Annotated in this window: 172 protein-coding genes, 1 tRNA gene and 2 pseudogenes; 44 read left to right on the top strand and 131 right to left on the bottom strand. The window is 38.5% G+C overall.

The genetic code is table 11. The features are described from left to right. Positions 1–134 precede the first annotated feature (134 nt). The 9 genes from LUA91_RS04155 to LUA91_RS04115 all read right to left on the bottom strand — a co-directional run bounded on the left by LUA91_RS04155 (position 135) and on the right by LUA91_RS04115 (position 14,312). Positions 135–1,553, bottom strand: coding sequence for a serine hydrolase (locus LUA91_RS04155; RefSeq protein ID WP_231424766.1), 1,419 nt, complete (start codon positions 1,551–1,553; stop codon positions 135–137). Positions 1,554–1,684: 131 nt separating this feature from the next. Then, on the bottom strand, positions 1,685–3,142 hold the full coding sequence (locus LUA91_RS04150) for a M56 family metallopeptidase (RefSeq protein ID WP_231424765.1): 1,458 nt from the start codon (positions 3,140–3,142) through the stop codon (positions 1,685–1,687). After that, positions 3,142–3,534, bottom strand: a complete 393-nt coding sequence (locus LUA91_RS04145; RefSeq protein WP_231424764.1) for a BlaI/MecI/CopY family transcriptional regulator — start codon at positions 3,532–3,534, stop codon at positions 3,142–3,144. Before LUA91_RS04145 ends, LUA91_RS04150 begins: the two co-directional genes overlap by 1 nt. A gap of 153 nt (positions 3,535–3,687) precedes the next feature. After that, on the bottom strand, positions 3,688–4,914 hold the full coding sequence (locus LUA91_RS04140; RefSeq protein ID WP_231424763.1) for a DUF2264 domain-containing protein: 1,227 nt from the start codon (positions 4,912–4,914) through the stop codon (positions 3,688–3,690). A 22-nt stretch (positions 4,915–4,936) separates the two neighbouring features. Then, positions 4,937–6,124 (bottom strand): glycoside hydrolase family 88 protein, encoded by a 1,188-nt coding sequence (locus LUA91_RS04135; protein WP_231424762.1) that lies wholly within the window; start codon positions 6,122–6,124, stop codon positions 4,937–4,939. Between the two features lie 18 nt (positions 6,125–6,142). Beyond that, the gene (locus LUA91_RS04130) at positions 6,143–8,149 is read right to left on the bottom strand and encodes a polysaccharide lyase family 8 super-sandwich domain-containing protein (RefSeq protein WP_231424761.1); all 2,007 of its coding nucleotides are present in this window, start codon (positions 8,147–8,149) and stop codon (positions 6,143–6,145) included. A gap of 97 nt (positions 8,150–8,246) precedes the next feature. Next, a complete protein-coding gene (locus LUA91_RS04125) occupies positions 8,247–9,170 on the bottom strand; it encodes a DUF5017 domain-containing protein (RefSeq protein ID WP_231424760.1) in 924 nt (307 codons plus the stop codon). 18 nt (positions 9,171–9,188) lie between these two features. Further along, on the bottom strand, positions 9,189–11,093 hold the full coding sequence (locus LUA91_RS04120; protein WP_231424759.1) for a RagB/SusD family nutrient uptake outer membrane protein: 1,905 nt from the start codon (positions 11,091–11,093) through the stop codon (positions 9,189–9,191). Between the two features lie 21 nt (positions 11,094–11,114). Continuing rightward, entirely contained in the window at positions 11,115–14,312 is a 3,198-nt protein-coding gene (locus LUA91_RS04115; protein WP_231424758.1) for a TonB-dependent receptor, read from the bottom strand. Positions 14,313–14,516: 204 nt separating this feature from the next. Between LUA91_RS04115 and LUA91_RS04110 the strand changes: the two genes are divergently transcribed. From LUA91_RS04110 to LUA91_RS04080, 7 genes are all read left to right on the top strand, one after another. Further along, positions 14,517–18,581: a hybrid sensor histidine kinase/response regulator transcription factor gene (locus tag LUA91_RS04110; protein WP_231424757.1), complete on the top strand. Its 4,065-nt coding sequence runs from the start codon at positions 14,517–14,519 to the stop codon at positions 18,579–18,581. 836 nt (positions 18,582–19,417) lie between these two features. After that, positions 19,418–19,891 (top strand): hypothetical protein, encoded by a 474-nt coding sequence (locus LUA91_RS04105; protein WP_231424756.1) that lies wholly within the window; start codon positions 19,418–19,420, stop codon positions 19,889–19,891. 73 nt (positions 19,892–19,964) lie between these two features. Next, the gene (locus tag LUA91_RS04100; RefSeq protein WP_231424755.1) at positions 19,965–20,450 is read left to right on the top strand and encodes a DUF3347 domain-containing protein; all 486 of its coding nucleotides are present in this window, start codon (positions 19,965–19,967) and stop codon (positions 20,448–20,450) included. 56 nt (positions 20,451–20,506) lie between these two features. Beyond that, positions 20,507–21,082 carry a DUF3347 domain-containing protein gene (locus LUA91_RS04095; protein ID WP_231424754.1) on the top strand — a complete coding sequence of 192 codons (576 nt, stop codon included), beginning with the start codon at positions 20,507–20,509 and terminating at the stop codon, positions 21,080–21,082. Between the two features lie 2 nt (positions 21,083–21,084). Then, on the top strand, positions 21,085–21,546 hold the full coding sequence (locus tag LUA91_RS04090; protein WP_231424753.1) for a heme-binding domain-containing protein: 462 nt from the start codon (positions 21,085–21,087) through the stop codon (positions 21,544–21,546). A 5-nt stretch (positions 21,547–21,551) separates the two neighbouring features. Next, a complete protein-coding gene (locus LUA91_RS04085; RefSeq protein WP_231424752.1) occupies positions 21,552–24,308 on the top strand; it encodes a multicopper oxidase domain-containing protein in 2,757 nt (918 codons plus the stop codon). 11 nt (positions 24,309–24,319) lie between these two features. Continuing rightward, positions 24,320–26,863, top strand: coding sequence for a heavy metal translocating P-type ATPase (locus LUA91_RS04080; protein WP_231424751.1), 2,544 nt, complete (start codon positions 24,320–24,322; stop codon positions 26,861–26,863). Between the two features lie 649 nt (positions 26,864–27,512). Here LUA91_RS04080 and LUA91_RS04075 read toward each other — a convergent pair. The 10 genes from LUA91_RS04075 to LUA91_RS04030 all read right to left on the bottom strand — a co-directional run bounded on the left by LUA91_RS04075 (position 27,513) and on the right by LUA91_RS04030 (position 42,294). Next, positions 27,513–28,691 carry a hypothetical protein gene (locus LUA91_RS04075; RefSeq protein ID WP_231424750.1) on the bottom strand — a complete coding sequence of 393 codons (1,179 nt, stop codon included), beginning with the start codon at positions 28,689–28,691 and terminating at the stop codon, positions 27,513–27,515. 15 nt (positions 28,692–28,706) lie between these two features. Next, positions 28,707–30,029 carry a DNA mismatch repair protein gene (locus tag LUA91_RS04070; protein ID WP_231424749.1) on the bottom strand — a complete coding sequence of 441 codons (1,323 nt, stop codon included), beginning with the start codon at positions 30,027–30,029 and terminating at the stop codon, positions 28,707–28,709. Position 30,030: 1 nt separating this feature from the next. After that, positions 30,031–31,377, bottom strand: a complete 1,347-nt coding sequence (locus LUA91_RS04065) for a DNA mismatch repair protein (RefSeq protein ID WP_231424748.1) — start codon at positions 31,375–31,377, stop codon at positions 30,031–30,033. A 2-nt stretch (positions 31,378–31,379) separates the two neighbouring features. Beyond that, on the bottom strand, positions 31,380–33,680 hold the full coding sequence (locus LUA91_RS04060; protein ID WP_231424747.1) for a Gldg family protein: 2,301 nt from the start codon (positions 33,678–33,680) through the stop codon (positions 31,380–31,382). An 18-nt stretch (positions 33,681–33,698) separates the two neighbouring features. After that, positions 33,699–34,619, bottom strand: a complete 921-nt coding sequence (locus LUA91_RS04055) for an ABC transporter ATP-binding protein (protein ID WP_231424746.1) — start codon at positions 34,617–34,619, stop codon at positions 33,699–33,701. A 72-nt stretch (positions 34,620–34,691) separates the two neighbouring features. Then, positions 34,692–36,050 (bottom strand): RagB/SusD family nutrient uptake outer membrane protein, encoded by a 1,359-nt coding sequence (locus LUA91_RS04050; RefSeq protein WP_231424745.1) that lies wholly within the window; start codon positions 36,048–36,050, stop codon positions 34,692–34,694. Positions 36,051–36,076: 26 nt separating this feature from the next. After that, positions 36,077–39,328 (bottom strand): SusC/RagA family TonB-linked outer membrane protein, encoded by a 3,252-nt coding sequence (locus tag LUA91_RS04045; RefSeq protein ID WP_231424744.1) that lies wholly within the window; start codon positions 39,326–39,328, stop codon positions 36,077–36,079. A gap of 474 nt (positions 39,329–39,802) precedes the next feature. Continuing rightward, on the bottom strand, positions 39,803–41,020 hold the full coding sequence (locus LUA91_RS04040; protein WP_231424743.1) for a FecR family protein: 1,218 nt from the start codon (positions 41,018–41,020) through the stop codon (positions 39,803–39,805). Positions 41,021–41,099: 79 nt separating this feature from the next. Next, on the bottom strand, positions 41,100–41,696 hold the full coding sequence (locus tag LUA91_RS04035) for an RNA polymerase sigma factor (RefSeq protein ID WP_231424742.1): 597 nt from the start codon (positions 41,694–41,696) through the stop codon (positions 41,100–41,102). Positions 41,697–41,883: 187 nt separating this feature from the next. After that, entirely contained in the window at positions 41,884–42,294 is a 411-nt protein-coding gene (locus LUA91_RS04030; protein ID WP_231424741.1) for a hypothetical protein, read from the bottom strand. 33 nt (positions 42,295–42,327) lie between these two features. On the opposite strand from LUA91_RS04030, the gene LUA91_RS04025 reads away from it, so the two are divergent. After that, the gene (locus LUA91_RS04025) at positions 42,328–43,098 is read left to right on the top strand and encodes a GDSL-type esterase/lipase family protein (protein WP_231424740.1); all 771 of its coding nucleotides are present in this window, start codon (positions 42,328–42,330) and stop codon (positions 43,096–43,098) included. Positions 43,099–43,378: 280 nt separating this feature from the next. On the opposite strand, the gene LUA91_RS04020 is transcribed toward LUA91_RS04025, so the two are convergent. The 8 genes from LUA91_RS04020 to LUA91_RS03985 all read right to left on the bottom strand — a co-directional run bounded on the left by LUA91_RS04020 (position 43,379) and on the right by LUA91_RS03985 (position 57,908). After that, a complete protein-coding gene (locus tag LUA91_RS04020; RefSeq protein ID WP_231424739.1) occupies positions 43,379–44,902 on the bottom strand; it encodes a glycoside hydrolase family 32 protein in 1,524 nt (507 codons plus the stop codon). A 1-nt stretch (position 44,903) separates the two neighbouring features. After that, on the bottom strand, positions 44,904–47,012 hold the full coding sequence (locus tag LUA91_RS04015; protein WP_231424738.1) for a glycoside hydrolase family 172 protein: 2,109 nt from the start codon (positions 47,010–47,012) through the stop codon (positions 44,904–44,906). Beyond that, entirely contained in the window at positions 47,003–48,487 is a 1,485-nt protein-coding gene (locus tag LUA91_RS04010; protein ID WP_231424737.1) for a glycoside hydrolase family 32 protein, read from the bottom strand. The genes LUA91_RS04015 and LUA91_RS04010 overlap by 10 nt, the downstream gene beginning before the upstream one ends. 38 nt (positions 48,488–48,525) lie before the next feature. After that, entirely contained in the window at positions 48,526–50,682 is a 2,157-nt protein-coding gene (locus tag LUA91_RS04005; protein WP_231424736.1) for a glycoside hydrolase family 32 protein, read from the bottom strand. 149 nt (positions 50,683–50,831) lie between these two features. Next, positions 50,832–52,574: a RagB/SusD family nutrient uptake outer membrane protein gene (locus tag LUA91_RS04000; RefSeq protein ID WP_231424735.1), complete on the bottom strand. Its 1,743-nt coding sequence runs from the start codon at positions 52,572–52,574 to the stop codon at positions 50,832–50,834. A 24-nt stretch (positions 52,575–52,598) separates the two neighbouring features. Further along, positions 52,599–55,625 carry a TonB-dependent receptor gene (locus tag LUA91_RS03995; protein WP_231424734.1) on the bottom strand — a complete coding sequence of 1,009 codons (3,027 nt, stop codon included), beginning with the start codon at positions 55,623–55,625 and terminating at the stop codon, positions 52,599–52,601. A 44-nt stretch (positions 55,626–55,669) separates the two neighbouring features. Further along, positions 55,670–56,572, bottom strand: a complete 903-nt coding sequence (locus LUA91_RS03990; protein ID WP_231424733.1) for a carbohydrate kinase — start codon at positions 56,570–56,572, stop codon at positions 55,670–55,672. 10 nt (positions 56,573–56,582) lie between these two features. After that, complete coding sequence (locus LUA91_RS03985; RefSeq protein WP_231424732.1) at positions 56,583–57,908, bottom strand: sugar porter family MFS transporter; 1,326 nt, start codon at positions 57,906–57,908, stop codon at positions 56,583–56,585. 333 nt (positions 57,909–58,241) lie between these two features. Between LUA91_RS03985 and LUA91_RS03980 the strand changes: the two genes are divergently transcribed. Continuing rightward, on the top strand, positions 58,242–61,007 hold the full coding sequence (locus tag LUA91_RS03980) for a substrate-binding domain-containing protein (RefSeq protein WP_231424731.1): 2,766 nt from the start codon (positions 58,242–58,244) through the stop codon (positions 61,005–61,007). A gap of 1,330 nt (positions 61,008–62,337) precedes the next feature. On the opposite strand, the gene LUA91_RS03975 is transcribed toward LUA91_RS03980, so the two are convergent. The 9 genes from LUA91_RS03975 to LUA91_RS03935 form a co-directional block, all read right to left on the bottom strand. Then, positions 62,338–64,005, bottom strand: a complete 1,668-nt coding sequence (locus tag LUA91_RS03975) for a protein-disulfide reductase DsbD (RefSeq protein WP_231424730.1) — start codon at positions 64,003–64,005, stop codon at positions 62,338–62,340. Between the two features lie 12 nt (positions 64,006–64,017). Continuing rightward, entirely contained in the window at positions 64,018–64,467 is a 450-nt protein-coding gene (locus tag LUA91_RS03970) for a protein-disulfide reductase DsbD N-terminal domain-containing protein (RefSeq protein ID WP_231424729.1), read from the bottom strand. Next, on the bottom strand, positions 64,467–65,543 hold the full coding sequence (locus tag LUA91_RS03965; RefSeq protein ID WP_231424728.1) for a S9 family peptidase: 1,077 nt from the start codon (positions 65,541–65,543) through the stop codon (positions 64,467–64,469). The genes LUA91_RS03970 and LUA91_RS03965 overlap by 1 nt, the downstream gene beginning before the upstream one ends. 1 nt (position 65,544) lies before the next feature. After that, on the bottom strand, positions 65,545–67,533 hold the full coding sequence (locus LUA91_RS03960; RefSeq protein ID WP_231424727.1) for a TlpA disulfide reductase family protein: 1,989 nt from the start codon (positions 67,531–67,533) through the stop codon (positions 65,545–65,547). 55 nt (positions 67,534–67,588) lie between these two features. Then, a complete protein-coding gene (locus LUA91_RS03955) occupies positions 67,589–68,986 on the bottom strand; it encodes a RagB/SusD family nutrient uptake outer membrane protein (protein WP_231424726.1) in 1,398 nt (465 codons plus the stop codon). A 10-nt stretch (positions 68,987–68,996) separates the two neighbouring features. Beyond that, positions 68,997–72,584 (bottom strand): SusC/RagA family TonB-linked outer membrane protein, encoded by a 3,588-nt coding sequence (locus tag LUA91_RS03950; RefSeq protein ID WP_231424725.1) that lies wholly within the window; start codon positions 72,582–72,584, stop codon positions 68,997–68,999. 48 nt (positions 72,585–72,632) lie between these two features. Next, the gene (locus tag LUA91_RS03945; RefSeq protein WP_231424724.1) at positions 72,633–73,655 is read right to left on the bottom strand and encodes a FecR family protein; all 1,023 of its coding nucleotides are present in this window, start codon (positions 73,653–73,655) and stop codon (positions 72,633–72,635) included. A gap of 155 nt (positions 73,656–73,810) precedes the next feature. Continuing rightward, complete coding sequence (locus LUA91_RS03940; protein ID WP_231424723.1) at positions 73,811–74,404, bottom strand: RNA polymerase sigma factor; 594 nt, start codon at positions 74,402–74,404, stop codon at positions 73,811–73,813. A 455-nt stretch (positions 74,405–74,859) separates the two neighbouring features. Then, positions 74,860–75,648: an SDR family oxidoreductase gene (locus LUA91_RS03935; RefSeq protein ID WP_231424722.1), complete on the bottom strand. Its 789-nt coding sequence runs from the start codon at positions 75,646–75,648 to the stop codon at positions 74,860–74,862. A 137-nt stretch (positions 75,649–75,785) separates the two neighbouring features. Between LUA91_RS03935 and LUA91_RS03930 the strand changes: the two genes are divergently transcribed. Beyond that, positions 75,786–76,697 carry an AraC family transcriptional regulator gene (locus tag LUA91_RS03930; protein ID WP_231424721.1) on the top strand — a complete coding sequence of 304 codons (912 nt, stop codon included), beginning with the start codon at positions 75,786–75,788 and terminating at the stop codon, positions 76,695–76,697. Positions 76,698–77,057: 360 nt separating this feature from the next. Here the strand turns inward: LUA91_RS03930 and LUA91_RS03925 are convergent, their stop codons facing one another. The 9 genes from LUA91_RS03925 to LUA91_RS03885 form a co-directional block, all read right to left on the bottom strand. Beyond that, on the bottom strand, positions 77,058–77,648 hold the full coding sequence (locus LUA91_RS03925) for an AraC family transcriptional regulator (protein ID WP_231424720.1): 591 nt from the start codon (positions 77,646–77,648) through the stop codon (positions 77,058–77,060). Then, complete coding sequence (locus tag LUA91_RS03920) at positions 77,648–77,893, bottom strand: hypothetical protein (protein WP_231424719.1); 246 nt, start codon at positions 77,891–77,893, stop codon at positions 77,648–77,650. The genes LUA91_RS03925 and LUA91_RS03920 overlap by 1 nt, the downstream gene beginning before the upstream one ends. A 12-nt stretch (positions 77,894–77,905) precedes the next feature. Beyond that, positions 77,906–78,796 (bottom strand): SDR family NAD(P)-dependent oxidoreductase, encoded by an 891-nt coding sequence (locus LUA91_RS03915; protein ID WP_231424718.1) that lies wholly within the window; start codon positions 78,794–78,796, stop codon positions 77,906–77,908. Positions 78,797–79,075: 279 nt separating this feature from the next. Next, positions 79,076–79,834, bottom strand: a complete 759-nt coding sequence (locus LUA91_RS03910; protein ID WP_370633594.1) for an SDR family NAD(P)-dependent oxidoreductase — start codon at positions 79,832–79,834, stop codon at positions 79,076–79,078. Between the two features lie 46 nt (positions 79,835–79,880). Next, positions 79,881–80,777, bottom strand: a complete 897-nt coding sequence (locus LUA91_RS03905; protein WP_231424717.1) for an AraC family transcriptional regulator — start codon at positions 80,775–80,777, stop codon at positions 79,881–79,883. Positions 80,778–80,838: 61 nt separating this feature from the next. Then, positions 80,839–81,657: an SDR family NAD(P)-dependent oxidoreductase gene (locus LUA91_RS03900; RefSeq protein ID WP_231424716.1), complete on the bottom strand. Its 819-nt coding sequence runs from the start codon at positions 81,655–81,657 to the stop codon at positions 80,839–80,841. Positions 81,658–81,988: 331 nt separating this feature from the next. After that, positions 81,989–84,382 (bottom strand): glycoside hydrolase family 3 protein, encoded by a 2,394-nt coding sequence (locus LUA91_RS03895; protein ID WP_231424715.1) that lies wholly within the window; start codon positions 84,380–84,382, stop codon positions 81,989–81,991. Positions 84,383–84,403: 21 nt separating this feature from the next. Further along, complete coding sequence (locus LUA91_RS03890; protein WP_231424714.1) at positions 84,404–85,165, bottom strand: NADPH-dependent F420 reductase; 762 nt, start codon at positions 85,163–85,165, stop codon at positions 84,404–84,406. Between the two features lie 18 nt (positions 85,166–85,183). Further along, a complete protein-coding gene (locus LUA91_RS03885) occupies positions 85,184–86,509 on the bottom strand; it encodes an NtaA/DmoA family FMN-dependent monooxygenase (protein WP_231424713.1) in 1,326 nt (441 codons plus the stop codon). A 107-nt stretch (positions 86,510–86,616) separates the two neighbouring features. Between LUA91_RS03885 and LUA91_RS03880 the strand changes: the two genes are divergently transcribed. From LUA91_RS03880 to LUA91_RS03855, 6 genes are all read left to right on the top strand, one after another. Further along, complete coding sequence (locus LUA91_RS03880; protein ID WP_231424712.1) at positions 86,617–86,961, top strand: helix-turn-helix domain-containing protein; 345 nt, start codon at positions 86,617–86,619, stop codon at positions 86,959–86,961. Between the two features lie 75 nt (positions 86,962–87,036). Then, a complete protein-coding gene (locus LUA91_RS03875) occupies positions 87,037–87,882 on the top strand; it encodes an AraC family transcriptional regulator (protein ID WP_231424711.1) in 846 nt (281 codons plus the stop codon). Positions 87,883–88,002: 120 nt separating this feature from the next. Continuing rightward, complete coding sequence (locus tag LUA91_RS03870; protein ID WP_231424710.1) at positions 88,003–89,322, top strand: TolC family protein; 1,320 nt, start codon at positions 88,003–88,005, stop codon at positions 89,320–89,322. A 79-nt stretch (positions 89,323–89,401) separates the two neighbouring features. Next, positions 89,402–90,514 carry an HlyD family secretion protein gene (locus tag LUA91_RS03865; RefSeq protein ID WP_231424709.1) on the top strand — a complete coding sequence of 371 codons (1,113 nt, stop codon included), beginning with the start codon at positions 89,402–89,404 and terminating at the stop codon, positions 90,512–90,514. A gap of 6 nt (positions 90,515–90,520) precedes the next feature. Beyond that, positions 90,521–92,065: a hypothetical protein gene (locus LUA91_RS03860; protein WP_231424708.1), complete on the top strand. Its 1,545-nt coding sequence runs from the start codon at positions 90,521–90,523 to the stop codon at positions 92,063–92,065. A 30-nt stretch (positions 92,066–92,095) separates the two neighbouring features. Beyond that, positions 92,096–92,683 (top strand): TetR/AcrR family transcriptional regulator, encoded by a 588-nt coding sequence (locus LUA91_RS03855; RefSeq protein WP_231424707.1) that lies wholly within the window; start codon positions 92,096–92,098, stop codon positions 92,681–92,683. Positions 92,684–92,790: 107 nt separating this feature from the next. Here LUA91_RS03855 and LUA91_RS03850 read toward each other — a convergent pair whose 3' ends face one another. The 10 genes from LUA91_RS03850 to LUA91_RS03805 form a co-directional block, all read right to left on the bottom strand. Further along, positions 92,791–93,906: a TlpA disulfide reductase family protein gene (locus tag LUA91_RS03850; protein ID WP_231424706.1), complete on the bottom strand. Its 1,116-nt coding sequence runs from the start codon at positions 93,904–93,906 to the stop codon at positions 92,791–92,793. A gap of 119 nt (positions 93,907–94,025) precedes the next feature. Beyond that, positions 94,026–95,288 carry an amidohydrolase family protein gene (locus LUA91_RS03845; RefSeq protein ID WP_231424705.1) on the bottom strand — a complete coding sequence of 421 codons (1,263 nt, stop codon included), beginning with the start codon at positions 95,286–95,288 and terminating at the stop codon, positions 94,026–94,028. 76 nt (positions 95,289–95,364) lie between these two features. After that, complete coding sequence (locus LUA91_RS03840; RefSeq protein ID WP_255717752.1) at positions 95,365–97,884, bottom strand: zinc-dependent metalloprotease; 2,520 nt, start codon at positions 97,882–97,884, stop codon at positions 95,365–95,367. A 50-nt stretch (positions 97,885–97,934) separates the two neighbouring features. Next, positions 97,935–99,347, bottom strand: coding sequence for a RagB/SusD family nutrient uptake outer membrane protein (locus tag LUA91_RS03835; RefSeq protein WP_231424704.1), 1,413 nt, complete (start codon positions 99,345–99,347; stop codon positions 97,935–97,937). 10 nt (positions 99,348–99,357) lie between these two features. Then, the gene (locus LUA91_RS03830) at positions 99,358–102,606 is read right to left on the bottom strand and encodes a TonB-dependent receptor (protein ID WP_231424703.1); all 3,249 of its coding nucleotides are present in this window, start codon (positions 102,604–102,606) and stop codon (positions 99,358–99,360) included. Between the two features lie 180 nt (positions 102,607–102,786). Beyond that, the gene (locus LUA91_RS03825) at positions 102,787–103,980 is read right to left on the bottom strand and encodes a FecR family protein (RefSeq protein ID WP_231424702.1); all 1,194 of its coding nucleotides are present in this window, start codon (positions 103,978–103,980) and stop codon (positions 102,787–102,789) included. Between the two features lie 68 nt (positions 103,981–104,048). Further along, complete coding sequence (locus tag LUA91_RS03820) at positions 104,049–104,642, bottom strand: RNA polymerase sigma factor (RefSeq protein WP_231424701.1); 594 nt, start codon at positions 104,640–104,642, stop codon at positions 104,049–104,051. 702 nt (positions 104,643–105,344) lie between these two features. Beyond that, a complete protein-coding gene (locus LUA91_RS03815; protein WP_231424700.1) occupies positions 105,345–105,689 on the bottom strand; it encodes a helix-turn-helix domain-containing protein in 345 nt (114 codons plus the stop codon). Positions 105,690–105,700: 11 nt separating this feature from the next. Next, positions 105,701–106,720: an LLM class flavin-dependent oxidoreductase gene (locus tag LUA91_RS03810; RefSeq protein WP_231424699.1), complete on the bottom strand. Its 1,020-nt coding sequence runs from the start codon at positions 106,718–106,720 to the stop codon at positions 105,701–105,703. Positions 106,721–106,773: 53 nt separating this feature from the next. After that, positions 106,774–107,898 (bottom strand): LLM class flavin-dependent oxidoreductase, encoded by a 1,125-nt coding sequence (locus tag LUA91_RS03805; protein WP_231424698.1) that lies wholly within the window; start codon positions 107,896–107,898, stop codon positions 106,774–106,776. A gap of 353 nt (positions 107,899–108,251) precedes the next feature. Between LUA91_RS03805 and LUA91_RS03800 the strand changes: the two genes are divergently transcribed. Then, positions 108,252–109,007: an NADPH-dependent F420 reductase gene (locus tag LUA91_RS03800; protein ID WP_231424697.1), complete on the top strand. Its 756-nt coding sequence runs from the start codon at positions 108,252–108,254 to the stop codon at positions 109,005–109,007. 73 nt (positions 109,008–109,080) lie between these two features. Here the strand turns inward: LUA91_RS03800 and LUA91_RS03795 are convergent. From LUA91_RS03795 to LUA91_RS03720, 16 genes and pseudogenes are all read right to left on the bottom strand, one after another. After that, positions 109,081–109,260 (bottom strand): annotated as a pseudogene (locus tag LUA91_RS03795) (alpha/beta hydrolase); the annotation flags it as partial. Then, complete coding sequence (locus tag LUA91_RS03790) at positions 109,250–109,444, bottom strand: hypothetical protein (RefSeq protein ID WP_231424696.1); 195 nt, start codon at positions 109,442–109,444, stop codon at positions 109,250–109,252. The pseudogene LUA91_RS03795 and the gene LUA91_RS03790, both read right to left, overlap by 11 nt. A 187-nt stretch (positions 109,445–109,631) precedes the next feature. Further along, complete coding sequence (locus tag LUA91_RS03785) at positions 109,632–110,237, bottom strand: hypothetical protein (RefSeq protein ID WP_231424695.1); 606 nt, start codon at positions 110,235–110,237, stop codon at positions 109,632–109,634. A gap of 682 nt (positions 110,238–110,919) precedes the next feature. Then, entirely contained in the window at positions 110,920–111,375 is a 456-nt protein-coding gene (locus tag LUA91_RS03780; protein WP_231424694.1) for a RadC family protein, read from the bottom strand. A gap of 661 nt (positions 111,376–112,036) precedes the next feature. After that, positions 112,037–112,639, bottom strand: coding sequence for a hypothetical protein (locus LUA91_RS03775; RefSeq protein WP_231424693.1), 603 nt, complete (start codon positions 112,637–112,639; stop codon positions 112,037–112,039). Positions 112,640–113,293: 654 nt separating this feature from the next. Next, a pseudogene (locus tag LUA91_RS03770) lies at positions 113,294–113,383 on the bottom strand (histone H1); the annotation flags it as partial. A gap of 67 nt (positions 113,384–113,450) precedes the next feature. Further along, positions 113,451–114,512 (bottom strand): ACR3 family arsenite efflux transporter, encoded by a 1,062-nt coding sequence (arsB, locus tag LUA91_RS03765; RefSeq protein ID WP_231424692.1) that lies wholly within the window; start codon positions 114,510–114,512, stop codon positions 113,451–113,453. 1 nt (position 114,513) lies between these two features. Beyond that, complete coding sequence (locus LUA91_RS03760) at positions 114,514–114,933, bottom strand: arsenate reductase ArsC (RefSeq protein WP_231424691.1); 420 nt, start codon at positions 114,931–114,933, stop codon at positions 114,514–114,516. 11 nt (positions 114,934–114,944) lie between these two features. Continuing rightward, entirely contained in the window at positions 114,945–115,430 is a 486-nt protein-coding gene (locus LUA91_RS03755) for a GNAT family N-acetyltransferase (RefSeq protein WP_231424690.1), read from the bottom strand. Positions 115,431–115,440: 10 nt separating this feature from the next. After that, complete coding sequence (locus tag LUA91_RS03750; RefSeq protein WP_231424689.1) at positions 115,441–115,908, bottom strand: DUF6428 family protein; 468 nt, start codon at positions 115,906–115,908, stop codon at positions 115,441–115,443. 54 nt (positions 115,909–115,962) lie between these two features. After that, complete coding sequence (locus LUA91_RS03745; protein WP_231424688.1) at positions 115,963–116,292, bottom strand: helix-turn-helix transcriptional regulator; 330 nt, start codon at positions 116,290–116,292, stop codon at positions 115,963–115,965. 132 nt (positions 116,293–116,424) lie between these two features. After that, positions 116,425–116,604: a histone H1 gene (locus tag LUA91_RS03740; RefSeq protein WP_231424687.1), complete on the bottom strand. Its 180-nt coding sequence runs from the start codon at positions 116,602–116,604 to the stop codon at positions 116,425–116,427. A gap of 88 nt (positions 116,605–116,692) precedes the next feature. Next, positions 116,693–117,919 carry a YWFCY domain-containing protein gene (locus LUA91_RS03735; protein ID WP_231424686.1) on the bottom strand — a complete coding sequence of 409 codons (1,227 nt, stop codon included), beginning with the start codon at positions 117,917–117,919 and terminating at the stop codon, positions 116,693–116,695. A 4-nt stretch (positions 117,920–117,923) separates the two neighbouring features. Beyond that, entirely contained in the window at positions 117,924–119,201 is a 1,278-nt protein-coding gene (locus LUA91_RS03730; protein WP_231424685.1) for a relaxase/mobilization nuclease domain-containing protein, read from the bottom strand. Next, entirely contained in the window at positions 119,183–119,593 is a 411-nt protein-coding gene (locus tag LUA91_RS03725; RefSeq protein WP_231424684.1) for a mobilization protein, read from the bottom strand. Before LUA91_RS03725 ends, LUA91_RS03730 begins: the two co-directional genes overlap by 19 nt. Before the next feature lie 459 nt (positions 119,594–120,052). Beyond that, positions 120,053–120,655, bottom strand: coding sequence for a hypothetical protein (locus LUA91_RS03720; RefSeq protein ID WP_231424683.1), 603 nt, complete (start codon positions 120,653–120,655; stop codon positions 120,053–120,055). 363 nt (positions 120,656–121,018) lie between these two features. Here LUA91_RS03720 and LUA91_RS03715 point away from each other — a divergent pair, with 363 nt between their 5' ends. After that, positions 121,019–121,840 (top strand): GNAT family N-acetyltransferase, encoded by an 822-nt coding sequence (locus tag LUA91_RS03715; protein WP_231424682.1) that lies wholly within the window; start codon positions 121,019–121,021, stop codon positions 121,838–121,840. 34 nt (positions 121,841–121,874) lie between these two features. On the opposite strand, the gene LUA91_RS03710 is transcribed toward LUA91_RS03715, so the two are convergent. From LUA91_RS03710 to LUA91_RS03690, 5 genes are all read right to left on the bottom strand, one after another. Beyond that, positions 121,875–122,255: a hypothetical protein gene (locus LUA91_RS03710; protein WP_231424681.1), complete on the bottom strand. Its 381-nt coding sequence runs from the start codon at positions 122,253–122,255 to the stop codon at positions 121,875–121,877. A 77-nt stretch (positions 122,256–122,332) separates the two neighbouring features. Next, positions 122,333–122,554: a DUF2188 domain-containing protein gene (locus LUA91_RS03705; protein WP_231424680.1), complete on the bottom strand. Its 222-nt coding sequence runs from the start codon at positions 122,552–122,554 to the stop codon at positions 122,333–122,335. 116 nt (positions 122,555–122,670) lie between these two features. Further along, on the bottom strand, positions 122,671–123,141 hold the full coding sequence (locus tag LUA91_RS03700) for a DUF6527 family protein (RefSeq protein ID WP_231424679.1): 471 nt from the start codon (positions 123,139–123,141) through the stop codon (positions 122,671–122,673). Then, positions 123,122–124,306, bottom strand: coding sequence for a ThiF family adenylyltransferase (locus LUA91_RS03695; protein ID WP_231424678.1), 1,185 nt, complete (start codon positions 124,304–124,306; stop codon positions 123,122–123,124). Before LUA91_RS03695 ends, LUA91_RS03700 begins: the two co-directional genes overlap by 20 nt. Continuing rightward, positions 124,281–124,976: a multiubiquitin domain-containing protein gene (locus tag LUA91_RS03690; protein ID WP_231424677.1), complete on the bottom strand. Its 696-nt coding sequence runs from the start codon at positions 124,974–124,976 to the stop codon at positions 124,281–124,283. The genes LUA91_RS03695 and LUA91_RS03690 overlap by 26 nt, the downstream gene beginning before the upstream one ends. A 465-nt stretch (positions 124,977–125,441) precedes the next feature. Between LUA91_RS03690 and LUA91_RS03685 the strand changes: the two genes are divergently transcribed. The 4 genes from LUA91_RS03685 to LUA91_RS03670 all read left to right on the top strand — a co-directional run bounded on the left by LUA91_RS03685 (position 125,442) and on the right by LUA91_RS03670 (position 129,192). Beyond that, on the top strand, positions 125,442–125,753 hold the full coding sequence (locus LUA91_RS03685; RefSeq protein ID WP_231424676.1) for a helix-turn-helix domain-containing protein: 312 nt from the start codon (positions 125,442–125,444) through the stop codon (positions 125,751–125,753). A 1-nt stretch (position 125,754) separates the two neighbouring features. Continuing rightward, a complete protein-coding gene (locus tag LUA91_RS03680; protein WP_231424675.1) occupies positions 125,755–126,309 on the top strand; it encodes an ImmA/IrrE family metallo-endopeptidase in 555 nt (184 codons plus the stop codon). A 21-nt stretch (positions 126,310–126,330) separates the two neighbouring features. After that, positions 126,331–128,535: a S8 family peptidase gene (locus LUA91_RS03675; protein ID WP_231424674.1), complete on the top strand. Its 2,205-nt coding sequence runs from the start codon at positions 126,331–126,333 to the stop codon at positions 128,533–128,535. A 453-nt stretch (positions 128,536–128,988) separates the two neighbouring features. Continuing rightward, positions 128,989–129,192 (top strand): hypothetical protein, encoded by a 204-nt coding sequence (locus LUA91_RS03670; RefSeq protein WP_231424673.1) that lies wholly within the window; start codon positions 128,989–128,991, stop codon positions 129,190–129,192. Here LUA91_RS03670 and LUA91_RS03665 read toward each other — a convergent pair. From LUA91_RS03665 to LUA91_RS03650, 4 genes are all read right to left on the bottom strand, one after another. Beyond that, the gene (locus tag LUA91_RS03665; RefSeq protein ID WP_231424672.1) at positions 129,189–130,583 is read right to left on the bottom strand and encodes a site-specific integrase; all 1,395 of its coding nucleotides are present in this window, start codon (positions 130,581–130,583) and stop codon (positions 129,189–129,191) included. The two genes, LUA91_RS03670 and LUA91_RS03665, sit on opposite strands and share 4 nt — an antisense overlap. Positions 130,584–130,600: 17 nt before the next feature. Continuing rightward, positions 130,601–130,674 (bottom strand) — tRNA-Ala (locus tag LUA91_RS03660). A 346-nt stretch (positions 130,675–131,020) separates the two neighbouring features. Continuing rightward, positions 131,021–131,656 carry a chloramphenicol acetyltransferase gene (locus tag LUA91_RS03655; RefSeq protein WP_231424671.1) on the bottom strand — a complete coding sequence of 212 codons (636 nt, stop codon included), beginning with the start codon at positions 131,654–131,656 and terminating at the stop codon, positions 131,021–131,023. After that, entirely contained in the window at positions 131,653–132,348 is a 696-nt protein-coding gene (locus LUA91_RS03650) for an HAD family hydrolase (RefSeq protein ID WP_231424670.1), read from the bottom strand. Before LUA91_RS03650 ends, LUA91_RS03655 begins: the two co-directional genes overlap by 4 nt. Before the next feature lie 78 nt (positions 132,349–132,426). On the opposite strand from LUA91_RS03650, the gene LUA91_RS03645 reads away from it, so the two are divergent. The 3 genes from LUA91_RS03645 (at position 132,427) to LUA91_RS03635 (ending at position 134,541) form a co-directional block, all read left to right on the top strand. Beyond that, complete coding sequence (locus tag LUA91_RS03645; protein ID WP_231424669.1) at positions 132,427–133,035, top strand: Crp/Fnr family transcriptional regulator; 609 nt, start codon at positions 132,427–132,429, stop codon at positions 133,033–133,035. Positions 133,036–133,053: 18 nt separating this feature from the next. Continuing rightward, positions 133,054–133,704 carry a hypothetical protein gene (locus LUA91_RS03640; protein WP_231424668.1) on the top strand — a complete coding sequence of 217 codons (651 nt, stop codon included), beginning with the start codon at positions 133,054–133,056 and terminating at the stop codon, positions 133,702–133,704. A 189-nt stretch (positions 133,705–133,893) separates the two neighbouring features. Next, positions 133,894–134,541: a carbonic anhydrase gene (locus LUA91_RS03635; protein WP_231424667.1), complete on the top strand. Its 648-nt coding sequence runs from the start codon at positions 133,894–133,896 to the stop codon at positions 134,539–134,541. A 181-nt stretch (positions 134,542–134,722) separates the two neighbouring features. On the opposite strand, the gene LUA91_RS03630 is transcribed toward LUA91_RS03635, so the two are convergent. The 3 genes from LUA91_RS03630 to LUA91_RS03620 form a co-directional block, all read right to left on the bottom strand. Further along, positions 134,723–135,490, bottom strand: a complete 768-nt coding sequence (locus tag LUA91_RS03630) for an SDR family NAD(P)-dependent oxidoreductase (RefSeq protein WP_231424666.1) — start codon at positions 135,488–135,490, stop codon at positions 134,723–134,725. A 19-nt stretch (positions 135,491–135,509) separates the two neighbouring features. Next, entirely contained in the window at positions 135,510–136,349 is an 840-nt protein-coding gene (kduI, locus tag LUA91_RS03625) for a 5-dehydro-4-deoxy-D-glucuronate isomerase (RefSeq protein ID WP_231424665.1), read from the bottom strand. A gap of 99 nt (positions 136,350–136,448) precedes the next feature. Continuing rightward, a complete protein-coding gene (locus LUA91_RS03620; protein ID WP_231424664.1) occupies positions 136,449–137,312 on the bottom strand; it encodes an AraC family transcriptional regulator in 864 nt (287 codons plus the stop codon). 389 nt (positions 137,313–137,701) lie between these two features. Here LUA91_RS03620 and LUA91_RS03615 point away from each other — a divergent pair, with 389 nt between their 5' ends. After that, positions 137,702–139,027 carry an alpha-L-fucosidase gene (locus tag LUA91_RS03615; RefSeq protein ID WP_231424663.1) on the top strand — a complete coding sequence of 442 codons (1,326 nt, stop codon included), beginning with the start codon at positions 137,702–137,704 and terminating at the stop codon, positions 139,025–139,027. A 105-nt stretch (positions 139,028–139,132) separates the two neighbouring features. Here LUA91_RS03615 and LUA91_RS03610 read toward each other — a convergent pair whose 3' ends face one another. From LUA91_RS03610 to LUA91_RS03595, 5 genes are all read right to left on the bottom strand, one after another. Then, complete coding sequence (locus LUA91_RS03610) at positions 139,133–139,759, bottom strand: hypothetical protein (RefSeq protein ID WP_231424662.1); 627 nt, start codon at positions 139,757–139,759, stop codon at positions 139,133–139,135. A 66-nt stretch (positions 139,760–139,825) separates the two neighbouring features. Beyond that, positions 139,826–140,581 carry a sodium:proton antiporter gene (locus LUA91_RS03605; RefSeq protein ID WP_231424661.1) on the bottom strand — a complete coding sequence of 252 codons (756 nt, stop codon included), beginning with the start codon at positions 140,579–140,581 and terminating at the stop codon, positions 139,826–139,828. A 13-nt stretch (positions 140,582–140,594) separates the two neighbouring features. Beyond that, on the bottom strand, positions 140,595–140,717 hold the full coding sequence (locus tag LUA91_RS20655; protein WP_255717749.1) for a hypothetical protein: 123 nt from the start codon (positions 140,715–140,717) through the stop codon (positions 140,595–140,597). Positions 140,718–140,838: 121 nt separating this feature from the next. Beyond that, complete coding sequence (locus tag LUA91_RS03600) at positions 140,839–141,585, bottom strand: LytTR family DNA-binding domain-containing protein (protein ID WP_231424660.1); 747 nt, start codon at positions 141,583–141,585, stop codon at positions 140,839–140,841. Positions 141,586–141,595: 10 nt separating this feature from the next. Next, positions 141,596–143,521, bottom strand: coding sequence for a histidine kinase (locus tag LUA91_RS03595; RefSeq protein WP_231424659.1), 1,926 nt, complete (start codon positions 143,519–143,521; stop codon positions 141,596–141,598). 318 nt (positions 143,522–143,839) lie between these two features. On the opposite strand from LUA91_RS03595, the gene LUA91_RS03590 reads away from it, so the two are divergent. From LUA91_RS03590 to LUA91_RS03570, 5 genes are all read left to right on the top strand, one after another. Next, positions 143,840–144,169, top strand: a complete 330-nt coding sequence (locus tag LUA91_RS03590; protein WP_231424658.1) for a hypothetical protein — start codon at positions 143,840–143,842, stop codon at positions 144,167–144,169. 61 nt (positions 144,170–144,230) lie between these two features. Then, positions 144,231–144,566 (top strand): hypothetical protein, encoded by a 336-nt coding sequence (locus LUA91_RS03585; protein ID WP_231424657.1) that lies wholly within the window; start codon positions 144,231–144,233, stop codon positions 144,564–144,566. Between the two features lie 52 nt (positions 144,567–144,618). Beyond that, positions 144,619–145,452, top strand: a complete 834-nt coding sequence (locus tag LUA91_RS03580) for a GLPGLI family protein (protein ID WP_231424656.1) — start codon at positions 144,619–144,621, stop codon at positions 145,450–145,452. A gap of 55 nt (positions 145,453–145,507) precedes the next feature. Further along, positions 145,508–148,135, top strand: coding sequence for a carboxypeptidase-like regulatory domain-containing protein (locus LUA91_RS03575; protein ID WP_231424655.1), 2,628 nt, complete (start codon positions 145,508–145,510; stop codon positions 148,133–148,135). Positions 148,136–148,256: 121 nt separating this feature from the next. Next, positions 148,257–148,772: a hypothetical protein gene (locus tag LUA91_RS03570; RefSeq protein WP_231424654.1), complete on the top strand. Its 516-nt coding sequence runs from the start codon at positions 148,257–148,259 to the stop codon at positions 148,770–148,772. Between the two features lie 299 nt (positions 148,773–149,071). Here LUA91_RS03570 and LUA91_RS03565 read toward each other — a convergent pair whose 3' ends face one another. The 6 genes from LUA91_RS03565 to LUA91_RS03540 form a co-directional block, all read right to left on the bottom strand. Continuing rightward, positions 149,072–149,905, bottom strand: a complete 834-nt coding sequence (locus LUA91_RS03565; protein WP_231424653.1) for a DUF3667 domain-containing protein — start codon at positions 149,903–149,905, stop codon at positions 149,072–149,074. 170 nt (positions 149,906–150,075) lie between these two features. Next, a complete protein-coding gene (locus LUA91_RS03560; protein ID WP_231424652.1) occupies positions 150,076–151,125 on the bottom strand; it encodes a hypothetical protein in 1,050 nt (349 codons plus the stop codon). 28 nt (positions 151,126–151,153) lie between these two features. Further along, positions 151,154–152,104 carry a hypothetical protein gene (locus LUA91_RS03555; RefSeq protein ID WP_231424651.1) on the bottom strand — a complete coding sequence of 317 codons (951 nt, stop codon included), beginning with the start codon at positions 152,102–152,104 and terminating at the stop codon, positions 151,154–151,156. Positions 152,105–152,176: 72 nt separating this feature from the next. Continuing rightward, complete coding sequence (locus LUA91_RS03550; RefSeq protein ID WP_231424650.1) at positions 152,177–152,620, bottom strand: hypothetical protein; 444 nt, start codon at positions 152,618–152,620, stop codon at positions 152,177–152,179. A gap of 15 nt (positions 152,621–152,635) precedes the next feature. Then, positions 152,636–153,511 (bottom strand): hypothetical protein, encoded by an 876-nt coding sequence (locus LUA91_RS03545; protein WP_231424648.1) that lies wholly within the window; start codon positions 153,509–153,511, stop codon positions 152,636–152,638. Beyond that, a complete protein-coding gene (locus tag LUA91_RS03540; protein ID WP_231424646.1) occupies positions 153,505–155,550 on the bottom strand; it encodes a WG repeat-containing protein in 2,046 nt (681 codons plus the stop codon). The genes LUA91_RS03545 and LUA91_RS03540 overlap by 7 nt, the downstream gene beginning before the upstream one ends. A 391-nt stretch (positions 155,551–155,941) precedes the next feature. Here LUA91_RS03540 and LUA91_RS03535 point away from each other — a divergent pair, with 391 nt between their 5' ends. From LUA91_RS03535 to LUA91_RS03525, 3 genes are read left to right on the top strand one after another with little or no spacing between them, the layout of a single operon-like run. Continuing rightward, positions 155,942–156,382 (top strand): hypothetical protein, encoded by a 441-nt coding sequence (locus LUA91_RS03535; RefSeq protein WP_231424644.1) that lies wholly within the window; start codon positions 155,942–155,944, stop codon positions 156,380–156,382. A gap of 50 nt (positions 156,383–156,432) precedes the next feature. Then, positions 156,433–157,701 carry a M23 family metallopeptidase gene (locus tag LUA91_RS03530; RefSeq protein WP_231424643.1) on the top strand — a complete coding sequence of 423 codons (1,269 nt, stop codon included), beginning with the start codon at positions 156,433–156,435 and terminating at the stop codon, positions 157,699–157,701. An 8-nt stretch (positions 157,702–157,709) separates the two neighbouring features. Further along, a complete protein-coding gene (locus LUA91_RS03525; protein WP_231424641.1) occupies positions 157,710–158,132 on the top strand; it encodes a secondary thiamine-phosphate synthase enzyme YjbQ in 423 nt (140 codons plus the stop codon). A gap of 267 nt (positions 158,133–158,399) precedes the next feature. Here LUA91_RS03525 and LUA91_RS03520 read toward each other — a convergent pair whose 3' ends face one another. From LUA91_RS03520 to LUA91_RS03495, 6 genes are all read right to left on the bottom strand, one after another. Continuing rightward, complete coding sequence (locus LUA91_RS03520) at positions 158,400–159,377, bottom strand: YihY/virulence factor BrkB family protein (protein ID WP_231424639.1); 978 nt, start codon at positions 159,375–159,377, stop codon at positions 158,400–158,402. Between the two features lie 101 nt (positions 159,378–159,478). Beyond that, a complete protein-coding gene (locus LUA91_RS03515) occupies positions 159,479–162,088 on the bottom strand; it encodes a PAS domain-containing protein (protein ID WP_231424638.1) in 2,610 nt (869 codons plus the stop codon). 98 nt (positions 162,089–162,186) lie between these two features. Continuing rightward, positions 162,187–163,506 (bottom strand): DUF3887 domain-containing protein, encoded by a 1,320-nt coding sequence (locus tag LUA91_RS03510; RefSeq protein ID WP_231424636.1) that lies wholly within the window; start codon positions 163,504–163,506, stop codon positions 162,187–162,189. A gap of 86 nt (positions 163,507–163,592) precedes the next feature. Next, the gene (locus tag LUA91_RS03505) at positions 163,593–163,967 is read right to left on the bottom strand and encodes a DoxX family protein (RefSeq protein ID WP_231424634.1); all 375 of its coding nucleotides are present in this window, start codon (positions 163,965–163,967) and stop codon (positions 163,593–163,595) included. Between the two features lies 1 nt (position 163,968). Next, complete coding sequence (locus LUA91_RS03500; protein ID WP_231424632.1) at positions 163,969–164,385, bottom strand: VOC family protein; 417 nt, start codon at positions 164,383–164,385, stop codon at positions 163,969–163,971. Beyond that, a complete protein-coding gene (locus tag LUA91_RS03495; protein WP_231424631.1) occupies positions 164,386–164,799 on the bottom strand; it encodes a transcriptional regulator in 414 nt (137 codons plus the stop codon). Between the two features lie 145 nt (positions 164,800–164,944). On the opposite strand from LUA91_RS03495, the gene LUA91_RS03490 reads away from it, so the two are divergent. After that, the gene (locus LUA91_RS03490) at positions 164,945–165,931 is read left to right on the top strand and encodes a GlxA family transcriptional regulator (protein ID WP_231424629.1); all 987 of its coding nucleotides are present in this window, start codon (positions 164,945–164,947) and stop codon (positions 165,929–165,931) included. 209 nt (positions 165,932–166,140) lie between these two features. On the opposite strand, the gene LUA91_RS03485 is transcribed toward LUA91_RS03490, so the two are convergent. The 23 genes from LUA91_RS03485 to surE all read right to left on the bottom strand — a co-directional run bounded on the left by LUA91_RS03485 (position 166,141) and on the right by surE (position 203,095). Then, a complete protein-coding gene (locus LUA91_RS03485; protein ID WP_231424627.1) occupies positions 166,141–166,530 on the bottom strand; it encodes a hypothetical protein in 390 nt (129 codons plus the stop codon). Positions 166,531–166,680: 150 nt separating this feature from the next. Then, positions 166,681–167,361: a ribose-5-phosphate isomerase RpiA gene (gene rpiA / locus LUA91_RS03480; protein WP_231424626.1), complete on the bottom strand. Its 681-nt coding sequence runs from the start codon at positions 167,359–167,361 to the stop codon at positions 166,681–166,683. A 381-nt stretch (positions 167,362–167,742) separates the two neighbouring features. Continuing rightward, entirely contained in the window at positions 167,743–170,031 is a 2,289-nt protein-coding gene (locus tag LUA91_RS03475; protein WP_231424624.1) for a GH92 family glycosyl hydrolase, read from the bottom strand. A gap of 33 nt (positions 170,032–170,064) precedes the next feature. Continuing rightward, entirely contained in the window at positions 170,065–170,736 is a 672-nt protein-coding gene (locus LUA91_RS03470; RefSeq protein WP_231424622.1) for a basic secretory family protein, read from the bottom strand. Positions 170,737–170,933: 197 nt separating this feature from the next. Continuing rightward, on the bottom strand, positions 170,934–171,605 hold the full coding sequence (locus LUA91_RS03465) for a basic secretory family protein (protein WP_231424620.1): 672 nt from the start codon (positions 171,603–171,605) through the stop codon (positions 170,934–170,936). Positions 171,606–171,611: 6 nt separating this feature from the next. Further along, the gene (locus tag LUA91_RS03460; RefSeq protein WP_231424618.1) at positions 171,612–172,595 is read right to left on the bottom strand and encodes a basic secretory family protein; all 984 of its coding nucleotides are present in this window, start codon (positions 172,593–172,595) and stop codon (positions 171,612–171,614) included. A 68-nt stretch (positions 172,596–172,663) separates the two neighbouring features. Further along, positions 172,664–173,635, bottom strand: a complete 972-nt coding sequence (locus LUA91_RS03455) for a hypothetical protein (RefSeq protein ID WP_231424616.1) — start codon at positions 173,633–173,635, stop codon at positions 172,664–172,666. 52 nt (positions 173,636–173,687) lie between these two features. Further along, positions 173,688–175,520, bottom strand: coding sequence for a RagB/SusD family nutrient uptake outer membrane protein (locus LUA91_RS03450; RefSeq protein ID WP_231424614.1), 1,833 nt, complete (start codon positions 175,518–175,520; stop codon positions 173,688–173,690). 10 nt (positions 175,521–175,530) lie between these two features. Beyond that, positions 175,531–178,734, bottom strand: a complete 3,204-nt coding sequence (locus tag LUA91_RS03445) for a TonB-dependent receptor (protein ID WP_231424613.1) — start codon at positions 178,732–178,734, stop codon at positions 175,531–175,533. A gap of 28 nt (positions 178,735–178,762) precedes the next feature. Continuing rightward, entirely contained in the window at positions 178,763–179,323 is a 561-nt protein-coding gene (locus LUA91_RS03440) for a discoidin domain-containing protein (protein ID WP_231424611.1), read from the bottom strand. A 782-nt stretch (positions 179,324–180,105) separates the two neighbouring features. Next, positions 180,106–180,993: an ROK family protein gene (locus LUA91_RS03435; protein ID WP_231424609.1), complete on the bottom strand. Its 888-nt coding sequence runs from the start codon at positions 180,991–180,993 to the stop codon at positions 180,106–180,108. Positions 180,994–181,054: 61 nt separating this feature from the next. Then, complete coding sequence (locus tag LUA91_RS03430) at positions 181,055–183,322, bottom strand: GH92 family glycosyl hydrolase (protein ID WP_231424607.1); 2,268 nt, start codon at positions 183,320–183,322, stop codon at positions 181,055–181,057. 17 nt (positions 183,323–183,339) lie between these two features. Beyond that, positions 183,340–185,517: a hypothetical protein gene (locus tag LUA91_RS03425; RefSeq protein WP_231424605.1), complete on the bottom strand. Its 2,178-nt coding sequence runs from the start codon at positions 185,515–185,517 to the stop codon at positions 183,340–183,342. Positions 185,518–185,525: 8 nt separating this feature from the next. Continuing rightward, a complete protein-coding gene (locus LUA91_RS03420) occupies positions 185,526–186,692 on the bottom strand; it encodes a glycoside hydrolase family 76 protein (protein ID WP_231424603.1) in 1,167 nt (388 codons plus the stop codon). Positions 186,693–186,799: 107 nt separating this feature from the next. Then, positions 186,800–188,620: a RagB/SusD family nutrient uptake outer membrane protein gene (locus LUA91_RS03415; RefSeq protein WP_231424602.1), complete on the bottom strand. Its 1,821-nt coding sequence runs from the start codon at positions 188,618–188,620 to the stop codon at positions 186,800–186,802. 12 nt (positions 188,621–188,632) lie between these two features. Beyond that, entirely contained in the window at positions 188,633–191,818 is a 3,186-nt protein-coding gene (locus tag LUA91_RS03410; RefSeq protein ID WP_231424601.1) for a TonB-dependent receptor, read from the bottom strand. A gap of 89 nt (positions 191,819–191,907) precedes the next feature. Next, positions 191,908–194,352: a glutaminase family protein gene (locus LUA91_RS03405; protein WP_231424599.1), complete on the bottom strand. Its 2,445-nt coding sequence runs from the start codon at positions 194,350–194,352 to the stop codon at positions 191,908–191,910. Between the two features lie 213 nt (positions 194,353–194,565). After that, a complete protein-coding gene (locus LUA91_RS03400) occupies positions 194,566–195,567 on the bottom strand; it encodes a LacI family DNA-binding transcriptional regulator (protein WP_231424598.1) in 1,002 nt (333 codons plus the stop codon). A 193-nt stretch (positions 195,568–195,760) separates the two neighbouring features. Further along, on the bottom strand, positions 195,761–197,404 hold the full coding sequence (locus LUA91_RS03395) for a RagB/SusD family nutrient uptake outer membrane protein (protein ID WP_231424597.1): 1,644 nt from the start codon (positions 197,402–197,404) through the stop codon (positions 195,761–195,763). Positions 197,405–197,414: 10 nt separating this feature from the next. Further along, a complete protein-coding gene (locus tag LUA91_RS03390; protein ID WP_231424596.1) occupies positions 197,415–200,516 on the bottom strand; it encodes a SusC/RagA family TonB-linked outer membrane protein in 3,102 nt (1,033 codons plus the stop codon). Between the two features lie 258 nt (positions 200,517–200,774). Continuing rightward, on the bottom strand, positions 200,775–201,875 hold the full coding sequence (gene lpxB, locus LUA91_RS03385) for a lipid-A-disaccharide synthase (protein WP_231424595.1): 1,101 nt from the start codon (positions 201,873–201,875) through the stop codon (positions 200,775–200,777). An 85-nt stretch (positions 201,876–201,960) separates the two neighbouring features. Next, positions 201,961–202,233 carry a stationary phase survival protein SurE gene (locus LUA91_RS03380; protein ID WP_231424593.1) on the bottom strand — a complete coding sequence of 91 codons (273 nt, stop codon included), beginning with the start codon at positions 202,231–202,233 and terminating at the stop codon, positions 201,961–201,963. A gap of 16 nt (positions 202,234–202,249) precedes the next feature. Beyond that, complete coding sequence (surE, locus tag LUA91_RS03375; protein ID WP_231424591.1) at positions 202,250–203,095, bottom strand: 5'/3'-nucleotidase SurE; 846 nt, start codon at positions 203,093–203,095, stop codon at positions 202,250–202,252. Positions 203,096–203,312: 217 nt separating this feature from the next. On the opposite strand from surE, the gene LUA91_RS03370 reads away from it, so the two are divergent. After that, positions 203,313–206,246 (top strand): pitrilysin family protein, encoded by a 2,934-nt coding sequence (locus LUA91_RS03370; RefSeq protein ID WP_231424590.1) that lies wholly within the window; start codon positions 203,313–203,315, stop codon positions 206,244–206,246. A 298-nt stretch (positions 206,247–206,544) separates the two neighbouring features. Here LUA91_RS03370 and LUA91_RS03365 read toward each other — a convergent pair whose 3' ends face one another. From LUA91_RS03365 to LUA91_RS03335, 7 genes are all read right to left on the bottom strand, one after another. Next, positions 206,545–208,260 (bottom strand): hypothetical protein, encoded by a 1,716-nt coding sequence (locus LUA91_RS03365; protein ID WP_231424588.1) that lies wholly within the window; start codon positions 208,258–208,260, stop codon positions 206,545–206,547. 90 nt (positions 208,261–208,350) lie between these two features. Beyond that, the gene (locus LUA91_RS03360) at positions 208,351–209,637 is read right to left on the bottom strand and encodes an MFS transporter (RefSeq protein ID WP_231424587.1); all 1,287 of its coding nucleotides are present in this window, start codon (positions 209,635–209,637) and stop codon (positions 208,351–208,353) included. After that, the gene (locus LUA91_RS03355) at positions 209,627–210,685 is read right to left on the bottom strand and encodes a glycoside hydrolase family 130 protein (protein WP_231424586.1); all 1,059 of its coding nucleotides are present in this window, start codon (positions 210,683–210,685) and stop codon (positions 209,627–209,629) included. The genes LUA91_RS03360 and LUA91_RS03355 overlap by 11 nt, the downstream gene beginning before the upstream one ends. 110 nt (positions 210,686–210,795) lie before the next feature. Then, the gene (locus LUA91_RS03350; RefSeq protein WP_231424584.1) at positions 210,796–212,280 is read right to left on the bottom strand and encodes a RagB/SusD family nutrient uptake outer membrane protein; all 1,485 of its coding nucleotides are present in this window, start codon (positions 212,278–212,280) and stop codon (positions 210,796–210,798) included. Between the two features lie 21 nt (positions 212,281–212,301). Further along, positions 212,302–215,376: a TonB-dependent receptor gene (locus LUA91_RS03345; RefSeq protein WP_231424582.1), complete on the bottom strand. Its 3,075-nt coding sequence runs from the start codon at positions 215,374–215,376 to the stop codon at positions 212,302–212,304. Between the two features lie 114 nt (positions 215,377–215,490). Continuing rightward, positions 215,491–219,621, bottom strand: a complete 4,131-nt coding sequence (locus LUA91_RS03340; RefSeq protein WP_231424580.1) for a hybrid sensor histidine kinase/response regulator transcription factor — start codon at positions 219,619–219,621, stop codon at positions 215,491–215,493. A 146-nt stretch (positions 219,622–219,767) separates the two neighbouring features. Continuing rightward, positions 219,768–219,953, bottom strand: a complete 186-nt coding sequence (locus LUA91_RS03335; protein WP_231424578.1) for a CsbD family protein — start codon at positions 219,951–219,953, stop codon at positions 219,768–219,770. A gap of 197 nt (positions 219,954–220,150) precedes the next feature. Here LUA91_RS03335 and LUA91_RS03330 point away from each other — a divergent pair, with 197 nt between their 5' ends. Both LUA91_RS03330 and LUA91_RS03325 read left to right on the top strand, forming a co-directional pair. Continuing rightward, positions 220,151–223,156, top strand: coding sequence for a TonB-dependent receptor (locus LUA91_RS03330; protein WP_231424576.1), 3,006 nt, complete (start codon positions 220,151–220,153; stop codon positions 223,154–223,156). A 20-nt stretch (positions 223,157–223,176) separates the two neighbouring features. Continuing rightward, positions 223,177–224,547: a RagB/SusD family nutrient uptake outer membrane protein gene (locus tag LUA91_RS03325; RefSeq protein ID WP_231424574.1), complete on the top strand. Its 1,371-nt coding sequence runs from the start codon at positions 223,177–223,179 to the stop codon at positions 224,545–224,547. 67 nt (positions 224,548–224,614) lie between these two features. On the opposite strand, the gene acs is transcribed toward LUA91_RS03325, so the two are convergent. Next, entirely contained in the window at positions 224,615–226,513 is a 1,899-nt protein-coding gene (acs, locus tag LUA91_RS03320; protein ID WP_231424572.1) for an acetate--CoA ligase, read from the bottom strand. 141 nt (positions 226,514–226,654) lie between these two features. Between acs and LUA91_RS03315 the strand changes: the two genes are divergently transcribed. From LUA91_RS03315 to rimO, 6 genes are all read left to right on the top strand, one after another. Then, a complete protein-coding gene (locus LUA91_RS03315) occupies positions 226,655–227,131 on the top strand; it encodes a hypothetical protein (RefSeq protein WP_231424570.1) in 477 nt (158 codons plus the stop codon). Between the two features lie 95 nt (positions 227,132–227,226). Next, a complete protein-coding gene (gene rpmB, locus LUA91_RS03310; protein ID WP_010599806.1) occupies positions 227,227–227,460 on the top strand; it encodes a 50S ribosomal protein L28 in 234 nt (77 codons plus the stop codon). Between the two features lie 44 nt (positions 227,461–227,504). Further along, complete coding sequence (gene rpmG, locus LUA91_RS03305; RefSeq protein WP_010599807.1) at positions 227,505–227,687, top strand: 50S ribosomal protein L33; 183 nt, start codon at positions 227,505–227,507, stop codon at positions 227,685–227,687. An 84-nt stretch (positions 227,688–227,771) separates the two neighbouring features. Further along, positions 227,772–227,927, top strand: a complete 156-nt coding sequence (locus LUA91_RS03300) for a DUF4295 domain-containing protein (protein WP_010599808.1) — start codon at positions 227,772–227,774, stop codon at positions 227,925–227,927. 82 nt (positions 227,928–228,009) lie between these two features. Then, a complete protein-coding gene (ftsY, locus tag LUA91_RS03295; protein WP_231424568.1) occupies positions 228,010–228,972 on the top strand; it encodes a signal recognition particle-docking protein FtsY in 963 nt (320 codons plus the stop codon). 200 nt (positions 228,973–229,172) lie between these two features. After that, entirely contained in the window at positions 229,173–230,504 is a 1,332-nt protein-coding gene (gene rimO, locus LUA91_RS03290; protein ID WP_231424566.1) for a 30S ribosomal protein S12 methylthiotransferase RimO, read from the top strand. The last annotated feature ends 182 nt before the right edge of the window (positions 230,505–230,686 follow it).

The following is a 230,686-nucleotide window of genomic DNA, read 5'->3' as shown; positions in this document are numbered from 1 at the left end:
TACCTTCTGTAATCATATAATGGAGTTATTACAATGAGAAAACGATCTTTAAGAAACAAAATCCGAACCGCTTACTGATTAGTTATTAATTTTGCAGCTCCAATAATAATATGCTGACGGCCAGATTCTGTACATTATTTTTGTTTTTTTAAGGTATTTTGTTTTTCATCCTCCATCACCAATAAGGAATTATCATCAGGGTTAAAGACCATTTCAACATCCCAAGGCTCACATTTAAAAGTATGGTTCGGATAAGCATCCATTGAAAATGCGCTAACGGGCGAGCCTGCGTAATGTGCGGCTAAACGATTCCCTTTTTTGAAGACCACTATTTTCTTAGGATAATCGGAACCGGAATAGATGCCTTCATATTTATCCAGATCCTCCTGATTTGGGAAGATCTTTTTATTAATCGGCAACTTTATACCATACATGATCTTTCTGATGTCACCAAGGGCGATTTTCGAATTTGGGGTATTTACGTTCTGCAGTAAGATAATGGTTTTATCACTGTCGGTATGCCTTTCTATGTAAGTAATATACCCGGCCCAACTACCGGAATGGTTAACAATTTTGCCATATTTTTCATTCTGGGAAAGGACCCAGCCAAAACCGTAACTGTTTTCTTTTCCATTCCTTGTTTTTAAGGAACCAAAAATCTCTTTTTTATCCTCTGGATTAATAAGTTTATCCATGTATAAAGCCCTATCCCATTTTAAAAGATCTTCCAGATTGGAGTGGACAGTGCGGGCTCCGACAACACCATCGAGGTAATTATAGGTTGTTAATTTATTTTCGATGCTATGATAAGCGGAAATGTAATTCAATAAACTATCTGTTCCATAGGCTTGTGCATAATTCTTTATTTTTTCAGGCGCATAGACACATTGGTAAATAAAAGTATGTTTCATATGGAGGGGCCTGAAAATATTTTCCTTGAGAAACCGTTCGTAGGTTTGTTTGGAAACCCTTTCGATAATAGATGCCAGTAAAGCATAGCCGGTGTTACTGTATTGCGATTTTTCACCGGGCTGAAATTCCAACGGCGGTTTATATTTCGCAAACTCCGTAATCACTTCTACATTAGTAGCTATTTTGGTTTTATCCCATTTCTCCCGGAAAACGTCTACATATATATAATCAGGCACCCCACTTGTGTGATTCAACAGATTCCTTATGGTCACACCATCATAGAAATTAAGCTCAGGCAGATATTTCGAGATGGGGTCATCATAATTTAATTGTCCCCGTTTTTTTAATAAGACGATGCCCATTGCAGTAAATTGTTTGGAAACAGAGGCCAACTCAAAAACTGTCTGCAGGTTCAATTTTTCTTGAGTTACCGCATCGGCAAAGCCATAACTTTTTTTAAAGACCACCTTTCCTTTTTCGGCAATCAACACATTGCCGTTAAAAGAACCTGATGCATACAGTGCCTGATAAACAGAGTCAAGCAGATGGATCTTTTCATTCCGGTCATTCATTTGGGCTATTGATAAATAACTGTTCAGCAGCAACAAAATTATAATCGAAGTTTTGAAGATATTTTTCATTTATTGTGATTTAGATAAAAGTTCAGACATAGCAATTCCTATCCCGCCCCGGGGCAGAAAAAATGGAATTCAAGACAAAAGTTGGATGTAAATATCTAATTACTAATCAGGAGGTTTGACCGGGAGGTCGTCTAAATGATGCCTGATCCGTTCATTGTAGTCCTGTAGTGTTTTTTTATACTGCACCAGCCCTTCATTATAGTACTGTAGTTTTTTTTGTACAGCACCATTTGCTCATCGCCATCATGTAGTGTTTTGTTGTGCTCCGCCATCTGTTCACTATAGGCCTGTATCTCTTTTTTGTACAACACCATTCGTTCACCATAAGCCTGCATCTCTTTCGAATACTCGCTTTGCACTACTTCATTTATAGCAGTTACTGCTTGGGGTGCAGATGAAATCGAAGATATGCTATCCTTGCGTTGGATCACGGAGGATTCGGCATCCGTATGTTGAACCACAGATAGCGCACTACCGAGGACTTCCTTTTTAGCTATCAGCTGTGACTGCGGTACTCGAGCCGCATTGCTGGTAATTGCCAGACCCTTTTTTCGGAGAGGCTTTGAACTGATAAACCTCGAGATCATCTGACTATGCTGTAAGGGAAATATAGCGTTGTTGAGGAAAAACCAGCCCATAAGCAACAAAGGGAGCATATAAACCAACAAATACCACCGGGCATGCCTCGATGACGATATGGGATGACCTATGATCCGGCTGACCCGCACTAGAAGCTGGTCATTCTGACCTGTAAAGGCGAGCGGAAAAGACCGCCGGTAAAGAGAATGTTCCTGAAAGCTGACCAGGGCCTGAACAAATGTATGTTTATTGATCTGGGAAAGGGCAATATCATCACAGCAATGCTCCCGCTCAACGCGGATTTGCACCGATAGCCATTTTAATGCCGGATTAAAGAAAAATATGGCTTCCGCTGTAACCTGGATCAGGTTAACCAGGTAATCTTTCCTGCGTATGTGCGCCAGTTCATGTAACAAAACGGCTTCGAGCTGATCGGCAGGCATTGAAGCCAGTACGCCCATCGGCATCAAAATAATGGGTTTGAGCAAGCCTATTATAGCGGGTACATTGATTGCTGGGGATTCTAAAAGCCTGATCCTGCCGCTGATCCTCAATTTTAACGCAAGCTGATCCAGCCGGTGCTGCCAATAGGGGTCCGTTTTGCCGTTACCTGCCCGTGCTAGCCGATGGCTATTTATTAAATCCCAACCAAAACGGCCGGAGCGGATTAAAAATGCGATCAGCCATAAAAAAGTAACCAAAGGCAGCCAGGGGTCAACCAATACGGAACCGGTATTCGGACCGGGCAAGTTCAATATTAACCTGGTCGGCGCTGTTCCTAGTTGTAACGCCAGTGTACAGCCACAGGCCAACAGGAAAACAAAAAAAAGGAAAAGCAGTAAATTATACCTGAGGGCAGCGCCCATCCGTTTTCCATACCGCAATAATAAAACAGCGACCATATGCAACAGCAGTCCTTGCCAAACCGAATGTAACAGCATGAAGGCCCAAGCCTGAAACAGGTCTGATCCTAAAATGTAGGCCAGCAAAAAATGTAGGCTGTCCTTCATTATTCTTTCATGTTCTTGATTAATTCCCTAATCTTGTCCAATTCTTCAGCGGAGGTATCGCTATTGCCCAGCAAAGCCACCATCAGGCTACTTGGCGATCCTTTGAACGTACTGTCAATAAACCGTTTCAAAACAGTCTGCGTGAGTTCACTTTCAAGGGGTACCGCGGTATATAAATGACGCATCTGGCTTTCGTCACGATCTAAAATGCCTTTTTCATGCATGAGCTGCATCAGCTTAAGCGTTGAAGTATAGGCCACTTCCCCTTTTTGCAGAATTAATTTATCATGAACAAACCGTACAGTCGACGGACCGTATTGCCAAAGAACTTGCAAAACATCAAATTCTGTTTTTGTTGGATTATAGGCTGCTGTCGGTTTCGGAGTTTGCATGAAGCTAATGTACGTATTTAAACGTACGTTACAAACATAATGTGTATTTTATTATAATTTTACAGGAATCATCCGATTTCTGAGAATAGAGCGTTCATCAATTTGGATCTAGGAATGACTTAAATAATACGCCAAACTGCGTGTATCTCTTTCTTAATATTCAACTTTATAATCTTTTTTTACTGCCTCTCCCTTCCAGGCTTTTACACTTGTCCAGGGTGCGGGAGCATCTGTCCAGAATTTGTGATTGGCGGGCAAACCCAAATCCAGAAAACCTAATGTAGTGAGGTATAAACTTCCGGTTGAGGTATAAGTGTCTGCAATCAGCGGCTGATGCCCGTTAAAACCTAAAACCAGCCAGCCTTTATCATCAAAATTCTGATTACCATCGAACATATTGTGCATAATTTTAGTTAAGCCGCAACGTACCTGTGCAGGACTCACCTGTTCGGGCAGTTTTTCCATCAAAGCCGTTTGCGCCAATGCCTGAAAAGCAGCCATCCTGTAAGTAATCGATCTGCCAAATGCCGGATAAGTTCCTTCAGGAGAAATTAACCTTTCCAGAAACTCCGAATGCCTGGCCATTCTTTTTACGGCCATATCATAATCTGCTTGCGAAGCTTTTTTCTTTTCCACCAAAACTTTTAAAAGATCAACCAACATGGGATGAATAACATACGAGTTGTAATAATCCATGCTAAATTTATCGCCATCACTGTACCAGCTATCGCCCACGTACCATTCTTTCATTTTATTAATTGAAAACTGAACCCTGGCAGGATCATATTGCTCGCCAATGCTTAATAAAAATCCTTCGGTTAATCCGGCAAATAAAAGCCAGTTATTATAAGCACCACTTCGGGTACGTAGAGCTTTAAATTCTTCGATGAACCGTTTTTTAGTCAGGTCATCCAAAGGTTCCCAAAGTGCTTTTGGTGCCCGAAGAAAAGCATGCGCCACATAAGCGGCATCAACAATCTGCTGTCCTTCGGTACGGTAATTCATATAATCCGGGCTTTCAGGATTTACAGAATTTACAAGTCCCTTGAGCAATTCCGTACGCATGGTTTTGCGGAGCTTTCCCTCGGCAGATTCATCATCTGGTAAGGCCAGCCAGGGCGCCAACCCTGCCATGGTTCTACCTAAAGCTTCTAAATATGTTACTTTGGTCACATTCAAGCCATAACCCGGACCTTTCTCTAAAGGCATATTTTTCTTTAAAGTTTCGTTGGCCAACTCGTGTATCACAGGATAAGAAATCCGGTAAAGTGTTTTTACCCAGAAAGCCCGGTCATCAGACCCGGTTGATGCTTTTCTGGTTTGTGCATTAGTAATAGTCGCAATGATGAATAATGCAAAAAAAGAAAGTTTAAATTTCATTAATGATAAATTGATTGGCTTTTTACAAATACCACTTTTTGTATCTTGCCAAAGCCTCCAAATAATAATAATCTGCATAAACTAAAGGTACATCTATTTCACTATTTAATGGATAAGCACCCGTACCATGCATCAATAAAAAGCCACCGTTTTCTCCCAACTTAGCACGATAAGCAGTACTTGCCAATGAATAAATCATAGTTTCTGCCGAAGATTTAAATTCTGCTTTTTCCTGATCAGTTGTAAATTGTGCCAACTCTAATAATGCTGAAGCCATAATAGCACCTGCAGAAGCATCGCGTTTTGCAAAGGGAACTCCTTGTGCGTCGAAATCCCAGAAAGGAATTTTATCAGCAGGTAAATTCGGATGATTTAAAATGAAATGTGCTATTCCTTTCGCTTGTTTTAGATAATTTTCATCTTTTGTAAAGCGATACATCATCGTATAACCGTACAATGACCATGCTTGTCCGCGGCTCCAGGCAGAACAATCTGCAGCACCTTGCCAGGTTGCTTTTCTGATTACCGCACCCGTTTCCGGATTATAATCTATCACATGGAAAGAACTAAAATCAGGGCGGAAGTGATTTTTCAAAGTGGTATTGGAATGGATAATGGCAATTTCCTTGAACTTTTTATCGCCACCGTTATCTGTGGCCCAATTCAACATTTCCAAGTTCATCATGTTATCGATTATTACCGGATAATTCCAGTATTTTCCTTTATTCCATGATTGAATAGCCTTTACGTTATCGTGATAACGGGTAGAAAGCGATTGTGCTGAACGCTGAATGATTGATTTATATTCGGGTTTTCCGGTTAAGCGGTAAGCATTGCCAAAGCTGCAATACATCATAAAACCCAGATCATGATTACCCGTAAAAGTTTGGTTGGCCTCAATTACTTTCAGGGCATCTTCCGCTTCTTTTTTTATCGCTTCACTTTTTGTTTGCTCATAAATATACCATAAGCTGCCCGAGTAGAAACCGCTGCACCACCATTGAATATCGTAGTTTACATGTTTTCCATTTTGATAGGTTTGTGGTGTTTTACCTGCGGGAATGCCTTTTGCCAGAAACTTATACTGATCGGCAGCAAACTTAAATTCATCATTAATAAGTTGGGCCATTGGCTTTCGCACATTGTTTTGGGCAAAAGAAACTGCATTCATAAGAACCAGCAAGGCGATGAAAAAACTGTTTTTATTCATAGTTTTAGATGTGTTTATTTAATTGGAAATATTGTATTTAATGGTTGAGCCTGCAAGGGAACCAACCGGAAGATTACAGGTTATTTTTTTATTAACTTTTAGCTTTTGAGTTTTAATTTCGAGCTGAACGTTTGAATTTTCTTGCGTAGGATCTGCGATGTAAATTACTGGTTTTGAACTTTGTAATTCGTTTACAGATATAATACAAGGCTTATCCACTTTTATCATTAATCCATCATCATTAAATTCCCCGGCCTCATAAAAAACAATTTGCAGTATCTCCAAACCGTTATACATTACCGCCTGAATTGTTTTGGTGTTTTTAATAATTTTAATTGCATCCGGGCGATAGTTTTTCATTGCGGCATCGCCAACCCCAGGAACGACCACGTAAGCATAATGGGCATCCTGAGGTTTTATTCCATGGCTAAACCAGCTTTTAAAAACCTTGCCCGAAACTTTATTTTTGCTTTGAAATTGATTGATGCGGTACCAGTTTCCTGATTCGTTCTGTTGGGTAAGTTTCACCTCTCCTCCATCAGGAAAAAAGTAGCCAACACTATCGTGGAGCAGGTAATTTTCATCTTCGATAACTTTTCCCCGCAGCCATGACTGGTTAATGGTTGTTGTAATGTTCTGTGAAGATGAGCTGTTAATTCCGGCACCCAGGCATACAATTTCTTTACCGAAGAAAAACCAGGCCTTTTTTGCCTGAACGCTATCATCATCTAAATCGTAAGCAGAAACGCCATAAATACCATCACTCACACCACCTGCAAACTTCGCTGTTCCGGGTATTCCCCATTCTTTTTTAATGGTTGCGCCCAAATCATTGGCATAATCCCTGCTGGTTGTTCCGGGGATTTTATCCCATTCCCAAATGGGCATAATGTTGGCGTATTCCGATCCGCTTCGCTGAATATTCGTGGCGCCATCTGACAGGAATTTACCGAGCACATTTTCGTTATTTCCTCTTTCCGTACGTAGCGTTCTTGTTGAGGCTGTTTGTATGCTGAAAGTATATTGTGGTTGAACATGGAGCGTATAACCACTTTTCCAATAAACAATATGGGATGGCTTGATCTGATAATTTGCAGATTTTTGATGTGATGTTCTCAACGCTGATGCTTCCCAGTAAGCTGAATTTTCCTTATCGAACATTTTAATTTTATTAACCATTCCGGATACAAAGGCATTTAGAGAATCTGGCCTGCTAATTCCCCGGCCCCTCACGTTAAAATCGTAAAAAGAGCCGCGAATGGTTTTGAGAAAAGTATCCTTCAAGTAATTCACCAAAATATCGAGCTGGGCTTTTGGCAACGCATATTCCGTGTCATTCAAATAATAAGCTGCATTAACCGAATTGCCCGCAAACACCCGTCCGTAACTGGCAATTGCTTGTTGTTTGCCATGCTGATAATAACTTCCATCCACCTGTACCCCTTCTTTTCCATCTTCAACTGCGATAGGCTCAAAAAGATATTTTGCTGCTGAATCCAGTGTGTTTTTATTCTGGGTTAAACAGGCACGATATAAATAATGCAAAGCCTCATCCGAGGTATTTGCGCCATCGCCAACTTTCAATTTGCGAATCATCCTTTGGATTAAAGCTTTTTCCAACTCAAGCGGTAAGGGCGTTTTGGCATTACGCATTAAAATTAATGTTTGCCCAATAGCCTGCGGATAAAAAATATCGTTGTACCACCAGTTTTTGTTTTTGGGATTTTTATCGAGCCAATTGGTTAAAGCCTTGGTGATCGCAACATAAATTTCCTGGTTCCCGTAAAGTTTATTTGATGGACGGATATAAGCAGTAGCCATTTCTTTAATTCTTTTCAAAGGATCGTATTGTACGTCGGCATAATTAATATCTGTCCAGCTTCCATCGGCTTTGAGTTTTGTTAAATCCCTTGTGATCCTTTTCGCCAGAAAAGCATCATTAACTCCGGTTTGCAAATCATCGCTGATGCGCTTTTCTATTGTTGAAAAGGGCTCTTTCTGAGCAAATGCTGAAAAGCTGATCATCAATAAAAGCAATGGGCAAAACCACTTTCGCGATATTGGCTTAATCGATAATATGAATTGAATAAATTTGATCATAGGTAGCTGCGCTTACTTTCGATTAAAGGATAACCTTCACATTAAATTCTTTTAACACCAACTGGCTGTCGTTTGGTGTGGTATTGTAACTTGCAAATGTGATTTTGTACCCGCCCACAGCAGCATATTTATAGTTATAGGTTGACAACGCCGATGCCGTGATATTTTTCACCGTTGTTGTTGGAACATCCGGAGCAATTCTTCCAACAAACAATGGTTTACTAATGATCCAGCTGGTATTGGAAGGCGCAGTTGCCGCACCGCCAACAATGGTTAGTGTGGTTGTAGTAGCTACCCATCTCGAACTGGCAGGCGACCACACATTTCCAAATCTGGTCCAAAATGCGTTGTCTGCTGCTAAAGAGCTCAGATTGTAGGTATAATCGCTTAGCACATTATTAACCAAAAAATTGGTGATGGTCCAGGTTCTTTGCGTGGACCCGGTAAGGCCTGTATATTTAAAAGCAATAAACAAGCTATCATTGGCACCGCTCACCAGATCAGATAAATTTACCTGCCCGGTATTCACTGCTGTGGCACTTGTAGCAATGGGTATTCTGGGTGTAATATCCGTCCACGTTGCATTTACCACACTTGCCGAATCTTTAGCCGGAAGTTTATTGGTGGCCAAAACCTGTAATGTATTATTTTGGGCGCCAAATTGTGCTGTGCTGGTAAACGATAAGATTGGTGTGCCAAAGGCTGATGAACGGGTTCTAAATTCATATTTATTACCAGGTGTTCCTCCCCAAAAAACAACATTATCAGCATAACCGCTAAAGTTGAATTTACAGGTATCGCCCAGTTTAAAAACTAAAGTGTCGCCAATGGTAGAACGGGCATTGGTTAAGGTAATATCAACCGTTGGGGCATCAGTTGACAGTTCTTTTTTGCATGCCCAAAAAAAGGTACAGGCAATTAAGATGATATAGCATGAGTTTTTCATTTCTTAATATTTTATTGATTAATAACCTGGATTTTGCTTTAGTGCTTTATTTAAATTCAGCTCGTATGTTGGCTTCGGCATCAGGCTATATCGAGGTGTTACGGTTATTAAACCTTGATACCCGTTGATGTTTCCATTTCCGGCAGTCACGCCATTGGCAACTGCATAATTGCCGAAAGCCTGTAAATCGCCTGCGAAATTCCCCCATCTTACCAGATCATATTTCCTTGATGCTTCAAAACACATTTCACGCATGCGTTCATCACGTAGTGCCAGTTGAAAATCTGCTTTACTCAATCCCAGGGTCAACAAATGTTCTGATCCATTGGTTATGGTGGCGGTGGCGGTGGCAGTTATACCTGTGGTTGGTGCAGCAATAGTGACCGTAGGTACGGAAGTATAGTAAGGACCAGCAAGGGTTAAGTTTCCACGGCTCGTTAATTTAATTCCGGTAACTACACCTGCGGTTGAAACGACTGCTGTAGCTGTTGCGCCTGTACCTCCGCCGCCGCTAATCGTCACCAGTGGTGGGTTGGCGACTGAATAACCTGAGCCTCCGTTTACTACCGTAATATTTTTTACAATATTACCGTACATTGTTCCATAGCCACGTTTGCGAACCTGATTAATGGCATCGTAAGCTGCAGCGTTTGGTCCGTTAACCTGATTTTCGGCTTCTGCCTTGATTAATAATATATCTGCATATCTAATTACAGGCCAATTGGCATTATAGGTACCCGTATTTCGCATTTCTGCCGGTGCATATTCTCTTCTAAATTTACCGGTATTCATTTGCCATGGCGCAGAACGATCTGTTTTCACTCTGGTTCCGGCTGATGCATTGGTTGTCCAGATATAATCCGGGCAATTCCAATCTCTTCTGGTATCAAGAGAGGCTTTATTAACCAATGTACTACTTGGTTCTACTTCATAACTATCAAACAATTTCTTGGTGATGCGCACCCAACCGGCGGCTGAATAGGAGTTTTGCTCAAAATTTCCATTTACCAAAAGGATAGCGGAGATAATGCCATTGAAATTACCGATATCATTTCCGGTTTTGTTGGTTACGCCTGCCGCAGCACCTGCAGAACCCCACTCTAAAATATCTTCTTTCAAATCATAACGATCCTGAAACAGATTAATAAAAACCTGTTTATAATCTGGGTTTAAGGCATGCTGACCAGAAGCAATAACCTTATCCGCGTAAGTTATGGCATCAGCATATTTACTGGTATCGTTAACCGGATAACCTGCCCAATACAAATACACCCTAGCCAACATGGCTTGTACGGCTGTAATGGTAACCTGATCATTATAACCTAAACTTGCCGAAGTACGACCTTGCAACAGCGTTTCTGCTTCTTTTAAATCGGCAACAATTTGGTTATAAATAGCCGGCTGGGTAGCTGCTGGGATATTTACTTCAGCAATGCCTGGCTGATGCAACACCAAAGGAACTTCACCAAATTGGATGGTTAGCAGAAAGTAATTGTAGGCTCTTAAAAATAGTGCTTGTCCTTTAATGTAACCCCGCTGTTTTTCATCCATGCTGGGCTTATTGATGTTGTCAATCAGCACATTTGCATTATTAATGGCAATGTAAGGATATTGCCAGCAGTCCTGAACATAAGAATGCCCGGCATCATAAGTATAATACAATCCACGGGTTTCATTGCTCGTTGCCCGATCGGGTAACATTTCATCAGTAGTACTTACAAAATTAAAGTGATGCACCTGCCCGTACATGCGCTCCAACATCATGGTACTGTAAACGCCATTCAAAGCAATTTGAAGCTGATCGGCTGTGCTGTAAAAATTAACAGGTGAGTAAAAATCTGTTGGTTCGGTATCCAGAAACTTTTTGCATGATGAAGATAATCCCATCACGAATAAAAAAGCCAAAATATATATATTTTTCATTGTCTTATCTTTTAATGATGATTAAAATGTTGCGTTTAAACCAAAGGTTACCGTGAATGATTGCGGGTAGGTACCATAATCAAAACCCGGCGTTAAGTTACCCGGGCGGGCAGAAGCTTCTGGATCTAAACCTGAATAGTTGGTAAAAGTGAGTAAATTTTGCGCTGAGGCGTTTAATCGTAATCTCGACATGCCAATACTTTTCACCAGCTTGCTGCTGAAGTTATAACCCAACTGAACAGTTTTTAATCTTAAATACGAACCATCTTCCACTACTCTGGATGAATAATTGGGATTCACAAAACGCCCTGCTTTATACAATTCGTTGCTCGGATTAGTTGGTGTCCAGCGGTTCTCGTAAGTTGCATATTGATTAAGGGTGAAGTTCCTTACAATTCCACCTTCAAAAACATAACGGTTGGCATTGATGATATTATTGCCATAACTCCATTGCAGGAAAACACCTAGATCCCAGTTTTTATAGCTGAAGTTATTGCTAAAACCACCAGTGTGGATGGGTAAACCCCGCCCGATAATGGTGTAATCATTTGCGTTAATGGTTAAATCGCCATTTAAATCTTTGTATTTAATATCTCCCGGCTGAACCGCAGCACCATTATTCGGGATATTCGGTTTAAGTGCATAGGTGCCGTTTGGCATCCTGTCGAAATCGCTGTACTGATAAATACCATCGAAAATTAATCCATACATCTCTCCTACCGATCGTCCTTTTACCGAAATGTATGGAGATAATCCTCTAAAACTGGTATCGAAGAAAGTTCCAGAACCGGAAAGCAATGAATTCTGACCTTCTGTTAATTCGAGGATTTTATTTTGGTTAAAGCTGATGTTAAAGTTGCTGCTCCATCGGAAGTTTTTCGTAGAAATGTTGGTACTGTTTAAGGTAATTTCCAATCCCCTGTTTTCTAAACTTCCAATGTTTTTAAAGCCTGTTCCGCTTTGAACACCATTTGCAAAGGGTAAATTTGCATTCAGCAACAAATCATTAGTGGTACGCTTATAAACATCAACGGTTAAACCCAAACGGTTTTTAAGGAAGCTAAGGTCCAGACCAATATTCGTCTGCACATTGGTTTCCCATTTTAAATCATAGTTCCCGGCAGCGGTGATTACCGAACCAATGGCTACGGGTTTGCCGTTAAACGAATACCAGTATTGTGTATTGGCTAAATTTAATTGGGGCAGATAGGCAAAATCGCTCACCCGGTTATTTCCTGATTCTCCGTAACCAATACGCAGTTTGGCATCCGACAACCATTTCTGATCTTTTAAGAAATTTTCCTGACTAAATCTCCAGCCCACACTTGCCGATGGAAAGTAACCCCAACGGTTGGCTGGCGAAAACTTTGATGATCCATCAGCCCTGAAACTGGCTGTAACCAAATACTTCCCTTTAAAATCGTAATTTACTCTTCCTAAAAACGACATTAAAGTCCAGCGGGAGCTGTTAACAGAAATGACCGTATTTGCTGCCGGAACAAGGTCGAGCGCATCAAGCCCCAAGCTTTCATTGGCCACTTGCGTGGCATAGATAGAGCGGAATGAACTTTTATTTCGCTGTGCAGAATAGCCTCCTAAAACAGTAAGGTTATGATTTTTATTAAAAGTATTTTTGTAGGTGATGGTATTATCACTTAACCAATTAAAAACCGGACTGCTGGCAATGGTACCATTTGGCCCTGATGAGTTCCATTTACTACCCGATTGTGTTTGGGAATTGTTGAAGATATTGGTTTCGTTGACGTTATTATTTATCCCACCGGCAATTCTTAATTTCAGCTTCGGCGTAAAAGCATATTCCGCATAACCATTGGCAGCAAGGTTGGTCGTTTTGTATTTTGTTTGTTGGTTAGATAAACTAATCAGTGGGTTTACGCGGTAATCTTGTGCCGAATTTCCTTCATTCGCCGGATCGTATAAGCCACCCAATAAATCAGAATTGGCATCTTTTCCTGATAAGGCGTTGGTAGGGCGATAGCCCCAAACCGAATACAACAGCACCGATGAGGCATAGAAATTTGTGGCAGAAATTGGCGTACCGAAACTTTCGCTATACGCATAATTTACGTTGATACCGGCTTTAAGTTTATCATTTACCTGCTGATCCAATACAAATCTTCCCTGGTAACGCTTGAAACCACTGTAGATGATAATTCCTTTCTGGTCGTTAAAATTCCCGGAAATCGAATAAGTGGTTTTATCATTTCCACCTCTTAAAGCAATATCATGATTTTGGTTCTGACCGGTTTGATATACATAATCCTGCATATCCAAACCCTGAACATTTCTATAATCATTAAGTGTTGTTCCGCCTTTAAGATAAGTAGAATCGGCAATGGCCTGATCCAGATCGCGAAGGTATTTCACATACTCGTAAGGCCCCATTACCGGAATTTTTTCGGGTGCCTTTTGAAAACCGTAATAAGCGTTATAAGTAAGTTGAGGTTTGCCTGCTTTACCTTTTTTAGTGGTAATGAGTACCACACCGTTTGATCCACGGGCGCCGTAAATCGCCGTTGCTGAGGCATCTTTTAAAACATCAATGCTTTCAATATCTGATGGATTGATGGAATTTGCATTGGCATTTTCTGATGGAAAACCATCAATAACATACAGTGGAGAATTATCCTGAGAAATTGATCCCGCACCGCGGATGACTATGTTTGCAGTCGCACCTGGCTGGCCATCATTGGTGGAAACCTGAACCCCGGCCACGCGACCAGCCAATGCCTGATCGAAAGATTTTACGGGTGCCTGTTCCAGATCTTTCATATTTACCGAACCAATCGCACCAGTTAAATCAGCTCGTTTAGTGGTTCCATAACCCACAACTACCACATCGCTTAAACCCGTAACCGCTGATTTTAATGAAACATTTATAGTTGTTCTGTTTCCAACCGTTATCGTTTGCGATGCATAGCCTACATAATTAAATACAAGCTGATCGCTATTTAAAACCTGGATTTTGAAGCGCCCGTTTTCATCGGTTTGCGTAGTCGTCTTAGTACCTTTAACTGAAATGGAAACACCCGGAACCGTTTGATTAGTCTCATCTGTAACCACACCAACCACGCTCTTACTTTGTGCAAAAGCAGTTAAATTGCCTGTAAAAAAAATCACAATTGCTAACACCAGTTTTGAATAATAAAGCAAATGCTTACGCACCGTCTTCATCCGCTGATTGTAGAGTTTATTCATAATTAATAGTTTATATTGGTTATTTTTTGCTTTAGCACAATCCAGTTGCGAAAGTGCCCGTTGCTTTGAACAAACATAGGTTGAAAGCCATTTTAAGGAGGGATAATTTTCAAAATAAATAGGGATAAATTTCTAAAAATTTGGCAGAAATGCTTTTAAACCATACTTTTAAGGCATCACAACCAAATTAGCCAATTATTCCCTATGTTGCACAGTTCCTTTAAAAACTTGCTATCGGCAATCTTATTTTTAGGAATAACACTTTCTGTAAAATCGCAACAACCTATCTTATTTGATCACCTGGGCGTGGAGAAAGGATTATCGCAAACTTCGGTGCTTTCCATTACCCAGGATAAAAATGGTTTGATGTGGTTTGGTACGCGTTACGGGTTAAATCGTTATGATGGTCATCATATTAAAATCTACCAATATTCAGAAACTGATAGCACATCTCTTTCCAATAATTATGTAACCAGTTTATTTTCCGATTCTAAGAAAAACCTGTGGATTGGAACCAGCGTTGGATTAAATATTTATGATGAAAAAAGTGATGCTTTCAAACGTGTTGTAAGTCAGCCTAAAAACTCAAAAGGCTTGAGTAGCCATGTAATTAATTGCTTTACCGAAGACAGGAAGGGGAATATCTGGATTGGAACCTTGAATGGGTTGAATCTTCTGAAAGATGGTCAGCTATCAAACATCAAAAAATTTTTCAATAACAAAAATGGCAATGGCCCTTTTCATAATATACGATCAGTTAAAGAAGATCAGCAGGGAAATATTTGGGTAGGTACATCAAACGGACTACTTAAAATGAGGCTGATTAACGGCCAGTATCAAACCACTGTTTTTCAAAATAACGGAAGACCTGAGGATATCAGTTCGAATTATATATCCAACATTACAGAAGATAAAAACGGTAAAATATGGGTAAGCACACAAAGTAACGGGTTAAATTTATTTGATCCATCGACACAAAAATTTAAACATTTCACCTATTCAGCAACTGATAAAAATACAATCGTAAGTAATACGATTCGGAATATGGTGGTGGATGATGCCGGCAAGTTGTGGATTGGGACATTGAATGGGATTAGCATTATGGATACCCAAAAATTCACGTGTCAAAATTTGCAGTTCGATCCAGACAATAATAAAAGCCTGAATCAAAACTCTGTACATAAACTATACAAGGATAAAAATGGTTCGATATGGGTGGGTACTTACTTTGGCGGCATAAACATCAATTATCCGTACACTACTGCTTTTACCGTTCACAACAGAAGCCGGAGCAATTCAAGCATCAATAACAATGTAATCAGTGGTTTTGCAGAAGACGACAACAAAAATTTATGGATTGGAACAGAAGGTGGCGGCGTAAATCTTTACAACAAAGCCACTCAAAAATTTATAGCCTATCAAAATACCGGAAACGCCAATGCCTTAAAATCAAATCTGGTTAAAACGGTGTATTTTGCCAGCGATCAAAAATTATATATCGGAACGCATTCCGGTGGGTTAAATGTTTACGATCCAAAAACTGAGCGTTTCAAAAGCTTTAATTTTAGTAATCGAAATGAAGATGTACCCGATGAAATCAGTGCCATCGTTGAAAATCAATCGCACCGTTTAATTGTCGCGACCCAGCGTAATGGCATTAAAATTTCCAATCCAGAGAAAACGGAATTTAAAGATTTTAAGCTTCCGGTTTCTATTCCCAATTCGGCGAAGGTAAAAGCATTAATGGTAAGCGGCTCCAAGACTTATTTTGGTACCACAAATGGCTTTTTGATTTACGACGAAACTGGCAATAAGTTTTACACCGCACTTGATCGTGAATCAAATCATGCACTTAATTACTATGTAAACTGCATATCAAAAACCAAAACTAACGAGATTTTTATCGGCACCTATAACAGCGGATTATTGTTATATGACCAGAAGAACAATTCAATTAAAGCTTATACCACAAAAAATGGTTTACCACACGATAATGTTTTGGGTATTGTAGAAGATGACCAGCAAAACCTTTGGATCAGCACCGCCAACGGACTTTCCATGTTCAACCGGCAGAAAAAAACATTTAAAAATTATACTGTGGCTGATGGTTTGCCGGGCAACGAATTTAACGCAAATGCCTTTTTCAAAAGCAGTAGTGGCGAATTGTTTTTTGGAGGATACAATGGTTTGATCAGCTTCTTTCCTGATAATATTCAAAGCAACGATAAATCGTCTGAAGTAATCATCACCGAATTAAAACTGAACAATAAAACTGTTAGCATAAATGATAGCGATGGTTTGCTGAATGAAAACATAAGCCTGAAAGATAAACTAATTTTCAATAGTGATCAGAATACATTTAGCTTAAGTTTTGCGCTGTTGAACTTTATTAAACCTGAAAAAAACAGGTATGCTTATAAATTAGATGGATTTGAAAAAGTTTGGAATGAGGTAAGCACCCCAACAGCAACTTACACTAATTTACCTGCCGGCAACTATACTTTTTTAGTCAAAGGAATCAACAATGATGGCGTTTTAAGTGCCAATACCGAAAAAATAACCATCATCGTAAATCCTCCTTTTTACCGAACATGGTGGGCGTATTTGTTTTATTTTGGAGTGCTTGCCGTTGTGCTGTTCGTGCTTGCCCGATATATATTAATCAGGGCATTACTTAAAAAGGAAAAAGAAGTGAATGAGCACAAACTGGAATTTTTCACGAATATTTCTCACGAAATCCGTACGCCATTAACTTTAATTGTCGGCCCTTTGGAGCAATTAATCGAAAACGCAAAAGACAACCCCACATTAAACCGAGATTTACAGCCCATTAAAAATAATGCTGATCGTTTGATGAATCTGGTAACCGAATTGCTCGACTTTAGAAAGGCGGAAAGCGGCAAAATGGCGCTTCGTGTTAGTTATGGAGATATTGTGAAATTTTCAAAGGAGATTTTTATGGCTTTCCAGAATATGGCAATCTCTAAGCAAATCGACTATAGTTTTCAATCGGAAACAAGCCAGCTGGAATTGTATTTTGATCAGGTTCAAATGGAAAAGGTGTTATTCAACTTACTGTCAAATGCTTTCAAATTTACGCCAAATGGTGGAAAAATCGGTTTAGAAATTACTCAAAACAACGATTTAGCAACCATTAAAATTTGTGATAATGGGAAGGGAATTCCATTGGAAAATCAAAATAACTTATTTAATAATTTCTATCAGGCAAATGCCAATACCACTATTGGCACTGGTTTGGGATTATCTTTTTCAAAAAGTATTGTCGAGTTACACCAAGGTAAAATCGCCTTTCAAAGTTTACCAGCAAAGGTTGATCAAAATGGCTACACCTGTTTCAGCGTCAATTTAAAAATCGGAAAAGAACATTTTAACGCTTCAGATTTTATTGCAGATTATGTTTACGCCGATGACGCCATCACTTACAATTTATCAGAAACGGCAGCACCTCAGCTAACAGAAACCTTGCTTGCACATTCAGAAAGTAAAAAACATCACATTTTGGTTGTTGAGGATAACGATGAAGTGCGAACTTTTATCAAAAATGCTTTAGCAGCAGATTATCACATTCACGACAGTAGAAACGGAATGGATGGCTTGGAAAGTGCCATTGAACTCATTCCCGATTTAATTATCAGCGACGTGATGATGCCTGTGATGGATGGTTTGGAACTTTGCCGTAGAATAAAAACCGACGAAAGGACAAGCCATATTCCTGTGATTTTGTTGACAGCAAGGTCAGCTTATGTTCATCAAATTAATGGTTTTGAAAATGGTGCCGATGCGTACATCATGAAACCTTTCAACCTGAAGATGTTGGAGTTGAATATCAAGAACACACTAAAAGCAAGGGAAACCATCAGGCAAAAATTCGCCCAGGTGATTACGCTCGAGCCTAAAAATCTGGTCATCAATAAAACGGATGAAGGGTTTCTGGCGAAGATTATGCAGATTATCGAGAATCATATTTCCGATCCTGAATTTGATGTGCCTACCTTATCGGTAGAAATTGGCATGAGCCAGCCTGTGCTTTATAAAAAAATCAGGGCACTTACAGATCTTTCGGTCAACGACTTCATCAAATCGTTAAGAATTAAACGGGCTGCTCAATTGCTCAAACAGAATGCTGGAAACATTGCCGAAGTGGCTTATGCTGTAGGATTTAATGATAGAAAATATTTTAGCCTGGAGTTTAAGAAACATTTTGGCAAAACGCCAAGCGAATTCATTCAGACTGAAAAAATCATTTAATTTATCTCCAGCTAAAGAAGGAAATATTAAGAAATCACAGTAGAACTTATGATCAAATTACAATTAAATTTGCGGAGTCATTGTTTTCCTGTAGAGTAATATATGCTCAATCCTTAAAAACAAAATGCTAACAACAGTGATTGCTAAAAAATAATCAATCCCAAACGGAATGAGTTAAATTTTGGTTCCCGGGACGTTTGTGGCAGACTTGAGTCTGAGTTAAATCCAAAAAAAAATCTTTTAAGTCATTGAAAATAATGACTTAAAAGATACCGTGGAGAATATCGGATTGAAAAATTCGCCTAATATTTCTCCATAGATGCCTTTTTGATACTCTGAGAGGGGTTTTACTTTTCTCATTTCGCTATTTTTAGGGGGTATTTGGCAGACTTTTGTCAGACTTTTTACCTTTGATTACTAACTTAAAATTAATAAAAAACATCCTTTTTTGCAAGGAGAAAGCAGTTTTATTCATCAACATTTTTTAGTGTTAAAAAATAAACTGTTAGACTTTTTGTCAAAGACTCAAACATTACATTGATAAGGATTATTAAACCATTGTAAATTAGCGAGTTATAAATAGTATAATATTTTCATTCGAATGCCATTAATCAAAAATTTTCCCAGAAAAGGACCGTTTTTTGATGAACTACGAAAAGTTAAATTGCTTGCAAATATTTAGGTATATTATAAAATCCATTCTTTGTAGCGTTGATCTATCTTTTTACCATCTGAAAATTATATAAAATCATGTGGAATTATGTAACTTAAGAAACATAAGGATAGCTATCTTTGTAATTAGTACGGTATTAATAAATACTTCTACATTCATATAGATGAAAATTAGTTTCTCCATACAGCTTAAAGCAGCCTTTTTAACTTTTGTATTCTTGTTGAATACCTTAGTTGGCTTTGCCTGTGCGGTTGGTATGGATATGGGCTTTAACGCAAAGCACCATGAAGACCAAAAAGTTGTTAGTTCCGTAAAGCATACTCACAAGAACGGCAAACATCATGATCATACAAAGCATAGTCATGATCAAAGCATTGTTGATCATCATACCTCAAAAAGTCAAAAAGATAACTGCTGCAAAGAACAAGTAGACAAAATAACAAAAGCCGATAAGCTGACACAGCCTGGGTTTAATTATAGTCTGTTATCCTCTTCATTTTTTATTTTGCCTTCGACAGTTTATCGAATTGGCGATGCGGTTACTTTTCCAGTAAACGTTCCTAATACCTATTTTGTCCGGCATTACCGTCCGCCAATTCCCGACGTACGTATTGCCATACAAAGTTTCCAAATTTGATTTTAAAGTTTGATCATTTTCTGAATGGTATTAACCATTCCAGCTAAGTAATTATTCTATTAAAATCAACAAAATGAAAAAGATATTTCTAATGGTTGCTATTATCGCAACTTCCTTTGTGCAATATGGATTTGCACAAACTGACTATGCTGGTCATCAAACGCAAGCTGTTGCGCTCCTTCCTTTATATTACAATATTAAAGACGCATTAGTAAGTGGTGATGCCAAACTTGCAGCTTCAAAATCCCAGGAATTCGTTAATGCGGTAAAAAATACTGATGCGAAAGTAATTGGTGAAACTAATAAGAAAGCCTTATTGGAACATGCTGGTAAACTTGCTAAAAGCAAAGATCTAAAAATTGAGCGTGAGCATTTTGCAGGTCTTTCAACCGGCATGATCGCCCTGGCCAAAGCATCAAAATTATCGGCTGAACCTGTTTACCAAATGTATTGCCCAATGAAAAAAAGTAATTGGCTAAGCAGCGAAAAAGCAGTTAAGAATCCATATTACGGCAGCGCCATGCTGACTTGTGGAAATGTGGTTGAAACTAAAAAATAATTATTATCTAAGTGCCCCAAGCAATAGCCTGGGGCTTTCTTACTATTCAAAAAAAAATGAAAACTGCAATATTAGGTATGGCACTGGCCATGCTATTATTTTCCGCTTGTAATAGTGGGGTTAAAGATACTGGGGATACTGGTAAAGCAATTGATACCGGAAAAACTGGATCTACCACAAAAACAGTCGAAGCACTCAGCCCTATAAAAAGGATTGTAACAGAATATCTAAACTTGAAAAATGCATTAACCAAAGACGACGATAAGACTGCTGCGCAGGCTGGAAGAAGCCTTGTTGAGGCCATATCAGCAGTAAACAAAGCTTCGCTAAGGACAAAACAATCTAAAGTCTTTACGGATATCGCTGATGATGCAAAAGAACATGCTGAACATATCGGAGCCAATGCAGGGAACATCAAACATCAGCGGGAACACTTTGAAACCTTAAGCCAGGAAATTTACGACCTGGTTAAGGCGGGTGGCAGCCCGAATCAGAAGCTTTATTATGATAATTGTCCGATGTACAATAATGAAAAGGGTGGTAACTGGCTTAGCGAGACCAAAGAGATACAAAACCCATACCTGGGAAAGGGAATGCCAAGCTGTGGCAGCATTAAGGAAGAACTAAACTAATTATGGTCCGGGTGCGACATGGTCTTTTGTTATTAGCAGGGGTACTGGTTTTTATTCAGTTCATTCGGCCTGCCAGTAATATTAGCGTGAAGGATTACCCTGCCGATATCATCCGGATATACCCAATGGAAGGTAAAATACAGGGGATATTAAAAACGTCCTGTTACGACTGCCATAGCAACAACACCAATTATCCCTGGTATGCTCAGATACAGCCCATTGGTTGGTGGCTTGCCTCGCATATCAAGAAGGGGAAAGAGGAAATTAATTTCAATGAGTTTGGCAGTTACTCCTTTGGCAGGCAGCAAAGTAAGCTAAAAGCAATATATAATACCATTAAAGACGGAACAATGCCCATAAGCTCCTATACACTGATCCACAAAAATGCCAGACTTTCCAAAGCTGAGCAAGACTTAATCCTGAACTGGATAGAAGAAACGAAAGACAATCTTTCAAAAAATTAATAGAGATGAAAAAATTGATAGTATGTATTTTAATGATGGGTTTGTACGGGTTCGCATCTGCGCACGATGGATACGCCATATCATTGCAGCAGAAGCAACAGCCGGTAGTCTATACCTGCCCTATGCACCCTGAAATCCAGAGCAAGACGCCAGGCAATTGCTCAAAGTGCGGCATGAAGCTGGTTATTCAGAAGAAAAAAAGCGTTACGGCCAAAAAGGCCGTGCCAGGTAGAAAAACTCAGCCTGCAAAAAAAGAAGGTATGGGCGGTATGAAAATGTCGCCGCAAAAGCCGGCTGTCGAAGCACCTTCTTCAGGTGAAACCTATACCTGTCCCATGCATCCTGAGATCCATGCTTCCAAGCCCGGTAATTGCCCTAAATGTGGAATGAAACTGGTAAAGGAAACCCAAAAGACAGCTCCCACTAAGCATGAGGGAATGGATATGCCCATGAAAGAAGATGCTAAAAAGTCGGATAGTATGGAGGGTATGAAAGGAATGCAAATGGGAGATGACAATGTCACAATGGAGAATATTAAAAATTCAAAAGCACAGTTAGGGCCTATAAAAATCATTACAAGTAGTACGCCACCCCGCACTGTTCGCTATGATCTGTACATAGCCGATACCACGGTAACTTATGGAAAGAAATCTAAGAGGGCGATTGCTGTGAATGGGCAAATCCCCATGCCGACGCTAACTTTTACCGAAGGCGATACTGCCTTGATCTATGTGCACAATAACCTGGATGAAGAAACCGCTCTTCACTGGCATGGACTTTTCCTGCCCAACAAAATGGATGGGGTGCCTTTTTTAACGCAGATGCCAATCATGCCCCACACCACTTATGTTTATAAATTTCCGATTATTCAGCATGGTACCCATTGGTACCATAGCCATAGCATGCTTCAGGAACAGATAGGTATGTATGGAGCTTTTATTATGAATAAAAGAAAGGAATGGGACATTCCCACCATCCCCCTTGTATTAAGTGAGTGGACAGATATGAAACCTGAAGAAGTTCATCGCAGCCTTAAGAATGCTACAGACTGGTTTGCCATACAAAAAGGAACTACACAAAACTATTTAGAGGCCATAAAAAGTGGAAATTTTAAGACCAAGGTAAACAATGAATGGAAACGCATGACGGCCATGGATGTAAGTGATGTTTACTACGATGCATTTTTAATTAACGGTAAAAACCAAAACGAACAGCCCCAATTCAAGGCCGGGGACAAGGTCAGGCTGCGCATTGCAAATGGTGGAGCTTCTGATTACTTCTGGCTAAGCTATGCTGGTGGAAAGATCACTGTTGTGGCTACTGACGGAAATGATGTGGAGCCGGTCGAAGTAGACAGGTTGATAATTGCAACTTCTGAAACTTATGATGTTGTGGTAACGATTCCGGAAAACAAGAAATACGAGTTTTTAGTCACTCCGGAGGATCGTACTAGTTCAGCATCCCTTTGGCTAGGAAGTGGGGAAAAAGTGACTGCGATAAAATTAAAGAGACCAAAATACTTTGCCGGCATGAAAATGATGAACGACATGATGGACATGCAGGGCAATATGATTGAAATGGAGGGCATGAAAATGCAGAACCAAATCATGGACATGAATACGGTTATGTATCCTGAGATAACCGGCGGGGAAAATCCAAAAGCAGATAATAAAAAGGCAGATCATGCCGGCATGCAGATGCCGAATGATAAAAGCATGGCGGGAATGAATATGGCTGATGGGAACCCTGATATGGTAACCCTGAATTACAATATGCTTCGTGGTCCTAAGAAGACGACGCTACCCAAAGGGTCATGGAAAGAATTAAAGTTTGATCTAACTGGAAACATGAACCGATATGTGTGGACTTTAGATAATAAAACGGTTTCAGAAAGTGATAAGATCCTGATGAAAAAAGGCGAAAACGTACGGATCATTATGTTCAATAACAGCATGATGCGTCATCCAATGCACCTGCATGGTCACGATTTCAGGGTCGTTAATGGGCAGGGCGAAAATGCTCCCATGAAAAATGTTCTGGACATTATGCCAATGGAAAGAGATACGATAGAGTTTGCGGCCAGCGAAAATGGAGGCGACTGGTTTTTCCACTGTCATATCCTTTATCATATGATGAGTGGTATGGGAAGGGTATTTAGTTATGAAAATTCACCGCCTAATCCTGAACTGCCTGATACTAAGCTTGCCTGGAAAAAACTTTCTGCTGATGACAGGAAGTATCACCCAATGGCCAGTATTGGGCTGGAAAGCAATGGTAGTGACGGAGAGCTGATGTTTTCCAATACCCGTTACCGCTTATCTACAGAGTGGAGAGTTGGTTTAAAATCAGAACATGGGATTGAAAGCGAAACTTACTTCGGGCGCTATATTGGCAGGATGCAGTGGCTGATGCCGTTCGTCGGTTTTGACTATCATTATAACCGCATGAACAATGAAAGGGAAAATAATCTATTTGGGCAACTCAGCAATCAAAAGAACAGAAAGGCAGCCGTGATTGGTGCGCAGTACATTCTTCCGATGCTAGTCACCGCTGAGGCCCGACTGGACAGTAAAGGGAAATTACGCTTCCAGCTGATGCGTGAAGATATTCCACTAACCAGTAGGTTACGCTTCAACTTTATGGCCAATACCGATAAAGAATATATGGCTGGTTTTAGGTACATTGTTACTAAATATTTCTCCTTCTCTACCCACTATGACAGCGATATGGGTTATGGAGCTGGACTTACTATCACTTATTAATCATAAGCATTATGAAGCACACCTATCAAATAAGTGGAATGAGCTGCCAGGGCTGCAGCAAAAAAGTAGCACAAGCGCTAAATGGAATCGAAGGTGTTTCTGCAGCAGTTACCTTGATGCCGCCTGAGGCAACCGTCACAATGGAAAGGCATGTGCCTGTAGAAATCTTGCAGCAAGCCTTATCTAATGCCGGAGATTATAAAATCTTACTGCTAGGGGATCATCAAATAGCGAAGGCGCATGATCACAGCGCAGCCTCTTTTATAAAAGTCGATCTTGCAGGGGCTGATCAAAAGGGGAAAACGGCGAAACCATGGTCAGGAAAGTATTACTGCCCGATGCATTGCCAGGGAGAGAAAACTTATGATAAAGCTGGTGATTGCCCCGTCTGCGGAATGGATTTGGTGAGGCAGCCTGTCTTAAAACAAACTACGCAATACACCTGTCCTATGCACCCGGAGATCATTCGTGACCAGCCTGGCGCTTGTCCGATCTGCGGAATGGATCTTGTGCAAATTGCAGATAATGACTCTAATAAGGAAGATGACAAAACTTATGATCGGTTACTGCGTAAATTTAAGATAGCAGCACTTTTTACTGTTCCAATCTTTTTAATTTCCATGTCAGAAATGATGCCTGGAAATCCCTTGTTTAAATTAATGGAACTTAAGTACTGGAACTGGGTGCAATTTGCTTTATCAATCCCGGTCGTGTTTTATGCAACCTGGATGTTTTTTGAAAGGGCATGGAGGTCAGCGGTGACCTGGAACCTGAGTATGTTTACCTTAATAGGAATCGGGGCAGGGGTAGCTTGGCTTTTTAGTTTACTAGCCTTATTATCCCCAGGCATTTTTCCAGATCAGTTTAAGACCCATTCAGGCACCGTGTATGTATATTTTGAAGCGGCAGCGGTCATTTTAACACTGGTGCTACTAGGTCAGCTTTTAGAGGCACGGGCACATGGAAAGACAAACAGTGCTATAAGGGAACTTTTGAAACTCGCACCAAATCAGGCAACCAGGATCGTAGGTGAAAAGGAAGAAACGGTAGCTATTGATGACATTCAAAAAGGAGACTTGCTTCGGGTAAAGCCAGGCGAAAAGGTGCCTGTTGACGGAAGTATCAAAATGGGAGAAGTCACCATTGATGAATCCATGATTTCCGGGGAACCTGTCCCTGTAGAGAAAAAGCCAGGTGATCAGGTAAGTTCCGGGACGATCAACGGAAATAAAACCTTTATAATGGTGGCTGAAAAAGTGGGATCAGAAACCCTGCTTTCCCAGATCATTGATATGGTAAATTCAGCTAGTCGTTCAAAAGCGCCCATTCAAAAGCTGGCCGATAAGATATCTGGATACTTTGTCCCTGTTGTTGTATTTATTGCAGTGGCGACTTTTATCGTTTGGGCAATATATGGTCCGGAGCCTTCTTATGTGTATGCATTTGTAAATGCAATCGCGGTGCTCATCATCGCCTGTCCGTGTGCATTAGGCCTTGCTACGCCAATGTCGGTCATGGTGGGCGTTGGAAAGGGTGCAAAGTCAGGCGTACTGATCAAAAATGCAGAGTCCCTGGAAAAATTGAATGCCATTGATATTGTCGTGATCGATAAGACTGGTACCGTTACCGAAGGTAAGCCTTCAGTTGAAAGGGTGGTCAGTGCAGATCCTAAGTTTACTGAAATAGATATTCTCCAAAAGATTATTTCCTTAAACAGCAGTAGCGAACATCCGCTTGCTCAGGCTACTTTACGCTATGGAGAAGAAAAGAACATAAATCGATTACCTATTGAACATTTTGAAGCTGTTAGCGGGAAAGGGGTTGTTGGAATTTTTGAAAAGGAAAACCTGGCTCTGGGCAATGAGAAATTAATGGAACAGGTTCATGCAGCAATTACACCCGGACTAATGGAACAAGTTAAGGCAGAGCAGAAACAAGGTAAAACGGTTTCTTATCTAGCCCTAGGTGAACATGCTATTGGGTTTGTAGTCATTTCTGATAAAATCAAGGAATCGAGTGTAGAGGCCATCATGAAATTACAAAAGGAAGGCTTACAGGTATTCATGTTTACAGGAGACAATGAAGACACTGCAAAGGCAGTAAGTGCGACCTTAAGGCTGGATGGATATAAAGCCCAGATGTTGCCGGAAGATAAACTGAACGAAATTAAACGTTTACAGCAAGAAGGGAAAAAAGTAGCTATGGCTGGTGATGGTATAAATGATGCCCCTGCATTGTCCCAGGCAGATATAGGAATAGCGATGGGTACAGGCACGGACGTAGCCATTGAAAGTGCTGACATAACTTTGGTAAAGGGCGACCTTAACGGGATTGCTAAAGCAAGACTATTGAGCCATAAGGTAATGGCAAATATTAGGGGAAACCTGTTTTTTGCCTTGGGCTATAATGCGCTGGGAATCCCCATTGCAGCAGGTGTTTTGTATCCATTTTTTGGAATCTTGCTATCTCCTATGATTGCGGCACTGGCTATGAGTTTTAGTTCAGTATCCGTTATCCTAAACTCATTAAGGTTGCGAGCCGTAAAACTGGATTAACTTAAGAAATATTGAAAAGACAGCCTTTTTATAATCACGGTCATATTCAAAGATGCCGACCAAGAGCCGGACTTATAGAAGAAATTAATCTATACTGGACAAACCAATTTGTCTGACCCCTTCTCGCCAATTCACTAATATACAGGCAAACAAAACTTTACAATAATTTTAATATCGGTGACGTGGGGTCAATCCACTCTGGTTTATCCATTGGTCAATGAAACTCGAAATTATTCTCAATTGGCGTGTTCTTTTCAATAAACATGCCCGATGTTTTATAATAAGTAATAGAATAAGCATCAACCTATTCATCCATAGAAATCCGGCGAACCAATAATATGCAAATTAGTAAATAAACGACAACCTCAAGTTTTCAGGTTCATGATAGAGGGGAGCGCCAGCTGACATCTCCCCTTACCAATCATCCAACTAAAACTAATTTTGTAGCGCTTATTAAAAATGACCCTGATACAATCTATCTAATGAAACTGGACATGAAAAAAGCTAAGTAATGGCTTGTTGTACTTCTTTTGAAATATTTCTCCGATCCAGGTTTATAGTCTGTCTTTAGGATTCTTTTTTCAGGACATTGAAGCAAATTCCGCTTAATTAAATCCAGCTAGCTACTGATAAGCTCTGGCAGAAGCACTTAATTTACCTCTTTGACCTGATTAGCTTTGACGAGCAGTTTGACATTAAATATCATATGAGGATCGCGATACTGTCCAACTGTAATCTTAACAATCCCAAGGCTTCGCTCAATCTTCTTATCAAAAACCTTTCTTCCGCCGATGATAACAGTTACAGGTTTATCCAGATCGACCAGCTGATCGTTGAGATTGAGTTCAAGCTCGCTAAAATCATTTCTGGAAACCAGTATTTGGTTACCCTTAATTTCTACCTCCGCTTTCTCTCCTGGTGCTGTTTTTTGAATTGAGGTAGACAGCCAGTAAAAGCGATGCTGCAGGCGGTTGTCCTGAACCCAGATTACCTTTTTTGGCAACGTGTTTCTTACAAAATTTGCCATCCAGGGGATTGCTATGGTATCCCTTTTATCCATCCAGTGTGGTTTATCGGGATATAAATGAAACTCATGGACATAGCCTCCCGGATCTTGTGCACGTAAGCTGTCAAGTTTTCCGTTATACCTGGCGGCTAAAGTATTTCTGTTGTATGCGGAGTCCAGGCCTCCCATAAATATGGAAAAGGGCAGATTTCTGAGGTTGCTCATATCAGCATCTCCGGGATGTCCTGCCATCATGGAAGCTGCTGCAAACCTATCGGCCATGCGGGGTGCCAACTGAAACACACCATCTCCACCCGCAGAGTATCCAAGAATATAAACTTTATCCGGATTAACGTCCTGGGAAATTACCGCGTATGTGATTATAGAGTCCAGCATATTGTCAATATGATCCTCGTGCCACAAATTCCAGGTATTAGTCGGAGCTCTTGGTACCACCACTAATCCTTCCTTGATGTTATAAAGCGTTCTCTGATTTTCCCACTGCTGATTATTAACCGCAACGGGAGCATTTCCACCACCATGCAGCGAAATATACAGACTCCGTCCCCCGGTAGGTTTAGCACCAAAAATGCGGTAAGCAATCGCCATTTTATATTGTTCAAAAGTGATTACTCCCTCTCCCCAGGCACGTTCAGCAGCAGGTAAAAGTCTTTTTTTCTCTTCATTCCATTCTTTCTGTGCCGCATTCTCAGCTTGCAGTTTAGTTAGCTTTTTTTGAGCTAAAACATCTGGGTACAAAAAAAGCATGAGCAAGCACGCGATCAGTGCGCTACGAAATGGGATTAATCTGTTATTTTTCATTTTCCGTGTAAGTGATTAGTCTTTTAAAAGTTGGAGAATACCTTCATTTTCTATAATAAGCATTCCCTGGCGGTCAGAGGTGATTCCGTCTTTTAGCAAATAAGTATAGTTGGGTATAGTACCGTTCATGATGGTAGGTAAATACTTAAACTGTATGTCCCCGTTACTTTTTCTGAGTTCTTCACCAACTTCAATGATATGAGTGGAAATGATGAAGACAGCGGTTTGATACTTCGAAAAAGCCTTGGTAACCAGTAAGGTTCCATCATAAGCATCCTTAACATTGGTGCCTTTGAAAAGTTCATCAAAAAGGACCACAAAACTTTTCCCCGAGGCTACATTAACCGCTGCTTCCTTTACCCTTAAAACCTCCGCATAAAAGTGGCTATGTCCCATTTCCAGATTATCTGCCATATTAATAGAGGAAAACAGGCCATCTCTAACTGAAAAGCGCATGGATTTTGCTGCAATCGGGAATCCAAGGTGCGCCAGATAGACAGCAATTCCAAAAGATTTCATGAGTGTAGATTTTCCGGCCATATTTGCTCCGGTCAGAAAAACCATGTTTTCTGGTTGACCAAAACGCAGGTGATTGGCGACACCTTTGGGCAACGCCGGATGGCGGAGTGAATCGATTTCCATGATGTTATCCGTTGATTTTACCGATTCCGCATAGGAAAAGTTATTTAATTCGGCAACTCTGGCTACTGCAGTGTAAACATCCAGATGGAATAGGGTCTCCAATAGCAATAACATTTCTTTCCGTAAGCGCTGTCTCAACATAAAGTCAAACTCTGCAATCTGATATAGCGGCATTTCGTTTAGCACTTCATTTCCAATTAGCTTACCTAAACGCGTATCCTCAAGAACCGTCCTAAAGTTGGTCATCAGGTCATCCAGCGGATAAGAAGGTCGATCTCTGTATTTATTCAAAAAAGCATTTGTGGTATTCAGGATGGAAAGCATAGCAGCTAAACCCCGTATAAGATTGTCATACTGCTGCTCTCGTAAAAGAACCCCTCTAATTTTTTTGCTGTAAACTTTAACAAATGAGATAAAATAGAAATCATTATTCTCTTCGGCTAAGTAGTCTTCTGCGTCCTTAAACTGATTGCTATTGAATGGAAAGTCTAAACCACTGTGTTGTATGTACTGAAAAATCCCACTGCGTTTATTGATATTTTCAGTGTCTGTAAATGGGGCATTAAACATTTGCTGAAGAAGTTTTTCTCCGCCTGCAGTCTTTACCTTGTTAAATAAACTGAATATTGAACCGGATCTGTATTTACCCGATAAGTTAAGATCATTCCGGGTTTGTTTGTCTATTATAAAACTCATATCAGCCTTTTTTATTCTGCTCCAGTCCAGATTCTAGAATTTCCAAAATTCCTTCATTCATAATAATTAAAAGTCCGTGTCTATCTGCAGTCAGCCCTTGCTGTATCTTATAAGAATACGAGGGCATATTTTCCTGCATGCTTGTGGGTAAATAAATGAAATTGATACCATTGCATCTTTCCATTAAAACCTCTCCGGCTTCGATGATGTGGGTAGAAATCACAAACATACTATTTCGTTTAAGCGAAAATGCCTGAGTAAAGGCGATAGTTGCCTCACAGGCATCTTTTACATTTGTGCCGCGGAACATTTCATCGAAAAGCACAAAGAGGTTTTTACCGGATTTTAATTCAGCTGCAATTTTTTTCACTCTTAAAACTTCTGCATAAAAATGACTCGCACCCATCCCGAGGTTATCAGGCAGGTTGATGGTGGTATACATTCCGTCCAGTACGGAAAAGTCCATTTTTTCGGCCGGAACAGGAAAACCCATGTGCGCAAGAAAAAGCGCTATACTGAAAGACTTCATGAAAGTCGATTTACCTGCCATGTTAGCGCCAGTCAGGAACACCACATTAAGATCGCTTCGCATCCCGATGGAATTGGCTACAGCCCGATCTATATGGGGATGAAAGAATCCCTGCACATCCAAAACCCTCCTGTCCATTGGTAAGGCATTCGCAAATACAAATTTCCTTTCCGTCGCTACTTTAGCGATCGCAAAATAGGCATCCAGCTGATACACAAAATCAAGGACGAGGAAAACCTCTTCTCTGTGAAGGAATCTAAAAAATTCGTCATAAGCAATGAATTCCCTGGTGGACGGGGCTCGTCCGCTGTGCGATTGCAGAATGGTAAAAAAATCTGGGTCGTTTAAAATATTTGCAATAACACTAAACCTGTCTGCAAATGGATGTTCGAATACCGTCTCCTGAAGTTTGAGAAAATCGCGTAGTTGTCCAAGCAATTTAATCAAAGCAGCAATTCCCTGATGAATTAAAGCTGTATCCGAGTCTAGGGCAACTAAGTTATTGATCCGCGAAGTGAGCGAATCTTCCTTAGCCGACAATTTGGTCCGTTCATCCTTCATCCTAATATAAGATTCGATCGGATCGAAATGATCCAGACTTATCGGAAAATCCCCTCCGGATAATTGCAGGTATTGGATAATGGCGGCCCTACTATTTATTTTCTGCGCATCTGTAAGTGGCGAGCGAAACATTTCCTCCATGACACCTGCTCCTCCTCGAGTCTTCGTTTTATTAAAGATTTCGAAAATAGACTTCTGACCTGGACGGCCAAATATATTCAGGTCATCCAATGTTTGCTGATCGGTTTGAAAAGACATAGTTATTTTCTTTTTCTACGAATTAATATCAAACTGCCACAGGCCAACAACATACCCGGTACTACCCATAGCAGTATTATTCTGATTAATTTAACCTGATCTTTTGCTAAGAAAAGAACGGTATCCTGCGGCGAAGGCCTAAAGCTGCTTATCGGGAATGCGCCATAACTCAACCAACTGAATAGTCCGGTATTGAACACGAAATTTGCTGTCCTCATATTAAAGCGGTTTAGCTCTGCATTGGACATTAGGTCTGCATCAGAAAGAACAATAATGCGCTGATCTTTACCTTTTACATTCCTCCTTAAGCTTAGCGCAAGTGGCAGGGACTTCTTTAGGTCGCCTTTTGCCGGCTCGAATTCAACCACTGCCGAGTCATTCAAAAACTTATCTCTTTTTAGCCAGCTTTTGCCCGGGTCGGTTACCAATAAGGGATTGATAACAAAATCACTGTGATTCTCGAAGGAAAGTGCTCCAGCTGATGGCATAGACACCACGATACTATCCTGATGCACTTTTGCCAATGGCAGAAACATCCCTGCAGCTGCTCCTGTTAGAAAAGGTGCGGCGAGATCAGGCTGAAGCTGCTTACTCTGCTGAACAATGGTACCCTGCATAAACTGAACGCCCATTTGCTGCAGAATCGGATTCAGAATACTTTGTTTCCCCGGTTCTCCCGATAACATTAAGTTTCCGCCGTTATCAATGTATGTCTGCAAATTTTTCAATGCTGAAGAATTAAGCGCAACTTTCGGATCTGCAACCACCAGCGCAGAAATTCCTTGTGGAACGGCTGTGCTCGACAGGGCGATGGTATCCACATCAAAACCTTGATTCAACAAAGAACTTCGAAAAGTTTTAAGATTGGTAAGGGCCTGGTATTCCCGATCGCCAATTTTATTAATATTCCGCTCCAGTTCTCCTGTTGCAAAAAGAATTCTGGGCATTTTTGCCTGAAGCAGCCTTTTCAAGGCAGCTGAAACTTCGGTTTCAGACGGCCAGTGATCGTTATCAGGAAAAACCCGTAAAAAAGTTTTGCGCCCCTTATATTTTAACTGCATGATGTAGAAATTGGGCTCCTTTGAAAGGTCAATATTTTTTCGGATTTCTTCCGGGGTTTTGAAATCGTCGAGGTTGAGGTTCACATTTTCAGCCACCTTTGCAGCTACCTGAGCAAGAGTTTTACCTTTATTAGCGTTCATAATGCCGCCACCTTGCGCAAGCGTGTCATAATACATCACCGTTTTAAGTTCGATATTATGTTTGAAACGGACATAAGGCAACCATTGATTAATATTTTTCTGGTACGATTCAGGATTTCCATCTTCCATAAAGCCGCCAAATAGATTCATATATCCGGTAACTTCTAAGGGTTCATCTCCAAGTTCACGAATAATCTGCTGAGTTGAAGGTTTAAGGGTATTGGTTTTATTAGTTGTCACATCGAAATAAATGATTAACTGGGGAATGGAACTGATGTATCCGATTGCAATAGTAGTGATCACAATTAAGCTGTACCGCAGCACTTTTGCTGACGCAGAAGTGGTTTCCATTCCTGATTTCAACTTGTAGATCGTTAAACTCAGGAAAAGGAATACGATTGCGAGAAAATATATTATCCCGTTACTGGTAATCAATCCTGCGAGCATCCAGTCGGTACGGCCTGCTACAGATAAAAAATAGGTTACATCCCTTAAAAACGGAATACCCTTCCAAAGCCCGGAAACATTATATAAAATTCCAAAGGTTACAAAAGTGCATACTGCAGCGACTATCTGGTAGGTTGTAAGCGAAGACATAAATATGCCAATGGCTGAATATGCACACAATAATAAAAACAGGCCCAACAAGCCACTGAGAAGCATTCCGATATCAGGTGATTTTACAAAAAAGCAGCTGATGATGATATATGCCGCAACAATGCCTATCATCAACAGACTCATAGCCATCATGGCCGTAAACTTCCCCAAAACAATGTCCCTTACACGGATAGGAGAAGAATATAAGAGTTTTATGGTCCCACTACTGGTCTCACGGCTAATCAGCCCCATCGTCAATAGCGGAAGATAAAGGTAGAGGTTTCCCATTACCGTAGAAAAAACGCCGTTTGCTCCGGAGAAGATCGAGGCGATGATGCTAAAAGGCATCTTGTATCCACTGTCTTGCATTTGTACGATGTCCCCTAGCCCTTTCATGTATACGACTCCACATTGGACCATAAAGATGATGATAAGGAACCACGCAATTGGAGAATAAAAAAGCAGCTTCAACTCTGTTCTGGCGATTCTGAATATTGTTTTCATTAAGAATATGTTAAGGGATTAATGTTGTGAAAGTTGTTTAAATATTTCCTCGACCGAGTTTTTTTCAAGACTGATTTCCTGTAAACGCCAACCCTTATTTACGCTTTGAGTTACGATCGTCTCCGTAATTTCAGGCTCTCCACTAAAAAAGAGGCGAACAAGCCTGTCATTGAGTAATTCAACCCTCATGATCCCCTGAATAGCCTCGAGTTCCGCGATATTGGGCATATTGTTCAAATGAACCAGCATACTGTGGGGTTCGATGTAGTTGTTGAAAGCATCCATAGTATCCTCGAAAACTATTTTGCCGTTTTCGATCATTTTGATATCCCTGCACAGCAACTGAACCTCAGAGAGTATATGGGATGAAAAAATTACTACCCTGTCTTTCGCTATTTCTCTGATTAGTGAACGTACTTCAATAATTTGATTTGGATCCAAGCCATTCGTTGGTTCATCTAAAACCAGTACATTCGGCCGATGAACAATCGCCTGAGCGATTCCGACACGTTGGCGGTACCCTCCGGAAAGGTTTTTTAGCAAACGGCTACTGAAGTGGCTGATGCCGCAACGGTCTTTTGCCTCTTCCACAGCATCTTTTTTGATCTTGCCAGACATGTTTCTAAGTGATGCACAATAATTCAGGTACTCATCAACCGTTAAGTCCAGGTACAAAGGTGGATTTTGTGGAAGAAATCCAATTTCCATCTTAGCCTGCATGGGGTCGTCCCTGAAATTGATACCGTTAATATACACCGATCCTTCTGTTTGATTTAGTGATCCGCAGAGGATATTCATCGTAGTGGATTTACCTGCCCCATTTGATCCCAGCAAGCCTACGATACCAAAGTCGGAGATTTCTATATTAATATCCCGTATCGCCCAGCTACTGCTGTAACGATGTGACAGATGTTCTATTTTTACTATACTTTGTTTCATAATTCTGATTTTTGGACATAAGTATCCTTTATCTATGTTTACATACCCACAGATAAAACCTGATACCTTTATTTACTCCGGGTTTTGAATAATTTCGGGATTCTGGTTAACGATGATAGAAGAAAACGGAAAAACGTATCCATTGCTATTCGGAAGCAATGTGTAAGTCTCTCCGGCAAATGTCCTGATGAGCGGTTTCGCAAAAAGAGCATCTTTATTTAATCTTTTCTGGTCAAACCATCTAAGCCCTGTACCAAAAAATTCCCTCCTGCGTTCGTCAATGACTAGCTGCAGGGCCTGCTGGCTATTTGCCGCAGTAAGTGATGTAAAATCTGCGGGTTTGAACCGGAACTTGCGGAGATCGTTTAGTATTTTCACCGCAGGGTCTGTTTGCCCCAGGCGTGCCAGACACTCGGCTCTTATTAACCAAGTATCACTTGTCGTTAGCCCCACAGATGCCGGATCTACCCCTGCCCCTGCAAAAAAACCTCTTCCCGAAAAGTTTGGATAAAAATTTGTGGCGTTTCCCGGTCTGGTGAATAGCGTATACCTGAGATCCTTGGTACCAAGTAAAGTAAGCAGATCAGTGCTTAACTGTAGCGCTCCATAACTGATTCTTGGAACTTTACGCAGGAGCACTTCCTTGTTTTGCAACAGGTTTGGAAAAGCGACAGTGATAAACTGATTATAATCTGTCAGTTCGCCAAAAAGTGCAGTCGATTTTTCTGCGGCATCCAAAGCCGATCCATACCGGCGCATGTTGAGATAAACCTTGGCGAGCAAAGCGTAGGCAGCTGCACGATTGGGTTTTACAGAGTTGACCTGGTTGATGGGTATCAATGGTATAGAAATCTCAAGATCTTTTAAGATCTGCGTATATACTTCGGCTACCGTGGCTCTTTTAAGATTCACAAAAAGTTTGGCTTCCAACAATAGCGGAACACCAGGATCCTGGTCTGCCGTGGCCTGGTCATATTGTTTTGAATAGGAATTAACCAAGGTAAAATAAGTGAAAGCACGCTGAACGAGTCCTTCAGCGTAAATGGCATTTCGTTCATCGGGTGTACCGCCTTTACTATCTAAAACACCTGCGATCACGGTATTGAATGTATAAAGGGCCTTATACATGGTGTTCCAGTCAAAATCGTCAGTTTTATCTGTGTAAAATGGTTTTCGCCAGGTATAGGCAGCAACTCTCGATGGATCAAAGGATATATCCTGTTGAACAGCAGGATCATTGAAACTTACATCATCGCTCCCCAAAATTGCCGGGAGCCCACAACCGATGCCCGAATCGTTAATATTGTTCATTAATAAACGGTAGTCGTTTGTATATACCAGCACCCGTTGCCCTTGAACCGGAACATCTTCTACATATTTGCGGCAGGAGAAAAGTGCCGTGGTTAATACAGCGATCAAAAATATTTTCAATACGCTTATAGTTTTATCTTGATGCATTATAAACTCAGATTAAGTTGAAAAGAATAGGTTCTTACAGGAGCCAATTGATATGTCGTGCTTGCGGAATACAAGTAATCAGGGTCAATCCCTTCTTTATTAGCCGCCCATATCATACCCAGATTGCGGCATACCGCAGAAGCCGTCAACCCCTTGATTTTTAGTTTGGTTGCAAGGTGCTGAGGAAGTGAATAGGAAAGTCTTATCTGCTGAAGCTTTACATTGCTTCTACTTCGTACCAGCAAATCAGAATTGGAATATCGCTCTACGCTGGTATTATAATTGAATCCCATTGAATAATCAGCATTAATTCCAGGTACATTTGTATTGACTTCATCTCCAGGATTTCTCCAACGTTGTGCGAGATCACCTGCACGGCTCACAAAGGTACCTAACACGTCAATGGATGGTTTGCGAAATACGCCACCAAGCTGGTATTGAAACTGAAAGCCAAGATCAAATTGTTTGTAGGTAAGGTTTGTATTGTATGCACCAAACCAGGGAGATGCCGTTCTTCCAGAATACGCTTTAATGTCGTAATATGGAAAATCCCAGGTATTATAATATTTACCTGGAACATTGGGATCCTCGATAAGCGTTTCTCCTTTATTATCAAGACCTGCAAATTTGTAAGAGAATAAAAAATCAGTTGGATAGCCGTCATGGATAATCTGACCCTGTGAAACATCCTCATTTCCAATTGGCAGTTTAAATCGCTCATCATGAACGACATTGGTATTGTAGGAAAGATTAACACTGTTGTTCCATGTCCACTCTTTAGAGCGGATCAATGCGAATGATAGGCCTAGATCAACCCCTTCGCCATCAAGCATTGCTGCATTAAAAATTGTATTGGAAAAGCCATAGGTAGCATTTATGGGCAGTTCGTAAAAAATATCAGTGGTTTTCTTTTTATAGTATTCCAGCGTTCCTGAGATCCTGTTTTCAAACAAAGAGAATTCGATACCATAGTTAAGCATTTTTGTTTTTTCCCAAGCCAGATTCTCTCGTGCAGGACGGTTTATGCCAGCTGATGGTAACCCTGTATAGGCGTTGGTACCCAGAAGATCAATTACTGTAACCGGGGCATAACCCTGAGGGGCGTTACCTGTAAAGCCAAGGGTGAATCTTGCCGACAAACTACTCAGCCAGTTGATATCTTTAAAAAGATTCTCTTGTTTGATATTCCAGCTAACTCCTGTTGACCATAAGGGTATCGCTCTTTTACGTCTTTCTACCCCTAAAAGATTTAAATCATCAAAGCGTGCACTTCCCGAAATGGTGTATCTGGTATTGAAGGTATACGAGCCATTTGCATAATAGGAAAGTGCCCTGGTTGTCCTTTCGATAACTGGTCCTGATGTAGCGCCGATAATAGGCCTTTGACCAAAGATGTCCAGATAGCTTACGCTTGGGTTAACAGGCGAATAGGCATTTATTTCCTTGTTGTATCCATATCTAGCCTCACTGCTGCTTTTGTTAAAAACTTCCCGGATCTCGTTACCGACGACAATGTTAATTTCGTGTTTATTGTCCCAGTTTTTACTTGCATTTAATTGCCCCCTTAAATTATAGCTTCTCACCAGGGAGTTATTAAGGTCGAGTTTTCCTCCATTGGGAATACCATAAACCAGTCTGCCTAGGCTATTGATGCTAGTCCCTCGGTTAACAAGGATACGGGCCTCATAGCTTTCCGGCTCTTTGTAGTTTTCCCGTTCATTGAAATTTCTTCCTATATTCCCTGAGAGGGATAGGCTCAGCCAGGATGTAATTTTTCCGGTAATATCGACGTTAAGTCCCAGATTATTGGTCGTATTTAAAGTGTTATTATAATTCAGTTCATCGATAGGAGAATACTGAAATGGAAGATACCCTAATCTTTCGAAATTCCTTGCCTGAGCGGGAACCATGAACACATCGTAATAAATGTTTGTACCATCAGCATTTTTCAGCATATCATAAGGGCGAAGGCCTAACCCAGACATGCTCATTGCCTGTGCTGATGCCGGATTGGTCTGATCTGTTGTATTGGCATAACTTATTGAGCTATTGATGGTAACCGCCCCTTTAAAAAGTACTGATGATGACCCCAGATTAAAAGAATAGCCCTTATTTTTATTTGCCTTATATACCCTATCATCGGTATAGTAGTATCCAGACATGTGGTAAGAACTGTTAACTCCCCCACCAGATAGTGATAGCGTATATTGTCTGGTTGCAGGTCGTTGAAGTAAGTACTTATCGATTTGATCACTATTATCATTCTGGGCAAGGGCGGCAAGTTCCATATTCATCTGGGTTTCTGAAATTTCTCCACGCTTATTTCTGAATATAATGGCCTGAGCTTGTGTATTGTTGGCTGCACGAAAGGATGATGGCACCGGATCTATAAAAATATTAGCGTTGATTAAGTCTTTTTCCAGGGCAATATAATCTGTGATAGACATCATTTGCCCGAAATCCGTTTGGGGCTTGGCACTTGTGCTATAGGTGGTGGTAAAATTAACGGCAGGAGCAGAATTCTTTCTACCTTTCTTGGTGGTGATAACAATCACTCCATTAGCGGCCTGAATGCCCCATATTGAGGATGCAGCGGCATCTTTTAAAAATGTTACTTGCTGAATATCCTCCGGGTTAAGTAAATCCAGGGCCCCTCTAGCAATTGAAATCTGCGATGGAAATCCGTCAACTACCAGCAGAGGTTCAACACTAACCTGAGTATACTGTCCTACAATTGTGGAGATGCCCCGAATATTTACCGTACCGTTCCGGCTTTGCCCTGCTATTGTTTTAGTAGAGATGTTTACCCCTGGAACCAGGCCCTGTAGCCTCTCCAGTAAGCTAATAGTCGGAAATTTGGCAAGCTCCTTTGCTGTGACTATACCAAATGAGCCAGTCGCACGATCTTTGTTTAAATCCTGATAACCTGTGCTAACCACGGCTATTTCCTCCAGCACTGCAGCCAGGGGTTTCATCGCAATAGCAACACTTCTTTGTCCGGTTAAGGTAAGCGTGTCAGATTTATAACCAATAAAACTGGTCACCAAGGTTTCCTTTCCAGAGAGGTTCAGAAACGAGAATGAGCCATCAGGACCAGTCCTTGCCGACTGCTTCGTCCCAAGGACCAAAACATTTGCCCCTCCCATAGGCTCCCCTTTTTCATTCAGAACTAATCCCCTGATATCAATTTTAAAAAATACCGAGGAGAGGCGATCCAGAAACGAACTCTCTTTTTTAAGCACTATGACCATCTTATCCTGGATTTCAAATTTGAGGGGTTGCTCCTTGGATATTATCTCCAGCACCTCGGGAAGGTCGAGATTTTTTACCCTGATATTGATCGGCTGGATCGATCTGAGTAAATTTGCATCGGCTACAAAGTCAAAGCCGCTTTGATTTTTTATCTTTGAAAAGATTTGTGTAATCGATGCATTTTTTTCTGAAAGGGAAATTTTTTGAGCAAATCCGGCAGCGGATACCTGCATCAAGGTTGCTAACAGAAACACGCTGGTTAATCGCATAGTGAGCAAGATTTTATGGTATACCAGATTAGGCATACCGAGATTTACGGTATATTTTCTATACATTAGCTTTAGTTTGGTTTGTCAGTGTACCTCTACTTTCCACGGGAAAGGCATACTGTAGGTTTAGTTGATAGCTTTGTTTGTCGGCGAATGCCAAACTATTCCAGGTCCCTGGTTCGGGGATCTGGCTTATTTACTGAGTTAATTCGTTACGTACACCCTCCTCCCTTCAATTTTAAAGTGAACTAATTTAGTAGTTTCCAAAGCCTTAAGTATCTGGCTTATATTTTTTGTTCTTGAAACATTGCCAGAGAAATTGCCTTTGGGAATCTCTCCGGGATAGATAACCTCGATATTATACCAGCGAGATACATCACGCATGATCTCCTCAATAGTAATCCCATTGAAGATGAAATCCCCATTTTTCCAGGCTAGTGGCACATCGGTGTCAACACTGCTGATATTAAGTTTCTCTTCGCTTAAGACGGATTGTTGCCCGGGAGCGAGAACAACCTCATCTTTATAGGCTATTTTTGATTTTGCGTTCCAGGTAGAAGCCATGTAAGAGATTTTAACCCTCCCCTCTGCCAGCGTAGTGATTGCCCTTGGATCATTACTATAGGCTTTCACATTAAAGTGTGTTCCTAAAACCTGAACCTCTTGATTAGCGGATTTTACAATAAATGGATGATTTTCATCCTTTGCTACTTCGAAGTAAGCCTCTCCAACCAGTTGAACTGTTCTACTCTTCAGGTTTTTGAAAGAGGAGCTGAATTTTATCGATGAGGCTGCATTCAGCCATGCTGTGGAACCATCCGGTAGTTTAACACGAAAAGTCTGGGCATTTGCTGTTTTTAGCGTATTGAAACCTTCTCCGTTTGAAACCTGCTCATTATCCATGATATAGGTAATTTCCCCAGATCGACTCTTCGATATCCTTACTCCTGATTCAGTTGCGATCTTTCCAATTTGCATTTCGGAAAGATTAATGACCTTTCCATTTGCCAGTATTAACGTAGCGCCGGTTTTCCCAGGAGGGATATCGTTTTTTGAAGCAATTGAGGTGGTGATAGTTTCCTTCTCTGTAAAATAATTAAACACCAGATATAGGGATACGATTAATAAAGCGCCGATGAATGAAGCTGCAATGGCTATACGGGGGAAAACCTTTATGATAGTCTGACGACCCTGAGGCTGTTCAATAATATTTTTAAAGATCTGCTGCGAACGAAACTCATCAACTTCGATAAGTTGTGATTCACTTAACTTGAAATCCGTATCGAGCAATCTAAAAAGTTTTTCTTGAGTCAGGTCCTTATCCAGGAGATTGCTGAATTCCTCCAGCTCTGCCAGAGTAGCTGTGTTGGAAAAAAATTTCCTATATAAATTAATTAATTTTAAGTCTTCTTGCTCTGGCATAATTTCAGTGGGCGCAGACTGCCCTTTTTATATATAATCCATGAGAACGCTTTTAGGGGGTATGGAAAATGAAAAAAAATCAGATTAATCTGAAGATCACCAATAATGCAACAATATCGGTATGGGTTTTAAGATATGCCCTAAGAAACCGGAGTGCCAATTTCATATAGCTTCGTACGGTTTCTACACTTAAATTCATCTGTTGCGCAGCCTGTTCATACTTAAGGCCTTGTATATGGCAGAGCTCGTATACCATTTTCTGTTGAGCAGGCAAAAGTGCTATCCCTTCAGTGAGTATTTTTCTGGTATCTGCCAAAAGAATCTCTTCCTCCGTTTCATTATGTTTCTCCGTCCACGCCTCTCCCATTGCCACTTCAGTTCTGGCTTCAAGCACTTTCCGTCTCAGTATCTGAAAACTCTGGTTTTGGGCCAAGATGAGGAGATAAGCCGATATGTTACTATCCGGCCTCATGCTTCCGGCATTTTGCCAAAACTTTAGCATCACCTCCTGAAGTACCTCTTCTGCCAATACTTCAGACTTTAATATATAAAAAGCCTTATTGAAAACTTTTTTTTTATGCAGTTCATAAAGAAGCTTGAAGGCATGTTGACTTCCCTGTGCTACCTGACGCAACAATTTATATTCATCAATGACGGGCTTGGTATGGATGTGCATGAATAATCAAATATACAGGATTAATTTGAATGCTTTAACCAAAAACGCGGCCACCCGCTCCATCCAATCATTAATTCACTCAAGCCTGATGATAAATTGGTTTGCCCTCTTTGTCCTTTTTGCACTTCCAAAAATTCAGACCAGTTAAAATCAGAACTCTAGACCGAGCGAAGCGATGTTATTAATTTTAATTGGTAATATGAAAAGAATCAAGTTTACGAAATCCCAGATTGCAAAAGCAATCACAGGACATGAGAGCGGCACCCATTGCATTCTTAACACATTCGTTTAAATACATTGAAGAAATATTAAGTTTTTTAGCGTATTCACTTGAACTTTTCACGGTGGTGAGATTCTGTTCCAACAGCAATTTAAACGATTTGGTAATCGCCTCAAATCTCGATAATTCATTAGTGAGTTTTGCCTGTGCTAGATATTGTGAAGCCACCAATGCCACCAACGTATTACCAATATCTTTGAGTGGATAAACCACAGACTGTTGACCCCATATCGCCGGAACTAAAATTTGTGTTAAATAATTATCTACCTTGCTATTATGAATTTGGCAATGCGGGGTCAAATACATTTGATTTTCCACTCAGCCGTTAAATAATTTATTAAATTGAGAACGATGAAAAAAATAATAACTGCTTTCTTTTTGATTGTATTAAGTATTAACTCTTTTGGACAATCATCTCTGCATTCAACCAAAGAACTGGCAGGACTATTTCCAACAAAAAAAATTACATCTCGTTACCACAACAACTGGGCACAAAAACATTATAACAAACGCATCCAAGAGTTTAAAAAAGAGCCCTTAAATCTTGGAGAAACTGTATTTATTGGCAATAGTATTACTGAAGGAGGGTTGGATTGGAGCAGAAAATTCGGTATAGAACATATCCGCAACAGGGGGATTGCCGGAGATGTTACTGATGGGGTAATGAAACGTTTAAGAGAAATCACCTACTTTAAACCAAGAGCTGTATTTATACTAATTGGAATTAATGATCTTTTTAGCCTCCGTCACCAAGAGGATAATCCTGATCTAAAATATGACAAAATTGTTCCATCACCTGAATATGTAGGTAAGAACATATTGAAAATCTCCAAAATAATTCATCATAGATCGCCAAATACGAAAATTTATGTACGTACGCTTTTACCCACCAGAAGAACATACCTGCAAAAGGATATTCTTTCGGTAAATAAAATGATCAAAAAAAATGAGGTTAAGGGATTTTATGAGGTCATTGATTTCTATAGTCAGTTTGTCGATTCAAACGGTGAATTAATACTGGAATTGACAAAAGACGGCGTGCATTTGAACGACAAGGGTTATCAGAAGTGGATTGATTTCGAAAAACCAATAATTAAGGCATTTCAGATGAATAGTGATTAGTCTGGATAACCAGCAATTGATTCACTCCACTTCGCCAAAAAAAATCATAAAATCTTCTTTACTAGTATTGTTGGAGATAACTATAATTTGGTGCACTGGGTCTAATTAAATCAAGGGCTAAAGAAGACCACTATTAGCTTCGCAGTGGATCAAGATTACCTCCCGAAAATCCAATAGCAACGCTGCCTAAAAGTTCGCATAATGCAAGGGCAGACTTTATGCCTACCACAGTCTGCCCTTGCAAGCAAATTGGAACTCACTAAAAAACGGTAAAACAAGTTTAGTTTATCCGTTTTAAAGGTAGATATTTTAGCGTTTTCAAGCCTGAACCCTTATTCGTTAAAACTTCAAGTGAATTGATTGGCTTTTTCGGAAAAAATATATCGGTCATCACACAAGTTCCATTGTCTGCAAACACCTCAATTGAGGCCGCATCAATCAGAACTTTCATTGAAATGGAGCTGGACTTACTGATTCGAGGGCCGTAATGCACTGCGGAAAATTCTTTGTTGAAGCTGGTATCACCGGCATTCCGCCTGTCGATGAAGAACCTGTTATGTACTTTATCGTATCCAAAAATAACTTTGTCAGAGCCACTACTAAGGAGACTGATAGAGAATGATGATAAATCCTTGGTTTCCAACGTCAGCTCAAAGGGCTTTCCAGAAGGGATTTTAGCAGTTTTTCTATTTTGAGTTGAACCTTTTCCAAGTGAAAGCATTGAGGGTTTTTCCAAAAAGGCAGAGAGCTCCTTAACAGGTAAGCTACTGATTAACAAGCGACCATTTTGCTCAGAAAGGCTTAGTTCCCTTGGTACTGTGGTTGCCCCTCTCCAAGCCACTGTAGGTACCTGATTGGCATATAACCAGTTATTCATCCATCCAAGAAAAATTCTTCTATCCCCTGTGTTAGACCAGGTAACCCCTGCATAATTATCAGTACCATAGTCAATCCACTTTTCTTCCTTAGAATCGGCTACAAACTCATGCCCATTGAAACTCCCCGTAAAATACTGGGTTGCAGACCCGCCATTTGGCCCGCCTGGGTTGATGCTGACAAGCAGAACCCAAACTTTCTTTCCGTTGACTGTAAGGGTGAAAAGGTCAGGGCACTCCCATACACCCCCGTGCGCACCTTGCGTGGCACCAAAATCGCTTTCTTTTGTCCACTGCTTCAGGTTTGGCGATGAGTAGAAGGTGATTCTGTCCTTTGTTGCCAGGGTCATGATCCATTTTTTGCCTTGTTCAAACCACATGACTTTTGGATCCCTAAAATCAGTGATCCCAGGATTTGGCAATACCGGATTTCCCTTGTATTTAGTCCATGTATTGCCCTCATCATTACTATACGCGATACTCTGATATTGATGTAGCCCGGTCTTAGCGTTCTCAATCTTCTGGTTGTGATGGGTAAAGATAGCAACCATGGCATTTTTCCCAAAACCAGCCGTATTGTCCTTGTCGATTACTGCGCTACCGGAGAAAATCGCACCTAAACTATCGGGATATAACGCGATGGGTTTTTCCAGCCAGTTAAAAAGGTCGTTACTCACCGCATGCCCCCAGTGCATCGGCCCCCATGTAGTTCCTCCGGGATGGTACTGAAAAAAAAGATGATAGGTACCATTATAATAAACCATCCCATTGGGATCATTCATCCAATGTGCTTTTGGCGTAAAGTGAAAAGCGGGTCTGTATTTTTCCACTTCTTGATTAATGTTCCTCTGCGCTATTGCGACAGATTGGTTTAGGCCAATGAGTGCAACTGCGCTGCAAATGACTGCAGTTATAAATTTATTTTTCATATTAATTACCCGTTTTAACAAGCTGAATACAATCCAACCCGAACATATATTGTTTTCCTGACATTTTTTTATTAGCTCCTTTAATAAAAACTTCAAGAGCAATCTGCCCCTTTTCACTCGCAAAAGTTCCTAAGGATACCGCAGCCCTTGAAACCTTATCCTGATATCCATCAAAAGAAACCGCAACCTGCTTTCCGTTTACTTTAAATGAAATGATGCCATAATCACTCGCCTTTGTACAATACAAAACCATCTTATAATTACCTGTTTTCAAGTCATTAAACCGAAAAGTTAAACCATCCCCAGGTTTTCCTCCTCTAGCAGTCATTTGTGAGGCTTCACTCCACCTGCCTCCAATGAAGCCATACATTTGCTGTTTATCTATTTGTATGGCGTTGTCCTTTTTTTCAGCACTAAGTCGCTCAAATTCTATCGATCCAGGTTCTTTGAATTTACCTAAGTCCTCAGGAACTGGGATCAATGGCCACATGATGTCAGTTACACTCCCACTAGATAAGGCATGTGCTGATTTTCCCCCATACCAATAAACGGTAGATGCACAATCCATTTTCCCCTTTACCCAACTTAGCATTTCCAGATCGAATTTCAGGCCTTTAGTGAAGGCGATTCCGTCCAGGTTTCTGGTGCGAAAAAAAGTATTATAACCATGAGAACTTTCCTGATCAGCCCTGGGAGCGCCTCCAAAAGGCGTTTGAAATGGAACAACAGGTGCCCATGAACTGTTGTAATAATCTTCGGTGCCAGTTCCAAAGTGTGATGGAAACTGCTCATTGTCCACCCAAATCTTTTCATCTCCCTCTCCATACCAGGCGGGTGAATGATTAAAAATGGTCAAAACATCTCCTTTATAAATGCCAAATCCTGAAAGCGAGGCAAAATTCCACTCACGGACCTTCTTATACTCTTCAGGCTTGTCGTGTAAATAAATTCCCCTTTCTGCCTTCCAGGAAGTGTGAAAATAAAGCGATCTTTCGTCCCAGGCCAGCGGCAATATCTTCGCGGATATGGTGGCCGAAACTTTTTCCTCTGAAACATTTTTCAACACAAATTTACCGAGCTTCCGGTAGGGCATCAACCAGCGGCTATTGACCTTTCCTTGTCCATCAGCGTTAAGATACCAGCTTCTGACGCGAGGGCTTCCAGTCCCCCCTCCCGAAAAGTCACTCAACGGCACCCATATGGTTTGCTGGTGATCGAAATCAGCGGAAAAGATTATTTTTTTCATCACCTGGGCATACGCAGACCTTTGCATTTGACTGATGTTCAAATCCAGATCATAAATACCATACTGGCCCGCAGGCAAATCCAACACCAGGGAATCCCCCGGCAATAAATTATCACTAGTCTCATACACCTTACCTTTAGATGCGGGCGGATGCAACAGTATTTCATTTACCTCTTTGATTTTCTGCTTTGCTCGTTTTAACCCCGCAGCCGAAAAGGTTTCTACAGTAGTGCCTTTTTTATATGCTCTATAATTTATCTGATAGTATTTTGGGGTTACCGCAACGTCTTTGGAATCCTCAAAAGTGATCTTACAGCTTTTGGAGTAAGGGATGGGCATAAACAGCGTGCTCCCACCCTTTCCTTCCGGAGTATAACTGGTGTGCGGGATAAGCAGACCCTTGCCGATTTCTATGCCGCCAAACTTCATCAGATCATAGGAAGGGATCGTCCAGCCAGCCTTCTTTTGTCCATCGAAATAGAAACGAATTACCCCTCTCTTATCCAGGGTGGTCAGCCAAATACGGGTAATTACGCCTGGTCCTTGTTCATTAAAAAGTATTTTTTCTATGTGCCCCGAAATGGTATCTACGCCCTCGTTTCCGAATCCGTCTGCGTTAGCGAACCAGTTCGCAGAATCAGGCTTAGTAGAGGAACGGTCATGGCTGCTTACCTGTTTTGCGATATAAAAGGGTTTGGGAACCCTGGATTGCTCTTCGACCGACACCATTTCCTCAAGCAGTTTGCTCATTGTAACGGTCTTCTCGGGAATCTTATCCGCACATCCTACAAGCTGAAGGCCGATACAACAAAGCCACAAGATGCAAAATCTAGTAATGAGATTCTTTTTTTTGCTTATTTCCATATTGAGTTTAATTTCCAGGCTTTAAAGGATAGCTTTGTTCCATCATTTTTGGCGAAAGTTTCAATTCCGGTTTGAGAATCACCTGGATAGGTAAGCAAGGTAAATACATCTTTTCCTTCACCAGTGAAAAGTTCAACACTTGATTTATCCACGAAAAAATGCAAACGTAGTTCACCGTTTTTAGGGAGCACCTTCGCGGAAGAGACACGGGCAAATTTGTCAATTTTTTCTTTCGAACAATTGGTTCTGTCGATTTTCAAAAGAGTGGTTTCAGTATCATAGGTCACTGCTACCTTACGGCCTTCTCCCACACATAGGTTGAATCCAAAAATGTTGGGCACACTGGTATCAAAAACAGCGTCGAGTTCGTAAACATTCTCTTGCGGTTGGAAAGCTTTCAACTTAGCTGACCCTGCTTCGAGTTGATAGGAAGAACTAACGGTATCGCCTCTCAGGGAACGAAGCGCCTTCATCGGGGTCTGCGTAAGACGAATACCTTCAGGAAACGTTTTCAACTCTAAATCTCTGGGAATAGACCAAAAACCTTTCCCATAGTTCGAGGGGGCGGTCTGTGCGTAATCCCAGGTGGCTACCCATCCTAGCGTCGTCTTGGTTTTCAATGTTCCATCGTAATCCTGAAAAGTACGAGAGGCATAAAAGTCAAGTCCTTTGTCCATGTACAGTGGCTCCTTTGGCTGCTCTTTTCCTAAGGTGAAGGTTTTACCGTCAAAATCTCCAATGAAATATTGCTCCTGCGCCCAATCAATTGATACGACCATGACCCACCGCTTATCTCTATCTTTTCCGTTTACGCGAAGCTGGAAAAGATCCGGACATTCCCAGGCTTTATCCTGAGCACCCGCGGGACCGAAATCGCTGAGCCATGTCCAGGACTTTAAATCCTTTGACCCGTAGAATTTGATTTTTTTCTCCAGCGCTTTTGCAACAACCATGATCCATTTCTTGCTTGGGGCGTGCCAGAATACAGTAGGATCACGAAACTCAGTACTTCCTATGTCTATAACCGGATTTCCTTTATAGTATTCGAAAGTTTGCCCGTCCCGACTGTAAGAAATCCCTTGTGACTGGCTTTTGGTCTGCTTATTGAACATTGTGTAGGCTGCGATGTAGCTGTTTTTACCAAACCCGGCCAAGTTTCGTTTATCGATGAGGGCAGAACCGGTAAAATAACTGATTCCTCCATCATCTCCGGTCATCACATCGGGTGAGACTTCCTTATAATGAACAAGATCATCTGAAACGGCTTTTCCCCACCAAAACATTTGATATTTGTTCTGATAATAAATAAATCCGCAGGGGTCACCGATCCAACCTTTTTTTGGACTGAAGTGAAATTGCGACCGGTAGGGTTCCTTATAAAGTGTTGAGCTATCTTTTTGAGCACAGACCTTAGCAGAGATAAACAGCGAAATTGTGATTAGCAGGATTGATTTATTTTTGAATATTTTTTTCATTTGGTTAGTCATTTAATCAGCAGTTTTGCAAAAGCCTCTTAGAAATCAGTTTCCATCTTTGCAGGGTTCAGTTTCCATACTGTTCCTTTTATTTTGATATTTCCACCCTGGGAGAACACCTCTGCCACATCACTTTGCTTACTGAGCGGAAATATTCTAGTTGTTAATGCATGTTCATCGTTAATAAACAACTCGACAACTGATCCATCTACAAAAAGATGGAGTTTTACAGGTTTACTTAAATCAAGGTTCAGGTTATCCTTTTTAGTGGTTTGTGGAATCCCTTTTTTCTTACTGGACCGGGTTTGATCTACCACCATCTGTTTTGATTCGGCATCGTAATAAATTTTGGAAAACTCAGAACCGTCAGGATTACTGTGGAGAATAAAACCAAATTTATTTGCCTTGTCTGCAGTAATTTCTGCCAGCAATTCATATTGCTGACCAGCATAGACTTTTTTAGGCTGATCGGAAGAAATTTGCTCATCGAAACGATTACCCGCTCCGTTTCTAAGTGCGGTCAAAGCCGGATGGGGCAACTGGTGAAGCCTACCTGAAGATAAATTCCAGATTCGTGGAATACTGTAAAGATGCGACCAGCCTTTTTGATAACCGGCATCACCACTCACCTCATCCGGTATAATGGCAATTGCAGTTAGCAGGCCATCCTTGTCTCGGGCAACAGATGGAGAAAGTAAGCGATTTATCACCTCAAGATTTTTTGGCAACAGGTCATCTGGAACAAAACGTTCATGAGTAAACTCACCTACCCAGTAAAGTGCCCTCGCCGGGATACCCTTGTGTGGAACCTTGTTTACCAAAAGGAGGTATTTATCTCCGATTTTTCTAAATACGGGCATTTCCCAAAAGATTCCGGAATTGTCCACAGCAGGGTTGCCTTCAAACAATGTATGGAGGAATTTCCAACTTTTAAGGTCCGAAGAGCTATAAAGAAGCAAAGCCCCGCGGTCTTGTCCGGCCTTTTCGATTCCATAACCCACTACCATGTACCACCTGTCCGCCTCTTTGAATATATAGGTATCCCGAAGATCAGTTCTGGAAAAACCTTCAGGCTGGCCGGGGATCACCGGATTTTTATCATATTTTATCCACTCGGATAGACTGGAATCCCTCGGAAAAGCCAATGCTACTCCCATTTTCTTACCACCCGCGGTATAGCTGATCATTGGAATTCCTGCGTCACCGATTACCACGTGGCCTGACCAAATCCCATTCTCGTCGTAGCCTTTTTCCGGGCTGAGAACAGGCTTATGTTCCGTCCAGTCAATCAAATCCGTGCTACTGAAATGTCCCCAGTTTATCTGGCTTAATGCAAGATTAGAAGCATTTTTTTGGTTGAAGATATGGTATTTACCTTTGTAGTAAATGAGGCCATGTGTCTCATTTGTCCAATTGGCAGCAGGGAGAAGATGATATTTTGGCCTACTGAAATCATCAATAAATCGACTTTTGGGTATAGCAAGCTTAGGATTCTTTTTTCCTAAGGCGTTAGCTTCTTTTATCAGTTTTTTTAGGTCATCATCACCACGCAAAAACTTAAATTCGTCTATCAATCCATTAATGGCAGACAGATCCATTTTCCCAAGTGTCTTCTTCCTATAATCAGTACCTAACAATAATTCTGAAGATCCTTTAGGAAAATCAGGCATTTGCTTTTTGTTTAAAATTTCTATGCCATTTACCCAAAGTCCGTTTTCGTTTTGATTTCTAAGTAAAATGATCTGAAGCCAGGTAAACTTAGCCACAAAGTGACCTGTAGAGGCATACGAAAATTTCTGAGCATTTCCTTTACCCAGAATAATTTCCCCGAACCTGTCTACACAAACCGAGGTAGAAAGTCCAGTAATTGTATCTTTAAAAGCAAAGAAAGCAGCGGTATCTGTAGGAAAAGATTCTAAAGCAAACCAACCAGATATACCTGTAAATGGTTTAGATAGGTTTGCTTTTAGCGAGGTACTATAACCATCTGTTCTTACTGCCATGCCTAAAACCCCTGGGCTCAATTCCAACTTCCCTTTTACGCTTCTTAGTTCGAGAGTGCCCATGCCCTGAGCAGCAGCCAGTGGCTTCTTCCCGTCAAAACTCCATTCCTGGGCATAGGTGACAACTGAAAGGGTAAGCATAAATATCAGGCCAGCAAAAAACCTTGATACTCGATTTAGTTTAATCTCCATAATCATTATTTTTGAATAAGGCTGTGCAGCTTTGTAAACTCCACTGCACAGCACACTTGGGTTTTTCTCCTTTATCGTACGGGATCATCTCCTATCATACGGCTGTTGTTCTATCGCTGAACGGCCAACCTTACCTAGCATTTGTGACACTAATAACCTGGGTTCTGCTTATATAATCCTGCAGAAAAATTAATCTGTGGCTGTGGTATAGGGAAATATTCATCCCTTCCCTTTACGAACCTTGCATTTTGAAGATAGGTTCTCAAGGTTTTCTCTTTTGAGAAATATTCTGTGTTGAGAACCTGGTCTGCGCTTCCCCATCTTACCAGATCAAAAAAGCGTTCACCTTCCATTGCTAGTTCCAGTTTTCGTTCGAAGCGGAGCGCTTTTCTTGCATAATCGTTGCTCCAGGTACAGTTTATACCAGGTTGATAGGTATTGATGTTATATTTTGCAGCATAGTCCGTTGGACTGGTATTGTTCCAAGCCAATACGTATTTGCTGTTCCTGGCCCTTGCCCTGATTTGATTAATAAGTGGCAGGGCCTCATCGTGCCGGTTAAGTTCAATCAGCGCTTCAGCTTTCCATAGTAGTACATCTGCATATCTTATGATGGTAAAATTTAAGGCAGATCCGCCCCAAGGGAAGCCTTTTACCATGAATGGGGATTCAGGGGATACGAGTGCTTTTTTGTTGGAGTAGTTACCATAGGTTGCCGGTTCCCGGACCCAGTCGGCAGCATAGGGGCCTGTGGCAAAATTTTTCCACCTTACACCAAGCCTTCCCAGTGTAAAGTCAAGCCTTGGATCTACATTAGTAGCAAAACCATCGGCCAGGGTAAGCAGGTTAGCATTGTTGTAAGTATCAGGAATAGCTAATCCATTGGCATCGGTTTTATAAGAGTTCACCAGGTTTTGGCTGGGCTGGAAGAATCCATCTCCACTGTAAGCCGGTCCCCTTGGAGCGTTGAGCAGATTGCTCCAGTTTATCCTGCCTTGATCTGTTCCATCACCGATTGAATACTGCACAGCAAAAACAGATTCAGCACCATTGTCAAACTCGGCCATTGAAAGTTGTTGAAAATCAGCAAGCAGGCCGTATCCACCTCCGCTAATCACCTGATCGCACTGCGCAATCACATTTGTGAGCAGGGTTTGATCGATACTGGCTAAAGTGTTATCAGGATTTTGTTTGTAAGCACGGTACAGATTTACCTTCGCCTGATAAGCTATGGCTGCAAATTTTGTCGCACGACCTTTTTGTGGCTGGGCAGCAGGTAATAGTGCAGCGGCATCAGCAAACTCTTTTGCAATTTTCTCCAGCAGCTGATCCCTGGTAAACTCTACATTGGATATCTTAACATAATTTTCAATTTCTACATTTTCATCGAAATATGGCACATGGTTGAACAGACGAGTAAGTTCAAAAAAGTAATGGGCACGAAGAAAACGCATTTCACCCAGACGCACATTTTTCAAGGGCACCTGTGCTTCCGTTACGGCATTCAGGCGTTTAATGGCACTATTGGCACGTTGAACGCTACGGTAAAGACTGAACCATTTTCTGTCAAGGAGACCGTTAGTTGCAAATACACCCTGAAAGGTTTCGAAGGCATTAAATTCACCAATATCACCAATACCGCCGCCGCCTTTGTAGGCTGTTTCGGCCCTGACATCGCCATAGACCCAGTTAGTAGTTGGTGAGAGAAAGGTACCGTCACTACCTTCAGGTCCGGCAAGAGCCGAATAAGCAGATATGCATAAGGCCTCGATCCCGTCGGGCGTATTCAAAAGGTCATCGCTTAGTTTTCCCTGTGGTTTTGTATCCAAAAAATCTTTCTTGCAAGAGCTGAATAAAATCATACCTGCAAATACTATATATATAAATTTCATGATCAGTTAAATTAGTGGTGTATGCTAAAATCCAAAATTTAGTCCCAGTGTAAATGTTCTTGGCAATGGGTAAGGATAACCCAGGCCTTCCGGATCCGCCCCATTGTAACCGGTAATGGTAAAGAGGTCCTGCCCCTGAAGATATACCCTAAAATTCCTTAATTTCAATTTGTCTGCAATCGATCTTGGAAGGGTATAGCCAAGCTGGATATTCTTGAGTTTAAGATACGACCCGTTTTCGATAAAATAATCCGAAGTTCTGCCCTCATCATTAAGGTTAACTGCTGTGAGCGAGGGAATGCCGGAATCAAAATTGCTTGTTGGATTCCAGGCATCCAGAAGTCTTGTGCCATGGTTTCCCGTCCAAAGCTGAAAGAAATCCGTATAAAATTTAGAGTTGTTATAGGCATCCCTGATCATCCCGTTTACGAAGAAAGCAAAGTCAAAGGCCTTGTAGCTTAATGCAACATTCAATCCCCCGATAAATTTAGGCTGGTCAGATCCCAGCCAAACACGATCACGGTCATTAATCACCTTGTCGCCGTTGGTGTCCACATATCTTAATCTACCGAGTCCTTTTCCAGGCTGATTGATTCCGTCATTCAAATCAGCTGCAGTTTTATAAAGGCCATTAGTCTGAAGCCCCAGCCATGAACCCAGCGGTTGGCCTACAATGGTTTTATCTATTCCATTTCCGCCACCAAAGGTGTAGTAAATGTCTGCAGGTACGTCAGTAACCTTATTTTTATAGGCCGTTCCGGTGAAGGTTACACTATAATTGAAATCCTTGCCCACTTTATCCTGCCAGCTCAAAGTCGCCTCAAAACCTTTGTTGTTCAGTGATGCTCCATTATAAGCAATACTTCCACCCTCGCCGATGATGGCAATGTAGGGACGATCAATAAGCATATCCTTGGTATCTTTGATGTAGTAATCGGCAGAAAGGCTTAAACGATTATCCAGCATAGTCAGATCAAGGCCAAAGTTGGTCTGGGTTGTAACTTCCCATTTGATATTGGGGTTTCCAGTCCTGTTCTTGATGATACCATTTGGAATGATGCCTTGATTGATGCCTGCGATATCGTAACCGGCCATATTTAAGTTGGTCTGGTATTTTGTATAGGTTGCCTCATTGTCCAGAAGATCGTTTCCGTTTTGTCCCCAGCTTACCCTGAACTTAAGGTCGTTGATTGCCTTGATATCTTTCATGAACGATTCCTGTGAAATCCTCCATGCACCGGAAACACCGGGAAAATAGCCGGCATTGTTATTTTGTCCGAAGCGTGATGATGCATCCCTTCTGATCGTTCCGGAGAAAAGGTAGCGATCACTGTAAACATAGTTCACCTTTGCGAATAGCGATCTGGTTGCATTGCGGGATCCAATTCCGCTATTGGTTTGAGCGCCATCGCCTGCACTGATGTAACGGTAATCAATTGCTTCGATTAAAAAATTCTCCCGTCTTGCGCCAACAGATTCATTGTAGTTCTCTTTTGATTCCGCACCGATGAGTGCATTTAAAGAATGTTTTCCGATAACCCGACTATAATTTGCGGTGTTGGACCATATCCAGTCCCTGTTATAATCCGAGGTTGTGGTCAGTGCGTTTTTATCCACTGAACGATCTCCTTCTTTCCATTTCGGTTCAAATACCGATGCAAAGCCATTGCGATAATTCAGGCTGAAGTTAGACCTGAATACCAGGTTTTTTATCGGTTCAACCTCAATATATGTATTTCCAAAAATGCGCCATTGCTCCTGTCTGTTATTCCTTTGCTGATCAAGCAGCCTTACTGGATTGGGTTTATCACCGATTCCTTGTGTAGGGCCTGCATATCCCCCGAAAATATCATACACCGGAATAATGGGATGCTGCGCAATTACAAGCTCCTCTATCCCGGCCGGTTTTAGCTTTTCAGTCCATCTGCTTACATTTAGATTCTCGCCCACCCGGATTCTATTGTTCAGGTAGTTATAATCGGAGTTTAGCCTAGCATTAAGACGCTTGAAGTTCGTATATTTAACCAGACCATCCTGATCAAAATAGTTAACGGCGAAAAGAGAATTTCCGTTCTGGGATCCCTTGGAAACGGTGAGCGTATAGTTTTGTAATACCGCAGTGTTGTAAACTTCTTTCGCCCAGTCGGTATCCGAAGACCTGATGGTTTTTCTGGAATCTATAAATTCCGGTATCACAGGAACAGTGCCGCTTCCATAAAGATCGTGCCTTGGTGCGATGCCATCATTTTTATAGGCAGTCCAATAAGTGTCTCCCCATTGCTGAGTATTGAGCATTTTTATTCCCGTGTGAAAGGATTGGGTGGTGAGCTGTCCATCGAAATCTATTTTGAACTGATCTCTTTTTGCTCTTTTTGTAGTAATGATAATCACCCCGTTTGCTGCCTGCGTACCGTAAATTGATGCCGATGCAGCATCTTTTAATACCTGCACAGATTCTACATCGTTGGCATTGAGCAATGTGGAGATATTGTCCCTGGTTTGAACACCATCGATAACGTAAAGGGGGCTACTGTTATTTATTGTGGTGATACCCCTAATACCTACACCTGTACTTACCCCACCCGGCGTACCATCAGTGGCGACCGATAACCCGGCAACCCTGCCTTGAAGGGAGGTCATGATGTTTCCGGTCGGGATGCTGGCAATATCCTTCATATTCACTACTGAAACAGCTCCTGTGAGATCTTTCTTGCGTTCTTTCTGGTATCCTGTAACCACTACGGTATTCAAATCATTAACTGAAATGGCCATTTTGATTTTTAAGCTGGCGGATTCCGCGGTGAGCAGAATGGAATTAGGCTCGGCGCCTATATAGATGAAGCGCAGGGTCTGTCCGTTAGAGGCCTCTATTCTAAAATTACCTTTTGCATCTGTAGTGGTGGTTTTCTGTGTACCAACAACTACAACAGTAACCGCTTCCAAGGGCATGGAATCGTTGTCGGTGACCGTTCCGCTGATTACCCTGCTCTGCCCGTAAGCTAAGCTCATTGCCATCAGGGCAAAAAGCCAGGAAAGGAAAAGTTTTCTCATAATTAATTCTGGTTAGTAAAATTTGGTTAGTAATATGGATTAGTTTAAAATATTTGTTTTATAAAATCGATGTATTCCTGGAGTTCATATTCAGGGCAACCACCTTTGCGGGTGGCAATGAAAGCACCCATCCCGATTGCATTTTTAATGATTTCCTTGGGAGCCACACCTTTTTGATGGTTGGCAATGAAAGCGGCAAGGAATGAATCGCCGCTTCCGATGGTATCACTTACGGAAACCTCTGATCCCCATGCATGATAGGATTGATCGCCCTTGTAATAAGCTGCACCGAATTCCCCCTTAGTGACAATTACCTCCGGAACGTTAAAGCGGTCCTGTATGAATTTCACCTGTTCGGACTGGTTTCGATGGCTTCCGCCAAAAAGAATTTGTGCCATGTGCAGTTCTGATTCATTGAACTTCACAATATCGGCTTTCAGCAGTAAGTCATTGAGCAAAGTTTTGTTAAAAAAAGGTGGTCTCAGGTTGATGTCAAACACATTAATTGACCCTCGCTCCAATAACTCAAATAAGGTTTGTTTGGAATGCTCATTTCTTGAGGAAAGGCTTCCGTAGACAAAGTAGCTTTCCGACAGCGCCGTTGGCGAAAGTTCATCCGGCTTATTTATAAAGTCCCAGGCTACGGGAAAAACAATTTCATAGCTAACCTCATTACCGGCTCCTATTCTGGCAATAACCTCACTTGTGGGATAAAGGGAATCATGCTGAAGGAGCTGTTTGGAAATGCCCCACTTATCCAGTAATGATTCCAGTTTCCTTCCGTTTTCATCCTGGCCGATTTTACTGATGATTCCGGTGGAAAGCCCGAGCTTATTCAAATGATAAGCCACGTTTAACGGCGCTCCGCCCGGTTGCGGGCCGTCAGGCAAGACATCCCAAAGGATCTCGCCAAAACAAACAGCCGGTGCGTTTATAGTTTCAGTCATAGTAATTTATTTAATGAAGTATAGTTCCAATCTGTTCTAATGATTTACCCTTAGTCTCCGGCATGATTTTCCATACAAATAAGAGTTGAAGCACCATCATACCACAAAAGAAAAAGAATACCGTTGCCCCGCCCAATGACTCAGCTAAATATGGAAAACAAAAGGCTATAATAGCTGCCATCACCCAATGGGTAGAACTTCCCAGGGTTTGACCCTTGGCTCGCACCTGATTGGGGAAAATTTCAGAAATGAACACCCAAATTACAGCGCCCTGGGAAAATGCAAAAAACCCGATGAAAAGCATCACATATAGCGGGATTTCAAAGCCGCCGGAATCCTTGCCTAAAAAAGTAAATCCAACCAGGGCTAAGGAGGCAATAAGACCAAAAGAGCCGATAAACATGAGGGTTCTTCTGCCGACCTTATCTATAATATTGATGGCCAAAAGGGTAAAGATGAAGTTAACCATCCCAATGCCCACTGTAGAAAGTAATGACGAATGAGCGCCCAATCCTGCCATTTCAAATATCCTTGGAGCATAATAGATAATCGCATTGATACCTGAGACCTGATTGAAGAATGCAAAAAGCACTGCAAGAATAATAGGCCTGTTGTATTTTCCTGAAAAAAGGCTGTCGCCGGATTTGTTATTGTCCATATCCGTGCCCGATTTCTGAATTGCTGCCAGTTCCTGCTCACAATTCAGCGGATTTATAATCCTTAAAATGGCGAGCGCCTTTTCTGTAGCTCCCTTTTTTAATATCAACCATCTTGGGCTTTCCGGAATAAAGTAGATCAGCACTAAAAAAATAATTGACGGAAACGCCTGCACGCCAAGCATCCATCTCCACGAGGTTTCTCCTCCTTGGCTGAGCAAGTAGTTAGACAGATAGGAAACCAAAATCCCCAGTACCACGTTGAACTGAAAAAGGCCGACCAATCTGCCTCTTCGGTCAGCAGGCGAAACCTCAGATATATATATGGGCGCTGTCACCGAAGAAATGCCAACTCCCAGACCTCCTAAGAGACGGAAAATGAGAAAGACATACCAGTTATCAGCAAGCGCTGTTCCTAAAGAGGAAAGCAAATAGGCTGCGGCAACAAAGTAAAGTGTATTTTTTCTTCCGAAAAGATCTGAGGGACGTGAGCCTACCAATGAGCCGATGACCGTACCGATCAAAGCAATGGAAATGGTGAGCCCGTGTGCAAAAGATGAAAGGTTCCAATATTGTTGTATAGATTTTTCGGCTCCCGAAATTACGGCGGTATCAAATCCGAAAAGGAATCCTCCCAAAGCTACGACCATTGACCAGGCCAGCACTGAATGTTTTTTCATAAAAAGGTTTATTATTGGTTAAGGATTGCAAATTGGAGAAAAATGCAGTTCGGATATTCTAAATCTGTCGCAAAAAACAACAAAATCTTAACATCATTTAATAATCTGATTATCAGAATTTTAAATAAAAAAACAAACACTATTAACGCTACACTTACAAACCTGTATCACATAAGTTCAGGTTATGATACATAAATAGATTTAAACGGGCAGCAACACCTGGCAGCTAATTGTTAAAGCTTTAACCTTTTTGTTATCTTTAAATAAAATAAAGCGTAAAGTTTAACCAGATATAAAAATTCGCAGTCGAAAATTATTTTTAACTGTTTTTCCATGCATAAAAATTTACACATATATAAGAGATTCTTAATTGTGATCATTTTACTGATTGCACTTAGTTCCTGCGTTAATAAAACAAAGGAAAGCGGATATCGCATTGGCTTCTCACAGTGTGTCGGCTCTGACCTCTGGCGTAAAACTATGCTGGAGGAAATGAAAATGGAACTTTCACTCCATCAAGGTGCAGAACTTATTTACAAGGATGCCAATAATGATAGCAAAGTCCAGGCCTCGCAGGTTAAGCAGTTGCTCAATGAAAACATTGATATCCTGATCATCTCTCCGAATGAGGCAAGACCGCTTACCCCGATAGTTGAACAAGCATACAGCAAAGGGATACCAGTTGTTGTCATCGATCGTAAAATATCGTCCAGTTCTTATACTGCTTATGTGGGTGCCGACAATTATCAGATTGGAAAGATGGCAGGGTCATATGCGGGGGTAATCAGTGGCGGATCGGGAAATATTGTAGAAATCATGGGTTTGCCGGGCTCTTCGCCGGCAATAGAGCGTCAAAGAGGCTTTGCTGAGGGCATCAGTAAATTTACAGGTTTAAAGATTGTCAATCAAATTTATGGAGACTGGCTGAAAGGTAATGCAAAGCAGCAGCTTTCAAAGATCAGGGAAGTTTTAGGGGAAACAAAGTTGATTTTTGCGCACAATGATCAGATGGCACAGGGCGCAAAGGAAATCCTGGATCAGCTTGGATTGGGCAAAAAGATTAAAATCATAGGAATTGACGGGTTGCCCGGTCAGGGCGGCGGGATTCAGATGATTGATGACAAGGTTATTAGTGCCAGTGTACTTTATCCAACGGGAGGCAAAGAAGCGATATCAACTGCTTTTAGAATACTGAACAAGGAATCATTCGTAAAAGAGAATATACTTCAGTCCCTTGTTATTGATTCTTCCAATGTTAAGCTGATGATGTTGCAGTGGAACCGTTTCAGTAGCCAGCAAAAAGATATCGAGCGCCAGCAGGAACTGCTATCTGAGCAGCAATCGTTGTTCGAAAGCCAGCAGCTCATCCTGAATATTACAGTAGTTACACTTGTGTTATCGGTTGTTTTTGGGGGGCTGGCCTTCTTCTCGCTGCTGGAAAACCGAAAGATCAATAAAAGGCTGGAGGCAAACAACCATGAAATTCTCGACCAAAGAAATCAGCTGATCGAGATGTCGGAAAAGGCTGAGCGGGCAACAGAGGCAAAATTGAATTTTTTTACCAATATATCCCATGAGTTCCGTACACCGCTGACGCTGATTCTCTCCCCACTGGAGGATCTCTTAAAAGACGAGAAAGTGAATGCGTTGGCAGGGCAACACCTTCGGCTAATTCAGAAAAATGTCTATCGTCTGCTGAGGATGATCAACCAGCTCATCGACTACCGAAAGATCGAACATGAAAAAATGGATGTTAGGGTCACAAAAAATGATCTGATAGCTTTTATCCGGGAAATTGTCGATAGCTTTAAACACAGTGCAACTAAGAAAAACATTGATTTACGATTAATTTCTTCAGGAAATATAGCCGATATCTGGTTTGATGTGAACAAACTGGATAAGGTTCTATTCAATCTGTTTTCCAATGCCCTCAAATTTACACCCGCTAATGGCACCATACACATCACCATTGAAACCAGGGAAGAAGCGGTTTGGGTGAGGGTGAGGGATAATGGAGAAGGCATGAGCACAGAAGAAGCGGATCACGTATTTGAACATTTTTATCAGGCATCATCGAATTCCCAAAAAGGTTCCGGACTGGGTCTTTCTTTATCCAAGGAATTGATGAAGTTACATCATGGAGATTTATCGGTTGAGAGTAAGAAATGGCAGGGAACGATTTTTACCATTAAGCTATTGCTTGGCTCGGCACATTTCAGTGATGCAGAGCTTGTGAATGATTCAATCCTAAAGGAAGAATTATATGAAAATGCCAGGATCTATACAATGGATATAGAGGATGGGCCTTCTGTAAAAAACCAGGACCATCTAATGGTTTTAAAGGACCAGACGATATTGGTTATTGAAGACAATTTCGATATGCTCAATTACCTGAGTGATAAATTATCGAAAGAGTTTGAGGTTTATATTGCCAACTCAGGAGAAAACGGGTTGAATTCGGCATACGAACAGGTACCTGATTTGATTATCTGTGATGTTGTGCTGCCCGACTTTTCCGGCAGGGTGCTATCTGAACGACTCAAATCAGATCTGCGAACCTCGCATATTCCGATCATTCTGCTTACCGCCCAGGGAAGTTTGGAGCAGCAGATCAATGGAATGGAATCAATGGCAGATGCCTACATCATTAAGCCATTCAACTTTGATCACTTAGAGGCAACTGTTAAGAATCTGCTGAGAAACCGTTTTTTATTAAAATCGCATTATACAAGTGACATCAGTTCCAGTACCAAACAACCCGTATCTAAAACCCTTGATAAAAAATTTATCAATGATTTTTCCGGAATAGTTGAGCAAAACCTGAGCAATGAAAACTTCAGCGTTGATGAAATCAGTAAGAAGTTGGGCATATCCCGGGTTCAACTTTATCGCAAAGTTAAAGCATTATTGGATTGCAGTGTGACGGATTATATCTTGAACAGGAGATTAAAAAAAGCGAAATATTTGCTATTAAACGACCGTTATTCAATTTCAGAAATTACTTATATGGTAGGATTTTCCTCGCCAAATTATTTTTCAACCGTTTTTAAGTCTAAGTATGGAATGAGACCGAGTGAGTTTAAGAAAAATCAGGTATAAAAGATTACTTTGGAATGGAAATAAAGCATCACTATCACTTCGGTAGGTGTAAAAAATGTCACCAAGATTAGTGAAGCGATACATTCAATAGATTCTGAATCTATCAGTTAATGTCAGGTTCACCAAAATATAATCTTTAACAATGTGTATTGACATCACTTTGGAACTAAGCAAGCGGATCTCATCACAATTTTTTAGTAATAAGGGTCAAGGTTTTTGATAAAATCTTTGGTTAACTAATGTGCTACCCTAAGATACCTGAGAAAATGCTAAGCCGCTTTATCATAAAGATGCCACTGCATTACCGTAAGCATCAACTTTTGACATCACTTCTTCGAGCGATATGATTGCATTAACTCAAGCGATTAGCTTCATCACTCTCAAACCGGATGTTCCGTTATTTGAGGCACATCCGGAGCTTTGCTTTTATTTCCTTAATAACTGCAAGCCTTTGCTTTCAGGAAAGTCATTGCTGAAGGTGCTGCTGACAGGCTAGGGATTATAGCAGAGCAGGATGTAAATTACCTACAGGTGATCACAGATACGCAAAGAGATACAAAATCAACTGCAGTAAGACTCGAGACATTATTGATGCAACAGTTCTTGCTAATAAGGGCTAAATCGACTATATTCAAACCGCGCCATCTGACCTGGATATTGGAGATCATGATGCCATCTTACTTTAAGAAATGTAAACAGTTTGTGATTTACCAGTTGTGAATTCAAGTGGCTGTACGGAATCAAGTTTTTCGGTAGGGCAATGTGTAGAAAGAAAGGCCAAGGCATCCACCTTGACCGATTCTATCATTAACTACATCTAAATCTCTATATTTTTTTTGCCCATTAAAAAATGGCTATCAGAATGCTCAACAATTAAACTTAACCCCAAGTTGTGTATAACTTTTTTCTTTCGGGGGGCAGTGCAATTCTGGGAAAGCTTTTTGTAAACTCGATGTCTTTAGTTTCCCAAATGAAAATATATAAAATGTAACTGTTTTGAATGACTTATCATCGTAACAATCTCCAGTTTTTCCAACCTAAATTGTGAATGGTATTCCTTCGGCAATAATCCCGCTCTCAATATATTAGATTGGAATTCTTGATAAGAAATAAAATCGGACTTTGCCAGAGAAAGCCTGAATATTTCTCAAACACATTTACTTACTATTTATATCAACCTTTGTTGGTCACCACCAGCTTTTTAAAGACGCATTTTTATCGATCAGATATTTGAATTTCCAGCAAGAACAAGATATTCAGCAGATTTAGATTTCACTCCATATTGAAACCCACTTCATCATAAATTTAAATCATTCAAGAAACATATATATTACCTCATTTTTTTAAAGGAAATCAAACCGCCTTCCAGAAATGTTTTATAATTGGATACATCGTAATCTGCGCCTTGCGGAGCAGAGAGCAAATCTTCCGTATTCGGATCAAGTAAAACATAAAAGGGCTGAGAATTAGCCTTGAATTTCCTGGTTTGCAAATCGCTCCATTTTTTACCGATGGTATTTAATTTTCTACCTTCCGGGGTGGTCACTATATCATTTTCTGACAATTCTGATTTATCGTCGACATAAAGTTGGATGAGCACATAATCCTGACTGATGTGTTTATAGATTTCCTTATCTGGCCAAACATTTGCCTCCATTTTTCTGCAATTTACACAGGCATGCCCGGTAAAATCTATTAACACAGGTTTATTCAGCTTTTTTGCCTGCTCAATTCCCTCTTTATAATCAAAAAATGCATTTAAATTTAAGGGGGCCTTAAATTTATCCGCGTATTTATGTTTTTGATCATCTCCGGTAACGATACCAGTGGCGGAATTCCTAGTAAGTGAAGAGGTATACAAATCAAAATCCTGAGTTTCCTGAGGTGGGAGGAATGCAGAGACTGACTTCAGTGGCGCACCCCACATCCCCGGTATGAGATAAATCGTAAAAGCAAGTACGATGACAGCCATCAAAAGTCTGGGTACGGAAATGTATTCAGTTTTGCTATCATGAGAAAACCTTATCTTACCCAATAGGTAAAAGCCCATTAATGCAAAAATAATGATCCAAAGAGCGAGAAAAACTTCGCGATCAAACCATTCCCAGTGATAAGCCAAATCTACATTACTTAGAAACTTTAGCGCAAAAGCCAGTTCCAAAAAACCAAGTACGACTTTCACGCTGTTAAGCCATCCGCCCGATTTTGGCAGTTTGCTCATGGCAGAAGGAAACAAGGCAAATAGGGAGAAAGGAATTGCCAGTGCAATTGCAAAACCAAGCATCCCGATAGCGGGTCCAAGCAGTGCTCCTGTTGTTGCAGCCTGCACCAATAAGGTCCCGATAATGGGGCCCGTACAGGAGAAGGAAACCAAAGCGAGTGTTCCCGCCATAAAGAATAAACCTGCTATACCGCCTTTATCTGCCCTAGTGTCCATTTTATTTATCCATGATGACGGTAGTGTCAATTCAAAAGCACCAAAAAACGACGCTGCAAAAGCTAACAGTAACAAAAAGAACATAAAATTAAATAAACCGTTGGTCGACAAATTGTTTAGGGCATCTGCCCCAAAAATTATCGTAATCAAAAGGCCAAGCACGACATAGATGGCAATGATGAAAAAACCATATAGCAAGGCTTTTTTCAAAGCTTGTCCTTTTTCTGCGCCTTTGGTAAAAAAACTCACCGTGAGCGGCAGCATTGGAAAGATGCAGGGCATCAGCAATGCTGCCAGTCCGCCCAAAAGTCCGCTTACAAATATTGTCCATAAGCCACTTTGATCATGCTCGATAATTTGCACAGGGATTGAAGAAGTTCGTTTCGTCTGCGCAGGTGACTGAATGACCGTATCCGTTGCCGCCGCTGAACCCGAGCTATCGGCAGAGATTTCAGTGAATTGAAGATCATCCAAGGATGTTGTATCCTGAGCATGGAGGCTAACAGTAAGCGATAGCAAACAGACGATGACAAGTAGGTTTATCTTAAAAAATTTATACATCTTTTCAGTTTGTTACTTTACGTTGATGCTAAACGGGATTTCCTCAGGAGGCAGACATTGGTGGTCATTACAGACCATTGACTCAACAGTCCCCTTTACAGTGGCACTGCTGCCTGTAAGTTTTATTTTTTGTTGAAAAACAACACTGTTTTCAAAGTAGCTAACGTTCATTTTAAAGATTTCCTCATATTTGGTGACCGGTTTCGGCTCAATGGTTTTACCGACAAGCTCAAAGCCTTTTCCTGTTGCAAAGGCAAAGCTAGTCTTCACGGGGCCACCCTCTTTAACATACTGCGAATACAAATGCCATCCTTTATCTATTTTGGCTTTAATGTATAGGGTTGCTGTTTTGGGTCCAGTTTTCTTTGCAGCGTATGACCAGGTAACCGGTTTTAGTATCTGGCTTTTTGCACTAATGCCTATGAGAATAAAAAGGCAACATACGATGAGATTTTTTTTCATTATTTAATTGTTTTATTTAACCAAGTGATGATGATTTGTAGTATTTCCGGAGCTACCGATTCCTTAATTTTTGGTATCTCAGCCTGATCGCAGATTTGACAGGGCAAGAGCAGGTGATTCACATTTTTAATCAAATGTGTTTCTACCTTTTTGTTACCTCCGGCAGCGATATAGTTTTTCCAATTGCTCAAATTGGCTTCAGGGACAACATAGTTATCCTTATCTCCATTGATGGCCAGCACAGGAACCTTTATTTTGGCCATCGTTTTTCTTGCATCATACTGAATAAAATATCTATACCAGGGACCGATGGCATAATTAACGTAGCTGTATACAGGAAACCTAAAGTGATCAAATTCAATGTTCAGGGTTTTAAAATACGCATCGTCCTTTACCTTCCATATTGCATAAGTTTCATTAAGTTTTGTTTCCATGTTTGCTGAATCCGCGTACTTAAAAGCAGTTTTGAACATAAGGGCATTGATTTCATTGGATCTTGCCTTGTCATAATCCGGAAGCTTCGATTCGTTCACCAGTTTTTCATTTTGTGAAATCAGCGCATCAAAGCCATTCATCGCCAAACCAGAAAGACTCACCAGAAAGGCAACCTGCTTGCTCTTGGCGGCAGCAATAGACATCGCTGCTCCACCCTCACTATGTCCAATAAGCCCGATTTTTTTTGGATTAACTTCCTTTATTCCCTGAAGATATTTAACTGCTAGCAAGGCATCATCGGCGAAATCCGCTGTGGTTGCCGTTTGATAATTCCCTGTGGTCTTACCTACGCCTCTATCATCCAGCCTCAACACGGCAAATCCGCCGTTGACCAGCGCAGTTGAAATGTCAAGAAAAATCTTATGTCCGGCCATCAGTCCATCTCTGTCCTGCTTTCCTGTACCAGAAACAATTATCGCAGCAGGGAATTTCCCCTTTCCCGCAGGCATTGACAATGTTCCCCCGTAGGTGATTTTACCATCTGCAGAGGTAAAAGTTATCTCTTTGTCAACAACTTGCTGTGCAGTGCTCAGTTGAATCATCCCAAAAAGGAGTACAACCATTATTGAAATCTTTTTCATGTTAATTTGCAGTTTTGGTAATTTCTATTAAATCAGACATTTCATCTGCCAGTCCAGTGGCACTACCTTTAAAACCAATCGAGATGAATCTTAAAAAGCCATTTTTATCGATAATCAATTTTTGGGGAATGCCCGAAATCGTGAAGGTCTTACATATGCGTGAAAAAACCTCAGAATTGGTCTTGGCGCCCTCCAACTTATTATCAAAAAGCAGGTTGAACGGATAGTTATTGTCTTTTAGGTACTTAATATTTTCCTCTTTATAAGTCGATTTGAACTCTTCGGTATCAACAAAATAGAAAACAACATTCGGATCATTTTTATATTTTTCTACCGCTAGTTTCATTCCCGGGAATGATGCCTTACACGGAACGCACCATGTTGCCCAAAAATCAAGGATTACCGTTTTGCCCTTTAAATCCGCGGAATTGATCGTTTTTCCATCCGCATCCTTCATGCTCCAGGCCGGCATTTCCCGTTTTATCATCTGGGATCTCAGTTCCTCAAGATTTTTCTTTGTATCTGCCGGATTCTTAAGTGATTCGATATAAGCATCGTATCCGTTTAGCGATTTGTGTTTTTTCAGGTAAATATCTTTAAGCATTGCGATCATTTCGGTAGAACTTTGGTTATTGTACATACTTTTTACCAGCAGTTTTTCCAGATCCTGAAGCTTACCCAGCTTGCTTAGGGTAATTGCCTGTTCATTATTAACTTCAGCATTTTTGTAATCAAGTTCCAATTGAGCATCCTTCTCGTAAGCAAGAGCTTCCTGATATTTTGCCCTTAAGTTCAACAAGCCAATATGTACAGGTGCGATGCTGGCTACGAAGGTTTTTCTATATTCTTTTTCCCACTCAGAAGGGGCAAGATATCGCATCGATTCCGGCCTGTTCATTTTGAAAGCTTCAAGGCGCTTAACCATCAGATCAGAATATTTGGCCAGTTTAGCCATATCCCCTTCCTTTCGGTGGTATGCTATCCAGATCAGTTTATAATAAACAGATGGTAACATGTTATAGGAAAGTGAATCCGTGTAAAGGCTTACATAATCTGTGGCTGAATTTTTCATCGAACCGAAGACCATTAGGTTCTGATAAACAATGTCATAATTAATCCGGTTTTCCAGATCGAACTCAGGATTTGTACCGGACTGTGGAAAGTCATGGAGAAAACGAACCGAGGCAGCCATTACAGAATCAATATCTTTGTTTGACGAGATATTTTTATAGGCTGTCAGGCGTGCAAGACTTCCTTTAGGAAACCTTTGGTTCAGCAGACTGGTTACTGAATCGGTTGCGTCTTTTCTGTTCAACAGATTTTGACAGATGTATTTTGCATTCAGCAGATCCGATTCGGAACCTTCAGGGCGAGTAAGATATTTAACCGCAAGCTCGAGTTTGGGGTCTGCACCCGCTTTCATGAATGCTTTAAGTGCTATAGCATAATCTTTGGCCAATAAGGATTTTGATTTTTGGTTGAAGGAGATTTCCTGGTTCAGCCAATGATATGTGGCCGTATCGCTCACCCCCTTGAAGTTGATGTAACCCTTGATATCTTTTCCATATTTTGGCGAACGTGCATAACCCCAGCCGATGTATGCTCCGGGTGCCATGGCGCCTGCCCTGTCCTTATCGTTTAACAATATGAAATAACCCTGGTCTTTGTTATTATCAACCGAATCCCCTCCCAGAAACTTAAATCCCAGCAAGCCGCAGTCTGCAGGGACATCAAAAGCAGCTTTCCATTCCTTTCCTGCATTGGTGAACTTCATATCCATGGCATTCCATTTATAATTGATATACTGATAGACAACTGCCCTGATATCATTTTTGCCCTCGAGCTTTGTCCCTTGAGGATTATAATAAATGGTAATTGGCTTACCATTATAGGCCTTCTCAGGGGTAAAACGAAAATTCTCAGTCGTTTGTGCGAGAACGGAAAAAGAGAAGCTAATAAAGAGAAGCAGCAAAGAAGTTTTTTTTGACATGATTTAAAAATTAAACGGCACGGCCTTACCGCCGTGCCGGTGGTTTTATTGTGTATTATGGATTTGGTTCCAATTCAGGATTCAAGTTCCGAAGGTATTGTGCAATAGGAAAAGTATAACGGTTGCTATTCGGTGCCAGGGTATAGGTTACCCCATTGAAGGTTTTGGTATAGGTACGTTGAAAGATCGGCTCGCTATTGGTTCTTCGCATATCCCACCAGCGTAGCATCGTTCCAAAAAACTCTTTTCTACGTTCGTTGATGACCATCACAAGGGCCTCCTCAGCATTACCAGCCGTCGCGGGAATGTAATCTGCGGGCTTAAATCTCTTCACTCTGAGTGTGTTCAAAAAAGACATTGCCCCATTCACATCGCCTGCCCTGGCCATCGTCTCCGCTTTTATCAACAACATTTCCGGTACGGATACCCCTTGATTTCTGGTTTCTCCTGTTATGCTTTCCTTATAAAAGAAACGACCGGTGTATGTTGAAGACACGTTAGTGGCAGGAACGGTAAACAATGTATATCGCTGATCTTTAGTACCCAAAAGATTGAGGTATTCATTACTCAGCTTAAGGGTCACTGGCGCAAAGGTCAATGATCCGCCGAGGGATATTTTCGAAAGTAATATTTCCGGATTGATAATCCTGCGTGGATAGTTAGCTGTTGAAACCGAATTGAGTGTTGAAAGGTCAATTAAGGTACTGCGTAACTTCAGGGCCTCATCAGCATACCTTGCAGCATTCACATAATCTTTCATCATCAGGTAACACCTTGCGAGTTCGCCATAGGCTGATGGTTTCGATGGAAGCGTGTTATAGGCCTGAGATTGTGGTAGAGAAGGGATCGCAGAGGTCAAATCGCTGATAATCTGCGTATAAACAGCCTGCACGCTGGCCCTTTTCAATGATTGGCTAACAGTTTGAGTAAGCAGCAGCGGGACACCAAGATCCGTTGAGGCAGAAGCTGCATTGTAAGGTTTAGCATACGTGTTAACCAGATTCAGGTAAGCATCGGCCCGATGAACAAGTGCCTCAGCGGTAAGTGCATTTTTTTCAGATTCAGAACCATCACTGCCGGGAAGCTCATTTATAATTGTATTTGCATATAAAATAGTGGAATATAGCGCATTCCAGTTAAGATCCTGTTCATATGGCGAACCGAACGGATACAGTTCAGACTGCCAGGAATAGCTTCCCCTATAATAAGAATACAATTGTGTTCCGGAAAGTGAAGATTGCTGGGCGGGGTCATTAATATCAATATCTGATGAGGCAAAGTCTGAAAGGTTGGCTACAGTTTCAAAACTTTGGGTACTGTTTAACAGATAGCGGTAATTGATTGTTTGATTTGGAACCAGATTACCCTGGGTTTTGATATCAACATACTTTTTGCACGCTGAAAGTGAACTTGCTGCAAAAAATAAAACATATAATTTATATTTAAATTTCATGGGTCTTAAATTAAAAGTTAACATTGAGTGAGAAGTTGTAGGACACTGCGGATGGTAAACCCAGGGTTGATGCACTCAGTCCTGATGCAAAATCAGGATCTAATCCCTCTTTATTGGCCCTCCAGATGAGTCCCAGATTTCTTACGGCAAATGTAAAGTTTGCTGCACTGATGAATTTAGTCAAATCTGCCACAGGCAACTGATAATTTAAAGAAAGATCCCTCAATCTAATGTAATCTCCTTTAAGCACGTTAATGTCGGACTGCTGATAGCGAAGCAAGCTCTGCGCTGCGAACACACCCACCGGACCGGGAACATTGGTAATGGCTTCGTCCCCAGGCTTAACCCATCTCCTTGCAATATCTTCATGCAGGTCGTAGCTTACGCCCAGTCTGGCAGTTGGATATGTGGAAATGGTTGGTCTAAGAAATACACTGCCAAACTGATAGGAGGCAACAGCCATGAATGTTAATTTCTTGTATCGAAAAGAGATATTGGAATTTCCAAAATAAGGTGCTGTTCTTCTTCCTGCATAGCTTAGTGCATCAATTGATGTAATATTTTGATTTGCACTTACCTTGGCTCCGTTCTCGTTATACACCTGGGTAAGTCCATTTGCATCAAGACCGGCATTTTTGTAAACAAAAATTTTGTCGGTTGGGTAACCCGACAAGTTAACGCCATAGGCCGGACTGGAATAAAAAGAGGAATTGATTGCAAACCTGGTATCGGTAACGGTATTGTTGTTGTAGGCAAAATTCAATCCGCCGTTCAGTTCAAAATCTTCATTTCGGATAAATACCCCTCTAAGGTTCAAATCAACACCATTGCCTGATAAGTTAGTTGAGTTTCTGGTGAGGCTGGTTACCCCATAAGTACCATTGATAGGAAAAGGATAAATGAGATCTTTTCCTCTCTTGGTGTACACATCAACCGAACCGGATAATCTGTTGTTAAAAAGTCCAAAGTCTACTCCAAGGTTGGCAACATAAGTTTTTTCCCATCTAAGTTCAGGATTTGCAGGAGAAATTATAGATGCATTGGGAAGCCCTGTTAATGAATCACCGCTTCCAAGAGCAATATAGGTAAAAGGGAAAAGCTCGGTTGAGATATTTCCATTCACACCATAGGTCGCACGGATGTTGATGTTATCAACCCACTTCACATTATGCAGGAAAGACTCCTTTGAAAGATCCCATTTAATCCCGGAAGACCAAAGTGGCGTAGCCCTGAACTTGCGATCAACTCCGAAATTATTATAATCGTCATAACGCACACTACCGGAAAGGGTATATTTACCTTTATAAGTGTAGGCCGCGTTGCTATAATAAGACAGATACCGCCTTACTTTATCTTGCTGGCTCGGGGCACCGTTCAAGTTTCCACTGAAACCCTGTATGGTTGGATATGGCGTAAAGAAGTCGACCGGTCTGGAAATTCCCGTACCCATATTATAACCGTAGATCGTGCTTCCGCCCTGCCCCACTTTTGTTTGGCGAATTTCTGAACCGGCAATCATTGTGAGCTGATGTCCACCGATAAATGTGTTATCGTAATTCAGCTGTCCTCTTAAATCGTAATTATTGGTATTGGTATTAAGTTCTCTAAGTGTTCCGCTGCCCGGACTGATCCCTATAGAATTCACCACCCGGCCTGTTGTAGGCAAGGGCGTGTAGGTATTGATCAGATTGCGATATTCATAGGTTTGTTCATTGAAAAAACTTCTTGTATTACTGAAACTTCTTTCATTACCGTAGAAAACGTTAGCTGAAAAGCCTTTAAAAATAGGAACGTTCAGGTTTAAATTTACCGTATAGTTATTATCATTCTGGGAAATGTCTGAATTATCAATCTCATCTAGTGCGTTATATCCCCAATTCAGGTAGCCCCGGTTTTGAAGGGAATTTACCCAACCAGAATAGTATTGTCTGGAATAGCTAACCCGATTACCTTGGTCATCAATTAGTTGATTATAGGGCATGAAGGTTGTATTAGAGGGTTTAAACAAATTATTTAGCGATTGGCCATTGTTATTAAATTTAAAGAATGAACCTTTTACGTTTGTGGAAAGTGTTGCCACTTTAAATAACTTGAAGGTATTGTTCATCGTTACCGTTAAACGCTGTCCGTCAACGCCTACAGTTTGAGGATTTTCCCTGCTGTATGACGCCGAATAAAAATAGTCGGTATTTTTCCCGCCTCCGTTAACAGAAAAATCATACTGTTGACTTGTCGATGGGCGGATCAGATATTGAGAAATCTGCTCCCTGCTATCAATCGAACTAAACCGGGCTATGGCGGCATCGTACGCTGCCTGAGTAATGGTACCTGCCCTTAACTTGAAGGTCAAATCGGTTACATCAGCTACGGGCTGGCCAAAAGGATTTAAGGCATTTGGTGCTGTAATTAAATTTTTTGATACCAGGTCCTGCTCATAAGAAATGGTCTGGGCAGAATTCATGGTTTTGAGATAATCCAAGTTAGGCTTATTTGATACAGTTGCAGATGCTGAGACTGCTATCTTAGGGGCCTGGTTCTCGCTCCCCCTTTTGCTGGTAATCACGATTACACCATTCGCAGCCCTGGTGCCCCAAATGGATGCGGCGGCAGCGTCTTTTAAGAAAGTTATACTGGCTACATCATTCGGGTTGAGTGTCGATAAATCGAGCTCTGAGATTGCCCCGTCAACTACAACAAGCGGAAATGTCTCCCCACGTAGTGTACTTGTACCCCTTATTGACATGTTGTAGTCCGCTCTTCCAAGAGAACGTGTTCCACTGTTAATGCCTACCTGTGTGTTACTATAGGTAAACATGTTATCAGAGTTTAAATCCACTTTAAGGCCGGCAATCTGATTTTCCAGTCGCTGAACAAGGTTTGGGGTTTTAATCTTTTGTAAATCTGCCGCCTTAATCTCAACAGCTGCACCGGTTGACCGTTCTTTTGGTAAAACCTGATAGCCATTGGATATAATCTGAACTTCTTCCAATTGCCTTCCTGCATCAGGTTTCAATGAAACATTGAAGCTTTTTGAACTTCCGTTTAAGGGCATTGTAGATGATTGATAGCCAAGGTAAGAAAAGCTTACACTGGTTGCTGTTCTGGGTACGAACAGCGAAAATTTACCATCTCTATCGGTAATTGCCGACTTATTGGAACCGTTTGATTTAATGGTTGCACCAGGCAATCCGAGTCCTGTTTCATCCAAAACCCTCCCTGATACAAAATAATCATCGGTATTTAAGTTATTTCCATTTAATGGTATTGATGACTGTGATTCTTTGGAAAACAATTTTTCATCCCTGCTTACGATGGTGTAATTGCCTTCGCTAACGTATAAAAAAAGCAGGTTGTTAGGGTACAAGGTACGCTTTAAGGCTTCATCAAGCGATTTGGCGTTTAAACTTTCGGCAGTAGTATATTTACCCTGAATGATGCTGTGTTCATAAGCAAATTTGGTACGGTACTTTTTTGATATTGCATTTAATGCGGATTCAATGGTAATTCGATTTTCTTGAGCCAAGGCTTTACTGCCGTAGCCGAAAATTAAAAGGATGAGCAGTAGCCTGCAAGCGGGCCTGATTAGTTTTCTTTTCATTGTTGGTTGGTTTGTTTGGTTGTTTGATTAATTGAGGAGGTTTAATTATCAGTGTCGCGACTCAAGCCGTATAATCTTACCTTCCTTTTTAATATTTACATTCAGAATATTGCTGAGGGTGAATAACAAGCTCTGCTCACTGTTGATGGAGATACTGCCGTCAATTTTTTTGAAGCCAAGTGTGGGATCTTCGAGGATTACCCTATAACCGTATAGATCCTGAAAAGCGGAGATAATTTCGTTAACAGTGGCCTGCTTAAGGTCAAGCTTTCCTTCAATCCAGCTGGACTGAATGATACCAGGTTGCAAATCCGGAATCAGCTGCCCGTTCATGGTGTTTATTTTTATGGTGTTGCCAGGTTTCATGAAGTAGTTAGCTGCCGTTTTAACTGACCTCACCTTTACCCGTCCGTTTATCAGTGTGATATTTGCCAGGCCACGTCTTTCTTTGAGATTAAACTCTGTACCGAGAACCTCCACCTCAACACCATCCGTTTTGGCGATGAAAATTTCTCCGGCATTAATTATGGACGGATTTTTATTGATGTGCTTTACCTTAAAGTAGGCCTCACCCTTTAAAGCTATAGATCGCACTTTTAAAAATGAATAAGCTCTTGGATAAGTTAATGTTGAGTTTGCATTGAGCAGAATCACCGACCCATCGGAAAGTGAAATGCTTTTTGTTTCTCCAAAGTCGGTGTTGATGGTGATATTACTGGTGAAATACCAGAAAGATATTATTGCTAAAATTAACGATGCCGCAATGGACGAAGACCAAAAGGTATACATCTTTTTCCTTTTTCTTTTGGATTCAAACTTATCAATAGAATCATTGATATCTGATAACAGATTATCCTTAAATCCGCCGGGCACTATGAATTCAGGATTAATGAGAATCAGGTTTAGTTGTGCATATGCTTCTTGAAAAAAAGCTTGCCTTTCCGGGTACTCAGAAGCCCAGGCTTTCCAAAAGCTTACGTCTTCAGGCGTTTGAAGGTTGACAAAGCGGATGAAATCGGAATCCGCTAAAAAATCCTCAACACTGTAAAACCGGTATAAATCTTTATTCATTTCTTATGCCTTAATGGGTTATCCATTATAAAGACGAAAAAAAAATAAATTTTACCCCATGGAAATTATTTTTTTTGAAAATAATTACAAAATTATCGCGGTTTTATAGAAGAAACCATAAAAACCCACAAAATCCGGATAATATTATAAGTGAATTATTGCTTAAGAGATAAAAGAATGGCTAGTATAAGTGCCTTATCAATTTTAAGGATTTGTTTCAATGCCTCCAGTGCCCTTGCGTTAAGTTTATAGGTAGCCTTGATACTCATATCCATTATCTCAGCAATTTCATTATAGTCCATTTCCTCAAAATATTTTAGATAAATGAACTCTTTCTGCCGTGGTGTAAGATCATTCATGGCTTTTGACAGCTGTAATGCCTTTTCACTGCTGTCCTCTTTCCTGATGTATTCAGATTCAACGGAAAATTTGAGGTCAAAATGGTGTTCTCCATTAATCTCCACCTTTTCATATCGGTTTTCAGCAAGTCTGAAATCAGTAATGGTGTTCCGAAGGGAGAAAATAAGATAATTCCTGAGATTGGCTATATCAGGTAATCTTTCTCTTTTGACCCATAATTTAATAAATAAGTTCTGCATGCAATCATAAACAGCATCATCATCTTGAAGCATGCGCATTCCATACTGGAAAAGGGAATTGAAAAACTTGTTATAAATTCTGTCCAATGCCGTCCTGTCCCCAGATCTGAGGAGATTCCATAATTCGATATCGTCAAGACTTTTTTCCACATTTTGAAATAGAATTCAAATAACCAAAAAAAAAAATGAATTCCACTATCTAATTAAACACTTCATGGATTTTGCGATAAGCAGAAGTTTCTCTCTGGTAAATAGACTTACATTAAAGATCTTGATGACTTGACTTTCTGGCGGCTCCACCTGCAGCGCTTCAAATTGAAGTTTGACAAAAAATTTCCTCTTCCATGTTGAACAGTCCGAGCAAATCAGGTGTAAAAAAGTGTTGATGATCTTAATGTAGATAGGTATGCAATCTCATTTAAATTGATTGATCTTTACTTTGACAAAGCAGATGATGAAATGTTGTAGCATGAAGAACCAGCAAAAATTAACGGGTATATCGAGCAAATCAGAGCCTCAACACGAAGTTCCAATGGAGGTAGCTCCATGATGAGGTTGAAATACTATGGTTGGATTTAGCATCCTTGATTGCTTCAAAAATGAAGCTACATTAGGTAAGTATTAGACTGTCCACCGTCAATAGCTATGACCTGTCCATTAACATAGCTACAATCCTCACTTAATAGAAAAACCACCAATTTCGCAACTTCCTCCGGTAATCCTAGTCGTTTCGTTGGATTATTCTTAGCAAATTCATTTTCCGCCTGTTGGGGATTTTCAGGGTTAGTCTGCTCGAAAAAGCCTCTCATCATCGAAGTCTTAATCGCACCGGGAGCTATTGCATTGACGGTGACTCCACTTGATGCAACTTCAGCAGCAGAAGTTTTTGTGAGCCCCACAACGGCGTGTTTAGTGGCTACATATGCAGCGGAATTTAAAACGCCACGAAGGCCGCCCACAGAGGCAGCATTAACAATTCTTCCATACTGCTGCTTTTTCATAATCGGTATAACGGATTTTAATCCGTAAAAGACACCGTTTAAATTTATATTAACCGTTTTATTGAATGCTTCCGGGTCAAACTCATCGATTGGTGTTGTACCGCCAATTATACCGGCGTTATTATACAATCCATCAATTCGTCCGAAAGCTTTCATTGTTTCCTCTGTATAGCGAACGGATGTAGCCAGATCGCCTACATCGCCTGAAATGGTTAGTAGTTTGCTTTCAGGATATTTTTTAAGAATTAATTCTTTTGCTTGTATGAGAGATGCTTCATTTAAATCAATTAATGATAAGACGGCACCATTTTTTACTGCTTCCAAAGCGGTAGCAAGTCCAAGGCCATCGGCTGCGCCGGTAATGATAATAACCTTGTCTTTTAGTTTTTCCATATCTTTAGATTTTATATTTAGAGTCTAAAATTATACATTAAAATAGTTGAGGGTTGGTATGATATCCGTCAAAAACTGGTCGAAAACAATCATTATTTAACTGAGGATGAGTTGTCACCCTGTAAAAATCATTTAACTTGAAAGAATCAAATATTGAAATTTATAGCCTAAATGATGTCATCCGGATTATGGGCATGAACCATCAATCGGAAGGATTACATATTTACACCGATGCCGAAATTGTACAGTGGAGGAAATTTCAGAAACCATATCGGCCAGATTATTATACAATTTTAATTACGGCTGCCGGGAAAGTCAGCTATCAGCTGAATATGTCATGTTTTCCTGCTCAGACAAACTCCGTAATAATCATTTCTCCGTCAACGGTTGTTCAGGTAGTTGAAATGGACGAAGATGTAGAGATGTTTGCCCTCAGTTTTACTACAGATTTTTTTCGCAACTCGGCAATGGATAAAAATAATTTTAATGCAATTGCTTTTTTCGCTTCGAAAGAGATTGTAAATTTTCAAATTGAAGCGGGTGAACGGGAGGACATCATTAGTCTGATAAAACAATTAAAAAAATTAAATTCCGACAGGACCTCATCGCTATTCCGTGCTGAAATTATCCAGCACACATTCAGTTCAATGATCTACCGAATTGCAGCACAGTTCAAAATTGCTACCCAACATACATCGCTGCAAATTAAGCGCAAGGAAGAAATGGCATTGCGTTTTTTCAACTTATTGAAAGAAAATTTTAATGCACAAAGAAAGGTTTCATATTACGCAAATGCCTTATTTATCACTCCGGGGCACCTAACAAAGACACTTAAGGAGGTGTCTGGTAAAACTGCCAGAGGGCTGATTGATGATGCTATTTTATTTGAAGCTCGCGTTTTGTTATCAAATTCGAAACTCTCTATTAGCCAGATAGCTATCATTTTAGGTTTTTCCGAGCAATCAATTTTGGGCAAATTTTTCAAAAAATTGACGGGGTTATCTCCAACTGATTACAGGAAAAGTAATAACAACTTATTATTCAATTGAATAAATATATCCAAAACAATACATTCGACAAAGAGCCTTTGTCAACTTTCGTCCTTACCGAAAGTTTCTCATGATTAAACAGTCTTAAACTACAATTTTTTATCAGCCACTATCAGAAATTATCCCCTTAGAGATAAAGATAGATAATCAAACATTAGATGGAATAGCGCTATTAGATGGAATGATCGTCCCTATACTTCTAAGCAGTATGAAAAAGGATAATGTTGGGTACCTTCTCCAAAGCTCTAAAAAAAAGCTGGTTTAAAAAGGGATTTCCTCCAGGTTAAAAGATAGGTGATATTTATACAATAGCAGTGATTATAGTCTGTTTTCCAGTAGGGCAAAAGAAAAGCTGAAATATTAAAAAAGATCTGGAACTTTATTAAGGTTTGGTACCTCTTTGGGAGAATAACCAAATTGTTTTTTAAAGGCATAAGAAAAATGAGATAAACTCTCAAAGCCAAGTTCCAAATAAATTGAAATTGGTTTTCTATTTTTCTTTTCAAGTTCATGGTGAGCTGCTGTAAGTCGTTTGTGCTGTAGCCATTGCCGAGGAGAGATGCCAAATGTTTTTAGAAAATCACGTTTGAAACCAGCCAGGCTTCGTCCGGTCAATTTTGCAAATTTGGCAATCGGAACATTGAACCTGAAATTCGCTAGCATGAATTTTTCCAGATCAATTTTATGTGGTTCGGAAAAGTCGAAAATAAAATTTTTAAGTTCTGGTTTTCCAAGCAACAAAAGTTCAATGGCCTCTTTGACTTTCAAAATGCTCAGCGGGTTCTCAAGTGTTTTGGGATACTGTACATGGGGAAGCAACGAGTCGAAAAATCCTTTCAGGTAGGCGTTTTCAGGTAAAAAGATGTTTTTCTTGCCGTGGTATTTCGCACCAGTGTCCAATTGTTTTTCAAGCGCATATTCCCTAAGAATTTCGTCTTTCAGGATAAACATCAAGGCATTGTAGTGTTCGTTATTTTTTGGTCTTTTGGTAGTTTTACAAACTGGTGTTTCCTTACCAGATAAACTTCGCCTGGCCTTGCGGTAATCCTATCATCCGAGGTTTCAAAGGTCATCTCACCCGAGATCTGTAATAGTAAAACGCTTTCTACGAGCAGGTTATCATATTCCGTTAGCTTGGCTGTAGCTAAAGAATAAACGATTGACTCTGAAAATAGGTTTGCGGTTTGCTTTTTCATCTTTATTTTTTTCTACTCAGGAAGGCCGACCATGGTAGCACTCTCTTTCCATAATAGGTTCATTAGATCGTTGTTCTGGGCAAGTTGTGATGGATTGGGAAAGGTAAGTTTTCCACGCACCAGTGAGGCGTAAATACTTCCCTCTGGTAGTGCAACTTCGCCAATTGCAAGTTCAGACAAGGCTTCTCCCGAGCGTTTTGCAGTCCCCATAAAAAATGCCGGTTTAAAGAAACTAATCATGTAAAATAATGGGCGAATAATTGATACTATCAATTTTAAAGGTACGGATTGTTTGCCCATTAAAGAAGTATCTCCGGTTAATCCCGGATTAAAAGCAATAACACTAATGTTCCTTTCCGCTTCTACCTTCAACTTCAGTGCATTTGCCGTTAATAGATTACATAATTTTGTTGCACCATAAAATGCCATTCCTTTCGGGCTATTTTCTGTAGGATAAGCTAATTCGGCAATATTTAATGTTTTTGGACCAAAGGGGATAACAGCTGGGTCATGTGCGTCGCTCGTCGTTATAACAATCTTACTATCCCTTGCCATGTTTGGCAGAAACAATCTTGCCAACAGGTAATGGGCCAGGTGGTTAGTCGCAAAAGTCAATTCAAAACCTTCTTCACTTAGCTGTTTGTTATCGGTCGCCTTAATACCTGCATTCAATACCAGTATGTTAATTTTCCCATCCCCTAAGTGTTGTTTGATGCTGTCTGCAAAAGCACGAACGCTTTTTAAAGAGGAGAGGTCCAGTGGCAGAACCTGTGTCCCTGGCTGGACATCATGTTTATTTGACCTTACACCGATGAATATATTTGTATCAGGTAATTCTGTAAAATGCTTTAATGCGGCTGCACCAATCCCTGATGTTGCCCCGGTCATAACTATTGTCCTCATATCTTTTATTTTTATTTTATGTAAAGTTATGCGCAAAAGATTTGAAGAACTTTCCTGTATGGCTCAATTATATGTATTGCATAGCTCATCCAAATTCAATACTTACTGAGGAGGGTGTGGCAGAAAAATGTAATTAAAAGACAGCACAGCCTAATCACAGGCGGAAAGATCATGACGGCCTGATTCTGAACTAAGCAGGAAATAAGTTGCCGCTAGATCAAAAATAAAAAGCCCATTCAACACTTGTCAAATGGGCTTCTCTCCTATACTTGAAATCTACTATATTCTATATCCGCCGGATACTTCTATGCGTTGTGCATTAATCCATTTGGAATCATCTGAACAAAGGAAAGCTATCACACTTCCAATATCATCTGGCAAACCAACTCTTCCTAAAGCTGCTTCTGAAGCTAAATATTTATTTACATCCGACATATCACGAACAACTCCACCATCAAAATCTGTTTCAATTGCACCCGGGGCAAGCGCATTGACCCTTATTTTTCTAATTCCCAATTCCAAAGCCTGGTATCTGGATAATGCATCAAGTGCCGCTTTCATAGCACCATAAGCAGAATATCCATGAGATGAAAATCTGGCCAAGCCTGAAGAAACGTTAACGATACTACTTCCATCATTTAGCAAGGGTAATAATTTTTGAGTTAAGAAGTAAGGCCCTTTGAAATGAATATTTGTCATTGCGTCCACAATTTCTTCCGTCATCGTTTCGAAGCTCTTGTTTATTCCAATACCTGCATTGTTTACCAATGCATCTAATTTTGCAGCAGAAAATTGGGTATCCAAAATATCTTTCACTTCGTTCACAAACTGGTCAAAACCCGCTGTTGAAGAAATATCCAAAGGTAAAGCAAATGCTTTTTGCCCTAAAGTTTCGATTTCTTTTACTACTTCGTCAGCAGCTTCTTTTTTAGTTTGATAGGTCAGGATGATATCAAATCCTTTTTTCGCCAATTGTAAAGCTGAATCCTTACCCAATCCACGGCTTGCGCCTGTTATTAATGCTATTTTATTTATCATTTTTATTGTTTTTAATTTGAAATTGGTTTATAAGAAACTGCTGTTGTTAGTTCAAAAAGCTTCCTTTGAATTGGTTGGGAGTAATCCCTACTTCTTTTTTAAAAAGACGCGAAAAATAAGTGCTGTTTTCGAAACCAAGCAAATACGAAACTTCGGAAATATTGAGTTCGCCTTCGCTTAACAGATTTTTTGCCTCGCCGATTAAGAAAAGATGAATCAGCTCCAAGGCTGTTTTTCCTGTTTCCTGTTTTAGGATATCGGTTAAATAGCGGGAAGATATATTTAACTTTTCTGCCATCAAAGCCACTGTGGGTAAGCCGAGATCTTTGGTTCTACGTTCTTCAAAATGAGCAGCGAGTAATGCATTGAACTTTGTCAATGTCGAACCAGTTAATTCTGTGCGATTGATAAACTGTCTTTTATAAAAGCGCTGCGCATATTTTAGCATGGAATCCAGATGACTCATCATAATAGATTTACTTAATTCATCCGTATTATTTTTATACTCTTTTTCGATGCTGAAATACAGATTCCAGATAATATCCTCTTCTGCGGGGGAAAGGTGCAAAGCCTCATTGACCTCATAATCAAAATAACTATATTTCCTTATTTCATTATAAAGAGATGTCCCCGATAAAAAGTCTTCATGAATCATAATTAGAAATCCCTTTTCCTCTAGCTCCACATTTTTAAAAACGACTTTCTGCCGGGGCTTTACAAATGACATCGAACCACGGTCATGGTCATATTTTGTTTTCCCGTATTGCATGCTTCCCGATTTAAGCTTCTTAAATCCTATGATGTAAAATGCCGAAGAAAATTCGAGTATACTATTGCCGTCACAGCTGTCCCGTTCTCCGTATGTCACACTAAAGAGTGGATGCTCCGGAGGCTTGACACCGAGGGCCTCGTGCAGGTCGCTTATTTTGTGATAATGTTCCATATTGTTAGAATAATAAAGGCGCAATCTAGAGAATCTGAATTGTGTTCCTGTTTATTTTGCACTAACCATGTGCTGCTGTAGATACATCCTGCCATGATTCCCACGTCTTAAGACGTTCTTCGTAAGTATGTTTTATCCAAGGTAAAGCAACTTTACCCAAAGTTAACCGCAGTGGTGGATTCTCCGCATCTACCAGACTAAGGATAGCTTGGACAGTTGCCTCAGGCTTACCCGAATCCTGGTGATCGGCGTGCGCATAAAAATCTTTTCGTATGACTTCATAAGCAGGTATTGCTTCACTCAACGCAAGGGAATTGGTGCCGAAGAAATCTGTAGAGTAGCCTCCCGGTTCCAGTATGGTAACCTTGATACCAAAACCGCTTACTTCACCTGCGAGCGTTTCGGTAAGACCTTCAACTGCAAACTTAGACGCACTGTAGAGTCCCATAAGGGAAACCGTATTTATACCCAATGCACTTGAAAGTTGAATAATTTGCCCTGATTTCTGCTCTCGCATAATAGGCAAAACAGCCTGAATAGTCCATAGGGATCCTAACACATTGGTTTCAAACTGTGTCCTTACATCTTGTTCGCTCAATTCTTCAATAGCGCCAATGTGACCATAACCGGAATTGTTGATCAATACATCGATTGCTCCAAAATGTTTATTTGCAGTTTGAATTGCTTCAAAACTTGCTTTTTTATCCGTAACATCCAATTTTATCACCAATAAACTTGTTGGGAATTCTTTTGTCAAAACGGTTAACGCATCAAGATTACGAACTGTTGCCACTACATTATCACCACGTTTCAGGAATGATTCTGTCCAAATCCTTCCAAATCCGCGTGATGCTCCTGTTATAAAAATTGTCTTCGCCATTATTTTTTAACTAATTGATGTAGCCAAAATTATGGAGTTTATTGGGTACAATAGTGATACAGAAGTAGGCAATAATGAAACATTTTAACGAAATGCTAGTTGCCAAAAATTTTATATTTTATGCTGATTTAGGGTTATTTGAAAACAATGCGCTGTTAAATTTAATAACATCCGTATAAAATGGATAGTCCTGTTATTGCAGAAATTCAGCAGTTGCCTGATCTAAATCAAATGGGCATTCCTTTTTTTTATTCGCACAGCTCATTATGCCTGTAATAAATATTCCGATTGATAACAGCTAATTTGTGACAAAATGGTTTTATGACAATTTTTAAGGTTTTATATCTTCAAATTTCTTGTCTGCAGAAAAAACTTGTTGAACTTTTTCTGCAATTAATTCATTAGCAAGAGAAAACTCTTTGCTTGTTTTTAGGTCTAAAGATGAAGCCCCTATTGAGATGGTGTAATTTCCTGCTTCAGCAATCCAGGCACTTTTCGAAGAGATATATGAAGCTAAATCTTTAGGATTTAAAGTAAATTTAATGGTTTGAGATTCGCCGGGTTTCAAATCTTTGGTTTTTGCATACGCTTTTAACTCAGATTTCGGTTTATCGATAGATTTGTTTGGCGCAGAGAGATACAATTCAACGACTTCTTTCCCGTTAACTTTTCCTACATTCTTCACCTCAACACTTACTTCAAGTTTATCACTAAAAATGTTAGAATTTGTTTTCATATTGGTGTAAACGAAATCTGTGTAAGATTTTCCAAATCCGAATTCAAAGGACGGTTTTATATTGAAAGTATTAAAATAACGATAGCCTACATAAACCCCTTCTTCGTATATCACCTCTTTTGGATTATCGGCAGGAGTACCAGGGAAGTTTTTGGCTGAAAAGTGGTCGGCATAATTTACCGGGAAGCTCATTGCCAGTTTTCCCGAAGGGTTTACTGTTCCGGAAATTACGTCTGCAACAGAATGTCCGCCCTCTTGTCCTGGTTGCCACGCCAATAAAATAGCGTCTACCTTATCCTTCCAGGAAGCGGTTTCTATTACCCCGCCAATATTCAGAATGACTACTACTTTTTTCCCCTTTGCGTGGAAAGCCTTGGAGAGTCTATTAAGCATTTCCACCTCCTCTGTGGCCAAATTAAAGTCGTTTTCTATTGCTCTGTCACCTCCCTCTCCAGAGTTTCTTCCTAAAGTAACGAAAGCAATTTCGGAAGATTCTGCTTTTTTAGCGATAAAATCGTCTGTCATTTTTAATTCTGACAATCTACCGGGAAGTGTCAGGAGACCCCCTTGTTTTATTTTCTCTTTTTGAGCTGCTTCCTGTTTTTCAGCAAACGGCTTGTATTGGCCAACCAGTTCTTGGTCAAGCTTGTAACCTGCCGCAATTAGTCCTTCAAGCAAGGAAACTGTGTGTCTGTTATTCACACTTCCGCTTCCTGTTCCGCCGGTAATCCAGGCATAAGACGTTACACCGAAAAGAGCAATTTCTTTTTGTTTGTTGGCAAAAGGCAAGCTATTTTTTTCATTTTTCAACAAAACCATTCCCTCGGTTGCAGCCTTTCTTGTAGTCTCCGCGTTTTTAGCTAAGTTTGGCCTGTTGCTGTATTTGTATTGAGCGAACGTGGGGGTTTTGAAAATGTATTCCAAAATTCTTTTTACATTAAGATTGGCAACTTCTTGAGGTAATTTCCCGGAATCTAAAGCAGCTAAAAGGGCTTTTTTCTGCTTTGGGATTCCAGGCATGATCAGATCATTTCCAGCATTCATTTGGGCTGTTACATCTGATATTTTGCCTTCTTTAATAGTTTCATACCCAGGGAAACCACCAAACCAATCTGTCATTACAATACCTTTGTAACCCCATTCGTTTCTTAAAACCTGGGTTAGAAGATCCTTGTTTTCAGAAGTATATATTCCGTTCAGTTTATTGTAGGAAGACATTACCGTCCAGGGCTGAGATTCTTTAACTACAATTTCAAAACCCTTTAAGTATAATTCTCTCATTGCCCTTTCTGAAACGTGTGCGTTGACTGTTAAACGATTGGTTTCCTGGTTATTTGCTGCAAAATGTTTAATCGACGTTCCTACGCCCTGAGACTGGATTCCATTTACTATTGCGGCAGCGGTTTTCCCTGAAACTAACGGGTCTTCAGAATAATACTCAAAATTTCTTCCGTTCAAAGGATTTCTTTGAATATTTAAAGCGGGCGATAATAATATATCTGCACCATATTCTTTCACTTCATTTCCCATTGCTTTTCCTACTTCTTCCAACAAAGATTTGTTCCAGGTAGAAGCTAAAGCCGTGCCTACGGGGAAAGCGGTTGCGTAGTATGTTTTTGAATCATTCTTTCGCTTTGGTTCAATTCTCAAACCAGCTGGTCCATCCACAAAGATTGTTGCCGGAATCCCGAAACGAGAGATAGAGCCAGTCCCGCCCACAGAACCTGGAACCGAACTCTCCTTTAAATCTCCAAAGGGACCACTATCAGTCATAATTTGAGTTCCGGGCATACCTACGCCAATGAGGATGTCAACTTTCTCTTCATTGGTCATTTGCTTAATAATGGCGTCTATTCTTTTATTTTCTGTAAGCATTTTATTACTTGTTTGAGCATTTGCAAAAGTTGATACAGCCAATAGTGTCAGAAATAATCCTGATTTTTTTGCCTTCTGAAAGCGTTCAGTTAAGGTCGTATTATTATTTTTCATTTTTCACGCTCTTTTAAATTTTTATATCTTCTCTGATTTAGGGTTCTTTGAAAACAGTGCTCTGTTAAATTTTACAACATCGGCGTGAGATGGATAAGATGTCATTGCAGAAAGTTCTTTAATTGCTTTATCTCTTTTAACAGGTGCCTCTTCCTTCACGCCATCTGCCAATGCCTGTTTTAATTCCTCGGTGTCCAATTCTGTACAGTACGCCGGCGTTCCCGGTTGGTGCCTCCAGGATTCTGAAAGACTACCTGAATCAACGACGTCGTAACCGGCATCATTAACCAATCCGGCGACAATTTTTTTTGCCGCTGCATCATCGCCGGCTACAGCCATTGCAATTCTGTCTTCAGCATCGGGATTTTTACCTCCGCTGGCAAGTGTTTCAGCCAATAGGTTATTAAAAGCTTTTATCACGGGTCTTCCCAGTTGCTCAGATACCCAGACACTTTCTACTTTTCCGTTTTTGATCTCTTCAATATCAGCATCTCGGAACGGATAATAATTGGAAGTATCAACCACAATTACATTTTCCGGAACTTCCGCAAACAAATCGTTGGGTAAAGTCGGGATTGCTATGGTTGGTACAGATAAAATGATAACATCGACATCTTTCACTACCTCTTTCTGATCTGCGGCTATTACGCCCAACTCTTCAGCAAGGGCATTTAGTTTGTCCAAGTCACCTGAATTATTAATTTTTACGGTATGACCAGCTGAGGCCATTTTTTTTGCGATCGTACCGCCTATTGCGCCGGTACCTATTATTCCTATTTTCATAATGATTTTTTGTTTTGATTATACACGAGGATCAATTCCATATTGCTCTGGGGCACCGATGTTTTCCCTTAAAGTTTTCCCTTCATACTCCTGATGAAAAATTCCACGCTGTTGCAAAACAGGAACTACCTCGTCCACAAAAGCGTCGATTCCATCTACATAAACATCCGGTGAAAGCCAAAATCCATCAGCTGCACCAGCTTCAAACCATTTCTGCATATGATCTGCCGCTTCGATACCTGGCCCCACAATTACGGGATGATAATCGATAACACCATGAGCCAAAATATCACGGAGACTCCAGCCTTCTTTTGCAATTTTCAATGCGTTTAGAGAACGAGGGTCATATAGCGATGGGCGGGCACTGTTTAACAATGCTGTTGAAATCGGTTTGTCCAATGCCGAAACACTCAATGGAATGCCCAACATTTGTTGTAAATACCCAATTCTTTGAGGGAATTGATGGCCTGATAACTGAATTCGGCGGTCGAGTGCCGTGCGTTTGTCCTTTGCAATAGTGGTCATCAAGCCGGGAATATATTTTATCTCATCGGGATTACGCCCAAAGCTTTTTGCAGATTCCCTGAACGCATTCCGTTGAGCCCGTGCATCTTCGATGGAAAATGTAGCACCAATCACTACGTTGGCAAAACGTCCTGCCAATTCGTGGGCATTCGGACTTCCACCTGCGTGGAAAATAATGGGTTGACCTTGCTCTGAGGGCGGAATATGAAGGGATGCTCTTGAACTAACATATTTCCCTTTAAAATCAATCGTAGTAATTTGGTCGCGATGCGCAAACTGACCTGTCTCTTGGTTGTGTACCCAGGCGTTTTTTCCCCAACTGCCCCAAAGCGACTGTATGAGCTGTATAACCTCGTGGGCCTGACCATAACGTTCCACGCTCGAGGGAAGTCTTTTACCATAAATTGCAGCCACATCTCCGCTACTCGAAGTAATGGCGTTCCATCCTGCTCTGCCATGGCTCATAATATCCAACGCTTTAAATTGTTTAGCCAGGTTATAAGGTTCATTAAAGGTGGTAGAACCGGTTGCTACCAAACCAATGTATTCCGTTTCTCTCGCCACTGCGGCAAGGGTCATCATCACGTCCAGATTAAAGTTTGGCGATTCAGTCTCAACATCATTCAATAATGCACCGGGGAAGTCTGGTAAGAATAAAAATTGAAATTTACCACGTTCAGCTGCCTTAGCGTGTTTTACTTTTTCGTCAAAACTGGTGAAGCTTTCTGGATTTACTCCCGGCATACGCCACGACCCCGCTTGAGAACCGTAGCCGTTTCCGAAGTGCATACCAATCAGCATTTTATTGTTTGTATTCATAATTTTAAACTTTTTTAGAAATTGCTTTGCAAAGTTAAATAAATAATGCTTTAATTTGTATAGCAGTTTACTAAAGGAAAGTGATTTTTATATAAAATGAAATTAATATGGCTGGAAATAAATCTTACTTGTCTTGTTTAGACACAGTTAAACCGGTGCGTGATGCATTGGATGTGATCAACGGAAAATGGAAATTACCCATCATCATTTCTGTGGGGGTAGGCAATGAGAGATTTACGGATATACAAGAAAGTATCCCCGGGATTTCGCCCAAGGCAATGGCGAAAGAATTAAAGGAATTGGAAAAGCACAGATTAATTGAGCGTATTGTTACTGATGGTTATCCTGTAAAGATTACATACAAGTGGACACCTTACGCCAACACTTTGAGACCGATAATTGAAGCACTAAAAGAATGGGGAATCAATCATCAGAAAAAGATTACTCAGTAGGAAGGTATATCAAAACTCAATAACAATTTGATCGATCTATTTACTCCGGAACTTTAAACTTTAAGTGTATAGTATATGATGATAAATATTTTAGACGAAAAAAAATTTCTCGAAAATCTACAGATTGGAGACTCGTTTCGTCCGGATCTTTTTTCTTTTATTGTCGTCTTTGGTGGAACTATCGAAGTTGAATCTACACAAAGCTGTAATATTTATCACAAAGGAAACATAGTGCTTATATATCCGGAATACATTTATAAGGTCAAAAGCTTGTCCTTGGATATAAAGGCCTTCATGATATCTTTTGACAAGGATAAAGTCAGAAGCAAAATCAGCTTTAATTTTAACAAATATGATCTTTACAGGGTAGGCAATAATGAAAGATCCGGTAATCTTATTTTTTTTGGAGAAGCTGAATTTCAGAACATCAAAAGTGTCGCATTACAGCTTAATTATTATATTAATATCAATAAGACCATAAAATTCAAGAATGAGCTGGTAATTTCTTTGCTTACTACGCTTATTTATATGATTTCAGGTAAGTTGTTGGCCAATCTGCTCAGCCATTCTCAAATTGATTCCCGTAAGGAAGAGATCACAATCAGGTTTTTGGAATTGGTTTCAATGCACTATAAAAATCATAAAGATTTGGAGTTTTATGCTGATCAACTTCTAATATCCGTCAAATATCTTTCCAACTGTGTTCGGGAGACGACGCAATCTCCCCCGACAAAATTTCTATCCTATGCTTTGCTAAATGAGGCTAAGAGACTTTTACTCAACTCCAAAAATCCTCTAAACATCATTGCTGATGACTTAGGGTTTTCTGATCAATACGCATTCGGGAAATTTTTCAAAAAGCAAACCGGATATAGCCCTAGAAATTTTAAAAACCATAATAAACTGACTGACAACACATAACACTATAATAAAAAACAATAAATCACATCACCACACCATTCGAACCTCTTTTAATGTTTTTTCGACATTGTATCAAACAAACGATTGGTTGAAATTTGCATCATATTAAAACATCGTAATATGAATTCAAAGTGGTGCACAGTTCTTTTGATAACATTGGGTCTGTTATCCGGACAACTATCATTTGCACAGCAGACCTTCGAGAAGGTCCTGACGGTAGAAGAACTTTTCAGTCTGGTTAAAAAAAACCATCCGACCTTAAAAACCAATCAAACTGATATTGCAATTGCCAATCAAAATGTAGCGATTGCGAAAAATCAGCTTTTACCCCAAATTAATACCAGTCTTCAGGCAACTTACCTGGGAGATGTAAATATTATCGATAAAGATTTTTCTACCTCTACCCGAGTGGGGATGCCACATTTTGGAAATCGATTTTCTGTTGATGCAACTCAACTGATTTGGAAAGGAAATGCGGTTAGAAATGGGATAAAAACACAGACACTGCGTGAACAGTTGGCAACGTTAAGCTACGAACTTAGTGAACAAAACATCAAACTTTTGGTGTTGAGCTATTATCTTGATCTGTATAAGCTAAATAATCAGGAAGATGTATACAGGAACAACATTGACCTGGCAGTGAAAAGGCTGGCAAATATTAATAAGTTCTATGCTCAAGGTATGGTCACCAGAAATGATGTGATCAGGGGAGAATTACAGATTTCAAATCTTCAATTGGCATTTCAAACCTTGAAAAACGATCAGGATATCCTAAACAAGCAATTAACAGTGGCCTTAGGATTAGACGAAAATTTTAAAATAGTACCCAGTTCAGACCTGTTGCCAGATTCTACAGCAATTCTTAGCAAATCTCAGTATCAGGAGTTGGCAAAGAATCATCCGTCGCTTTTACTCGCTCAGAAAACAATAGATACTTATGATGTTTCATCCAAAATTATTAAATCGGAGATGCTGCCATCCTTATCTGTTTTTGCCGGCAATAACCTGCAACGTCCCATCACAACGGCAAATCCTATTGTAGATATGTACAGCAATAGCTGGAATGTTGGTCTTTCTTTAAATTTCAGCATTGATGCACTGTACAAATCCCCCAAAAGAATGCAGTTGAATACATTGGAGAAAGGAAGGGCAATTAATCAGGCCAATGAAGTCTACCAAAACATTGATATATCATTAAACAAGGCATTTATAAAGTATAACGAAGCGATAACTCAAAATAAAACCCTAAAGGTCAATACCAATTTAACGGCTGAAAACTACCGAATTATGGAGAGTAAATACAACAATCAATTGGCAATATTGCTGGATTTGATTGATGCCAGCAACTCAAAAATTGATTCAGAGCTAGAACTGGCTAATTCAGAAATCAATACCATTTTCGCCTATTACAAATTGCTGAGAGAGGCAGGCACGCTGTAAGTTTAAATCCCGAAAAAACCATTGCACACAGGACTGTTCAAAATTGGCTTCCCAAAAAATCACTATAAAATCTACAACCATGACAGATAATAAAGGACTTCATAAGAAAATTCATCACCACAGGATCAAAAAAAGCACAAAGTATATTAATGTAATTATACTAATCGTCGTTTTGGCTGGTCTGACAATAATGATCAAATCGTACTTTAACATTGGTAACGATAAATACACCAATTCATCGCAGGTTGAATCATTTATTAACCCCATCAATACAAGGGTGTCAGCCTACATTAACGAAATTCGGTTTGTAGAACATCAATATGTGAAAAAGGGCGACACATTACTTGTTCTGGATGACCGCGAAATACAGACACAGCTCGGGCAGGCAAATGCTGCTTACAACTCGGCAATAGCATCAAGAAATGTTGCTTCCAGTTCCGTAAGGACAAGTGCAAATAACGTCAATACGGCGAATTCCAATATACAGGTGGCCAAGGCAAATCTCGATGCTGCGAGAGCAAAATTATGGAATGCCGAGCAAAACTTCAACAGGTATAAGAATCTGTTAGCTGATGAAGCGGTGACCCGTCAGCAATTTGACCAGATCAAAACAGACTATGATATGCAGAAGTCCCAGCTGGAAATGCAAATATCACAATACCAGTCAATCATCAATAGCAAGCATACCACCGAACTGGCGGTTAACGAAGTGGAAGCAAAATTGGGCGTAAATGATGCGGAAATTCAAAGAGCGAAAAACGCTTTGGAAATGTCTAAACTAAATTTATCCTATACCGTTATTACCGCACCACACGATGGAATAATGGGGCGAAGAGCGGTAAATATCGGACAGCTTTTAAATGCCGGACAACAGGTTGCAACCATTGTGGATATCAGCAATGTCTGGATTACTGCGAACTATCGGGAAGGGCAAATGAAGAATGTGAAGATTGGAGGCCTGACAACAATCACGGTAGATGCCCTGGACGGGAAATCTTTCGAAGGTAAGATTACCGCTGTGGCAGGAGCTACCGGTGCCAAATACGCAGCGATTCCAGTTGACAATTCTACCGGAAATTTCGTAAAGGTACAACAGAGAATACCGGTCAGGATACAATTCACGAAAAACAATAAACCGGAAGATTTAAAGCTGCTGAGAGCAGGTATGAACGTAGGTGTAACCATAAACTAAGAAGAAATGTACAGACAGGTTCCTTTTGCCCGGTGGCTTCCAAAGCCTTTAAGCATCCTGCTTAATTTTATTGTATTATTTCCCATAATGACAATTTCAGGAGTTTACACCGGAAATGCGGCAGAATTATCGGGCGCACTTGCAGCCTATACTGAATTTGTTTCCTTAGCCAATAATGCAGTAGCAATAGGTATGGCAATGGGTCTTCTTATTGTGCTTAGGGTGCGAATGCGCTTTAAATCGCAGGAGATTCTTATTTTTTGCAGTATTATACTGGCCTCTTTATCATATATGAATGCCACGACAGATAATCCGTACATAATCGTTGCAGGGAGTTTTCTTATTGGTTTTTTTAAATTGTTTCCAATGATCGATATGATAACGGCGTTTATGGTAACACTTAGTCCTAACGGAGACAGGGGTAGATTTTATGCCCTTTTTTATCCGATGACATTATGCATCGGTCAACTGTCAACCTATATCTTTGCCTCAGCAATTTCTGACAGTACTTATCAGGCACCATACTTTATTATGGGCAGTATAATGCTGCTCATCACCATCATTTCCATTATATTTCAGCACACCAGCCGCTTCTCTTTTAAAAAGCCCTTGTATCAAATCGATTGGTTATCGATGGTCTTGATAACAATCAGTACAATGAGTTTTAATGTTTTTTTTACTTTTATGAAACAGCAAGGCTGGTTTATATCCCCTTATATGATAGCATCATTATTTGTCGGACTGTTATTTTTAGGGCTCACAATTTACAGACAGAAATTTATCAAGAGAAAACTCTTTAATTTTTCAATTTTTTATAAATCTTCAAATTTATCACACAGTGTAATTCTTCTGCTATTTTTGGGTTTGTATATGTCCAGTTCAAGCCTGTACACTCAATTTTCGACAGTAGCGCTGGGACACAATAATTTAGTGGCGAGCCGGATCAATCTATGGATGATTCCGGGCCTGATGATTGCCGGAGTCTATGCATTCTACAGCTTTAAACACAAATGGAAAATTAAATATTACATTATTACAGGATTCGTCTGTTTTTTCTTTCATACTTTAAGCCTGTACCTCCTTATTCAGCCACAAATCGACATTGAATATATTGAATATGCTATGATTGTGAAAGGGCTGGCAATGGGTATCCTGTACATTGGAATCTGGTTTTATGCATCATCAAATTTAGCATTTGAAGACTTCTTCAGTACGTTAAGTATCCTTTTACTTATCAGGTCTTTTCTGGGAACTGCAATCGGTGGAAGTCTATTGAGCTGGGCAGGATATCAGTTTCAATGGCAAAGCCTCAGCGATATCTCAAATCATTTCGACAGCAGCCAGTTTCAAAATGGAATGGATATGTATCCCGGCATTAATCTAAACGCCTTATTGGCATCCATCAAAATCGTATTGGGATATCTATGTTGGTTGATTGTTCCTATCCTGTTATTTGTTTTATTTCATCATTACGGAGAATTTAATTATAGAAGAGTAGTTCTTTTCCGAAAAGTCCTGAGAGGAAATTCCTTCAGAGGGTATCGATTATAATCTTTTTAACTCATCATAATTTTATTTTATATGAAAGATCCAAAAGAACATATTATCAGGATTGCAGAAAACCTATTTTTTAAAAAAGGCTTCCATCTTACCACAATAAGAGATATATCTCGCAAGGCAAAAATCAATTCCTCTATGATCAGCTACTATTTTAATAGTAAAGAGGAGCTGTATCTTACCATATTTGATCAATTGGAGAATGCAATGATATCAATCAGCAACGCGGAGTTTCTAATCCAAAATAAACCCGATACAATTAAACAACTTATTCGGATAACCCTCAAGGAAATGACTGCGGCCTACAAAACCATATTCTTATTGATCGCAGAGCAGTCACATCCGTCCACATTAAAGGTTAAGGCGAAGATTGATCAGATTAAAAATTTGCATTTAGAATATTTTCTTTCAATAATTGATGAAGGTTTGATAAATTCAGGAAGGAAAGAGCGTTTGGTGCTTTACCACTCTATTTTTGGAGTCTCCAAAGAGCTATTTATGTTTTACAAATTCAACGAGAATTTTAAGGCATATTCAGACAATGAGGTGATTTCTGATATTTACGATCAAATTCTGAAACTCTTTAATCCGATAATCCTGTCATTGAAGTAAATGCAAAATTACCATGCTTCATATCAATATAATAAATATAACGGCCCGGATAATCCACCACTCTACCAATCTTACTTCTATATTACCTCGTGCCAGTTATTTATTAATTATTCAGCCTTTAAAGAAAGATTACTTAAAAAGCTTGTTAGTGCCTCTCCCCTAAGCTTCGTGCCAATTATCTTTCCCTGTGGATCCAAAATACAGTTGAATGGAAGGGCCTTAAGCGCATAAGCTTCAGCCAAGGGACCTTTTAACGCAAGCGGATCGTTTAGCTGAGTCCAGGTTAAACCATCGTCAGCAACTGCCTTGCGCCAGCTTTTCTGGTCTGAATCCATAGAAATACTCACAAACACTAAGTTTTTTCCTATTAACTCCGCATTTAATTTTCTGAGCAGCGGGTGTTCCTCCCGGCAAGGAACGCACCAGCTCGCCCAAAAGTCTAATAAAACATATTTACCCCGATATTCGCGAAGGTCAAATTTCTTGCCGACAATATCGTTGAGCAAGACATTTGACGCCTGCCTTCCAACTTCTACAGCTTTTGAAGCATCGACAAAAGATTTTATCCGCTTGGCGTAATAACCATTTTTCGCATTTGGGGATAAGAAAGCATAACATTTTTCGGCTTTTAAAAAATCGGTACTGTTCAAATGACTATTAATGATGGCAAGTGATGAGGCTACCGCATCGGGATTGGCTTTCACAAATGATAATGTTAAACTATCAACCCTTCGGTGGAATTCAAGGTATACAGTGCTTTTTCTGTCATGAAAATCAACCTTGGATTTTTCCAACTGCCTTCTGTAGTCTGCAGTAATATTGATATTTTTTTCTTTGAAAGTACTAAACAACTCATTTTCTGCTGCACCCGTAACCTCAGCATAATAAAACTTAGAGACAGACCCCTTTAATTTGACATGTTCATTCTGTAAAACAATGATTTTCTGCTGTTGGTTAATCGAGTTGCTCAGTGTACAAACAACCGTTTCCGGCAAATTACCTTTGAGTATCATTTTATTATTCTCGATCGCAACTGAATCTATGGTCCTGCTCCCCCTGTATTCATAGGATATCCTGACTATGGTTCCATTCGGTGCCTGGATATCCCCATCTATAACATAGCTGTCTGCCTTGTATGACATTACAACAACAGAGAGCAAGACAGCTATTACCAGGATTGAGCGAGATGCTAATCCCCTCAATTTATAATTTATTTTTTTCATTTAAAAGGGTTTTAAAGGATTTGCGGCTTTTAAAAGAACTTCAAATCCAATTATAAAAATCATCAAATCACCATTAATCTGCACCACATGGGGCCCATTAATATTCGATTCGAAACTAATCAAAACGAATAGGCTATCTTCCCGGATTGCATCACAATTTTAATATTTCCAAGTTCCCGAATATCAAGTAATGGATTGCCATTGAGCACTAACAGATCAGCAACCTTACCTTTTTCAATAGAACCCAATCTTTTTTCCTCACCGATCACTTTAGCATTGATAAGGGTCGCAGCCTTTATCGCATCAATATTAATGAAGCCACATTTATCCACAAACGAACTTAGCTCATCTAATAATCTTGGGTGAGGGCGATTGAGATTAACAACCTGGTCGGTGCCCGCAGCTATCTCCACACCTTGCTCATGTATTTTTTTTAACATCGTAAATATCCAGGGGTCACGATCTTCAGACACACATAATGTTGCATCCAAAATTGCATTTTTAGATTTCATTAGGTCGCAGAAGCCGGTGATATCGAATTTGGCAATTAAATCTTCCTTATAGCCGGCGCTGGTTTTTCTTAATAGAAAAGCCGAATCTGCCACCAGATTTTCTAACATAAATACATGCGATGGCACTTCAACTCCTGAAGCAACAACTTCGAGAGGTGTTGCAGGGTACATCATCAAATGTCCCCAGGTTTTCAGACCATGCTTTTTGGCAGCAGTAACAACCTTAGCCAAAAGTTCCTTATTAAAAGAGTGGTACAATTTAACCCCAGTGGCTCCACAAGACTTTGCAATAGCCATTGCGCTATCCAGATCAGTTTGATCGGTTACCAATTGGCGCCAGGGCTGATAAGGTTCATTTTTATGAAGATCAACACCCCTGTTGTAATACCAGTCGCCAGCCATAACTGCAGCAAAAAAAACATTTGCACCTTTTTGTTTCCCGCTTTTGATACTTTGCTGCGCTTCCAATAATGCAGCACCATCACCGGAGGCATCACGGACTGTTGTAACCCCGTGCTTTAAAAAGTAATTGAGGTGACTAAAAGTTGTATTGATGTTGTTCTTTGTTTGAGCAGAAACATGTACATGTGCATCTATCAGGCCTGGAACAAGGTATTTCCCTGAAAGATCCAACACTTTTAAACCCTTTAATTTTCTCTCCGGATAATTTGTACTGACTATAACCCCGTTTGATACGGCAACATTTTTTTTATTAATAAATTTGCCTTGATCAAAGTCTAAAACATTCACGTTTTTTAAAACTATCATAGACGTATCAGTCGATTGTTTAGCAAATGCATGCAATTTTTTTAGACTGAAACCCAGGCACATTAGAATCCCTAATGCCAGCTTTAATACTTTTGTTTTCATTGGATTAAATTTAAATTGAATACGCAGCGGCATCCGCCGACTGCGTTTCGTTATTAACTAACTAAAGTTTATATGCTTAATAATTTAAGCCTGGTATAGGAGATTCCTCAATAATCTTATCTAACATATGCCTCAGGTACTCAAAATGTATCCTTGTGTCCTTGTCCTTTGTAATGGAAATACCAGCATTGATATCCTTCCTCAACGCTCTCAAATGGGCATAGGCTAAAGCTTTAACATTTGAATAAAGGAGTACGTCCGTTGGGGTAACTGATGCGATGATATTATCCACTGAACCCTGTAAGGCGAAACGCTTATTATACATCGTAATGATACTTCCTACATACATCTTCTGTAGTGTCTTGCGATATTCATCCGCCGGTGCCCCGGTTGACAACTCGGTAAAAATACCTCTTTTAAGATCGCCAAGCCATTGTTCAGGAGAATATGCACCTTTCCCATAATCTCTCTGGTTAATGATCATCCTGTATAACCTACTTTGAGAAGTTGCTGCAGCTATAGCGTTTTGTTGTAACCTTTGAACCGAATTACCGCTATAGCCCGGTTCAATTTTATTAAGGATATTTTTATCAAGCAACCATTTTGGTGTTTTAAACAGCTGTTCATTTAAGAACTTAATGGCCTCCTTCTGCTTTGCCAGGCTAACCGGTTTATACACCGCTCCGGATTGGTCTGAAAGTTTTTCGGTAACCATCACACCTCCCAGGTTTTTTATCACATGATCTACATATCGACCTAGCTGTCCTACTGCAGCCCTATACATCGTTGTCAACTGTGTATAATCCTTACCTTCCTCACGCGTCCATTGAACAAGGTTTGGCACAATGCGCTTAAGGTTTTTTATTCCGTACAAACTCGCTTTTATTGCGTCATCACCTAGATCTTCTGCTTGTGAACGAGGATCATAGTCTCTTCCTTCGCCACCAAACCAAAGGCGTTTATTGTTCGCCAGACTATCTCTGGTAATTACATCCAGCAGCTTGCGTTCTGCATCTGCATCCCTGGCCTCGGGAATTGGACGATAGCCCCACCTTATTGCCCATTTATCATAGTCATTAATACGTGGAAAAAGTCCTTTCTCCGAGATGCCGTCTTCCGGCTGCGCTACATAGTTAAAGCGGGCATAATCCATAATAGATGGGGTATGTCCATGTGCCTCTACCCATGCCTTGTCCCTCAATTTTTCAACCGGAACGGTACTGCTTGCCCCCATATTATGTCTCAGGCCAAGGGTATGGCCAACTTCGTGGGAAGAAACAAAGCGGATCAGCTGACCCATTAATTCATCGTCGAATTTATTCTTACGTGCACGCGGATCTACAGCTCCCGCCTGGATCATATACCAATTGTGCACCAATGTCATTACATTATGGTACCACCCGATATGGCTCTCCAGGATCTCGCCAGTTCTGGGATCGGATACATTTGGTCCGTATGCATTAGCGGTGGAAGAGGCAAAATAACGAATGACAGAAAACCTAGAATCTTCCAGGCTCATTGTAGAATCGCTCTCAGGCCATTCCTTACCAATGATTGCATTTTTAAAACCTGCTTCCTCGAAAGCCTTTTGCCAATCATTGATTCCGGCAATCAGGTATGGGCGCCATTTCTTTGGCGTAGCCGGATCGATGTAGTAAACAATTTGCTTTTTTGGTTCAACTAGCTCGCCCTTCTTAAATTTGTCCAAATCTTCATCCTTAACCTCAAGCCTCCATCTGTTTATAAAATCCTCTGATTCCACTGACTGTTGATCATCTGAAAACTTGTCGTAATTACCTGCGAAGTACCCTACCCTTGGATCATAGAAGCGTTTGGACATGGGCTTCTCAGGCAATAATAAAAATGAGCTGTTAAATTCCAGTGTAACTGCTCCGGCGATTTTAATGGCAGGAAGGTTGCCTGCTACTGCATTGTAGGTTCGCATGGTCCTTATTTCCGTGTTCAGCGGGAATGTTTTAACACTTTTTACATATGACCGATCAAGCGCCGGAGTGGCCAGTCCATAGCTTTTTTTACTTTCCGGGTTTAAAGTTAAAAGAGGACTTTCACTTAACAGAAAATCCGTCACATCGATCACCAATGAAGTAGAGTCCTTTCCCAATGCTTTGATCGGGAAAGAGGACAAAATCGGATTAATATTTGAACTGGCTACTGCTTTGGAAATCATTTCTGTTGAATCTGAAACATTGATAAGTGCCGATACTCTGAGAAAAAGTCTGTTATCAGGACCCTGTTCCCAATAGATCATCCGCCTGCCTGCTTCTTCCCCGCCAAAATTTCCAGCTCCCGGTGTTGAACCACTTAAACGCGTTACGACTAAAATATCCTTTTTAAGTATTTTCTTAGGAACTTCAAAATAGTATTTATCAGCCACTTTGTGCACGATCATCAATCCCTGCTGACTAATTGCCTTGCTGGTAATTACGTCCTTGTAGGGTTTAAGTGCATTTTTCACGCTATCCGCTTTTGGCCTCGGTAAAGCTGAACTCACGGTAGCCACCGGCTTAGCTTTAGGTTTCTTTTTCAACACACTACATGATGGTGTAATCGCTGCGAAAAAGCAAAGGGAAACCATCCCCAGAATAATCTGTTTGGGGTTTAGGTTTATAAATTTATGAAATATCATTATTTTGAGTATCCTGTAGTTGGTGTTAAATTTGGGTTAGTATCAAGTATTGATAACGGAATGGGATAAAGTTTTGCAGCTGGTCTCCAGCCAGGTTTTATAGCAGGTAAAACCACATCAGCCTGTCCAGTCCGTTTTAGGTTAAACCATCTGAAGGCCTGCTCACAGAAAAATTCCTTTCTGTTTTCCAAAGCAATCTCTTCCAATAACAAAGCCGGATCGGTGGTTGTGATCGCAGTAAGGCCAGCCCTTAATCTGGTTACGTTCAAATCACTTAAAGCACCACTGATATTCGTATTTAACCTTGCCCTTGCCTCCGCACGGATCAGATATTGTTCAGCCAAACGTAGGATAATTTGCGACTCGGTAACATTTGCTGTTACAGCCTGGGCATTCGTGCGATATTTAAACTTGAACGGAACAACATATTTTGTACCTGAGATAGTCAAATCGCTCATCCAAAGTGTACGTCTTCTGTCAGTCGCACCGAACAAGTTCAGGAAAGATGGACGTAAATCGTAATTAAGCGAAGCAATATTATTTGCGGCCGGGATGAATGAGGCTCCCTCTGTAGTGACCTGTGTGGTTGCCGACACCGATTGTGGCAGTTGCCAAATACTTTCTGAGCTATTTTTTACAAATAAAGCTGTACCCATCGTTGCCGTTGGCGTCATACTGAAAAGAGCGGTTTGCTGTATCACCTCGCTAGCATTTGTCTCTGCCAATTGATAGTTGCCGGTAAAAAGATAAACCCTCGCCAAAAGTGCAGCTGCTGTAAATCTGTTTACGCCATTTCTATTTCCGGTGGTAAAGGAATAATCGGCGAGCAGATTAGCTTTTGCATCAATAAGATCGGATGTAATGGATCCATATATATCTGATATTGCAGCTTTTGGCAAAAAAGCAGTGATGTTAGCGTCAGTTTGCAGCACCAAAGGCACTTCCCCGTGAAAGTTTACCAATATAAAATAACAATATGCCCGCATTAATTTTGCTTCGGCAATCAATTGCTTACTTACTCTTTCAGAAGTACCCCTGTTATTGGTAAGCCCCTCTATAATTGCATTCGCCCTGTAAATAACCTGGTAAAAATCTGTAAAAGCCTCTGCAGAGGAAGTTAATGTGGTATAAGAGTTTGCGTTATATTCCATTATATTCGTACTTGCAGCCAGATAGCGAAGATCATCGGCCATTAACGAAGTATATATTGGCAACCCCACAGTTTGCGTATTTATACCTGTTAGCTGCGCATACATCCCTGAAAGGGCAGCCATGGCAGTTCTATCTTGAGTAAAAACAGCCGCTGATGGTGTTTCGTTTAAAGGTGTCTTAATTTCGATCATCTTTTCGCAACCAAAAAGGACCACAGTAACCAAGCCCAGAAAGTACTTGATATATATTTTAATTTTCATGTCTTTAGATCTAAAAAGTTAATTGTAAACCGGCAGTTATCGTTCGCAACGGAGGTGTCCCGATACCTTGTGATTCCGGATCATAACCATCATAATTTGTGATGGTGAACAAATTCTGCCCCTGCATGTAAATCCTTAAGTTCTGCGCTTTTACATGTGAAAGCACTTTTGTTGGAAAACTATACGAAAGGCTTGCATTCTTCATTCGGATAAAGGATGCATCCACGATATTAGCATCGGAACCTGAATAATTAAGGAAAGCTAAATTTGCCTCTCTCCCGTTTACTGTCCTGGCGCTTTCTGTTATCAATTTATCAGGAGATCCCAGCGCGAGATAACCGTTCATTACGCTTGCCGCTGCATTATAAGGAAATCCGGGAGGATAAAAAGTGGAGGCAAACAAATTTTTAGCTCTCTGCTTCACAAACTGGAAGGTAAAATCTAAATTAAAACCTTTGTAGGTTATCGAATTGGTAATTCCTCCAAAGAATTTAGGGTAAAGCGTGCCATTGTAGTACCTATCACCACGTTTCGTATCCAAAAAGCCAGAGGAAACAAATCCGTCACCATTCAAATCGGCGAAAGAAGGCAGTCCGGTTGCCGGATCAATACCTGCATACTGTAGGGTATATGACGAACTTAACGGTCTGCCTACTACATAACGTGTTACATAACTTGTTCTTTCTATGTCAGGATATGCTACAAGTTTGTTGCTGTTCTTTGAAATATTAAAAGATGAGGTCCATGTAAGGGTATTATTTTTAATATTGGTACTGGTTATCGAAAGTTCTATCCCACTATTTTGAACCAATGCCGGGAAATTTGCCTGGTAACCAGGAAAGCCCGTCTGCACACTAACCGGAAATAAAAGCAACTGGTTAGATGTTCTGTTTCTATATACGGAAGCAGACAATGAAAGCTTATCCTTGAAAAAGCCCAGTTCCAGACCCAATTCCAATTTCTTTGTTTCTTCCCATTTGTAATCATTATTAGCAAGTCTTGAAGGCTGTAGCGACGATATACCATTATATACATAAGGAGAAGTGGCATAGCTATCATAATATTGGTAATTGCCAATTTCATCATTTCCCACAACACCGTAGCTCCCTCTCAATTTACCAAAGCTGAACCAGCTAAATTTATCTTTAAGGAAGCTTTCATCAGAAAAAATCCATGCGGCGCCTACAGAACCGAAGTTGCCAAATCTGTTGTTCGGTCCAAATCGTGATGATCCATCACGACGGAATGAAATGTTTGCGATATATCTGTTAACTAGGTTGTAATTGATACGTCCAAAAACCGACGCATATTTGAAATCCGTTGACCCGCTTGTCACTGTTCGCGTAGCAGCAGAGGCTACATTCGAAAGAAAGTCATCTGAAGGAAAGTCGGTTGCATTTAAGTTATATGGCACCTTAGATTGCCTAAATTGCCATGAGCCTCCAGCTAAAACCTCTAAAGTTCCTTTCCAAATCTGGCTTTTGTAGGTTAATTGTGGTTCAAAAATGTAGTTATTGGTAAACGCATAAGATTCCATTACCGAACCGGTAGTTCGGGGAGCAGCACCTGCTACCGCACTTAAAGAGCTTAACGGACGAACAGCTGTAGTTCTCATATCCGTCTTGCTATAGCCAACAGACGTCTTCAGGTCCAAACCTTTTAATATATTATATTTAAGATTAAGATTGGTAAGAAAATTACTACCCCTTGCATCGTTGGTCTGTAATAAGAAACCTAAAGGATTATTGAATCCCGATGCCCAGTATAGCGAACCGTCAGGATTGTAAAGTGGATAATGGGGAGGAAGGTTATAAGCATAATTACCGAGTTCGGTTATGGTAATATCATTTTTATCGGCCGAGAACATCGAGGACACCGACATTACGAAACGCTGATCGGAAGAGGAGTGGTTAAAATTAAAATGCGCCCCACCACGTTGGTAAGATTGCTCCCCGGGATAAATATTGGTTTCCTTATGGAAAGTTCCACTCAGATAAAAATTAGTCCTTACATCGCCACCGGATATATTGGATGTCACATCATAGGTATGAGCAGTGTTTCCCATTAAAAGTTTAGGAAAATTTGTATAGGCATTTGGATCCCATGTCATATCTACACCTTGAACTGCGGTCGGATTATTTTCATAGGCCTTTTTTCTAATCGCCAGATATTGTTCTGTATTAAGTAAATCGATGAAATTTGCAACCTTAGACATACCTGTATTGGCATTGACAGAAAACTGTGTTTTGCCGGCACGTCCTTTTTTTGTAGTAATCAGCACTACTCCATTTGCTCCACGAGAACCGTAAATAGCTGTTGCATCTGCATCTTTTAAAATTTCTATGCTCTCTATATCTGATGGATTGATAAGATTCATAGGGCTCGTTTGACCTTCTGCAGAAAGTGCCGCCGTACCGCTAACCGCACCGCTGACAGGTTCTGAAAGAAAAGGGACACCATCAATTACATAAAATGGACGATTGCTTTTTTCGAAGGAATTTACACCTCTGATCTGGACATTGATGCCCGCTCCCGGAAGCCCGCCGGTTTGTGTTACCGCTACTCCGGGCATTCTTCCCTGTAAGGCCTGTAAAACATTGGTAACGGGTTGTTTTTCAAGATCCTTAGCACTGATACCAACCTGGGATCCTGTGCTTAATCTTCTAGTAGTGGTTCCATATCCTATAACCATTACTTCGTCTAATTTCGCCGGATCCAGCTCCATGGTCACATCAAGCTTTGGTTTTACCGAGACCTCTCTTGTTTTATAACCAATATAGCTAAATATCAATATGGAATTTTCATCGCTTGCACGTAGAAAATAATGACCCTTTGGATCGGTGATGACAACCTTGTTCGTGCCCTTTATCTTTACCATGGCGCCGGGAAGCGGAGCTCCCCTTTCATCGAATACCGTTCCCACAACATCGATATCCTGGAAATAATCCAGGATTTTATCGGCCAGAGACCTTTCCTCCACAATAATTGTCTTGTCCGAAATGGAGTAGGTAAAAATTTGATTGGCAAAACAAATTCTTAATGCTTCCGATAAACTCACTTCCTTGAGGTCTATCGTTACCGGTTTCGCTTTTGCCATGAGTTTCATGTTAAAAACAAAATCATATCCACTCTGTTCACGAAGCGATTGAAAGACCGATTCAAGAGTGGCATCACGTCTGCTAAGCGTGATTTTTTGTGCTGATGATGAGGCCGAAACCTGCATCATCACGCCAAACATCAAGATGGTAATTAAACGCATGGTTCGACGTATTAATTGGACATACCTCTGACGGCTGTCCGTTTTGACAGTAAAATTTTTGTACATTTGTTTGGTTTAAGTTGAAAGATTCTCAATAGTTTCAAGGCTTAAAATCAAAATTGGCCAGGGGTGTTGCAACCACGCCCTGGTTTTTTTATTTTAAGCTATTTAATAGGGTACTTATTTGCTTACAATCACCCTCCTTCCTTCCAGCTTAAAATGAACATCACCTGTTCTCTGAATTAAATTTAATATCGATGAAATGTTCTTCTCACGAGAAATCCAACCACCAAGCCTCACGTTTTCGGGTGCAGAATCTTCATAGATGATCTCAACGTCGTACCATCTGGAAATCTTTCGCATCATGGAACGAAAATCATTCCCCTTCAGGTTAAAATCTCCTGTTTTCCAGTCGATAAAGTCAGAGGCATTTACTAATTTTACCTTGATTTGGCCATCATCACTTATACCCTGCTCACCTGGGCGAAGCATTGTTTTACCATCCAGCAACACGCTGCCTTCCAGTAAAGTTGTTTTAGTAGCCCCCTCATCTTCATAAGCATTCACGTTAAAATGTGTACCCAAAACCTTAACTTCCTGTTGGTCGGTACTAACGATAAACGGCATGGCTTTTCCTTCATAAGATTGTTTGGCTACCTCAAAATAGGCCTCCCCTTGCAATTTCACTTTACGGCTTCCTGCCTGCATAAATGAGGTAGGATAAGTAAGAGATGATGAAGCGTTCAACCAAATTTGGGTACCATCAGGAAGAAGGATCTTAAACTTTCCACCTCTTGGCGTGCTAATGGTATTGTAACCCAGACTTGATTTCGAGTCAACCCCCTCTAATGCTTGGTAAACAATTTGCCCATCTTCGCCTACTGAGATTGTAACTCCGTCCTGCCTGATTTCTCTTTTTTTACCGATTGGACCGAGGTCAATTTGTGAACCATCTGAAAGTTTGAGTATAGCCCTATCAGTTCCAGGTTTAAGATCACTTGAACCTGCAGCAATCTCAATTACCAAATTGACTGATCTATTGTGCGAATACAGGTATATGCCCAATCCGGAGATTAATAAAATCGCCGCAGCAACGGACATCTTCTTGTACAGCTTTCTAAAGATTGCAGGTTTGGGAGCAATGTGTATGTGTTCATCATGGATAACAGAAAGAATATTGGCCAAGCTTTCCTCCTCGCCTAGCACCGGGGGCTCCTCCCCTAACATAAATTCAGCAACGATAGTACGAAGCTCAGCATCTGATTGTGCAGCAAGCTGTGGCAAAAGGCGCCTTATTTCCGCTGCAGACAACTGATTTCGCAGGAATTTTAAATATAATGTCCGTAATTTCTGATTTTCTGTTCTCAATTCCATTTCTTTTCATATACAATACGTTTGAAAAACACATACCCTCTATATGAATTGAAAAAAAAGTAATTTTTTTATGATTTATTTTGCAACAGACTTAAAACAAGCAATACAAATCCAGATTTTGAGCCAAAAAAAACCATTTTTATCGTTTTAGTTGCCTTTACAATGTGATTACTTATCGTTGAAGTTGATATTCCGAGTTCTTTGCTTACCTCTTCATAGGATTTCCCCTCAATTTTACAGAGCTTAAACACCAATTTTTGTTGTGCGGGCAAGTTTTCAATAGCACTATCGAGTATATCCCGACTTTCTTTATAAAACAGTTGCTCCTCAATGGGATTATATAATTCTGCACTGGCCGAGATGATTTCTTCCTGGAGCCGGCTCACTCGTGCAGCTTTTCTATAGAAATCACTCACCGTATGATTGGCGACGGTAAGCAGGTAATACAAAAATGGTTTCTCAATGTCAATAATCGCCCTTTTATCCCATATCTTTACAAAAACATCCTGGGTTAACTCTTCAGCCAGTGGCACATGTTTAACCATGTTTACCAGTTTTCGAAAAACTGGCTTGCTGTAATGGTGATATAATGTATCAAATGCCTGTGCATCTCCTAAACGAAGCGCATTCAGTACTTTTGATTCATTATTAATCTTTTCCATCTCAGGGAAATATAGTTAGTTGGTATGATTTAAAAGCAACAACGTACCTAATGATAAGTTAGCCTTTAGGTTGTGATAAAAAATCAAATATACCATTTGGGATGGATATATATCGGTTTTCCGAGTGGTGAATTATTGGATCAACTTCAAAAATGCAAAGGCTTCTATTGCCGACAGATATTAAATATTCAATCACAGAACCTACTCTACAGGCTAAAAAAATGGTGTAATTCATGATTTATGAACTACACCATTTTTTAGGGGACTTTTTCAATGCCCTCGTATTGAATGGCTTCTTTTCCTGTTATACCATATTTCTATTTCCTCGAAAATAGCCATACTCGCCTGTTTTCTTATCTTTATTTTTTTTATGGGACACCATTTCTGTTTTCATCGTTTTAAAGAAACTTTTTGCCACTGCACTATCCTAACAATTTCCCTTACGACTCATACCTTGTGTGATAGGCAGTCCTTGTAATTGGGCCCAGAATTCGGCATAGCCTCCTCATGCTGACCGCATCAATACCTTTTGTGCGCAGAATTTCAAAGGCAGCTTCCATGATGGAGACTTGCAATTATTTTTTTTATAATCCTTTCCTTGCTTCCATTGTCATCTGATTAAAATTAGATCCACAAACTTGGCCACCTGTTTACTTACAACCGGGGTTCCGTAATGTTTGATTGTAATTTTCAAAATAACAATTAGCTGGTTACAACTTTCCTATGATTTATGCCCCAATCTTTCATCGCATAGATAAGCGGTGTTAATGTATTCGCGTAGGGTTCTAATTCGTAAGAAATTTTAACCGGATAATCGCCCACCACAGTTCTCGCTATCAATTTATGCTGTTCCAGATCTTTTAATTCCTTTGCCAAAACCTTGGGCGTTATGCCCGGGATACTTTCCTGGATAGCGGTAAAGCGATCGTTCCCTACACCAATGGAAATGATAATGGGAACTTTCCATTTGCCGTTGATCACATCCAAAGTATCACGAACAGGTTTTATGGTCGATAGACAATCGCAGTGTATTTTTTTCTGTGCCATATTTTGAGCTCTTATTGCATTTGCGAATTTACATTAATTTCCTGCATCACTTCAGCAAATAATTGAGCTGACTTAATGCGGTCTTCCGGAGCATACATGGTCGACACGGCTATCAGTTCATCAGCATTCGTATCTTCCAGAAAGTCCAATACCTGTTTTTTCACGGTCTGCTTATCGCCTACAAATGAAAACCGCAGCATTTGGTTGACGCTTGGATGATTGAAAATTTGTCTCCATTCTGCCGACATCGCTGATGGCGGCTGTACGGTCTGCATATTGCCAGTCAACATTCCGTAGAACATTCCGATGAGTGAGGTGAATATTTTTTCAGCTTCCTCATTGGTATCTGCCATGATTACGTTGATGCCAGCGATTATATAAGGTGCTTCATGAAATTTCGACGGCTTAAATTCCTGCTCGTAGATACGAATAGCATTGTACAGGTGTGTGGAGGCAAAATGGCTTGCAAATGCGTAAGGCAGGCCTTTTTTAGCTGCCAAATGAGCGCTGTCCGTACTTGAACCTAAAATATAGATAGGCACGTTCATCCCTTCGGCAATAGAAACCCGAACTTTGGCAGATTTGTTGGCCGGTGAAAAGTAATCCTGTATTTTCTGGATTTCTTCCGTAAAAGAATTTGCGGCCTGAAAGGAATCAGAGCGGATGGCCTGTGCGGTAGCACTATCGGTGCCGGCTGCCCTTCCCAGACCCAGATCAATCCTGTCAGGGTATAGCTGTGCCAATGTCCCAAATTGTTCTGCCACGATCAAAGGGGAATGGTTGGGCAGCATCACGCCACCGGAACCTACCCGGATCCGCTGGGTATTTTCTGCCACGTATCCTATCAAAACAGCAGTTGCAGAGCTCGCTACCGTATCTGAGTTGTGATGTTCTGCAAACCAAAACCTTTCGTAGCCGCTTTTTTCTGCTGTTATCGCGAGGGCCAACGTATTGTTCAAGGTTTCTTTAAAACTGGTGTTTTGAGACACCGTTGCCAATTCCAGTATTGAATATTTTATGTTGTTTTTCATTTTTTGTGTTTTATAATCCACTAATGTTCCTGAATACCCATTAGAATGATGTACTAAATTTTTCTGAACATCGGCTTTTTCAGTTCCAGATTTTCCCGTAGGGTATCAGCTGCGTATTCTTTGTGGAAAATTCCCCTGTCCTGTAAAATAGGAACCACCAGTTCTGCAAAATCTGCCAATCCCCTAGGGTAATCCTGTGTGACCACAAGCATATCCATAGCGCCTGCTTCGTACCATTTTTGTACCTGATCGGCAACCCTCTCGGCTGAACCAAAAAACAGGGGAGCTGGCATCGCCCTGTACCGGTCGAGGGCAACAAGTTCCATATATTTCTGCTGTGCCTGGGCATCAGTTTTTCCCACAATGGCATTTTGCGAGGTTGCGATCACAAAATTCTCCGGATCCCTATCTTTCTCGATCAGCTTGTTGCGTATGGCATTTGCCGTAAAAAGGGCGTGTTCGAAACTTGGTCCGGCGATAAATGCACCATCGGTATAGGTTGTGGCAATTTCCACGAAAGTGGATGATGAGCCTGCGGTGTACAGAACCGGTCTGCCCTGCACGGAGCGGCTTATGTTCAATGGGCCATCCACAGAAAAATACTCCCCTCGGTAATTGATCGTGTGCATCTTGGTAGGATTTAAAAACAGCCCAGTTTTTTTATCTCTTGGAAAAGCATCGTCTTCGTATGTATCCCAAAGACCCAATAAGATTTCCAAAAATTCCCTGTGCATCGGGTACTGGTCTGCCTTGGTCAGATGCCCACGGCTGAAGTTGACCATCCCACCTGGATTAGAGGTAACAACGTTGATGGACGCCCTTCCCTTGCTGATCTTATCCAATGACAATGCCTGTCTTGCAATATTGTAGGGATCGGTATAGGATGAAGAGGCGGTAAAGGAAAGACCGATTTTGTTTGTCTTCACTGCAATGGCAGACATAATGGTTGCCCCGTCGAACATACTCAGGTAGTGCGGAATATTTCCGGCTCCAACGTGGCTAACGTCAAAAAGAAAAAGAGTTTCGAACTTGGCGGCTTCGGCAATCTGTGCCTGCTCGATATAAAAGTCCACATTCTCTCCGGCATCTGCGGGCATATCCTTGTGCATCCACGAAGTATAGTTCCAACCTGTCCCGGCTATGCCGGCGGATAATTTTAAGGTTCTCTTCCTATCCATAAAATCTCTCAATTGTATCCGGCTTTCAGTAGCTGGATTTCAGTTCACAAAATTAGGTAAATGTTGATTACCAAATGATAGTGCTTTCCCAAAGGAAAGTGAATAGACTTGACGGAAATAAAAATCACTTTCCTTTGGGAAAGTAGTATCTAAATGAAAGCAAATCATCTATATCTTTGTGAGCAGGAATTAAGCATCCATGATACAGTTGGAATTTATGCAGATAGGATATTAAGTTCTCGTTGTTCTACTGGACACCATCCTTCGGTGCGGATTTTGGGATCGCACAATAATAACAATGGACTTTTTACAAGAAAAAATAAAAAGATAATTAATTAAATAAATACAAAATCATGAATATAGGAATTGTAGGAACAGGCCCACTTGGAAGCATTATAGCAGTAAAATTAATTAAAGCCGGTCATCGGGTAAAAGTAACCAATACCAGACCAATGCCCGAATTGGAAAAAATAGCTGCCGGTTTGGGGGCAACTGCGGCAACCATACAGGATGTGGTGAAAGACGTAGATGCCATCCTCTTCTCTATGCCCTTCAATGTGTATAAAAACTTACCTCAGGATTTATTAAAAATGGTACCTCAGGATGTAATAATAATGGATACTTCTAACTATACTCCTCTAAGGGATGGTGAAATTTCGGAGCTAGAGCACATACCCGAAAGTGTTTACATTTCTGAAATGCTTGGCCGTCCCCTTGTTAAGGTGTTTAACGATGTACTGGGATATACACTTGAAAACAAAGGCAAAGCGCCTGGCACAGATGATCGCATAGCAATTTCTATAGCTGGAGATAACCAGGAACATAAAAAAGTAGTCAGTCAACTCGTTGATCAGATGGGCTTTGATACCGTTGACGGTGGAAGTCTTGCCGAATCCTGGAGACAGCAGCTTGGTACGCCAGCCTTTTGTACTGAATTGAATAAAGAAGAATTAACACAGGCACTTCTTAGAGCTGACAGAGAAAAAGCCCCTGCCATCAGAGATTTTATACTTAACAAATTGGGGTACATGGATGGTTACCCTTCGTACGAAGAAATCATAGCCGTGAACCGTTCTGTAACTTCAGGGGATTTGCAACAATTTAATTAAAATCTGCTAAAAAGGCGTAACGAATTGATAATCAAAATCTAAAAGTCGATACGACAAATATAGCTGGACTTGGGCTTTCTGACGTAAAAAGCGTTCTCCTTTCTACCGTGTAATCCAAGCCTGCAAAAGCGATGGCTTCTGCACTGGTCGGATAATCCTCAATGATTGTACCCAAGCTGTGCCATGTCTTTTCCCTTACGGAAAAAAAGCTATGTTTTTGTGTTTTCTCGTTGTAATATAGGTTATGCGCCATGATCTTCATTTTTAGGGGTTCTCATTTTTGTAGTGAGTATCTCGGTATGGATAATCGTAATCTTTGGGGTGTTGGTCATCAAGAAACGGGAACTGGCCTCCAGCTCTTGCAGGGTTTCATTTAGGTTGCTGTGCTTGGTGTTTACCTCTACACGGACGATAAAAAATAGCTCTTCTGTTTTCATGGTGTCTAATTTTGGTATTGGTTTAGGAATTCGTGGTAATGGAGGTTAAAAACCGTGGGGTTTTCCTCCTGTAGGGTCTGGGCATATCTCTGCCAATACAGTTGATCAAGGAGTTCGAAAAATGCGGCATACATATACTTAAGCTTTAGGTAAAACCCTGCCCAAGGCGGGCAGGGTTAATGGAACATTATACAGGAATGGTAATTTCTGCCTCAATTTCTGCCAAGCGGTTTGTACACAGATTGCGTACGAACAAGGCAACGGCCTTAATAATTACAGGGTTTTTGGTGGAGAACTTATTGCGCTTATCGTCCGTTATCTCGATCTCGCACCCTTGGTAATAATTGGAGGTAGTGTCCTCTGCCTCCTCCTTTTGCTCGATCTCAAACTTATCGAGGTTGTCGATGGTATGCACCAACCTCCCCCTTTGCACCATTCGGCGGTGCAGTTCCTCTACTAATTTTAGGGTACTTTCTAGGTTTAACGCAGGTTTTTCCGCTTTGGCCTCCCCTCTTATCGGCTCAATCCTTTCCGCCTTTGGTGTTTCGGTGTGAACGACCGCACCGATGGACTTTGGCAACTCTAAATTTTCCTTTGTATTTTCAGTTTTTGATGTGTTTGCGGCTTCTTCTGTTTTCAATTCCTCCTTTTTCGGTTCATCTTTTATAGTTGACTTATTATCCGTATTTAGATTTGCCTTACCTGCCAAGGGTTGATAGAATGGATTCTTTGCAGTTTTGATGTCCAAGAATTCGGCTTTACCGTTGGCGTGATCGATACTTTGATTTTTCATGATTTCTAATTTTAATATTGAAAATAAATTGTTTAATGATCTCCCTAATTGGGGCAATGTTTCCTCTGCGCTCCGACTGACGCGGGATTTGGGTCGGTGGGCTTCTGTCTTTTAATGGGTCCATGGCTTAATTATTTAGTGTTCAAAGTCAGTCGGCAGGAGCCTCCTGGCTTTTTGTTAAGCCACCTCTCCTTGATACAATCCAGTTTGCAAGGCAAGACTTTGCGAAAAACAAATACGCTTTGGAGCGCAGCGAGAAAGGAAGATTTTTTTTCAGCAAACCCTTTAGGGTCCGGTCTTTCCGGCAAACGGATTGTTCAGAAATTTGCTACTCAAAATGCCTACAGGTACTTTATTGTAGTGGAAATTTTAAACAGACGAAGGGGAAGATCTGATGGAGGGTAAATAATAAATTCGGCAAAGCGAAAGGAGTAAGAAATATCTGAAAAAATTTGCTCGAGATGCTTTGTGTGATTAACTTAGACTTTGAGAGCGTTAATTTAGATAGACGGATTTATGGCCATGGTTGTATTTCCGTTTTTTGGTTTATATCTCTTACACAGATGTCTATTTTAGGTGGGCTATAAGCATGCTTTGAAAGAAGAATCCACGGGCTGCAGCTATAAATATAAAATGAATAAAAAATAAGCTCCTGCAACAAATGCTGCAGAAGCTTTGAAATTTACATCATTCCCTCATCCATAAAGCTGTAATATCCATCGCTGCAAACAATAATATGGTCAAATATCTGGAGATCAAGCAACTTACCAGCTTCGGCGAGCTTTTTGGTCAATCTGATATCGGCCTCGCTCGGGCTTGATTCTCCTGAAGGATGGCTATGAGAAAGAATGATACTACTGGCGCAGGCTTTTAGTGCGACAGCGAAGATGATTTTGGGATCGGCGATTGTGCCGGACATTCCGCCCTGAGATATATTGACAATACCCAGCACCCTGTTCCTACGATTTAACAAAATGATTTTAAATTCCTCCACAAGTTCAATTTTGTTGAGGTCCCAATTATTGATCAGTATCTGGTAAGCTTTGTTTGCACTATCGATCTGTGGTCGTTCTAAAGATTTAAATTTTGGCTTATAGCTGATTTCGATTTCAGCAAGCTGATAAAATGAATTTTCCATAATATTTTGAATTAATTATGGTACAGGCATAGGTTTTAGGGTTGCCAAAGCAAAAGAAGCAACGGAATAAATGGAAAGGAGTGCAAAGGCCACAGGAGGGTTTATGCCGGAATTTCTTTTCCGTGCCAACCCTTATAACCTAAATTGGTACCCTGATTAAATGCACCCCTTGACGTAAATGATGTTAAAAATTTATGCCCATAACCCCGGGAGTTAGCAGTTACATACAATCAAATATATTCAGGCTGTTTATCCGTAATTCACACCATTGCGAGGGGAAACGGATTTATGGGATTGACCAGAGTGATGCTCAAAAGATCCTGACCCGGAATTCATCGGTGAAGTCGGCCTTATAAACATTGAATTCAATTGCCCATTCTTCCTTGATCAGTTCTGCGATGAAAGCGGTAAAGACATTTTTAAACCTGTTAAATTCGATATCCGGTTGACAGATGACCAGGTAATAGCTGTCATTCTGCATGATCACTTCCTGCACCTTAGAACTGGTATTCCAGATCCTTCTCCTAAGTCCTCCTATTGAAAACTTTAAGATTAGTTGATAAGATGTAGCCGTGTGTTCTCAAGATGATCTAGAAAAAAAAGAATCTGACATTCCAGGTTGAGCCAACAGAAATATCAGATTCAAACGAAATCAAAGATGTCAGAAAAGGCTAAGCTGAGCTTTTGATATTTCCATACTCGCGATACTTTTCAATATTGCAAGAATGATTTTCTGGTTGTAGTTTGTTGTGTCACTATTGCCCACTTTTTCTGAAATCATATTTTTGAGTTTTCCCACGGCGTGGGTTAATGCCTCTTCTCTGGATCTGAAAATAGGGTCATAAACACAGATCCCTGAGGAAGATCCGGCAGTTCCAAAAGATACACTCATGCCGTAAGTCCACATTTGATTTGGTCCGCGACCTAGGGTAATGCTACTCTTACTTCCGTAACGGTCATTTTCAGTCAAGCCAAAATGAAGTTCCTCCTGGTCCATGAACGACGGTCTAACCAGCCAACCGTATTCATCTAATGTAATATTGGTAAAGCCAAACTGCAATCCCTTGCGATAAGCATAGACATTAAAGATGATGGATCTAAGCCTGTCTCCGAACTGTGCGAACCAGGCGAGTTGTTTCATATCCTTTTTTTGAATGGCTTGCAGGATTTCGTTGAGGAGATCTCTTTCATAGGGGATATGATTATGATCATTGAGATACTGAGTTACACTGCGTTCATTTAGCAATTCTGATGATTTTTCCATAGCAATATTTATTTTTATTGCCCATCGCAATCGCGGACTGCTTATCTGCTCAAGGGCGGCGCAGCCGTTTATACACCCTTGAACGATAATAGCAGCTTAGCGATAGATTTGCAGATTTAAAAAATAAAGGGGTATTGAAAAAACACATCCCTTAATAAAGCGGTAACAAATGCATTCGAAATATTTCAGATAGCCTGAGGGTCTTTAAAGCATTATCAGATAAAATAACATGTCAGAATAGAACAAGTGTATATTGCTGAAAGGTAAAGAATCTATTTCAGCGGGGAATCACGAAGGATTTCTGGCACTTTGTATGGAAGATACCAGTTGAGAATTTGTTGGTGAACAGATGCTAAAGGGGAAAGTGGCGGTGAGGAACTGTATGGATGAAAACTTCATTGTGCCCCTAAACTCCATGTTAGCCAATTAATTACCGAAAATGAATTTGTAAGAGCACCTGGGCGAGATTGAGCTGAAGGATAAGGAAGGAACGTGGAAAAAGCATTTGTATTGTGACTTGTGGGGTTTCGAAAATGGTAAACTGGCTGAACTTAGAGGATCTGTAACAGAAAAGAATATCCAAAACTTAAACCTACATAATAGAAAATCCCGACCAATGGCCGGGATTTATTATTTCCCAAAACAGCAATAGGTTTATTTGTCGCTATTTTTCTTCTCTGTAACTTCTGCCCTGATTTCCTGCGCTAAAACCTTAAGGTCTTGCATCGCTTTACGGACGTGGCTGTTGCACAACTCAGAAATAACCATAAAAGATAGATTAGAATGCGGCAACTTAACATTGCCGCATTTTTTATTTATAGTATTTCTTGCGGAACCAGAATGCGAGATTGACAAGTGCAATCAATGCTGGAACTTCTACCAATGGGCCGATAACTCCTGCAAATGCCTGACCAGAGTTGATCCCAAATACACCGATAGCAACAGCAATTGCCAACTCAAAGTTGTTTCCCGTGGCTGTAAATGCGATCGAAGTGCTTCTTGAGTAATCTGCCCCAAAGTATTTACCTGCAAAAAAGCTGACCACGAACATAATAGAAAAGTAGATGACCAGTGGTGTCGCAATGTGAACCACATCCATTGGTATCTGAACGATCAAGTTACCCTTCAAGCTGAACATAATAACGATGGTGAATAATAGCGCTATCAGCGTAATTGGTGATATCAACGGTACAAACTTGTTCTGGAACCAATCTTCACCTTTCAGTTTGATTAAAGCGTATCTGCTGATGATGCCCATTGCAAATGGCAGTCCCAGATATATGCCGACACTTTTGGCTATTTCTCCAATTGTAATGTTCACTTCCAGACTTTTCAATCCAAAGTAAGGAGGCAATACGGTAATGAAAACATAGGCAAAAACGCTGTACAACAATACCTGAAAGATACTATTCAATGCAATCAACCCAGCCGCATATTCGCGGTTTCCCTCCGCCAGCTCATTCCAGACTACCACCATGGCAATACAACGGGCAAGTCCAATTAGGATAAGGCCAACCATATATTCGGGATAATCCCTTAAAAAGATTATGGCCAAAAAGAACATCAACAGTGGGCCGATGACCCAGTTGAGCACCAGTGAAACGATCAGCACTTTTGTGTCCTTGAACACTTCGCCCATCTTTTCATATCTCACCTTTGCTAGGGGTGGATACATCATCAGTATCAGGCCGATTGCCAGGGGTATATTTGTTGTTCCGGTAGAGAAGGAATTGATAAAGTTCGATGATGAGGGTAAGAAGTAGCCTATAGCCACACCGATTGCCATCGCCATGAATATCCAAAGCGTGAGGTATCGGTCAAGAAAACCCAGTTTTTTCCGTTCAACTACCGGCGCACAATTGTTTGCAGACATCTTAGCGTTTTAAGTTCTCGTTAACAAAGTTCTGTGCGTATTTGCGGATCATTTCCCTCACTTCACGGAACTGTTCCATCACTTCTTCTTCGGTGCCGGTTGCTTTTGCAGGATCCGGAAAGTTATAATGGAACTTTACTGCATCGGTTGGGAAATAGGGACAGCTTTCTTTTGCATTATCACAAACGGTGATTACGTAGTCGAAATCGATATCCATGTATTCATCAATGTTGTTTGAGGTATGTCCGGAAATGTCAATGCCATCCCTTTTCATGATCTCAATGGCCTTTGGATTAACCCCATGGGTTTCAATTCCCGCACTGTATACTTCCGCTTTATCTCCGGCAAAATGTCTTAAATAGCCTTCTGCAATCTGGCTTCTGCAACTGTTTCCCGTGCAGAGCACTAGTATTTTCTTCATAAATTTTATTGTTAAATGATTTTTTTACTTCTTCTTTCCAAAAGCACCGTATCCCGCCAAATCCCGTTCTGCTTTCCAATTTTCTCCCTAACGCCGAGCGTTCTAAAGCCAGCTTTTTTATGGATGCGAAGGCTACCGATATTCTCTGGAAATATACCTGCCTGTAACGTCCATATTCCTTCTATCTCACTCAAGGCAACAAGTTCTTGCAAAAGTGCAAGTCCGATTCCTTTGCCTGGTTGTTTGGGGTCAACATATACGCTGACTTCAGCCACCCCGGCATACACGCAACGTGAAGAAACCGGTGTCAGTGCAGCCCATCCCACAACCCTATCATCAACAAATGCCACTATCCTGCAAGTGCCAAGATGCGAGCTGTCCCATTCTTCCCAAGAGGGTGCGCCGGTCTGAAAAGTGGCGTTGCCTGTTGCAATTCCTTTCTCGTAGATTGATTTCACCGAATCCCAGTCCGATGGCAATAATTTCCTGATTTCCATAACTAACGGATTAACAGCATCCGCCACCGGGAGTACAACTGTTCGCCGCACCAGCCAGATTAATCATTCCTTTTTTTGGAGCTTCTTCAACGCCGCAAGCTTCCTTTGCAAGACAGGCAGTCTGCTTGGCAATCAGCAGAAAGTTCGTTCCATCAAAGCCAAGGTCGTATTTTCCAATGGTAGCCAATTGGTATTCCACCTCAATTTCCAGGTCTTCCATGCCCAATACCTTTTCGGAAAGGGAAATGATATTCAACAGTTTACCTGCTTTCAGGCGATGTTCGTAGTCATCGGCATCCCATAATTGGAAGTTTGCTACTTTCTCATGGCGCACCTTTCCACCGCAGTCAATAAAATCTTTAGTGATGATACCCACTTCTGTTACGTGGAAATGTTCCGGTACGGTTTCTCCGTTTTCAGCCCTAAAATTAACGGCTTCAGCAGTTGCCAGGATCGTCTTGATTTCTGATAATTTCATATACTTTCTATTTACGTATCGTAATTTTACGATTGATTTAAGTAAAAAAAAGGCTTAGCAACAGCCCTTGGGATCTTGGTAAGAACCCATAAAGTCCCCAAACCATTTTTGTAAAAGGCCCCACGTTTTCGGCTCTATGCAATAGCAGACTTTCACCCCATCGATAGTGCCCTGGATGATGCCCGCATTTTTGAGCTCTTTCAAATGCTGTGAGATCGTTGCCTGCGCCAGTCCAAGTTCTTCCACCAGGTCGCCACAGATACACGCATTAGCTGAGATAATCCGTTGCAAGATTGCAATTCGAGCGGGATGTGCGATTGCTTTCAAAAGCGTTGAAAGCTCGTTCTGTTCCTTGTTGAAAATTTCAGTCTTGGTAAGTCCCATAATTTTATATCGCAATATTACGATATATTTTTCAAATGAAAAAATATTTTAATAAAAAAGCATATGAGGCAATTTCTGAAAAAAAATCCCGACCAAGGGCCGGGATTTATCATTACCCAAAACAGCGATATTTTATTTTGCGCTATTTTTTTTCTCTGTAACTTCTGCTCTGATTTCCTGAGCTAAAACCTTAAGGTCTTGCATCGCTTTACGCACACGTGTACCTGCAGCAGCGTTGCCGCCATCATAAAATTTAGTAGTGTCTGCTTCAATTGCCGACACCAGTTCTTTTACTTTTTCAAACTTTTCCATAATTGTTTCTTTTGCTGACCAAACCGTCAGCGATTATAAAATTTAATATTTGTTTACAAAAAATGAGCCACTAAAGTACAAAAACGGCTTAAATACCTAAGCCCTGACCGGCAGAAACCTCTTTTCCCTTTGATTTTGTTACAGCCTTATTTAAGGAAGGCTCTTTGAGAAACTGCTCTCTTTTTTCTGCCCTGCCATTGGCTGCAAACATATTCAGTTGAGAATAACGGGGCACCGCCTCAACCTGCAACTTTATCTGCTCGCCATTTTTTTCTACGGTAATGGATGGGCGGTCACCATTTTTAAGCTGTGCTTCGAGTTTTTCTCTCTCCTTTGGGTTCTCCAATTCCTTAATGTTGAACTTATCCAGTACTTCTTTTAAATTGAATCCATAAGACGGGTCATGGTATTGGTTCATGTTGAAGTTGGTTCTGCTCGCTTCTGTAGCATCTGTAATATCTGTCATTGCAGCAGGATCAAGTGGATTGCACCGATGGGTACGATTGAGGTCATCAAAATTTATCACGTAAAACTTCGGCTTAACCTTATACCTGTCAATATATTTGAGCAGGCAATTATATGCAATTACTGAAAGGTCGTCGTACTTAAAGTCATAAATAAACATGCTGAACCCCTTTCCCATCAGTTGGTCGATCAGGTGACGGATCACGAAATAGGATTTGCCGGCGCCTGGTGTTCCTGCGACCAACAATCCCCGGAATAGATTAATGAGATTGATCCAGCTATCACGAATCTCGCCCTTATAATTGTATTTAGCAGGCAAGTTTACAGAGAATTCGTTTTCGAGTAGCCTTTCTTCCTGGGGAAAGGTTTCATTTTCCGAATTGAATATGTCTTTTACCAAACTTTGCTTTATTCTTCTCGAAATCCAGGTACCTGCAGCCAAAATCATAAGAAAGCCATTGATGGTTACCAGACAATAAAGTCCAATCAATAATGAATCTGACCAATGTAAATACAAAAAAAAGATCCCACAGAAATATAGCAATAGCCCTGGTCCCATACAGAGATAGATCTTTTTATAGGATATGTTTTCATCTTTCCTTCCCTTTACCCCGAGCAATGATATAGCAAGAAATAAGAGTGCAGCAAACTTTGCGAGCCACCAGCCATCAAAAATTGCAAGTCTCGCCAGCTGGCCCACTATCCGATCTGTAATCTCTGAATTCCATTCCAAGCTTTTAAACATCTGGAAAAACCGGATGTAAAAATGCATGGCCAGTAGAAAAACACTAATCATTCTGCTTAAGTCGAGTATTTTTCTAAGCCCCTGAGTATCTTCACCAGTATTCATAATCTTATATTTTATTTGATAAATCTCTATTTTTTGAATGCCCTTTTTTCTTCTTCTTTTTCTTTATTCCCAACAATGGTGTGCCCAGATCAGCGCTAGGTTTCTCAAATAAAAAGTGTAAGATTCCATCTCCCGATGATTTAGCATGATCATCCCCCAAGAACGAGGAGTTAGGAATTTGACCAGGTCGCGTTTTTATATTTCGGTTTGTTGGCTCCGATAATTGAGCTTCGGGTTTTTTAAATATTTCCAGGACTGCTTTTGCACTGAAAGCTTTGCCAAGATCACTTCCATTAAATACGCACCGGGTATTGTGGTCAACATAGGTCAGTCCATATATTCTGCCCTCGTTATTTTGTCGGTATATAAGTGAAACTCCCTTTCTCCCCAATCCATCCACCAATTGATTTGAAGTCGACCCACTTGCATTTGTAAGTTGCTCAAGAATAATCCCTTTCAACGATTTAGCATGCTCTTTCCTTCTTTCCAAGTTTAATTTGAACTTACCTTCAACTTTTATCAATACCGGATTGCCTGCAAAAGAACTGGCTTTGAAAGGTATGCCGATACGGACCCCTTTATCATCCAAAACCGTATAAACAAGTCCCTTTTTTGCAAACATCACGGAATCTTCCGCTCCTCGGTCAGCAATGACATTGAAGCTCTTTAGCGCTGCATTGTATTCAGAAAACGAGGTAAACTTATAACTTCTCAAGACTGCCGTGACTATATTATAAATTGATCTTTTGGTTTGTTTCTCTCCATATTTAGCCATCTCAATATTGATTGGAGCAATTCGCTGTTCTTTGTCATGCCCCTCAGCTTTGATGAGATTATATTTCACCTCGAGCTCTTTTCTGGTTTTTTCTGAAAGTAATTTACCAATATTGTGAATATCAATCCTGGTCGAATCGGCTTTGATGTTAGTGGTGACAATATGAATGTGAGGATGGTTCGCATCATCATGCTTATATACCAAAAAAGGCTGCTCATCAAATCCAATCCCATTCATGTAGTCAACAGCGATTATTTGCAATTTTTCTGTTGGAAGTATTTCGGCCGGGTCGAAGTTGAGCATAATGTGGACTGCATTAGTCTTTACTCTGCTATTAAGCTTAGTTAAATGCTCGAACCTTGCCACCTTATGCAGCAGCTCCAGTTGCTCAATATCCAGCCCGAATCTATTGGCAAGGATTGGTGTTGCAGTTCCTAAAATAACCTTGGATTCATTGTAATTGATAAGTCCACGGATACTGCTCCCAGTTAATATCCGCGCAACCATTTCATTGACATTTTACTTACCAGTTCCAATAACCTATCTACCTTTTGTCCAACATTTTTATACAGGTCGAAGGTCCGCATAAAATAAAAAGAACGTTGCGTCTCATTTTCCGATGTATGGAAATGCCGGGTTTGCTGATTGATATTTATCCCAATTGACCGAAGTTCTTTCCGTATGGAAGCAAGTTCTTCCATTGGTGCATTCATGGTAATATCCCTGGTCAACATAAGGATTTTTTCTTTTGACAGAATATTTCTTGCAACCTCCCCTATCGATTGACAATTGCTATTGAGCAGAATTTTTTCCAACCGCTTATAGGTATTTTCGTTTACTCTGATAATGATCGGATGGGTCAACAGCTGCTCCGGAGTTTTTGATTTTTTCCTTGGCATAATCTTGCTTTTTAATTTGATTTCAGCATTTTCGAGTTCCGAGAAAATGCCCGACCTCAAGGGCGCAAGATTTTTTGTGTATACAAAAATACATCTTGCAAAACACCCGCGTGGTTAAAGTATTCCTGTAGGTCGCTCGTATTTATGGGTATCTACTTTTGTTGGTGCACCGAGAAACCATGCTTTTCAATTGCACTTTCGGGTATGGGAATATTGGCAATTGTCTTACGCAGGTTCAGTCTCAATTCCCGGTAATAAACAGGTGAGCCGGGCTTGGACCTTGGTCTTGGGGCAAATGCTTTTTTTGGTCTGATCATAATCAAAGATTTAAAAAGCAAAAGTGATAGGTTAAGCAATGGGAAAGTGGTACTTCCGAACGTAGTAGCGTTATTTTATAACGATATCCGATGGCGCGGATCAGTCCACCCCTTGTGATAGATAACGAAAAGTACAGTTAGCCTAGAACAGTGTCAACTGTACTGAGGATATTTCCAGTTTGTCAATATCCTTAAGCGTTGCAGCAATTATTTTTGGGTTATAATTGGTAGTGTCTTTATCGCCAACCTTGTCTAGCATCATATTTTTGAGTTTGGCAGTTGCATCTTTAAGTGCTTCCTCCCTATTGGCAAAGGTTTGATCATATAAGCAGATTCCGGATGACGATCCTGCGGTACCATGTGAACATGATAGTCCATAAGTCCAGATCTGATTCGGTCCATGCCCTAATGTGATTGCACTGTAAGTACCATACCTACTTTTATCAGGCAGTCCGAACAACAATTCTTCCATATCCTGAAATGATGGTCGCCTCAACCAGTCATATTCATCAAATTCAATGTTGTCAAAACCAAACCTTAAACCCATGCGGTAAGCATGAACATTGAAGAGAATTTTTGTTAAGGTATTGCCGAACTGGACAAACCATTCAATTGAGGCGCTATCCTTTTGATCAATTGCGGAAGAGATTTCTGCAACTAACAATCTTTCATATCCAATTAGATTGTGATTTTCTACATGGTAGGTTAGTGTGTCTTTTGTGAGTAAACTGACATTTGTTTCCATAACAATAAAAATTAGTTTTTTAATGCAGGAAATCATAGCTAGCGGATACCCGTCAAGGGCAACCGATCAGGTTGTTTATATACCCTTGCGGGTAAGAAATTGCCAGGTATATTTTGCATTGATAAAAACTTATTGTTTGAGAACACAGAATACGAAACTGACAAATACCCGCATTTCGGCGTAAAAGTATCAACCACAATTAAGCAGAGACTGAGCTATTCAATGATTTAGAATAATATATTAGCATTTAATAACCATTCGTAGATCTCGAGAGGTAGTACCTTGTTAAGGATTTTCGTTGAATGATGTTTTTAACTAAATTTATACCCGTACGTAACTTTCATATAAATTACAAAACCATGTATGATTAGAAAAAAGTATTTTAGCACTAGTCAGGAGTTTCTAAAGGCAAATGCAAAAATAATTGATAAGAATTACTTTGCCTTTTATAGTAGTCTTATGAACATGCTATCATCAAAGCAATTATTTCAGCTATGGGGCATATATGATTATGGGCAAGCAACCGCTTACTGTATGTGGTTCGATAAGAATATTGTAGTACACTCTTTTGGCTGGACGGATGAAACGTTGGAAGCAATTGAAGGAGATGTTGATTTCCCCACCTTATCAGGATACACGCTTTCAGGACAGCGAATTGTAATCACAGATCTTTTGGAGTATAATGATGTTCCTTACGAAGTGATAAAAGACCGTATCGTATATTCCATTGAAAGTGTAAGTCCACAAGCATTCCAAAATCAGCAAATACAAAAGGCTGTTTTAGAAGATAAATCGGAAATAGCTGAAATGTCCTATCAATATTATATGGAAGAATATCAGAGTAAAGGCCCCAGAACAGCAGAATATTTCCATGATATTACTAAGTCAGGCATCAAAAATGGGAATATATATAAACTGACAATTGATGGAAATATTTGTAGCATTGCTCAAGTTATGAGTGAAGAGAAATTTTTTCCTCTTATTGGGCAATTTTTCACCAAATCTCGATTTCGTGGCAAAGGATATGGCTATTCACTATTAACTCAGCTCAGTTCACACCTATTAGCTAAGGGTCACAGCAAGGTAGGTCTCCTCGCTGACAGAGCAAATCCTATGACAATCAAAATATTTGAGAGAGTTGGATACGTTCCCGTCTACGATCACCTATCAGTGCTAATTAAATAGTTACAAACACTAACCTCTAAAATATTCTATAACATTAATTTGCATTATCCGCATAAAATGCGGGAGAGAGTTTCAAAATTTCATTTTCTACAAATACTATTCCTTCCTTTGTTAGCTGTCCAACTTTTTCAAAAGGTCGCCATTCAACGTTCTTAAAAAGTGGATTCCCTACAATAAGGCTTCTATCAAAGTAAACCTTGTAATTCTTTCCGTTCCCATCAGCTTTTTCAAAATGTTTTTCCTCCAATTGAATATTATTAAACCCTTTAGCATGTGTTATCATTGCTCCTACAAAATAATGAGTATCATATGGCTTAATAAAAACCATATAATGAGCTCTTCTACCACTTTTATTTAAGTTATTGTCGCTCCAAAGAATATCTCCCTTTTGCGCTTCTTTATTTGGGTCATTCATAACGATAAAATTATCTATATAAGACTAAAAGCCATGATGAAATATTTCGTCATGGCTTAAGTAATCAAAATCATAAACTATCCTTTTGGTGGATAAGGATCATTACCATATGAATTACGGTCTCTAATCTGTCCATTTGGTCGATGGATTATAACTTCAGACCTTTGATTAATTGCAATACCTCTAGCTATTTCTTGTGCTTGAGATTGTGTTGCGGCTGTTCTGGTAACTCTTTCATTCCCCGCACCGCGTACTGCCCAACTCCCTTTGTGCGGTACTACATGTTGATTTTTACTCATTTTTTCTTTTCGATTTTTTTAACTGTTTGTACCTATGTTGTTTTTGGGCTACGCTCTACTTGTGCATTTGACACAAATCTGCCAGTAATTGCGCTTTATTTACTTTCACTGTTATCTTACTCATTTTTAATCCCCCCCTTCCCCTTATTAAAAATTCTCTTGAAAAATCTAGCAATGGAATTCAAGCCAAATCCCTTCACACTACTAGTAAACTCGTTTATTGGCACATCAATTTCCTTTTCAACTAGCTTTTCTTTGAAAAACTCTTCCTTCAAGTCTTTTGAATGCATTCTACCATGTTGTATTTTTTCTTGACTCCATTTGCCAGACCATTCTATTTTATTTTTTGTAATAAAATAATGCGACTGACAATCAAAATTCCAATTACCTATAGAAGGAGTTAAGGAAATTGAGCGTCCATCGAAAATCATTTTCCAGCCTGTTGGTGATAGTGGAGTTACGACCTTATTGTTACAGCCACACACACATAGGTGTATGGCTGTACAATATTCCATTGAAATGTAAAGAATGCCATTTTCAAGAACAGGAGGCATAAACTCAACAAATCTATATTGTAGCTGTCCCATCTTCGTTGAAAATTTTAGAGACACCTATTGAATAAGAGCTATGATGTTCTTGTTCGAGGTCTACATAGAATCCACTAAATTTTTTCCACTTCAAAACTGCAAAACCTGCATTAATAAGGTTGAGGTCGGCAATCTGAATATTTGAAGCGTACTCATTATCTTCATTATCATCCTCAAATATTCGATTAACTAGATGATCGTGTTTTTCCTTAGTTCCAGAAGTTACCCTTGTTGCGCCTGTTAATTTGCCGTTTACAATGTTCACTCCTAGACCTACATCGATAAATGAAACTCCTTTTGAAACCAGATAATCAGTGATGAATTTTCTGACAAGGTTTTTATCAATACATATAAAAACATAGCTCATGCTATCTAATTCGTGGATATTTGCTTTGGTGATGTAGTAGTTATGCGAAACAATCCCTCTGTGCATATTTGAATAAATACCACACAAGAAGTCTGCTTTTTTTTGATTTTTCTCAAGATCAGAAATTGATGCCGCTCCTGGAGCACGAAACGCATTATGCTGGTCAAAATTATCTCCATCAAAAAGGTGAATCTCTCTAACCGGAGTTTTGGAAATAAGGTCTAGAGCATATGCACCAGTACCACCCAATCCTATTATAGCGATTTTTTGTCCTGCAAACTTGCCATTCAGCATTTCGATATTAGCTCTGCTTGAATTTGTATCGATATATTGAAATACTCCGTCATCTTCCGTTGATGCAATTAGCTTGAATGTCTTTTCCGTAACCGTCTCATCAAGAAATTTTGCGGGAGCTGAAATAATATCCGCATACCTTTTAACCTTTTCATAATAATTTGGATAGCCATTTGGCGGCTTATTTGAAAAAGAATGATTTATCGTTAAACCTTCGCAAAGCTGCGTGGTATTATTTCCATGTTGAATTGACGAAATTATAGTGCCATCAGCATTACAGGGATTTTCCCCAATAAAATTTATCACATGAGTTTCAGGACATCCCGTCTGTGTACTACTACTAAGCGTTAGAGTGCTTACTAATGTACCATAACAAATCTCCTTTTTTTGATTTAAATAAGGTACATGGTGGATAAGTAAATATCCACCTTGTAAACCTATTTCATAACCTTCGTCTCTAAGACGCTTAAGGTCAGGACTAAGATTGATCAGTTGCTGTGACATCGAAGATCATCTTATTTTTAACCCTGATTATAGAACCTTTAACCATTGTGCCCTCAGGCTTTGGCTCAACTCCACGACTATAAGTAACGGTATAGCCCCTGCGTGGATTATCATCGAACGACCCAAAAGCAAGAACCACAACCTGCTCGAAGGAAATTTTCCTTAGTTGCCATTTTTTAGGCTCAGCATTGACTATAATGGTGTACTCAACCAATTTTGGAACCGATACAAAATGTTCCTTTCCATCTCTTGCCAAATCGACAATTTCATCATCGTCAATAAAATCATCTTGATAATCTCCTTTTAAATCTAAAAAGAGATCTTCATCAGGGCTAATCTTACCAAGTTCTCTAATCTGAACACCTCTGATATACTGCTTGTACCAAACAAATGGAACCTTGTTTATGGTAAAGTCTAGCTTACGTTTAACAAAAAAGTATTCTTTGTCTGGCCTTGCCAAGTTGACCTTAGTTATATTTTCGATTAGCTCATCTTTGTATGGCTTATTGATTGACAAAAACAATTCGGTTTCCAATGGAATTCCGCCAAGTTGTTTTAATTCTGCCCCAGTCTTGTATTGATCAAAGGTCTCGTACTTTTTGCCCTCGATGAAAAATTCTAGCGGAACTTTTGGCTCGTGCGAGCTCGTTTCTTTATTTTCAATTTGCATTGTTAAAATATTTAATGGTAAAAAAATATACTCCTAATCATAAGCATCAGTAGGTGCTTGTCCTGAATAGTGGACTCAAGTATGTTTCTGCGTGCTGATCAATTTAGCACCAGATGGAGTTAACTTTTTTACGCTTAAATATTGCAGATTTGAAAATTTTACTACATTTGAAGTGCGAAAACAAATATAATTTCTTCCAGCTACGCAATTGCTGGGACGGAATTTTCAAATTACAATACCAGCGGCTAACCCTTCTGGTATTTTTTTATGTCCTATTATCTGGTAACAAATGTAAAATTAGTAGTTAACAATACAAAACATTTTTACAAAAAAGTTTTCAACACTATAACGATAGTTTGTATCACAAACAATGTGTTTGTTAGAGCAACACTATTTGGAAATTTAATTATATATTTGTATATTGTGTAAAATAAAGACAACAACAATTTGGACTTTTATCAAAAATTGGGCGAAAACCTTAAGGAGGCGAGGATTAAATCTGAAAAAAGCCAAGAGGCACTCGCAAAAAGTATGGGACTTAGCCGTGTTACGGTTGTAAATATTGAAAAGGGCAGGCAGAAAGTAATGGTCCATAATCTGGTCGAAGCGGCCAATTTTTTAAACGTTAACATTGGATCTTTAATCCCAAATCAACAAGATGCCCCGAAGCTGAATGACGATGTCATTACGAAGATTAATAAAAAATTCACAGATGAGTTAAAAGCGAACTCTGTTCAGGACTTTGTGAGAGCAACATTTTCTAGTATTAATAAATAGCATGAAAAAATCAATTTCAATTGACGAAATTGAAAATAAGGCATCCTTATTTTTAATAGAATTCAACATCCATGAACCTTTTGTGCCCATTGAGCAAATAGTTAAGGGCAATAACATTAATCTCATGCCCTATGATTTTGACGACGAAATTTCGGGTGTTCTAGTTATAAAGGATAATATTGCCACAATCGGGTATAATAAGGCTAATTCGAAAGAACGAATTCGCTTTACTATAGCGCATGAATTTGCACACCACACCTTACACTGGAAACCGCAAGCGAAATCCAATCAGGAGGTTTTTGTTGACAAGGATCTGTTTATGAAATTTAGAAATACGTTAAATGAGTATAATCAGGAGGAGGTTAGGATTGAACAGCAAGCGAATGCATTTGCCGCCGCAATCCTAATGCCAAAGCATTTTATCGAGAAAGAATTAAACAAAGTCGAATACCAAAAATTAAAAGAAACTAATATTATACAAAAGCTAGCATCAAAGTTTAAGGTTAGTGAACCAGCAATGACCTATCGACTAGCAAATCTTCAAATGTTTTATTAGTGCTTCAATAACTCTCTCATTATGAATGAAGGCAAATTCCACTTTCACATTCCAAAAGATAATATCAGAATCGAAAAGTATAAGAAAACTGGTTTTGGTGTAAGCTTTACAAGAAGCAACTATTCTGAGCACGGTAAGAGGCTACTAGATCAATATGATAAACTTTTATTGAACGAATCAAAAAAAAGCGATTACGATTTGACCTCTCAAATATTTTTCAATATTGAAGTACCAACTGACAGAGATATCAAAAACGAAAAATTCAAACTCCAAAGCCTGGGGATTACTCTTATTAACTACTCAGGAAAAAATTCATCGATCGGTACTGCGTCAATAAAAAAAGAATCTTATGATAGTCTGATTGGAAAAATCGAGACTTATAAAGATTCTCAAGACCACAGGGGAAAAAGCAATATTTCAATAATTGAGAATGTCTCATCAATTGAAACAAACCAAAAAATTGACGAGATAGACGTTGCAACCGAAAAAATTGTTTCATTAGTGTTTTCCCTTTTCACAACACTTCCATTTATTGAGAAAGAAAGAGTGTCTGCGAAACTAGTAAATTCATTAACTGCTATTTCGACTGAAGCAAAATATCGAATTTTCGGAAATGGACTTTGTATCATAACATGTAAAGTTCAAAATAAAGAGATTGTTAATTTAGTAAGTCAATTTAGCAGCATATGTGAAGTAAAATATAATTCGACTAGCATAATTACTAATGCAATGCCTCCACTATACACACTCCCGTCCGCAATAAAAGTTTCCAAACCAACATCAAACTCATCTATATGCATCATAGACTCCAGCATTAATCGACACACAAATGTATTTGATGGGTTGGTAACCAAAATTGAGACATTCTTGCCTTCAGGCAGTAAGTATCATGCGTATGACCATGGCACTTTTGTTGCAAGTAGATGTATTTTCGGAGATAACTTAGATGACTGTTTGAGCACTGGGAAGTTAACACCATACTGTAAGATAATGAATGTACAGGTTTTCGGAAAAACACTAGGTGGGGTTGTAATTGGACATGATATTTCAACTTTGATGGGTATAATTGAGGACGTTGTTGTTGAAAACCACAAGAAAATAAGAGTTTATAACTTATCGATCGGAAACGACGCCTCCGTTGGTCATGGTGTATATTCAAATTTCGCTAAACTCCTTGATTACTTGACCAAAAAGTATAAGGTTCTTTTCGTTGTTGCTTGTGGAAACATTCGCTCACTCAGCCCTCCTTACCCCCTTAACCATTTTTCAAATCCATTGTCTAGGATAAATTCACCGGCAGAATCTTTGCTTGCGATTAGCGTTGGTTCTATCGCTAAATTTTTTAATGACACATCACTAGCCCAGCATCATGAGATATCGCCATTTTCAAGGGTTGGTCCGGGAGTTGACGGAGGTATTAAACCTGAATTGGTAGCACATGGAGGGAACTTACAATCTACATATGCTCATTCTCCTAGGCTTGGAACCTATGGCATTTCTGGTGATGGAAATGGATTATGTGTCGATAACGGTACTAGTTTTTCTGCTCCGTTGATTTCCCAATTCGCACAAAGATTATTTGACCTCTACCCAAAAAGCAATCCTAATCTTATTAAGTCACTTCTATATCATTTTTGTGAAACTAGAAATGTGCCCAAGACAGTCACAGCTAACCATAAGCATTATGTCGGCTTTGGAGAACCAATTATAGAAAGGGCAGAATTTGCCACTGCAAACAGTGGAGCTTTTATTTATGAAGGCAAGCTAGATCAGGATAACTATCAGTTTGTCAAATTTCATATACCTAAAACATTATCTGAAAATAATAAGGATTCAAAATTGAAAGTAAAGATAACTATTACTTATGATCCCACTGTAAATATTAACAATGACAACGAATATTCGCAATCTCGCATATCAGCATCTCTTTGCAAGCCAACCTCTGGAGGCATGAAAGAAATTGGAATTTCAGATGAGAGTACTTACGCCATACCATGGAATCCTATAATTCATTTCGAAAAGTCTTTCACAAGATCATATTTAAGTGGAGCATGGGAAGTAAGATTGCGTCTATATACGAGAGGCGAGATACCGACCAGCTATAAACAAGACTATGCTATAACAATTGAGATCGTCGATACAGAAAAGAAGGTAGATGTTTATTCAGATATTATTCATGAATTTGGCTCAATTTATAAAAGATTTAAACTTAGACTTGCCGCTTAACTTAGTAAGAAAGGGTTATGTACAGATCTTAGTGACCGGCTTTCAATCCAAACTGTACACTTACCTGTAGTCCCAATTTCAATTAATCTATCTTATAGATACAAGATCATCCAAAGCTTCAGCTTTCAGTTTTTAACATTGCGGCATCCGCTCCACAGGGTTTCACCAAGATACATTGGCTTTCTTAATATCTGAGAGGCCAAGTCGGGCTTCGGGGAGGAGGCATGAAGGCCTTAAAAATAACGAATCCACAACAGTTGGAAAAGAAATCTTATGATCCATTTAGTGGGTTTTAACTAGAGTAACGAATTTTGTTGTCCCGACGACACTAACATGATTCCCCGCCCCTTATAGCGAGGATATCCTCCTATTGGTAAACATTTTACGTTATATATAACGTAAGTGATAGCTATTACTGATTAAGTGATTTATATTTAGGTTTAAATGCGAGTTATGACAGTAAATAAAGAAAGTGCTGAAAATCCAAAACTGAACAATCAGGAATTTCTTGAAATGGTGATAGATCTATCCAGAAAGATCAATGACATTCACCAGCTACACTTTTCAGAACATCAGTTAAAAAAGCGTAAAAATCAGAAACAAAAGTTTCTTGCAGAAATCTTGACAAGTCCTGCAAGAAACCCTAAGAAAATTTAAATGGCTGGAATGGCTTTATCCGACCTAACGAATTTCAGCAGTTCTTTCAGATAGGTTTCCGTTTCCGATAGACTGCCATGCCTATTGGCCGAACAAATTTCTGCAAGGGTCCATCCTGCCCGGAACTTCCTCACGTTAGACAGATGTTTGAAAGAATAGAGTGTATAGTTTTTATCCAATAAACCTGTAGCATCCAAACATTTTTTGAATCTATTATAGGCATAATTCTCTGCGCACATACTCTGTGAGATAAATGTTTGGGCAGAACCGAGCAGGAAATATTCTTTATCGAATTTTTCTATTTGTAGTTTATCCAATTCAACTCTTAAGCTCACATCAATATTTACAGGAATTGATTTTTTATTCTTCGACACGGTACCGGGCACTGTAATGGTATTTTCCTCCAGATCAATGTACTTTAACTGAAGAAACCTAAGCTCCTTTGGACGGATGCAGGTGTAATAAATCATCCGCACAAATAGCTGACAATATTTATCATGCCTATCAAGCCAATCCATAATAACCTTAAAATCGCGTTCAGTAAAAACCTGATGGGACTGTGTCGGCATTTTTTTTCGCGTCTCACAGTCCGTTACAGGATTCTCGGGAATATATTTATTGACCTTTAAATAACGAAAGAAATTATTGAGGCCGATCCTGCAATTATTGTAAGTGACCCCCGCCCACTTTTCCTCCCTTTCCTTGAAATTAAGAAAATCCGTAATCTCAAAATCACTGATCGTATTTACCTTTTTACTACCTCCATGATACTTAATAAAAGAATTGACTGTTGAACGGTAAGTACTGATTGATTTAGGCCTGGTTCCTTTTGCTTTATGATAGGATTCAAAAAGAACCAATGCTTCATCAAGATCAATGCCTATTAGCTCCTTTTTTAGCCTGGCATTTGCCTGCTCATCCAATGGATTCCAACCGCCTTCGAGCGCAATGCGGTAAGCTTCGCACAGATTATTAAAGTTTTTAAGCTTTTGCCTCGGATCTTTAATCCTGTTGAGCTTCCTGGTCACCCTGATCCGCTCCATCCGTTCTTCTGCTGCATTGTGAAAAAAGAACTCCACGTACCAACTTTGCCTGGCAATCTCTTTTTCCATTGTACTTCCCGAGGGAACTTTGATAATGTTCCGCCCTTTTACGACACGGGGGACAGTATATGGCAGCTCAGGAATCTCCATGAGGTCAAAATTAGGGCCACGGGGAGTTCTTCCCTGGAACTTACGTTCGGAATACCCAATGTTTTTTTCTTTTTCTTCAGAAGAATTTTGATTTTTTCGCAGTGCCGGACGGGTTGATTTTTCAGTTCCCGATGCGTTTAGTGGCAGACTTGTGTCAGAGTTATGGCCTAAAAAAACTTCTAAGTCATTGTTTTTCAATGACTTAGAAGTTGATGTGGAGAATATCGGATTCGAACCGATCACCTCTTCACTGCCAGCGAAGCGCTCTAGCCAAATGAGCTAATCCCCCAATATTGTAAATCTAAAATAGAAATGATCAATTTATGTCAAGCCATCCGCTTATGCAGCAAAAATAGCAAATACTTTTTCTAAAGCAAGGGAAATTAAAATTTCAATTTAACTGTAAACAAACTCATGAAACAAACAATGCTCATTGCTGATGGTAGCGGATATTGAATAAACAAAAAAAGCACAAAGGTTGCGGTAAGCAATAACATGCAAAACATGAATGCTTTAAACACAGAACCCATGTAAAACATTGCTATAGTTGCGATAATATAAATTGGAATTATAACTGCGGTTAGAAACATTAACCGAAAATATAATTCAAATATTAAGTGTTAATTATCTTAAGATTAACTTCTTGATTTATTGTTTAATAGCGTTTGATATTCATCAACAAACTGTGCTACATGAAAGCCATCCATTAGGGCATGATTAACGTGGATGGAAACCGGCATAATTTTCCTATTATTTTCATCCCGAACTTTTCCAAAAGAAATTTTTGGACAACTATCATTGTACGAGAACTTGCGGGCATGAGACATGGATGTAAAATTTAACCAAGGTAGAGCCGAATAATGAATTACGTTTTCTCCAGATGAAGATGGGATTAATCCAGAGGTTAGTTTTACTTTTTCAATTTCATTTAAAGCCTCAATTTCAAAAAGTTTAAAATCAGAGAAGTAATCCATGTAGCCAAAACCGAAAGTTCCATTCGGGCGGTTTATGGTTGCCGCAGCATTTACAGTATCGTATTTCCAAACCTCGCCCTCGATAATGCGATAACTAAAAGGTTCTATTTTATTGGCCGCCAGCAACGATTTGTGAAGGTAAAGCAAAAAGAACGAAACGCTCGTTTCTTTTGCTTCATGGTAAGTTGATGTGCAATCCACATCTACAGTAACCCCAAAGAATGGTTCTTCAAAGGCGTTAAAAAATTCAAAATGGTCTTTTCTGATCCAGGTATTTATATCTATTTTTTCTCTCATTCAATTAATTTTGGTAAAACATCTGCTAAACTTTCTACCTGATAAAAATTAGGGTGCTCGATGGTATGGTCTATCCTTTCATGCACCCAAGTGGTGTGGTATGGTATATGAACGGCATGCCCACCTATAGTCAGCACGGGCAGCACATCCGATTTAAGCGAATTGCCCAGCATCAAAAATTCTTCTGGCTTGCAATCGAGGTGTTTAATCAACTTTTGATAATCTTTCTCCTGTTTATCGCTCATAATTTCAATGTGATGGAAATAATGATCCAACCCAGATTTAGTGAGCTTTCGCTGTTGATCTAACAAATCACCTTTTGTGGCCACAACTAACCGGTATTTACCATGTAGAGCCTTTAAAACTTCTTCAACACCATCCAATAATTCGATAGGTTTATTAAGCATTTCCTGCCCCAGTTGTATGGCTTTGTTAATTACCTCTGGATTTACTTTCCCTTCAGTAATTCGCAATACGGTTTCAATCATACTCAACATAAAACCTTTAATTCCATAACCATAAAGTGGCAGGTTATCGATTTCCGTTTTCAGCAATTCGGCTACCACACTATGGTGAGGCATAAAATCTTCCAAAAGCCCTGCAAACTTTTCTTCGGTTTCGCGGAAGTAAGGTTCATTTACCCAGAGTGTATCATCAGCATCAAAAGCAATTACGGTAATTTGATTGTTCATAGTATTGCAGTAATTTAGTGCTGCAAATGTAAATCAAACTAAAAATATTGAAAAGGACATTTGTCCCTATGGTAAATTATGTTACGTACAAATCTTACTTTTTTATACTTCATTGAACGTTTTTGTGCCGAAAATTTAAATTCGGGCATTATTCAAAAAACCTTTCCGCCAGGTTTTAGATTCGTTGAGCAAGGAGAAAAAATTAAAAATATTTATATTGTTAAGGATGGAATTACCAAATGTTTCATTTCTGAAGAAAATGGAAAAGATTTTATCATTGAGTTTTTGGGTAAAGGCGAAGTAATTGGCGAGCTGGAGGCCATTAAAAAAATCGATTGCCTTTGTAATGTAGAAGCCATTAGTGAAGTTACTGCGTATGCCATACCTGATCATATTTTTATATCACTTACAGAAAAGAACCAGGAATTTAACAGAATCTTGCTGCAGGAACTTTCTACAAGAATCATTCAAACAAGTTCCAGAGCATCGTTTCAACAGCTTTACACCTTAGAATATGGTTTGCTAAAATTGCTCAAACTTCAATCTGAGGAACATTTTACTATCTCAAAAGAGGATATGGCAGCTTATCTAGGAATTTCTGTGAGAAGTTTCAACAGGACTTTGCAACAGGTAAAAACCAAAAACAATGATGAACGCCTGACCAAGCTTTTGGAAACGTTGAAGTAAAATAAAATGCTAACTCAAATGAACCAAATTGAAGAAACTGGAGGAGTGAGAATTGGATTATTTAGGGCTTCATGGCCTTTGGCATCAATTGCTGTCGATGAATATAAACTGGAGATTAATGCTTCGATAAAAGGGAAATTTGTTTTTGATAAAACAGATATTGTATCGGTCACTATTGAAAATTCCTTATTTAAAAGTGGATTGAGAATTAAACATCGGGTAGAAAAATATAATAACGACATTGTATTTTATCCGAAAACATCAGCGGCCAGTTTAGTTGAAAAAATCAATCAAATTGGCTTTTTAGACTTAAGCCGAAAAATCCCAATTGCGATTGAAATGGAAGTAAAAGCACTTCAGCAAAAGTCGGGTTTCCCAATAAAAATACCTATGGCTATTGGTATCGTTATAGCATGGAATTTACTATTTCTTGCAGACTTCTTAAATGTCCTCGCCAATAAATCTGAGCATTCTTTCACAGGAATTGGCGTGAGTTTAGCACTAGCAATGGTATTTGTTATCGCTTTACTACTACTAATTTCAAGTTTTTTCAGGCAGATCATTTTAAAAGATGGAGTAGAATTAAAATCAATCAAAACGTTCCTATTCTTCATACTTTTTCTAACAGGCATTCTATTTTGTTTTTCCTTTTTGATTCCAAAACTATAAACATTCTGTTTGATTATTTGTTAGTGCTTTGTTTAAGATGTGCCGGCGGGTAATATCAATATTTCAGATACAATGATGCAATAAATCATCAGGGTTTAATAGAAATCAGAAAATCTTTATTTAGTTTTATATCATATTGATTTCTTATTTAAACCTTATTTATATATTAAAAATTTAAAAAGAATACACATGAATGTAGAAGAAGTTTTCAAAAATAATGAAGAATGGATTGGTAGAAAATTGGCTAATAATCCGGATTATTTCACTGAATTAGCCAAAGGACAAACTCCGGAATTTTTATACATTGGTTGCTCTGATAGCCGCGTAACGGCAGAAGATTTGATGGGCATTCAACCCGGACAAGCTTTTATACATCGTAACATTGCCAACCTGGTAAATAATGTAGATTTAAGTGTAATGACAGTTCTAAATTATGCTGTTCGCCATTTAAAAGTACAACACATTATTGTTTGTGGTCATTATAATTGTGGTGGTGTAAAAGCTGCGATGCAGCCAGCTGATATGGGAATTTTAAATCCGTGGTTACGTAATATCCGTGATGTTTATCGTACCCATAAAGATGAATTAAATGCCATATCTGATGAGAGTGCCCGTTACAATAGGTTGGTAGAATTAAACGTTCAGGAACAATGCGTTAACTTATTAAAAACTGCTGCTGTTCAAGAGGCAATTACTTTACGCGGATTAACCGTACAAGGCTGGGTTTTTGATATCCATACCGGTCGTTTGATCGATTTAAAAATCGATTTCGAAAATATTTTGAAAGATATTAAAGAGATTTACAACCTGTTTGAGCCTGTAGAACCTAAAATTTAATTTTAAGGTTAACGTTTGCTGATATGTAAATTCATGGCAGCATTCTACTCCACAAAATACAAAGACCGATGTATGAAATATGGGAATTTACTCCACATTTCACACATCGGTCTTTTTTACTTTTTACTTTATGCTTTTTACTCTATACTTTATACTCTATACTTTAAACTCTCAACCTAAACTAGCGTCCCATCCAACCGCCATCAACGGTTAAAATTGTACCGTGAACATAATCACTTGCGCCAGATGCTAAAAACAAAGTTGGTCCTTTAAAATCTTCTGGTGTGCCCCATCTTCCGGCAGGAATACGGGATAATATAGAGGTACTTCTATCCTGATCTTCTCTTAAAGCCGTAGTGTTATCAGTTGCGATATAACCTGGCGCAATTGCATTCACATTTACCCCTTTTGATGCCCATTCATTGGCAAAAGCTTTAGTTAACGATCCTATTGCACCTTTACTCGCAGCGTATCCAGGAACCGTGATTCCGCCTTGAAAGGTTAATAATGAAGCTGTAAAAATCACTTTACCACTGCCTCTGGCAATCATATCGCGGCCAATTTCTCTGGTTAAAATAAAAGGAGCAGTTTGGTTTACAGCAATTACTTCATCCCACATATCATCAGGATGCTCGGCAATTGGTTTCCGTAAAATAGTTCCGGCATTATTAACCAAAATATCGATAATTGGATGATCGGTTTTTACTTTTGCAGTAAAAGCCAAAGTATTTTCACGATTTCCAAAATCGCATTGGTAAGCGTAAAATTTTCTGCCCAAGGCAACAACTTCCTTTTCGATTGAACTTCCCTCAAACTCTAAACTTGCAGAAACCCCAATAATATCGGCTCCAGCCTCTGCCAATGCCAATGCCATTGCTTTACCAATTCCTCGTTTGCAACCCGTTACTAATGCAGTTTTACCTGCTAAATCAAATATGTTTGATGACATTTTATTTTTCTATTAATTGTTACTTCAATTCTGTAATTGCACAATGATCCATATCACCATAATCTAAATTTTCACCAGCCATGCCCCAGATAAAGGTATAATTACTAGTACCTGCTCCAGAATGGATCGACCAGTTTGGTGAAATTACTGCCTGATCATTTTGCATCCAAATGTGACGGGTTTCTTGCGGCTGACCCATAAAATGGCAAACACTCTGCCCTTGTGGAACTTCGAAATAAAAATAAGCTTCCATTCTTCTATCATGCGTATGTGCTGGCATGGTATTCCAAACACTTCCAGATTTTAACTCTGTCATTCCCATTTGCAATTGGCAAGTTGGCAATACACTATTTACCAAAAGCTTATTGATAATTCTATGATTTGCGGTTTCTGGTGTACCCAGTTCCACAATCTCCGCTTCAGCTTTGCTTACTTTTTTTGTTGGGTATGCATGATGTGCAGGTGCTGAATTTAGGTATAATTTAGCAGGTTGAGTAGCATCTGCAGATTCGAATGTTACCTCTTTAGTACCTTTTCCAATATACAAAGCTTCTTTGTAATCCAGCTCATATTTTTCTCCATCGGCAGTAATAATTGCTTTGCCGCCAACATTAATCATCCCCAATTCCCTGCGCTCCAAAAAGTATGTTGCTTTTAAATCATCAGGATTTGGCAAGGCCAATTTTTCATTTACAGGCATTGCACCGCCAACAATGTAACGATCAAAATGAGATAAAGTTAAGTTGACTTGGTTAGCCTCAAAAACGTTTTCGATTAAAAAATTTTCTCGCAAAGATGCGGTATCCATTTGTTTAACTTCCTTTGGACTTTGAGCGTAACGGCTTTCGAATTTATTCATTGGTTAAAATTTGAGGTGTGATTAAGAATGATCCATCAATTCTTAATCGCAAATATATTTATACTAAGTTTATTATTTGCGTATATTTTTAAATAGGTTTTAAATGAATGCTTTTTGATAGGATAAAGGACTTTTGCCTGTAATATCTCTAAAATATTTGTGAAAGCTAGTAAAATTGAAAAAGCCACATTCATAACATATTTCTTTAACACTTAATTTATCCTCAATTAATAGTTTACAGGCATGGCCTACCCTAATTTCATTAATAAATTGTGTATATGTTTTTCTGCTCTTAGCTTTAAAAAATTTGCAGAAAGAATTGGGGCTGATTTGGGCCACTTCAGCAATTTCTTTTAATTCTATTTTTTTCTTGTAATTGTTAATGGTGTAATTATAAATGGATTGAATCCTATCTTTTTCATTTTCGGCGAAATTAGCCTGAAAGCCTAATGATACCAGAAGCTTTGCTTCTTTACCATGCGCTATTTCTGCCAGGCTCTCCATTAAATAGGTAATTCGCTTTATACCATCCGATTCTACAATTTTAGGCATCAGTTCTGCCAATGCTTTCTTGGCTTTCCCTAAAACCTGAATTCCTTGCTTGGATTGCTCGATTACCTTTTTAATTTCCTTATTCTCTGGCAAATTCAGGAAAGTTTCTCCCCAAAAATCCTCTTTAAAATGTACCACATAAATATCAGCAGTTGCATTTCCATTATCCTCAAAAAAAGATGAGTCGAAACGCCAGTAATGAGGCAAATTGCTTCCAACTAAAACAACATCTCCATCATTAAATTCTTTAATATTATCACCAATAAATTGAGTTCCTTTTCCTTTTTTAAAATAAATTAATTCCAAAGCAGCGTGATAATGCCAGCGGTTATTTACATCAGGTTGCACATCTCTTCTGGCACCAAAGGAGTGCATGGCATCAGTTGCTACATTAAGTAAATGCGGTTTCATGTTAGAATTGGTTAGATAAATTTAATCTAATATGCTATAATTTTCGAATATCAGAAAATATCAGACAATTAAGCTTAATAATTTTCAATACCATGAGGTTAGATATTAGACTATGTTTCCTGAGGACAGATAGAAGTAATTTGGCGTTAAGTTTAGAAAGCAGCTAAGTAATAGCTGAAGAAATAGATTATAAACAATAAGGAGGGAGTGATGAAAATTTTCCTGAAAGAGTAACTGATAACTTCAGAATGAATGAGGTATATAAAAGCTTAATAATTCAGCAAAAATGGAAATAAATTAAATGCTATTGTATAGTTAGGAAATTCACATGAGAAATTCACTAGCTTTAATATTACAATAACTGAACTAGCCAAATTAAGATCACTACCATGAGAAAAATAATTCTTTTTTGCTTCCTGTGCTTATTAATGCGAAATGTTGCTGCCCAAACCTATATCCCATCTCAATCAAATTTAGAAAACCGTAAATGGTTTGCTGATGCCCGCTTCGGTTTGTTTATTCACTGGGGCCCATTCAGTATTCCTGGTAGTGGCGAATGGGTGATGAATGAACGTAAGGTAACAGTTGAGAACTACAGTCGTTTAGAGAAGTTTTTTAATCCAATCGATTTTGATGCTGCCAAATGGGTAAGCATGGCGAAAGGTGCAGGCATGAAATACATTACGTTGATTACCCGCCACCACGATGGTTTTAGTATGTGGGATACCAAATATTCTGATTTTAATATCATGAATTCGCCCTATAAAAAAGATATTGTTAAAATGATGGCTGATGAATGCCATAAGCAAGGAATCAAATTATATTTATACTATTCATTGCTCGATTGGCGTCGTGAAGATTATCCGCATGAAACTGGCAAAACCGGACAAAATACAGGTCGCAAAGGCAAAGGTAATTATTCAAGCTATCTGCAATTTATGAAAAACCAATTAACCGAATTGTTAACCAATTATGGTGAAATTGGCGGCATCTGGTTTGATGGACACTGGGATCAGACTGCACCAGAAGGCAGTGCCGACCGCAGTTCTAGAATAGATTGGAAATACGATGAAATTTATGGCTTAATTCACAAATTACAGCCACAATGTATGATTGGCAATAACCATCACCTTTCACCATTTGCTGGAGAAGATTTCCAGATGTTTGAGCAGGATTTACCGGGCGAAAACAAATCGGGTTTGAGTTTTCAAGAGGCTAGTGCAAAAGTGCCATTAGAAGCATGTGTAACCATGAATGGCTCCTGGGGATTTAATTTAACCGATACCAGTTATAAAAGTACACCACAATTGGTACAAACTTTGGCAAAAGCTGCAGGTTTAGGTGCTAATTTATTGCTTAACGTAGGGCCAATGCCCAATGGTGAAATTCAGCCAGAATTTATATTACGCTTAGGGCAAATTGGCGAATGGTTAAAAACCTATGGTGAAAGTATTTATGGTACTGACGCAGGTTTTATAAAACCGCAAAATTGGGGCTGTGTTACTCAAAAGGGCAATAAAATTTACATCCATATTTTCAAGGCAACGCCATCCATTAGCTTAAATAATATACCATTCAAAAAAGTAAAAAAAGCGTATTACCTTAAAGATAACAGTGTAGTTAAGACAGCAATAAAAAATGGTGTTCTTGATATTACAGTCGCCAAAAACATCAATCCAAATGATGAAGTAATCGTTTTAGAAACTTCAAATTAATTGATTGGCATCTACATTTATTTCTACACACGATGATTGATTTTAACAAACATTTAGGAAGAGTATAAGCAAAATTATCAAGAAAGATTTGAGTATCCAATCTACTTAGATAATCTTTAATCTTTCCTCTTCTAAATCAATTTGATACAATTGCTGACGGATAATTTCTTCGTTGAAATCGGGATCTTTATTGTATTCTGCCAAGTATTGTCGCTGGCTTTCGAGCATGGCAACGAAAATGGCTTTCGTATTATCATTCATCCAGCTATCATCTGCAGCTTTAGCTTTTTCCTCCCATTGCTTCAGAATTCTTTCAATAAGCATGTTTGAATTATGATCATGATCATGTTTGGATTTTAGAAAAGCATGTGTATGCTGTTTCAATTCATGTTTCAGCTTTTTGCGAGCCAGTTCTTCTTGCTCTTCCTGAAAAATACCATCAAACAAATGGCTACGATTTATGATGAAGGGTAAAGTGAGTCCCTGAACCACAAGTGTGAGTAGAATGGCAACAAAAGTGATAAACAAAATTAAATCGCGATGCGGAAAAGCACTGCCATCTGCTAAGGTAACTGGAATGGCTAGTGCCGATGCCAGTGAAACTACGCCTCGCATACCTGTCCAGCCTAATAAGGTGGGCATTAACCAACGCCGCCGCCGCGATGATGCGTGTGGCATTACACTCGGGCGGAAAATCATTGTTGATAGTAAAGCGGCATAACTGCTCAACATTCTGGCTGCAATTAATACACCAGTAACCAATACTCCATAACCTATGGCAGTACTTAGTGGAATGCCTCACTCTCTAATTCCATCCACAATTTCTGGTAACTCCAGCCCAATAATCAGGAAAACAATTCCATTTAAAATAAAAACAAAACTTTCCCAAACACTCGAGCCTCGTATTCGGCTGGCACTGTTTAGAAATATCAATCGTTGAGACGACATGTACAAACCGCCTGCTACTACCGCCAAAACTCCAGAGCTATGAAGCTGCTCGGCAACCCAGTACATAATATATGGTTCAATTAAGGTTAGGGCAATGTCCGATGGTGCATCTGTTGGGAGGCGTTTGTGTGCCTGTACAAAAAGCCAGGCCAAAAGCAAGCCAATGGCAGTTCCACCAAGTACCATCCAAATAAAACTTGTTGCCGCTTCGTGCCAAATAAACTGACCAGTACCTACTGCAACCAGGGCAAAACGAAAAATAATTAAAGATGAAGCATCGTTTAATAAAGTTTCTCCTTCCAAAATTGCTGAGGTAGACCTAGGGATTTTAACAAACTTGGTTATGGCTCCGGTGCTTACTGCATCTGGTGGAGAAACAATACCACCCAATAAAAATCCCAAAGCAATGCTAAAGCCAGGAATGAAATAATTTGCGGCCACGGCTACAGAGAGTGCTGTAAAAAACACCACTAAAAATGCAAAACTGGTAATAATACGATACCATTTTTTCATTTCTTTAAATGATATTGTCCATGCTGCCGCAAATAATAGTGGCGGCAAGAATATGAAAAAAATAAGGTCGGGATCTATTTTTACTTCGGGCATGCCCGGCAAAAAACTAACCAATAAACCACCTTACCACCAATAATATAGGATAAGCAATTTTAAGTTTTGCGGCCAACATATTTAGCAATACAATGGCTGCAATCATAGCTAAGAAAAAAGGTAAAAGCGTATGCATTCAGATATTTTAATTCAAAGTAAAAATAATTTAATTTTTGAATTAAAAAATAGGCATCCTGTCTCCCCCGTTGGCGGGGGAATTAGACAGGGTGGTTCCATGCCAAAAAGAAAAAAAAGTTTTAAGCAATATTCTCCAGATACCTCAACACCTCTTCCTTTTTCCTGCTAGAAACCAAAATATTTTCTTTGTTTTCCATTTGCAAATAACCTTCGCGATAGTATTTTTTAACATATTTGAAGTTAACCAAATAGGATTGATGGCATCTTAAAAAACCAAATGGAGTGAGCAAACCTTCGTATTCTTTTAGGCCTTTCGACACCACAATTTCCCGTCCATCATTTAAATAAAAACTAGTGTAGCCCTTATCACTTTTACAAAACATAATATTTTCAATGGCAACCACTTCAATATATTCTACACTCTTTAGCGCAATGCGTTTTGTGGCGCCAACGCCTTGTGCTAAATAATGCTCTTTAGCTATAGATAGTTGTTGTTGCCCAAAGCTTTCGTGTTCCCGATGATGGAAACATTTATTTAAGGTAGTGGTTAACAAAACATCATCTATAGGCTTGAGTAAATAGCCAAAAGAGCCTAAATTGAGAGCCTGTATAGCATATTGATCATAAGCGGTTAAGAAAATAACCTGAAAATCGGTTACCCCAATATCTTCAAACAGATTAAAGCTATCGCCATCTTTTAATCGGATATCGGCCAAAACAATATCAGGCTTTAATGCCGGAATTTCTTTAGCTGCAATTGCAATTTCTCCGGTAAATCCAACAACTTCCAAATAGTCTATTTTCTTTACGATTTGCAAAATATGTTGTAAAATTCGGATTTCATCTTCTAATACATAAACTTTCATAGCAATCTTTTTAATCGTTAATTATAGGGATGGTAATTTCTACACTTACACCTCTGCAACCAAGGGCATTTTTGTCTTTTATATTAAATGCAGCATGCTGTTTGTTTGATTTGAAAAGCAACTCAAATCTTTCCTTTAAAATGATTTGAGCCAGCGATTGTTTTTTTGGTGTATCCACTGTTTTTTGAACCAGCCCGCTGCCGTTATCCTCTACCTCAATAAGTAATAAATCGTTCTTCGACTTAAATGAAATGAGCAATAAACCTTTGTAAGCAATATTTCTGAAACCATGTTCAATGGCATTTTCAACAAATGGTTGTATAAGCATGGGCGGAATAAGCGTTTCATTTAAATCCAGCTCACGATCAACATCAATTTGATAATCAAAAACGCCTGCATAGCGCATCTGTTGCAATTGGATATAGTTATTTAAGGAAGTAATTTCTTCCGCTATTTCAATAAAATCCTTCCTGTTTTGCTCCAAAATGCCACGTAGCAAGCCAGAGAAAGATTTAAGATAACGAACTGATTCATCTATATGCCCAGATGCTACAATACTTTGCAAATTGGCAATAGCATTAAAAATGAAATGTGGATTCAGCTGCGCTTGAAGCATTTTTTGCTCCATATTAAGACGTTGATTATCAGATTTTAGGAGTTTATTTTTTTCCCTTAAGCGTTGCTGACGATAAATAATGAAGAAAAAAGAGATTACCCCCAAAAATATTAAAACAATTAAAAACATTGATGAACGTTGCTGTTTAATAATGGTTTCATTCAGTTTGTTGCGGCCCTTTAACTCAGCTATATTTTGATCTTTTTTCTCTGTTTCATACTTTTCATGCATTTCTGCAACCTTTACTGATTCGATGGCTGCATTGTTTTTCAGTTCAATTGCATGAGCAGCTTCAGCAGCTTCCAAAGCATGAACAAAATCGCCTTTCATTTTATACGAATCGATAAGACCTTTGTAATGAACGTTCTTTTGTTTGCCAGATAAATCACGTTTCTCGAAAGCAATTCCTTCTTTATAATAGCGAATGGCCGAATCGGGTTGATTGTTTTTATTGAAACTTGTTGCCAGGTTATTAAACGCAATATCGTTTAGGTTATCTGTTTTTTTGAGATAATTGAAATAAATCTTACTTGATTCCAATGCCTTAGCCGATTTCCCTTGCTGACTATAAATTTGTGCTTCATTATCATAAGTTCGTGCGAGTGCCAAACTATCGTTAATTTGGTTGGCCAATAACCTTGCCTGATTGTTATAATAGGCCATTTTCTTAAAATCGCCCAATCGTGAAGCCAATAAAAATGATATATCGAAATACCGTTGTTTTATGGCTGGATGATGATTATACGGATGGTTCTGAAAATAAATTGCAGCATATTCCAACGATTTTTTTGCGTTTTGATTTTGAAAATAGGCTTGTGCCAATAAATCGTAAAAGCGATAAGTGATACGGCTTTTCGTTTCTTCTGCTATTTCCAAACCAGCAAATATCTGGCTCGTAACAGCAGATTCAACCATTGATCCATTACCCATATTTTGAGTAAGAATTCCATAGGTTTTTAAAAGCGCTAAATCATCTTTTGGTTTTGCAGGCTTGATTTTTTGGTATTCTATTAATGCACTGTCTCGCTTTTTTTCAAGGCTATATTTTCTAGCCTTGAAATAGTGATAGTATGGATTTGAATCTTTATCCGCTGAACTACTTAATAAACTATCTTCCTCGAAAATAATTTTCTTAATCTTAAATGAGGATAAGGTATCAAAAGAAATAATGAGCGATAAATAGTCCTTTTTGTTCAGTTTGTTTTGAGTAGTTGTAGTCTGCTGGCTTTTGCCTTTATCTTCCTTATTTCGGCAAGCGGAAATAAACAGAAAGCTCAAAGTAGCGCAAAGGGCAAATGCAGTTCTTACAGTGATATTCATTAACGTGGCGATTGGCTTATTAAAATCTATAAATATTCTTTAAATATATAAATACAAAAGTTTCTTAGAAGAATCGGTTGAACATTCGTTGCTTTTCAATCTATATCCGTAGCAGATTGCTGGCTATTTGAAATCTGATAAATAAAATGTAGGCCTGAAAACAATAAATAACCAATTTTTTACGAATAACAGCCGAACATCTACGACTGTAGGTTAGTAATTTTTACAGCACACATTTCTCTCCAAATTCAAATCAGAAACAGGAAATCATCCTCTTATTTCAAAAAAATATAAATCATTTACTAAAAACAAAAAATCATGAAAAAACTATTTTTCGCATTGATATGCACCGCAATCGGGTTTAGCGCATCAGCTAACGATTTAACTGTGAGAAGAAGTGAAACTAAAATTGCAGCCGCTACAATTTTTAAAAAAAATACCAGCATTGAAACTGAAAAGTTAAGTGCAGAAAAACTGGGTTTATTTCGCAGGCAAATGAACTTCACCTTTACCGATGCTTGTGGAAAATCATACGTCATCTACGTTTCGGGGCCAAGCAGCGCATCTAACTATTCATTATGGGAAACAGCAAATATTCATTTCCGTGGAAATGTAATGGCCGATTATTGGGGCTGCTACCGAATGTAATCGTTGGCAATACAAACTGTCAAAAAAATAGTGTTCAATCTAAAAATTAAAATAAAAAATTATGAAAAAAATATTAATCGCACTGGTCTTCGCCATGTTAGGAACTGCATCATTCGCTAATGATGCTAAGCCCATTAAAACGCCAACTATCAGCAAAAACATAGTTGAAACAAGTACATCACCTGCAAAATTAGTGAAGGTAAATGTTATAAATGAAACCAGCAACCTGGTACGCAGAGAGAAAGTTTTCCTATACACCGATCCTTGTGGTGTTAAGTGGCAAATTCATGTTTTCGCTCCCGATGGTACTGATAACCTAACCATGTTCCTGGTTGGTAATGGCCATTTTTGGCAGGGAATTAAGGATAGTCCCGACGGTTGTTACCATAACCACTAATAATTTATTAATCAATTAAATAAAGAGGATGGTTTCTTTAAACTCACATATTATGAACAGCTATTTAAAATTTATATTACCCCTATTATTTTTGGGCGCCTTATTTTCATTCAAATATAAAGATACCAGTCCTAAAGATTCTCCTAGTACAATAGCTTATTACCATTTTTATCATATAAAAGACAGTACCCAAACTGGCAAACTTTATAGTGAGGATTTTATTCTTGCTTTTAATGGCAAAAAAAGTATTTACAGTAGCCAAACCCGGGTAAAACAAGATTCTACCATACAGGCTATTTTAGCTGCAGCTGAAGCAAAAAACAGCGATGTAGTTGATATGGGGACGTATTTACCAGTTACCGAAGATGACATTTACAACGAAAATGGCAAACTTTTCATTGTTAAGAACACACTCCAACAGCGTTATTTAATTACCGAAAATCCAGATAAAATTGACTGGAAAATTGATAGCGAAACCAAAGATTTATTGGGTTACACTTGCCAAAAAGCAACTGGAGTTTGTAAAGGCAGAAAATATACTGCCTGGTTTACCACCGACATTCCGGCAAGCTTTGGCCCTTGGAAATTAAACGGTTTACCAGGGTTAGTTTTAGAGGCTTATGATGACCGTCATTTCATCAAATTTACCTGTACAAAAGTAGTTAATCAAGGTAACTTCCAAAATGTTAAGTCGATTAATATTCCTCAAGATGTAATTAAAACCACTTCAAAAGAGTACGAACAAATGAAGAATGCGCAAGCCAATGGTTTTGATATGGGCAGTTTCGATACTGGGATAATTGTAGATAAAGTAACATCTGTTGGTGGAAATCCAGGCCCAAAACGAAAATTCACCGTCAATTACCCTTTGGAATTAACCGATTAAACTGAAAGATTTGTTCAAGAAAAGCTTCATTTTATGTTTATCACAATTATTTTGTGTGGTGTTATTATTTGCACAAAATTCCCTTTCCATAAGCGGTTCGGTAAAGGATAGTATTGGTAACCCGATTGCTTCAGCATCAGTAGCTGTTGTAAATCAAAATGGAGCAGGCATCACTTTTAGTACAACAAACGATAAGGGATTATTTAAATGTGACTTCCAAAGTAGCAATGAAAACTATTCCATTAAGGTAACCGCAATGGGTTTTCAATTTTATTCTAAAAAAATTGAACAAAAAAACGGGCAACATTTAAGCGTAATGCTGAAGCAAACAAGTTATAAGCTGGCGGAAGTTACAATCAAATCAAATAACAAAATCAATCTATCAAGTGATACCTTGAAATACAGTGTTAAAGGTTTTCAGGAATCAAACGATAGGGTAATTGGCGATGTTATTAATCGCTTACCAGGCATAAAAGTTGATGAAAATGGTGCCATCAGTTACAACGGAAAACGCATTACCAATGTTTATATTGATGGTGATAACCTATTGGATGGCCGCTATAAAATGGCCACCAATAATGTTCCTGTGGGTGCTGTAGAACAGGTGCAAGTAATAGAACGCGACCAACCGATAAAAGCGTTAAATGGTTATGTGAGCAGCAATAATGTTTCGCTTAATATTAAACTGACTGATAGCGCCCGTACCATGATGGTAAATTCGGGTTACGTGGGTGCAGGTAATAAAGCCTATACAGATGAGTTGAACAATCTTATTTTTGGTAAAAAAATTAAAGCCATTAACACTTTTAAAGCCAATAATATCGGCGAAAACCTGGAGGCAGAGCAAGCAAGTTTAGGGCAAACGTTTAACAATGAGATTTCACTTAAAATGCCTCAAACTTTTTTATCGATGGAAAGTGAAAATCTTCCAAACATGAAAGAGAAGTATTATTTGTTAAATAATGATAATTCTGGCAGTTTAAATGCTTTGGTAAAACTAAAAGCCGATTGGGGTTTGCGGTTAAATTTATCTACCCTCCAATTAAAACGGAAGTATCAATATAACAATGCGGTAAATTACTTTTTAGGTAATGCCGATACCATCCGCTTTAACGAAACCCAGGATAATGTTTACAAATTAAATCAGTGGCATGCCGAAGCACAGCTCGAAAAAAACAGCAAATTCATCTATCTTAAAAACATTACCAAATTCGAGATACCGAAATGGAACAGAAATGGCAATACTATCCAAAACGAGCAGGGTTTCGGGCAAAGTCAGCCTACAAATCAACTGTCAATCAGCAATGAAACCAGTGTGGTAAAAGCTTTGGGTATAAATAATATTTTGCAGTACAATGGTTTGGTTCAATACTATAAAGTTGATGAAAACCTTAACATTACACCAGGCATTCAAAAAGGAATTTTAAATAATGGCATTGATTATTTATCCCTGAACCAGCAGGCTAGCACTAAAAATCTTTTTGTGAATCAATCAGCTACTTTCAAAACCAAGTTTAATCGTTTCGTTTTATCAGCTGCAGCTGGAATATCTTATGAGCATAATCAATTACTCAGCAACCTTTACAAAACGGATAGCACTAATAATACTGTCCTTGTTGGCAATCAGTTTAAAAATGATGTAATTTTTGATCAGTTGGGACTGTACGCTAAAATTTCGGCGCTTTATTTATTAGAAAAAGGATCGATAAATGTAGAAGCCAGTCCCACTTTTAGTAATATCAATTATGCGGATTCTGACAGAGATTTATCAAACAAAAACAACTATTTCTTGCTCAATCCAATTATTGAATTTAGAAAAACCCTTGGGAAATACAGCGAACTGAATGGAAGATTTGCACAACAAACCCAGTTTGGGCAGGTTAATGATATTTACAACGGTGGTATTCTGGTTAACTACAGGCAGTTTAATGTTAATAACAGGCCTTTACCCAAAACTGATATTACAAATTTTAATGTGCGTTACGCATATCGGAAACCTATAAAAATGCTCTTTTACAACTTCATATTTAGTTATGATAAAACGAGACAAAATTTCATTAATTCATTTACAATTGATAGTGGATTAACAGAATCAACAGCAATTGATTTTCAGAATAAAACCCACCAATATTCATTAAGTGGAAATATTTCCAAATATGTTTTCCCTCTTGAACTTAATTTTTCTGCACATGGAAGTTTGAGTATGCAAAAAGGAAATAGTTTTTATAATGAGGAGATCACACCATTTAAAACCTATCAAATGAGTACAGGATTAAGTTTAAGGAAAAAGCTGCTTTCAAAAATTACGATATCAATCGTTGGGGATTTAAATAAATCGATCAACAAGCAGGAAAGCTTAAGTGGCATTATTACAAACGAAACTGCCAATGAGAAAATTAAAGGAGAATGGTTGCACAACTTAAGTGAAGAGATTTCATACTCGGTATCGTATAACTTTGTTTCTTACCACCAATCGTTGCGTCAACCTGTTCGTAATCAGTTTTTAGATTTGAATTTAAAATTTGCGCCTACTCATTGGAAAAGCTTTTTCGAGTTTCAATACATTAATCTAATCAATCAACAAAACTATCAGCAAATTAATTCTACAACCAATCAGTTATCAGTTTATCAAATGCCATTGAGGCCGAGAACATTTTTAATCAAATATTTCTTCACGTTTTAAAGCATTTAGAATTCAAATAATAAAGCAAATACCCTAAATAATAATAATCGACAGCCAAATAAAAAGTGTAGCTCTTTAAATATATAAATAACATTATTTTTAATTTGAAATCTTAAAAGAAATGAAAAACTACCAGTATCTCGAAATAAATCCTGCAAAAGGAATTGGTTTTGCCATTGGCTATATTGCCATCCTTGTAATCATTTTATCGTTTATTTTCGGAGGGTTTTTAGGCCTTGCAGATGCCGTTAATAATTTTGGCAGCAGCAAAGCATTGGGGTTTTTGGCTGGTTTGGTTTGTCTGGCACCGATCTTTTTTTTGATGAAGTTTATTTATCCAAAAATAAATATAAACGCAACTGAAAATCAATTGATGATTACAAGAAAAAATCAAGCAGATTTAATGCTGAATTACAATGAAATTTATGCCTTGGCGCTGAATGCACAACGTTTAAATACACTCACTATTTATGGTAAATCGAATGAGATTCTATTTCATATCCAACCATTTAGCAATCATCAAATAATGCCCGAATTGGTAAAAACGATTATACAAGGTAGTACTTTTAGGAAAACAGTTACGAAGAGAAAATTATTCAATACTACTTACGATATGATTGTTTATCAACGAAGCTAAGCAAGTATTCGGCACTTTTATTAGCGTAAGATTGCCACCAAAACTGAAAATGAGATTTCTACATTATGTTAAAGAAACGGGAATTGCATAGACGATTATGAGTCTACCAGATTTTCCTCGATCATAATCGTACATTGCCTGCCTGCGGAAAGTGTATTAGAAACAATTCTTTATCGTTTTTAAAACTCCTTATTTAGATTATCCACAGGATAAAATCAAAGCAGAAAAAAGTTCTCAATCAGCAAACCAATATTTGATTTACTAAACAAAATTAAGATCTAGGTAAAATAAATTTGCCACTATTTCATGCTCATCATTTGAAACATCCCCCAAAGAAAGCCGAATATCGCTTGAAAAATTGCGATAGAAAGGATAACACCAAAACTTCTAAAAAACAATGCTTTCTTACTATAGCCGCAGTTTGTAAAAAGTTGATAATAAAACCAAATGCCGTAAAAAAACACTATAGGCATAATTACCGAGAAATAGACGATTGTAAGTATTTTTAAGTTAGTGTAAAATATCATCAAAACTGTGAAAAGTAGACCAATGATTAATTCGGCTGCTGCTTTATAAGAATTGGCTACTAAATGTTCGGAGAAATTAAAACGTGCCTTTCTAAACCATAAAAAGCTAAAAATGGAGTTAAAAGGAATAAGAATTACAATAAATATTTTAGGGTATTTGGTTACGAACTCCTCAAAACTATTCATTACATTTTTAGTTCTCATCGGAATTAGATCAGACATTTTGATGTGCAGGTAAGGTGCCAAAAGTGTACTAGCCGTCAAGATCAAAAGGATCAGCGTTACAAAACTGAAATGACTTGCTCTTCTACCCTGAATGTACTCACGAATACTATGTCCAGGACGAGTAAATAATTCCTTTACAGTAAATAACAAGCCTTTATCTACATGCCAAACTCCATGAATAAAATCGTGTTCAACAAAATGGGCAATAGAGTAACGATGTGTAGTTGATTTTTGACCACAGTTAGGACAAAACTTTTCTGCAATGGGTTTAGCGCAATTTAGGCAACCATTCGACTCATGATGGTGAGTACTGGTCAAATTAATTTCAGGCTTTACCTGATCTAAAGTTAAATCAGTTGGTTTAACTGTTTCCTCTACCATGAATTTAAATTTAATAATGATATTTCATGCTTAAAGCCTAGGATTGCCGAAGCAGAAATTAGCGTTTGTTTGTAAGCCAAAGATAATATAAATGGCTTGGTATAAAAATTTTGTTAATTTAATCACCGATTCTATATCTGATTATTTAGCTTATAAAAACACTCTCCATTTTATCGCCTGATTTTAATCAGATACAATTCTTTGGCGCTTGGCGAATAAAAGCTAAAACCATTTGGAGAATGATAAAAAGCTGGATTAAAAAGATCTGAAGCATATCCAGGTTCTTCTACAATGAACAAACTGGGCTTAAAACCATTGTGTTTTTCTTTTTCCACCACCAATTTCGAAACCATAAAATCAAAATCCTTTCCAGCAACTTTGGTTGTAAAAAACCCTTTCCCACGCCAATTATAAACACTGAATCCTCCATCGCCACCACCTATAATATGAGAATATTTAATTTTTTCCTCTGGATAAAAATATAAAAGTTTAACATCTTTAGGAATCTGAAAATCTACTTCACCACTTCTAAAAACATCTTTTCGGTATCTAAATGGCCCCTCTTCATCTGATACATTTACATATCCTGGCATTTTTTGCAATAACATTTGCCATTTTTTATCCTGATAGAAATATGCTCGACGATACCAAACATCATTATTTACTGCTGAACTGAAAAAGTAATAAAGCGCATTCGCTTTTATGCTTTTAATTTTTTCATCAACCTTTTCTTCACTCCAGGTTAAATCACTATTAAGTTGAGTTACCTCATGTTTTGTGGTATCGCCATTAAGTGGCCATGTGCTGTAGTGTGCACCTTTATCGCTTGTGTAAACAATAAAATCCTCAATAAAATTGCCCCAATAACCATCATAAGCGAGGTAAATAGAGTCTATTACCTGTCCGGTTTTGTTTAGCTTATAGTATCGGTTATCGTGTTTTGTTTCTTCATCAACCTTTGCATCGCAATCGATAATCAACTGATTATTGACCGATGTAAAAATTCGAATGGGATTGGGAGATGCTGCACTTGACACGACTACACGAGCCACCAGATCAACATTAAAAACTGAAGAGCGATATTGCTCGTTAACCTCCTGGAAGGCTGCATATTTTGTTCCCAATGGTTCTTTATTCCGATCTATAACCAACTTATCGAATGGATAAAACAGGAGGACCACTAAGTAAACTACCATTATAATACCGATCCATATCCACATTTTTTTCATCTATTGATCAAACAAAAATCTATTTAAAAAAAGTATAAATTACCTGAATGGCCTTTGGTTCAGCATACTCATTCTCGCCTCGTTTTTGAGTGCTATGAAAGGTTTTAATGATACCATTTTCTAATTTATAAATCATTTTAGATGACTTATATTTATTCGCATTTTCTACTTCTAATGCTCCGGCTGCATTAATGGAGAGCGTCTTCGTTTGAGAATCACCACCATAAGTTTCGGTCATGGTTATTGGTAAAATCCATTGGTTATTGCTATAACAAATGCTTGCTGCTTTATCTTCAGAGCTGTAATCCAGACAAGTTTGGCCGTTACGCTGAAAAATTTTGTATTCCCGTTCACCTTTGATTTTCAGTTCTTCATAATCACTTTTTTCAATTGAATATCTGGCAGATTCCAGAAACAATTTTCCAATTAATTCATAACTTTCAAGGCTATAATCGTCTTTTACTGATACCACGTTTCCCTGATAAAATAAGTGTATTTTAAGTTTTCCATCTCTGGAAATATTCAATGGAAGATTGTCTTTATAAGTGATAATTTGATGCTCATCTTTGCCATCTATATATTCAACCAATTGCCCTGATTTATTAAACTTAAAGGTTAATTCTTCTTTTCCATTAGGTTTCAAGGTAATGCTACTTACATTCTTTAAATCCATAAATTGAAAAGGCAAAATATACTCACCTAAAATTTCTTTTTGTAAGAAACCATTCATATTTGGCTGAATGGTTTCATCAGCACGAGTGGTTTGCATTAGTTTTTCGACAGTTAAACTATCTTTTTTAAAGCTTGCATAATAAGATGAAGTTTTGGTAGCACCAAGAGCCTTTGCAATTTTTTCTGTGAGCATCGCCATTTTTGTGCCTTGTATAATCCTTGAATCTGGTTTTCCATTCCAGTATAAATAACCTTCATGGCGCTCCTGTCTATTTAGTAGGCTTAAATTTTGCTTCACATCATTTGGTATTTTAATGAAAGTATTTCGGTAAACATGATGATAGTTTATCTCATTAGCAGGAAAATTTTGTTACAATTCATCCCATTCTCTTTTAACCAAACCACGCATGCCGTAATAATCTGTAATTAAATCATTTTTGGTTGGTTGTTTCCGGTAGCTTCTACTTTCGCGGTCTGCCATCCATTTAACATCGTAAATCACCATGTGGGGTTTTCCAGGTTCCAATACCAAAGTATCACAATCTGTACATATTTTTTCTCTTTTGTATTTGGCCTCTTGTGGCGAAACGGATATCATTGGTGGAGCGGGATTTCCGATAGCCTTACTTTCGATAATAGAAATTGATGGCGGAGCAGGCTCTGTGATTAGTTTCACAATGGGAGGAGGCGGCCCTACATAATTTTTAGGTTTAGTCAGAGGTTTTTTAACAACTTTCTTTTGTGCCGAAACACTTCCCACAATAAAAACTGCAAAGATCGGCAACAGTATATTTTTAATATTTTGATTGATCATTTTCATCTTAATTTTCTATTGATCCATTTCTTTTGAGCGAACCCAAACCAACTTATTTGCTGATGTATAACGGTATACATCCTGCCACCAACGGGCACCACCGCGACAAGCTGTAAACATCAACTTCTTTTTTGGATCTAAGGTTACATCGCAAAGGCTGGCACATTTGGATTTGCCAAAATCTGGGTTTGCCAATCTATCAAAATGTTTGCTTAGTGGGTTGAACAGAAAAATGCTGAATTCCCTATACACACCCATTCCGGCATCGGGAATTGAAAAGGCAAGATCATCATAACCATCAAAATTATAATCAGCTATTGTGCTTTGTCTTACCGCATTTGGCGAATCAAAATCAGGCAAACCTGCATTAAAAAATTTTCCATCCGCATATTTAATACTCAATTGGTGATCATCAAAATGATTAAAACTAATCAAGGCTCCATGTAATAAATACTGATTATTTCCTTTTGAACCTTTGCTATCTATCTCTTGTAGTTTAAAGCGTTTTCCATCTTTTTTACGGACATACCAAATATTTTTCAAACTATTGATATCCTGTGTTAATCCATAAGTGCCATTAATTTTACCATCAACAAGCTCATCCCAAACATAAGTTTTTAAATCGGGTTGTCCGTCGGTTCTTCCGCTATTGTCGGCGCTATAGTTTTTAATCCGTAAGGCTATGATTGCCTTTTGCCCATGATATTTTACAAATGCACCTTTACCCTTATCTCCAAAATAAATATCTAATGAAAAAGATTTAGCAATGCCAACAGATTGTAAAGTATAGGGTTGTGCATAGGTTTTGCCAACGATAAGCATTAGTAAAGACAAAATAATTTTTACCGTTTTGTTCATTTTACTTCCCTCCAAAAATTTTAAGATTACCATTTTTCGGTACCAGTAAGCTCCTTACCAAATTCGTTATACACCAGATTATCTCTAAATTTTAGCCTCCAACTATTTTTATCTTCATCATAATCTTGGCTGTAATATTCTCCGTAAAGATTTTTCACGACAACGCCTTTTTTATTTATTAAAACATACGAATTGTTTTTAAGCTGTACTAAAGCGAGCTTAGAAGTTGGATAAAAACTATAGGCATATTTATACTTAAATGGAATGGCCAAATTGCCCGCGGTATTTATAAATCCTTTATCGCCACTGGCATTTTCCACGAGTGCCAAACCTTCACTAAATGGCTCCGGGTCTTCGTATCCCTTAGCCGTAGCATTTATTTTAACATTATTCAGCTTATCTACATAAACGTAACCGCTTACAACATGTTTATTTTTATCCTCCATCTTTCTAATCAGAAGTAAACCATCGTGAAAAGTACCTTCGATATTTTTATACTTATTTTGCGTAAGATTTTTTCCACTTGCATCAAAAATGTTCTCCTGATCATTTTCTTTTACCTTAAAATAATCTCCATCTATATCAATATTATCATATTTAAATGGCAAAATCAATTTGAAATTTCTATCGTAAACACCCTCGTTGTCATCTTTTATTCCCCACCAGTATTTGCCTCCTTTAAACTTCAGGTTATCGTATTCCATTGGCAAAACTATTTTACCTGTTGTGGCATCAACAATACCATTTAAGCCGTTTACACGAGGTTCAATTTTCACATATTTAGCATCAAAAATTTTTGGATCATCAATTTTATAAGCCACTTTTTGAACAGTATTGGTTTGGCGGTTTAGCCAATAAGTATTATCAACATCATCATATTGATCCCAATAAAAACTACGGTTAAGTCTACGGAAATGTTCATTAAACTGCGGCTGAACAATCCACTTACCTTCTTTATTCAAAAAGCCAGATTTTTGCTTTGCAAAATCCATCGCCAGAAAATAGTTCCCATCATCATCGTTGTAATCGAAACTGTAGTTTACATTGAAATTTTTTATCTGTGGAATGCTATCACTAACAGAAAAAGCAACACTGCTTACCGGACCTGCAAAGGTGTAGATTACTAATTTGCGGTTTCCTTTTTCATCATCAGCTAAAGCAGCGGGCGCATTTGCCTTCAACCATTTCTCTAAATCTTTATCAGTTTTAATTTCATCGTTTTTAACTCTATCTTTTGCTTTCTCCAATATTTTGATGTAATCTTCATAAAGTTTTCTCTTGGCAGGAGTAACTTCTGTATTGCTGCTGCTTCCTTTTTGTGATAAAATCCGGCCGTCCTTGTAATAAGCTTTTATTTTAATATCGCGATCGTTTTCTACATCGGGCAAACTGCAATGCACTTTATTGCCCACAATGGTATCCAGCCTAATGATTCCGTAAGGTGTTTTAACCTGCGGGTTTGAAGCGCTAACTTGATATAAAGTTTTGCTTGCCAAAGGCAAACTGATTTTATAATCTATACTTCGAATTGGCTTAGGCGACATTAATGCGATATTTTCGTTAAAACTACTGCCTTTGTAGATGTATTTCTCCAGGGTATTCATTCCCGATTCATCAACAAATTCGTAATCTTCGCCTTTTTCTTTTTCTTTTTTGGTATGCTTTCTGGCTATGCTGTCGCGATTTAAATAACCATTAGTGGTTTCAGTTCCATCTAAAAAATTAAATTTTTGAGGCATATAAACCGGCTCCATATCTGCATTATGCATAAAATAATTACTCTCCTCTCCCATCAACTTCAGCAAATCGAATTCATCTTTATCCAATGAAATCATATTATAGGGATATTGTAAACTCGTGCTTACTTTTAAGTTTTTGAAAAAGCGGTTTAAAACACTATCACTAAACATTTTCGTATTATCTGCTTCGAAATTGCTTTCCTTATCAGGAGAAAATTTTTCAGTAGTGCCAGCGGTAATCATGATCCTGGTATCACTGAGCTTTATCAAAGTTTTTAAGCTGTTAATATCATCGTCTATCTTTTCAAGCAAATCTTTTTTTGATTGCGCCATACATGAACTAAAACAGATAATTGTAAGAAAAACTAAATATTTATTGATTTTCATAGCCAAAAATTAATGTACCGGCACGCCAATTCAGATTCGTGCATCCTAACGAATTTATCAATCTTTAACTGACAAATTTGAGGCGATTACAATTCGTAAGAGTTGGGGTAATATTTGGTAGGTTTTGGCTATTATTTGTCAATGTTTCGGTATCGCTACTTTAAAAAGATTTGTATAGAAATAACTTTAAACAACTCTTTTCAAAACAATTCCACCTCTTCCCTGCTTTTATTATTACGAAACCATTATCATTATTTGATACACAGTGGGATCAATAAATCTATAATCGCCTATAGTTAAGTAGGGCTTTATTATCATAGAAATAACTCACACAAAGATGAAAATTTTAAAAGCAATTTTAGCTGGATTTGCCGGTGCAACTGCCTTGAATATATTACATGAAACAGTTCGCAGATTTGATAATGATGCGCCACGAGTAGATTTGGTGGGAGAAGAAGCGTTAACTCGCTCCTTGAACAGTTTGGATCTCGAACCTCCAACAGGTGATAACCTATATGCAGCGACTCTAGCGGGAGACATTATTAGCAATGGCATTTATTATAGCGCCATTGGTATGGCTGGAAGTAAAAATATTTATCTGAAAGGAGCACTTGCAGGCTTAACTGCCGGTTTAGGTGCCATCAAACTTCCCGAAAAAATGGGTTTGGATGATGAGCCTGTAACTAAAACTGATAAAACCAAAGTGCTTACTGTAGCCTGGTATTTAATTGGTGGATTGGTTACCGCAGCCGTGTTCAATCGTTTAAAAAAAGCTTAGTGATTATGGTTAAAGCGCATTTCATCGTTGCAATTTTCATAATTTCAATAATGACGATTTCCTGCAAATCAGGTTCTGTAAATCTCTTCAAAGCCGCTAGTCCGCATGAGCAATATAAACGAAAACTGGAAACTGCAGGTTTAGATAAAACTGCTATGGGATTGGCTTGGATCAACGCTTCTACCAATAGCTTACAAAAAGCACTAAACATTAATATACCTTATCGGGAAACTGGTTATTTCGATGCAGGAAAAGTTCCTGCAGCAGCTTATCGGTTTTCGGCTACAAAAGGACAAAAAATCACGATCAATGTTGTAAAAAAGCCACCTGCTTCTGCACTTTATCTAGATCTGTGGTTTTTCGCAGATCCAACCAATCCAAAGCGTATTGCTTCGGCTGATACGTTAAATAATCCCATTCAATATGAAATTGATAATACAGGAAATTATCTGATCAGATTACAGCCAGAGTTATTGCAAAGTGTAGAATATACATTGGAAATCACATCCGGACCGTCGCTGGCGTTTCCTACAACATCAAAAAGCAAAAGCATTGGCAGCTATTGGGGCGATGGCAGAGATAATAATGCCCGAAAACATGAGGGGGTTGATATTTTCGGACCGAAAAGAAGTCCGGTTTTAGCCAGTGCGAATGGTACCATTACCCGGGTAAATGAAAATAATTTGGGTGGAAAGGTAGTTTGGTTGAGGCCGAGTGGGAAAGATTATACTTTATATTATGCGCATTTGGATGAGCAGGTTGCTACGGAAGGTCAAGAGGTAAAATTAGGCGATACAGTTGGTTTAATGGGCAATACAGGTAACGCAAAAACTACTGCTACACATCTTCATTTTGGTATTTATACTTTTGGTGGCGCCGTTAATCCTTTGCCCTTTATCGATCCTATCACTAAAATACCTTCTAAAATCAATGCATCAATTTCCAATCTAAATAAAACGTTAAGAACTGTTTCCAAAACCACGCTATACAATTTACCCCAAAATAAAGCTGATGCTATTACTACATTAAATGCCGGAACAGTTATAAATATTAGTGCTGCTACGGGCAATTTTTATAAAGCTGAGTTGCCAGATGGCAACACCGGATTTATCAACAGTAATGAACTGGTACAAACTACTAAACCGCTACAAAGGCTCAAAATTAAACTTATTCAGCAGAAAGTATTTGATCAACCCGATAGCTTAGCTGCTGTAAAGCTGAATTTAAAAGCCGGCGAGACAGTTAGTGTTTTAGGCAATTTTAATAATTATCAATTAATCAGCGATGAAAATTCGCAGGTGGGTTGGATTATTAAGTAATTTTAGATATGAAGATTTATCAGCAAACATTATCGTTAAGAGAAAGAAAACGTGGGTTTCACATCATTACAGCGGAAATCGAAAACGTTTTGCCGGAAATTAAATCGATGAAGGCTGGGATCTGTCAGGTTTTTATTCAACATACATCCGCATCATTAACCATTAATGAAAACGCCGATCCTACGGTTAGAGTAGATTTTGAAATGTTTTTCAATAAAACTGTTAGAGAAAACGATCCTGATTATGAACATGATTACGAAGGATCGGATGATATGCCTGCGCATTTAAAGGCTGCGCTTTTAGGAAGTTCGGTTACCATTCCGATAAGAAATGGACGTTTAGCATTAGGCACCTGGCAAGGAATTTATCTTTGTGAACATCGCAATTATGGAGGACAAAGGAGATTAATTGTTACTGCCTGGGGAGAATAAAATGTATTCTAAGAAGTTTGATGGCTTTTTGAGCAGTTGAAAATAATCTTAATCTTTCTATAAATTAAAGACTGACGAAGTTTCCCCTCTCGCATCCCTTCAAAACTTCGCAAGTCTGAAGAAGCTCAGGTGAATTTTCGTTCAATTTTCTTTTTTTAAAGACTTACGAAGTTTCCTCCCTCGTATCCCTTCAAAACTTCGTAAGTCTGAAGAAGCTAAAGTGAAAACTTCATTTTAATTTCTTTTTAGAATTCTTAAGTCGCTTAATTATTTCTCTTCTTCCTTTTTCACCTGCTCAATAATTTCTGGATGGTTATCCTGAATGGATTTTCTGCTCGACTCTACCTCTACTTCTTTTGTGGTAACAGCATAATGGGAAGGATAAATTTCCGATCCATAAGCAACGGCATAAGCTTTTGTAAATTCCGCACCAAAATAGAGAATAAGGGATGAATAGTATGTCCATAGTAGTACCACAACCAAAGAGCCTGTTGCGCCGTATGTTCCGCCTACATCACTTTTTCCTATATAGACTGATATACCAAACTTACCAATCATAAATAAAACTGCAGTTACTACGGCACCGGCCAGTACATCTTTCCATTTAATACTTGCATCTGGCAATACTTTAAAAATTACACCGAAAATTAGTGTAATAACTCCGAGAGTGACAATGAGATTAATGACATAAAATACGTAGAAAGATACATCTTCAAAGCGGGCCTGTAACCTACTACTAAATGCGTCCAATACAGATGTTACAGCCAATGAAACCAACAGTACAAAACCTAAACTTATGATAACAGAGAATGACAAAAACCTGTTTTGAAGCATTTTTACCCATCCTCGTTTTGGCTTAGCTTTTAAACCCCAGATGGTATTAATCGAATCTTGTATATCGCCAAAAATAGTGGTTGAACCAATGAGCAAAGTAATAATACCAATAATTAATGCAACGGTGCCTTTATTATCGAGATAAGCATTTTTAATTAATTGCTGAAGTGACATCGCAGATTCACGACCTAAAAATCCTACCAGTTGATCATATACCTTACCTTCTGCAATTTCCCTACCCAAAAAAATACCACAAAGTGAAATAATTACCACCAGAAGCGGCGCCATTGAAAACACGGTATAATAAGCAAGTGAGCCACTAAGCTTTGTCACCTTATGATCGCTAAACCCTGTAAATGCTGCTTTTAAAACACCCCAAATTCCTTTTAATGTTACTTTTTGCTTTGCCATAAATACGTAGAGTAAGATACTTGATATAAACCTTAAACCCTGTATATTTTGAATTGTTTGTATTTATTGAGCTAATGCAAATGATACGTGCTGATTTTTAGTTAATCCATCATTATAGGAATGGTAAAACCGAAGGTAGAACCCTTACCCTGAACCGAATTTACCCAAATTTTGCCGCCCAATCGTTTAACAATTTCAGAGGAAATATAAAGACCTAAACCTAATCCAGGAAAAGTGTGTTCCCTATTTCCACTAACCCGGTAAAATTGCTCAAAAACATGATCCTGTAAATCTGGACTTATTCCAATACCATAATCTTGAACACACACTTTTACAATATCATGGGCATCTTCGGTATAGATTACAACCTCATTTGCCTCGGGAGAATATTTTACTGCGTTGGTTAATAAATTGGTAACCACCTGACATATTCGGTCTCTATCACCGTAAATGGTTTTATTGAAATTCAGTTCTTTTTTTATGATGTGCTTAAAAGACGTTCGCTGCACATCTTCAATTACTTCTTCCACCATTTCATTAAAATCAAATTCGGCATTATTAAATTGTAATCGGCCAGAATTAATTTTAGTTACATCTAACAGATCGCTAATTAAATTGGTTAAACGATCTACCTGTTTGTTCATTTTACCCAAAAGATCGGCATTTTTAAAATCGCCGGAGCGTTTAAACATCGATTCCATTACCTGTGCATATGCTTTTAAGCTGGTAACCGGGGTTTTTAATTCGTGGCTTGCAATACCCAAAAAATTGTCTTTCTGTTTTTCCAGCTCTTTTTGATGATGTACATCGTTATTTGTTCCATACCATTTAACAATTTTTCCTTCAGCATCTTTCAGTGGCATAGCCCTAACCAAATACCATCGGTAGTTGTTAAATTTATCTAAACACCTGAATTCAATTTCATAAGGTGCTCCGGTTTCGAGTGAAATTTTCCAGGCTTTTTCAGCTAATGAAACATCATCCGGATGAACACTCTCCATCCAACGGGCGCCCAATGTTTCTTCATTACTTTTGCCAGTTTGATCAAACCACCGTTGGTTAATGTAATCCAAATTTCCATCTGGCCCGCTCGTCCACACAACAGAAGGAACAGTATTGGCTAAAAATTCCAGCTCATTAACCACACTTTGCAAGGCTGCGTTTTTATCAGCAAGAATCTTTCTCACATTCAGTTCTGGGCGTAAATCTCTGGCAATACCTGCAATGGCCACTGGTATATTTGTAATTTCTTCCCTGATCATATACAGTTGTTTATGAATTGGGATTATTTCTTTTGTTTCCTGATGGATCAGCTCCAACTCGCCCGACCAACGTCCTTTGGAAAAAAGTAAAGGTAAAATCTCGTTCTTTATTTTCTCATTCGAGGAATCACTATGGTAATCAAAAAGATTACTCTTCGGAACATTTTCCTCGCTTATACCAATTAATTCTCTTCCTGATGGATTGATGTAAACCGTATTTCCATTGGTATCACAGTAATTACAAAAATCTTCACTGCTGCCCACAATGCTTGCCATTTTCTCAACTTCAGCTTTGGCACTGATTTCAGGTCGCAAATCTCTTGCTGTAGCCCCTCTTCCAATCACTTCACCAGTAGCCGGATCTTTTATCAAGAGATAACTAACACGACAAGGAATAACATCTTTTGTAGTAAAATTTAATAAACTGATGTTTCCCTGCCAACCCTTAACAGGATCAATTTCTTTGATAATATGGTTTTGTACGCGATCGAGTTCGTTTGGTGTATAAAAATCTTTAGCGCTTAGTTTGGTTACATCAGCGGCTAAATCTACTCCGAGCATTAAACGAGATGCCTTGTTCATATAAATTACATTACCTTTCAAATCAGCAACCGTCATGTGATCAGCATTATTATCAATCAATGTGAGCAATTGTTGTTCACGCCTATCGGCCGCAATTTCATTTGTAATGTCTTGTGCAATCCCTGCAAAACGATAAGCAATGCCATCATCGTTAAAATATGCTTTCCCTTTACAATGTACCCACCTTAAAATATGATTTTCTTTACTTAATGTTCTGTATTTAATATCGTATTGGCCCTCCGCATTCGGATCGATGGCTTGTAAAACGGCTTTATTCACTACCTCAACATCATCTTGATGGATGCAACTCAATACATCTCCATATTTTATTTCTCCATCCTTTGCAAAGCCAAAAAGTTCTCTACAGCGGGCATCCCAATTCACAATATTATTTATTGGATCTAAATCCCAGGTTCCTATTTCGGCTGAAATTAAGGCAAAAGTTAAGCGCTCTTGTGTATCGGCAATTTGTTTTCTTGCCGCAACCAGTTCTGTTAAATGAGCAGCTGTGTTAATAATGGCAATTGTTTCGCCATTATCGTTCTTTAGTGGTTTATAAGTAAATGTAAAATAGAAAGTTTGCAAGGTGCCATCAACTACCAAATCAGCCGGAGATTCCTTTGAATAATACGTTTCGCCGGTTTCAAAAACCTCTTCTAATATTCCTAAAAATGGTTGGTTTTTTAATTCAGGCACACCCTCAATTAGGGGCATCCCGATAACATGTGTTGTTTTACCCCACAAATCCAGCATGGCCTGGTTGGCTGCGCTGATGATCATATTCATACCTTTATAAATGGCTGTAGGCATTGGCGATGCCTCAACCAAAGAATTGAATCCATCTTGCTCCGAATATAGCGTGGTCATTTTTTTGTTTAGTTGATTTAAAGATATGAAATATGGCGATATACAAACAACAAAAAAAGCCCTAGGTTTTAGCTAGGGCTCCAATTATAAAATAGCTTTTACTTCAATTTAATCCAGGCTGAAATATCATTAACCAAAACTTCAGAAACACTTACAGGGGTTTGGTATTGTGCCATACTTCCTTTTTCAGTTTGTGGACTTAGCAAATGGTTTAAATCTGGATAAAATTTCAGTGTTACATTTTTTTTCTTCGCCAAAGCCGCATTCCATAAATCGAAATCGGTTTTGCCTACCTGAAAATCGTTTCCACCCTGTAACACATAAATCTTTTTGGTTAAGTTTTTAGCCGTAGTTACCTGATTATATGCATTTATATCGGCCCAATATTTTGCTGGTATACCCAAAATTACTGAATCGGGCTTAATGGTTGTACCCAGTTGAGTAATTCTACTTTTATCAATTTGCAGAACTGCATCATTCAGGTATTTTTTGTTCTCAGCTGTGGTATCTTTTGATAAATCGAACATGTATTTATTCTGATCGATGATAATATCAGTCATTTTTCTTGCTGGTGCAGCGGCTAAGATAATACCCGATACATCTGGAGAGGCTGCTGCGATTCTTGGCGCCAACATACCACCTAAGCTATGACCGAAAACATAAATTGCTTTTGGGTTTGCTCCAATTACCGTTTTCGAATAAGCAATTGCTGCTGTTGCATCATCCAGCACTTCTTCCTTTACTGTATAAGGTTTTGAAAATTCGTTAGGATAGATTAAAGTTCTTTTTACATATCGAATAGATCCAATTCCTTTTGAGGCTAAACCGCCTGCTAAATCTTTAAAAGGCTTATTGGTACCTACTGTTTCATCCATATCGCTTGGTCCTGACCCATGCACAAAAACCACTATGGGAAAGCTTTTTGAGTTTTTGGGCGTAGTTACAATAGCAGCCAACTGTCTACCCGCCGGACCAATATATACCTGCTTCTCACTATATAAACTGGTATCTGCATAAGCTGGTTTGGCATAAGCTACAGAACTTTTTGGCGGAGCTAAAAAGATACCGACAATTTTTTGAGCCTTATTAAAACCTACAATAAAATTCTGTTCACCATTGGCAAATTTTCCTTCAACAGTTACCGCAAAAAACTGACCTTGCGCTTTACTTTGAATGGCATCGAAACTTTCTGCTTTACCATATTTAGTACCTATATCAAACCAAAGTTTTTTTAAATTATCTTCAGTAAGTTTGGTTTTTAGGGTATCATCAAAAAAAGCATGTGCATCGGCAAATTTTTCCTCTTGTAATACTTTAAAAAAATCGTTTGCACTGTTAAATAGTTGAATAACATTTTGAGAAAATGCTGTTGTAGTAAATAATAATGCAATAACAAATAAAATACTTCTCTTCATCATAAATCTTGTGTCTGTTTGGAATTCACAAGTATCAAAGTTAAGAATATTTGCCTTTTAAAAAGCTATTAATCAAATCCTATTGCGTTTTAACTTTTTTTAACATTCTCGTATTTTTTCCATAAAAAGTATGGGATAAACATGATTGCTAACATCACAATAGGCGGAACAAGTAAAATGATTTCATCGCCTACAAAAGCTCTGGAAGCAAAAGCTCCAATAAAGTTGATGGCAAAACCCGCATTAGCCCATTCTTTAATTACCTTAAACTGATTTTGCAAAATTGCTATGGCACCTAAAATTTTTGCGAGTCCGCATATTTGCAGTAAATACATTGGATAACCCAAATGTTTAAATACTTCTTTGCCAGCTTCTTGTTGTGTAATACCACCAAAGCCATCCATCAACATCATTAATGCGAAAATGATTGTTGCAACCCAGTACCAAGTTTTAATTGATTTCATGTTATATATATTTTTTATCGTAATTTATTAACCAGGTATTGCCAAATCGATCTATCAAATCGCCAAATAGTGCGCCCCAAAATGTTTTCTGCAACGGATTAACGGATTTCCCGCCTTTTGAGAGTTTTTCATAATAAGCTTTTGTTTCTTCTTCCGAATCACAATTTAACATCAGTGACACTGCATTGCCCTTAATTAAACCGGTATCTACCACCATATCTGTTCCCATAATTATAATTTCATCAGAAGTAAGCACAGCATGTAAAATTTTATCTGCCATAATTTGGGGCATATTGTTAGCCATTGGCGATTCACCGATACTTTGAATCGATAATTCTCCACCCAGACAATTGTGGTAAAAGCGCATAGCCTCTCTACAATTTCCGTTAAAAGTTAAATATGAGTTGATATTGGCCAATTAATTTTCTCGTTTTATGCCCACCATGCAGCGTACATCGGTTTCATTTATATAATCCTCCAAACAATATCCTTCGGGATCGATGTTTGGTTGCGCAATCAGCTTCTGAAATGTTAATCCGATTTTAGGTATATCTTCCATAAAGTTTTCTATCGTTTCTGACAGATATTTACCTTTTTCGATTACAAACATTTGGTGATCTAAAAGTTTAACGTCATCTGTATCTTTCACCTCAGCCGCTGCCTTGTAAATAATTTTACCATCTTCTGGTCTGCTGATACCAAATATTTTTCTTTGCTCAATATCGGGCAATAAAGCATGAAGTTTTTGGTGTGCAGCCATTATCCCTTCTGGAAATGAACTTGCCCGAACACATATAACCTTAATATCCTCTTCAAAATTAAATATCTCCATCACATTAATTTTTTACTAAGCAAAAATACTACCTTAAGTAAAAAACGGTATTATGCAGAAACGACAATTATTGGGGTTGTTTACGACATATTCCATTATTACATTTGTTTAGTCGAAATCGTTGATAATCAAATACAAAAACTTAATGAAACATGTATCTATTTTAGTTCCAGAAACTGCCGTAATAGAAGCCATTGCCGATCCTCGCTATTTATTTACAGCGGTAAATGAATTTTTGCAAGCTTCGGGAAAACAACCACTTTTTAAGGTTGAACTGGTTGCAGCATCAAAAGAAGTGAGGTTAAACAATAGTCTTTTTTCAGTACATGCAGATAAACTTCTGGAAGATGTAGATCAAACGGATTTAATTTTTATACCTGCCATAAGCGGAAACATGAACAACGCTATTGGGCTAAATGAAATATTATTTCCTTGGATTGTAAAGCATCATGCAAGAGGATCGGAAGTGGCCTCATTGTGTATGGGTGCATTTCTGCTGGCTTCAACAGGTTTACTAAACGGAAAGAAATGCTCTACACATTGGTTGTTTGCCAGTCAGTTCAGAGAGATGTTTCCAAATGTAGATTTGGTTGATGGAAGTATCATTACCGAATCGCAAGGCATATATTCTAGCGGAGGTGCCAACTCCTACTGGAATTTGCTTCTGTATTTGGTAGAAAAATATACCGATAGAGATACAGCGATTTTAGCGGCCAAATATTTTGCCATTGATATTGATCGTGAAAGTCAGCTGGCGTTTATGATGTTTCAAGGTCAAAAAGGACATGAAGATGAAAAAATAAAACAGGCTCAAGAATTTATAGATGGAAACTACCAGGAAAAAATTACGGTTGACCAATTAGCCGACCTTTTAGCCTTAGGAAGGAGAAGTTTTGAGCGGCGATTTAAAAGTGCAACCAAAAATACTGTAATAGAATACATTCAGCGGGTTAAAATTGAAGCAGCCAAAAGAAGTTTCGAATCGAGCAGAAAAAACATTACCGAAGTAATGTTTGATGTGGGCTATACCGACAATAAATCATTCAGAGATGTTTTTAAAAAAATTACAGGTTGTACACCCATTGAATACAGAAATAAGTACCACAAGGAAGTGCCGATTTTACAGGCCTGATAATTTTTTTTAAAAAAAATAACTGTTCGTACAATATTTTTAGATCTCAGCGTTTATGTATGTGAGAGCGTTAATTTAGATGACGGGGATGCTGCCTTAATGGTGGAATCCCCGTTTCTTTTTTAAGATGAATTTTTAAAAATTCTTTGTAAAAAAAAGGGACCATTTTGAAGAAAGTCCCTTTTTGATATATGATGGAGTTACGAATTTTAATTGTTGAAATCAGTTAAATCTGCTTTTTTTTCTGGAGTATAATCATTAACACTTCTCGATCTTTTTGGTTTTAAAATTAAATATAATCCTATACCAATAAAGGCTAAAGCTGCTGTAATCCTTGATATTTCAAAATCAAAAACAACAATATGTTTTAAGGTAAAAATTGCGCCGATAACTGTTAATGCTAGCCATCCACTACCTTGATAGTTTTTGCGGTAACCTATCCACAAACCTGCAGCCAACATAATGGTATGCCAACTTAAAATCCAATGTGGAATATCTAAACCTGAATTTCTTAATAAGAATACTGATCCGATGGCAACAATTAAAATACCCAATCCTAATTGTTTATCTGCTTGATTTTTTTTGATGAAAGTTTCCATAACCGTTTTGTTTTATGATTCAAATGTATCACAGAAATGGTGGCTGGGAAATGGATTTTCTCCGAAGAAGTTTAAAACGTCGGTAAGTGAAATAAAACCGTCGGTTAAAATATTTTTATTTTTTTTATGGAGATTATTTCTCGGTAGAAATTATTCAAACACCATGATCTGATCTGCTGTACTCATGATCACCTTTGATGTAAGATTAATGAAAAGTCCGTGAGCAAGCAAACCATCAATTTGATTTAACTCATTTGCCAATAGTAAAGGATCATCAATTAATCCAAAATCGGCATCAATAATAAAATTACCATTGTCGGTTATAAAAATTTGATTGTTCTTTAATCGCTTTACACCTTTTCCACCCAGTTTTGAAACCTGATCAAAAACGTATTGATAAGCTAAGGGAATAACTTCAATAGGAACAGTAAATGCACCCAGTTTTTGTACCTTTTTTGTAGTATCGGTAACAATAATAGAGTTTTTACTTAAGGAAGCCATAATCTTTTCTCTAAACAGTGCACCGCCCCCGCCTTTTATCAAATCAAGCGATTCGGTGAACTCATCTGCACCATCAATACTTACGTCAATAACAGATAGTTCTCCTAGGGGAAGGATTTCTATCCCAAAAGATTTGGCTAGTTCTTCGGTGTGAATAGAACTTGCAGCTGCCTTGATTTTTAATCCGTTTTGCACCATTGCACCTAATTCTTTTATTGCAAATGATGCTGTAGAACCAGTACCCAAACCTACAATATCACCGTCTTTTATAAATTTTACCGCAGCTTTTGCAGCCGCCAGTTTTTCGGCATCTTGATTGTTTGCTTCCATATGGCTAAAAATAGAAAAATTTTCCCGCAGATTTAAAATGATAAACGCCGCAGATTTATACAGATTAAGTTGCTTTTGACTTACGAAGTTTTACAGGGAGGAATAGTGGGAGAACTTCATTAGTCTTGCAAGACCAAACCCGAAAAAGGTTGCCGATAAACAATATGGATTGCAGGCATACAGGGACGACTATAAAGAAACCTTTAAACAAAAAAAATTATTGCATCTGTGCAATAATTTCATTTTACAACGTTTATATAATTGAGAGCGTTAATTTAGATGATGGGGATTCTGCTATATTGTGGAATCCCCATTTCTTTTGATGTTTTATTTTTTGGGGTAAAATCGGACTGTGGGTAGCAAACTTCAGTCCGATTTTTTTTATTTTTCAGTTGACAATGAATAAGGAAAATCTGCAGGTTTTGAACCTCTGATCTTATTTGGCGTTGCAGCCATGTTAAAATTTAACACCGCACCTTTTTGCAAACCACTATGACTAATCCAGTTTTTAGTGTAAGGCTTACCATCCATTTGCAATGATTGAACATAACGGTTGCTATCGCTATTTGCCGCTGCGTTAATCACCACCTTCTTACCATTTTCTAATGTTAAAGTTACCTTTTTAAATAAAGGAGCACCCAATACATATTGATCAACCGCAGGGGTTACAGGGTAAAATCCCATTGCCGAGAATACATACCATGCAGATGTTTGACCATTATCTTCATCGCCACAGTAACCATCAGGTGTAGCTTTGTACATTCTGTTCATGGTTTCACGAACCCAATATTGCGTTTTATAAGGTGCACCACCGTAATTATAAAGATAAATCATGTGCTGAATCGGCTGATTTCCATGAGCATACTGACCCATATTTGCAATTTGCATTTCACGAATTTCGTGGATTACACCACCATAAGCACTTTCATCAAACACTGGCGGCATTGAGAAAACTGAATCCAGCTTAGTCACAAATTTTTCATGGCCACCCATTAATTTAGTTAATCCATCTACATCTTGAAAAACCGACCAAGTGTAATGCCAGCTGTTACCTTCAGTAAATGCACCACCCCATTTGAACGGACTAAATGGGCTTTGGAAAGTACCATCCTGATTTTTTCCTCTCATTAATCCAGAAGATGGATCGAAAAGATTTTTATAGTTCATCGCTCTCTTCTTGTAAATATCAATTTCAGAAGCAGGTTTGTTTAAAGCTCTTCCCAATTGATAAATTGTGAAATCATCATAAGAATACTCTAAAGTTTTAGCCGCATTTTCGTTTTTCTTTACATCAAAAGGCACATAACCTAATTCATTGTAGTATTTCACACCATCACGACCAACAGCTTCCATCGGACCTTCATTGTTAGCGCCATGCTTAAGCGCTTCCCATAAAGTTTGGATATCGTAACCACGTAAACCTTTTATATAAGCATCAGAAACTACCGAAGCAGAATTATTACCCACCATAATGTTGGCGTAGCCTGGGCTGCTCCATTCTGGCAACCAACCACCTTCTTTGTAATCGTTTATTAAACCTTCCTGCATTTCCTTATTAATAGAAGGATAAACCAGATTTAAAAATGGGTATAAAGCTCTGAAAGTATCCCAGAAACCTGTTCCTGCGAACATGTATCCTGGTAATGTTTTACCATTGTAAGGACTCCAGTGCACTACTTTGTTGCTTGCATCTACTTCATATAATTTATTAGGGAAAAATAAGGTACGGTACAGGCAAGAATAAAATGTACGCATTTGGTCAATCGAACCCCCTTCAACCGCAATTTTGCTTAGTGTTTTATTCCATATTGCTCGTCCTTTAGCTTTTGTAGCATCGAAACCATCATTAGCCAATTCTCTCTTTAAGTTTAAATCTGCCTGTTCGAAACTAATGAATGATGACGCCACTTTTGCAGTAACCTGTTCGCCTTTTTTGGTACTGAAGCCAATGATAGCACCGCTGTGATCGCTTTCTAACTCCAGCTCATTATCTTTAAGATTTTTTCCACTCCAGGTTTTTGCCAATTTAAAATCCTTGTTAAAATATACTACGAAGTAATTTTTAAAGTTTTTTGGTAACGGGCCACGGGCATATTTAGTAGTATAACCTATAATTTTACGTTCAGCAGGAATAATTTTAATATATGATCCTTTATTAAGGGCATCAACTACTACATAAGAACTATCTGTTTTAGGGAATGTAAATCTAAATTGAGCTGCTCTTTCTGTCGGTGTAATTTCGGTAGTTACATCAGCATCAGCTAAATAAACACTGTAATAATATGGTTTAGAAACTTCTGCCTTGTGGCTGAACCAGCTTGCACGGTCATCCTCATTAAACCTCAATTTACCTGTAACGGGCATGATGGTAAAAGCCGCATAATCATTCATCCATGGGGAAGGTTGATGCGTTTGCTTAAATCCACGGATTTTATCAGCATCGTAAGTATACGCCCATCCATCGCCCATTTTACCTGTTTGAGGCGTCCACATGTTCATTCCCCAAGGCAAACCAATGGCCGGATAGGTATTTCCGTTTGATAAACTAGGTTTTGATTGCGTACCCATTAAAGGGTTTATCCAATCTACAGGATCGCTAATTTTGCCTACTGTTTGCGCAAAACTTGCAGATGCAGCAAAGCTTAGCAGTGCGATAAATAATTTTTTCATCGTTATTCTTATTATGTGTTTCGGTTGTTCGGTTTAAATTTGTGGATTTTTAAAATAATCTGCCCAAAGTGCATCCAAATCTTTACCAGTTAAGGCAGTCCAAATTTCGGGTTTGTAACTGTGATCTCTCAATGATGCATCAACAGCTTTTATGGTTCCGGCTTTTATGTTCTTTTCTATCCAGGCAAAAAAACGAGCAGTAATTCTATAACTATTTTTGTAAGTATGTTCTGGTTTCAAAGCGGGTAATGACCATTTTGCACCAGCATTATCTATTCCAAATTTATAACGGGCATAATCGGCTATGCCTTCTGTTAACCAACCTGGCCCAACACTATTGCCATAATTTTGAACAATGTGCATTACTTCATGCGTCACTACATCGATATCTTCAGGGTGTTTAATCATCCATAAAGAGCTGTAGGTTACGACACCATTTGCGGTTGCGGCCACTCCTTTGTAAGCGGTATCAACAAAAAACTTTACAGATTTTAATGTTTCTGGATTATACTCTTTTGCTAATTTAGGGTAAACCTCAAAAAAAGTTTCAATCAGTCGTTTTTTCAACTTTGGATCGAGTTGAGCAAAGTTACTCTCGAAAGTTAGTGTATAGCCTTTTCGCTTGATGATTTCTTGTGCTTGTAGTTGAAATACGGAGGCACCTATTAAAATAAATAACAGCACCAGTAATGGTTTTCTTTTCATTGGTATTTAAATTTCCCTATTTAGTTAGCATATATTCTGCAAAATAAATATAATATGTAAAACGTTTTAGTAAACCCTAAAATATTTTTATAACATTTTTGTTTGGTAAAATATTCTCAATTGAAAATATGGTTAAAACTACAAAAGAAGCCACATGTGACTTCTCCTGAAAAATAAGATGGTATATTATTTATGTCTTAATCTATATCTTTATTAACACTATAAATCGCCCAAAGTTCATCAAGATTTTTACCGGTGATTTCTTTCCATGAGGTTGATTTATAGCTATCATCTTTAAGCCTAGCGTTTATTTGCGCAATAGTACCTGGCTTTTGATATTTATCAATCCAAAGCAGGAAGCGGGCGGCTATGCGATATCCAAATTTATAGTGATGAAAAGATTCCAATGGCGGCAAATTCCAATCTGCAGCGGTATTGTTAAGCCCATATTGAAACCTACCGCAATCTGCTAAACCTTCAATTAACCATTCTGGACCTAGCGCTTTAAAATCTTGAACAACATGCATCAGCTCATGTGTTACCAAATCGGTATCATGCTGATGTTGCGACATCCATAATGCTCCAATCAATATATTTCCTTTACCCGATACAGCAACTTTCTTATAATTTGTATCAAGCATAAGCGTAACTGTTTTTGTTGCTTTAGGATTAAGATCTTTTACCATTTTTGGATAAACCTCGAAGAATGTATTGGCTAGATTTTGAGCCAATTCTTCGCTAATTAAACTAGAATTATCAAGAAATTTTAAAGTGTACTCGCCTCGTTTAATAAGTTGATCACCTTGTGCTGATGCTTTAAAGCTCAACAGCAAACTGAAAAAAGAGAGTATTAATAAAGATTTTTTCATTTTTAATTATTTTGATTTCTTATCACTATACTTTAACTGAACCTGATTAGGATTCTTACTGTAATCTTCCCAAAGTTGATCGATGGTTTTTCCTGTTAAATTCGCCCACGATTCGCCTGTAAATTGATGCGCTCTCAATTGCTGATCCAACGTAGCAATTAAACCTGATTTTACATTTTGCTCCAGCCATGCAAAAAATCTGGCTGTAATTCGGTAGCTGTTGGTGTAGCTTTGCTTGTTATTAAATGCTGGCAAACTCCACTTAGAACCTACATTATCTACTCCATATTTATAACGAACATAATCTGCAATGCCTTCCGTTAACCATACCGGACCAGCAGAATAACCATATCCTTGAACAATATGCATGGTTTCATGCGTAACCACATCAATATCTGTAGGATGCGCCTTCATATAGCCCGCACTGAACAAAATTCTATTGCCACTGGCTTCAGCAACGGCTTTATACGCTGTGTCGACCACGAAAAGCACATCTTTGGTTGATTTATTATTGAAAGTTTTAACCAATGTTGGATAAATTTCGAAGTAAGTATCTAATAAATTCTGTCTTACCGTTGCATCTAAATTTGGATCTTTACTAATGAAGGTGAGTTTATAACCTTTGTGCTTTTCTGTGCTGTAAAAAGACCAGTTTTTTGTAAGTGCATCTTTCAATTCATTATTAATCTTCTTCAAGGATTTTCCTTGAATCCAATCGCTATTAACCTTAATTTCTCCTGCTTTTGCTTTGATGGTTTCGGTTTCGTTATTGGCTACCTCAAGTGTTACATCACGTTTTGTTCTGTACCCATCGGCCGATGCAAAGCCTGGATATTGCATATTAAATGCAAATGTTAAATGGCTTTTTGTTTCTGCGTCTAGCAAATTTGAAGGATCGACAATGGCAATGGTGAAGTCGCGTTTCTTTTGTGCAATAGAACTGGAGGTAATTGTTGCAAAGAAAAATATGGCGAAAAGGTTTTTAAACATATAGTGGTGAGTTAAAAAAAAGGAATGATCTTGTGGTTGCAAGATCATTTTAAAAAATTAATAAAAAGTTAATAAGTAATTCCCGGAAAATCTATTTTGGCTTTGGCTAACATAGGTGCCCAATCTGCACCTTTCTCATCTTTTGATCCAAAAGCATTTAATGCCAAAGGTGCTAAGTTTGCTTTGGCTGCACCACTCCAAAAATGGATAAATTCTCCAAAATTCATCTTTCGGGTATATTGCTGATAGGTTTTGCCTTGTACAGTAATTTGTTGTTTCGGAAAATGTTGTGATAACATGGTGAAAAATCCATTTAAAACTTTTGTTTTACCATAGTTTTCATTAATTGGCAAAAACCAATTCTTAAACCATTGGGTTCCGGCTTTTGGATAATTATCAGTTGTACTCATCATTTTAGTAAGCCAACGTTGCGCATCAGCAGTTCTGTTTAAGCCCAGATAAACATCATACTGGTAAATTTCCATCCACTTGCTATCATGCCAAATATCAAATGCCGGAGATTCTTTCACTCCTTTTGAGGCACCTTCTACAATATGGCCGATTTCATGGGTAGATAGATCAATATCATTATCAACACCAGTGCTCCAAGCATCTAAACTTCCTGATCCACAATCGGTAACGTTTCTGTAATCATGCCCTCCATCTAGATAAGTTCCTGGATGACCTCCGCTATATTTACCTGCATGGTAAATTACAAACAGGCGACTATCATCGCCAAATTTACCATAGTTTTTTTTAGTGTAGTTCCAGGCTTCGGCCATATAGGTTTTTGGCCAATTGATAGTCTGTTTAACATCGCCATCGTAATAAACAACTACACTGGTGTCATAATAAACGCGATTGAGTAATTGAATATGCTCAAACCAATGTTCTTTCCATGTTTTTGGCGGTGCATCCGGTGGATCGACAGCTACTATTAATGGCGGCGCTGGTTTCGCATTTTCTACTGGTTCATCTTTACTGTTACAAGCCAATAATGCGAACAATAAAATTGTAGAAGAAATTAAAATGTTTTTCATAGTGATGATTTAAATAAAAAAACACCGGACATAAGCCCGGTGCAATCTAACTCTACCAACCTGTATTTTGAACAATAACCGGAACTTTCTGAATTTCGCCGTTTGGTATTGGCCACAAATAATGTTTCTTTTGGAAAACCCTATTCTCAACCACAACCGGAGTAAAAAATCCTGGTGCATTTTGTGTAATGTTTAAACCTCTAATTTGAGTATCAGTTGTTTCAGCAATTTTCCATTCTCTGGTATAGAAATAACGATCCCACTCAAATGCTAGTTCAACGCGTCTTTCTCTGCGAATAGCTTCTCTCATATTTGCCGGAACTGCAATGGCTCCCGCTCCGGTTCCGTAAGGTGCAATACCTGCTCTGGTACGAATTCTATTTAAGTAAACCAAAATATCCGGATCTGATGGGTTTGTTTCCTGCAAAGCTTCGATATAATCCAGGTAAATTTCTGCCAATCGAATCACTGTAAAAATTGGTCTACCAGTTGTCCAACCAGCAACGGTAAGGTGTTTTCTTGAAGTGTAGCCCGTTTTTGTATAGTCATTATTTGCTATAGCACCTTTACCAGCATTACCACTATTTGTAAAATCTGTAATGATATTCGATTGAGGATTAATCCATTTACGTCCGCTGTAAGTAATGTTTGAGTAAAAACGAGGTTCGCGGTTTACAAACATATTGCTTATTGATCTCGATGCGTTTTGATCATTGGGATCTGGAGCTTGATAATTGGAAAATCCATTAGCAGAATAAGTGGGATCGTTTTCAATTGGCAAACCATTGGCAGTAAAAAATGCATCGACCAATTGTTGCGAAGGAGATAAAAATGAACCCCCTTTATCGCCACCCGAAGCACCATTATGATTCGGGGCTAAAGAATATTGATATAGCGTTACATCGCCACCTCTACCAAATATTACTTCCGAATTCCATCCATTTAAGAATACATCCCTAGTGGCAATAAATGCTCTATTAAATGCTGTATTTGGCAAGCCTGATGGTGTAGTTGAGATACTATAAAGTGCGTAGCTTGAATAGTTTGGATTATCTAAAAATGCTTTTGCTGCTGTAGCTAATCTTGTCCATTTTGCTGCGCTCGCTGTTTGGCTAATCAATTGTTTTCCATCAGGATTTCTTAATGCAGCATAATCTGCATTGCCATTAAACAACGGACGAGCAGCAGTTAATAAGGTTTTTATTTTATATGCATCGGCTACAGAAGCAGTAATGTGACCAAAATCTTCGTTGGCCTGTGGTGTAGCAGGAAGCCCAGCTGCTGCAGCCGTTAATTCGCTCACTACATAATCAACACATTCATCCATCGAATTCCGTGGTTTGCTAATCGCTTCCAGTGGAGCATCAGACTGAACAGGATCATTCCCTAATAAAACCACCGGACCATACTGTCTGATTAAATTGTAATAATATATTGCCCTTAAAGCTTTGGCCTCGTTAAAATAACGATTAACAATATCAATTCCTCCAATATTACAATCAGTACATCTGGTTACATTGGCCATAAAAGTACTTGCCGCCTGAATACCACGGTAATAATTTTGCCAATGGTAGTTTACTTGTCCACTGGTTGCATCCCAAGCACCGGTATTTACATTTTCTGTGAAATTTGGCAGTGTATAATCTGCTTCATCAGAAGCGGCTGTCCACGGACCGCTATTGCCGAGCGCACTTGGCGAACGATCTTGATTTTGATCTGGTAAAGTAGAATAAACATTTGCCAAAGCCTGGTCTACAGTGCTTTTTCGTTGATATTGTTGTTCGAACGTTAATCGATCATCGGGTACTTGATTCAAAAATTTCTTACAGCCGTAATTACCAATTACCAGTAAAGCACCAACTGTATATATAAATATTTTTTTCATACTGTTAATTTTAAAAATTAGCGGTTAAACCTAAAGAGTAGTTAGAGGTTAATGGATATCTGGTACCATTATTTGTATTCAACTCCGGATCCCAAAGTTTGAATTTACTGATGGTAAACACATTGTAACCCATTCCATAAATCCTTAAGCGTTTAATCCCTAGTTTCTTAATTCCTTCTTTTAGGGTGTAACCAAAATCTGCATTTTTCAATCTGATGAAACTGATATCACGAAGCCACCAAGTGCTAGACTGATAGTTGTTACTATTTGTTCCACCATAAGATAAACGAGGATAAACTGCATCCTGACGAGGATTTGTAGGTGTCCAACGATCTGCAGCAACAGCAAGCATGTTACCTAAACCACCAGAGTTTGCAAATGACGGAATGTTTAACAGAATATCCGCATTATCCTGACCCTGGAAAAATAATCCAAAATCGAAGTTTTTATAAGTTAACGAAAAGCCAAAGCCATAAGTAGTGCTTGGAAGATCTCCCCTACCGATAATTGTTCTATCGAATGAATCGATTTTACCATCACCATTTAAATCCTTGTATTTAATATCACCTGGCATTAATGTACCAAACTGTGTTGGACTTGCATTAATTTCTGCTTGAGATTCAAACAATTTCTCGGCAATGTAACCTACACGCGTAGAGGCTAATACATTAAATCCGCGTTGTTCCATCCAAGGATAAGCCTGTGGTGCCTGATCATTTTCGATTACTTTATCCTTATTAAATGTAACATTAGCCCTTAAGTTTAATGCCCAATCTTTACCTAATTGTGCATCATATTGAATTGTTCCATCTATCCCCTTGTTTTCTACAATACCTAAGTTACCAATTGGCGTATTAGCCAAACCGATATAATTTGGAACCGTTCCTCTGGTAATGAACTGATTTTTTCTACGCTCCTGAAAGAAATCGACAATTAATGATAGGTTGTTGTTCAAAGTTTTCAATTCGAAACCTAAATCCTGTTTACGTGTTTCTGCCCAGGTTACATCTACACCATAAGCTGTTACACCTAAACCACCAGGAGAAATGTTTCCGTTTTGACCGAAGGTATAACCACTTGCGCTACCTACTTTTGTTAAATAATAAAAGCGTTCACTTTCGTTTAATACATATCCACCGCCACTTCCACCACTACCAACAATACCATCAGAGTAGCGGAATTTTACCATTTGAATCGCGTTTTTTAAAGGCTCGAAGAATTTTTCGTTTGATAATAACCATCCAATACCAAATGCAGGAAAAAATCCATAACGCTTATCAGGCGCAAAGTTTTCAGATCCATTATAACCAACGTTTGCCTCGAAGAAATATTTATCATCATAAGCATAAGTTGCACGACTGGCAATACCCTGTAAACGATATGGTAACGAGAGCGTTAAGTTACCTGCGAATGGTGTGGTATTATCATTTTGGTTGTACAATAATAAACCTGTTACGGCATGCTTCCCGAAAGTACGGTTGTAATTTACGGCAGCTTCTAAATAAATCTTTTTATCGCCACCATTTCCTATACCGTAATTTAAAAATTCCTGCCCTTGAAGTATCAGTCCATATTTATAACCCGAAGCAGGGTTTCCAGGAACGATATACGGATCACTTGGGTTAATTCTGAATAGACTTTCTCTTCTTGTTCTGTTAACCGAACTATTGGTATTAACATCAAAAGAAAACATGGTTGTTGCTGATAAACCGGGTGTGATTTCTTTTAAATCTTGCGTTAAACGAATGTTGGAATAAAGCTGTGTACTATAACCAACTCTGTATCCGTTTCTGGTTACATCACCATAAGGGTTACGTTGATCTGCCTGCGGACTAATCCCTGGCAAACTTCCATTTGGATAAAGTACTGGAAATGAAGTTGGGTTAATTAAAAAAGCCTGACTGAAAATATCTTGCGCCAATAAGTTACTCGGATATCTGGTTTGCGCCAAAATCCCTTTAATACCTAAATCCAATTTAGTAGTTCCGGTAATATCCCAATTTAGATTGGCACTTACATTGTAACGTTCGAAATTTTGTTTTGCTGCATCATTAACCGCTTCATCAGTTTTAAATAATCCATCTTCACCATAATAACCTAGTGAAACATAGTATTTAGCATTACTTACACCACCAGATAAATTAGAGGTTACGGAACGGTTTCTACCAAAATCTCTATAAATCGCATCAAACCAATCTACATTTGGATAAAGAATTGGATCTGTTCCTGCTGCAGTTTTCTGAATTGCATCAATTGAATAAGCTGGTGTAAAAGCACCAGCTGCACCACCTCTTAAATAATCAGAATATTTGGCTTCATTAGCCAAATTCATGTAATCTACACCGTCAATTAAATCTGGTTTTTTAGTAAAACGGCTAATGCCTTCATAATATTCTACATTGATGCGGGGTGAACCGATTTTACCTTGTTTAGTGTTAATTAAAATTACGCCATTTGCTCCGCGAATACCATATACCGCTGTAGCAGCCGCATCTTTTAACACGGTGAAGTTTTCTACGTCGTATACACTAATATCATTTAAGTTACGGTTTGGAACACCATCAATAATTACTAACGGTCCTCTATCGTTTGCAGTTAAGGAAGATACACCACGGATAAAAATATCTGAACCTGTTGCTCCAGGCTCACCATTTCTGGATACGTTTACCACACCCGGAATACGACCAGCCAATAATTGACTCATACTCGATACTGGCTGCCTTAATTCTGAAGCTTTAACAGAAGATTGAGCACCTACCAAACTTTCTTTCTTTTGGGTACCAAAACCCACAATCGCAACTTCCTGTAGGTCGGCGCCAGTGGTTTCTTTTAAACGGATATCCAAAACGGTTTGAGTGCCCACTGTAATTTCTTGTGTATCATAACCTACATAAGTAATTATTAATACGGTATTTTGATCGGGTACGGTAATGGTAAATGCGCCGTTTACATCAGCGGCAGCACTAATAGAAGCACCTTTTACCTTTACGCCAGCACCAGGCAACGGTAGGCCTGCGGCATCTTTAATAATACCACGAATGATAATATCGGCTTTTGCAGGTGAAAGCAAAACCGAACTGTTTATTTTAATTGCAGAAGCATTTGCTGAATGATAAAAACTGCCGCTAAAAACTAATGCAACTGCAATAGCCTTTGATGCGCAATTTTTAAACCTGAGCTTACCCTCTGTTAAATGTGTAAGTTTTTTCATCATAATTTTTTCTTAGTGTAAATGGTTCAGGTTATTGTTGTTCTTCTGGTACTTCAATTAAACGCCATTCTGATAATTGAAAAAGCGAGCCACTACCAACTGCAGAAATACTAATACGGTAATGGTTGTAAAGTACTTTGTTTTTAAAGTTGTAAGTTTTGGTGAGGTTACGGCCAGAGAAAGTTTCTCCCGTTCTTGTATCTAGATCCACCCAGGTTGTTCCATCAGTAGAACCGCTAAATTTCCAATCTTTTGGATCTCTGCCCGGCGCATCGCCACCAGATGTTAAGGTGTAAGAAGCCACCTGTTGCGGAGCAGGAAACGATAACTGCATGTAAAAATTAGATTGAAAAGGATTGATTAAAAATTTAGAGTTAATATCGTTGTCAATTACCTTTGCAGAACCTTCACCACCAGAAGCGCCGGCGCCATTTTCTATGTTTACAGAAAGGTTGGCTTTAGCGGTAACATCTACTTTTGCTTTCCATGTAAAAAGATCAACGGTTGGATACTCCTCTTTACCACACCCAAGCAGCAAAGTAAAGACTGCAAGAAGGCCAACGGCTTTCGTAGCATTTTTAAAAAAAATCATAATTAATAATTTAAGGTTGTTAGTTTTCAGTATCGTAAATACAATAATGTTGATAACCTTATTTCAGAATTTTAAGGAGAATTTAAACTGCAAACAGCAATACTAGAAATGTAAATCAGCACTAAATCTCATGCCTGAATATTCACATTAATTAGGACAATAATGTTAAACCTAACTATCAAAACAACAAAACTTAATTGTCATGCATCACTGCAAGTACGCAATTAATTATAAGTTATAGTAGGATCTAATCTCAACATAGCATTGAAGCAGTTATATCTAATAAATAACCATGCTGATTTCAATTGCCGAGTTTGTATTGTTTGTTTGGTATTCTTCTTTGATTATAACCTGAATAGGGATTTAAATCATCGTATTTGAAGATGTTAGTTATGCATCTTTAAAATTTCCCGTATAACGAGAAATTTGTGACAGTCAAAATCGCTGTCAGGTTGATTTGTGTAGTTTGTTTCTTGTCATAAAGTTTGGCTAAAGGTTAATTAGTTGGTTACCTGGTGTCCATGCTAAATATAGATTAGCTGAAAATAGCGATCTTACATTAAACATAAACTAAAACGTTTTAGCATAAAATTCCAAAAAAAGACCGCGTTAAAGCGGCATGGAAAAAATAAAAAATTACTAAAACGATTTATTGTCTCAATAATAGAAACTTTTTTAGATTTAACAAAGCAAAATATCTGTTACAATACAATTAAAATATTGATATCAAATGAATCAGTTACTAAATCCAAAAATTGTAAATAATTGCTTTCCTAATTAAACTAAGAACTAATTGAATTAAAACGTTCATCGCAACAGCTCGCAGCTCCTATTAATGCTGCATGTTCTTTCAACTCAGAAATTTTTATAGTTGCATAAACACCGTTTCCTTTTAAAGTGGCGATAAGTTCTGGAGAAAACTCACTAAATGCTTGTGCGATATTGCCGCCTACAATTACAGTATCAATTTTATGTTTGTTAATAATTGGGATTAAAAATTGAGCCAGGTTGTAACCAAATTCCATAAATACCTGCGTAGCCAAATGATCGGTTTTTGCTGCGGTAACCAATTCCTTTACACCATCTAAATTTATCCCGCTTAACTGATTGTATCTTTTTACAAACCAGCGGGTTGCCAGATAATCTTCAGCTATTCCATCTAAAAATTCCGAATTCCATAAATCAGCATCGGTAGCCTTATGGTTTATGCAAATAGAAGAGCCCAATCCTGTGCCCAGTGTTAAGCCTAAAACATTTGCATTTCCTTTAGCAGCACCTGCAAAAACCTCTCCTTGTAAAAATCCTGCGGCATCGTTTATAAAATGAATATTATCTGTTGATATTACCAATCGGTTAGCCAATTCCTGTTTAACATTTATTTGGTACAATGATTTAAATTTATCCTGATCTTTTATTAAGGAAATTCCATCTTCGTAATCAAATGGGCCAGGCATTGCAATACCAACAAACCTTGCATCGTTTGGCAAACCATCAAATGCATCATTAATTATTTCAACCCAGGCCGACAAAATAGTCTCTTTACTTTCTTGCGAATTAACAGCGCTACGCCTAATGGAGTTTTTAATCAGGCTTCTCGTTTCTAAATCAATTAATGCGGCTGTAATATGCGAGCCACCAATATCAACACCTAATGCTACAGGCTTTTCCATTCTTTTCTCTATATAAATTTCTGTAAAAATAAATTTTTATACCCATTACTAAAACGTTAAACTAATTGGTCAATGAAAATGGTTTATCACTTTCTAATAAACCTTTATTTAACGCGGGTTTATCGCTCATCTCTAATTTTAATGTTCCACCTTTGAGCAGTTCTTGATGGTTGATAAAATTTTGCGTATAAATTTTACCATTTAAGGTTGAAGATTTTATGTATACGTTTGATGCACTATTTTCTGGTGCTTCTATCACAAACTTTTTACCATTTTCCAAGTTGATGGTAGTTTTTTTGAACATTGGACTACCAAAAACATATTCTCCTGTGCCTGGCGTAACACTATAAAAACCCAAGGCACTTAGTACATACCATGATGAGGTTTGGCCTTGGTCTTCATCTCCAGGATAACCATCTTCGGTTGCATCATATAATTTGCTCATCACCTCCCGGGCATGGAATTGTGCTTTCCAGGGCTGATTGGCATAATTATACAAATAAACCATGTGTTGGATAGGCTGGTTACCATGTGCATACTGCCCCATATTGGCCATTACCATCTCCGTCATTTCGTGAATCATACCGCCGTACGTACCCACTTTTACATCATTCGGCTGCGAAAATACAGAATCTAACTTAGCAACAAAATTTTCATTGCCTCCCATCATATTAATCAAGCCTTTCGTATCTTGAAAAACCGACCACTGCCAATGCCAGGCATTGCCTTCAGTAAAGGGACCACCCCATTCGATGGGATCGAAATTTGGCGCCCATTTTCCATTCACATCCTTGCCTCTCATAAACCGAGTTGATGGATCGTAAACGTTTTTATAATTATACATCTGGCGCTCAAAAATATCCATGTAAAATTTATTATTGGTCATTTTAGCCAGCTGATAACCGCAATAATCATCGTATGCATATTCTAAAGTTTTAGCCGTTGCTTCGCGGTATTTTGGATAGGGAACATAGCCTAATTGATAGTATTCTTTCCACCCATCACGACCATTTGCTGGTCCCCAAGGCCCTTTATTGGTTGCTTCGTGTAAATAAGCTTCCAAAGCTTTGTTCGGATCAAACGTATGCAAACCTTTTGCCCATGCATCGGTAAACAGCGAAATGGCATGGTTTCCAATCATGCTTCCAGCTTCGCTCGGAAACGACCATGAAGGCAACCAACCGCACTGCTCGTAAGCTTCAATCATAGCTTGCATATATCGTCCATGCATCTCTGGATGTAACAAAGTATTCAAGGGAAACTGTGCTCGAAAAGTATCCCAAAAGCCCGTATCGGTATACATATAACCTGTATGAATCGTTCCATCATAAGGACTAAAATAGTGCGGTTTTCCATTCGCATCTATTTCGTAAAATTTTCGAGAGAAAAGGCTTGCCCTAAAAAAGCAGGAATAAAAGGTTTCCATATCGGCCTGGCTTCCACCTTCTACAATTATTTTTCCTAATGATTTATTCCAAACTGCTGCACCTTTGGCTTTAGTTTGTTCCAAGCTTTGATCAGCACTTAATTCTGTTTTTAAATTTAATTCTGCCTGCTCCAAGCTAATGTAAGATGATGCTGTTTTCACCTGAACCTTCGTACCTGGTTTAAACTCAACGTAAGCACCCTTGCCCCATCCATCTGCAATAATTGAATCAGCTTGAATGGTATTTTTTTTGTTTTCCCATGTTCCATAAGCCTTAATGGGTTGATCAAATTTCAACACGAAATAACTTTTCCAGCCTTTTTTAAAACCTTCGCCATTGTTTACGTAACCTGTAATTTTATTTTCCTTTGGATAAATTTGAACACCACTTAACCGGGTATATCCATCGAGAACCAAGAAACTTTTCTTACCCTTTGGATAGCTGAAACGCAAATGTGCACCACGCTCTGAAGGTGAAATTTCTGTTGTAATTTCATTATCAAGTTTTACTTTATAATAATTTGGTTTAGCGATTTCGTTGGCATGACTGAATTTGGTTTCACGCTTATTTTCATCAACCACCAATTGATCTACCATCGGCATTAAAGAAAATACAGCGTAATCTCTACTCCACGAGCTGCATTGGTGCGCCTGCTGAAAACCTCTGATTTTATCTTTAAAATACTGATATTTCCATCCATCACCATTTTTCCCCGTTTGGGGTGTCCAAGTGTGCATACCGAATGGTAAAGCTGTGGTGGGATAGGTATTTCCTCTGGTTAGCTCGTGCTTGGAGTTTGTTCCCTGCAGCGTATTTACATAATTAACCAAATCTTTCTGCTGTGCCAATAACCCTTTGGCTACAAGGCAAATTAAAATGGTAGTTAAAAATTTAGGTTTCATTTGTGTGTGTTATTTATTTACCAGCTGATGTTTACATTTACACCTTCGCTGAAATTTTCAAAGCCCAATAAAAGTGTTTTCGAATTTTCATCCCACTCATTTTTTGTTAGTGATATTTCTTTCCCGTTCGAATTTGCTGTTATCCTTTGCGGTTTATTTGCCAATAAAATTCGCATCATATTATTTGTTTTCGCCGGACTTTTAGCAATAAACTGATAAGATTTCTTACTCGATACCTCATTTGTTACTCTTGCCGCAGCGGCTAAAACCTGTGGTTTGCTTTTATTTTCTACTTTATTTACATCAAATAAATAAGCTTGTGTGTTAGGCTGAACAGTTTTGGTGTTTACAATTGGTAGTGAAGGATTAAAGAGATCGATAAAAGTACCCTCCAATTTGAGTGGCAATTTACTTTGGCTTTCATCCAATACGGCTGCAATAAGGAATGGCCCCCGCTCTAAAACAAAGTTATTTTTGAAAATTAAGTTGCCTGCTTTCGCATCGTTTTCATAAGCTTTTCTAATTGTCGACATAAAATCCTCATCGCCATTGGTTTTCATAATGAGTTCTTTAGGATCTTTTCGTACCAGATAAACTTTGCCCTTACCTACATCATAAATTCCTCCGCTTTGGCTTGATGGAACACCTAACAATCCAAATAAATGTTCTGATGGTGCTTTGAAAGCATTACCATTGCTGTTCCACCATTCCTTAACATTCTGAAATGGATCATTATCTTTTCCATAATAAAGGAGAACACCACCGTTTTTAACCCATTTGGTTAACTCAACATGAAAATCAGCTGATAGCGGTTTCATGTTTGCATAACTCATAATCAATACCTTAATATCTTTTAAAGTATTTTTATTGGCCAGATTTTCGATGTGAACGGTTTCTACCGGGATACCTTGCTTCAGCAACGGAATAGCCATTCCATAAAAGTTTGATAATTGTGGATCATCGTAGCCCTGATGGGTTGGAAAACGTTGAAACATCATGGAGTTGGAAACTAAAACCCCAATTCCATGACTTCCATTTAAAGTGTTTTTAGAAAGCGGCATTTGGTTTAATGAGTTCACCATAATCTGCATTTGTGTTGCATAGTTAGGAGAAATCGGTTGACGCTCTTTCATCCCTTCAACAGGAAATTTACCGCGATAAATCCGGTTTGGCCAAGGCATTACTTCATAGTTATCAACCATTGGATATAATAATTCGGCAGTAAATGTGGCTTCGTAATTTACCTTGTAATCGTCCCAAGATCTCGATCTATCTTCAATAGGATCAGTTAAGAAATATATTTTTCTTCCCGTTGGGGCTGTCATCGAAACCATTGAACCATATTCCAGAAATGCATTTTCAAATACACGTTCCTTTTCCAATCCATTGTAATAAATTGGCTCACGAGAAGTTCCAGTCCATACTTGTGCAATGTAACCATCCATTCCTTCCAAATTGGCCAAGCTGGCCTCCGGACTTACAATTTGCCATGATGAATAATTAATCAACGAATGTGTTGGCACAAAACATTTTACCCTTTGCCCCTTACTCTCGCTATATGTTTTTACATAGGTAAATACCTCTTTCAAGGCGTTAAAATATAGCTGATATTTTAGTTTTGAAGATAGATAGGTTGCTTCGGGAGATTCGTGTTGCGCCATCCAAGGGAAACCGTAATATTTTTGCCATTCATCTTTAAAAGTTTGACTATAACCTGCACGGGCCCAAAACTCTGGTTCTTCTAAATAAATTGCAGTTACACCCGCATCAATTGCTCTTTTTACATGGGTTTTCATGTAAGTGAGAAATGTAGCTGTAGGCACAATGTAGGGCACATTTTGTCCATGCCAGATGGTTTCGCCATTGCGCATCATCTGGCCTTCGCTTAAATGATTTTTCCCATCCCATTCGCCCAAGAAGTAATCTTTATATTGCCCCCAGGCGATTCCAGTCATGAATTGTACTTCATAACCTTTATCCCGATATCCTTTTACACGTTCTTCAAACTTACCGCCATCATCATTAATTCCATAAACCATTGCAATGTCCGAACGAACATCGTAATCTGGACTCCAGGGAGCAGAAACCTGAAAAGATGTTTTTTGCTTTGATTTCACTTGAGCGAAAACACTGTTTTGAGCAGTTATGCATAATGCTAGAGCGGAAACCGACAAAAAATATTTTAAGTTTTTCATATCTGAATTTAATTAGCTGGTGCGAACAACTGCATAAATGCAACAGCGCTACTCGATTCATACGATTGGACAATTCCTATTGGGCATGGCGTTTTATAATTTCGATGCATAATTCCGCGACCAAAATCACGGTTGCCCCATGCAGTATTGGCATTGAAAATAGCCCATTTTGCATAGTCTCCTGCCGGATAAACTTTAGCTAAATCGGCCAAATATTGTGCAAAGATTGATTTTAAAACACCTTGTTCGTTCCAATCGCCTTCTGCAGGTAAGATACCGCTGGGATCGCTCATTGTATTTTTGGTATAATTGGCAGCGAGTTTAGCATCATCCAAATAGCTCTGGGTGTTGGTATTTTTATAAAGCATTACCGCAGCGCCAATTAAAGTCCCCTGGTTGTAGGTGTAATCTTCAAAACCTGGATTATTGTTTCCAACTTTATGATCGGCTACCCTTCCCTTTGTAATATCAAATAAATTTTCTCTCGACCAGGCGTAAATTTCTTTCGCTTTTGTTAGATAGGCTTCATCTTTGGTAACATTATACAAACGCATGGCAGCAATAACGGTTGGGAAATTGATGCATGCATTTTTTCCACTATGCTTAAAATCCCAGAACATTCCGCCTTTCACAGGATCATAAGAACCGCTCCAAACTTTGGTAAAGCCAGATTTTGCTTTATCCAAATAGGCTTGATTATTGGTGATTTCGTAAGCACGTGTAAGTGAGATTACCCACCACATCATATCATCATAAATAAACCATTCAATAGAATTATCCCAATTGTAGTTATCGTAACGTTTTGCGCCACCATCATACATATCAGTAATTAATTTGTAATAAGCAGGATCTTTTGTTCGCTCATAAATATTCATTACGTTATCCCAATAAATGGCTTGAGTCCATATTGCAGCTAAACCTTTTTTTTCAGTTGTGCTATAATAAAGTTTATCTGTAGGGCTGTAATAAATAGTGTTGAATGAATTGAAGGCTATAGTTGCTTCGGCAGCGGTAAAACTTGTAGGTGTGGTTGGAGGTAAAGTTGGTGATTTGGTAGTAGGCTCCTCGGTGCCCTTCTTACTGCATGAACTGATTGAAATTGCAATCATTAAAGATAAAACCGCAGTTAGTATTTTTATTTTAACAAGATATTTAGGTAGAGATGTATTTTCCATAATGCGTGGTTCTTATGGTATGAGAAAATATCAGGGCGGCACTTACATAAGTAGATGTAATGTAAGCGCCACCTGATTTTAGTAATCTGGATATTCCATTGCTGGAATTACCAACCTGGATTCTGCACCATTAAATCATCAGAGTTAACGTCTTTTGCAGGAATTGGGAATAAATAATGTCTCTTTGTAAAAGTTCTGGTTTCAAATGCAGTCCTGTTAAAGAAATTAGGTGCATTTTGAGTGATATTTAATCCAAAGATGGGACCATTGTCGGTGGTTTCTGCAATTTTCCATCTTCTGGTATCAAAGTACCTTACGTTTTCGAAAGCCAGTTCCGATCTACGCTCATTTCTAATGGCCTGTCTCATTGCCACCTGATTAGCCGGAACAGGAATTTGAGTTGTGCCAGAACCATAAAGCGGAATACCAGCTCTTTCTCTGATTTGATTTAAGTAAACAAGAATATCTGGATCACCTGGAGTAGACTCATTTAATGCCTCTACATAATCTAAAAATAAATTACCTACACGGTAAAGAATGCAAGCACGATTGCTCTCTCTCCAGTTACCTAAGCCCATGGCTTTTCTAACAGCATAACCTGTTACTGTATAATCATTACCACCAGTGGCTTTTCCAGAATTTCCATTGTTATTGAATTCTGTAATTACATTGCCAAAAGCGGTATTTAACCAAACACTATTATGGTATGTGATATTTACATAAAAACGTGGCTCACGGTTAACCCATTGGTTATAGGTATTGGTTGCGATTGGGCTTCCCGGTGCTCTAAAATCTGTAAAACCAGTTGATACATAACCCGAAGCCGAATCATCGATGGTACGACCATTTGCAGTAAAGAAAGCATCAACCTGATTTTGGGTAGCGCCCAAACCTGCCGAGCCTCTTACTTCTGAAGCTTTACCACTGTGGTAAGGCGTCATTTCATATTGTCTGCCTTCAATATCAGCATCCAATCTCGACATGATAATTTCACTGTTAAATTTATCCAAGAAAATATCACGACAAGAAAGGTATCCGTTTATCGATCCATCAGCATTGGTTTTTCTTAGCAAGCTGTATGTACTTGGCACAAATTGCGTTATGTACGCTTTGTATGCATCAGATGCTCTTTTCCATTTTGTAGCATCGTAAGTTTGACTAACCAATTGTTTACCATCCTTATTTTTTAGGTTAGCCAAATCAGTATTACCATTATAAAGCGGACTTGCAGCTAAAAGATATGCCTGCAAACGGTAAGCTAAAGCCTGGCCTTTTGTAATTCTGGCGTAGTTTCTATCGTTAAGTGGTGTAACTGGTAAATTATCGGCAGCACTTTGCAATTCGGAAGCAATGTAATTAATACATTCATCGAAACTATTTCTTGGTAAACGAATGCTTTCCGTCGGTGCATCTGGCTCAATTACGTTTTCACCTAAAAGGATAACCGGACCATAAATACGCACCAAATAAAAATAATACATTGCTCTTAGAGCCCTTGCTTCATTTTTATATTGATTGATTAACTGTGGTGTAATATCTTGAGTTACTTTATCAATATTTGCCATAAAGAAACTAGCAGAGCGGATTCCACGGTAAAAGTTATTCCAATAATCATTTACGAAACCTGAATTGGCATCCCAGCTACCAATATTCACATTGTTAGCCTGATTAAAACCCCAAACAAATTCAGCTTCATCAGAAGCGCCTGTCCAAACGCCAGCACTTCTGCCTGTATTAGGATTACGTTGACCAAATTCATCAGGAATTAAACTATAAACATTTGCTAAAAACTTTTCTGCTGTAGCACGATTGGTAAAGGTTTCTTCAAGGGTTAACCTGTCGTTAGGTACTTGATCCAAAAAACCCTTTTTACAAGATGTGGAGAGTGTTAAACAAGCTACAAATGCAATAAATATGTATTTTTTCATGATTTCTGATTCTTAAAATTTAACATTAATACCTAATGATAAAGTTCTGGTGATTGGATATCTGGCGCCATTTGCTCTTCCCCCAGTATTTAATTCTGGATCCCAAAGTTTCCAATCGCTAAAGGTTAACAAGTTGTTTCCAATTAAATAAATGGCTGCGTTTTTCAAATAAATTTTTTCAGCAAACTTAGTTGGTAAATTATAGCTTAATTGAGCTGATTTTAAACGCAGGAAATTCACATCCTTAACCCACCAAGAACTTTCTAAAGTATTATTGGTGTTATCAGCTTCGCCATAAGCTAAACGCGGATAAAATGCATCCTGCCTTGGGCTTGAAGGCGTCCATCTATCAGTTGCAATGGCATAAGCATTACTTAAACCACCACCTCCATTAAATGGAAAAATACCTGATCCACCCAATATAATATCAGCACCATGAGTACCCTGGAAAAATGTACTTAACGCAAAACCTTTGTATGATGCACTTAAACCAAAACCATAAACTTTATTTGGAACGTCTCCTCTACCAATTTGAGTTTTATCGTAATCGTTTATCAAACCATCACCATTTAAATCGCTGTATTTGATATCACCAGGGCGTAAGTTGCTTTTTGAACCTGGTGCTGCACTTGCATTTATTTCCTCTTGTGTATCGTAAAGTTTTTCTGCTACGTAACCAAATCTTGATAACACATTGGTTCCAACACGGTTCATCCAAGGGTAAGGTTGCGCCGGGCGATCATCTTTTATTATCTTATCTTTATTGTAAGTAAATGTTCCTCGTAAACCAAAATCTACCTGACCAACTTTAAAGTTATATTCCAAAGTTGCATCAATACCACGGTTATCAACCTCACCTAAATTACCATAAGGCTGATTGGTTAAACCTACGTAGCCTGGGATAGATTGACGTTGGAAAAAGATACCTGTACGTTGTTCTTTAAATAAATCAACAATTAAGTAAAGATTATCCTTCAATGTTCTAATTTCCATACCCAAATCCTGCTTACGAGATTCGGCCCAAACAACATCAACACCATAATCGGTTACATTAATACCGCTTATTCCATTATCATAACCTCTGCCAAATTGGTAGCCAGCAGCACCATCAGACACCAAAGTTAGATATGCAAATCTTCTACCTACCAAATCAGCATTTGATATTTTACCAATACCGGTTATACCATCAGAATACCTGAATTTCAAGAAAGAAATTGTACTTTTCATTGATTCCCAGAATTTTTCATTAGATGGAATCCATCCTACACCAAAGGCAGGAAACGATCCATATCTATTATCTGGAGAAAACAATTCCGATCCATTATAACCAAAATTGGCCTCAACAAAATAGCGGTCATCATAAGAATATGTACCACGGGCGGCTACACCAATAAACCTTTCAGGTATTGAAGCGGTGAAATCACCAGCAAAGGGATTGGTATAATCTTGCGTATAAGCCAGGATTAAACCACCAACACGGTGCTTACCAAAAGCCCGATCATAATTTACAGCACCTTCTGTATAAAATTTTCTGTTTCCACCTCTTGATGGCTCGAAACTTAAATAGTTACCACCACTGGTAAACGATTGAAATAAATCTAAACTTCCATCAGCCTTGTAAGGATTATTGATATCTCTTATGAAGTATGTGCTTTCTCTTTTTGATCTTCTGATAAAATTCTCATTATAGTTATCAAATGCTACCATTGCGGTTGCTGTTAAACCTTCTGTAACCATTTTCAAATCTTGAGTCAATCGTAAATTAGTATACAATTGACTTCTGAATTCTGTACGATATCCTCTTCTGGTTAAATCGGCATATGGATTTCTGAAACCACCATTTGAAGAACGACCGGGAATTAAACCACCGGGATAAATTTTTGGATATTCAACTGGAGATACATCTAAAGCAGAAGTAAAAATACTCTCTGTACTTTCACCAGGATAATTACCTGTTGCAGCATAGCCCTGAATACCTAGATCCAATTTGGTGGTATTGGTTAATTTTAAATTTAAGTTACTGGTGAAATTGTATCGAGTATAATTTAATGCTGAATTGTATTGCGCTAAATCATCCGTTTTTAAGAAACCACCCTCATTATAATAAGCTAACGACACATAGTATTGAGCATTATCAACACCACCGCTAGCATTTAAATTTGCCCTGCGGGTATTGCTATATTTATCAAACAGTTCGTCCATCCAGTTTACATTTGGGTAAACCAATGGATCAGCACCAGATGCGGTTCTGTTGATGTAATCTTGTGAATATTTTGCAGCCTGGCCTCTTCCTGTTAATGCTTCGTTAGCCAGATTCATATAGGTTACACCATCTAACGATTCTGGATATTTAACAAATGTGCTTAAACCTTCATTGTAATCGAAAAAGATGGATGGCTTGCCTACTTTACCAGTTTTGGTTTTTACGATGATTACTCCATTTGCACCTCTAACACCATAAACTGCAGTACCCGATGCATCTTTTAAAACTGTGAAAGATTCAATATCCTCAGCATCGATAGCGCCGATAGATCTTTCTACCCCATCTACCAATACCAACGGCGCACTAGAGCCACTAAAAGTTGCGATACCACGAATCCAGATATCAGCTGTGCTTCTACCAGGTTCACCACTTCTTTGTACACCTACTACCCCAGCGATTCTACCCGCTAAAGATTGTGTAACACTGGCAACCGGCTGTTTTAATTCTTTTGAATTGATTGTACTTTGTGCTCCAATTAATGAAACCTTACGTTGCGTACCAAAACCCACAACGGCAACTTCTTCTAATGAGTTTGAGTTGGGAACAAGCTGAATTGCAATATTCTTTTGGTTACCTACAATAACTTCTTTCGGTTCGTAGCCAACATAAGTTACGATTAACACAGAAGATTCTGATGGAACTGTAATGCTAAAAGATCCATTTACATCCGTTGCTGCAACAACCAGTGAACCTTTTACTTTAACAGATGCACCAGGAATTGGCGTTCCGGTTTCATCTTTAATAATACCTCTAATAACAATATCGGCTAAAGGGCGCTTTAATTCCTTTATCGCCTTTGGCGTAGTGGTGATATTTATTGCATTTGCCGATGCATTAAATGTTAAACCAATTGCCAAGGATAATGCGCCCAGTTTGCAGGCGCTCTCCTTCGTCATAAGCTTTAGCTTAATGAGCCTAGTAAATTTTTTGTTCATAATGGTTGGTTTTGTACTTGGTTAGTTATCTTTTCAGATAGATTTAGTTACTCTGTTTGTTCGTTATATATTTTGATTAGTGAATAGTTTTATTTTTTTTCCCAGCTGTCGGCAAGCATTTTAATGAAATAGCCACCTACAACACTCCGGGCTTGAAAACCAGCTTTTTTGCCAGAAATTGTTTCATGCCAATCACTCAAAGGCACTTTATCTGATGTCTCTCCGGCAAATTTGTAAATGGGCTTTATAAATTTTTGAAATTCCTGTGGATTATCGCTCAAGGTTGCCGTCCACATAATCCAATCAGATTTTGTGTAAGCTTTACGACTATCCAATGGCAAACCGAAAGCATTTTGCTTGGTTAAGTAATAATTGATTTCTTTACGATATACATCATTTGGAAATAAATTAAGCTTCAATAATTTATCCCAAACGAGATTGTATTTTTGGCTCCAGGTATTTTTATCGTTAAAGGTTAGGGCGTAGTGATCGCCTGCATCGGCTAGTTTTTGCCAATTCTTGGCCATGTCTAAAGCAGCACTTCTATATTTCGTGGCAATTTCAGTTTTACCCAACTGTTGCGCCAATTGTGCGTAAACACCTAAGCCCACAATTGCCTTTACAGATAAATTTGAATTACGTGCCAAATGACCAGCGAAATCATCAGTACACAACTGATTGGTCGGGTCAAATCCTTCTTTTAAAAGATAATTAGCCCATCTCGACATTTCTTTCCAATGCTTTTCTGCATAGCTTGCGTTGCCTTCCGCTTTTGCCAGTGCACCAACTAAAATAATCATATTTCCTGCTTCTTCAACAGGCATATCTTCACCGTAAATTTGACCGTTAGCAATTGGATAAGTACCAATATCATGCGCCGGGTAATCTTTATTCCATTTCCCACTTTCCGAATAGTAGAAAATACCGTTAAGCATGCCTTTTAATAATTCGGGATTGTAAAGCAGATACTGTGGTGCCGACGGATAAGTTACATCGACCGTATTGATGAAACCACCACTAAAATTTTCCTTTGAAAGGAATAAAATATCGCCGTTGGGTGCATACACAATTTTGTGTGCCGCAATGCTTTGACGATAAGCCAATTTGCATAAATCTGCGTATTCCTTACCACCTGCTTTTGTAGCATCAACCACTAATTTAGCATCGAAAGCCTTGGTTTTAGTTTTTAAAGTAGCATAGTCGTTATTGGCTTGGGTAAGTTGACTTTCGAATGTGCTTGATGCTGAAGTTTTCCAGATTGGCAACAATTGATCGCCAAAGTATTCGATTGATTTCAAGTCATCGTAACCCAGCATTACATATTTTTCTACTGATTTTGCTCCAACATTACCAAATGGAATTACAGTACTTAGATCTTGTGTTTTAACATTTACGGCTTGTGAAGTTTGTGGATATTGACCTGACTTAAAATGATTTAAGTTAGCAATTTGATTACCGATGTATTGCTTGGCACCAAATTTTGCTGGAACTGCCACATACATATATCCCCAGTCAATTCTTAAATCATCGTTTTTCTTTTGAAGAACAGGCTGTTCTACCGTTCCGGCTTTTAAAATGGATAAATTATTATTGGCGTTTTTCCATACCGAAACGGGTTGGTTAGGCGTGTTAACAGCCAGGTTTGATGAGGCACTAAAATACACTTCAACTTTGTGTGCTTTACCATCGGCAGACTTTGCTGCATAGGTAATGTAACTGATTGGTCTTGCTGTTAACTTGATATCATTTAACAATAATGGAGAAGTAAAGGTTACTTTAAGATTTACACCTCCACATTTGAAATCGTAAATGGTATTTGTAGCTTCAACTGCAACATTGGTTTGTGTTGCTTTTAATACTTTCGATCCGTTTGGAATTTCTTCCACAATACCTGCGTCAAGATGTCTTCCACCTGCAGTATTTTTGCAATCGATGGCTAAAATGTTTTCTCCATTATTTAATACACCCTCTGCAATTGGAATGTAGATGTACTCGTGTACCCAACCATCTTTTTCATAAATCGTTTTACCATTTAGGTAAACAATAACATTATCATCATGGCTAAGCTTTAAATATTTTTTAGCTGATGAGGATTTATCAATCGAGAATTTTCTGCGGTAATAAATTTCGTCGGTGTTCCATTTTGTTTTGGCCGTTTTATCATCACCGAAAGGGGCTTCATTTTTTTTCCAATAGCTGTCATTAAAAGATAAACTGTTCCATCCTGTTGCTGGCTTTTTGAAAGTATAACTGGCCTGATAGTTTAATTCATCGGCTGCGCCTAAAATAGTTTTGTAGTTTTTTGATTCGGCACCAAGAAATCTATAAAATTTACCATCTACCTTAACTACACCTAAAAGTGATTGCTCTTTGCCAGTCCAATGTTTGGTAACAGAATTATTTAATCCATCACCGAACGACCAAATGCTCAAGTAAGTATCGTGTGCAATTAATGGGTAAGCAGCTGCCTTATCTTGCGCTTGTACATTAAAACATAGGATGTAGCAGAATACTAATAGGTATAGGTTTCTCATAAAAAAGGAATATTTGGTTACTTCTCGTTAAACGTTTTACTAACTCAATAAATCGCCTTCTTTTAAAACTTATATTAAAAGAAAATTTAATTTATTTTAAAAAATGGTTTGCGATTGAGTTAAGCCGTTTCTTCATAAAACGTTTTACTATCTCAATATTAGAGAATTTAAAATCATAATGAAATAGCGCTAACGCAACATTTTAGTTACGAATTATCGTTCAATAAGTTTAGCAGGAATTATAACCTTTTGGTTTTCCAATTTGGTTTTTGAAGAAAGCTGACTAAGGATTAATTGAATTACGGTTTCGGCGATTTCTTCTAATGGCTGTTGCACTGCAGAAATGCTCGGCGTATGAAGTTCAAAAACCTCATGATCATCGTAAGCGATAACCGAGAAGTTATCTCCTATTTGTTTATCGAGCTGTTTTAAGGCTTTTAGACCACTGATAGCTAAATAATTTGTGGCAAATAACACTGCATCAATATCTTGTGCAAGGAATAACGATTTCATTTGAGCTATCGTTTCCGACTCATCTTGATTGAAATGGATTTTAAGTACAAGTCCATCATTAAAGTCAACATTATGATCTACTAGCGCTTGTTTATAACCCTCAAAACGCTCAATAATTTGTTCTACATCGATATCAGTGGTAACCAGTGCAATTTTCTTTTTACCTTTTTTGATAAAACTCTCTATAGATTGATAAGAAGCCTTGAAATGATCGGCACCAACATAGTGGGTTTCAAGCTCTGATAAATTTCTATCAAATAAGATTACCGGTTTATTATCGGCTAATAACACTTTAATATCATCTTCAATTCCTTTGGTAGGCGAAATAATATAGCCATCAACTTTCCTTGATTTGAACATATTAATAAGTTCTTTCGCCTTTTCTACATTATTCTCGGTACTGGAATAAATAATTTTATACCCTTTTTTGTAAGCTTTATCTTCTATTAGGCGGGCAATACGAGAAAAAAATGAATTGGAAATATCCTCTATAATTAAGCCAATGATATTTGAATTTCCGGTACGTAGGCTTCTGGCAATTTGATTTGGTTTATAACCACTCTCTTTAATGATTTCTTCCACCTTCTTAATCACAGCCTCACTAATCGATTTTTCTTTGGCTTTACCATTAATGATAAATGATACAGTTGTGATCGATACACCCGCCTTTACAGCGATATCTTTTATGGAAAGGGTTTTCATTTGGCGTTCAAGTTGTTGGTTATTCAAAAAGAGGGATGAATACAGTGATTTTTGAATTTTTGCTAATATAAAGCTTAATCATTAAAAATTTTGAAAATTAAACGTTTTAGCTTGTGAAGCAAATGTAATTAGTTTGGTTGTTAATTTTTGTTAAAATCAAGAAAGGCACCGGTGGTGCCTTTCTTGATTTTGATTAATATCCTGGATTTTGTTTTAAATTAGAATTAAGTGCAATTTGTTGTTGCGGTATCGGATACAGCTGTCTGTTCGCGTTTGTTGGTTGATGATCCCACCATTGTGTGGTATGGAATTTTCCAAAACGAATCAAATCATCGCGGCGAAAACCTTCGAAAATAAATTCGCGGCCACGCTCTACCAGCAATTCATCCAAAGTTAAATTTGCAATGGTGTATTGGTTGGCTGCCCAATTTGCTGGTGCAAAGGCTCTTACCTTACAATCATTAATTAACTGAACGGCTTCAGCAGTTGCGGTTCCGCCATTTTTACGCATCAATGCTTCTGCCTTTGCAAAATATATCCATGTTAAACGGTAGATGTTCCAATCGGTATTGTTATAAACATTACTAGGTTGTGTAGTAGCATTTGCAACCTGGTTACCCAATTTGTATTTATTAAAACGAACCCCACTGTTTTCTTCGCCTTCACTCATATTACTAACGGTTGAGCCAGTTTTGTTTCTTTGAATGTTATCTACAAATTCCAATTGTTTACCATCATACTCGTTTCCGCCTGTAGCAATTAAAGGTTGGCCATTATCAAAGCGAGTCATTTTCCCTTCCAATAACCAAGTTCTTTTTCTTAAATCGGCATCTACATATTTAGTAAAATTGCCTGGTACAACAACAATTCCATCATTCCCGTTTCTACTGCCACCATAAATAAACTGTTGATTAAAATGGTAAAAATCGCTGGGGAAACCAGGTTGGAAATTTGCTCTTTGAAATTCGTAGGCAACCGAAAATATAGTCTCCTTACTCAAATCATTATCTGGCTTAAACTGATCAGTAATATTTGGATCCAAAGCCATATTACCATTCATTCCGCCAGCTTGGTTCGAAATTATTTTATCTGCAGCCGCGATGCAATCGTCCCAACGGGCTGTACCTGTCCATGCCTGAGCATTTAAGTAAAGTTCTACCAGCATAGCATAACCACCTGCCTGGCTCATTCTACCCAGCATTGATTTTGATAACTTCGGTGCTTTTTCGATATTATCTTTAATCTCTTTCTCAATAAAATTGAAAACTTCAGTTCTGCTTAGTGTAGATGGCCTTGCTGGCTCTCCCACAACCGTTACAACTGGAATATTACCAAACAGATCCATCAATTTTAAATAGTGATACGCCCTAAATAACTTCAGCTCGGCTAAAAAAGCATCTTTTTCTTGCTGCGTAATGCCTAACTGTGTTGCATCGCGTTTTTCTAAATTTTCAATCGGCACGTTACACAATCCAACACCCCAGTACATTAACGACCAGGCACTGTTGATTCCGCCTTCATCAACTGTCCAGGTGTGGTAATGCAATCTTTTCCATTTACCGCCATCTTCTCCATGCCTGCCTTTTGTTGGCCAAGCCAACTGATCGCCAGAAAGTTCGGCCAAGCGCCACCAGCCATCTTGCCCTGCCGAAGTACCCCAGGCATTTGCATGTGTATAAGGCCTTAATACGGCAGAAATGATCTCGTTTTTATTGGTGTAGAAATTATCGCTACTTATGGTATCGTACAAATTTTCATCCAGTTTCGTACAACCGTTTGCCGTAATTAACAGCATAGCTGCTAAACACGATGAATATATTTTATTTAATGTTTTCATGTTATTCAGTTTAAAATCCAAAGGTTACACCTAATAAGAAAGAAGAAGTGCTTGGGTACGGACCTCTGCCATCAACTCCTAATACGCCATCGTTAGCTGGCTGACCTAAACCAGTATCTTTCACAAAATCTGGATCGTTACCTGTGTATTTGGTAAATGTGGCTAAGTTTTGCCCGGTGATGTAAGCTCTTAAATTGCGGATGTTTTTTGATTTTAGTTTGAAGGTATAGCCAAATGTTACCTCGTCAATTTTTATGAAACTACCATCTTCTATATAATAATCAGAGTACATATAAGTGTCATTAATTTGAGCATATTTATCGAATGCAGAATTTAACAAGTTAGTACCCGAAACCTTATTACCATAAGAAAGTGCAGTGGTGTTTAAGATCTGGTAATCGAATTTACCTCTTAAGAAAACACGTAAATCAAACTGTTTGTAATTGAAGCTATTGGTTAATGACAAATAATATTTTGGAATGGCATTACCAATTACAGCTAAATCTGTTTGATCTCTAAGAAAAGAATTATTGATTTGATCATTTCTTATTGCTTGACCATTTCTGTTGAAGAACAGCCATTTTCCATCACCTGTAAATCCAGCAAAACGTTTGCCCCAGAAATCACCAATTTTGCCACCCTCATAAATACGAATAGAATTACCCAAATCGCCGAAACCTCCGATTGGAGCAGTAGATAAATAATCTCTTTTATACTCGCTGTTTGAATATGAATCTAATTTATTGCTGGTTGTACTTGCTGCTAAATCAATATTATATTTGAAATCTTTTCCTTTAATGGCTTGGTAGCTTAATGCTAACTCAATACCTTTTGCCGAAATCGACCCAACATTGGTGTAGATAGATGAACGTACAAATGGAGGTTGAGGAGAATCATAGTTATCCAATAAATCTTTCGTTACGCGTTTAAATAAATCCAACGATCCGGTAAGGCGGCTAGAAAAAAGCGTAAAATCCAAACCTAAGTTAATTTCTTGTTTCTTTTCCCATCTTAAATCAGGATTTGGGTTGGTATTTGGGCCGTAAGTTTCGCGGTATTGTCCATCAGGATAAAGGTAAACACCACCTGTACCTAAAGTAACCAATGATGCGTAGTTTGAGATACCCGAATTTCCTGTTTCACCATAACCCAGCCTCACTTTCAAATTGTTAACCCATTTCACATTTTCCATGAATTTTTCTTCGGTAACTGTCCAGCCTGCAGAAACTGCTGGGAAATTTGCCCATTTATTATTTACACCGAAACGGGATGAACCTTCTCTACGTAAAATGGCTTGCAAATAGTACCTGTTTTTGAAGGTATAATTTACCCTTCCGAAGAAAGCGATTAGTGTGTTGTCGTTTTTAAAACTTCCTAAAAAAGCTTTACCCGCAGCGAGTTGATTACCTGCATTTAAATTATTTTCCTGAAACTGATCATTTAAGAAACCTAAGTTACCCGCATTGAAACCTTCATTCACTTCGTAACGATAACTGTACCCGCCAATAGCAGTTAAACTATGGTCTTCACCAAAAGTGGTCATATATTGCAAAGTAGGCTCCACATTAAAATTCTGTTCCAAAACGGTAGAACGAGCGGCATAACCCCCATTTTTATAAATGTCATTTTCTAAGGAATATTCTCCAAAAACAGAGCGGTACGAGCCATCGATATAGCTATTGCGTTGTACTGCACCAAAAACCGAAGCTTTAAATCCTTTAAAAATTTCGTACTCGGCTTTAGCATCAATCGAACTGGTTTGCTGTTGCCTTTTGTTAGTTTCCTGCTCTAACCTCGCTAGTTCATTCGTTGCATTAGGATCAAAAAACCAGCTTCCATCAGGATTGTAGTAAGACTGCGTTGGGTTTCTGGTCAATTGATTTTCCCAGCCGCCGCCACCTAACAAATCGCCCTTATTAAAATTGGTTGATAAGTTTACTTGTGTAAATAATTTATCATCTAATCCTTTTGAATTTAAATTCAACCTGATTCCGTATTCAGTACGGCGGTTATTTTTAGCGAAGCCTTGCAAATCGCGGTAATTAATACTGGCTCTGTAACTGGTTTTTTCTGAACCACCAGACATTGACAGATTATGATTTTGACTTAAGTTTTCTTTATTTACCAAATCATTGAAAGGATCAAGTGATGCACCATAATCCTGGCGATCGAATTGGCCAGAGCGTATTTTTTCCCTGAATTCGTCAACTGTTAAAAAATCCGGTCGTTGATACAAGTATTCCTTGCGCAGATAACCGGAGTAATCAAAACGTGCCGGACCAGCTTTACCTTTTTTGGTAGTTACCAAAATTACCCCAGCATTTGCTCTGGTACCGTAAATTGCAGCACCCGATCCATCTTTTAACACACTAAATGAAGCAATATCATCTTGTTGCAGCAGGTCTAAATTTCCTCCGGGAATACCATCTATAACAATAAGTGGACTTTGACTACCAGTTACTGACGTTACACCACGAAGCTGGATGCCTACACCTGAATTGGGATTGGAACCACCTGTACGGGTAATTTGCAAACCAGCAACTTTACCTTGTAATAAATCGAGCGGGTTTCGCGATCCGCTCTGCCTGAATTGAGAAGTATCAACCGTGGCAATTGCCGATGTTACTTCTTTCGCTTTTAGCGTTCCATAACCTACAACCACTACTTCATCTAATTTTTGCGAAGCAGATGGAACAAGATTAATGGTTAATGGTGCAGCACCTGTTCCGGCTGGAACGGATCTGCTTTGGTAACCGATGTAGCTAAATACTAAAATATCGGTTGGCGCAGCAACTGTAATACTGAAACGCCCATTTTCTTGAGTTACCGAACCGCCAGTTTTTCCTTGAATTTTAATTCCGACTCCTGGAAGTCCGATTTTTTTTTCATCTAAAACCACACCGATAATGGTTTTTTGTCCGGCGGCATTTGCGGGGGCAGTGGCAGGACCATCTGCTGGTGGAGCTGCAGGAACTGGACTAGCACCGCCAAGTGGATTTACCGGAACCTTAACCGAATCGGCAGGTTTAGCAACGGGTACTTTTTTGGTGGTGTCTCTTTTTGTAGTGTCTTGCTGGAAATAATAACGACTGAAACTTTTGGTTTCATTCATTGATTTAGCAAACAACTGGGGGCTTGAAATTAGGAACAGGCATAGGAATCCCGTAATCCTGAGTAGAATGTTTTTCATTGGCACTCATTAGTTTAGTTTATAATTAGTTACGCTATGCGTTTAATAATTCGCTTAAATTAATGAGGGCGGGAAATTAATTAGGGACGATTAGAATTTACGCAAAACGATTTAGTAACGCAGAAACGAAACATTTGTTTTACAAAAAATGAAAACTTTTGTGTTTAATGATTATTTCTTTCATGAATATTGATAAATCAGCTTGGCGGTTTTTGCTGATGCACCAGGATTACCCATCAAAATTAACAGCTCATTATAGTTTTTAAGCATGGTATTTCTTCCTGCTCCTGAAACGATTTGCTGGAGTTCTTCTGTTACTTTTTGGGTATTGCAATCTTCTTGTATAAGTTCGGTTACAATTTTTTTATTAACGATTAAATTAACCAGGGAGATAAATTTAATCTTCACCAACATGCGGGCAATGGCTATAGATATAGTTCCACCCCGGTATACCACAACTTGTGGCACTTTGAATAATGCGGTTTCTAAAGTAGCGGTTCCAGAAGCCACAATTGCAGCATGGGCATGATGCAATAAATTGTAGGTATTGTTAAATAATAAACTAACTTTTTTGTCTCCTGTAAATTGATGGTAGTAATTTTCATCAAAAGTTGGGGCTGCTGCAATAGCAAACTGATAATCTGGAAATTGATCGGTAACGCTCAGCATTACAGGCAGTAACCTTTCTATTTCTTGTTTTCTGCTTCCAGGAAGTAGTGCAATAATCTTTTGATCGCTTAAATGATGTGTTGCTATGAAATTTGGATCGGGCAAAAATGCCGCCTGCTCATCCAGCAGTGGATTTCCTACATAATCTACATCCATTCCCCATTCTTTATAAAAATTAACTTCGAATGGAAGAATACAAAACATATGGTCGACTACTTTTTTTATTTTTAAAACCCTTTTCTGGTTCCAGGCCCAAATTTTAGGAGAAATGTAATAACAAACCCGTATGTTATGCTCTTTTGCAAACTCGGCAATTTTTAAATTGAAACCCGGAAAATCGATCAGAATTAAAACATCGGGTTGCCAGCTCAAGATATCAGCTTTGCACTTTTTTAGGTTTTTAAAAATCGTTCTTAAATTTAAAACCACTTCAGTAAAACCCATAAAAGCCATTTCGGCATAATGTTTTACCAAGTCGCCACCTTCGGCCTGCATTTTATCGCCACCAAAATAACGAAATACAGCATTATTATCCTCCAGCTTCAAAGCCTTCATTAAATTGGCGCCATGTAAATCGCCTGATGCTTCTCCGGCTACGAGGTAGTATTTCATAAATGTAAGATGTGAGATGGATAAGGGAAAGTGTGATTGGGATGTAGAGATACATTATCCATTTTACATTTCCCGTCTTCCATTATTAAAAAACCTTATATCCGAAGAAAATAAAAGCACATAAAAATGTGGCAGCTAAAATTCCCCGACCAATGTTCAGTTTGTTGTATTTAAAAAAGTATTGCATTACATAGGCATTAACGGCAATGCCGCCGATATATAGCAAATCGGCTTTTGATAATGATGCCACATGGTGGATAATGTACCAGGCAATGCCGCATAAAATGGCCGGGATAAATAATCCAATACCTAATCCAATCCACACAGAATCGTTTAACTTCCTTAGCTTATCGTTCATATTTTGTTTGATAAACTTAGCCTAAGTTAATGCCATCAGGTGCTGAAACTGTTCTTTTCTCATCATTGGATTTAATTTTATCCCCACCTGAAAAACTCCATCCATTTAAAGTTTGAATGGCATGGTGCGCCGTTAAATCAAACTGCACCGGAACAACCGATACATAACCATGTTCCAAAGCCCAAACATCGGTATCTTCTCCCTTATCAAAATTTTCGAAAACTCCGGTTAACCAATAATATGGGCGTTTGTATGGATCAACTCGTTCTTCAAATTCTTCCATCCATTTTGCATTGGCCTGTCTGCAAATTTTTACGCCCTTTAATTTATCTCCTTTCGGAAAATTTACATTTAACAAAACACCTTCAGGCAAACCGGTTTCCAATACTTGCAAACAAATATCCTTAATGTATTTTTTGGTATGGCTAAAATCAGCATCAGCTGCAAAATCATCCATCGAAAAGCCTACGGATGGAATTTTTTCAATAGCACCTTCCACTGCCGCAGACATGGTTCCAGAATATAAAACATTGATAGAATTATTTAATCCATGGTTAATCCCCGAAACACATAGATCAGGTTTTTTTCCTTTAAATATTTTATTTACGCCCAGTTTAACGCAATCAACTGGTGTTCCACTGCATTTATACATTTCAACGCCATCATAAAGATCAACTTTATCAAAACGAATTGGTTTGCCAATGGTAATGGCGTGGCCCATCCCGCTTTGCGGACTATCGGGTGCAACAACAACTACATTACCAATTTGCTGCATCACCTCCATCAGATTTTTAATCCCCGTGGCTGTAATTCCATCATCATTTACAACCAAAATGTTTGGTTTTGCCTTATGCTTTGTCATGCCGGTAAAAATACAGAATATAAAATCAAGGCACAATAAAGCGATGTTTTATATGCGAAAATCATTTATTAGCTTTTCTTGTTAATATATTTTTTAAACCATTTCATTCGATGCCAGAAACCGTATATATTTGATTAAATAACTTATAAACTGAGGGCTGTATTTGGGTATATCATCAACCAAATAACCATCACAATCATAAACCAAAATCAATTAAATGAAAACCAAACTATTTACATTGGCTTGCCTTCTCGTGGCAAGTTCGGTGGTAAAGGCTCAAACTGTTTATCAATGGAAAACAGGAACGTCTGGCGGTTACAGCTACAAATATGTAACAAACGATCCTACGAAATCGCGTTTTTATACCTTGAAAAACGGATTGACCGTAATTTTATCGCAAAATAACAAGGAGCCAAACATTACTTATAAAATGGCGGTAAGAGCGGGTAGTAATACCGATCCACGCACCAATACCGGCCTGGCTCACTATTTAGAACATCTTTTATTTAAAGGCACCGATAAGTTTGGAACGCTGAATTACGCCAAAGAAAAACCATTATTAGATAAGATAGAAGCACTTTACGAAACTTATAACAAAACTACCGATCCGGCTAAACGTAAAGAAATTTACAAAGAAATTGATAAGGTTTCTGGCGAAGCATCTGAATATTCAATTGCAAACGAATATGATAAAATGATGAAATCGATTGGAAGTAATTCTACCAATGCCCACACTTCTGTTGAGGAAACCGTTTATGAAGAAGATCTTCCTTCAAATGCGATCGATAAATTTCTATCGCTTCAGGCAGAACGTTTCCGTGCTCCGGTTTTCCGTATTTTCCATACAGAATTAGAAGCTGTTTACGAAGAAAAAAACATCGGTATGGATAATGATGGACGTAAAATGTACGAGAAAATGCTCAACGCACTTTTCCCTACACACAATTACGGACAGCAAACTACCATTGGAACCATTGAGCACTTAAAAAATCCATCATTGGTTGAAATTAGAAAATATTACAACAAATATTATGTGCCAAATAATATGGCCTTAATCATGTCTGGTGATATTAATTACGATGATTTAATTAAGAAGATTGATAAGGATTTTGCTTACATGGTATCAAAACCATTTGCATTATATAACCCAGCTCCAGAAAAGCCATTAACACAAATTCAAAAAGTTGATATTTACGGGCCGAGTGCTGAAAGTTTATATGTTGCTTATCGCGGTTATGCCCAAAATACTCGCCAGAGTTTACTGCTAGATTTAATCGGAAGCATTCTTTCTAATGGCAAGGCAGGCTTAATGGATATCAACATTAATAAACAACAAAAGATGTTGAGAGCCAATGCAGGCTATAATTCTATGAAAGATTACGGTGTATTCATTCTATCTGGATCTCCAAAAGCTGGCCAGAGTTTAGAAGAAGCGCAAAAACTTTTATTAGAACAAGTTGATTTACTTAAAAAAGGCGAATTTGATGAAAGTTTAATTAAAGCAACTGTGGCCAACATTAAATTAGCCGAATTGCAAGGTTACGACAATAACGATGTTCGTGCTGATGCAACCATGAACGCTTTTATTCAAAACCGGGGCACGGAGTGGGATAAAACTTTAGCCGCAACTGATGCAATGGCAAAAGTAACAAAGAAAGAAATTGTAGATTTTGCCAATCAGTTTTTCGTTAATAACTATGTATCAATCCTAAAACATAAAGGCGAAGATAAAAGCATTGTTAAGGTAGAAAAACCAACCATTACGGCAGTAAAAACCAATGTAAATGAAGTTTCGCCATTTACTAAAAACATTATTGGCGCTCCGGTAAAACCCATTGCACCAAAATTTTTAGATTACAAAAAAGACCTGAATTTCGGTAAAGCAGGCATTGCAGATGTAATTGCCGTTCAAAACACAGAGAATGGAATTTTCCGCATGGGCTATCGCTTTGAAATGGGCTCATACAATTACAAATTATTGCCTTATGCAGCACAATATTTAGCTTTCTTAAGCACCGATAAATATTCAGCAGAAGATATAAGTAAAGCATTTTATAACCTGGCTTGTAGCTATAACATTAATGTGGGCACAGAAGTTACAACCGTTTCTTTAAGTGGTTTACAAGAGAATTTTGATAAAGCAGTGGCTTTGTTGGAAGATGTTTTGGCAAATTGCAAACCAAATGAAAAAGCACTTGAAGATTTAAAAGGCCGTTTATTAAAATCGAGAGAAAATGCAAAATTGAATAAATCTTCAATTTTAGGAGGTTTAATGAGTTATGCGCAATACGGCTCAGATAATCCATTTAATTATGGGTTGAGCAATGATGAAATCAAGAACATGAAATCATCAGACTTAATTTATTTATTGCATAACTTAACCAATTACAACCACACGATCACCTATTTTGGTCCAAAGAATTTAGAAGCGTTTTCAGCAGATATTAAAAAAGTTCATGCTTTAGGTAAAGAATTTACACCTGCTGCACCAATGAAGAAATTTGTTTACACCAAAACCGATTCGAACAAGGTTTACTTTGCAGATTACGATATGGTTCAGGCAGAAATTCGTTGGGTGCGTAACTCTGGCTTATATGATCCAACTAACGCTGCTAAAATTGGTTTGTTTAACAATTATTTTGGTGGTGGCATGGGTTCGATCGTTTTCCAAACCATTCGCGAATCTAAAGCTTTGGCTTATTCTACTTTTGCAGTATACTCTTCACCAAACAGCAAAGAGAAAGAAAATTCGATGGTTGCATACGTAGGTACGCAAGCCGATAAAATGAATGAAGCTGTAGCAGGGATGAATGAATTGCTAACGGTTTTACCAGAATCAGATAAGTCGTTCGATTTATCTAAAAACAACTCATTAAATGGTATTGAAACTTCCAGAATCACAAAGGATGGCATTATCTATACTTATTTAGCTGATCAAAAATTAGGTTTCGATCACGATTCGAGAATTGATGAATATGCAGCTTTGAAACCACTAACTTTTGCCGATGTTAAAGCTTTCCATGGCAGCAACATTTCTGGCAAACCTTATAGTTATTGCGTGGTAGCTTCAGAGAAGAAAATTAATCTGGCCGATTTAGCCAAATTTGGCACTGTTACTAAACTTAGCTTAGAACAGATTTTCGGATACTAAGAAAGTAAAAAGGTTAAATCCTAAAAGTTTTTAAGCAAGTAAGCGTTTCGGTTTAAAAGCCGGAACGCTTTTTTTATAAGGTATTGGTTAAAATATTTCAGAAGCAAATAATTATATAAGTTATTAATTTGAAAATGAGCGAATAGTAATTCTTGGCTAAAGCAGTCCCACTATCCGCTATAGCCCTCGTAAAAAACTCGGAGCTGCCGCTCCTATTGGGTTTATTAACAAAAGTTATTGCATAAAAAAAGCACCACCATAAGGCAGTGCTTTCAATAGAATGAGCGTTATTAAAGCTTTATTTCTTCATGTAATCGATTACCACATCATTTGCCAATAGTTTTTTATTGGCAGTTGTAATCTTACTTCCGGTTGGAACTTCGACAATTAAAGCAGATTGATTGCCTCCAATAGTCACATTGCTTTTAGCGGTAACATTTCTAGCAATGAATTTTTGAGCAACCGCATCATAAAGATCTACCTTTTTTAATCCTTTGATTTTGTAACCTATCGATTTATTTTGCGCATAAGGGTTATAAATCAAATAAGTTGGATAGGCTTTGTTTTTGTAAAAATCAGTTGCTAAAACATCCAGCTTAAGAATGCCTTCTAAATTCGTTTTTTCTACAATAGTACCAAAAATCCCAACGTGGCCACTGCCATATACACTAAATTGAGAGACATCAGGGTTTTCTCCTGGCACCCATTTTGGACCGTCGCCTTGCGCCACCGGACCTTTTTTATCCATATACAATGTATCGAAAGTAGATGTTTTGGCAAATCCTTCGTAAGCAATAACCCCTTTTGTAACAGCGCTATGTTGCGGAATGGTTTGTCTATCGGCTGGCAAATATTTTGGATAGAAAAATCGCGATGCATTTACCGCATTCAACATCCACTTTCCAATAGCATTGGCATAAGATGGATCGTAACGAACTGTTGGTACCAAAGGCCAAGCCGCATCAAATGTGTTCATCAAAAAGCCATACCCACCATGATCAACCGTGCTACCCACCACTCCAGAAATATCGTATCCGTTCCATTTTCCGGTTAACACACCCCAGCCTTCACGGCACACGGCGGTTCCATCAAATGTCCAAGCCAATAATTTTTGCACATCAAAATTTGTTCCTTGTTCTACATTCATTCTGGCAGCCAAATACGCACCAAAAGGCATTAACAATTCATAGGTTGGATTAATTTTATTGCTTTCCAAAGCTGTCATTGCACTTATGGCACCTTTTAAATAACGCTTATCGCCAAACTTTTTATACGCAGCATACAATACCCACGCATGTCCTGCAGCTGCATCTTGTTGCGCACAAATTTGGTTTTTCATAGGCTTCATCGCCGCATAATCAAAGTATGAATAATTATAATCGCCTTTCAGGATAGAATCGGCCAGGTAAAATTTTTCAGCAATGCTTTTGGCAATCCAGTCAAAATCCTTTTCATTTGGATATTGCTCGTAAATGGCATAAAACAATACATTAGGATAAACATCGTACCACCAATCTCTGCCATAACCACCGCCCAAAAGCGCTACTTCCGGTGCGGTGTTATTCATCATAATATTCCACTTGGTATCCCGATTAAAATAGTTTTTCAGCATGGCAGCATAGTTTATACCGTTCTGCTTACTTTTATCAATACCGATTAAACTTGCACCCATCACGGCACCCATGTTTGCCAAAGCTTCATGAAACATGCCTTTATTGTTTTTACCCTGACGAACATCGCCAACGGCAGTATAAATTCCCATTACTGGCTGGTCGAAATTTTTCCGGGTACTGTCCATCCAAATCATTGGCCAGTATTCGCCTTTGGCATTTAAATCGTAAATGGTTTTATCGAAATTTTGGGCCATTAGTTTCCAATCAATAATTTTTAAGGGCTGTGGCAAATTGGCCATCTCCTCAACTCTATTTAGTTTGAGTTGTTTTACCTGAGCGCTGACGACGCCATAATTTAAAGCAAACGTTAAAGCGAAAAGTATCTTAAAGTTAAATCTCATACGTATTTTATATTTCGGTTTGTGAAGTTACAGACCGAGGTTTCATATTCTATTCTTTCGGGGGCACAAACCAAGTTCGTTAATTTTAATTTATACTGGCGCCACTACACCAGGGGCTTCGTTACTTAAAATTGGCGATTCATCTGTATTCTCTATCTTGCCTTGTTTAATAATTCCTTTTGCTACCCAATAAGAAGCAAGTTGTAAAATTGCCACAATAATAATCGCGTAACGCAAAGCAATTTCGACAGAGAAACAATAGGCCAAAATTAAAAATGTGCCTGCTCCCGTTAAGCGGCCAACATATAATCCAGCTTCATGATTTAAGATATAAGCAAACTCACTCCTTTTTTCCTTCTTGGTTAAAATATCAATCACACTAAATTGAATTGGAAAATATGCTAAATCCAATAATGGCTTGGCCAACAACAAGAATAACATAAATAAAATTACGCCCAGGCTGCTGTACAACACTCCATTAATTATCGCAGCAATTGCAAAGAGCACTAAGCCGGTTCCAAATATATAAAGGCGATGTTTAGCTGAAGTATTTCTACCAATGATGTACATGGCGATAGCGGCTATAATGGCACCGATAGATTGCGCTGTGCCTAATGCACCTTCTTTACCTACCAAAAGCATAATTAACATGGCTGGTGCTGTTACCAAAAAGCCCTGTACTAAACCTTTTAAAGTAGCTAAACGAAGTAATTTATACCAATATGGATCGAATTTAAAATAAACGAATTTCTTCTCAATAGGATTTTGAAAATTACCTCTGAAACACATAATAGAAGCCAAAATTGTAATCACGAAAACCATTCCGGTAACAATTTTGTAAGCCAAATGTGCACCACCGGTTACGGCATTAAACTCGATAAACCAGCCAATGAGCACAGGAATAACCACAGCAATAATGGTGTAGAAAAAGGTTTCTAAACCATAGTAATAATTTCGGTTTTCATCATTGGTAATGGCCAGCGCCAGGAAATCTCTGTTGGCCCAATAAAAACCAAAAGACATACCCATAATTAAACCTGCAATGCCAATTCCTGTATTATCCAGCGTAGTTAACGACATCATTACCATCATAGAAACGCCGCTCAACATCATTCCCAAAGAATATAATGTTTTAATGGAAAATTTACTTAGCAAATAACCATTTAAAAAAAATGTAATTGGAATACCGGTGTAAATGGTTAATTGATAAATGACAACTTTAACCGGATCGTTGGAGCTTCGCATTACATAAGCCGCAACAAAAATATCGATTACAGGGAGTACAATACTATAAATTAAGTTGGTTAGGGTAAGCACCCTGAAATTATACGACTGATTTTTAAAGTGCGTAATCTCTGATTTTAGTTTATTCAGCATGGTTATATTTTAATTGCGATAAAATATCTTGAATAGAAAACTTAGCCCCACATACAAACTCATCGGCGGCACCATAATAAATGGTAAGTTCATCGCCATTAATGGTATGGCCATTGGTAAAAACCACCTGACCGAAAAAGCCGCACATTTCGTACTCGGCAATTGGGCGCATAATGGGTTCATCGGTTTGAGCCAAAACTTTTGATGGATCATTCAAATCCATTAAAAAAGCACCTAAACAATATTGATGTTCGGCATTGGCGCCGTGATAAATTTCCAACCAACCTTTATCGGTTTTAATTGGAGCGGCACCTGCGCCAACACGTTTACTATCCCAGTTATTTTTGCGGGTTTTGATGATGCATTTATGATTGCCCCAGTGAATTCCATCTGGAGATTCAGCCAGCCAGATATAGTTTCCACCTAAATCTACACTGCTTGGGCGATGTAGTGTGTAAAATTTTCCGTTGATTTTTTCCTCAAAAACAGCACAATCTTTATTATGCGGTGGAATAATCATCCCATGTTTCTCGAAAGTTTTCCAATCTTTTGTGGTTCGCATTCCAACACCTACACCATGTTCAGAAACAGCAGTAAAGGTTAAATAATAGGTATCATCAATTAGAGCCACGCGGCAATCCTCAATACCAAAAGCTTCGTCAGGCCCTTCTCCTTGCAACAATGGATAACCTTCTGGCTGATAAAAATTGATACCATCATCACTGCAAACCAAGCGTAAATGTGAAAGTGTGGTCAGGTAATCAGCACCTTTGTAATTGATTACCCGAGGATCATCAGCTACTAAATCTGGATCATTTTCTTTTATTTCGATGATTTCGATGCCATCTCCTTTTAAAACGGGAAAAGATATGATTCCAGCTTTTTGTTCAGGTCTTTCTGCTACGCGGATGAGTAGCCATGTTTTATTCTGGAATGTAAATACTCCAGGATTAAGTAAACAAGCAATTTCTAAACCTGGCCTGCTTGGCACTAAATCTTTTGGCGATAAGATTGGGTTCTGCGGAAATCTTTTAGCACTATCTGTCATAATATTTAGGGAATAGTTATCCAATAGCCAGTAAAAACCGACTTGAATAGCGTTTTATAAAAATTAATTGCTGCTTGCCAAATCAATAACAAACAACAAATAATTAACGATTAGTAACCTGGGTTTTGTTTTAGTGTTCCTGCAGAAGCATCTACTTCAGCTTGTGGTAGTGGATATAAATAATGTTTATCCTGGAAGTTTTTGCCTTTGGCAGTCATTACTGTTTTGGCTAATTTCCAACGTTTAAGATCCAACATTCTTTGCGATTCGAAACCCAATTCTATTCTACGTTCAGAAATTAACCAGTTTTTGATTGTTGCCTTATCAGTTGAAGCTGCACGATCTGGCAATGTTCCGGCTGGCGGCATTACACCTAAAGCACTTACACTTGTTCTGGCTCTGGCTCTAATTTGGTTGATAATAGAAACCGCCTCGGCATATTGGCCTAACTCATTTTGCGCTTCAGCTTTCCATAATAAAACGTCAGCATATCTGATATAAATTTTATTATTAGCAGCATCATCATTTCCTTTATTCGATCCGTTTGTGCTACCCAATAGTTTATTTACGTTTTGATTTGGCGCATCTACAGTGTAAAGTTTCCTGGGATCATTTGCTTCAAAAGCATTTAAAAAATCGGTACTTGGCGCAAAGAAACCCCAGCCCAATGGTGCGCAAATACCATTTCCTTTAAGTGGATTCTGGTTTGATTGATGATCATAAACAAATATATTCTCGTTCTCGGCAAATTCCTTCGTTTGATTAAAGCTATCGAAATAATTACTATTTAAACTGTAGAAGCCCAAGCCTTGCAGTTCATTTACACTCGTTATCACGTCTGCCCATTTCTCGGTGTAAAGCGCAGCTTTGGCTTGCAAAGCAATTGCCGAACCTTTGTTTGCTCTCCATCTCTCGGTTGAAGAACTGTATTTTGCGTTTGGCAACAATCCTTTCGATAAATTCAAATCAGATTTAATTCTATCCCATACTAAATTTCTATCTGCTCTAACGGCAACTTCGAAAGCTTCCTGGTAAGTGCTTACCGGTTTTAAAATTAGTGGCACATCGCCAAAATTGGTTACCAAAGAAAAATAATAGTACGATCTTAAGAAATAAGCTTCGCCCAATAGTTGATTTTTACGGGCAGTAGTAATTCCGGTAATGGCTTCAATATCTGTTTTGGTTAATAACTCTATGGCAATATTTAATCGCTTGATACCTTCATAATCGTATTTCCACAATCCATTTGGGCCACCATTGGTTGAAGTGAAAGTGAAATTATTCACATCATCCATCCAAGGCTGGTCGCCATCAGGATTCCATTTTTTCTCCATATCATCCGATGCGATATCCTGCATCACCAAATCATTTTGAAAAACCAAACCTCCTGCCCAATCCCATTGTGCTAAAATATTTAAGCGGTTTGATAACAGCTGATAAGCAGAATTAACTGAGTTTTCTACGGTTCCTAATGTGGGCGTTGTATTTACCTGCTCTAAAGTTGTTAAACCTATCGCTTCGGTAGTAAGTTGCTTTTTGCAACCTGCGAATGTTAATACACTAAACATTGCGCTTATAAATAATATTCTTTTCATAATATTTTTTGCAAAAAAGATTTACAGACTAATTTTTAATCCAACAATAAATGCTTTCGATTGCGGATAAGTTCCTTGATCTATTAATGAGGTAGACTCTGGATCTAAACCTGTATAATCTGTTACAGTTAAAAGGTTTTGACCTGATGCATATAAACGAACATTTCTAACACCAATCTGCTTCACATCAAAAGTATATCCAACCTCGATATTTTTTAATCTTAAATACGATGCATCTTCAACAAATACGCTCGATACGTTGCCGCCACCATTGTTGTTAAAGGTTACACGAGGTAAAGTGTTGCTTGTACCCGGACCATTCCAGCTATCCAAAACAGATGTCATAGAGTTAAAAGGGCGACTATCGAAATTGATAATCTGTTTTAAATCATTGTAACGATCTACACCTTGCACACCTTGCAGCAAGAACGAGAAATCGAATTTTTTATACGATGATGAAAAAGCAAAACCATAAGTTAATTTCGGAACAGGATTACCAATGAATGTTCTATCGTCGGCATTAATCTGTCCATCGCCATTTAAATCTTTAAACCTAATATCGCCTGGCAAAGCACCATTTGCATTTGAATATAAATAACTGCTAACTTCAGCCGGAGTTTGATAAATACCATCGAAAACTAAACCGAAATAAGAGTTAATTGGTTGCCCGGCCTCTGTTCTGGTATGTGTTCTATCATCATTAATATTTTTAACAAACTCTTGCAGTTTATTTACGCGGTTTGTTAATGTAGCGATGTTTGCATTTACATTATATTTGAAGGCATGCTCCTGATTTCTGAAATTTAAACCAAACTCGAAACCTTTATTGGTTACTTCTCCGGCATTAACATAAGTACGATCGATTACACCTACAGAAACTGCTGGTAAGCCAACCGTTAACAAAATATCATCGGTTTTCTTTATAAAATAATCAGCAGTGAATGATAATCTGTTTTTAAGCACACCGAAATCGATACCAAAGTTGGTTTGCGTAGTGGTTTCCCATTTCACATCGGGGTTACCATAACGTACAACATTTACTATGCCTCCAGATTCTGAAACCAAAGTTTGATAGGTATTATTTGGAATCTCCTGATTACCAGCCTGTCCCCAACTTCCTCTTAATTTTAATTCAGAAATCCATTGGGCACTTTTCATAAATTCCTCATTTGAAATAATCCATCCAGCAGATGCTGACGGGAAGTAACCCCATTTATTAGTCGGTCCGAAGCGTGATGAACCATCAGCTCTTAAAGTTGCAGTAGCAAAATATTTGTTATCAAAATTATAAGTTCCACTTCCAAAAAACGACACTAAATTAAATTCGCTGGCCGAACCAGAATTGTAAATATTGGTTAAGCTTCCATAATCTAAATATTGAAAACCCGAAGTGCTTTTATCGAAATTCTGTCTGCTCCCACCAATCGCCGATGATTTGCTTGAAATATTTTCAGCACCCAATAAGAAATTTACATTGTGTTTTTGAGCAAATGTTTTTACATAATTTAAAGTATTGGTAAAAGTAAAGTTCATTACCTCACCTCTATTTTCATCTAAATTGTTAGGCTTATTATTTCTTCCCTTTCCTGGATAAAGTTCATCAGGATTGTTATCATTATCATCGCCATAGTTTTGGGCGAAGTTTTTATTGTGAGAAAAACTAATATCAACACCAACACTCGATCTAAAAGTTAAAGATTTATCGCTCAAGAAAGCATATTCAGCATATAGATTACCAAAAGTTTGGAACGTTTTACGCTTATCGTTAGTGAAATTTACAATGGCAATTGGATTCGAACTGAACTCGAAATTTTTGTCCCAACCATTATTGTTACCAGTGTAGAAAGGCAAATCGGTATAAGGGTTGGCTGCAGAATAAGTTGGATCGGTTACTTTTTTGTAAACACCCAAAACAGGTGGGCGCAACAATGCATGACGAATCACGCCTGGAACATCACCACTTGATGATAATTTATCTTGCTTTGCAAAGCTTAACTGAAGGTTTGTACCTACTTTAAAACGATCTGTTACATTGGCGTTTACATTCGATCTGAAGTTGAAACGTTCATAACCATCATGATTTTGAACCACAATACCATCTTGTTTGTAGTAGCCGGTTGAAATTAAATACTGAACATTATCTGATCCTCCGTTAACTGAAGCCTGAAGATTTTTAGATTTACCGGTTTCGAACAATTCATCCAACCAATCGGTATCAGCTAAGTCTGTTCTGCTTCTTGCCGCTTGGTAAGGACTAACTGCATTTGCCGCATTACCTAAAGTGTTGTGCCATGCCCTATCTTTAATCGTTAAATATTGATCTGCATTTAACATTTTAGGTAAGTTTGTAGCCTGATGAAAGCCTGCAAAATATTCTACATTAAGATTTGCTTTGCCTTTTGCTCCACTAATAGTCGTGATAACCACAACGCCATTTGCCGCTCTCGAACCATAAATTGCTCCTGCCGCAGCATCCTTTAAAACCGTCATCGATTTAACATCGCTTTGATTTAAAAAAGAAATATCGCGTGTAGGCACACCATCAATTACATACAGTACATCATTATTTCCAAGTGTTCCTTCTCCCCTGATTCTAAGTTTAATTCCATCACCGGGAGCACCAGTATTTGCCGCAACAAATACACCTGCTACCTGACCTTGAAGTGCCTGGGCAACATCAACAATTCTGGTTTTTTGCAAATCGTTCATATCAACCGTTGCAACCGAACCTGTAATTGAAGCTTTCTTCTGCGAGGTGTAACCCACCACAACTACATCACTTAACGATTGTGAAGCTGGTTTGAGAGAAATATTTAAATTTCCACCTGTTGGTGATAAAGTTGTGGCATTATAGCCAATATAAGTGAAAGTTAAAGTTTGAGCTGAACCCGCCTGAAGCGTTAAAACATAAACTCCATTTCCGTCGGTTGAAGTTTTGTTTTGAGTGTTGGTTTGCATTACCACAACACCAGGCAAAGGCTGATTAGTTTCATCAGTAACCTTACCTGTAATTTTAGTTTGCGCATAACTTGTAAAACCCGTAACGGCTAAAAACAAGAAAACCAACGATGCATAGATACGTCTGTTTTTTTTCATAAAAATTTATATTTGATTGAGAGCAAATATAGATGTAGAGGGTGTACGAAGAGTGTACTATAATAACATTTTAGTTCACTATTGTTGCAAAAATGCCATTTAAAGACATTTTGATTAGAAAATTTCTTTAGTTTCAGTTCCTTCGTGTTGTTTCTGCCGATAATCATTTGGTGCTAAATGATAGATCTTTTTAAACTCCCTAAAAAAGTAAGACTTGTTATTAAAACCCGTTAAATAGAAAATTTCAGAAACATTAAGTTTAGAATTTTGCAGCAAAACCGCAGCATGTTTCAACCGAATTCTTTTGATGAATTCAGAGGGTGTCATTCCAGCGAGGGTTTTGAGTTTTCGATACAACTGCATTTTGCTGATGCATAAAACATCTTCCAATTTCGAAGCATCCAAATCTGGTTCGGCTAAATTATCTTCCACCGCTTTTACCAATGCATTTAAGAATTCCTTATCACCCTGTTCCAAATCAACATCCACAAATTGATTATTAATATTTCTGTCTTTAATCAGATGATTCATGCGATTCCGATAATCCAATAGCTTTCGAACACGCATTTGCAAGTAGTTTACATGGAAAGGTTTTGAGATATAAGCATCAGCACCGGTTTCGTAACCCTCAATTTTACTTTCTTCGGTTCCTTTGGCCGATAACATAATAAATGGAATGTGACAGGTTGCTGGCGCTGTTTTAATGTGTTTGCAAAGTTCTAGTCCATCCATATCTGGCATCATGACATCGCTGATGATAATATCTGGAGTATTATTTTTTAAAAATTCCAGCGCCGATTTACCATTTTCTGCCTCATAAACAACATACAGATCTTTTAAAATATTTCGAATCAAGAAACGTAGAGAAGCATCATCTTCCACAATTAAAATACTCGAAGGGGCAAATCCTTTTAAATCATCAATTAAAGCTACTTTATTATTTTCTTCAGCCGAATCCTCGTGATAAGGTTTTAAAATCGATTCGAATAAATAAGAAGGTGCCGATGCCACAACTTCATTTTCTTTACCCTCTATTGATTGCTGTAGTTTTAATTTAAAGTTGAAATAAATCCAATCATCTTCTAAAAAGACATGAATATTTCCATCCATTATAGAAATTAATTCCTTAGTAAAAGCTAAGCCAATACCCGTACTCTGTTTTTCAAATTGATTACCACCACCAATATAAAATTCCTTAAAAATATGCTTTAAATCTGCTTCTTTAAGCTGGCAACCCGAGTTGCCTACCACAATTTCCAAATCCTGGCTATCAATATTATAATTGGCTTTAAAAATAATTTTCTGCGCTTTTCCAGAATGCTTAAAGGCATTTGATAATAAGTTAAACAGCACTTTCTCAAATTTATCCTTATCAATAAAACCTGCTATCCCCTGTTGAATTTCCCTTAAAAAAGTTTGATAATTTTTTTCGGCGGCTGGCAAAAAAAGTTGAGTTAAACTGTTTAACAATTTACTAATGTCGAAATAATCATCGCTACGGGTTAAATAGCCAGCTTCGGCTTTTCTAAACTCTAATAGTTGCTGTACTAAATACGTTAGGCGGGCAGTATGCTGATGCACCAAGGAAAGGAAATAATTCTTGTCTATCGATTTATCAAGCGCATTACGTTTTTGCATAAAATGCTCAACCGAACCTAAAATAAGCGTTAGTGGCGTTTGAATTTCGTGTGCAATATTGGTAAAAAAATTAATCCGCTGTAAATGAACCTCCTCGTCTTTTTGCCTAAATAAGGATTCACGCTCTAACTTAAATTTCATCTCCAACTTGTTTTTTCGGTACAAGTGAAAAGCATATCCTCCAATAATTAAAAGCAAGAGATAAAACCCATAAGCCGGATAGGTAAGCCAGAAATACTGTTTAACATCCAGTTTTAGCGCAACAACATCTTTTGTCCAAATTCCTTCGCCATTGCTCCATCGCACCAATAGTTCGTACTTCCCTGGCGGAATATTGTAGTAGGCGATTTTGCCATCGGTGCCGGTGTACCTCCAACTTTGATCGAGACCTTTTAGTTTATAAGCAAATTCGTTTTTAGATGCATTGAAATAGTTTAGTGCATTAAACGAAAATTGAAAAAAATTGCTTTTCCGCTCCAAATCAAATGTTGAAATGCTTTGCTGTTTTGCCTTAACAATTAGATATTGATTGTTTTGAAACTCTCTACCACCAAGTTGTAAATCGGAAATTAATAAGTTTGGTTGTTTAGTGTTTTCGATAATATTTTTAGGCATAAAGTAATTGAAACCATAAATACCACCAAAAAGCAAGTTATTGTTTGCTGCTTTGAAAGCTGCCCCATCACTAAACTCGTTACTTTGCAAACCATCGCTTTCCTGATAATTGGCTATGCTATTGTTTGCGGGGTTTATTTTGGCCAAACCTTTATTGGTACTTAGCCAAATATTCCCCGATACATCTTCCTGAATGGCATGAATGGTATTATTGGGCAGTCCTTTATCAGTTGTAATTTTTATAAATTTCGGTTTATCCTTTAACGATTCCTCGAACGATAAATAATTTAAACCATAACTTGTGCCAATCCATAATCGGTTTTTACTGTCATAAAATAACGATAAAACATCACTGTGCGTTAAACTGCCTTCGTACCCAAAAGCCTTATAGGTTTTAAATAGACCTGTTTTCTTATTGAGAACACTTAATCCGCCATAGCGGCAAGCAATCCACAGGCGATCGTCTTTTCCTTGCGCCAAGGCATAAATAATATCATTAACAGGTCCGTTTTTTTCTGCTGATGAGGAATAATATTGCTTGAAATGTTGTATGGAGATGGATTGATCTGAATTTCGAACAACATTAAGATGAACCAAGCCATAACCACTGGTACCCATCCAAATAGATCCATCCTGATCTTGAATAGTAGAATAAACCGACTTAAATTCTGGAAGCTTATTGGTGTTCTGAATATCTTTCCAGTTAAAAAGTTTATTTGATTTCAAATCAAAAACTGAGAGCCCTCTACCATCAGTGCCGATATAGATGAATTGGTTGGCACCTTTTTGAATAGCAAATACAGAATTATTTTCCAAGCCTGTGCTTACATCAATTTTTCGCGGTTTGGTAGTGGTTTTCTTTTCTGCCCAAAAATTATTAAAAACTAAAACACCATTTCCTTTTGTTCCTACCCATAAATTTCCATTCTCCTCTGTAAAAGCCCTTATTGGTTTATTAATGTTTGTACCATTTATTTTAGTTAACAAACCGAAAAAGTTATCCTTTGGATATATCTGAATCAAACCATTACCATCTGTACCTAACCATAATACATGATCGTGACCAACGTTTAGAGCCGTTATTTTAAGATTTTCGACAGCGGCAACTTCAGTTTTTAGAAAATTTGAGACTCTGAAATCCTGATCGAAAACACTTAAACCTTGGTTTTCCCACGCTACTATGTAATTGGATTTATATAAAGTAATTGCCCTAATTTTTTTTGTAGACCAGTTAAGTGGCTGTGCAGCAAAATTTTTATCTATTACAAAATGATTATCGTTATTGGTTGAAAAAATGATTTTTCCATTGGTATTAAAAAAATTGCTTATTCCGTTAGCGATAGCAATCGTTTTCACAGTCCGCAATTCCTTTTCACCAACCTGTGCCAATATGAGTTTACCAGATTTATTGAGGTACCAGAGCTGATCACCTACAAAACACATCTTAACGATAATTTCATCATTTTTAAACTTTTGATAGGGTATAAATTGATCCTTCTCGAAATTGTATTTACTTAAAATCCCGTTGGCAGAAAAGCAAAAGACCATTCCATTGTTACTGATGATGAGGTCGTATTCGTTTTCCCGTATTTTTTGTGGAGATGTATTTTTATAGAAATAACGACTAAATTTTCCTGCCGTTTTATTGTAACGAGAGATACCACCGATGGTATTTATCCAAATGTTGTTTTTCTGATCTTCCTTAATGGATAAAATTACATTGCTGCCTATGCTGTTTTCTATTTTATCGATATTGTGGTTGTATACACTGAAATGTGCGCCATCATATCTGTTCAAACCATCCCAGGTGCCTATCCATAAAAGCTGGTCTTTATCTTGAAATATGGAGTTGATGGAGCTGTTTGATAATCCGTTTCGATTATCGAGCTGGCGATAATAAAACGATGTTTTTGGTTTTACATCATCAGCATAAACATGCTCCAAGGAAACAAACCTCAACAAAATTAAAAAGGCTACAAACACTTTACTCATAATGGGCTTGCGATTGGAACAGCTTATTTGGCTATAAATATAGGAAGCTTAAAATTACTCAAAAAAAATCGAATTAGCTTAGAGAAATAAGCCTTAAACAAAACAGGCGATCAATTTGACCGCCTGTTTCATTAATCGCAAATTAATTATAAGGAGTTAATCCACTTAACCAATTCATCTCTTCCTTTACCGGTTTTCTGTTGCAACTTCCCTAACAACTCATCATCCTGTCCCTCATCGTGCTTCAAATCATCGTCAGTTAAATCTGCATAGGCTTGTTTAACTTTTCCTTTTATTTCGTTCCACTTTCCTTTAATTTCTAACTTATCCATTTTGACATTTATTTTAAGTAAATCAAATTATGTTATAGTTTATAAACAGGTAATTCCAATTTTTGTTTCGAAACGAGACTCACAAACGATATTAATTGTTAAATCAAATTATTCTTAAATGTTTTGTATATAATTTTCGTTACATTGAATTATCATTTCCTAAACAGTTAAACATTATAAACTAAAACTAAAATTTGATGAAAAAACTACTCTTCAGTATGATTTTATCTTTCGGTTTGATTTCACTTGCTTTCGCACAAGATAAGGTCATATCCGGAAAAGTTACCTCTAGCACGGCTGGGCCACTGCCAGGTGTAAGTGTGTACGTAAAAGGTGCTGCCGCAAATGGTACGCAAACAGATGCGACTGGTGCCTATAAACTAAGTGTGCCTAATGATGCAAGAACATTGGTTTTCACATTTATTGGTTTTAAAACCAAAGAAATTGCCATAAGTGGTGCAAACATTAGCACCAACCTGGAAGAAGAAAACACCACACTTTCTGATGTGGTTGTGGTGGGGTATGGAACGCAAAATCGTAGAGATGTAACAGGTTCGATCGCCAAAATTACATCTGCAGATTTTAAAGATAGACCAATTGCCACTATCGAAAGTGCACTGCAAGGAAAAGCGCCTGGTGTATTTATAAATTCGAGCAGTGGTAAACTAGGACAGGCACTTCAAATTAGGGTTAGAGGCATATCTTCTATTTCGGCTAGTAACCAACCCTTATTTGTAATTGATGGTGTTCCAATTGTTAGTGATGCATTGGGAACTTACACAGAAGCAGATAATCCACTTGCAGCTATTAGTCCGGATGATATTGAATCCATGGAAGTATTAAAAGATGCAGCTTCTGCTGCTATCTATGGTGCAAGGGGTTCAAATGGGGTTGTATTAATTACAACCAAAAAGGGGAAACAAGGTAGGACAAATATTGATTTTGGATATTATGCGGGCTTTAGCGACCCGACTAGAAAAGGAGAATTTTTAAATGCTACACAATATAAACAATTGATGGAAGAATCATTTAAAAACATTGATTATGATGGTTATGCTAATTCTTCTGAATTATGGGCAGATTACACAGGTACAAATGATTGGGATGGTACTGCAGATGCAAATTGGGTAGATGCATCTTTTAGAAGAGGCCATGTACAACAATATAACATTAATATTAATGGAGGTGATGCCAAAACCCGTTTTTTAATTTCTGGTAATTATAGTAATAATGATGGTATCATTGTGAGCAATAGATATGTTCGTACTGGTGGCAGAATGAGTTTAGATCACACAGTTTCAAAATTTCTAGATATTGGTGGAGCAATAAACATATCAAAAGTAGATAATTATCGTATCCCTACAGATAATGCATTTTCAAATCCTTTACAATTAAATGCACTGCCTCCAATACAACCAATTTACGATGCATCTGGTGAACTTAATAATAATACGGTTTATTATAATTCATTAATTGATATTGCAAATGGCAGTAATTTATCTACTACATACAGAACATTTGCAAATGCCTACGCTAGTCTAAAAATTACATCCGATTTAGTTTTTAGAAGCGAATATGGTTTCGATTTCAATAATTTGGAAGAGGAACAATACCTTGGTTCAAAAACCCAAGATGGTGGTAGTACAAGTGGATATGGAAATGATTATAATGCAAAATCAATCAACTTTAATACCAATAATACTTTAAACTATACCAAAGTATTTAATGAGAAACACAACTTAAATCTACTAGGTGGTTTTACTTTTCAAGATACCAAATTTAGATATGGTACAGTAACTGGAACTGGCTTTCCATCTGATAGATTTGTTAAAATTGCCAGTGCAGCAACAATTTCGTCAGGAAGTTCTTTTGAAACCGAATACTCATTTGTGTCTTATTTAGCTAGGGTAAACTATAAATATGATGACAAATATTTAGTAAGTGCTTCCGTTAGAACAGATGGTTCATCAAGATTTGGGGCGAACAATAGGTATGGTACTTTCCCAGCAGCGTCATTAGGATGGATTGCTACCAATGAAGACTTTTTAAAAAAAAGCACATGGGTGAGTCTATTAAAAGTTAGAGCAAGTTACGGATTGACAGGTAATGCGGAAATCGGAAATTTTGCATCAAGGACATTGTATGGCGGTGTTAATTATGCGGGTACCGCAGGTACTCTTCCAAATCAGCTGGGCGATCCTAACTTAACCTGGGAGAACACTTCAAACTTTAACATTGGTTTAGATTTTGGTTTCTTATCAGATAGAATTACAGGTACGATTGAAGCATATAAGAAAAAAACTACAGATTTATTACTTAATGTGCCTATTGCAGCAACTAATGGCTTCACTTCCATTACACAAAACATTGGCGATATGCAAAATAAAGGTTTAGAATTCTCATTGAATACCAGAAATTTTGTAGGAGAATTCAAATGGACTACTTCATTTAATATTGCATTCAATAGAAACAAAATTCTACGCTTGGTAGATGGCCAACCAATTTTTACTGGTGGTAGATTTTTGGGCAGAATTGCAGAGGGTGAACCATTCGGATATTTTTATGGAAAAGCTTATGCTGGCGTAGATCCAAGTAATGGCGATGCAATTTATTACTTGGATGCAAGTCGTACTGCAACTACTAATAACTATAATACAGCACAAAACCAAAAAATTGGAGATCCAAATGCGAAATATTATGGTGGCTTCGGAAATCGTTTTTCTTACAAAAATTTTGATTTGGATATTCAAACCCAATTTGTTCAGGGAAATGACATTTATAACATGGCTGGTGGTTTTCAATCAGCAAACGGCGATTATTTTGACAACCAAACAATTGATCAGCTAAATTATTGGACAACCTCAAATAGAATTACAACGATACCGCAACCTAGATTTGATTCTGCAAATGGCACAAGACCGTCTTCAAGATACATTCAAGATGGTTCTTATTTAAGGATAAAGAGTGTCGTTTTCGGTTATAATTTACCAAAAGAATTTATAAATAAATACAAATTACAGAATGTGAGAATATATGCTTCAGCACAGAATTTATTCACTATTACCGGATATAATGGGTATGATCCAGAAGTAAACACGCCTGCAGGTTCTTCTCTACAAACCAATAATATACAAATAGGACACGATTTTTATACACCGCCACAAGCCAGAACGATAACTTTTGGTGTAAACATTGGGCTTTAATGGATATAAATATTAGAAACATGAAAAATTATTATAAAAATATATTGGCCGCTAGTATTATGATATTAACTGCTTCCTCTTGTAAAAAACAATTGGAAATTGAGCCAAGGCAATCAATTTCATCTGAAGTAGCATTATCTACAACAGCTGATGTTCAAAACGCATTAATAGGCGCTTACACTGTTTTAGCCACCGGAGATTTGTACGGAACTAATCTTGTTTTTCTTCCCGATATTTACGCTAACAATGGATATTTGAACTGGACTGGTTCATTTAGTACCTACAGAGATATCTCAAATAAAGCAATTATCTCTACAAATGTAGACGTATTACGTACTTGGGTATCTGCTTATAAAGCTATAAACGTGGCAAATACAGTTTTGTCAGCTTCGGGTGTAGTTACCAATCCAGCAACCAAAAACAATATTGAAGGAAAAGCCCTGTTTATTAGAGGGATAATGCATTTTGAACTGGTAAGATTATATGCACAGCCTTTCGATGCGGCAGGAACAAATAATGGTCTTGGTGTACCAATTATTACAAAAGCTGTGCAAAGCACAAGTGATATTGTTACTAATGTACCACGAAATTCAATTGCAGATGTTTATACAGCTGTTGAGAATGATCTTAAATCATCAATTACAAAGCTTGATGGAGCTAATGAAAAGTATGCTTCAATGGCTTTCTTAGCTAGAGTATATCTTCAAGAAGGAAAATATGCATTAGCCAGAGATCTTGCGAATGACATTATAAACAACAGTCCATATTCCCTAATAACTACATCTTTGGAAGCTCCATTTAGAACCAGAAATTCAAATGAAGGTATTTTTGAAATCGCTCAAAACGAGCAGAGCAATGCCGGATCATCAAATGATGGATTAGCCACTTTTTATGCGAGTTACGAAAATTCGACAGGTGGAAACGTTGGTCGTGGAGATGCAAATGTTAACACAGCTTTTTATAATGCATTCGAAACTGGAGATAAAAGACAAACAGATTTAATTTATACAGGTACAGGTGCAAAAAACGGATTATTCACTAAAAAATGGTATGATTATTTTGGAAATATTCCTGTTGCACGCATTACCGAACAATACTTAATTAGAGCTGAATGTAACTTTAGATTAAGTACTGTAATTGGAGCTACACCAGCGGCTGACATCAATAGATTAAGATTAAGAGCTGGTTTAGGCAATGTGGTTCCAACACTTGCTACTATATTAAATGAGCGTGAAAAAGAATTAGCTTATGAAGGATTTAGATTGCATGATTACAAACGTACCAAACGTACAATAGGTTCATTTGTATACAATGATCCTAAACTTGTTTTCCCTATTCCAGATCGTGAATTATCTGCTAATAAAGGTTTAGTTCAAAACCCAGGTTATTAATACAATGTATTCCAAACAAAAAGTGCCGATCGTATTGATCGGCACTTTTTGTTTATAGGTAGCAAAATTATTTTAAAGCCTTCGATGCTTCAATAATTTGATCGACCACAGCAGGGTCTAATAATGTTGAAGTATCGCCTAAATTAGCGGTATCACCCTCAGCAATTTTTCTTAATATTCTACGCATAATTTTACCCGAACGCGTTTTAGGAAGACCAGCAACGAAAAGTATTTTATCGGGTTTGGCAATGGCTCCAATTACCCGGGTTACCGTTTGCAGGATGTCTTTTTTGGTTAACTCTTCCTCACCATGCATCTCCGGGTTGATAACAAAAGCATAAATCCCTTGTCCTTTTACATCATGTGGATAGCCCACTACTGCACTTTCAACTACACCCGCATGCATATTAATGGCATTTTCCACTTCGGCAGTTCCTATCCTGTGTCCTGAAACGTTTAACACATCATCCACTCGACCAGTAATTCTGTAATAACCGTCTTCATCGCGTAAGCAACCATCGCCAGTAAAATATAAGTTTTCGTAAGTAGAAAAATAAGTTTGTTTGCATCGTTCATGATCACCATAAGTGGTACGCAACATTCCTGGCCAAGGAAACTTGATGCATAAATTTCCACTCACGCCATTCCCTTCAATTTCCTTTCCATTTTCATCAACCAAAATTGGCTGAATTCCTGGCAAAGGTAAGGTGGCATAACTTGGTTTAGTTGGGGTTACTGTAGCAATAGGCGAAATCATAATTCCTCCTGTTTCAGTTTGCCACCAGGTATCTACAATTGGCGCTTTGCCATGACCAATTTTTTCATCAAACCAATGCCACGCCTCTTCATTTATTGGCTCTCCTACCGAACCCAATACCCGAATAGAACTTAAATCTTTTCCATTTAAAGGTTCATCGCCAAAACTCATTAAAGAACGGATAGCAGTTGGAGCGGTATACAATGTATTTACCTTATGTTTTTCTACAATATCCCAAAAGCGAGATGGACTCGGATAAGTTGGGATGCCTTCAAATAATACAGATGTTGCCCCTTGAGAGAGCGGCCCATATACGATGTAAGAATGACCAGTTATCCAACCGATATCGGCTGTACAAAAATATACTTCCCCAGGTTGATAATTAAAAACGTTTGAAAATGTATATCCTGCATAAACCATATAACCGCCGCAGGTATGTACAACACCCTTAGGTTTTCCAGTAGAACCCGAAGTATACAGGATGAAAAGCATATCTTCTGCATCCATTTCTTCTGCTTCGCAGATATCATTTACATGTTTAACTTCATCTTCCCACCAAACATCGCGTCCTTTCAGCATTGAAACCGGTGTACGCACATGTGTAAGTACAATACATTTTTCTACTGTTGGGCAACCAATTAAGGCATCGTCAATTACATCTTTTAAAGGAATTTGTTTGTTTCCGCGATAGGCTCCGTCAGCAGTAATGACCAATTTACATTGCGAATCGTTAATCCGATCGGCAATTGATTTAGCAGAAAAACCACCAAAAATTACTGAGTGAACGGCACCAATTCTGGCACAGGCTAAAACGGCGATTGCCAATTCAGGTACCATTGGCATGTAAATACAAATACGATCGCCTTTTTTGGCTCCGTTGCGTTTTAAAACATTGGCAAAACGGCATACACGTTCGTGCAGCATTTTATAAGTGTAAGTCACGCTCTCTTCTTCAGGGTTATTAGGCTCCCAAATAATGGCTGGCTTATCGCCATTTTTTTCCAAGTGCCTATCAAGGCAATTTTCAGTTATATTAAGCTTTGCACCTTCAAACCATTTGATGTTTGGCTCATTAAAATTCCACGATAAAACTTTAAACCAAGGTTTACGCCATTGAAAATTTTGCGCCACTTCGCCCCAGAACTGCTCTGGATTATCTACGCTCTTTTTAAAATCTTCTTCGTATTGCTTAAAAGATGTAATTTGCATGTTGCTTATTATATATTGGGATTACTAGCGGCTAATTTAAATAAATAATGATTGAATTAAATATTAAATTGTATCAATAACGTTGTCTATGTTTCTTTTTAAAAAGTTTTCCAACTGACATATTATTTTAATTTTGTCTTTATGAAAAACCTACTTCTTTCCTTCGTTTGTCTCTTGACTATGATCTCATTTAATTCATTAGCATCCGACAGTAAAACTGATACACTAAAAAAAACAAGTCAATATGTTTTGTATAGTAAAACAGAAAATATTAATGATATTTTTATTAGTAAAAACAAAAAATCTAAAGATAATATAGTTTCCGTAAAGATTAGTTTCGCATCAGTTCAATCCAATTCAAACGCTATTAAAACAGCTGTTTTGCAAGGCAATAAACAATACGGTGAAGATAATCATCCCACAATTTCTAGTGTTAAAATACTGAAGGGAAAATATGAGGATATGAAAGGAGAAGCAGCGTCGAAAACGGCAAGTTTATATACTTTCACTAAGTTGGAATTTCCACTACACTTGCAGGTAAGTTTTATGGGAGAAATCGTTGATTTTGAGCTTTTAGAGCCTGGCAAATGGGATATAGATTTAAAATTAAAAAAATAAGAGCATTACTATTGCTGTTTACAATTATTATTCAGATATTTGCACACTCTTAAAAAAATTAAGCGACGATATTTTAACAACTATATTTACAAGTCATGTCAAGAGTTTGTGATTTAACAGGAAAAATGGCAATGAAAGGTAATAACGTATCACACTCGAACGTTAAAACCAAACGCAAATTTTATCCTAATTTGAAACTTCAGAAATTTTATATCCCTGAAGAAGACCGTTGGATTACGTTGAAAGTTTCTACTTCAGCGATTAAGACCATCAATAAAGTGGGTATTAGCGAGGCGATCAACCGTTTCGTAAAAAAAGGATTTTTGTAAAAAACATTAACTGTTGAGATTAACAGTTTACAATTAATATTAAAATGGCAAAAAAAGGTAACAGAGTTCAGGTTATTTTAGAATGTACTGAGCACAAAGAAAGTGGCATGCCAGGTATGTCTAGATATATTTCTACGAAAAACCGTAAAAACACTACTGAGCGTTTAGAATTGAAAAAATTCAACCCGGTATTGAGAAAAGTAACCGTACATAAAGAAATTAAATAAGGTTGATGATTTTAAGGTAGAAGGCTTAGGGTGAGTAACCCCCATTCTATCAATCTATCATTCGATCATTAAAATTATAAGAACATGGCAAAGAAAGTAGTTGCAACCCTTAAAACAGGTACAGGTAAAGAATATTCGAAAGTTATCACAATGGTTAAATCACCTAAAACTGGTGCTTATTCATTCAAAGAACTTATCGTTCATAACGACCACGTAAAAGATGCTATCGCATCTAAATAAGGTTAATATTTTTTAATCAGAAAATATTAAAGGCCGTTCCGTTTTAACCGGAAGGGCTTTTTTTGTTATATAAAATTTAGATATGGGCTTATTTGATTTTTTCAAAAAGAAAGAAACTGCTCCTGAAGCTCAAGAGGCTTTGGATAAGGGTTTAGAGAAAACCAAAGATGGTTTCTTTAATAAAATTACCAAAGCTGTTGCAGGAAAATCGACAGTTGATGATGAAGTGCTGGATAACCTGGAAGAAGTTTTGGTTACTTCTGATGTGGGCGTGAGCACTACTTTGAAAATCATTAAACGTATTGAAGAACGCGTTTCAAAAGACAAATACCTGAATACATCTGAATTGAATTTCATTCTCAGAGATGAGATTCAATTGCTATTATCTGAAAACAACAGCAATGATTTCCGCCACTTTGAATATGGCGAGCATAAACCCTATGTAATTATGGTTGTTGGCGTAAATGGTGTTGGTAAAACAACAACCATTGGCAAATTGGCACATAAACTAAAAGAATCTGGCCTTAAAGTTGTTTTGGGTGCTGCCGATACTTTTAGAGCAGCTGCCGTAGATCAAATTAAACTTTGGGGCGAACGTGTTGGGGTAAGAGTAGTTGCCCAACCTATGGGTTCCGATCCTGCCTCTGTTGCTTTCGATACGCTTCAATCGGCGGTTGCCAATGGAGAAGATGTAGTAATTATTGATACCGCCGGACGTTTACATAACAAAGTTGGATTAATGAATGAATTAGGTAAAATTAAACAAGTGATGCAAAAGGTTGTTCCTGGAGCACCACATGAAATTTTACTGGTTTTGGATGCTTCAACTGGTCAGAATGCCTTTGAACAGTGTAAACAATTTACCGAAGCAACGGATGTAAATGCACTAGCGATCACCAAGTTGGATGGTACTGCCAAAGGCGGGGTGGTTATTGGTATATCAGATCAATTTAAAATACCGGTAAAATATATTGGCGTTGGAGAAAAAATTGGCGATTTACAGCTTTTTGATAAGAAAGAGTTTGTAAATAGTTTGTTTAAATAAACAATAATCTTCGTCATTGCGAGGCACGAAGCAATCTCATTTAGAACGGGATTGCTTCGTGCCTCGCAATGACGAATTGCGTAAAAAATAGCATTCATAATGTTTTATTTCGGGATGTCTTGAGCAGATAAGATCCAGAAATAAATTCAGAATTTCGGGTACCCCGATCGATGTAATAAAAGTAAGATCAAGTGTAAAAGATGAATACAAAAATAGCAAGAAGTAAACCAACAGTTAAACAGCCCAAAATCAATGTGATTACGCTTGGGTGTTCAAAAAATATATACGATTCTGAAGTATTGATGGGTCAATTGCGTGGCAATAATTTAAATGTTGTGCATGAATCTGATAAAATGGGTAAAGATGATATTGTTGTAATTAATACTTGCGGTTTCATCGATAATGCTAAACAGGAATCAATTGATACCATCCTTCAGTTCAGCGAATTAAAGGAAGCCGGTAAAATTGGAAAGGTTGTGGTTACTGGTTGTTTATCTGAACGCTATAAACCAGAATTGGAATCGGAAATCACAAACGTTGATGCTTTTTTTGGCACCAATGATTTACAAAATATACTTCACGAATTAGGGGCAAATTATAAGCACGAATTAATTGGTGAACGCTTGTTAACTACCCCATCTCATTTCGCATATTTCAAAATTGCTGAAGGATGCAACCGTCCGTGTTCATTTTGTGCCATTCCTTTGATGAGAGGAAAACACATGAGCAAACCAATGGAAGAGTTGGTAAATGAGGCTAAAATTTTAGCAAAAAATGGCACCAAAGAACTGATTTTAATTGCTCAGGATTTAACTTATTATGGTTTGGATCTTTACGGCGTACGTAAGCTTGATGAATTGATGCGCCGATTATCTGATGTTCCGGGAATTGAGTGGATTCGTTTACAATATGCCTATCCTTCTGGCTTCCCAATGGAAATATTAGACGCCATGAATGAACGCGATAACATCTGCAAATATTTAGATATGCCTCTACAGCATATTACTGATAACATGTTGAAATCGATGCGCCGTGGTACCACCAAGCAAAAAACAATTGATTTAGTAAACCAAATAAGAGATAAGGTTCCAAATATTGCCATGCGTACCACTTTAATTTGTGGTTATCCGGGTGAAACTGAATACGATTTCCAGGAGATGAAAGAATGGGTTGCAGAAACTAAATTCGATCGTTTAGGTTGCTTTACCTATTCTCACGAGGAAAAAACACATGCTCATAGTTTAGTTGATGATATTCCTGATGAAGTAAAACAACAGCGTGTTGATGACATTATGGAAATTCAGCAAGGTATTTCGTTTGATATCAACCAGGAAAAAGTTGGTCATACTTTTAAGGTTTTAGTTGATAAAAAAGAAGGTGATTTCTTTGTAGGCAGAACCGAATTTGATTCTCCTGAGGTCGACAATGAAGTTTTAATTGATGCAGCTACAGGTTATGCGGCAAACGGAAGTTTTGTTAATGTGAAAATTGATAGAGCTGAAGATTTTGATTTGTACGGAACAATTATTTAAGGAATATTTGTCTTCATTGAATCAATTAGCACATGTTATTTTTGCATTAAGATCTCCAGTCAAGCTGAGGGTTAATTTATTTCATAAAAATCAATATAAATGACGCTACCTTTATGTTGAGTATAAATGAGCATCATAACAGTCGTATCATTAGTGTTTCAACCTGAAGCTGAGTCTTGTTT

Origin of the sequence: Pedobacter sp. Leaf250, assembly GCF_920984735.1 — a bacterium.
Taxonomy (GTDB): domain Bacteria; phylum Bacteroidota; class Bacteroidia; order Sphingobacteriales; family Sphingobacteriaceae; genus Pedobacter.
Note: the sequence above shows the minus strand (reverse complement) of the source record. Positions and strands in the feature narration are given on the sequence as shown.

Coding starts and splice junctions, on each gene's coding strand:
- LUA91_RS04155 (WP_231424766.1), bottom strand. CDS start 1,553: ATGAAAAATATCTTCAAAACTTCGATTATAATTTTGTTGCTGCTGAAC.
- LUA91_RS04150 (WP_231424765.1), bottom strand. CDS start 3,142: ATGAAGGACAGCCTACATTTTTTGCTGGCCTACATTTTAGGATCAGAC.
- LUA91_RS04145 (WP_231424764.1), bottom strand. CDS start 3,534: ATGCAAACTCCGAAACCGACAGCAGCCTATAATCCAACAAAAACAGAA.
- LUA91_RS04140 (WP_231424763.1), bottom strand. CDS start 4,914: ATGAAATTTAAACTTTCTTTTTTTGCATTATTCATCATTGCGACTATT.
- LUA91_RS04135 (WP_231424762.1), bottom strand. CDS start 6,124: ATGAATAAAAACAGTTTTTTCATCGCCTTGCTGGTTCTTATGAATGCA.
- LUA91_RS04130 (WP_231424761.1), bottom strand. CDS start 8,149: ATGATCAGCTTTTCAGCATTTGCTCAGAAAGAGCCCTTTTCAACAATA.
- LUA91_RS04125 (WP_231424760.1), bottom strand. CDS start 9,170: ATGAAAAACTCATGCTATATCATCTTAATTGCCTGTACCTTTTTTTGG.
- LUA91_RS04120 (WP_231424759.1), bottom strand. CDS start 11,093: ATGAAAAATATATATATTTTGGCTTTTTTATTCGTGATGGGATTATCT.
- LUA91_RS04115 (WP_231424758.1), bottom strand. CDS start 14,312: ATGAATAAACTCTACAATCAGCGGATGAAGACGGTGCGTAAGCATTTG.
- LUA91_RS04110 (WP_231424757.1), top strand. CDS start 14,517: ATGTTGCACAGTTCCTTTAAAAACTTGCTATCGGCAATCTTATTTTTA.
- LUA91_RS04105 (WP_231424756.1), top strand. CDS start 19,418: ATGAAAATTAGTTTCTCCATACAGCTTAAAGCAGCCTTTTTAACTTTT.
- LUA91_RS04100 (WP_231424755.1), top strand. CDS start 19,965: ATGAAAAAGATATTTCTAATGGTTGCTATTATCGCAACTTCCTTTGTG.
- LUA91_RS04095 (WP_231424754.1), top strand. CDS start 20,507: ATGAAAACTGCAATATTAGGTATGGCACTGGCCATGCTATTATTTTCC.
- LUA91_RS04090 (WP_231424753.1), top strand. CDS start 21,085: ATGGTCCGGGTGCGACATGGTCTTTTGTTATTAGCAGGGGTACTGGTT.
- LUA91_RS04085 (WP_231424752.1), top strand. CDS start 21,552: ATGAAAAAATTGATAGTATGTATTTTAATGATGGGTTTGTACGGGTTC.
- LUA91_RS04080 (WP_231424751.1), top strand. CDS start 24,320: ATGAAGCACACCTATCAAATAAGTGGAATGAGCTGCCAGGGCTGCAGC.
- LUA91_RS04075 (WP_231424750.1), bottom strand. CDS start 28,691: ATGAAAAATAACAGATTAATCCCATTTCGTAGCGCACTGATCGCGTGC.
- LUA91_RS04070 (WP_231424749.1), bottom strand. CDS start 30,029: ATGAGTTTTATAATAGACAAACAAACCCGGAATGATCTTAACTTATCG.
- LUA91_RS04065 (WP_231424748.1), bottom strand. CDS start 31,377: ATGTCTTTTCAAACCGATCAGCAAACATTGGATGACCTGAATATATTT.
- LUA91_RS04060 (WP_231424747.1), bottom strand. CDS start 33,680: ATGAAAACAATATTCAGAATCGCCAGAACAGAGTTGAAGCTGCTTTTT.
- LUA91_RS04055 (WP_231424746.1), bottom strand. CDS start 34,619: ATGAAACAAAGTATAGTAAAAATAGAACATCTGTCACATCGTTACAGC.
- LUA91_RS04045 (WP_231424744.1), bottom strand. CDS start 39,328: ATGGTCATAGTGCTTAAAAAAGAGAGTTCGTTTCTGGATCGCCTCTCC.
- LUA91_RS04040 (WP_231424743.1), bottom strand. CDS start 41,020: ATGCCAGAGCAAGAAGACTTAAAATTAATTAATTTATATAGGAAATTT.
- LUA91_RS04035 (WP_231424742.1), bottom strand. CDS start 41,696: ATGCACATCCATACCAAGCCCGTCATTGATGAATATAAATTGTTGCGT.
- LUA91_RS04025 (WP_231424740.1), top strand. CDS start 42,328: ATGAAAAAAATAATAACTGCTTTCTTTTTGATTGTATTAAGTATTAAC.
- LUA91_RS04020 (WP_231424739.1), bottom strand. CDS start 44,902: ATGAAAAATAAATTTATAACTGCAGTCATTTGCAGCGCAGTTGCACTC.
- LUA91_RS04015 (WP_231424738.1), bottom strand. CDS start 47,012: ATGGAAATAAGCAAAAAAAAGAATCTCATTACTAGATTTTGCATCTTG.
- LUA91_RS04010 (WP_231424737.1), bottom strand. CDS start 48,487: ATGAAAAAAATATTCAAAAATAAATCAATCCTGCTAATCACAATTTCG.
- LUA91_RS04005 (WP_231424736.1), bottom strand. CDS start 50,682: ATGGAGATTAAACTAAATCGAGTATCAAGGTTTTTTGCTGGCCTGATA.
- LUA91_RS04000 (WP_231424735.1), bottom strand. CDS start 52,574: ATGAAATTTATATATATAGTATTTGCAGGTATGATTTTATTCAGCTCT.
- LUA91_RS03995 (WP_231424734.1), bottom strand. CDS start 55,625: ATGAGAAAACTTTTCCTTTCCTGGCTTTTTGCCCTGATGGCAATGAGC.
- LUA91_RS03990 (WP_231424733.1), bottom strand. CDS start 56,572: ATGACTGAAACTATAAACGCACCGGCTGTTTGTTTTGGCGAGATCCTT.
- LUA91_RS03985 (WP_231424732.1), bottom strand. CDS start 57,908: ATGAAAAAACATTCAGTGCTGGCCTGGTCAATGGTCGTAGCTTTGGGA.
- LUA91_RS03980 (WP_231424731.1), top strand. CDS start 58,242: ATGCATAAAAATTTACACATATATAAGAGATTCTTAATTGTGATCATT.
- LUA91_RS03975 (WP_231424730.1), bottom strand. CDS start 64,005: ATGTATAAATTTTTTAAGATAAACCTACTTGTCATCGTCTGTTTGCTA.
- LUA91_RS03970 (WP_231424729.1), bottom strand. CDS start 64,467: ATGAAAAAAAATCTCATCGTATGTTGCCTTTTTATTCTCATAGGCATT.
- LUA91_RS03965 (WP_231424728.1), bottom strand. CDS start 65,543: ATGAAAAAGATTTCAATAATGGTTGTACTCCTTTTTGGGATGATTCAA.
- LUA91_RS03960 (WP_231424727.1), bottom strand. CDS start 67,533: ATGTCAAAAAAAACTTCTTTGCTGCTTCTCTTTATTAGCTTCTCTTTT.
- LUA91_RS03955 (WP_231424726.1), bottom strand. CDS start 68,986: ATGAAATTTAAATATAAATTATATGTTTTATTTTTTGCAGCAAGTTCA.
- LUA91_RS03950 (WP_231424725.1), bottom strand. CDS start 72,584: ATGAAAAGAAAACTAATCAGGCCCGCTTGCAGGCTACTGCTCATCCTT.
- LUA91_RS03945 (WP_231424724.1), bottom strand. CDS start 73,655: ATGAATAAAGATTTATACCGGTTTTACAGTGTTGAGGATTTTTTAGCG.
- LUA91_RS03935 (WP_231424722.1), bottom strand. CDS start 75,648: ATGGAAAAACTAAAAGACAAGGTTATTATCATTACCGGCGCAGCCGAT.
- LUA91_RS03925 (WP_231424720.1), bottom strand. CDS start 77,648: ATGTTTATCCTGAAAGACGAAATTCTTAGGGAATATGCGCTTGAAAAA.
- LUA91_RS03920 (WP_231424719.1), bottom strand. CDS start 77,893: ATGAAAAAGCAAACCGCAAACCTATTTTCAGAGTCAATCGTTTATTCT.
- LUA91_RS03915 (WP_231424718.1), bottom strand. CDS start 78,796: ATGAGGACAATAGTTATGACCGGGGCAACATCAGGGATTGGTGCAGCC.
- LUA91_RS03910 (WP_370633594.1), bottom strand. CDS start 79,834: ATGATAAATAAAATAGCATTAATAACAGGCGCAAGCCGTGGATTGGGT.
- LUA91_RS03905 (WP_231424717.1), bottom strand. CDS start 80,777: ATGGAACATTATCACAAAATAAGCGACCTGCACGAGGCCCTCGGTGTC.
- LUA91_RS03900 (WP_231424716.1), bottom strand. CDS start 81,657: ATGGCGAAGACAATTTTTATAACAGGAGCATCACGCGGATTTGGAAGG.
- LUA91_RS03895 (WP_231424715.1), bottom strand. CDS start 84,382: ATGAAAAATAATAATACGACCTTAACTGAACGCTTTCAGAAGGCAAAA.
- LUA91_RS03890 (WP_231424714.1), bottom strand. CDS start 85,165: ATGAAAATAGGAATAATAGGTACCGGCGCAATAGGCGGTACGATCGCA.
- LUA91_RS03885 (WP_231424713.1), bottom strand. CDS start 86,509: ATGAATACAAACAATAAAATGCTGATTGGTATGCACTTCGGAAACGGC.
- LUA91_RS03880 (WP_231424712.1), top strand. CDS start 86,617: ATGGCTGGAAATAAATCTTACTTGTCTTGTTTAGACACAGTTAAACCG.
- LUA91_RS03875 (WP_231424711.1), top strand. CDS start 87,037: ATGATGATAAATATTTTAGACGAAAAAAAATTTCTCGAAAATCTACAG.
- LUA91_RS03870 (WP_231424710.1), top strand. CDS start 88,003: ATGAATTCAAAGTGGTGCACAGTTCTTTTGATAACATTGGGTCTGTTA.
- LUA91_RS03865 (WP_231424709.1), top strand. CDS start 89,402: ATGACAGATAATAAAGGACTTCATAAGAAAATTCATCACCACAGGATC.
- LUA91_RS03860 (WP_231424708.1), top strand. CDS start 90,521: ATGTACAGACAGGTTCCTTTTGCCCGGTGGCTTCCAAAGCCTTTAAGC.
- LUA91_RS03855 (WP_231424707.1), top strand. CDS start 92,096: ATGAAAGATCCAAAAGAACATATTATCAGGATTGCAGAAAACCTATTT.
- LUA91_RS03850 (WP_231424706.1), bottom strand. CDS start 93,906: ATGAAAAAAATAAATTATAAATTGAGGGGATTAGCATCTCGCTCAATC.
- LUA91_RS03845 (WP_231424705.1), bottom strand. CDS start 95,288: ATGAAAACAAAAGTATTAAAGCTGGCATTAGGGATTCTAATGTGCCTG.
- LUA91_RS03840 (WP_255717752.1), bottom strand. CDS start 97,884: ATGGTTTCCCTTTGCTTTTTCGCAGCGATTACACCATCATGTAGTGTG.
- LUA91_RS03835 (WP_231424704.1), bottom strand. CDS start 99,347: ATGAAAATTAAAATATATATCAAGTACTTTCTGGGCTTGGTTACTGTG.
- LUA91_RS03830 (WP_231424703.1), bottom strand. CDS start 102,606: ATGCGTTTAATTACCATCTTGATGTTTGGCGTGATGATGCAGGTTTCG.
- LUA91_RS03825 (WP_231424702.1), bottom strand. CDS start 103,980: ATGGAATTGAGAACAGAAAATCAGAAATTACGGACATTATATTTAAAA.
- LUA91_RS03820 (WP_231424701.1), bottom strand. CDS start 104,642: ATGGAAAAGATTAATAATGAATCAAAAGTACTGAATGCGCTTCGTTTA.
- LUA91_RS03815 (WP_231424700.1), bottom strand. CDS start 105,689: ATGGCACAGAAAAAAATACACTGCGATTGTCTATCGACCATAAAACCT.
- LUA91_RS03810 (WP_231424699.1), bottom strand. CDS start 106,720: ATGAAAAACAACATAAAATATTCAATACTGGAATTGGCAACGGTGTCT.
- LUA91_RS03805 (WP_231424698.1), bottom strand. CDS start 107,898: ATGGATAGGAAGAGAACCTTAAAATTATCCGCCGGCATAGCCGGGACA.
- LUA91_RS03800 (WP_231424697.1), top strand. CDS start 108,252: ATGAATATAGGAATTGTAGGAACAGGCCCACTTGGAAGCATTATAGCA.
- LUA91_RS03790 (WP_231424696.1), bottom strand. CDS start 109,444: ATGAAAACAGAAGAGCTATTTTTTATCGTCCGTGTAGAGGTAAACACC.
- LUA91_RS03785 (WP_231424695.1), bottom strand. CDS start 110,237: ATGAAAAATCAAAGTATCGATCACGCCAACGGTAAAGCCGAATTCTTG.
- LUA91_RS03780 (WP_231424694.1), bottom strand. CDS start 111,375: ATGGAAAATTCATTTTATCAGCTTGCTGAAATCGAAATCAGCTATAAG.
- LUA91_RS03775 (WP_231424693.1), bottom strand. CDS start 112,639: ATGGAAAAATCATCAGAATTGCTAAATGAACGCAGTGTAACTCAGTAT.
- arsB (WP_231424692.1), bottom strand. CDS start 114,512: ATGTCTGCAAACAATTGTGCGCCGGTAGTTGAACGGAAAAAACTGGGT.
- LUA91_RS03760 (WP_231424691.1), bottom strand. CDS start 114,933: ATGAAGAAAATACTAGTGCTCTGCACGGGAAACAGTTGCAGAAGCCAG.
- LUA91_RS03755 (WP_231424690.1), bottom strand. CDS start 115,430: ATGGAAATCAGGAAATTATTGCCATCGGACTGGGATTCGGTGAAATCA.
- LUA91_RS03750 (WP_231424689.1), bottom strand. CDS start 115,908: ATGAAATTATCAGAAATCAAGACGATCCTGGCAACTGCTGAAGCCGTT.
- LUA91_RS03745 (WP_231424688.1), bottom strand. CDS start 116,292: ATGGGACTTACCAAGACTGAAATTTTCAACAAGGAACAGAACGAGCTT.
- LUA91_RS03740 (WP_231424687.1), bottom strand. CDS start 116,604: ATGGAAAAGTTTGAAAAAGTAAAAGAACTGGTGTCGGCAATTGAAGCA.
- LUA91_RS03735 (WP_231424686.1), bottom strand. CDS start 117,919: ATGAATACTGGTGAAGATACTCAGGGGCTTAGAAAAATACTCGACTTA.
- LUA91_RS03730 (WP_231424685.1), bottom strand. CDS start 119,201: ATGGTTGCGCGGATATTAACTGGGAGCAGTATCCGTGGACTTATCAAT.
- LUA91_RS03725 (WP_231424684.1), bottom strand. CDS start 119,593: ATGCCAAGGAAAAAATCAAAAACTCCGGAGCAGCTGTTGACCCATCCG.
- LUA91_RS03720 (WP_231424683.1), bottom strand. CDS start 120,655: ATGGAAACAAATGTCAGTTTACTCACAAAAGACACACTAACCTACCAT.
- LUA91_RS03715 (WP_231424682.1), top strand. CDS start 121,019: ATGATTAGAAAAAAGTATTTTAGCACTAGTCAGGAGTTTCTAAAGGCA.
- LUA91_RS03710 (WP_231424681.1), bottom strand. CDS start 122,255: ATGAATGACCCAAATAAAGAAGCGCAAAAGGGAGATATTCTTTGGAGC.
- LUA91_RS03705 (WP_231424680.1), bottom strand. CDS start 122,554: ATGAGTAAAAATCAACATGTAGTACCGCACAAAGGGAGTTGGGCAGTA.
- LUA91_RS03700 (WP_231424679.1), bottom strand. CDS start 123,141: ATGGGACAGCTACAATATAGATTTGTTGAGTTTATGCCTCCTGTTCTT.
- LUA91_RS03695 (WP_231424678.1), bottom strand. CDS start 124,306: ATGTCACAGCAACTGATCAATCTTAGTCCTGACCTTAAGCGTCTTAGA.
- LUA91_RS03690 (WP_231424677.1), bottom strand. CDS start 124,976: ATGCAAATTGAAAATAAAGAAACGAGCTCGCACGAGCCAAAAGTTCCG.
- LUA91_RS03680 (WP_231424675.1), top strand. CDS start 125,755: ATGAAAAAATCAATTTCAATTGACGAAATTGAAAATAAGGCATCCTTA.
- LUA91_RS03675 (WP_231424674.1), top strand. CDS start 126,331: ATGAATGAAGGCAAATTCCACTTTCACATTCCAAAAGATAATATCAGA.
- LUA91_RS03670 (WP_231424673.1), top strand. CDS start 128,989: ATGACAGTAAATAAAGAAAGTGCTGAAAATCCAAAACTGAACAATCAG.
- LUA91_RS03655 (WP_231424671.1), bottom strand. CDS start 131,656: ATGAGAGAAAAAATAGATATAAATACCTGGATCAGAAAAGACCATTTT.
- LUA91_RS03650 (WP_231424670.1), bottom strand. CDS start 132,348: ATGAACAATCAAATTACCGTAATTGCTTTTGATGCTGATGATACACTC.
- LUA91_RS03645 (WP_231424669.1), top strand. CDS start 132,427: ATGTTACGTACAAATCTTACTTTTTTATACTTCATTGAACGTTTTTGT.
- LUA91_RS03640 (WP_231424668.1), top strand. CDS start 133,054: ATGAACCAAATTGAAGAAACTGGAGGAGTGAGAATTGGATTATTTAGG.
- LUA91_RS03635 (WP_231424667.1), top strand. CDS start 133,894: ATGAATGTAGAAGAAGTTTTCAAAAATAATGAAGAATGGATTGGTAGA.
- LUA91_RS03630 (WP_231424666.1), bottom strand. CDS start 135,490: ATGTCATCAAACATATTTGATTTAGCAGGTAAAACTGCATTAGTAACG.
- kduI (WP_231424665.1), bottom strand. CDS start 136,349: ATGAATAAATTCGAAAGCCGTTACGCTCAAAGTCCAAAGGAAGTTAAA.
- LUA91_RS03620 (WP_231424664.1), bottom strand. CDS start 137,312: ATGAAACCGCATTTACTTAATGTAGCAACTGATGCCATGCACTCCTTT.
- LUA91_RS03615 (WP_231424663.1), top strand. CDS start 137,702: ATGAGAAAAATAATTCTTTTTTGCTTCCTGTGCTTATTAATGCGAAAT.
- LUA91_RS03610 (WP_231424662.1), bottom strand. CDS start 139,759: ATGTTGAGCAGTTATGCCGCTTTACTATCAACAATGATTTTCCGCCCG.
- LUA91_RS03605 (WP_231424661.1), bottom strand. CDS start 140,581: ATGCCCGAAGTAAAAATAGATCCCGACCTTATTTTTTTCATATTCTTG.
- LUA91_RS20655 (WP_255717749.1), bottom strand. CDS start 140,717: ATGCATACGCTTTTACCTTTTTTCTTAGCTATGATTGCAGCCATTGTA.
- LUA91_RS03600 (WP_231424660.1), bottom strand. CDS start 141,585: ATGAAAGTTTATGTATTAGAAGATGAAATCCGAATTTTACAACATATT.
- LUA91_RS03595 (WP_231424659.1), bottom strand. CDS start 143,521: ATGAATATCACTGTAAGAACTGCATTTGCCCTTTGCGCTACTTTGAGC.
- LUA91_RS03590 (WP_231424658.1), top strand. CDS start 143,840: ATGAAAAAACTATTTTTCGCATTGATATGCACCGCAATCGGGTTTAGC.
- LUA91_RS03585 (WP_231424657.1), top strand. CDS start 144,231: ATGAAAAAAATATTAATCGCACTGGTCTTCGCCATGTTAGGAACTGCA.
- LUA91_RS03580 (WP_231424656.1), top strand. CDS start 144,619: ATGAACAGCTATTTAAAATTTATATTACCCCTATTATTTTTGGGCGCC.
- LUA91_RS03570 (WP_231424654.1), top strand. CDS start 148,257: ATGAAAAACTACCAGTATCTCGAAATAAATCCTGCAAAAGGAATTGGT.
- LUA91_RS03565 (WP_231424653.1), bottom strand. CDS start 149,905: ATGGTAGAGGAAACAGTTAAACCAACTGATTTAACTTTAGATCAGGTA.
- LUA91_RS03560 (WP_231424652.1), bottom strand. CDS start 151,125: ATGTGGATATGGATCGGTATTATAATGGTAGTTTACTTAGTGGTCCTC.
- LUA91_RS03550 (WP_231424650.1), bottom strand. CDS start 152,620: ATGATCAATCAAAATATTAAAAATATACTGTTGCCGATCTTTGCAGTT.
- LUA91_RS03545 (WP_231424648.1), bottom strand. CDS start 153,511: ATGGTAATCTTAAAATTTTTGGAGGGAAGTAAAATGAACAAAACGGTA.
- LUA91_RS03540 (WP_231424646.1), bottom strand. CDS start 155,550: ATGGCGCAATCAAAAAAAGATTTGCTTGAAAAGATAGACGATGATATT.
- LUA91_RS03535 (WP_231424644.1), top strand. CDS start 155,942: ATGAAAATTTTAAAAGCAATTTTAGCTGGATTTGCCGGTGCAACTGCC.
- LUA91_RS03530 (WP_231424643.1), top strand. CDS start 156,433: ATGACGATTTCCTGCAAATCAGGTTCTGTAAATCTCTTCAAAGCCGCT.
- LUA91_RS03525 (WP_231424641.1), top strand. CDS start 157,710: ATGAAGATTTATCAGCAAACATTATCGTTAAGAGAAAGAAAACGTGGG.
- LUA91_RS03520 (WP_231424639.1), bottom strand. CDS start 159,377: ATGGCAAAGCAAAAAGTAACATTAAAAGGAATTTGGGGTGTTTTAAAA.
- LUA91_RS03515 (WP_231424638.1), bottom strand. CDS start 162,088: ATGACCACGCTATATTCGGAGCAAGATGGATTCAATTCTTTGGTTGAG.
- LUA91_RS03510 (WP_231424636.1), bottom strand. CDS start 163,506: ATGATGAAGAGAAGTATTTTATTTGTTATTGCATTATTATTTACTACA.
- LUA91_RS03505 (WP_231424634.1), bottom strand. CDS start 163,967: ATGAAATCAATTAAAACTTGGTACTGGGTTGCAACAATCATTTTCGCA.
- LUA91_RS03495 (WP_231424631.1), bottom strand. CDS start 164,799: ATGGAGATATTTAATTTTGAAGAGGATATTAAGGTTATATGTGTTCGG.
- LUA91_RS03490 (WP_231424629.1), top strand. CDS start 164,945: ATGAAACATGTATCTATTTTAGTTCCAGAAACTGCCGTAATAGAAGCC.
- LUA91_RS03485 (WP_231424627.1), bottom strand. CDS start 166,530: ATGGAAACTTTCATCAAAAAAAATCAAGCAGATAAACAATTAGGATTG.
- rpiA (WP_231424626.1), bottom strand. CDS start 167,361: ATGGAAGCAAACAATCAAGATGCCGAAAAACTGGCGGCTGCAAAAGCT.
- LUA91_RS03475 (WP_231424624.1), bottom strand. CDS start 170,031: ATGAAAAAATTATTTATCGCACTGCTAAGCTTTGCTGCATCTGCAAGT.
- LUA91_RS03470 (WP_231424622.1), bottom strand. CDS start 170,736: ATGAAAAGAAAACCATTACTGGTGCTGTTATTTATTTTAATAGGTGCC.
- LUA91_RS03465 (WP_231424620.1), bottom strand. CDS start 171,605: ATGAAAAAATCTTTATTAATACTCTCTTTTTTCAGTTTGCTGTTGAGC.
- LUA91_RS03460 (WP_231424618.1), bottom strand. CDS start 172,595: ATGTTTAAAAACCTTTTCGCCATATTTTTCTTTGCAACAATTACCTCC.
- LUA91_RS03455 (WP_231424616.1), bottom strand. CDS start 173,635: ATGAAAAACATTTTAATTTCTTCTACAATTTTATTGTTCGCATTATTG.
- LUA91_RS03450 (WP_231424614.1), bottom strand. CDS start 175,520: ATGAAAAAAATATTTATATATACAGTTGGTGCTTTACTGGTAATTGGT.
- LUA91_RS03445 (WP_231424613.1), bottom strand. CDS start 178,734: ATGATGAAAAAACTTACACATTTAACAGAGGGTAAGCTCAGGTTTAAA.
- LUA91_RS03440 (WP_231424611.1), bottom strand. CDS start 179,323: ATGATTTTTTTTAAAAATGCTACGAAAGCCGTTGGCCTTCTTGCAGTC.
- LUA91_RS03435 (WP_231424609.1), bottom strand. CDS start 180,993: ATGGAAAAGCCTGTAGCATTAGGTGTTGATATTGGTGGCTCGCATATT.
- LUA91_RS03430 (WP_231424607.1), bottom strand. CDS start 183,322: ATGAAACCTAAATTTTTAACTACCATTTTAATTTGCCTTGTAGCCAAA.
- LUA91_RS03425 (WP_231424605.1), bottom strand. CDS start 185,517: ATGAAAAACTTAAAATATTTTTTGTCGGTTTCCGCTCTAGCATTATGC.
- LUA91_RS03420 (WP_231424603.1), bottom strand. CDS start 186,692: ATGGAAAATACATCTCTACCTAAATATCTTGTTAAAATAAAAATACTA.
- LUA91_RS03415 (WP_231424602.1), bottom strand. CDS start 188,620: ATGAAAAAATACATATTTATTGCATTTGTAGCTTGTTTAACACTCTCC.
- LUA91_RS03410 (WP_231424601.1), bottom strand. CDS start 191,818: ATGAACAAAAAATTTACTAGGCTCATTAAGCTAAAGCTTATGACGAAG.
- LUA91_RS03405 (WP_231424599.1), bottom strand. CDS start 194,352: ATGAGAAACCTATACCTATTAGTATTCTGCTACATCCTATGTTTTAAT.
- LUA91_RS03400 (WP_231424598.1), bottom strand. CDS start 195,567: ATGAAAACCCTTTCCATAAAAGATATCGCTGTAAAGGCGGGTGTATCG.
- LUA91_RS03395 (WP_231424597.1), bottom strand. CDS start 197,404: ATGAAAACATTAAATAAAATATATTCATCGTGTTTAGCAGCTATGCTG.
- LUA91_RS03390 (WP_231424596.1), bottom strand. CDS start 200,516: ATGAATGAAACCAAAAGTTTCAGTCGTTATTATTTCCAGCAAGACACT.
- lpxB (WP_231424595.1), bottom strand. CDS start 201,875: ATGAAATACTACCTCGTAGCCGGAGAAGCATCAGGCGATTTACATGGC.
- LUA91_RS03380 (WP_231424593.1), bottom strand. CDS start 202,233: ATGAACGATAAGCTAAGGAAGTTAAACGATTCTGTGTGGATTGGATTA.
- surE (WP_231424591.1), bottom strand. CDS start 203,095: ATGACAAAGCATAAGGCAAAACCAAACATTTTGGTTGTAAATGATGAT.
- LUA91_RS03370 (WP_231424590.1), top strand. CDS start 203,313: ATGAAAACCAAACTATTTACATTGGCTTGCCTTCTCGTGGCAAGTTCG.
- LUA91_RS03365 (WP_231424588.1), bottom strand. CDS start 208,260: ATGAGATTTAACTTTAAGATACTTTTCGCTTTAACGTTTGCTTTAAAT.
- LUA91_RS03360 (WP_231424587.1), bottom strand. CDS start 209,637: ATGCTGAATAAACTAAAATCAGAGATTACGCACTTTAAAAATCAGTCG.
- LUA91_RS03355 (WP_231424586.1), bottom strand. CDS start 210,685: ATGACAGATAGTGCTAAAAGATTTCCGCAGAACCCAATCTTATCGCCA.
- LUA91_RS03350 (WP_231424584.1), bottom strand. CDS start 212,280: ATGAAAAGAATATTATTTATAAGCGCAATGTTTAGTGTATTAACATTC.
- LUA91_RS03345 (WP_231424582.1), bottom strand. CDS start 215,376: ATGAAAAAAAACAGACGTATCTATGCATCGTTGGTTTTCTTGTTTTTA.
- LUA91_RS03340 (WP_231424580.1), bottom strand. CDS start 219,621: ATGAGTAAAGTGTTTGTAGCCTTTTTAATTTTGTTGAGGTTTGTTTCC.
- LUA91_RS03335 (WP_231424578.1), bottom strand. CDS start 219,953: ATGGATAAGTTAGAAATTAAAGGAAAGTGGAACGAAATAAAAGGAAAA.
- LUA91_RS03330 (WP_231424576.1), top strand. CDS start 220,151: ATGAAAAAACTACTCTTCAGTATGATTTTATCTTTCGGTTTGATTTCA.
- LUA91_RS03325 (WP_231424574.1), top strand. CDS start 223,177: ATGAAAAATTATTATAAAAATATATTGGCCGCTAGTATTATGATATTA.
- acs (WP_231424572.1), bottom strand. CDS start 226,513: ATGCAAATTACATCTTTTAAGCAATACGAAGAAGATTTTAAAAAGAGC.
- LUA91_RS03315 (WP_231424570.1), top strand. CDS start 226,655: ATGAAAAACCTACTTCTTTCCTTCGTTTGTCTCTTGACTATGATCTCA.
- rpmB (WP_010599806.1), top strand. CDS start 227,227: ATGTCAAGAGTTTGTGATTTAACAGGAAAAATGGCAATGAAAGGTAAT.
- rpmG (WP_010599807.1), top strand. CDS start 227,505: ATGGCAAAAAAAGGTAACAGAGTTCAGGTTATTTTAGAATGTACTGAG.
- LUA91_RS03300 (WP_010599808.1), top strand. CDS start 227,772: ATGGCAAAGAAAGTAGTTGCAACCCTTAAAACAGGTACAGGTAAAGAA.
- ftsY (WP_231424568.1), top strand. CDS start 228,010: ATGGGCTTATTTGATTTTTTCAAAAAGAAAGAAACTGCTCCTGAAGCT.
- rimO (WP_231424566.1), top strand. CDS start 229,173: ATGAATACAAAAATAGCAAGAAGTAAACCAACAGTTAAACAGCCCAAA.